The 212,713-nt window shown below is 65.3% G+C and carries 195 protein-coding genes and 3 pseudogenes; 95 read left to right on the top strand and 103 right to left on the bottom strand.

Annotation, left to right across the window (positions count from 1 at the left end; genetic code table 11):
- Positions 1–74, bottom strand: a pseudogene (locus AC5FRW_RS14645) (IS6 family transposase); the annotation flags it as partial.
- Positions 75–138: 64 nt separating this feature from the next.
- Between AC5FRW_RS14645 and AC5FRW_RS14640 the strand changes: the two are divergent.
- A complete protein-coding gene (locus AC5FRW_RS14640) occupies positions 139–375 on the top strand; it encodes a hypothetical protein (RefSeq protein WP_493569204.1) in 237 nt (78 codons plus the stop codon).
- A 39-nt stretch (positions 376–414) separates the two neighbouring features.
- Positions 415–1,137 (top strand): YkgJ family cysteine cluster protein, encoded by a 723-nt coding sequence (locus AC5FRW_RS14635; protein ID WP_493569203.1) that lies wholly within the window; start codon positions 415–417, stop codon positions 1,135–1,137.
- Here AC5FRW_RS14635 and AC5FRW_RS14630 read toward each other — a convergent pair.
- Entirely contained in the window at positions 1,134–1,544 is a 411-nt protein-coding gene (locus AC5FRW_RS14630) for a TRAM domain-containing protein (RefSeq protein ID WP_493569202.1), read from the bottom strand. The genes AC5FRW_RS14635 and AC5FRW_RS14630 overlap by 4 nt on opposite strands.
- A 230-nt stretch (positions 1,545–1,774) precedes the next feature.
- Between AC5FRW_RS14630 and AC5FRW_RS14625 the strand changes: the two genes are divergently transcribed.
- Positions 1,775–2,017, top strand: coding sequence for a DUF7123 family protein (locus AC5FRW_RS14625; protein ID WP_493569201.1), 243 nt, complete (start codon positions 1,775–1,777; stop codon positions 2,015–2,017).
- Between the two features lie 68 nt (positions 2,018–2,085).
- Here AC5FRW_RS14625 and AC5FRW_RS14620 read toward each other — a convergent pair whose 3' ends face one another.
- The 14 genes from AC5FRW_RS14620 to AC5FRW_RS14555 all read right to left on the bottom strand — a co-directional run bounded on the left by AC5FRW_RS14620 (position 2,086) and on the right by AC5FRW_RS14555 (position 17,282).
- Entirely contained in the window at positions 2,086–2,709 is a 624-nt protein-coding gene (locus AC5FRW_RS14620; RefSeq protein ID WP_493569200.1) for a four-helix bundle copper-binding protein, read from the bottom strand.
- A 144-nt stretch (positions 2,710–2,853) separates the two neighbouring features.
- Positions 2,854–3,471, bottom strand: a complete 618-nt coding sequence (locus AC5FRW_RS14615; protein ID WP_493569199.1) for a winged helix-turn-helix transcriptional regulator — start codon at positions 3,469–3,471, stop codon at positions 2,854–2,856.
- A gap of 73 nt (positions 3,472–3,544) precedes the next feature.
- Positions 3,545–4,684, bottom strand: a complete 1,140-nt coding sequence (locus AC5FRW_RS14610; protein ID WP_493569198.1) for an SPFH domain-containing protein — start codon at positions 4,682–4,684, stop codon at positions 3,545–3,547.
- An 86-nt stretch (positions 4,685–4,770) separates the two neighbouring features.
- Entirely contained in the window at positions 4,771–5,343 is a 573-nt protein-coding gene (locus AC5FRW_RS14605) for an NfeD family protein (protein WP_493569197.1), read from the bottom strand.
- A gap of 24 nt (positions 5,344–5,367) precedes the next feature.
- Positions 5,368–5,742, bottom strand: a complete 375-nt coding sequence (locus AC5FRW_RS14600) for a DUF7312 domain-containing protein (protein ID WP_493569196.1) — start codon at positions 5,740–5,742, stop codon at positions 5,368–5,370.
- Between the two features lie 78 nt (positions 5,743–5,820).
- Entirely contained in the window at positions 5,821–7,935 is a 2,115-nt protein-coding gene (gene metG, locus AC5FRW_RS14595; RefSeq protein ID WP_493569195.1) for a methionine--tRNA ligase, read from the bottom strand.
- Between the two features lie 416 nt (positions 7,936–8,351).
- Positions 8,352–9,035, bottom strand: a complete 684-nt coding sequence (locus tag AC5FRW_RS14590) for a LiaF transmembrane domain-containing protein (RefSeq protein WP_493569194.1) — start codon at positions 9,033–9,035, stop codon at positions 8,352–8,354.
- A 61-nt stretch (positions 9,036–9,096) separates the two neighbouring features.
- On the bottom strand, positions 9,097–9,666 hold the full coding sequence (locus tag AC5FRW_RS14585) for a YqaA family protein (protein ID WP_493569193.1): 570 nt from the start codon (positions 9,664–9,666) through the stop codon (positions 9,097–9,099).
- A 297-nt stretch (positions 9,667–9,963) separates the two neighbouring features.
- Entirely contained in the window at positions 9,964–11,013 is a 1,050-nt protein-coding gene (gene mfnA, locus AC5FRW_RS14580) for a tyrosine decarboxylase MfnA (RefSeq protein WP_493569192.1), read from the bottom strand.
- Positions 11,014–11,107: 94 nt separating this feature from the next.
- A complete protein-coding gene (locus tag AC5FRW_RS14575; RefSeq protein ID WP_493569191.1) occupies positions 11,108–12,280 on the bottom strand; it encodes a hypothetical protein in 1,173 nt (390 codons plus the stop codon).
- Between the two features lie 124 nt (positions 12,281–12,404).
- Positions 12,405–14,699, bottom strand: coding sequence for a phosphoenolpyruvate synthase (ppsA, locus tag AC5FRW_RS14570; RefSeq protein ID WP_493569190.1), 2,295 nt, complete (start codon positions 14,697–14,699; stop codon positions 12,405–12,407).
- Between the two features lie 132 nt (positions 14,700–14,831).
- On the bottom strand, positions 14,832–15,623 hold the full coding sequence (locus AC5FRW_RS14565) for an alpha/beta fold hydrolase (RefSeq protein WP_493569189.1): 792 nt from the start codon (positions 15,621–15,623) through the stop codon (positions 14,832–14,834).
- 68 nt (positions 15,624–15,691) lie between these two features.
- The gene (locus tag AC5FRW_RS14560; RefSeq protein ID WP_493569188.1) at positions 15,692–16,372 is read right to left on the bottom strand and encodes a helix-turn-helix domain-containing protein; all 681 of its coding nucleotides are present in this window, start codon (positions 16,370–16,372) and stop codon (positions 15,692–15,694) included.
- A gap of 7 nt (positions 16,373–16,379) precedes the next feature.
- Positions 16,380–17,282, bottom strand: coding sequence for a PhzF family phenazine biosynthesis protein (locus AC5FRW_RS14555; protein WP_493569187.1), 903 nt, complete (start codon positions 17,280–17,282; stop codon positions 16,380–16,382).
- A 118-nt stretch (positions 17,283–17,400) separates the two neighbouring features.
- Here AC5FRW_RS14555 and AC5FRW_RS14550 point away from each other — a divergent pair, with 118 nt between their 5' ends.
- Entirely contained in the window at positions 17,401–18,351 is a 951-nt protein-coding gene (locus AC5FRW_RS14550; protein WP_493569186.1) for an AEC family transporter, read from the top strand.
- Between the two features lie 148 nt (positions 18,352–18,499).
- Here the strand turns inward: AC5FRW_RS14550 and AC5FRW_RS14545 are convergent, their stop codons facing one another.
- The 5 genes from AC5FRW_RS14545 to AC5FRW_RS14525 all read right to left on the bottom strand — a co-directional run bounded on the left by AC5FRW_RS14545 (position 18,500) and on the right by AC5FRW_RS14525 (position 26,212).
- On the bottom strand, positions 18,500–19,873 hold the full coding sequence (locus AC5FRW_RS14545) for a sensor histidine kinase (protein ID WP_493569185.1): 1,374 nt from the start codon (positions 19,871–19,873) through the stop codon (positions 18,500–18,502).
- 182 nt (positions 19,874–20,055) lie between these two features.
- Positions 20,056–21,252, bottom strand: coding sequence for a segregation/condensation protein A (locus AC5FRW_RS14540; RefSeq protein WP_493569184.1), 1,197 nt, complete (start codon positions 21,250–21,252; stop codon positions 20,056–20,058).
- Positions 21,245–24,823: a chromosome segregation protein SMC gene (gene smc, locus AC5FRW_RS14535; RefSeq protein WP_493569183.1), complete on the bottom strand. Its 3,579-nt coding sequence runs from the start codon at positions 24,821–24,823 to the stop codon at positions 21,245–21,247. The genes AC5FRW_RS14540 and smc overlap by 8 nt, the downstream gene beginning before the upstream one ends.
- A gap of 22 nt (positions 24,824–24,845) precedes the next feature.
- Positions 24,846–25,133: a DUF7518 family protein gene (locus tag AC5FRW_RS14530; RefSeq protein WP_493569182.1), complete on the bottom strand. Its 288-nt coding sequence runs from the start codon at positions 25,131–25,133 to the stop codon at positions 24,846–24,848.
- Positions 25,134–25,225: 92 nt separating this feature from the next.
- Positions 25,226–26,212 (bottom strand): FHA domain-containing protein, encoded by a 987-nt coding sequence (locus AC5FRW_RS14525; protein WP_493569181.1) that lies wholly within the window; start codon positions 26,210–26,212, stop codon positions 25,226–25,228.
- 196 nt (positions 26,213–26,408) lie between these two features.
- On the opposite strand from AC5FRW_RS14525, the gene gatB reads away from it, so the two are divergent.
- The 3 genes from gatB to AC5FRW_RS14510 all read left to right on the top strand — a co-directional run bounded on the left by gatB (position 26,409) and on the right by AC5FRW_RS14510 (position 29,537).
- The gene (gatB, locus tag AC5FRW_RS14520; protein WP_493569180.1) at positions 26,409–27,923 is read left to right on the top strand and encodes an Asp-tRNA(Asn)/Glu-tRNA(Gln) amidotransferase subunit GatB; all 1,515 of its coding nucleotides are present in this window, start codon (positions 26,409–26,411) and stop codon (positions 27,921–27,923) included.
- A 98-nt stretch (positions 27,924–28,021) separates the two neighbouring features.
- On the top strand, positions 28,022–29,026 hold the full coding sequence (gene thyA, locus AC5FRW_RS14515; protein ID WP_493569179.1) for a thymidylate synthase: 1,005 nt from the start codon (positions 28,022–28,024) through the stop codon (positions 29,024–29,026).
- A 1-nt stretch (position 29,027) separates the two neighbouring features.
- Positions 29,028–29,537 (top strand): dihydrofolate reductase, encoded by a 510-nt coding sequence (locus AC5FRW_RS14510; protein ID WP_493569178.1) that lies wholly within the window; start codon positions 29,028–29,030, stop codon positions 29,535–29,537.
- Between the two features lie 99 nt (positions 29,538–29,636).
- Here the strand turns inward: AC5FRW_RS14510 and AC5FRW_RS14505 are convergent, their stop codons facing one another.
- Positions 29,637–30,164, bottom strand: a complete 528-nt coding sequence (locus AC5FRW_RS14505) for a hypothetical protein (protein WP_493569177.1) — start codon at positions 30,162–30,164, stop codon at positions 29,637–29,639.
- Positions 30,165–30,270: 106 nt separating this feature from the next.
- Between AC5FRW_RS14505 and AC5FRW_RS14500 the strand changes: the two genes are divergently transcribed.
- Positions 30,271–31,641 (top strand): UDP-N-acetyl glucosamine 2-epimerase, encoded by a 1,371-nt coding sequence (locus tag AC5FRW_RS14500; protein WP_493569176.1) that lies wholly within the window; start codon positions 30,271–30,273, stop codon positions 31,639–31,641.
- 324 nt (positions 31,642–31,965) lie between these two features.
- Positions 31,966–36,066 carry a DNA topoisomerase I gene (locus tag AC5FRW_RS14495; protein WP_493569175.1) on the top strand — a complete coding sequence of 1,367 codons (4,101 nt, stop codon included), beginning with the start codon at positions 31,966–31,968 and terminating at the stop codon, positions 36,064–36,066.
- A 3-nt stretch (positions 36,067–36,069) separates the two neighbouring features.
- Here AC5FRW_RS14495 and AC5FRW_RS14490 read toward each other — a convergent pair whose 3' ends face one another.
- The 3 genes from AC5FRW_RS14490 to AC5FRW_RS14480 form a co-directional block, all read right to left on the bottom strand.
- A complete protein-coding gene (locus tag AC5FRW_RS14490; RefSeq protein ID WP_493569174.1) occupies positions 36,070–36,462 on the bottom strand; it encodes a PIN domain-containing protein in 393 nt (130 codons plus the stop codon).
- A complete protein-coding gene (locus tag AC5FRW_RS14485; RefSeq protein WP_493569173.1) occupies positions 36,462–36,671 on the bottom strand; it encodes a DUF7557 family protein in 210 nt (69 codons plus the stop codon). Before AC5FRW_RS14485 ends, AC5FRW_RS14490 begins: the two co-directional genes overlap by 1 nt.
- 260 nt (positions 36,672–36,931) lie before the next feature.
- Positions 36,932–37,360 carry a Rieske (2Fe-2S) protein gene (locus AC5FRW_RS14480; RefSeq protein ID WP_493569172.1) on the bottom strand — a complete coding sequence of 143 codons (429 nt, stop codon included), beginning with the start codon at positions 37,358–37,360 and terminating at the stop codon, positions 36,932–36,934.
- 353 nt (positions 37,361–37,713) lie between these two features.
- Here AC5FRW_RS14480 and AC5FRW_RS14475 point away from each other — a divergent pair, with 353 nt between their 5' ends.
- Both AC5FRW_RS14475 and AC5FRW_RS14470 read left to right on the top strand, forming a co-directional pair.
- Positions 37,714–38,013 carry a hypothetical protein gene (locus AC5FRW_RS14475; protein ID WP_493569171.1) on the top strand — a complete coding sequence of 100 codons (300 nt, stop codon included), beginning with the start codon at positions 37,714–37,716 and terminating at the stop codon, positions 38,011–38,013.
- Positions 38,014–38,045: 32 nt separating this feature from the next.
- Positions 38,046–38,966 carry a S8 family serine peptidase gene (locus AC5FRW_RS14470; protein WP_493569170.1) on the top strand — a complete coding sequence of 307 codons (921 nt, stop codon included), beginning with the start codon at positions 38,046–38,048 and terminating at the stop codon, positions 38,964–38,966.
- Between the two features lie 36 nt (positions 38,967–39,002).
- Here AC5FRW_RS14470 and AC5FRW_RS14465 read toward each other — a convergent pair whose 3' ends face one another.
- From AC5FRW_RS14465 to AC5FRW_RS14455, 3 genes are all read right to left on the bottom strand, one after another.
- Positions 39,003–43,175 (bottom strand): Eco57I restriction-modification methylase domain-containing protein, encoded by a 4,173-nt coding sequence (locus AC5FRW_RS14465; RefSeq protein WP_493569169.1) that lies wholly within the window; start codon positions 43,173–43,175, stop codon positions 39,003–39,005.
- An 88-nt stretch (positions 43,176–43,263) separates the two neighbouring features.
- Positions 43,264–44,046: a DUF547 domain-containing protein gene (locus AC5FRW_RS14460; RefSeq protein ID WP_493569168.1), complete on the bottom strand. Its 783-nt coding sequence runs from the start codon at positions 44,044–44,046 to the stop codon at positions 43,264–43,266.
- A 127-nt stretch (positions 44,047–44,173) separates the two neighbouring features.
- Positions 44,174–46,036 (bottom strand): PAS domain-containing protein, encoded by a 1,863-nt coding sequence (locus tag AC5FRW_RS14455; RefSeq protein WP_493569167.1) that lies wholly within the window; start codon positions 46,034–46,036, stop codon positions 44,174–44,176.
- A 131-nt stretch (positions 46,037–46,167) separates the two neighbouring features.
- Here AC5FRW_RS14455 and AC5FRW_RS14450 point away from each other — a divergent pair, with 131 nt between their 5' ends.
- From AC5FRW_RS14450 to AC5FRW_RS14435, 4 genes are all read left to right on the top strand, one after another.
- On the top strand, positions 46,168–46,890 hold the full coding sequence (locus AC5FRW_RS14450) for a phosphoglycerol geranylgeranyltransferase (protein ID WP_493569166.1): 723 nt from the start codon (positions 46,168–46,170) through the stop codon (positions 46,888–46,890).
- A 117-nt stretch (positions 46,891–47,007) separates the two neighbouring features.
- Positions 47,008–47,163: a hypothetical protein gene (locus AC5FRW_RS14445; RefSeq protein WP_493569165.1), complete on the top strand. Its 156-nt coding sequence runs from the start codon at positions 47,008–47,010 to the stop codon at positions 47,161–47,163.
- Positions 47,164–47,214: 51 nt separating this feature from the next.
- On the top strand, positions 47,215–47,880 hold the full coding sequence (locus AC5FRW_RS14440; RefSeq protein ID WP_493569164.1) for an HAD family hydrolase: 666 nt from the start codon (positions 47,215–47,217) through the stop codon (positions 47,878–47,880).
- Complete coding sequence (locus AC5FRW_RS14435) at positions 47,877–48,812, top strand: phosphotransferase family protein (RefSeq protein WP_493569163.1); 936 nt, start codon at positions 47,877–47,879, stop codon at positions 48,810–48,812. Before AC5FRW_RS14440 ends, AC5FRW_RS14435 begins: the two co-directional genes overlap by 4 nt.
- A gap of 23 nt (positions 48,813–48,835) precedes the next feature.
- Here the strand turns inward: AC5FRW_RS14435 and AC5FRW_RS14430 are convergent, their stop codons facing one another.
- Positions 48,836–49,561, bottom strand: a complete 726-nt coding sequence (locus AC5FRW_RS14430) for a CPBP family intramembrane glutamic endopeptidase (RefSeq protein ID WP_493569162.1) — start codon at positions 49,559–49,561, stop codon at positions 48,836–48,838.
- A 200-nt stretch (positions 49,562–49,761) separates the two neighbouring features.
- Here AC5FRW_RS14430 and AC5FRW_RS14425 point away from each other — a divergent pair, with 200 nt between their 5' ends.
- From AC5FRW_RS14425 to AC5FRW_RS14390, 8 genes are all read left to right on the top strand, one after another.
- Complete coding sequence (locus tag AC5FRW_RS14425) at positions 49,762–51,480, top strand: radical SAM protein (protein WP_493569161.1); 1,719 nt, start codon at positions 49,762–49,764, stop codon at positions 51,478–51,480.
- Between the two features lie 99 nt (positions 51,481–51,579).
- Complete coding sequence (locus AC5FRW_RS14420; RefSeq protein ID WP_493569160.1) at positions 51,580–53,427, top strand: lysylphosphatidylglycerol synthase domain-containing protein; 1,848 nt, start codon at positions 51,580–51,582, stop codon at positions 53,425–53,427.
- Positions 53,428–53,781: 354 nt separating this feature from the next.
- Positions 53,782–54,765 (top strand): transcription initiation factor IIB, encoded by a 984-nt coding sequence (locus tag AC5FRW_RS14415; protein WP_493569159.1) that lies wholly within the window; start codon positions 53,782–53,784, stop codon positions 54,763–54,765.
- A 148-nt stretch (positions 54,766–54,913) separates the two neighbouring features.
- Positions 54,914–55,807, top strand: coding sequence for a methyl-accepting chemotaxis protein (locus AC5FRW_RS14410; protein WP_493569158.1), 894 nt, complete (start codon positions 54,914–54,916; stop codon positions 55,805–55,807).
- Positions 55,808–55,943: 136 nt separating this feature from the next.
- Complete coding sequence (locus AC5FRW_RS14405; protein WP_493569157.1) at positions 55,944–56,975, top strand: DNA-methyltransferase; 1,032 nt, start codon at positions 55,944–55,946, stop codon at positions 56,973–56,975.
- Positions 56,976–57,290: 315 nt separating this feature from the next.
- The gene (locus AC5FRW_RS14400) at positions 57,291–57,980 is read left to right on the top strand and encodes a type I 3-dehydroquinate dehydratase (RefSeq protein WP_493569156.1); all 690 of its coding nucleotides are present in this window, start codon (positions 57,291–57,293) and stop codon (positions 57,978–57,980) included.
- Between the two features lie 58 nt (positions 57,981–58,038).
- Positions 58,039–58,440, top strand: a complete 402-nt coding sequence (locus tag AC5FRW_RS14395; RefSeq protein ID WP_493569155.1) for a zinc ribbon domain-containing protein — start codon at positions 58,039–58,041, stop codon at positions 58,438–58,440.
- Positions 58,441–58,514: 74 nt separating this feature from the next.
- The gene (locus tag AC5FRW_RS14390; RefSeq protein ID WP_493569154.1) at positions 58,515–58,910 is read left to right on the top strand and encodes a hypothetical protein; all 396 of its coding nucleotides are present in this window, start codon (positions 58,515–58,517) and stop codon (positions 58,908–58,910) included.
- A 42-nt stretch (positions 58,911–58,952) separates the two neighbouring features.
- On the opposite strand, the gene AC5FRW_RS14385 is transcribed toward AC5FRW_RS14390, so the two are convergent.
- The 5 genes from AC5FRW_RS14385 to trpC form a co-directional block, all read right to left on the bottom strand.
- Positions 58,953–60,122 carry a 3-dehydroquinate synthase II gene (locus AC5FRW_RS14385; RefSeq protein ID WP_493569153.1) on the bottom strand — a complete coding sequence of 390 codons (1,170 nt, stop codon included), beginning with the start codon at positions 60,120–60,122 and terminating at the stop codon, positions 58,953–58,955.
- Between the two features lie 74 nt (positions 60,123–60,196).
- Complete coding sequence (locus AC5FRW_RS14380; protein ID WP_493569152.1) at positions 60,197–61,003, bottom strand: 2-amino-3,7-dideoxy-D-threo-hept-6-ulosonate synthase; 807 nt, start codon at positions 61,001–61,003, stop codon at positions 60,197–60,199.
- Between the two features lie 26 nt (positions 61,004–61,029).
- Complete coding sequence (gene trpA / locus AC5FRW_RS14375; protein WP_493569151.1) at positions 61,030–61,860, bottom strand: tryptophan synthase subunit alpha; 831 nt, start codon at positions 61,858–61,860, stop codon at positions 61,030–61,032.
- Positions 61,861–63,108 (bottom strand): tryptophan synthase subunit beta, encoded by a 1,248-nt coding sequence (gene trpB / locus AC5FRW_RS14370; RefSeq protein ID WP_493569150.1) that lies wholly within the window; start codon positions 63,106–63,108, stop codon positions 61,861–61,863.
- Complete coding sequence (gene trpC, locus AC5FRW_RS14365; protein ID WP_493569149.1) at positions 63,101–63,901, bottom strand: indole-3-glycerol phosphate synthase; 801 nt, start codon at positions 63,899–63,901, stop codon at positions 63,101–63,103. Before trpC ends, trpB begins: the two co-directional genes overlap by 8 nt.
- A gap of 130 nt (positions 63,902–64,031) precedes the next feature.
- Here trpC and AC5FRW_RS14360 point away from each other — a divergent pair, with 130 nt between their 5' ends.
- The 4 genes from AC5FRW_RS14360 to AC5FRW_RS14345 all read left to right on the top strand — a co-directional run bounded on the left by AC5FRW_RS14360 (position 64,032) and on the right by AC5FRW_RS14345 (position 66,690).
- Positions 64,032–64,493 carry a methylated-DNA--[protein]-cysteine S-methyltransferase gene (locus AC5FRW_RS14360; RefSeq protein ID WP_493569148.1) on the top strand — a complete coding sequence of 154 codons (462 nt, stop codon included), beginning with the start codon at positions 64,032–64,034 and terminating at the stop codon, positions 64,491–64,493.
- A gap of 876 nt (positions 64,494–65,369) precedes the next feature.
- Entirely contained in the window at positions 65,370–65,771 is a 402-nt protein-coding gene (locus AC5FRW_RS14355) for a hypothetical protein (RefSeq protein ID WP_493569147.1), read from the top strand.
- A gap of 101 nt (positions 65,772–65,872) precedes the next feature.
- A complete protein-coding gene (locus AC5FRW_RS14350) occupies positions 65,873–66,175 on the top strand; it encodes a UPF0175 family protein (protein ID WP_493569146.1) in 303 nt (100 codons plus the stop codon).
- Complete coding sequence (locus AC5FRW_RS14345) at positions 66,172–66,690, top strand: PIN domain-containing protein (RefSeq protein ID WP_493569145.1); 519 nt, start codon at positions 66,172–66,174, stop codon at positions 66,688–66,690. The genes AC5FRW_RS14350 and AC5FRW_RS14345 overlap by 4 nt, the downstream gene beginning before the upstream one ends.
- Before the next feature lie 268 nt (positions 66,691–66,958).
- Here the strand turns inward: AC5FRW_RS14345 and AC5FRW_RS14340 are convergent, their stop codons facing one another.
- Positions 66,959–68,125, bottom strand: a complete 1,167-nt coding sequence (locus tag AC5FRW_RS14340; RefSeq protein WP_493569144.1) for a tubulin/FtsZ family protein — start codon at positions 68,123–68,125, stop codon at positions 66,959–66,961.
- Positions 68,126–68,322: 197 nt separating this feature from the next.
- Here AC5FRW_RS14340 and AC5FRW_RS14335 point away from each other — a divergent pair, with 197 nt between their 5' ends.
- Entirely contained in the window at positions 68,323–69,141 is an 819-nt protein-coding gene (locus AC5FRW_RS14335; RefSeq protein WP_493569143.1) for an SDR family oxidoreductase, read from the top strand.
- Between the two features lie 159 nt (positions 69,142–69,300).
- The gene (locus AC5FRW_RS14330; RefSeq protein ID WP_493569142.1) at positions 69,301–69,927 is read left to right on the top strand and encodes a DJ-1/PfpI family protein; all 627 of its coding nucleotides are present in this window, start codon (positions 69,301–69,303) and stop codon (positions 69,925–69,927) included.
- Here the strand turns inward: AC5FRW_RS14330 and AC5FRW_RS14325 are convergent.
- A complete protein-coding gene (locus AC5FRW_RS14325; protein WP_493569141.1) occupies positions 69,924–70,940 on the bottom strand; it encodes an ArsA family ATPase in 1,017 nt (338 codons plus the stop codon). The genes AC5FRW_RS14330 and AC5FRW_RS14325 overlap by 4 nt on opposite strands.
- Before the next feature lie 50 nt (positions 70,941–70,990).
- Positions 70,991–71,146, bottom strand: coding sequence for a DUF7563 family protein (locus tag AC5FRW_RS14320; RefSeq protein ID WP_493569140.1), 156 nt, complete (start codon positions 71,144–71,146; stop codon positions 70,991–70,993).
- Between the two features lie 139 nt (positions 71,147–71,285).
- Between AC5FRW_RS14320 and AC5FRW_RS14315 the strand changes: the two genes are divergently transcribed.
- Together AC5FRW_RS14315 and AC5FRW_RS14310 are read left to right on the top strand one after the other, a co-directional pair.
- Positions 71,286–72,005 (top strand): DsbA family protein, encoded by a 720-nt coding sequence (locus AC5FRW_RS14315; protein WP_493569139.1) that lies wholly within the window; start codon positions 71,286–71,288, stop codon positions 72,003–72,005.
- A 5-nt stretch (positions 72,006–72,010) separates the two neighbouring features.
- The gene (locus AC5FRW_RS14310; protein WP_493569138.1) at positions 72,011–72,592 is read left to right on the top strand and encodes a hypothetical protein; all 582 of its coding nucleotides are present in this window, start codon (positions 72,011–72,013) and stop codon (positions 72,590–72,592) included.
- Positions 72,593–73,116: 524 nt separating this feature from the next.
- Here AC5FRW_RS14310 and AC5FRW_RS14305 read toward each other — a convergent pair.
- On the bottom strand, positions 73,117–75,537 hold the full coding sequence (locus AC5FRW_RS14305; protein ID WP_493569137.1) for an ATP-dependent DNA helicase: 2,421 nt from the start codon (positions 75,535–75,537) through the stop codon (positions 73,117–73,119).
- A 161-nt stretch (positions 75,538–75,698) separates the two neighbouring features.
- Between AC5FRW_RS14305 and AC5FRW_RS14300 the strand changes: the two genes are divergently transcribed.
- The 3 genes from AC5FRW_RS14300 (at position 75,699) to AC5FRW_RS14290 (ending at position 80,457) form a co-directional block, all read left to right on the top strand.
- Entirely contained in the window at positions 75,699–77,918 is a 2,220-nt protein-coding gene (locus tag AC5FRW_RS14300) for a PAS domain S-box protein (RefSeq protein ID WP_493569136.1), read from the top strand.
- A 56-nt stretch (positions 77,919–77,974) separates the two neighbouring features.
- Positions 77,975–80,005 carry an NHL repeat-containing protein gene (locus tag AC5FRW_RS14295; protein ID WP_493569135.1) on the top strand — a complete coding sequence of 677 codons (2,031 nt, stop codon included), beginning with the start codon at positions 77,975–77,977 and terminating at the stop codon, positions 80,003–80,005.
- 104 nt (positions 80,006–80,109) lie between these two features.
- Complete coding sequence (locus AC5FRW_RS14290) at positions 80,110–80,457, top strand: DUF5658 family protein (RefSeq protein WP_493569134.1); 348 nt, start codon at positions 80,110–80,112, stop codon at positions 80,455–80,457.
- Positions 80,458–80,476: 19 nt separating this feature from the next.
- Here the strand turns inward: AC5FRW_RS14290 and mct are convergent, their stop codons facing one another.
- Entirely contained in the window at positions 80,477–81,667 is a 1,191-nt protein-coding gene (gene mct, locus AC5FRW_RS14285) for a succinyl-CoA:mesaconate CoA-transferase (RefSeq protein ID WP_493569133.1), read from the bottom strand.
- A gap of 122 nt (positions 81,668–81,789) precedes the next feature.
- On the opposite strand from mct, the gene glmS reads away from it, so the two are divergent.
- The 7 genes from glmS (at position 81,790) to AC5FRW_RS14250 (ending at position 90,454) form a co-directional block, all read left to right on the top strand.
- Complete coding sequence (gene glmS, locus AC5FRW_RS14280; protein ID WP_493569132.1) at positions 81,790–82,230, top strand: methylaspartate mutase subunit S; 441 nt, start codon at positions 81,790–81,792, stop codon at positions 82,228–82,230.
- Positions 82,231–82,232: 2 nt separating this feature from the next.
- Positions 82,233–83,672 carry a methylaspartate mutase subunit E gene (locus AC5FRW_RS14275; RefSeq protein WP_493569131.1) on the top strand — a complete coding sequence of 480 codons (1,440 nt, stop codon included), beginning with the start codon at positions 82,233–82,235 and terminating at the stop codon, positions 83,670–83,672.
- Complete coding sequence (locus tag AC5FRW_RS14270; protein WP_493569130.1) at positions 83,662–84,969, top strand: methylaspartate ammonia-lyase; 1,308 nt, start codon at positions 83,662–83,664, stop codon at positions 84,967–84,969. The genes AC5FRW_RS14275 and AC5FRW_RS14270 overlap by 11 nt, the downstream gene beginning before the upstream one ends.
- On the top strand, positions 84,966–86,057 hold the full coding sequence (gene mch / locus AC5FRW_RS14265; protein WP_493569129.1) for a 2-methylfumaryl-CoA hydratase: 1,092 nt from the start codon (positions 84,966–84,968) through the stop codon (positions 86,055–86,057). Before AC5FRW_RS14270 ends, mch begins: the two co-directional genes overlap by 4 nt.
- Positions 86,054–87,094: an L-malyl-CoA/beta-methylmalyl-CoA lyase gene (citE, locus tag AC5FRW_RS14260; protein WP_493569128.1), complete on the top strand. Its 1,041-nt coding sequence runs from the start codon at positions 86,054–86,056 to the stop codon at positions 87,092–87,094. Before mch ends, citE begins: the two co-directional genes overlap by 4 nt.
- Before the next feature lie 60 nt (positions 87,095–87,154).
- Entirely contained in the window at positions 87,155–89,218 is a 2,064-nt protein-coding gene (locus AC5FRW_RS14255; protein ID WP_493569127.1) for an alpha-L-rhamnosidase-related protein, read from the top strand.
- 69 nt (positions 89,219–89,287) lie between these two features.
- The gene (locus AC5FRW_RS14250) at positions 89,288–90,454 is read left to right on the top strand and encodes a M24 family metallopeptidase (RefSeq protein WP_493569126.1); all 1,167 of its coding nucleotides are present in this window, start codon (positions 89,288–89,290) and stop codon (positions 90,452–90,454) included.
- 18 nt (positions 90,455–90,472) lie between these two features.
- Here the strand turns inward: AC5FRW_RS14250 and AC5FRW_RS14245 are convergent, their stop codons facing one another.
- Together AC5FRW_RS14245 and AC5FRW_RS14240 are read right to left on the bottom strand one after the other, a co-directional pair.
- The gene (locus tag AC5FRW_RS14245; protein ID WP_493569125.1) at positions 90,473–91,591 is read right to left on the bottom strand and encodes a pyridoxal phosphate-dependent aminotransferase; all 1,119 of its coding nucleotides are present in this window, start codon (positions 91,589–91,591) and stop codon (positions 90,473–90,475) included.
- Between the two features lie 82 nt (positions 91,592–91,673).
- The gene (locus tag AC5FRW_RS14240; protein WP_493569124.1) at positions 91,674–91,817 is read right to left on the bottom strand and encodes a hypothetical protein; all 144 of its coding nucleotides are present in this window, start codon (positions 91,815–91,817) and stop codon (positions 91,674–91,676) included.
- Positions 91,818–91,938: 121 nt separating this feature from the next.
- Here AC5FRW_RS14240 and AC5FRW_RS14235 point away from each other — a divergent pair, with 121 nt between their 5' ends.
- Both AC5FRW_RS14235 and AC5FRW_RS14230 read left to right on the top strand, forming a co-directional pair.
- On the top strand, positions 91,939–92,457 hold the full coding sequence (locus AC5FRW_RS14235; protein ID WP_493569123.1) for a CinA family protein: 519 nt from the start codon (positions 91,939–91,941) through the stop codon (positions 92,455–92,457).
- A gap of 85 nt (positions 92,458–92,542) precedes the next feature.
- Positions 92,543–93,031, top strand: coding sequence for a metal-dependent hydrolase (locus AC5FRW_RS14230; RefSeq protein ID WP_493569122.1), 489 nt, complete (start codon positions 92,543–92,545; stop codon positions 93,029–93,031).
- A gap of 96 nt (positions 93,032–93,127) precedes the next feature.
- Here AC5FRW_RS14230 and AC5FRW_RS14225 read toward each other — a convergent pair whose 3' ends face one another.
- Positions 93,128–93,862: a PHP-associated domain-containing protein gene (locus tag AC5FRW_RS14225; RefSeq protein ID WP_493569207.1), complete on the bottom strand. Its 735-nt coding sequence runs from the start codon at positions 93,860–93,862 to the stop codon at positions 93,128–93,130.
- A 279-nt stretch (positions 93,863–94,141) separates the two neighbouring features.
- Between AC5FRW_RS14225 and AC5FRW_RS14220 the strand changes: the two genes are divergently transcribed.
- The 3 genes from AC5FRW_RS14220 to AC5FRW_RS14210 all read left to right on the top strand — a co-directional run bounded on the left by AC5FRW_RS14220 (position 94,142) and on the right by AC5FRW_RS14210 (position 95,873).
- Positions 94,142–94,831: a DUF7504 family protein gene (locus AC5FRW_RS14220; protein ID WP_493569121.1), complete on the top strand. Its 690-nt coding sequence runs from the start codon at positions 94,142–94,144 to the stop codon at positions 94,829–94,831.
- A 208-nt stretch (positions 94,832–95,039) separates the two neighbouring features.
- Positions 95,040–95,486, top strand: coding sequence for an IS1096 element passenger TnpR family protein (locus AC5FRW_RS14215; RefSeq protein WP_493569120.1), 447 nt, complete (start codon positions 95,040–95,042; stop codon positions 95,484–95,486).
- An 81-nt stretch (positions 95,487–95,567) separates the two neighbouring features.
- Positions 95,568–95,873, top strand: a complete 306-nt coding sequence (locus AC5FRW_RS14210) for a DUF7565 family protein (RefSeq protein WP_493569119.1) — start codon at positions 95,568–95,570, stop codon at positions 95,871–95,873.
- Positions 95,874–95,888: 15 nt separating this feature from the next.
- Here the strand turns inward: AC5FRW_RS14210 and AC5FRW_RS14205 are convergent, their stop codons facing one another.
- From AC5FRW_RS14205 to AC5FRW_RS14170, 8 genes are all read right to left on the bottom strand, one after another.
- Positions 95,889–96,527, bottom strand: coding sequence for a hypothetical protein (locus AC5FRW_RS14205; RefSeq protein ID WP_493569118.1), 639 nt, complete (start codon positions 96,525–96,527; stop codon positions 95,889–95,891).
- Positions 96,524–97,378, bottom strand: coding sequence for a DUF2705 family protein (locus AC5FRW_RS14200; RefSeq protein WP_493569117.1), 855 nt, complete (start codon positions 97,376–97,378; stop codon positions 96,524–96,526). Before AC5FRW_RS14200 ends, AC5FRW_RS14205 begins: the two co-directional genes overlap by 4 nt.
- Entirely contained in the window at positions 97,375–98,346 is a 972-nt protein-coding gene (locus AC5FRW_RS14195) for an ABC transporter ATP-binding protein (protein WP_493569116.1), read from the bottom strand. The genes AC5FRW_RS14200 and AC5FRW_RS14195 overlap by 4 nt, the downstream gene beginning before the upstream one ends.
- A 417-nt stretch (positions 98,347–98,763) precedes the next feature.
- Positions 98,764–99,201, bottom strand: a complete 438-nt coding sequence (locus tag AC5FRW_RS14190; protein ID WP_493569115.1) for a transcription elongation factor Spt5 — start codon at positions 99,199–99,201, stop codon at positions 98,764–98,766.
- Positions 99,202–99,205: 4 nt separating this feature from the next.
- The gene (locus AC5FRW_RS14185) at positions 99,206–99,385 is read right to left on the bottom strand and encodes a protein translocase SEC61 complex subunit gamma (protein WP_015763884.1); all 180 of its coding nucleotides are present in this window, start codon (positions 99,383–99,385) and stop codon (positions 99,206–99,208) included.
- A gap of 117 nt (positions 99,386–99,502) precedes the next feature.
- On the bottom strand, positions 99,503–100,669 hold the full coding sequence (ftsZ, locus tag AC5FRW_RS14180; protein WP_493569114.1) for a cell division protein FtsZ: 1,167 nt from the start codon (positions 100,667–100,669) through the stop codon (positions 99,503–99,505).
- Between the two features lie 105 nt (positions 100,670–100,774).
- A complete protein-coding gene (locus tag AC5FRW_RS14175; RefSeq protein WP_493569113.1) occupies positions 100,775–102,160 on the bottom strand; it encodes a D-aminoacyl-tRNA deacylase in 1,386 nt (461 codons plus the stop codon).
- Positions 102,160–103,581, bottom strand: coding sequence for a calcium:cation antiporter family protein (locus AC5FRW_RS14170; protein ID WP_493569112.1), 1,422 nt, complete (start codon positions 103,579–103,581; stop codon positions 102,160–102,162). The genes AC5FRW_RS14175 and AC5FRW_RS14170 overlap by 1 nt, the downstream gene beginning before the upstream one ends.
- A 133-nt stretch (positions 103,582–103,714) precedes the next feature.
- Between AC5FRW_RS14170 and AC5FRW_RS14165 the strand changes: the two genes are divergently transcribed.
- From AC5FRW_RS14165 to AC5FRW_RS14145, 5 genes are all read left to right on the top strand, one after another.
- Positions 103,715–104,512 carry a shikimate dehydrogenase gene (locus AC5FRW_RS14165; RefSeq protein WP_493569111.1) on the top strand — a complete coding sequence of 266 codons (798 nt, stop codon included), beginning with the start codon at positions 103,715–103,717 and terminating at the stop codon, positions 104,510–104,512.
- Positions 104,513–104,566: 54 nt separating this feature from the next.
- A complete protein-coding gene (locus tag AC5FRW_RS14160) occupies positions 104,567–105,109 on the top strand; it encodes a helix-hairpin-helix domain-containing protein (protein WP_493569110.1) in 543 nt (180 codons plus the stop codon).
- Between the two features lie 197 nt (positions 105,110–105,306).
- Complete coding sequence (pabB, locus tag AC5FRW_RS14155) at positions 105,307–106,782, top strand: aminodeoxychorismate synthase, component I (protein ID WP_493569109.1); 1,476 nt, start codon at positions 105,307–105,309, stop codon at positions 106,780–106,782.
- A gap of 9 nt (positions 106,783–106,791) precedes the next feature.
- Positions 106,792–107,472: an anthranilate synthase component II gene (locus tag AC5FRW_RS14150; protein ID WP_493569108.1), complete on the top strand. Its 681-nt coding sequence runs from the start codon at positions 106,792–106,794 to the stop codon at positions 107,470–107,472.
- Positions 107,457–108,332 carry an aminotransferase class IV gene (locus AC5FRW_RS14145; RefSeq protein WP_493569107.1) on the top strand — a complete coding sequence of 292 codons (876 nt, stop codon included), beginning with the start codon at positions 107,457–107,459 and terminating at the stop codon, positions 108,330–108,332. The genes AC5FRW_RS14150 and AC5FRW_RS14145 overlap by 16 nt, the downstream gene beginning before the upstream one ends.
- Before the next feature lie 7 nt (positions 108,333–108,339).
- Here AC5FRW_RS14145 and AC5FRW_RS14140 read toward each other — a convergent pair whose 3' ends face one another.
- From AC5FRW_RS14140 to AC5FRW_RS14125, 4 genes are all read right to left on the bottom strand, one after another.
- Positions 108,340–108,753 carry a hypothetical protein gene (locus AC5FRW_RS14140; RefSeq protein ID WP_493569106.1) on the bottom strand — a complete coding sequence of 138 codons (414 nt, stop codon included), beginning with the start codon at positions 108,751–108,753 and terminating at the stop codon, positions 108,340–108,342.
- 120 nt (positions 108,754–108,873) lie between these two features.
- Positions 108,874–109,164: a DUF7526 family protein gene (locus tag AC5FRW_RS14135; protein WP_493569105.1), complete on the bottom strand. Its 291-nt coding sequence runs from the start codon at positions 109,162–109,164 to the stop codon at positions 108,874–108,876.
- Between the two features lie 32 nt (positions 109,165–109,196).
- Positions 109,197–110,258 (bottom strand): saccharopine dehydrogenase family protein, encoded by a 1,062-nt coding sequence (locus AC5FRW_RS14130; protein WP_493569104.1) that lies wholly within the window; start codon positions 110,256–110,258, stop codon positions 109,197–109,199.
- Between the two features lie 62 nt (positions 110,259–110,320).
- Positions 110,321–111,106, bottom strand: coding sequence for a TrmB family transcriptional regulator (locus tag AC5FRW_RS14125; protein ID WP_493569103.1), 786 nt, complete (start codon positions 111,104–111,106; stop codon positions 110,321–110,323).
- A gap of 157 nt (positions 111,107–111,263) precedes the next feature.
- Here AC5FRW_RS14125 and AC5FRW_RS14120 point away from each other — a divergent pair, with 157 nt between their 5' ends.
- Both AC5FRW_RS14120 and AC5FRW_RS14115 read left to right on the top strand, forming a co-directional pair.
- Positions 111,264–111,596, top strand: a complete 333-nt coding sequence (locus AC5FRW_RS14120; protein ID WP_493569102.1) for a DMT family transporter — start codon at positions 111,264–111,266, stop codon at positions 111,594–111,596.
- A gap of 92 nt (positions 111,597–111,688) precedes the next feature.
- Positions 111,689–112,105 (top strand): Rieske (2Fe-2S) protein, encoded by a 417-nt coding sequence (locus AC5FRW_RS14115; protein ID WP_493569101.1) that lies wholly within the window; start codon positions 111,689–111,691, stop codon positions 112,103–112,105.
- A gap of 28 nt (positions 112,106–112,133) precedes the next feature.
- Here AC5FRW_RS14115 and AC5FRW_RS14110 read toward each other — a convergent pair whose 3' ends face one another.
- Both AC5FRW_RS14110 and AC5FRW_RS14105 read right to left on the bottom strand, forming a co-directional pair.
- Positions 112,134–112,424, bottom strand: a complete 291-nt coding sequence (locus AC5FRW_RS14110) for a transcriptional regulator (RefSeq protein ID WP_493569100.1) — start codon at positions 112,422–112,424, stop codon at positions 112,134–112,136.
- 164 nt (positions 112,425–112,588) lie between these two features.
- Positions 112,589–113,224: an FAD-dependent oxidoreductase gene (locus tag AC5FRW_RS14105; RefSeq protein WP_493569099.1), complete on the bottom strand. Its 636-nt coding sequence runs from the start codon at positions 113,222–113,224 to the stop codon at positions 112,589–112,591.
- Positions 113,225–113,403: 179 nt separating this feature from the next.
- On the opposite strand from AC5FRW_RS14105, the gene AC5FRW_RS14100 reads away from it, so the two are divergent.
- The 3 genes from AC5FRW_RS14100 (at position 113,404) to AC5FRW_RS14090 (ending at position 116,826) form a co-directional block, all read left to right on the top strand.
- Positions 113,404–115,167 (top strand): 2-oxoacid:acceptor oxidoreductase subunit alpha, encoded by a 1,764-nt coding sequence (locus AC5FRW_RS14100; protein WP_493569098.1) that lies wholly within the window; start codon positions 113,404–113,406, stop codon positions 115,165–115,167.
- A complete protein-coding gene (locus AC5FRW_RS14095) occupies positions 115,164–116,027 on the top strand; it encodes a 2-oxoacid:ferredoxin oxidoreductase subunit beta (RefSeq protein WP_493569097.1) in 864 nt (287 codons plus the stop codon). The genes AC5FRW_RS14100 and AC5FRW_RS14095 overlap by 4 nt, the downstream gene beginning before the upstream one ends.
- 352 nt (positions 116,028–116,379) lie before the next feature.
- Entirely contained in the window at positions 116,380–116,826 is a 447-nt protein-coding gene (locus AC5FRW_RS14090) for a halocyanin domain-containing protein (protein ID WP_493569096.1), read from the top strand.
- 53 nt (positions 116,827–116,879) lie between these two features.
- Here the strand turns inward: AC5FRW_RS14090 and AC5FRW_RS14085 are convergent, their stop codons facing one another.
- Positions 116,880–118,046 carry a hypothetical protein gene (locus AC5FRW_RS14085; RefSeq protein ID WP_493569095.1) on the bottom strand — a complete coding sequence of 389 codons (1,167 nt, stop codon included), beginning with the start codon at positions 118,044–118,046 and terminating at the stop codon, positions 116,880–116,882.
- 132 nt (positions 118,047–118,178) lie between these two features.
- Between AC5FRW_RS14085 and AC5FRW_RS14080 the strand changes: the two genes are divergently transcribed.
- The 3 genes from AC5FRW_RS14080 (at position 118,179) to AC5FRW_RS14070 (ending at position 120,730) form a co-directional block, all read left to right on the top strand.
- Positions 118,179–119,411: a digeranylgeranylglycerophospholipid reductase gene (locus tag AC5FRW_RS14080; RefSeq protein ID WP_493569094.1), complete on the top strand. Its 1,233-nt coding sequence runs from the start codon at positions 118,179–118,181 to the stop codon at positions 119,409–119,411.
- A 79-nt stretch (positions 119,412–119,490) separates the two neighbouring features.
- On the top strand, positions 119,491–120,240 hold the full coding sequence (locus tag AC5FRW_RS14075) for an NAD(+)/NADH kinase (protein WP_493569093.1): 750 nt from the start codon (positions 119,491–119,493) through the stop codon (positions 120,238–120,240).
- A 61-nt stretch (positions 120,241–120,301) separates the two neighbouring features.
- Complete coding sequence (locus AC5FRW_RS14070) at positions 120,302–120,730, top strand: DUF7313 family protein (RefSeq protein WP_493569092.1); 429 nt, start codon at positions 120,302–120,304, stop codon at positions 120,728–120,730.
- Between the two features lie 341 nt (positions 120,731–121,071).
- On the opposite strand, the gene AC5FRW_RS14065 is transcribed toward AC5FRW_RS14070, so the two are convergent.
- The 8 genes from AC5FRW_RS14065 to AC5FRW_RS14030 form a co-directional block, all read right to left on the bottom strand.
- Complete coding sequence (locus AC5FRW_RS14065) at positions 121,072–121,341, bottom strand: DUF7314 family protein (protein ID WP_493569091.1); 270 nt, start codon at positions 121,339–121,341, stop codon at positions 121,072–121,074.
- A complete protein-coding gene (locus AC5FRW_RS14060) occupies positions 121,334–121,648 on the bottom strand; it encodes a DUF7315 family membrane protein (RefSeq protein WP_493569090.1) in 315 nt (104 codons plus the stop codon). Before AC5FRW_RS14060 ends, AC5FRW_RS14065 begins: the two co-directional genes overlap by 8 nt.
- Before the next feature lie 104 nt (positions 121,649–121,752).
- Entirely contained in the window at positions 121,753–122,520 is a 768-nt protein-coding gene (locus AC5FRW_RS14055) for a cytochrome b family protein (RefSeq protein WP_493569089.1), read from the bottom strand.
- Positions 122,521–122,522: 2 nt separating this feature from the next.
- The gene (locus AC5FRW_RS14050) at positions 122,523–123,326 is read right to left on the bottom strand and encodes a cytochrome b (protein ID WP_493569088.1); all 804 of its coding nucleotides are present in this window, start codon (positions 123,324–123,326) and stop codon (positions 122,523–122,525) included.
- Between the two features lie 3 nt (positions 123,327–123,329).
- On the bottom strand, positions 123,330–124,187 hold the full coding sequence (locus AC5FRW_RS14045; RefSeq protein ID WP_493569087.1) for a ubiquinol-cytochrome c reductase iron-sulfur subunit: 858 nt from the start codon (positions 124,185–124,187) through the stop codon (positions 123,330–123,332).
- Positions 124,188–124,189: 2 nt separating this feature from the next.
- A complete protein-coding gene (locus tag AC5FRW_RS14040; RefSeq protein ID WP_493569086.1) occupies positions 124,190–124,606 on the bottom strand; it encodes a DUF7318 family protein in 417 nt (138 codons plus the stop codon).
- The gene (locus AC5FRW_RS14035) at positions 124,606–125,259 is read right to left on the bottom strand and encodes a halocyanin domain-containing protein (RefSeq protein WP_493569085.1); all 654 of its coding nucleotides are present in this window, start codon (positions 125,257–125,259) and stop codon (positions 124,606–124,608) included. Before AC5FRW_RS14035 ends, AC5FRW_RS14040 begins: the two co-directional genes overlap by 1 nt.
- Before the next feature lie 61 nt (positions 125,260–125,320).
- Positions 125,321–126,202 carry a DUF7319 domain-containing protein gene (locus AC5FRW_RS14030; protein ID WP_493569084.1) on the bottom strand — a complete coding sequence of 294 codons (882 nt, stop codon included), beginning with the start codon at positions 126,200–126,202 and terminating at the stop codon, positions 125,321–125,323.
- Positions 126,203–126,381: 179 nt separating this feature from the next.
- Here AC5FRW_RS14030 and AC5FRW_RS14025 point away from each other — a divergent pair, with 179 nt between their 5' ends.
- Complete coding sequence (locus AC5FRW_RS14025; protein WP_493569083.1) at positions 126,382–126,864, top strand: DUF7321 family protein; 483 nt, start codon at positions 126,382–126,384, stop codon at positions 126,862–126,864.
- Positions 126,865–126,935: 71 nt separating this feature from the next.
- Positions 126,936–127,421 carry an Lrp/AsnC family transcriptional regulator gene (locus tag AC5FRW_RS14020; RefSeq protein ID WP_493569082.1) on the top strand — a complete coding sequence of 162 codons (486 nt, stop codon included), beginning with the start codon at positions 126,936–126,938 and terminating at the stop codon, positions 127,419–127,421.
- On the opposite strand, the gene AC5FRW_RS14015 is transcribed toward AC5FRW_RS14020, so the two are convergent.
- The gene (locus AC5FRW_RS14015) at positions 127,418–128,434 is read right to left on the bottom strand and encodes an amidohydrolase family protein (protein ID WP_493569081.1); all 1,017 of its coding nucleotides are present in this window, start codon (positions 128,432–128,434) and stop codon (positions 127,418–127,420) included. The two genes, AC5FRW_RS14020 and AC5FRW_RS14015, sit on opposite strands and share 4 nt — an antisense overlap.
- Before the next feature lie 345 nt (positions 128,435–128,779).
- Here AC5FRW_RS14015 and AC5FRW_RS14010 point away from each other — a divergent pair, with 345 nt between their 5' ends.
- Both AC5FRW_RS14010 and AC5FRW_RS14005 read left to right on the top strand, forming a co-directional pair.
- Complete coding sequence (locus tag AC5FRW_RS14010) at positions 128,780–130,267, top strand: proton-conducting transporter transmembrane domain-containing protein (RefSeq protein ID WP_493569080.1); 1,488 nt, start codon at positions 128,780–128,782, stop codon at positions 130,265–130,267.
- Positions 130,257–132,677 carry a DUF2309 domain-containing protein gene (locus AC5FRW_RS14005; RefSeq protein WP_493569079.1) on the top strand — a complete coding sequence of 807 codons (2,421 nt, stop codon included), beginning with the start codon at positions 130,257–130,259 and terminating at the stop codon, positions 132,675–132,677. The genes AC5FRW_RS14010 and AC5FRW_RS14005 overlap by 11 nt, the downstream gene beginning before the upstream one ends.
- 79 nt (positions 132,678–132,756) lie before the next feature.
- Here the strand turns inward: AC5FRW_RS14005 and nth are convergent, their stop codons facing one another.
- Both nth and AC5FRW_RS13995 read right to left on the bottom strand, forming a co-directional pair.
- A complete protein-coding gene (nth, locus tag AC5FRW_RS14000) occupies positions 132,757–133,443 on the bottom strand; it encodes an endonuclease III (protein WP_493569078.1) in 687 nt (228 codons plus the stop codon).
- Positions 133,444–133,817: 374 nt separating this feature from the next.
- Positions 133,818–134,285: a redoxin domain-containing protein gene (locus AC5FRW_RS13995; RefSeq protein WP_493569077.1), complete on the bottom strand. Its 468-nt coding sequence runs from the start codon at positions 134,283–134,285 to the stop codon at positions 133,818–133,820.
- 96 nt (positions 134,286–134,381) lie between these two features.
- Here AC5FRW_RS13995 and AC5FRW_RS13990 point away from each other — a divergent pair, with 96 nt between their 5' ends.
- The 6 genes from AC5FRW_RS13990 (at position 134,382) to AC5FRW_RS13965 (ending at position 143,314) form a co-directional block, all read left to right on the top strand.
- Positions 134,382–134,918, top strand: a complete 537-nt coding sequence (locus AC5FRW_RS13990; protein WP_493569076.1) for a GNAT family N-acetyltransferase — start codon at positions 134,382–134,384, stop codon at positions 134,916–134,918.
- A 55-nt stretch (positions 134,919–134,973) separates the two neighbouring features.
- Positions 134,974–135,498: a GNAT family N-acetyltransferase gene (locus AC5FRW_RS13985; protein WP_493569075.1), complete on the top strand. Its 525-nt coding sequence runs from the start codon at positions 134,974–134,976 to the stop codon at positions 135,496–135,498.
- A gap of 265 nt (positions 135,499–135,763) precedes the next feature.
- Entirely contained in the window at positions 135,764–140,992 is a 5,229-nt protein-coding gene (locus AC5FRW_RS13980; protein WP_493569074.1) for a right-handed parallel beta-helix repeat-containing protein, read from the top strand.
- Positions 140,993–141,048: 56 nt separating this feature from the next.
- Positions 141,049–142,494 (top strand): RtcB family protein, encoded by a 1,446-nt coding sequence (locus tag AC5FRW_RS13975; RefSeq protein ID WP_493569073.1) that lies wholly within the window; start codon positions 141,049–141,051, stop codon positions 142,492–142,494.
- A gap of 50 nt (positions 142,495–142,544) precedes the next feature.
- Positions 142,545–143,075 carry a type II toxin-antitoxin system death-on-curing family toxin gene (locus AC5FRW_RS13970; protein WP_493569072.1) on the top strand — a complete coding sequence of 177 codons (531 nt, stop codon included), beginning with the start codon at positions 142,545–142,547 and terminating at the stop codon, positions 143,073–143,075.
- Positions 143,076–143,119: 44 nt separating this feature from the next.
- The gene (locus AC5FRW_RS13965; protein ID WP_493569071.1) at positions 143,120–143,314 is read left to right on the top strand and encodes a hypothetical protein; all 195 of its coding nucleotides are present in this window, start codon (positions 143,120–143,122) and stop codon (positions 143,312–143,314) included.
- A gap of 249 nt (positions 143,315–143,563) precedes the next feature.
- On the opposite strand, the gene AC5FRW_RS13960 is transcribed toward AC5FRW_RS13965, so the two are convergent.
- The 3 genes from AC5FRW_RS13960 to AC5FRW_RS13950 form a co-directional block, all read right to left on the bottom strand.
- Positions 143,564–144,199, bottom strand: coding sequence for a DUF3267 domain-containing protein (locus AC5FRW_RS13960; RefSeq protein ID WP_493569070.1), 636 nt, complete (start codon positions 144,197–144,199; stop codon positions 143,564–143,566).
- A 61-nt stretch (positions 144,200–144,260) separates the two neighbouring features.
- A complete protein-coding gene (locus AC5FRW_RS13955) occupies positions 144,261–145,679 on the bottom strand; it encodes a hypothetical protein (protein ID WP_493569069.1) in 1,419 nt (472 codons plus the stop codon).
- Positions 145,680–145,890: 211 nt separating this feature from the next.
- Positions 145,891–147,033: an acyl-CoA dehydrogenase family protein gene (locus tag AC5FRW_RS13950; RefSeq protein WP_493569068.1), complete on the bottom strand. Its 1,143-nt coding sequence runs from the start codon at positions 147,031–147,033 to the stop codon at positions 145,891–145,893.
- A 96-nt stretch (positions 147,034–147,129) separates the two neighbouring features.
- On the opposite strand from AC5FRW_RS13950, the gene AC5FRW_RS13945 reads away from it, so the two are divergent.
- Together AC5FRW_RS13945 and AC5FRW_RS13940 are read left to right on the top strand one after the other, a co-directional pair.
- Positions 147,130–147,930, top strand: coding sequence for an RIO1 family regulatory kinase/ATPase domain-containing protein (locus AC5FRW_RS13945; RefSeq protein ID WP_493569067.1), 801 nt, complete (start codon positions 147,130–147,132; stop codon positions 147,928–147,930).
- A gap of 118 nt (positions 147,931–148,048) precedes the next feature.
- Positions 148,049–148,234: a hypothetical protein gene (locus tag AC5FRW_RS13940; RefSeq protein ID WP_493569066.1), complete on the top strand. Its 186-nt coding sequence runs from the start codon at positions 148,049–148,051 to the stop codon at positions 148,232–148,234.
- Between the two features lie 23 nt (positions 148,235–148,257).
- Here AC5FRW_RS13940 and AC5FRW_RS13935 read toward each other — a convergent pair whose 3' ends face one another.
- The 13 genes and pseudogenes from AC5FRW_RS13935 to AC5FRW_RS13875 all read right to left on the bottom strand — a co-directional run bounded on the left by AC5FRW_RS13935 (position 148,258) and on the right by AC5FRW_RS13875 (position 162,459).
- Positions 148,258–149,145: a DMT family transporter gene (locus tag AC5FRW_RS13935; RefSeq protein ID WP_493569065.1), complete on the bottom strand. Its 888-nt coding sequence runs from the start codon at positions 149,143–149,145 to the stop codon at positions 148,258–148,260.
- Between the two features lie 58 nt (positions 149,146–149,203).
- Positions 149,204–149,800 carry an NAD(P)/FAD-dependent oxidoreductase gene (locus AC5FRW_RS13930; protein WP_493569064.1) on the bottom strand — a complete coding sequence of 199 codons (597 nt, stop codon included), beginning with the start codon at positions 149,798–149,800 and terminating at the stop codon, positions 149,204–149,206.
- Positions 149,801–150,211: 411 nt separating this feature from the next.
- A complete protein-coding gene (locus tag AC5FRW_RS13925; RefSeq protein ID WP_493569063.1) occupies positions 150,212–150,691 on the bottom strand; it encodes an SRPBCC family protein in 480 nt (159 codons plus the stop codon).
- 210 nt (positions 150,692–150,901) lie between these two features.
- Positions 150,902–152,158, bottom strand: a complete 1,257-nt coding sequence (locus AC5FRW_RS13920; protein ID WP_493569062.1) for a Glu/Leu/Phe/Val family dehydrogenase — start codon at positions 152,156–152,158, stop codon at positions 150,902–150,904.
- Positions 152,159–152,216: 58 nt separating this feature from the next.
- Positions 152,217–153,047, bottom strand: coding sequence for an HpcH/HpaI aldolase/citrate lyase family protein (locus AC5FRW_RS13915; RefSeq protein ID WP_493569061.1), 831 nt, complete (start codon positions 153,045–153,047; stop codon positions 152,217–152,219).
- Between the two features lie 247 nt (positions 153,048–153,294).
- Positions 153,295–153,942, bottom strand: coding sequence for a DUF389 domain-containing protein (locus tag AC5FRW_RS13910; protein ID WP_493569060.1), 648 nt, complete (start codon positions 153,940–153,942; stop codon positions 153,295–153,297).
- A gap of 135 nt (positions 153,943–154,077) precedes the next feature.
- Positions 154,078–154,558 (bottom strand): annotated as a pseudogene (locus AC5FRW_RS13905) (transposase).
- A gap of 74 nt (positions 154,559–154,632) precedes the next feature.
- Positions 154,633–155,991: a double zinc ribbon and FHA domain-containing protein gene (locus tag AC5FRW_RS13900; protein WP_493569059.1), complete on the bottom strand. Its 1,359-nt coding sequence runs from the start codon at positions 155,989–155,991 to the stop codon at positions 154,633–154,635.
- Positions 155,992–156,051: 60 nt separating this feature from the next.
- Entirely contained in the window at positions 156,052–157,155 is a 1,104-nt protein-coding gene (locus AC5FRW_RS13895) for a PP2C family protein-serine/threonine phosphatase (RefSeq protein WP_493569058.1), read from the bottom strand.
- Complete coding sequence (locus AC5FRW_RS13890; protein WP_493569057.1) at positions 157,152–158,372, bottom strand: protein kinase domain-containing protein; 1,221 nt, start codon at positions 158,370–158,372, stop codon at positions 157,152–157,154. Before AC5FRW_RS13890 ends, AC5FRW_RS13895 begins: the two co-directional genes overlap by 4 nt.
- Positions 158,373–158,415: 43 nt before the next feature.
- The gene (locus AC5FRW_RS13885) at positions 158,416–159,594 is read right to left on the bottom strand and encodes a vWA domain-containing protein (RefSeq protein WP_493569056.1); all 1,179 of its coding nucleotides are present in this window, start codon (positions 159,592–159,594) and stop codon (positions 158,416–158,418) included.
- Positions 159,595–159,659: 65 nt separating this feature from the next.
- Positions 159,660–160,070, bottom strand: coding sequence for a hypothetical protein (locus tag AC5FRW_RS13880; protein ID WP_493569055.1), 411 nt, complete (start codon positions 160,068–160,070; stop codon positions 159,660–159,662).
- The gene (locus AC5FRW_RS13875; RefSeq protein WP_493569054.1) at positions 160,063–162,459 is read right to left on the bottom strand and encodes a penicillin acylase family protein; all 2,397 of its coding nucleotides are present in this window, start codon (positions 162,457–162,459) and stop codon (positions 160,063–160,065) included. The genes AC5FRW_RS13880 and AC5FRW_RS13875 overlap by 8 nt, the downstream gene beginning before the upstream one ends.
- 87 nt (positions 162,460–162,546) lie before the next feature.
- Between AC5FRW_RS13875 and AC5FRW_RS13870 the strand changes: the two genes are divergently transcribed.
- Positions 162,547–162,741 carry a hypothetical protein gene (locus AC5FRW_RS13870; RefSeq protein ID WP_493569053.1) on the top strand — a complete coding sequence of 65 codons (195 nt, stop codon included), beginning with the start codon at positions 162,547–162,549 and terminating at the stop codon, positions 162,739–162,741.
- Position 162,742: 1 nt separating this feature from the next.
- Positions 162,743–163,198: a hypothetical protein gene (locus AC5FRW_RS13865; protein ID WP_493569052.1), complete on the top strand. Its 456-nt coding sequence runs from the start codon at positions 162,743–162,745 to the stop codon at positions 163,196–163,198.
- Positions 163,199–163,243: 45 nt separating this feature from the next.
- Here AC5FRW_RS13865 and AC5FRW_RS13860 read toward each other — a convergent pair whose 3' ends face one another.
- Positions 163,244–165,202, bottom strand: a complete 1,959-nt coding sequence (locus AC5FRW_RS13860) for a S8 family serine peptidase (RefSeq protein ID WP_493569051.1) — start codon at positions 165,200–165,202, stop codon at positions 163,244–163,246.
- 347 nt (positions 165,203–165,549) lie between these two features.
- Complete coding sequence (locus AC5FRW_RS13855) at positions 165,550–166,527, bottom strand: phosphoadenosine phosphosulfate reductase family protein (protein WP_493569050.1); 978 nt, start codon at positions 166,525–166,527, stop codon at positions 165,550–165,552.
- Positions 166,528–166,656: 129 nt separating this feature from the next.
- Between AC5FRW_RS13855 and AC5FRW_RS13850 the strand changes: the two genes are divergently transcribed.
- Positions 166,657–167,235: a stage II sporulation protein M gene (locus tag AC5FRW_RS13850; protein ID WP_493569049.1), complete on the top strand. Its 579-nt coding sequence runs from the start codon at positions 166,657–166,659 to the stop codon at positions 167,233–167,235.
- Between the two features lie 85 nt (positions 167,236–167,320).
- Positions 167,321–167,830 (top strand): universal stress protein, encoded by a 510-nt coding sequence (locus AC5FRW_RS13845; RefSeq protein WP_493569048.1) that lies wholly within the window; start codon positions 167,321–167,323, stop codon positions 167,828–167,830.
- A gap of 33 nt (positions 167,831–167,863) precedes the next feature.
- Here the strand turns inward: AC5FRW_RS13845 and AC5FRW_RS13840 are convergent, their stop codons facing one another.
- From AC5FRW_RS13840 to AC5FRW_RS13830, 3 genes are all read right to left on the bottom strand, one after another.
- Positions 167,864–169,045 (bottom strand): thiolase family protein, encoded by a 1,182-nt coding sequence (locus tag AC5FRW_RS13840; protein WP_493569047.1) that lies wholly within the window; start codon positions 169,043–169,045, stop codon positions 167,864–167,866.
- A gap of 123 nt (positions 169,046–169,168) precedes the next feature.
- The gene (locus AC5FRW_RS13835) at positions 169,169–169,768 is read right to left on the bottom strand and encodes a DUF7110 family protein (RefSeq protein WP_493569046.1); all 600 of its coding nucleotides are present in this window, start codon (positions 169,766–169,768) and stop codon (positions 169,169–169,171) included.
- A gap of 205 nt (positions 169,769–169,973) precedes the next feature.
- Entirely contained in the window at positions 169,974–170,312 is a 339-nt protein-coding gene (locus AC5FRW_RS13830) for a 2Fe-2S iron-sulfur cluster-binding protein (protein ID WP_493569045.1), read from the bottom strand.
- 130 nt (positions 170,313–170,442) lie between these two features.
- On the opposite strand from AC5FRW_RS13830, the gene AC5FRW_RS13825 reads away from it, so the two are divergent.
- The 3 genes from AC5FRW_RS13825 to AC5FRW_RS13815 all read left to right on the top strand — a co-directional run bounded on the left by AC5FRW_RS13825 (position 170,443) and on the right by AC5FRW_RS13815 (position 173,985).
- The gene (locus AC5FRW_RS13825; protein WP_493569044.1) at positions 170,443–171,846 is read left to right on the top strand and encodes a DUF7407 domain-containing protein; all 1,404 of its coding nucleotides are present in this window, start codon (positions 170,443–170,445) and stop codon (positions 171,844–171,846) included.
- A gap of 134 nt (positions 171,847–171,980) precedes the next feature.
- Positions 171,981–173,354: a geranylgeranyl reductase family protein gene (locus AC5FRW_RS13820; RefSeq protein WP_493569043.1), complete on the top strand. Its 1,374-nt coding sequence runs from the start codon at positions 171,981–171,983 to the stop codon at positions 173,352–173,354.
- Between the two features lie 139 nt (positions 173,355–173,493).
- Entirely contained in the window at positions 173,494–173,985 is a 492-nt protein-coding gene (locus tag AC5FRW_RS13815; protein WP_493569042.1) for a hypothetical protein, read from the top strand.
- Here AC5FRW_RS13815 and AC5FRW_RS13810 read toward each other — a convergent pair.
- Positions 173,982–175,253, bottom strand: coding sequence for an amidohydrolase (locus AC5FRW_RS13810; RefSeq protein ID WP_493569041.1), 1,272 nt, complete (start codon positions 175,251–175,253; stop codon positions 173,982–173,984). The genes AC5FRW_RS13815 and AC5FRW_RS13810 overlap by 4 nt on opposite strands.
- Positions 175,254–175,320: 67 nt before the next feature.
- The gene (locus tag AC5FRW_RS13805; RefSeq protein WP_493569040.1) at positions 175,321–177,237 is read right to left on the bottom strand and encodes a beta-CASP ribonuclease aCPSF1; all 1,917 of its coding nucleotides are present in this window, start codon (positions 177,235–177,237) and stop codon (positions 175,321–175,323) included.
- Between the two features lie 245 nt (positions 177,238–177,482).
- On the opposite strand from AC5FRW_RS13805, the gene AC5FRW_RS13800 reads away from it, so the two are divergent.
- The 3 genes from AC5FRW_RS13800 to proS all read left to right on the top strand — a co-directional run bounded on the left by AC5FRW_RS13800 (position 177,483) and on the right by proS (position 180,494).
- Complete coding sequence (locus AC5FRW_RS13800; RefSeq protein WP_493569039.1) at positions 177,483–178,118, top strand: DUF7984 family protein; 636 nt, start codon at positions 177,483–177,485, stop codon at positions 178,116–178,118.
- Between the two features lie 44 nt (positions 178,119–178,162).
- Positions 178,163–178,888 carry a hypothetical protein gene (locus AC5FRW_RS13795; RefSeq protein ID WP_493569038.1) on the top strand — a complete coding sequence of 242 codons (726 nt, stop codon included), beginning with the start codon at positions 178,163–178,165 and terminating at the stop codon, positions 178,886–178,888.
- A gap of 151 nt (positions 178,889–179,039) precedes the next feature.
- Complete coding sequence (gene proS, locus AC5FRW_RS13790; protein WP_493569037.1) at positions 179,040–180,494, top strand: proline--tRNA ligase; 1,455 nt, start codon at positions 179,040–179,042, stop codon at positions 180,492–180,494.
- Between the two features lie 504 nt (positions 180,495–180,998).
- Here proS and AC5FRW_RS13785 read toward each other — a convergent pair.
- On the bottom strand, positions 180,999–181,907 hold the full coding sequence (locus tag AC5FRW_RS13785) for a glycosyltransferase family 2 protein (RefSeq protein WP_493569036.1): 909 nt from the start codon (positions 181,905–181,907) through the stop codon (positions 180,999–181,001).
- A 210-nt stretch (positions 181,908–182,117) separates the two neighbouring features.
- On the opposite strand from AC5FRW_RS13785, the gene AC5FRW_RS13780 reads away from it, so the two are divergent.
- The 7 genes from AC5FRW_RS13780 to AC5FRW_RS13750 all read left to right on the top strand — a co-directional run bounded on the left by AC5FRW_RS13780 (position 182,118) and on the right by AC5FRW_RS13750 (position 195,211).
- Positions 182,118–186,209, top strand: coding sequence for a right-handed parallel beta-helix repeat-containing protein (locus AC5FRW_RS13780; RefSeq protein WP_493569035.1), 4,092 nt, complete (start codon positions 182,118–182,120; stop codon positions 186,207–186,209).
- A gap of 523 nt (positions 186,210–186,732) precedes the next feature.
- Complete coding sequence (locus AC5FRW_RS13775) at positions 186,733–187,989, top strand: Glu/Leu/Phe/Val family dehydrogenase (protein ID WP_493569206.1); 1,257 nt, start codon at positions 186,733–186,735, stop codon at positions 187,987–187,989.
- Positions 187,990–188,236: 247 nt separating this feature from the next.
- Positions 188,237–192,826 (top strand): glutamate synthase large subunit, encoded by a 4,590-nt coding sequence (gene gltB / locus AC5FRW_RS13770; RefSeq protein WP_493569034.1) that lies wholly within the window; start codon positions 188,237–188,239, stop codon positions 192,824–192,826.
- A gap of 99 nt (positions 192,827–192,925) precedes the next feature.
- Positions 192,926–193,213, top strand: a complete 288-nt coding sequence (locus tag AC5FRW_RS13765) for an AbrB/MazE/SpoVT family DNA-binding domain-containing protein (protein WP_493569033.1) — start codon at positions 192,926–192,928, stop codon at positions 193,211–193,213.
- Between the two features lie 3 nt (positions 193,214–193,216).
- Positions 193,217–193,696 (top strand): type II toxin-antitoxin system VapC family toxin, encoded by a 480-nt coding sequence (locus tag AC5FRW_RS13760; RefSeq protein WP_493569032.1) that lies wholly within the window; start codon positions 193,217–193,219, stop codon positions 193,694–193,696.
- Entirely contained in the window at positions 193,693–194,187 is a 495-nt protein-coding gene (locus AC5FRW_RS13755) for an NUDIX hydrolase (RefSeq protein WP_493569031.1), read from the top strand. The genes AC5FRW_RS13760 and AC5FRW_RS13755 overlap by 4 nt, the downstream gene beginning before the upstream one ends.
- A 37-nt stretch (positions 194,188–194,224) precedes the next feature.
- Entirely contained in the window at positions 194,225–195,211 is a 987-nt protein-coding gene (locus AC5FRW_RS13750) for an NAD-dependent epimerase/dehydratase family protein (RefSeq protein WP_493569030.1), read from the top strand.
- A gap of 63 nt (positions 195,212–195,274) precedes the next feature.
- Here AC5FRW_RS13750 and AC5FRW_RS13745 read toward each other — a convergent pair whose 3' ends face one another.
- Together AC5FRW_RS13745 and AC5FRW_RS13740 are read right to left on the bottom strand one after the other, a co-directional pair.
- Positions 195,275–195,397 carry a hypothetical protein gene (locus tag AC5FRW_RS13745; protein WP_493569029.1) on the bottom strand — a complete coding sequence of 41 codons (123 nt, stop codon included), beginning with the start codon at positions 195,395–195,397 and terminating at the stop codon, positions 195,275–195,277.
- A gap of 65 nt (positions 195,398–195,462) precedes the next feature.
- A complete protein-coding gene (locus AC5FRW_RS13740) occupies positions 195,463–196,413 on the bottom strand; it encodes a hypothetical protein (protein ID WP_493569028.1) in 951 nt (316 codons plus the stop codon).
- 161 nt (positions 196,414–196,574) lie between these two features.
- Between AC5FRW_RS13740 and AC5FRW_RS13735 the strand changes: the two genes are divergently transcribed.
- Complete coding sequence (locus tag AC5FRW_RS13735) at positions 196,575–197,633, top strand: NAD(P)-dependent glycerol-1-phosphate dehydrogenase (protein ID WP_493569027.1); 1,059 nt, start codon at positions 196,575–196,577, stop codon at positions 197,631–197,633.
- Positions 197,634–197,750: 117 nt separating this feature from the next.
- Positions 197,751–198,176, top strand: a complete 426-nt coding sequence (locus AC5FRW_RS13730) for a low molecular weight phosphatase family protein (RefSeq protein ID WP_493569026.1) — start codon at positions 197,751–197,753, stop codon at positions 198,174–198,176.
- A 136-nt stretch (positions 198,177–198,312) separates the two neighbouring features.
- Here AC5FRW_RS13730 and AC5FRW_RS13725 read toward each other — a convergent pair whose 3' ends face one another.
- From AC5FRW_RS13725 to AC5FRW_RS13715, 3 genes are all read right to left on the bottom strand, one after another.
- Positions 198,313–198,786 (bottom strand): hypothetical protein, encoded by a 474-nt coding sequence (locus tag AC5FRW_RS13725; RefSeq protein ID WP_493569025.1) that lies wholly within the window; start codon positions 198,784–198,786, stop codon positions 198,313–198,315.
- Between the two features lie 150 nt (positions 198,787–198,936).
- A complete protein-coding gene (locus AC5FRW_RS13720) occupies positions 198,937–200,760 on the bottom strand; it encodes a S9 family peptidase (RefSeq protein WP_493569024.1) in 1,824 nt (607 codons plus the stop codon).
- 172 nt (positions 200,761–200,932) lie between these two features.
- On the bottom strand, positions 200,933–201,664 hold the full coding sequence (locus tag AC5FRW_RS13715; protein WP_493569023.1) for a YIP1 family protein: 732 nt from the start codon (positions 201,662–201,664) through the stop codon (positions 200,933–200,935).
- A gap of 147 nt (positions 201,665–201,811) precedes the next feature.
- Between AC5FRW_RS13715 and AC5FRW_RS13710 the strand changes: the two genes are divergently transcribed.
- Positions 201,812–202,870: a glycosyltransferase family 4 protein gene (locus AC5FRW_RS13710; protein ID WP_493569022.1), complete on the top strand. Its 1,059-nt coding sequence runs from the start codon at positions 201,812–201,814 to the stop codon at positions 202,868–202,870.
- Positions 202,871–202,962: 92 nt separating this feature from the next.
- Here AC5FRW_RS13710 and AC5FRW_RS13705 read toward each other — a convergent pair whose 3' ends face one another.
- Positions 202,963–203,577 (bottom strand): TetR/AcrR family transcriptional regulator, encoded by a 615-nt coding sequence (locus AC5FRW_RS13705; protein WP_493569021.1) that lies wholly within the window; start codon positions 203,575–203,577, stop codon positions 202,963–202,965.
- A 230-nt stretch (positions 203,578–203,807) separates the two neighbouring features.
- Between AC5FRW_RS13705 and AC5FRW_RS13700 the strand changes: the two genes are divergently transcribed.
- The 3 genes from AC5FRW_RS13700 to AC5FRW_RS13690 all read left to right on the top strand — a co-directional run bounded on the left by AC5FRW_RS13700 (position 203,808) and on the right by AC5FRW_RS13690 (position 207,646).
- Positions 203,808–205,274, top strand: a complete 1,467-nt coding sequence (locus AC5FRW_RS13700; protein WP_493569020.1) for an MATE family efflux transporter — start codon at positions 203,808–203,810, stop codon at positions 205,272–205,274.
- Between the two features lie 70 nt (positions 205,275–205,344).
- Positions 205,345–205,695: a DUF7344 domain-containing protein gene (locus tag AC5FRW_RS13695; protein ID WP_493569019.1), complete on the top strand. Its 351-nt coding sequence runs from the start codon at positions 205,345–205,347 to the stop codon at positions 205,693–205,695.
- A gap of 88 nt (positions 205,696–205,783) precedes the next feature.
- Positions 205,784–207,646 carry a DEAD/DEAH box helicase gene (locus AC5FRW_RS13690; protein WP_493569018.1) on the top strand — a complete coding sequence of 621 codons (1,863 nt, stop codon included), beginning with the start codon at positions 205,784–205,786 and terminating at the stop codon, positions 207,644–207,646.
- Positions 207,647–207,654: 8 nt separating this feature from the next.
- On the opposite strand, the gene AC5FRW_RS13685 is transcribed toward AC5FRW_RS13690, so the two are convergent.
- Entirely contained in the window at positions 207,655–208,749 is a 1,095-nt protein-coding gene (locus AC5FRW_RS13685) for a glycosyltransferase family protein (RefSeq protein WP_493569017.1), read from the bottom strand.
- 39 nt (positions 208,750–208,788) lie between these two features.
- Positions 208,789–209,925, bottom strand: coding sequence for an MFS transporter (locus AC5FRW_RS13680; protein ID WP_493569205.1), 1,137 nt, complete (start codon positions 209,923–209,925; stop codon positions 208,789–208,791).
- 118 nt (positions 209,926–210,043) lie between these two features.
- Between AC5FRW_RS13680 and AC5FRW_RS13675 the strand changes: the two genes are divergently transcribed.
- On the top strand, positions 210,044–210,211 hold the full coding sequence (locus tag AC5FRW_RS13675; protein WP_493569016.1) for an HVO_0758 family zinc finger protein: 168 nt from the start codon (positions 210,044–210,046) through the stop codon (positions 210,209–210,211).
- A gap of 24 nt (positions 210,212–210,235) precedes the next feature.
- Here AC5FRW_RS13675 and AC5FRW_RS13670 read toward each other — a convergent pair whose 3' ends face one another.
- The 3 genes and pseudogenes from AC5FRW_RS13670 to AC5FRW_RS13660 form a co-directional block, all read right to left on the bottom strand.
- The gene (locus AC5FRW_RS13670) at positions 210,236–211,321 is read right to left on the bottom strand and encodes an aldo/keto reductase (protein ID WP_493569015.1); all 1,086 of its coding nucleotides are present in this window, start codon (positions 211,319–211,321) and stop codon (positions 210,236–210,238) included.
- A gap of 32 nt (positions 211,322–211,353) precedes the next feature.
- Complete coding sequence (locus AC5FRW_RS13665; protein ID WP_493569014.1) at positions 211,354–212,535, bottom strand: DHH family phosphoesterase; 1,182 nt, start codon at positions 212,533–212,535, stop codon at positions 211,354–211,356.
- Positions 212,536–212,594: 59 nt separating this feature from the next.
- Positions 212,595–212,713: pseudogene (locus AC5FRW_RS13660) on the bottom strand (IS6 family transposase); the annotation flags it as partial.

Raw genomic sequence — 212,713 nt, 5'->3', positions numbered from 1 at the left:
GGTGTCGCTTCTCGTTCAACAAACTCTAAGTCGATCTCGTCTAAATTCCCGATGAGGCGGCCGTTTTCGGGCATGAATCACTTTGAAAACGGACCGCCTCACTCTTCATCCTTATCTGAACACGACCGCCACGGACCGGTGATCGACGATTCCGTCGCCACCTGCCGACGGCTCCTCGCTCACCGTCTCGACCGTGAGCGCCGCATCGAGCGGGCGGTCGAGCACGGTGCCACGACCGTCGCAGGTGTCACCGATCGGGCCTACGACAAGGACCTGACCGGCGTACGCGACCTCGCCGAAGCGACCGTCCGCGCCCACCTCGAAAAGCTCGCCGTCGAGGGGCGGGTCGACCGGGACTGGCTCCGGCGTGGGTGAGGACGCGACGCTTTTGTCCGCGCGGCCAGTAACTCCGGTGTGAGTCTGGAATCGGACCTCGACCGCGCCCGCGACCTCGACGTGGCCGAACTGGCCGACGCCATCGAGTCGATCGGTTTCGAGTGTACGCGCTGTGGCGCGTGCTGTACCGCGACGGAACCGGCGGTCGATCCCGCAGCGACTGACGCGGGCGACGAAACTGCCGACAGCGATTCCTCGACGGTCGACGCCGACCGCGAGCCACACACCGCGACGATCTTCCCGGACGAGATCCGCGACCTACAGGCCGCGACCGACGCCGAGTTCCGTGACGTGGCCCGGCCGATGCCCTATGGCCTCTCAGAGGGCGACGACGGGCTGGCGGGCGAGACCTTCGAGTGGGCGCTCCAGACCGACGACTGCGGCGACTGCACCTTCTACGAGGAGTCCGACGGTGTCGGTGCCTGTACCGTCCACGAGGACCGCCCACTGATCTGCCAGACCTACCCGTTTTCGGTCGCACTGGACAACACCGTCCAGCCGATGGGCGAGGCCGTCGACGAGGCAGGGATCGTCCGTGCGCACGAGTGTGAGGGGCTGGGCCGGGACATCTCACGCGAGGACGCCGAGGCACTCGCGACGACGCTGAAAGAACGGGCGATCAGAGAACTGCGAGAAGCGATCGCCCTCAGCGAGCGGTACGAACCGGTCGACCGCGACGCCGGGACCGTCGTCGTCCACGATTCGGAGGGCGCAAAACGGATCGACGGGACGGACTTCTAGACGTCGCCGTCGATGATCTCGCCGACGGCGAAGTTCGATTTCACTTCGCTGACCTCGACCTTGACACGCTCGCCGATCTCTGCCCCGGGGACGATGATGACGTAGCCTCGCTCGACGCGAGCGATGCCGTCGCCTTGCTTGCCGATGTCTTCGATCTCGACGTAGCGAATCTCACCGGGTTCGACCGGTGGCTGTGGCTCCGACGACGGTGCCGACGAGGGTTGCTGTGGCGTCGTCTCCTCGTCCGTTCCAGCGTCGTCGGCCTTGATCAGGGCAACACGATAGGTTTCCCCCGACTCGACCGATCCGGTGTCGACTTCGCGCTGTGGGATTTCGACCACGTGTCGGTCGCCCTCGTCAGTAATCTCCGCACTAAACAGACACAGGAGTTTCTCCGAGATTTCCAAGGCTGTAGACCTCCGGTTTTCGTATGAACATCCATTAGTAAAGTGTTTGCCGTCGTCCATCGACAGCGAGACCGATCGCTCTCGCGGTGTTACCCACCCGTACCAACGCAGGCAGTCAGGTCGGGTGACAGCCACTCGGGACGGTAACTCAACGCACAAAAACGCAAGACGGCGCGGTGTTAACTCACTGTACCAAACTCACTAAGGGAAACTGTGCCATACGACCATGTATGAGCACGACCGCGACGACGACCGACACACACCTCTCGGACAAACAGCGCCGCATCCTCGAGTTCCTCCGCAACAATGCCGACACACAGACGTACTTCAAGTCGCGGCTCATCGGTAACGAACTCGGTCTGTCGGCAAAAGAAGTCGGGACGAACATGACCGCCATCGAGGACGGCGAGTTCGATATCGAGGTCGAGAAGTGGGGCTACTCATCGGCGACGACCTGGAAAGTCACCGCGTAAGCCCGCCGCCGTTTTCGTCTGCCCCGTTTTCCGTGCGGTCGCCGGTGTCCGCGACTGCTTCTGTCGTTCTATAGCTGCTGTGGCTGCTGGCCCTGCTGGGTCAGGTGCGCCTGACCCTGCTGTGCCGTCGTGAGATACTGCTCGACGGTGTTGATCGCCTGCCCGAGGACCTGCGCACACTCCTGACAGTGAGCGTGTGTGTGTCTGCTACATTCCTGCTGGCAGGCCCGGGCCGCCTGCACGAACGATTGGAGTGCACGCCGCGCGAACGGCGAGTTCCGCGGTACGAGGGCAAGCACTGTCTCGCTCAGCTCTGCCACGTCTTCGCACAGCCGGATACACTCGATCATCTGCTGGTCGGCCAGCTGGATGCACTGGTCGGCACACCACTCACAGACCTGCTGGGATCGCGCGACGCTGTCGACGACGGCACGCTGCTCGGGCGTCTCGACGTCCTGCAGACGCAGGCCCTGCCCGCCGGCCGTCTGGCCAGCGCCCTGTCCTGCCGCCTGTCCGATCGGTTGCTCCTGGGGCATCGCTGGCTGCTGGGGCGGTTGCTCCTGGGGCATTGCTGGCTGCTGGGGCGGTTGCTCCTGGGCCTGGTGCTGGATGCCTTCGCCGGTGGGCTGTTGGTGACCTGTTGGCTGTCCGGTCGCTTCGGGCTGCTGGGTGGGCTGTTGTGGGGGTTGCATCGCGGCAGGGGCGACGTGGCTCAGCCCGATAGGTATACGCACCGTAGCCGGGCTAGTGGCGGCTTATCGGTCGCTTCGAGTGCCGTCGCTCGTCGTCGTCGTGTCGATTGTTATGCCGGGGCACCGATAGGCCGTGTCTACGAGTCAGGGATCGTACGAAACGAGGTCGGCGGCGTCGGCCGCCAGTGTCGCAGCCTGCTCGTCGAAAGAGTCGGCGAACCGAACGATCAGCGTGAGCACCGTCTCGGGGTGCTCGACGGCGTAGCCGTCCTCGCGCGAGAGGAGTCCAGCCGACTCCAGTTCGCTGGCGTACTTGCTGACCGTCGGTCGGGACACACCGATAGCGTCCGCGATGTCGCCGCCCGTCGCCGCCGGGTTCTGGAGGAGCGCGACGAGCATCCCCCGGACGGTGTCCCGCCGGAGGTAGCTCAGGACGACCATCTCCGTGTCGTCGAACTGGTCGGCCGAGAAAAAGCGCCGGTAATCGCCGTCTTTGTAGCTCTCGATGCGGCCCGCTTCCCCGAGTTGCCGGAGGTGATGCTGTGTCTCGCCGGTCCCCAGTTGCAGGTCGTCCCTGATCTTCGAGAAGTGTGCCCCCGGTGTCGTCGAGACGTAGCCCGCGATGGCCTCGCGGGCGTCGCTGTCGCTCCCCGTCTCGCCGTCGTTCTCGGAAAACCGCGCCAGCGGACTCGCAGCGCCGAGTGCGGCAAACCGGCGCAAGGTCGCCCGCTTGGATTCGTCGACCGAGCCATCCCCACCCATTTCTATTACCAATATGACGACCAGTATTAAAACGGCTTCGACTGTTGGTGGCGGTAGCCACCGGCTTCGGTCGCTACGTGGTGTCGCTGCCGTCGCCGCTCGGGCCGCCTTCGATCTCTTGATCCATCTGCTCGATGGCCTCGTTTGCCGCGTCGATGCCCTGATCTTCGCCCTGTTTGATCTTCTGGGCCTGCTCTTCCATCTCCTCGATGTCGATCTCGGCATCTTGATCGATCTGTCCGAGGATCTCCTCGATATCGTCGAGTCCGAGCATCTCGCGGGCCTCTTCGTCGAACTCAAGTCCTTCGAGCACGTGGCCGTTCTCCTTCACGTCGGAGCCGGTGAGGTGCTTGCCGTACCGACCGACGAGCGAGGTGAGTTCCTGGGGCAGGATGAAGGTGGTCGACTCGCTGCCACCGATGCCTTCGAGCGTCTCCATTCCTTTGTCGATGATGGCGCGCTCGCCCATCGATTCGGCGGATTTCGCGCGGAGGACGGTGGAGATGGCGTCACCCTGTGCTTCGAGGATCTGGCTCTGCTTCTCACCCTGTGCGCGGATGATGTTGGACTGCTTGTCACCCTGAGCCGTCTCGACGGCGGAGCGGCGTTCACCCTGCGCTTCGAGGATCATGGCACGGCGGCGGCGTTCGGCCGAGGTCTGCTGTTCCATGGCCTGCTGGACGTCCTTCGAGGGGTTGACCTCGCGGACCTCGACGGACTCGACGCGGACACCCCACTCGTCGGTGGGTTCGTCCAGCTCCTTGCGGATGCGCGAGTTGATCTCCTGGCGCTTGTTGAGCGTGTCGTCCAGTTCCATGTCACCCAGCACGGCACGGAGCGTCGTCTGGGCGAGGTTCGAGACGGCGCGCTCGTAGTTATCGACTTCGAGGAACGCCTTCTTGGGGTCCATCACCTTGATGTAGACGACGGCGTCGGCGGTCACCGGCGAGTTGTCGCGGGTGATCGCTTCCTGGCGGGGCACGTCCAGCGTCTGGGTACGCATGTCGAAGCGGGTCACGTCCGACACGAACGGGTAGATGAAGTGAATCCCCTGGTCGAGAAGCCCATTGTACGACCCAAGCACCGTGTAGGCACCTTGCTGGTACGGGCGGATGATGACGATACTCGAGTACACCAGTGCGACGGCGAGCAGAAGCAGGACCACTGCGACGAACGCGATCCCGCCTCCCTGGAGGACTACACTTGGTAGCATATCGTCCGAACGTCAGGGTGGCTAAAAGAAAAGCCTTCGGTCGCCATGATAGGTATGTGCGGCTTACAGGACGCTCGGGATCGAACTCACGCGGCGTCCGATTCGACGTCGGGATCGAATTCGCGTTCGGTCTCGCGCTCCGATTCGCGCTCCCGCTCGCGGGCGAGTGCGCGATCGATTTCGTCGCTGCTCTCGCCGACCGGTTCGACCGTCACGACGTTGCCGCCGCCGGGATCGACGACCATCACCTCGGTGCCGACCTCGATGGTGCCGTCGACGCTGCGGGCCTGATAGTGGGGGTTGAAGCCGCCGTCGTCGAGTTTGACCTCGCCGTCGGTCTCCGTGACGCGCTCGGTGACGCGGCCGAACTGCCCCCGCAGTGACGAGGAGTCGCTCGTCTGTGCCGATCCCTCGCCGTTGTAGATGTCCAGTTTCCGGTACCCCCACAGCGTCAGTCCAGTCATCACCAGCACGGCGACCGCCAGCAAGACGATCCCGGCGATGCCGCCAATGGGGGAGAGCAGCCCCACAATACCTGCGGTCAGCAACGCGACACCGAGCACGAAGAAGTGCGCCCCCGGTGCGAACGCTTCCGCGACCAGCAAGATAGCTCCCCCGACGAACAGCAGCATCGAGAGTGATTCGTTGAGCAGGGACATGGTCTGGCTAGGGGCCGGGCGGGATTAAGTATCTGGGGTCAGCGCGCCGAAAAAGCCAAGCGAGAGCAGCGCCGCCACCAGCACGCCACCGACCAGCAGGGCAACGTTCTGGAGCGATCCCAGAAACCCCGGGAGAGCTGCTGCGATGGCGAACACACCGATGTACACGCCGACGATTACGAACAGGGCGTTCTCCAGTGACGGCTTCTCTGGCTCGATGGGACCGATCGAACTCAGCGTGCCGGCGACGTTACCCCCGTCGTCATCGTCGACCAGTTCGTCGGGAACGTCGTCCCGGGAGAGATCCACCGACCGGCCGTTTTCGGTGGGATCGTCCGGTCCGACCTCGTCGACCGAGAACTTCCAGTCTCCGTCGTCGGTGTCGGCGTCGTCAGTCATGGTTCGACGTTGGAGGCGCGGGTACAAAAGGACCCTGTCACGCGCGACCGACTCGGCGGCGAGTGGCGACCGCCCCGATCAGTGGATGCGCGTGCCCAGCGGCGAGTCCTCGTGAGTCGTCAGCAGATCGGCGTCCTCGCCCGCCGCCAGCACCATCCCGTTCGACTCCCGGCCGAACAGCTCGGCTTTCTCCATGTTGGCGAGGAGGACGACGCGGGTGCCGGGCAGGTCGTCGACCTCGTGGAGTCCTTTCAGGCCGGCGACGACCTGCCGGGTCTCGATGCCGATGTCGACTTCGAGTTCGAGCAGATTATCCGAGTCCGCGATGTCCTCGGCGGCGGTGATCTCGCCGACGCGCATGTCGACGCCCTGGAACTGTTCGAAGCTGATGCGCTCGTCTTCGAGCGGTTCGAGTTCGACTTCCTCGTCGTCGCTCTCGTCCTCTCCGTCTTCGCTCTCGCTCGCTGCCTCGATGCGACGCTGAAGCTGGTCGTTCAGGCCATCGATGTGATCGTCTTCGACCTTGGTGAACAGTTCCGTCGGCTCGTCGAAGTCGGCCGGCGGCGCTTCCAGTGCAGCCGAAAGCGCCACGTCGGCGACCGATCCCTGCTCGCCGAGTTGGCCCCAGACCCGCTCTGCCTTCTCGGGCAGGACTGGCTGGAGCAGGACGGCGACGGCCTTCGATAGCTGGACGCAGTCACGGATGACCTGCTGGGCTTCCTCGGGGTCGTCGTCGACGAGGTTCCACGGCTCGTTGCGCTGGATGTACTCGTTCCCGAAGTCCGCGAGTTCGACGCCCACGTCGGCGATGGTTCGCAGGTCGTAGTCGTCGACAGCGGTCTCGAACGTCTCGATGGCTGCTTCGATCCGTTCGCGCACGTTCTCGCTCGTCTCGGTGTCGGGCGTGCCGCCGTAGTTACGCTGGGCGAAGAGCAGCGAGCGATAGAGGAAGTTACCGACGTTGCCGACGAGTTCGCCGTTGACCCGTTCGGCAAAGCGGTCCCAGGAGAAGTCCACGTCGGTCTCGATGCCCGACCCGGAGACGATGTAGTAGCGGAACAGATCGGGGTGGAAGCCGGCATCGAGGAACTCTTCGGCCCACACCGCGCGATTGCGCGAGGTCGAGAGTGAGTTGCCGTCGATGTTGACGAACCCGGTCGCGAGGATCGCGCGCGGTTCGGCGTAGCCCGCGCCGCGAAGCATGGCCGGCCAGAAGACCGCATGGTGCTGGATGATGTCGCGGCCGATGACGTGGACGATTTCACCGGCGTCGTCGGTCCAGTCGTCGTCCCAGTCGGTGCCGTGGCGCTGCTCGCCGCCGACTTTCCAGACGTCCTCCCAGTCGTAGGTGTCGGCACCGACCCGGTCGGTGTACTGCTTGGTCGAGGCGACGTACTCGATGGGCGCGTCGACCCAGACGTACAGGACGAGGTTTTCCTCGTCGTCTTCCGCAGGATAATCGACGCCCCAGTCCATGTCTCGCGTGATACAGAGGTCCTGTAGTTCGCCTTCGACCCACTCGCGAGGCTGATTCTGGGCGTTTTTCGTCCCTTCCAGCCGGTCGAGGAAGCCACCGAGATACTCCTTGAAGTCGTTCAGGCGGAGGAATTTGTGCTCGCGGGCGCGGTACTCGGCGGGGTTGCCCGTCAGCGTCGAGACGGGGTCCTCGATCTCGCCGGGTTCGAGGTGACGCTGGCACCCCTCGTCGCACTCGTCGCCGCGTGCCTCCTCGCCGCAGTACGGACAGGTACCCACGACGAAGCGGTCGGGGAGCCACTGATCGGCGTCGGGATCGTAGCCCACCTGGATCTCCTTCTCGTAGACGTGGTCCTGTTCGACCCACGACCGGACGAACTCCTGTGTGAGTTCGGTGTTGGTCGCGTCGTCGGTGTGGCCGTAGTTGTCGAACTCGACGTTGAACTGCGGGAACGTCTCGGCGTACGTCTCGTGATAGTCGAGTGCGTACGCTTCGGGATCGACGCCTGCCTCGGCGGCGTTGACGACGATCGGGGTGCCGTGCATGTCAGAGCCACAGACGAAGGCGGTCTGCTGGCCGACCCTGCGGAGCGCGCGGGCGTACACGTCACCGTTGACGTAGCCACGCAGGTGGCCGACGTGAAGGTCGCCGTTGGCGTACGGCAACCCGACCGTCACCACTGCGGGATTGTCGGTGGGAAACTGCTGGTCACTCATACTGGATCGATACCTCCGAGCCTGTGGAAAGCCTGCCGATTTGCACTCATGTGTCGCTGGTGTCGTCGTGGTCGTCGAACTGTGCGAGAAGGCGACCGAGTTTCGCCAGTCTCGCCCGCACAGCCGTGTTACCGGCGAGCGGGCGTCGTCTGGATCCACTCGACGCTCACGAGAGGGCGCATACGCATCGGGATCGCCGAGTGGTCGCGAGTCACGCTCGATAGTGGCCGATCCAGCGATAAAAACCGCTCGCTCATACGGAACGGTCTCGCCGTTTCCCGGTCGACCGTGCGACGATGTGCAGTCGATCCGGGCCGGATCGACACTGTTCCGTCTCATACTGTCGGCTGTCCATCTGTGACTGATTTCGCCACCCCGGAGTGGCGAATCGCTTCACGAAGTGACAGCCAACGGTATCAGTCCGTCACTTCGACGCCACCGAAGGCTACGAACCCCGTCACCACCAGATCCACCTGTTCGTGGCTCTCGCTCGTCCGGGCGCGTTCGTCGCTGACACCGCCGAGGATCGGAAGTACGTCGACCTCGACGTTCCACTCGCGGGGGACGATCACTTCGCCGCCGCCAAAGAGGGCGACGACGTTGACGTGGGCCGGCGGGGTCGCGACCGTCGCGTCCCGCAGGTCAAGCGAGACCGCGCCGAAGGCCGCTGTGAGGTCCCCGCCGGTAAAGTCCGGGCCGGTGACGCGCTTCTCGCTGCCGCCGAGAATCGCCAGCGCGGAGACGTGTGAATCCGGCGTCCCGGCGGGTCGCGGGCGGAAGTGAGTGGCAAGCAGCGACAGGCCAAAGAGGACGATCAACAGCGGCCACAGCGACACCAGATCCAGCCCACCGAGCAAGTCGAGCGTCGCCAGTTGCCACAGTCCGGCCAGCACGATCACGACGAGCGGCCCGAACAGATTGCGGAAGCCGCTGGCGAGGATGGCATAGACACCGAGGAGGACGAACAGCGAGGGGACGAACTGCCACAGCGCCGACGTGTCGACGGTGCCGGTCGTGTCCAACAGGAGCACGACGCCCGCGAGGACGACGAGCAGTCCGAACAGTAGCTGTGTCGGGAGGCGGCGAGCGGTGGTTGCCATGCGGAGACGGCCGTGTGGGAACGGAAAAAGTAGACTGTGGTTACTCGCGCGGTTGGGCTGGTCAAAAGACCGCGATAAAGCCGGCGGCCAGCCCGATCGTCACGACCAGTCGACCGGCACTGCCAGCGAACGTCGCGGCCGCGAACTTCCCGTAGTCGTCTTCTAGCACGGAGAACGCGTAGATCGAGAGCGTGTCGGGGAAGCCCGGCACGCACAGCGCGAGCGCGAGACCGGCGTAGCCGTACTTCTTGGCGATGGCGACGGTCTTTCGCTCGGACCATGCGAGGATGTCGAACCGCGACCGCTCTAGCAGTCGCAGCAGCGGACCGTACTCCTTGGTCTCTTGACCGATGTGGAACGCGAAGAGGCTGCCCAGCGCTTTGCCGGCCCCGCTGACGACGACGATGACTGCTATTGTCGCCGGTTCGGAGAGACCAAGGCGCATGCTCCCGCTCGGGGCGAGGACGACCTCACTGGGCAGTGGCAAGAGGAACGCGATCAGGAACGAGTAGACGCCGATGATCAGCAGGCCGATTGGTCCGGTCGCCGTACAGACTGCCTGTTCGAGTCCAGTCGGATCCGTCGCTGTTCCGCAGTCAGACAGGAACAACACGAACGCGTCCAGCAGCACTGCCAGAGCGTTGCCCGGGGGCCGTAGTAAGTGTTGATATGTGGTCTCGGGAGTGCTCTACAACCACCGTTTCGGCGTCGTTCGCGTGAAACCGCGCCTCCGGCGCGGTATGCTTCCCGCTAGTACCAGTCCAGATCTGCGACGAAGGAACGCAGCATCGAGCGTGTGACCTGCCATCTTTTTCGACTTCGGGTGGCTCGCACCCCTCGCCACCACTCATCGAAAAACATGGGTGAAAAAGCGCGAATCGCACGGCGATTCGCGTGAAACCGCGCCGACGGCGCGGTATGCTTCCCGCTAGTACCAGTCCAGATCGGCGACGAAAGACCGGAGCATCGAGCGTGTGACGTGGGGCATGCAAACGACGCGCATCTCGCCGCTGCCGGTCTTGGAGACGCGCCAGCCTCGATCCCGAAGTTCGGCCGTCATCGGGACCGACAGGTCGGCGGCGACCAGCGGGAGTTCCGGGCCGATCACGTCGTGACCGCGTACGTCGAGCTGTTCGGCCAGCCACTCGGCGTTGTCCATCGCGCGCTGGTAGGTCTCGTGGTACCCTTCTCGCCACAGGGCGTCCATCGCGGCGACGGCACTGGCGACGCCGGCACCCGAGCGCGTGCCGGTCAGTGTCACCTGACTCCGAGATTCGAGATACGGCGTGTCGATCGCCAGTTCGTCGAGCAGGTCCGGCGAGCGCGCGAGCAGGCCGCCAGCGGGCACCGCCGCTTGCCCGACCTTGTGGGGGTCGATGGTCAGCGTGTCCACGTCGGCGTGGCCGAAGTGCCAGCGGTGGTCCGTGAAGGGGAGGTAGAACCCGCCCCACGCGGCGTCGACGTGACAGAGCGCACCCACCTCGTCGGCCAGATCCGCGATCGCCGGGATTGGGTCGACGAAGCCGTACTCGGTCGTGCCGGCGACGCCGACGACGGCGATGGTGTCCTCGTCCGCGAGGTGGGCCATCGCGTCCATGTCGGCGCGGTACGCCGTTGCCGGTGCGGTACGGAGTTCGACGCCCAGCAGTTCTGCGGCCTTGGTAAAGGAAAAGTGGGCGTGTTCCGGTGCGACGACGTTCGGATCGTCGGTGTCCGCACGATTTCGGGCGACCCGGATCGCCTGAATGTTGGCCTCTGTGCCACCGCTGGTCACGTAGCCCGCCGGATCGCCGAGTCCGGTGACCGCGCCCAGCATCTCGACGGCCTCGCGTTCGAGGTCGGCGACCGTCTCGTAGGTGCCGGGATCGCCGGGATTAGTCGCGAGGAAACGCTGGGCCGCCTCGCGGGCCGCCGGGTGCGGTTCGGTACACATCGAGGAGAGGACGCGTTCGAACGACTGTGGCTCGGCCCGCTGCATCAGTATCACAGCGAACGTGACCGAGGAGTAAATCGGTTGTGTTCGCCAGACCGGCCGTCACCCGTCGTGTGCCGGCCCGGACGGTGGGGCCGTCTCACTCGAACGTCACGTTCGACTGCGCGACAGTGACGGTCCCGTTCGTCAGTTCCACCTGATAGCTTCCGGTAAAGGCGGCGCCGTCGTCGGGTCGCGTCGCTGCCACCTGTAGTCGATCCGTCTCGGCTGCTCGATAGAGATACACTGTTGCGCCGGGGTCGATCGACTGCTGTAACTGGACGAAGCCAGTGCCCGATCCGTTCTGGGTCAGGAGGAGGGCCTGCCCCGACCCGATCGGGTCGCTGCCGGTGTTCGTCAGTTCGATGGTATCCCCGTCTGCCGTCGTTGCGAGACCCACGTCCGCCGTCTGCTGAAGTGCGGTGTCGTACCACGAGGGCTGCCCGACGGTGACGTTCTCGCCGACGGACTGATCGAAGTTGATGGCGTAGTCGGCCGTCCCCTGAGACTCGTTGGTCGTCATCGCGATGTCGGCCGAACGGATGACGCCGTCACCGTCGACCACGAGGCGACCCTGATAGCCGCTGATGTTGGTGTCCAGATCCGCGGTGAACGTCTCGTTTCGCTCCGTCGCTTCGAGGACGACTCGCATCGATTCGCCCGACCCGCTCACGTTGGTGGTGGTGTAGTTGCCAAACGCCACGTAGATCGAGAAGAAGTTCCCGCCCTGTCGTTGCTGGAGGTGCGTCCCGGAGATAGCGCGGGTGTAGCTCGTCCGGTTCTCGCGCTGGGTCCGCGTGACCTGCTGGCTGAAACCGATGGAGTCGTTCCCGTAGACCGAGAGCGCTCGCGTGCCGGTCGCTCCGGTCCGGTTCGAGTGATAGGCGAGCGTGCCGTCGCTGGCGCGGCGTTCGAGGGTGTGGATGCGCTGTTCGAACGTCTCGCCGTTGCGCTGGGCCGTGGCGTTCAGCCAGTACTCGGTGACGTGCGACCGATCCGAAAGTGCGGCTTGCTGGGCTGTGAGCAGCCGCGTCAGGTTTTCGAGTCTCGCTTCGCTGACGCCCGCGGGATAGGGACTGGTCTCGGACCCGTCACCGTCGGTCCCACCGGCGTCTGTCGACTCACTCGCGGTATCGCCGCCGTCGACGCTGGTCTCTGTGATCTTCGCTGTCGGTTCCGTGCTATCCGTGGCGGTGCCGTCCGTTCCCCCACCGAAGCCCGAACATCCTGCCAGAACGAGCACGGCCACGACGAGTAGCGTTCGCAATCGCATACCAACAGGTCATGACCAGCGGGTATTACTATTTCCGGCCTACTGTGCGTTGAACAACAGTTATGTACTGCGTCACCGACCGCCAGTTCGGCAGTCGGTGCGCAACGGTCGCGGCGCGACCCCGTTACTCGCGGACTGATTCCAGCAGGAGGCGCTGCTCGACGCGTTTGACTTCCTGCTGTACGTCTCGTACTGCGTCGACGTTGGCGCTGATCGAGGTGACACCCTCGTCGACGAGGTACTGGACCATCTCGGGTCTAGAGCCGGCCTGCCCGCAGATGCTCGTGTCCACGTCGTACTCGCGGCAGGTCTCGATGGTGCGCCCGATCAGTTCGAGGACGGCGGGGTGGAGTTCGTCGAAGCGGTCGGCGACGGCCTCGTTGTTCCGGTCGACCGCGAGCGTGTACTGGGTCAGGTCGTTGGTACCGAAACTGGCGAAGTCGATGCCGGTCTCGCACAGTTCGTCGATACAGAGCGCGCTCGCGGGCGTCTCGACCATCACGCCCCAGGTGCGCTTCTCGGGGTCGATACCGGCGTCGGCGAGCAGTCGCTTCGCCTGCAGTACGTCCTCGGCGTCGTTGACGAGTGGGAGCATCACCTCGACGTTGTCATAGCCCAGATCGAACAGCCGCCGGATCGCTTCCAGTTCCAGCCGGAAGGTGTCGGGCCGGTCGAGGCTGCGCCGGATGCCCCGGTAGCCGAGCATCGGGTTGTGTTCGTTGGGTTCGTCCTCGCCGCCGTCGAGCTGTCGGAACTCGTCGGTCGGTGCGTCGAGGGTGCGGACTCGCACGGGACGAGGGTAGAACTCCTCGGCCACCGTCCGAACGCCGTCGACGATCTCGTCGATGTAGGCGCGCTCGCCGTGGTCCTCGACGTAGCGCTCGGGCGTCTTGCTCGTCGAGAGGATCATGTGCTCGATCCGCAGCAGGCCGACGCCGTCGGCCCCGGTCGCAGCGGCACGCTCGGCGGCCGCGGGAATCGAGACGTTGACTTTGATCTCGGTGCCGGTCATCGGCTTTGGTGCTGGCTGTGCCTGTCCGCCCGGCTGCGTGGTCGCCGGTTCTGGCTGGGCCGCGGCGGCCGTCGCACCGGGTTCGACCGTCCCTTTGTCGCCGTCGATGGTCACGTCCTGCCCGTCCTGCAGGCGGGCCGTCGCCCCGTCGGTGCCGACGACCGCGGGGACGCCGAGTTCGCGGGAGACGATGGCGGCGTGGCTTGTCATGCCGCCCTGATCGGTGACGATGCCGGCCGCGCGCTTCATCGCCGGCACCATGTCGGGGGTCGTCATCTCCGTGACGATGATGTCACCGGGTTCGACCTTGTCTAGCTGGTCGAGTTTGTCGACGAGTCGGACGGTGCCGGCGACCGTCCCCGGACTCGCGCCCAGCCCCGAGACGAGGACGCCGTCTGTCTGGGCCGTCATCGCTCCGCCGTCGGCGACGCCACCCTCGCCCGCGCTGCCCGGACTCTCGCCTGCAGCGACGGTCTCGTCGATGGTCGTGATCGGGCGGGACTGCAGCAGGTACAGCGTTCCGTCGGCGACGGCCCACTCCACGTCCTGTGGCGTGCCGTAGTGCTCCTCGACGCGTTCGCCCATCGCCACGAGACGGTCGAGAGCGTCGCTGTCGAGGACGCGCTGCTCGCGCTTCTCGTCGGGGACCGCTCGCTCGACGGTCGTCTCACCGTCGCGGACGTGCATCACCTTCTTGTCGGCGACGGTCACCTCCTCGACGCGACCCGTCTCGCGGTCGACGACGTAGTTGTCCGGCGACACCGCACCGGAGACGACGGCCTCGCCCAGTCCCCACGCCGCTTCGACGATGGCCTGTTCTGCCCCCGTCGAGGGGTGGCTGGTAAAGAGGACGCCGCTCTCGTCGGCGTCGACCATCGCCTGGACGACGACGGCGATGTCGACCACGTCGTGGGCAAAGCCCTGTTCTTGCCGGTAGTAGATCGCACGCTGGGTGAAGAGCGAGGCCCAGCACTCCTTGACCCGGTCCAGCAGGTCCGCACGGGCGACGTTGAGGTAGGTCTCCTGTTGCCCGGCGAAGGAGGCGTCGGGGAGGTCTTCCGCGGTCGCCGACGAGCGAACTGCGACGACGTCGTGGTCGAGGTCGTCGAAGGCCGCGAGCAGGTCGTCCCGGACCGACGCTGGGACCTCGGTGTCGAGAATCAGTTCCTGTGCCCGCTCTGCGGCCTCGGCCAGTGCCTTCGAGTCGTCGGTGTCGACCGAGACCGACGCGAACAGTTCGTCTTCGATCCCGGTCGACTGGATGAACGAGCGGTACGTGTCGGCAGTGACGACGAACGCGGGCGGGACCGGCAGCCCCGCGCCCGCGAGTTCACCGAGAGATGCTGCCTTGCCGCCGACGATATCGATGTCGTCGGCTGTAATGTCGTCGAGCCAGCGTAGTGCCATGTGCGCACCTGTACTATAATGAACGACTGTTAAGGTCTTGTCGATCCGGGCATATCTTCGTCGCACTGACTCGGAAACGAAGAAAGGTTTGAGACGGGCCGGATGAAGGGAGACCAGCGGGACCCGCTGGCTCTATGCGCTGATTTCGATGGGATCGAGGAACTCACGGACGGTCTCGGCGACTCGGTCCGGTTCGGTGGCGGGTCCGTTGTGGCCGAGTCCTTCGAACTCGACGAGGCGACTGTCCGGAATCGCGTCGCGGCCGGCCCTGACGCTGTCCCGGAGGTGTTGTGGCCCCTCGCTGCCAGTCAGGAGGAGTGTCGGTGCCCCAACATCGAGGGTCTCGGGGAGTTCGTACGCCTCGACGGCCCGATCCGTTCTGAGAGCGTGCTCGGCACCCCGTGCGGACTCGGGCCAGGCCGGCCACTCGTCGAGCCACTGCTCGAACGCGTCGTCACCAATGTCGCCGTGGAGTACTTCCCGGAGGTGCAGGCGCATCGCGCCGCGACGGTCGCCCTCGTCCAGTCGTGCCTGCATCTGTGTCGTCAGATCAGCCTGCTCCCGGTACTCGCCGACGAGAATGGCCGGTTCGTAGGCGACGACAGCCTCGACTGACGCGGTACGCGCTGCCTCGATAGCGCAGAGGCCGCCGAAGGAGTGGCCGAACAGGATCGGATTGCCGTCGACGGCGTCGACGACCGCGAGGGTGTCTTCGACCTCCGTGTCGAGGCTGTACTCGTCGTTGTCGCCGCTATCGCCGCACCCACGCCGGTCGGGCACGACGACGGTGTAGTCGTCGAAATGGGGAACGACGGGGTCCCAGTAGCGCCGGGTGCCCCCGCCGTGCAAGAGGACGAGCGGCGGGCCGTCGCCGTGTGTCTCGTACGCGATTCGTGTGCCGTCAGCGGAAGGTACTGTCTGCATCGCTGGACTCGCTCGTTGGCGACGGGTGGGACTGAGGCTGTCTCTCAGTCGTGCGGCCATTTATATGCTCACAACTCCGACGGATCGGGCGCGGCGACGGTCGACTCGACGAGGTACGTCTGAGCGCGCCGGAGCCGTTCCGAGAGCGACGAGGCCGTGATGTCGAGTTCCGCGGCGATCTCCTGCAGCGACGCGGTCCGTGGGATCTCGAAGTACCCCATCTCGTGGGCCGTCCGGAGCGCCTCCCGCTGGGGCGGCGTGAGGCCAGCCCCGGCGTCCTCGTCGGCGCTGGGGACGAGCCGTCGGAGTGTAAACTCGGCGTTGCGCTCCCAGAACGAGCGAAATCGGGCAAGCACCGCTCGGTCGGCGAACCAGCCGCGATAGCGCCAGCCGGTCTGTGTCACGCGCATGGATTCGATCTCTGCGTCCGCGCCGGCCAGCGCCCGCAACTCAGAGAGATCGTCGACGTGGGGTCCGAGCCGCGTCGCCATGCTGACTGCCGGCTCGACCCTGTACCACGCCGTGTCGCTGCCACGGTCGACGCCGGTATATCTGTCGACGAACGACGCCGCGTCGAGTTCCGCTTCGACTGCGTCGACAGGTCCCTCGACAACACCGACGAGGAAGGCCGCGTACCAGTCGTCGCTGGGGTGAAACGCCACGTCGATGGTCGCCGCCGGGACGGCCGTCGCGACCTCGACGAACGGCAGCCCTTCGCAGGACACCTCGAACTCGGCGACAAAGCCCATCGTTTTCTCAGGCCTCGATGATGTCGTCGTCTTCGCTCTCGGGGACGGTGAGTGTCCCGTCGAGTGTCGTCACGGCGCGCCCGCCGACGCGCACGTCGTGGCCGTCGGTCTCGACGCGGACACGGCCCGGTCGGTCGAGGAAGTGGCCCTGTTCGACGATCAGTTCGTCGCGCTCGCCGTCGAGTGTGTTCTGTTGACGAAGGTACGCACAGGCCGCGCCCGCACCCGTCCCGGTCACGGGGTCCTCGGGGACGCCGGCCAGCGGGACGAACGCGCGAGCGTGGATCGTCGCATCGCCGTCCAGCGTGTCGAACGTGAACGCGTAGATTCCCTGTGCATCGACCGACTCACAGAGGTCGCGGATCGCCGCCATGTCCGGCGCGGCGTCCCGCAGGTGTTCGAAGTAGTTGATCGGGACCAGCAGGAAGGGGACGCCGGTGGAGGCGACCGCAAGCGGCAGGTCCGCACCCACGTCGCGCAGCGTCGCCGGATCGACACCCAGTGCGTCGGCCACGGTGTCGTAGGACACGTCCGCGGGTCGCACGTCGGCAGTCGCCTGCTCCATCCAGACGGTGCCGTCCTCGGTGATCTCGATCTCGAAGGTGCCCGCGGCCGTCGCGAGCGTGTGCGATCCGGTCTCGACGGTGCCGCGTTCGAAGAGGAGTGCGTGAGTCGCCACCGTGGCGTGCCCACAGAGGTCGATCTCACACTCGGGCGTGAAGTACCGAACGCGCCGGTCGGCGAGATCGTCGTCGACGACGAAGGCCGTCTCGCTCGCGCCGAGTTCGCTCGCGATCTTCTGTAACTGCTCGTCGTCCAGTCCATCCGCGTCGGGGACGACCCCCGCCGGGTTCCCCGCCATCGGCTCGTCGGTGAAGGCGTCGACGAGCAAGGCTTCTCGCGTGTCCATGCCCGCTCTCACTCGGGGCCGGCAGTAATGTCTGGTGGTCACCGCCCGTCCCGGTCCTCGACCGGTCGGGTCCCGAGAGACCGACAGCGTTGTGTCTGCCCGCCACAGACACGCCGCTGTGTCGCTGCTCTCGATCTTCGCGACCGCTATCCTGCCGGTCGTCGCCGTCGCCGCCGTGGGCTACCTGCTCGGTCGCTTCGCGGACGTGGACCCCGGCGCGCTCAACACCGTCACCGTCTACGTCCTCGCACCCGCGCTGGTCGTCCACAGTCTCGCCACGACTCCGTTTCCGGCGTCGACGCTCGTGCGCGTCACCGTCGCCGTCCTCGTCTTCTCGGCGGCGATGATCGCACTCGCTGAGGGGGCCGGTCGTCTCAGCGGACAGACGGAGCCACTGCTGGGTGCGCTGGTCCTCGTCATTGCCTTCCCCAACGTCGGTAACTTCGGCATTCCGCTCTCGGAGTTCGCGTTCGGCGCGACGGGACGCAGTACGGCGATTCTCGTCACCGCGCTGCAGGGCGTCCTCCTGTACACTGTCGGGGTGTACATCGCCGCCCGGGGCGACGACGGCGATCCACTGGGCAGTATGAAACGAGTCTTCTCGATCCCGCTGATCTACGCGGTCGTCGGAACCTTGGCAGCGCGGTGGCTGGGTGTCGTCCCCGAGGCGTCGACTGCAGCGATGCAGACCATCCAGATGGTGGGCAACGCTTCGATTCCCGTCATGTTGCTCATCCTCGGGCTCAGGCTCTCGAACGTCGCGGTCGACGAGACGGTCGGTCGCGTGGGTCTCGCCAGTGGGACCAAACTGCTGATCGCACCGCTCGTCGGTCTCGCAATTGCGCTTCTCGCGGGCTTCGAGAACCCGACGGTCGCGCGGACGTTCGTCCTGCTGACCGCGGCCCCGACCGCAGTGACGCCGGTGATTCTGGTCGGTGCGTTCAGTGGCGAGACCGACGGTCTGTCGGCCAGTCAGTTCGTCAGCACGTCGGTGTTCGTCACCACGGTCGCCAGCGTCGCGACGGTGACGCTACTGGTCGCCACGCTCCAGTCGGGACTCGTCCTGTGAGAAGGGGTGCGTGGTCAGTGTCGACCGTCGTCGCGAACGTACTCCAGTGCCTCGATGAACTGCTTCGTGTCGACCCTGTCACCGCGCTCCTGCAGGCGCTCTCGGAGTTTCGTTGGGGTCATGTGTGTTAGTAACATACACACTAAGACTATTTAACACTTTTTGCGCCGTCGAGACCGGTGACGACGAAGCGAGCGCCGCCGCTGTCGCTCGCTTCGAGCGCGAGGTCCCAGCCGTGGGCCTCGGCCACCTGCTCGACGATGTTGAGTCCCAGCCCGGTCCCGTCCGACGCCGTGGAGTACCCCTGTTCGAACACCTGCGCCCGGTCCTCGGGGTCGATCCCGGGACCGTCGTCTTCCACGACGAAGCCGTCGCCGTCTGGTAACGGTTCGACGACCACGGACACGTCGTCGCCGCCGTGTTCGATGGAGTTGGCAAAGAGGTGCTCGAACAGGTGATCGAGTCTGTCGTGGTCGCCTTCGAACTGGAACGGCGTCGATACCGTCAGGTCCCCATTGGCGGTCTCGATTCGCTCCCAGTTTCGCTGGGCGATCGACTGTAGCGAGACCGGCTCTGTCTGCTCGACACGTCGCCCCTGTCTGGTCATCGTCAGCACTTCGTCGATGATCGTCCCCATCCGCTTGACGTTGCGCAGGATCGACTCGACGTGCTCGTTCTCGGGATACGTCTCGTAGGCGAGTTCGGCACGGCCCAGCGTGACCGCGAGTGGATTGCGGAGGTCGTGTGAGAGGATACTCGCGAACTCTTCGAGCCGGTCGATCTGGCGTTCGAGATCCGCCTGTACCTCCTTTCGCTCCGTGATCTGTTTCGAGATGCCGACCAGCCCCACGACCTCGCCGTCGCGCCCCTCCAGTGGGACTTTCGAACAGAGCGTCCAGGACTCCGCCAGGTCGTCGTACTCCTCCTTTTCCAGGATGGACTCGCCGGTCTCGATGACGTGCAAATCGTCCCGATAGCTTTCGGCCGTGAACTGCTCGTTCTCGTAGATCTCTCGGTCCGTCTTCCCCACGATGTCGTACGGCGTCTCGCTTGCGCTGCTCGTTCGCGTGTGATACGCCGACGTGTCCTTGAGATACAGGTGGATCGGGACCGCTTCGAAGAGACGGTCGAGGAGGTCCTCGGCCGACAGTCCCAGATTCGCCCAGCGTTGCTCGCGCGCCTCGTCGAGTATCGAACGCAGGCGGTCCGCATCGTCGAGTACGACGTGTTCGTCGACCACGCCCAGCGCCGCCGCCGGTACGTCCACGCCTCCATCGCGGCTGACGGCGACGACGAGCGACAGTTCGGCCGCCTCGACCGCTCCAAGCAGTGTCTCGTCACGCGCTGCCAGCGACCCACTGTCGACGAGGAGCGCGTCGAGAGGTGTCTCGCCGAGCGTCGCTGGCGTCACCTGTTCGAGTTCGTAGCCGTCGGCCGCTGCGAGACCGGTCGGGTCGGGATCCCCGGCTTCGAAGCCGAGGACACCGACCGTCCACACTGGAAGGATAGTATCGGACGACACGGGTTTCGTGCTGGGTATCTCGAACCGCTCTTATAAAAAAGTGCGAGGCGAAAGCCACTGCGCTCGCGGTGGGTCGGCCACCACCGTTGTTGCCCCCCGCTTGGTCGTCTTGGGGCTGTGAGTCGTCCCGAGTATCGCGACCCATCGCTCGCGAAGTCACACACCGGTGACACGCGGCCGTCTCAGTCGGCCAGCGCTTCCTCGGAGCCGGTGGCGGCGTTCGGGTCCTGTATCCAGAGGTCGCCAAAGAGGTCGTCCTGCTGGAGTCGTACCTGCCCGCGATGGGAGAGGAAGAGCAAGCCCAGGAACGTCTCGACACGCGATCCGCCGGTGTCCTGCACCTCGCGGAACAGCACCTCTTCGCGTCCGGCATCGTACTGCTCGCGAAGCGCCGCGTGTACGTCGTCGATGATCGCGTCGATATCCTCCCCGTGGGTGTTTGCCGTCACCTCGTCGGCCGTCGGCTCGTCGTCCATCCGCAGGTCGTCGGCCCCGCGATAGTCCAGTTCCTGCGTCCCGCGCTGGAACCCCTTCGGCGACTCGCTCGTGTCGTAGCTCCGGGACTCTTTCCACCACGAATCGCGCTCTGCCTCGCGCAGGTCCCGCACGAGTTCGTCGAGCGTCTGGGGCATCCCACGGGCGCGCCGGCGCTCCAGTCGCCGATCCATCTCCTGTTCGAGCGAGGCGAAGGGATCGGGTTCGTCGATCGGATCGCCGCCGCTCATCGCTTCCTCCCACGGCTCTGCGACCTCCTCGTCTGGCTCGTCGTCGCTCAACATTGCGTCGCTCTTCATCCGAATCAACACCGACGCGTAGAACAGCGCCCGCCCGGAGGTGCGCAGGTCCGCCTCGTCGATCACTTCGAGGAACTTGTCGGTCACCGTGACCACGTCGATGTCCCACGGATCGATCTCGCCGGCGTCGGCCAGCTGGACCAGCACCTCCACCGGTTCGACTTCTTCCTCGTCGGCTTCCCCTTCGTCGGTGTCGTCCGTTTCTTCGGCTACCGGCTCGTCGCCGCCGGCGTCGTCACCCCCCATGTCGAAGGGGTCGTCAGCTGCCCCTGACGGGGCCTCCCTGTCCTCGTGGCCCGCAATATTCAGCGGGATGTCGTCGTCACCGTCGCGCCCCTCGCCGCCTCGCGGGTCGCTTTGCTCACGGGTCGCTTCGCTCACGGGTCGCTTCGCTCCCCGTTCGTCGTCCCGAGGCGCGTTGCGCCTCGCGCTCCCCGTTTGCCGTTCCGAGGTGCGTTGCGCCTCGCGCTCACGGGTCGTTTCGCTCTCCGTTCGCCGTTCCGAGGCGCGTTGCGCCTCGCGCTCCCCGCTCGACCTTTTCGAGGACCGCTCCTCGCGTTGCTCGTCGCGCCCCTCGCTAGTCATCCGCCGGCACCTCCCCGATCTCACCGGTGAGATCGATCCCCGTCACCGCGCTGACGTTGTCGTCCTGCATCGTCACGCCGATGGCCCGTTCGGAGCGATCGAGCAGCGCAGAACGGTGCGAGACGACGACGAACTGGGCGTCGCCCGCGAGTTCGTCGACCATCTCGCCGACCAGTTCGGCGTTGGCGGCGTCGAGGAACGCGTCGACCTCGTCCAGCGCGTAGAAGGGCGCTGGGTTGTGCCGTTGAATGGCGAAGATGAAGGCCAGCGCAGTCAGGGACTTCTCGCCGCCGGACATGGCGTTGAGCCGCTGGATCGGCTTGTCGCCGGGCTGGGCCTTCATCGTCAGGCCGCCGTCGAAGGGATCGGCTTCGTCTTCGAGATGGAGGTGGCCCGTTCCGTTCGAGAGCCGTTCGAAGATGTCTTCGAACTGCTCGTTGATGTCGTCGAAGGCGTCCATGAACGTCGCCTTCTTGCGCTGCTCGTAGCTCTCGATTCGGTCGCGGATGCCGTCGGCCTCTTCGACGAGGGTCTCTTTCTTGTCCTCCAGATCGGCCAGATCGTCCGCGACGGCGTCGTACTCGTCGATGGCGCGCATGTTGACCGGCTCCAGTTCCTCCATCTGGGATTCGAGGCGGCCGATCTGGGATTCGACGACGTGGTGGTCGGGGATCTCCTCTGGGTCGTAGTCGCCGACCTGATCTTCGAGTTCGTCGATCTCCCAGTCCAGTCGCTCGCGCTCCTCGCTCGCGTCGTCGAGGTCCCGTTCGATCTCACTGACGAGCGACTGCTGTTCGTCGCGGGCTTCCTTGGCGGCTTGCAGTTCCTCGCGCAGTCCCTCGCGTTCTTCCTTGAGATCGGCCAGTTCGTCCTCCAGTTGTGCGACCTCTTCTTCTTTTTCCTGCTTCTTGTCGCGCTTGTCCTCGATCTGGGCTTCCAACTCGGCGATGCGTTCTTCGGCCTCCGCCTTGCGGTTCTGGGCGGCCTCAATGTCGTCGTGGAGTTCGTCGATGTTGTCCTCGGCGTACTGCTTTTCGAGTTGCAGTTCGTTGAGGTCCGCATCGAGGTCGCTCTCGCGACTCTCCAGTTCGTCGATGGTCTCCTTGATCCGGTCTGCCTCGTCGGTCAGGTCCGGCAGGTCCGAATCCGCGACCTCGGCTTCGAGGTCGTCGATGTCGGCCTCGATCGTCTCGATGGCGTCGGTCTGGGTGGCGATTTCGGCCTCCAGTTCGTCCATCTCCTCGGAGACTTCCTCGCGCTCGGCCTCGATCTCGTCGAGTTCGGTTTCGAGGCGCTCGACGCGGGCCTCGGCGTCGTCGATGGCCTCGCGCTTGCGCTCGATGTCGTTCTGTATCTCGCGGACCTGATCGTTCGCGTCGGTCTGTCGGTCGCGGGCGTCGTCGAGGCGACCCTCGACGTCTCGCAGGTCCTCGCGCAGGTCCGCACGCTCGTCTTCCAGTTCGTTGATCTTCGCCGCGACGCGTTCGAGTTGCCCCTGCCCGCCCGAAAAGGAATAGCGCGTCCCCGACGATGAGCCGCCGGTCATCGCGCCCGACTTCTCGACCAGATCCCCATCGAGTGTCACCATGCGGAAGTCACCCATGAACTCGCGGGCGGTCTGCATGTCCGCGACGACGACGGTATCACCGAGCACGTACGAGAACACGCCCGCGTACTCGGGATCGAAGTCCACGAGGTTGTACGCGAAGTCGATGACGCCGCCGTGCTGTGGGAGGCTGGGCAGCGAGCGCTGGTGCATCTCCGTGATCGGGAGGAAGGTCGCCCGTCCCGCGTTGCGCGATTTGAGGTACTCGATCCCCTGCTGGCCGACGGTGTCGTCGTCGACGACGACGTGGGCGAGGCGGCCACCCGCTGCCGTCTCACAGGCCGTCGCGTAGTCGGGATCGACGCCGCCGATCTGCCCGACAGTGCCGTGGACGCCGTCCATGCCCGATTCGAGAATCGTCGTCACCGCGCGACCGTAGGATGAGTCACCGTCCTGCCCGGCCTTGGCTTCGAGACTGGCGTACTCCTGCTGGAGACCGCTGATCTCGTCTTCGAGGTCGTCGATCTCGCTCTGGAGTTCGCGTTTCTCGGCTTTCAGGTCCTCGACGACCTCGGTAATCGTCGCTTTGTTCTTCTTTGCTTTCTCCAGTTCCGTCTCCAGGTCCTCGATAGCGGCTTCCAGGTCGGGGACCTCGGTCTCGGCCTCCTCGATGGCGTCGCGCTTCTCGCGCTGTTCGTTCGAACGTCGGCGCGCCTCGTCGAGCAGGCGATCCTGTTCGCGCTGGAGGTCGTTTTTCTCGGATTTGGCCGCTTCCAGCGCCTCGCGCTTGGCTTCCAGTTCGTCTTTGACTTCTTCGAACTCCTCGCCGACCTCGTCGATCTGTGCCTGCACGTCGGCGAGTGCGCTCTCTTGCTCTGCGATCTCGGCTTTGACGTTCGACTTCTCGACTTTCGTCTGGCGGATGTCGCTTTCGAGGTCGTCGATAGTCTCTTGCTTGCGGTCGATCTGGACGAACGCCTGCCGGCGCTCGTTCTCTGCGTCCTCGACCTTCGCTTCGGCGTTCTCGACCTTGTCTTCGAGTCGGGAGATGTCGCCTTTGATCTCCTCGATCTCGCGTTTGATCGCAAGCTGTTCGTCCTCGCCCTTGCGTTCGATCTCGTGGTTGAGTTCTTGCAGGTCGTCTTCGAGGCGGACGACCTTGCCCTGGCGTTCGTCGAGTTCCTGCTGGAGGTCTTTGAGTTCGTCTTCGAGATCGTCGATCTCCGCTTGAACCTCCTCGCGTTCCTCGCGCTTGTCCTCCAGTTCGGCGGCTTTCCGATACCCCTCGTACTCCTCTTTCTGTTCGCGGAGGTCCTGATACTTCAGGGCGGTCTCGCGTTCGTCTTCGAGCTGGTCGAGGCGGTCCTGTTTCTCCTCGATGCGCAGCTCCGCCTCGTCGATGCGCTCCTGAACGACTTCGAGTTCGTCGAAGGCGTCGGCCTTCTTGGCGTCGAACTGGGCCACACCGGCGATCTCGTCGATGATCTCCCGGCGGGCGTGGGGTGTCATGTTGATGATCTCGGTCACGTCGCCCTGCATGACGACGTTGTATCCCTCTGGCGTGACGCCGGCCTGTGCCAGCAGGTCCTGAATGTCGCCGAGATTGACCGAGCGGCCGTTGATGTAGTAATAGGAGTAGTAGTTGTCCTCGGTCTCCTTGACGCGGCGCTTGATCGAGATCTCGTCTACGTCGCCCACGTCCTCGGTGCCGGCGGCGTTGACGACCTGCGAGCGCTCTAAGTTCCGGTCCTCGTTGTCGAGGATCACCTCGACGCTGGCTTCGCGTTCCTCGTTGCTGTCGCTGTCCTCGTCGGCGTGGCCCGGATTGTAGATCAGATCGGTCAGTTTCTCGGCGCGGATGCCCGAGGTGCGGGCGAGTCCGAGCGCGAAGAGAACTGAGTCGATGATGTTGGACTTGCCCGATCCGTTCGGCCCGGTGACGACGGTGAAATCCTCGTAGAAGGGGATCCGCGTCTTCCGGCCGAAACTCTTGAAATTGTCGAGTACGAGCTCTTTGATGTGCATTGGGTCGCTCGTGGCCCAGTCCTTACGCGACGATGATGTCGGAGTCGGACTCGGCCTCGCTTTCCTCCCGGTTGTTCTCGTCGTTGCTGCCCGCTTGCTTAGTACTGTCGGCTACGGTGCTCTCGGTGCTCTCCTGAGTGTCACTTTCGTCGGCCGTTCCCTCGGCGTCGAAGCCGAGGTCTTCGTCGACGGCACTTTCGAGTTCACGCAGTCGAACCTTGCACTCGACCAGTTCGTCGGTCAGTCCTTCGACGGAGGCTTCGAGTTCCTTGACGCGCGTTTCGAGTTCCTCGACACGGTTACCGCACATACCCACGACCTGCCGGTCTGTCCACTTATACCTACGTCAGACAATGACAGTATTCGTGACAGGTGTGGCGGTTTTCGCTCTCGCGGACCCGTTCACGGCCGTTCGACGGCGAGTGTGACGACGCCCGAAAGGTCGATTTCGTCACCCGGAGAGACACGAGCACGGTCGCCCGGACGCATCCGCTCGCCGTTGAGCCGCGTCGGATTCTCGCCGTCGACGACCAGCGTGAAGCCGTGCTCGTCGTGGATGAAGTGGAGATGGCGGTCGTCGATCCACTTCGCGTGCTCGCTCTCGTCGGCCGCCCGCAGCATCGCGCGGATCTGTTCGTCCACCGTATCGCCATCGGTGACGACGAGGCGCTGATTCCCGTAGGCGAGTGCGAGCCGATCCGGCACCGGGTCGGTCGCCCGACTCGCCCGGACGGATCGATTCGACCCCGACTGCGTGGACCGTGTGCTCGCTCCCGAGGGCGGCGTCGTGTCCGCCTTCGACGAGGCGTTCCGGTTCGTGCCTGCCGCCGGTCCCGTGCCGGTCGCTGCCGTGTTGGTCGAAGACGCACCTGCTGATCCCGTGTGACTGTCCGCCGCCGGCGTGGTGGTGTCGTCGCGCTGGTCCGTCGCCGTGCTCGTCGTCGACAGTCGTGCGAGGACTCGCTGACGGAGCCGCTGGCCGTAGTTCGGCACGAGCGCGTCGACACGCGTCCGTAGACGGTCGCCGTCGAGCCACCACGGCACGTCCTCCTCGTCCAGCACGTACCGGCGCAGGCCGAGCAGGAAAAACACCAGGAGCGCCTGTGGGATGAACGTGAAGTAATCGAGTAGCGCCGGCGGTTCCGTGCTCGTCTGGAGTACTGCCGCCCAAGTGGTCGGGGTGACCGCCGTCACGCTGCCGGTCGGCGCCCCGCTTGCGACCCCGCTCGCGACGACGACGAGCGCCCCGAGTCCGACACAGTGGTCCCACGTCGGTCGCGTGAGCGGACACACTCGGTCGGTCGTCTCGCTACTCGCCGACCGGTCACGACCACGGCTCGCCGGTCGCTCGCGGTCCTGTCGTCCGTCGTGTCGCGGTGTGTCACTCATGACGCTGTGCCCCCACCGATGCTCCGGTGGCCGACCACGTCGGCCGGGACGCCACACGCCATCGCCCGGCCGACCGGACTCGTTGTCACGTGCTACCCCGTGACGACGACTCAAAGCGTTTGCGGCAGTCGACCGTCCGACGACCCTCGTCCCGAAGGTCGTTAGCCTTTAGCCCCGCGACACCGAACCGCGGGTAATGACTGCGCAAGCTGCCGAATCGCGCGAGCTCGCGACCGTCATCGGGCTCGAGGTGCACGTCCAGCTCGAGACCGAGACGAAGATCTTCTGTGGCTGTTCGACCGAGCAGCGCGACGAGCCAAACACCAACACGTGTCCGGTGTGTCTCGGCCTGCCCGGCGCGCTCCCGGTGCTCAACGAGGCCGCTGTCGAATCCGCGGTCAAGATCGGCAAGGCCATCGACGCCTCGATTCCCGAGGAGACGACCTTCCACCGGAAGAACTACTACTATCCCGACCTGCCCAAGAACTTCCAGATCACGCAGTACGACTCGCCGATCTGCCAGGACGGACAGTTGGAGTTCTCACACGAGGGCGACAGCCGCACGGTCGGCATCCGACGCGCCCACCTCGAAGAGGACCCCGGGTCGATCAAGCACGTCCGCGAGGGCACTGGCCCGCTCGATGCCCGGACGACGGGGATCGACCGCGCCGACTACACCCTGATCGACTACAACCGCGCGGGGACGCCGCTGATGGAGATCGTCACGCGACCGGACTTCCGGGACCCCGGCGAGGTCCGGGCGTTCCTCGAAAAGCTGGAGGAGGTGCTGGAATATCTGGGCGTGTTCGACGCGACCCGTGACGGCAGCCTGCGTATCGACGCGAACCTCTCGCTGGTTGACGCCGACGACGTGAACGAGGACGGCAGCATCGACGAAGCAGTGCTCGAAGACGCCAACCGCACGGAGGTCAAGAACATCTCCAGTCACAAGGGCGCAGAGAAGGCGCTGGCTTTCGAGGCCTCTCGCCAGAAGAAACTCGTCCAGTCGGGCCGGGAAGTCGCACAGGAGACCCGCCACTTCAACGAGACCCACGGCAACACCGTCGGGATGCGATCCAAAGAGGAGGAGAAGGACTACCGTTACTTCCGCGAGGCCGACCTCCCGCCGCTACAGGTCTCTCACTGGAAGGACGAACTCTCCATCCCGGAACTGCCCGACGCCCGCCGCGACCGCTTCGTCGCCGAGTACGGCCTGAGCGAGGAAGCCGCCTCGAAACTCACCTCGACGAAGCAGGTCGCGGACTTCTTCGAGGCCGTCGCCGAGCGCTTCGACGCCGACCTCGCCGCGACGTGGGTCGCCGACGAACTGCTGGGCGAACTGAACTACCGCGACATGGCGATCACCGACATCGAGGACCGACTCGACGAGATCGAACGTCTCGTCGCACTCGTCGCCGACGAGGAGATCACCGCCAAGAACGCCAAGGAGACGGTCCTCCGGGAGATGCTGGACGAGGGTGACGCGCCAGACGAGATCGTCGAACGCGAGGATCTGGGCAAGACCAGCGGCGACGAAGTTCAGCAGGCCGTCGAGGATGCCATCGAGGAGAACCCTGACGCCGTCGCGGACTACGAGGACGGCGACGACGGCGCGATCAATTTCCTCGTTGGACAGGTCATGCAGAAGACGGGCGGCTCTGCCGATCCGGGTGACGTGAATCAGTTGCTGCGGACGGAGCTAGAGGGGTAGGCCGTCGCACCACGCTGTGTCTTCGGTGTCGAAGACACGACACCCGAACGGCTGTGTCGCCAGAGTAACTAAGTCGAAGCCAACCACGGACATCATCAATGCAACAGTATCTCGATCTCGTCGATTCGACGCTCCGGGAAGGGACGTACAAGCCAAATCGCACGGGTGTCGACACGATCGCGACGTTTAGCCAGCACTACGAGGTGGACCTCGCAGCGGGGTTCCCACTGCTGACCACGAAGGACCTCTCGGGCTTTCGCTGGCACTCCCTGATCCACGAACTGCTGTGGTATCTTTCGGGCGAGGAGCACATCCGCGACCTCCGCGAGGAAACCGGCATCTGGGACGCGTGGGCCGACGAGGAGGGACACCTCGACACTGCCTACGGGCGGTTCTGGCGGCGCTATCCGATCCCCGACGACGACGCACAGCTCCCCGGCGAAAGCTGGCCCGACGACAGACATCGGTGGGTCAACGACGACGGCACGTTCGACCAGCTCGCCTACGTCATGGACACGCTCGACGAGAACCCCCATTCCCGGCGGCTCGTCGTCAACGCCTGGCACCCGGCCAACGCCACCGTCTCGACGCTGCCACCCTGTCACTACACCTTCGTGTTCAACGTGCAGGGTGGCCGCCTGAACGTCCACCTGACACAGCGTTCGGGTGACATCGCGCTGGGGATCCCGTTCAACATCGCCGCCTACTCGCTGCTGGCACAGGCCGTCGCCCAGCGGACCGACTTCGAACTCGGCTCCTTCGCCCACACCATCGTCGACGCCCACGTCTACTGTGGTGCGGGCGCTCGCGGCGAGTGGTACGCGGACCACCTCGGCGACCTGCAGGAACGGCTCCGACAGGTCGAGACCGCCGACGAGTACCGCGGCGTCAGAGAGTGGCTGGAATCGACCGCGCCGGCCGAAGACGACGGACAGGAGGGGTACGACCACGTGCCGGGACTGCTCGAACAGTGCGCCCGCGAGCCACGCGAGCGCCCGACCATGGTGATCGCCGACAAACCGCTGGACGAACTGACGTACGACGACTTCGAACTCCGGGGCTACGATCCAGCACCGGGAATCTCGTTCTCGGTGGCCGAGTGAGATGAGCGGGGACGACACCGACGGGATCGAAATCGCCCTCGTCGCCGCCGTCGCCGAGAACGGCGTCATCGGCGTCGACGGGGATCTGCCGTGGCACTACCCCGAAGACCTCGCACACTTCAAGGAGACGACGATGGGCCACCCTGTCGTGATGGGACGGCGCACGTACGAGGGGATCGTCGATGGTCTCGGTGAGCCACTGCCAGGCCGGACGAACGTCGTGCTGACGACTCGCGAGCGGGAGTTCCCCGAGGGTGCTGTCGGCGTGGCTTCGATCGACGAGGCCGTCGACGCGGCGCTTGCGACCGGCAGCGACGTGGCGTACGTCGTGGGTGGCGCGACCGTCTACGAGCAGTTCCTGCTCGACGCGGACCGGCTCGTCCTGACGGAGGTCTACGACGAGTACGACGGCGACACGTACTTTCCCGCAGTCGAATGGGACGACTGGCGAGAGGTCTCCCGGGAGGACCGCGGGGAACTCTCCTTCGTCGAGTACGTTCGCGAGCGCTGATACTGCCGACTGTCCATCTGTGAAGCGTCTCGCGATCCCAGGGGTCGCAAATAGTTCGCAGCGGTGACAGCCGACAGTATGAGACGCCGCGGATCGCGTTCACTCGCTTGCAGCGCGCTCACCGTCCGCGGGCCGACCGTCGGCGTCCGCGGCGGGATCGTTCCGAAGGAGCCAGACGAGCAGTCCCGCTGCCAGTACCTCGGTGCTCTTGATGATGCCTTCGGTCGGCGTCGTCACGTAGTGATCGTAGATCGAGTAGAGCACGCTGCCGTGGCTGTGACTGGTCGTCTCGGGTGCGGGGATGCCCCGAATGAACGCACCGTGACCGGTCTGGTGCCAGACCACCCACGCGACGAAGGACAGGAGCATGAACGCGATGCCGGCGAGATACGCCCGCCGGATGGTGAGCAGGTCACGGGTGACGAGGTAGGGACCGGCGAGCAAGACCACTCCGAGGGCGACGAACAGGAAGGGGCGTGGATCGGGAAGTATCCCCTGACTCGTGAGCGACGACAGCCCCTGCAGATAGACGAGCATTCGGGGAAAGCCCCACCAGAGGTGATACGACGCGGTGACGAACACGAGGCCAGCGGCGAGCATGCGGGCAATCCTGACCGGGCGGTCCATACCCGCGCTTTCGCCCCGAGGTGAATGAGTCCATCGAAGTGTCGCACCTGCCGTGCTTGCCAGTGAAACCGAAGCCTACAGGATGGCGGGCCTGGATGGTCCGGTAATGAGTGAGCTGACTGTCTACGAGGACCGACTCGCCCGGCAGATGGACCGCGGCGAGTTCGTCCTCGCCGTCGTCACTGCCACCAAACCGGACTTCTACAAACAAGCGCCCGTGGTCGACGCCGCGCGCGAGAAGGGGCTGCCGTGTTTCGTCCTCCACACCGGCCAGCACTACGACGACGTGCTGGGCCACGGTCTCGCGGAGTACGACCTCGAAGACCGCATCGCGGTCGACCTGGGTATCAGAGGCAGTCTTTCCGAAAAGACCGCACAGGTCCACCGCCGGATCGACGCGTTCACCGACCGACTCGATCAGTGGGAGGACACGACAGTCCTGCCGCTGGTCCACGGCGACACCCACGCCGCCGGCATCGTCCCACAGGCGTGGCAGTTCGCGACCAACCAGGCCGTCGCCCACAACGAGGCGGGCCTGCGGGGCATGTCGCCCGACTTCGACTTCGACGCCGACCCCGCCGACGCCGTCGAGGCCCAGTGGGAGGGCGAGTGGTCGCTCAACCGCGCCGAACCGTTCCCCGAGCAGTACGACACCTTCGTCGGCTCTGCGGCCTCCCACTACCACTTCGCGCCGGTGGAACTGAACCGCGACCACCTCGAAAACGAAGGGTACCCCGCCGAAGTCGACGGCCGCGAGCGCATCCCCGTCGTCGGCAACTCCGTCGTCGACGCCATCGCTCAGAAGACGGATGTCGAACTGGAAGAGAGTATCTTCGACATCTATCCCATCCTCGAAGAACGCGACGACTGGATCCGCGTGGACATCCACCGCCGGGCGAACTTGCTTCCCGACCGCTTCAAAGCGATCGTCGAGGGCGTCATCGGTCTCGTGGAGGCGGGCTACAACGTCAATTTCCTCGAACTCACGGCCACGCGCGAGGCCCTCGAACAGTACGGCTACCGCGACCGCCTGCTGACACTCGAAGCCGAGCACGAGAACTTCCTCTTTACGGGGCTGTGGAAGAAGCACGCCCACGTCTACGAGTTCCTCCAGTCGGGCCAGTGCCTCGCCGAACTGACCGACTCGGGCAGCATGCAGGAGGAACTCAACGTCATCGACGAGGCCATCTGCCTGACGACGCGCTTCAACACCGACCGCCCCGAGACCGTCTTCGACGCCAAGACGAACCTGCTCGTTCCACCGGTCTCGGGCGACTACGTCACTGACATGGTCGAGTACGTCGCCGAGACCCCGGCGGTCCGCGAGGAGATCCAGTCCGGCCCGACGCTGTACGGCGAAAACGTCGGCGAACAGATCGTCGACTTCCTCGCCGAACGTCAGGACGACGTTCCCTTCGACTGGGCCCACGACCGCGTCGGCTTCGAGACCGACGCCGCCGACTTCGAGTACCTCTAGCAGTCACGACGGATCGATTCGAAGCGACCGCTCTGCATGTCGCTGTTTCCCCGTGAACAGCCGGAAAGTCCCACCCGTCGGCTTATCGGCCGGCCGAAACAGGTGGCCCGATCTCCGTCTGTTCGCTTTCCTCACGGACTCTCCGAACCGATCCCAACGACAGCACTCTCACGTGCGAGTACGCGCGACCCGCACGCACACAGGCTGCACGCCCAGACGCCCGCAACCGCACGCACACACGCGCTGCCTTGCGATTTCCCCGAAAGGTTTTAGAACGGCGTCGGTCGTATCAGTCCCCATGATCGAACGGACTGGTGATGGCGCGTGGAGCTGATCATCACCGAGAAGGAGAACGCCGCCCGGCGGATCGCGGAGATTCTGAGCGACGGGGCCGCCGAGGCCGACCGGGTCAACGGCGTCAACGTCTATCGCTGGGGGACCAAGCGCTGTATGGGGCTGTCGGGCCACGTCGTCGGCGTGGACTTCCCGCCCGAGTATTCGGACTGGCGCGACGTGGAGCCGGCGGAACTGGTCGACGCCGAGGTGACCAAATCCGCGACACAGGAGAACATCGTCGCGACGCTGCGAAAGCTGGCGCGACAGGCAGATACGGCCACCATCGCGACCGACTACGATCGCGAGGGCGAACTGATCGGCAAGGAAGCGTACGAACTGATCCGCGAGGAGACCGACGTGCCCGTCGACCGGGTGCGCTTCTCGTCGATCACGGAGCGGGAAGTCCAAGAGGCCTTCGCCAACCCCGACGAGATCGACTTCGATCTGGCCGCAGCGGGAGAGGCCCGGCAGGTGATCGACCTCGTCTGGGGGGCCGCGCTGACGCGCTTCCTCTCGCTGTCGGCCCGTCAGCTGGGCGACGACTTCATTTCGGTGGGCCGGGTCCAGTCTCCCACCCTCAAACTGATCGTCGACCGCGAGCGCGAGATTCAGGCGTTCGATCCCGAGGACTACTGGGAGATTTTCGCCGATCTGACGAAAGAGGGCACGAGCTTCGAGGCCCAGTACTTCTACGACGACGACGGCAGCGAGGCCGAGCGCGTCTGGGACGAAGCGACGGCCGAAGCGGTCTATGCGGATCTCTCGGGCGTCGACAGCGCGACGGTCACGTCGGTCCGCAAGCGCACCCGGACGGACGCACCGCCCGAGCCGTTCAACACGACGGCCTTCATCTCCGCCGCGGGGTCGCTTGGCTACTCGGCCCAGCGGGCCATGAGTCTCGCCGAGGAGCTGTACACCGCCGGCTACATGACTTACCCGCGGACGGACAACACCGTCTATCCCGAGGATCTGGACCCCGACGCCTTGCTCGACGCCTTCGTCGGTTCGCGTGCCTTCGGCGAGGACGCAGAATCGCTGCTCGAACAGGACGAGATCGTCCCCACCGAGGGCGACGAGGAGACGACCGACCACCCCCCGATCCACCCGACGGGCGAACTGCCGCCCCGCGGTGAACTCGACGACGACGAGTGGGAGATATACGAACTCGTCGTCCGTCGATTTTTCGCGACGGTCGCCGAGCCAGCGAAGTGGGCACACCTCCGTGTCGTCGCCGAGGCAGCGGGCCACTCCCTGAAAGCCAACGGCAAGCGCCTGCTCGAACCGGGCTATCACGCCGTCTACCCCTACTTGTCGGCCAGCGAGAACGTCGTCCCGGCCGTCGACGAGGGCGACGATCTGGCGATGAGCGACGTGGAACTCGAAGCCAAGCAGACCCAGCCACCGCGACGCTACGGCCAGTCGCGTCTGATTCGGAAGATGGAGGAACTGGGGCTGGGGACGAAATGTCTCACCGAAGACAGCTCGGTCCTCACCCGCACTGAGAGCGGCGATGTCGAACGCCGCCCGATCGAATCGCTGTTCGCCGAAGGCGAAGTCGTCCTCGCTGACGGCGACACTGATATCGCGGTATCCGAGCAATCCCCCACGACAATCTCCTACGACGAATTCGACGGGCGGACACACGAGCGAGAATCGACGCTCGTAAGCAAGCGCCCGCTGGGACCCGAGGAGACTGTGTACGAGATCGAGACCGAACGGAGTTCGTTCTCGGTGACGGACGAGCATCCGCTGTATGTCGATACCGACGAGGGTATCAGGGTCGTACAGGCCGCCGAAATCGACGAGTCTGTAGAATTAGTCACTGCACGGCGAACATCGTCCGTAACCGCTGGAAACTCCGATAAACGGGTTCTCTCGTGGCACGAGTTCGCCACAGACTGTACCAAATCATCCAAACTCTACGGCACTGACTGTAACGATGCTCTCGCACAGCGACGATCTGAAACGGGTGAAACACAGGCGGAGTTTGCCGACCGCCTCGGTTCACACCGACCCGCGATAACGCGGTACGAAAACCACGACAAGGACGTCCCAGTGTGGTTGCTGGGGGAACTCGATATTCGGCCTGATCGACTCCACGGACTCAACTACGACACGACGATCCAGAACCCGTTCCCACTCGATTGGTCGCCTGCACTCGCTCGTGTGCTCGGGTGCATGCTCGGTGATGGATCGGTCCATTATCGTGAGGGAGAGAACACGATCGACGTTCGGTACCACAACACTGACGAAGCACTGATTCGACGGTTCGCAGACGATATCGAGACGTTATTCGACGAATCACCGACTGTCAGCAGTCGTCCGGGCCGAGAAGCTCACCACAGAGAGAAGTATCACGTCTCACTGTCCTCTGTTCTTGGTCGTATTCTCGTCAGAATCCTCGACGACACGACCAAAGACGGTGTGCCCGACGTACCGGAACCGTTGCAACCGGTGTTCGTCGGTGCACTGTTCGACGACGAGGGACACATCTCTCGGGAACGCAAAGCGTTCATCTCCAACACGGATCACGATCTTCTCTATGGCGTCCAGCAAATGCTGTCTAATATGGATGTTAAGACGAAGGTTTCTACGGGCCAGCACAAACTCCACATTCGCGGTCGCCGGAACCTCGAACGCTTCCTCGATATCGTTCCGATCTCGGCCGACGAGAAGTTCTATCGTGGTCTCGATGCACTCGATTCGTACGACGTGACGAAGCGAAAAGCGACGGTACTCGAAGCGATTGCGTCGGAAGCGAAATCGACTAAGACTCTGGCTGTCGAGCTCGACGTGTCGAGAGCGGTCGTCCAATCGACGATCCGTGAACTCCGTGACGAGGGGCACGTAGAGAAGGTCGTCGACGGTAGCAACCGTAGTAAAGACGGTCTGCGCACCAACCGCTATCGAGCGTGTGACTTCGAACGGACCGTGTATGCAACCCTTCGTGGCGTTCCATCGACGGCCGAGGTTCGCTCGATCCGTGAACGTGACTACGACGGGTCCGTGTACGATCTGACAGTCGACGAGATGGCACCGAACTTCGCGGTCGAAGGGGGTGTCGTCGTTCACAACTCGACCCGCCACAACACCATCGAAAAGCTATACGACCGGGGCTACATCGAGAACGATCCGCCACGGCCGACGGCACTGGCCGACGCGGTCGTCGAGGCCGCCGAAGAGTTCGCCGACCGGATCGTCAGCGAGGAGATGACCGCCCAGATGGAGGCGGACATGTCGGCCATCGCCAGCGGCGAGCAGCCGCTGGACGAGGTAACTGCCGAGTCCCGGGCGATGCTCGAACGGGTCTTCGAGGAACTGGCCGAGTCACGCGAGGAAGTCGGTGAGTTCCTGCAGGAGTCGTTGAAAGCCGACAAAATGCTGGGGCCGTGTCCCGACTGTGGCGCGGACCTGCTCGTGCGCCGGTCGCGACAGGGCTCCTATTTCGTCGGCTGTGACGGCTTCCCCGAGTGTCGCTACACGCTGCCCCTGCCCTCGACTGGTGAGCCGCTGGTGCTCGACGAGGCGTGCGACGAGCACGATCTCAATCACGTGAAGATGCTCGCCGGCCGGGACACGTTCGTCCACGGCTGCCCGCGCTGTGAGGCCGAGAAAGCCGACGAGACGGACGATCAGGTGATCGGGGTGTGTCCCGAGTGTGGTTCCGAACATGATGGGGAGCTTGCGATCAAGCGCCTGCGCTCTGGCTCCCGGCTGGTGGGCTGTACGCGCTATCCCGACTGTGAGTACTCGCTGCCCCTGCCACGCAACGGCGACATCGAGGTCGGCGAGGACCGCTGTGAGGAACACGACCTGCCAGAGATTTCGATCGTCGACGACGAGGACGACGACGATCCGTGGGAACTGGGCTGTCCGATCTGCAACTACGCCGAGTATCAGGCCCGCAACCGGATCGACGACCTCGAAGACCTGAACGGCGTCGGCAGTGCGACCGCAGAGAAGCTCGAAGCCGTCGGCGTCGACGCACCCGAGGACCTCCGTGACGTGGACCCCGCCGAGATCGCCGGGAACGTGCAGGGCGTCTCGGCCAGTCAGATCGAAGACTGGCAGGCCGAACTGGCCGAGTGAGCATCAGAGCACGACGAGGTCGATCTGCTGGCGGAGTGGTTCGGTGTCGAAGTCGCCGTCTGTCGCGACCAGCGTCTCGTCATTGGCCGCCGCCGCGCCTGCGATGAACGTGTCCCGTGGCGCCAGCGGTGCCCCTGCGTCGTGAAGTTCGTCGAGTATCGTTGCCGCGCGGCGCGCATCGTTGCCCGCTGTCTCCACGACTTCGAGCCACTGTAGGGCAGTATCGACCCCGTCGAGATCAGTTGTCCCTGTCCGATGGATTTCGCCCTGATACACTTCGAACGCGACCAATGGAACTGTTATCGCACGTTCGTCTGCGTGCGCCGAGATGTACTCGACGACCGTTTCGTTGTCGTCGAGATATTCGATGAGCGCACTGCTATCGTACAGTGCCATCAGTTCCCGATATCCTCTTTCATCGACTCGCGGGCTGCCTTCGCCTTTGCTGCTCCGTCGGTCTCCTTCCAGAATCCTGCCCCATCCTCGATCCGTTCGCGCCGCAGCGCAACGAGCCGTTCGATCGCATCGTCGAACGACTCGTCGTCGCTCTTGAGCCGCGAGAGGATGTCGTAGGTGTCATCTTCCACCCGAATCGTCTTACTCATACACGCAAATTGTGCGTCTCGACATAAAAACTCGTGTCCAGCCTCGGCGACTGCGCTCCCGCTGCCAGGGCTACCCTGTTTCACAAACCCAGTCCTGGCGGGCTGAAAGGGCGAGGCCCGGTCGCCGAACCCCGGACCCCCAAGCACCGCAGCAACGCGAGGCGCGCAGGGCGGTCCGCGGGAGGCGAGCGGGTCGAGGGCTTTTGAGGGCTGCGTTGCCTCGCGTCATCGCGCGGTGGTGTGTTCGGCCACATCTGTTCCTAGAAGCCGATGTGAGAGGTCGAACTCGGACCGTCGTCGTCCTCGTCGTCGGCGTCGATCGTCCCCTCGTGGACGAAGGTGTAGTTGTCGTCGCGCAGATAGACCGTGCCGTCTTCGACGACGAGGTCGACCGCCGGCAGGGTGGTGCCCGCGGCCTCGCCGTTGTCACACTCGCCCGAACAGGCGTCGAACAGCGAGCCGTGCTTGGGACAGATCATCTGCCCGTCACGCATCGGCACGCCCCGGCCCGTGTCGAACCGCTGGGCCTCGTGCGTGCAGCGATTGATCCACGCCCGAACGCCGGGATCGTCCTCGCAGGGGACGACGATCACCTCGTCGCGCTCGCCGTAGTTGTCCCGAACGGTACAGACGTAGGATCGCTGGTCGTGGATTTCGTCGACGGTGGTGAGTTCTGTCGCACCGAGCATCTAGCAGCGACATGATTCGCACTCGGTGAAATGTCTATCGGCGACGGAACGGTATCGGTGACTTCGAACACCCAGAAAGCCCCGCGGCGCTGGGGCCGCCGCGGACCGCGCTGCGCTCCAGTGGGTGCTTACGGGTCCGTGGCGACGCCCAGCGCCGCGCCCCTTTCGATCCCGATTGGGTGGATTGTGCCGGTCGTTTGTCACCGTCCCGGTAGTCACGGCTGCGGTTTCTGGGCGTTGTCTCCTTGAATATGGATCTGACAAAGTTCGCAGGGAGATACGAAGCACGCATCGACGGAACGTACCCACTATCGCATAGATTTAACATGTAGAGACCAGACATGAGAAACAGTATGCCAGAGTACATCGACGCGGGTGTCACGGAACTTCGGGGTAGCGAGAGTGACGACGAGGTCACGCTCCTACTCGGAGTCTCCGGTGACCGCGACGAGTTCGCCACTCGCGTCGAAGCAAGCGGTGCAACGGTTTCGGCCCAGATCGGTCAGGCGACACTTCGTGTTGTCGCGCCGGAGTCAGTCGTCGATGCGCTCTGTGAACTTGACGAACTGAAATCGATCGAGATCGAGCGCGACGACGTACGGACACTGAGCGAGGGAAACGGGCACTCCCGGCGGCGTTTGACTCGATCATAGCGCTTCGGCAGTTCGTTTTCGACTCCTATCGCATGACGCTCGACATCCCACAGTCGACGAACAAGGGAGACTCCGTCCGTGTCGGCATCGTCGACTCCCTCTTGGAACTGGATGGGGCGGACGGCGTCGAGATCGACCACCAGGAGAACTACGTCGACAGCGAAGTGCCGGACACGACGACCCATGGGGGCGATGTTTTCGAGCTCGCACGATACTTCGCACCTGACGCCGTCTATAATCTCTATCGAGTGATCGCTAGCGACGGGACAGCCAGGCGTGGGAATTTGGTTCAGGCCATTGCCGACGCTAGCTGTCAGAATATTGACGTTCTCAATCTCTCCGTCGGCATTCACCACAGTGAAGAACCGCACGGAGATTGTGGTGGGCACTGTCGCGTGGCCGACGAGGCACGTCTGGCGATAGAAGACGGGACGGTAATCGTTGCCGCGACTGGCAACCGATTACGCGACGATTCGCTGGCAGTCCATTGCCCAGCGCTGCTGGACGAGTCGGTTGGGGTCGGTGGGTTCGTCGCTCGCTGTCGCCACGACGTACTCGACACGGCAGCGACGGGGCAGTATTGGATCGGGGACGAGGACATCCGTGGGCCATTCTGCGGACAGCGAGGCTGTGGACCGAACGAGCAGTGCGCCGAGCATCGGTATGAATATCCCTGGCGAGGCAACGTTTCCTTTCACAACGCAGTGCCCGACGTACTCGCGCCAGTCCACCACCCTGTCATGGATTCTGATGGTCCGCTCCTCCAGAGTGGGACGAGTTTCGGAACGCCGATCGTCTCGGCAGTCCTGGCGACGATTGCCAGTGACTGCGCGAACGATCTTGCACCGGATGCGCTTGCCGCTGCCGTCAATCGGACCGGCGTCGACATCGACGAAGGAACGATACCGAAGTTCTGTGGGCGAGCAGTTCGGTCGATGCTCTGTTCGGGGTGATTCGGCGAGCCGCCCGCGTGGGTGGTGCGGGATGTCTTAGTCGTCGCCCACGGCTTCTTCGACGATTTCGATCTCGTCGTCGGTCAGCCCGTACAGTTCGTAGACGATTTCGTCGATCAGTTCGTCAGTCCGTTCGATCTTGGCCTCCAGTTCTTCGGCGCGCTCGACGGTCTGGGTGTAGCTTTCCAGTCCGTCGCGCACGTCGTCGACGACCGGCAGCGTCAGCTTTCGCAGGCGATCCACGAGCGAATTGGTCTTGGTCGCGGTCTCGCGGAAGCCCGCGAAGCCGCCGGCCTCGTCGACGGCGACGGGGACGAACGCCGCGATCAGGGCCGCCTCGGTCTCCGTGAGGTCGGTGATCCGCAGCGCCGCCAGCGGCTCGGTCTCGGTGTAGCCCCACTGGTCGGTCTCGTAGGCGGTTCCACGGGCTTCGCCCGTTCCACCATTCCGAGACCCTCCCTGCGGTCGCGTCTCGCCGTCCTCGTCGTCGGGCTTGTAGCGGGCCGTGAGTCGAATCTCGACGGTGGTGTCGGATTCGCGGTGAACGCTGGCCTCGCCGACGCGGAGGTTCGGTTTCTCCTCGGCGGTCTCCTGAAGGATGGAGTCTGCGGAGCCTTTCGGTGGCTGGGTCAGGCCGATGTCTGCGAGCGTCTGGCCGTCGGCGTAGTTGCCGAGGTGGTCTTGGAGGGTGAGATTCAACGAACTATGCTGCTGTCGCAGTTGACCCATTTCCTTGGCTTTTGTTCCAAGGGTCGTTTCCGCTGGATCGACCACTGGGAAGTTCCGTACGTGGACCGATCTGAACTCCTGATATCCACCTCTGAGTGTCGACAGTTCTGTTCTAACCCAAAATCGCGTCAATTTGGAGTTTAATATCGCCAGTAGTCCACGGTCACGTTCGGGAATGATGAAGCACTTATCGTTCGCGTAATACCCGTCTGTGTCATATGCAAACCTCGGTCTGTTTGCAATCACTGGATAGATTATTTTTTCAACGTCAAATTTTGAGTGATAATCAACTTTGTCCTGAATTTCGTACCACTCGTAGTCCCCCGCCTTCCGACCATCCCAATCGCCGGTATGAGATGATGGCTTTGGCTCTAAGTCTTGGCGGTAGTTCTCTAAATATTCACGAATAGCAGGATATGCTTCGATATCTGTACTCTGTTTGGTAAATATGAGGTACTGATCCTTCGAATCAATCCGATACCGACGAACATCTGTACCCGTTGAGAGCGGCTTGATAAGCTCGCTACTACTTGCATCCTGCTCAATTAGTTCCGTTCTCGTGTCCTCGTCAATGAAGAATGCCTCGTTGTATCCCGTTTTGATTCCATAATGAATTTCCGAGGAGATGTATGCTTCAAGAGCCTCACTCTCCTCAGACATTTTATCTAGAATTCGGAGAGCGTTTTTCCTAGCCAGTGACCAACCATCGTCATGTAACCCCTTCTCAGTTGTATGATAGCCGTGTTTCTGGATGTACTCACGAAGTGTAGCGAAGTTCAGGGTATCGACATTACAGACAGACGGTTGTTGGGGACCAGGCGATGTCGCTTCGTAGAGAAGGATCATCGGGTAAGCGCTAGCGTCCTTGAAGACCGGCAGGTCGTCGAAATCGACGAGCTGATTTAGCGCGACGCGTTCTGCGAGGAATTGACGCGTGTTCTCGCCGTACTCTGCCCGCATGAACTTGTTAGAAATGATCTGTCCGTATCGTCCGTTATGTTGTAGAAGGCTCTCCGACTTTTCGAGGAAATACGTGTAAAGATCAGCGACACCATGATAAATATCGTACGAAACGCTCAAATAGCTCTTGACAGCACTCAACTGCTCCTGCCGAACATACGGCGGATTCCCGATCACAGCATCGAACCCCGCCCCATCTAGCTTCTCCCCGTCCTCGCCGAAGAACACTTCGGGGAACTCCAGTTCCCAGTGGAAGAAGTCCTTGTCGCCGGCCATCGCCTGCGCCGACCGGAACCAGTCGTGGTCCCGAATCTCGGCCCAGTCGGCTTCGTTCTCGATCGCGCCGGCCATCTCCTCGTACACGCCCTCGGGCACGTCCAGTCCGAACTCCGCGGCGGTGTGGACGTTGGCGACCTCGAAGAGTCGCTGATACAGCGGATCGGCGCGGATCTCGTCGTACAGTTCCTCCATCGACTTGATGTCGGCCAGTTCCTCGTTGTCGATGGCGAGCAGGTCTTCCATTAGACCCATGACGTGCTGGAGGGTCTGCTGGCGGGCGCGGGCGAACACCTGCGTGAGCGTCAACTGTCCGCCGTCGTCGGCGATGTCGTCCGACAGCACTTCGGTGATGTCCGAGCCGACGAGTGAGTTCCCGGCTTTGAGGTGGTGGTCGAGGAAGGCCAGCGGTTTGTCCGCCGCCAGCGTCTCTAGCCACATCGAGAGCTTTCCGAGTTCGACGGCCATGCCGTTGATGTCGACGCCGTAGATGCACTCCTTGGCGATGGTGCGCCGAATCTCCTGTTCGTCCCGGCCCTGCTTCTCTTGCTCGCGGACGACCGCCATCACCTGCTCGGTGAGATACCCCGTCGCGCTCGTCAGGAAGTGGGCGCTGCCCATCGCCGGGTCCAGAATCCTGAGGTCCTGCACGCGGCCGTAGAACCGACCGAAGTACGCCTGATCGCTCGGCTCCAGTCCGTCGGCCTCCAGATCCGATTTGATGTCGGCAAGCAGCGGGTCGATGGTCTCCTCGACGATGTAGCTCACGACGTAGTCGGGCGTGTAGTACGCGCCCGTCGCCTTGCGCTCGCCGTCGTCGTTGACGACGTACAGTTCGCCGGTCTCGACCGTCTCGACGGCCTCGGTCACGCTCACGTCGCTGCCGGGCTTCCAGACCTGTCCGCCGTCCTCGGAGACCGCGGCGTAGGTCTCGGGTGCGATGCGGAACTCGTGTTCCAGCAGGCCCTCGTAGATGCTCCCGAGGTGCCGAGTGTCGAGGTCGGCGTAGTCGGCCAGCACGAACTCGTCGTCCTCGCCCTCGGTCGTCCCCAGCCGATAGATCACCTCGGCGATGTAGCGGTCCGCGACCTCGTTTTCCGCGAGGAACTCGTGCTGGTCGTCGTCGAACAGGCCGCCGTTGTACGGCGGAATCCCCAGCGATGCCTCGCCCTCGTCGACGAGCCTGAAGAGGTCTTCGAGGCGACTCCACATCTGGGTGGAGTGGCCGCTGTAGTCCTCGAAGGTGTCGCCCGACTGGATGTCCTCGTGGATCTCGAAGCGGAGTTGATCGAGGCTGAAGTGTTCCTCGTACTCGGCCACGCGGTCGGGGTCGTCGGGATGGATGAGGTCGCGCGACTCCGCGTAGAGGACGAACATCAACCGATACAGCAAGACCAGCGACTGTTCTTTCAGTTCCGCCCGCGCGGCCTCGTCGTCGGGATCGATGTCGAGGTCGTTGGTGTGGATGAAGCCTTCACCGAGCACGCGCAGCGCTGTGAAGACGTTGTCCTGCAGGTCTTCGCCCAGCTGCTGTGCCGCGGTCTCGCTCTCGGACCAGACCGTCTCCAGAAACGACGTGCCGGCGGTCTCGCGGAAGGCGTCGGGGCGGAAGAACGTATAGAAGTACTTGAACTGTTCCAGACTGCCCGAGTCGAGCAGTTCCGGCAGATCGACCTCGTAGAAAATTTCGGTCGCGTAGTCTTTGGTCCCGTAGAGTCGCCACTTCCGGCCGTTCGTGAGAATCCCCCACTGGAGGTCCTCCGGGGTCCGTTCGAGATAGTACTTGATTTGGTGGGAGGCGTCGCGGTAGGACCGCTGTTCGTCGAACTGCTCGGTGAAGCTCGCGTTCCACTGCTTGGCTTCCAGCACGGCCGATGCGAGACCGTACATCGCCTCGGTCTTGCCGTCCGTGTTGCGCGAGAAGGCTTCCCGTCGTGCGTCCTCGGACTCGAACAGCAATCGGTCGTTGTACCCCCCACTATCCGGCAGTGTCGTCTCCGGCAGCGTCCCAAAGCCGAGTTCGTCGAGCACTTTGTCGATCCACGATTGCAGGAGTTCGTCTTCTTTGTACTGGTCGACGTGTTCGCGTTCGAGCTGCCAGATCTTTTGCAGTCGCTCGAACACCGCACTCGCCTCGTCGTCGCAGTCCCATTCGTCGAGGTCGCTGACTCGCTCGTCCAGATAGTACCCCGAAAAGAGTGCAGAATTGTTGTACGGCTCCGAAGAGAGGGTCGCCTGACTCATTGAATATGATACTGCCGTCGCCGGACCGACATGAATGTACTGGACCACTCACGGACTGTGAACACGCCCTCGGGAGTCCGACCCAGCGTCACCCCACGAACCGTCCACGAGACAGCGACCAGTCCCAGCCCAGATACCGAATGCGTGGCGATTCGTCGTCGCCGACGATCCCGTACCGCCGCAGAAATGCCAGTATCTCCGAGCGCCCGCCGAAGTCGGCGCGGTACCACAGCATGAGCCGCGGGACCCGAACCACGTCGCCGTCGCGCTCGACGGTGGCGTCGAGGTACGTCTGGGCCGCCAGATCGAGCTGTGCGTCCACGTCGTCGGGGTCGTAGGCCCGGATGGCGGGACAGCTGGCCGCCCCGCAGTGGAGCGCGAAGTGGATGCGTGGGTCCGGCTCGTCGAGCGCGTAGCGGTGTTCGAAGCTGTCGACGAGCAGTCGGGGCGTGTAGCCAAGCGCGTACTTGGAGCGTGACGCCCGGATGATGCCGTGCTCGATGTCGTCCAGCGAGCGGGGTGTGCCGGCGACGGTGAGACAGGGCAGCCCGAAGAATCGCAGGCCGCGCAGGCGACTCCGGTACACGTCGGGCCGGCGCTCCAGCAGGAGCTGCGTGCCGGCGTTGTAACAGTTACACCAGAAGGCCAGCCCGGTCGCCCGGTCCTCGCGGACGGCGGTGAGGTCGTCCTCGGAGAGGGCGGCCAGCGCGGCCAGAAGGGGGTCGGGATCGGCGTCGGTCCGCGTCGCCACGAGGAGGTCCTGTGCGAGCGTCGTCGGGTCGCGCTTTGCTGGCCGGGCCGGCGCGTCCGTGCCCGGTGGCAGGTCGCGCTCGCTCGGGTCGGTGGCCGACGACTCGCTGGCGTCTCCCATTGATGACTGTGGTGGCCGGCCGATAAAGAGGATTTCGCGGCCGTGTACGAACGCCGCCGCGAGGTTCGGCTGCTGGCTGTCGCCGCCCTCGGACAGTCGCCACGCCCGAGCGATCCGGCCGCCAGTGTCAGGCTCGGTCCACGCCGGTGAACTCGAAGCGTGCGCCCGTCGGTGGCGTCGCTCCGTCCGCGGGACCGTACCGGCTGTCGGTCGCCGTGACCGTCCAGCCGTGGGCGTCGGCGATCACCGAGACGATGTGGAGACCGAAGCCGGTGCCGTCGGGCAGGGTCGTGACGCCCTGATCGAAGATGCGGTCGCGGTCCCCCAGCGCAATGCCCGGGCCGTCGTCCTCGATAGCGAAGCCGTCGGGAAGTGTCTCGACGCGGACGGTGACGCCCCGTGCCCGCTTGGCAGCCCCCTCGTCCGTCTCGTCGCCCTCCCCGTCCGGCGTGGCGTCGTCGACAGCACGACCGCTGGCTCCGTGTTCGATGGCGTTCCTGAAGACGTTCTCCAGCAGCTGGCACAGACGGTCGTAGTCGGCTTCGATCAGGTGACGTTCTTCGTCGACGACCAGTGTCGCACCGGTCGCGTCGGCGGCGACGACCTCCCAGGCGGCGTCGACCGCGTTTCGGAGCGAGACCCGATCGACCGAGCCGATGTCTTCGCCCGCTCGCGCCAGCCAGAGCACATCGTCGATGATCCGTTCCATCCGGTCGAGGCTGCGTTCGATCCGGTCGAAGTACGCGGGGTCGCCGTCCTCACGGGCGGCGTCGAGCGTCCCCTGCGCGGTCTGGAGTGGGTTGCGGAGGTCGTGGCTGACGACGTGGGCGAACTCGTCGAGGCGCGCCCGCTGGCGTTCGACCGCCTCGACGTAGGCTTCGCGCTCGGTCACGTCCCGCAGGACGGCGAGGTGTTCGCCGGGGACGATATCCCGTGTCGCGGCGTATTCGACCGTCTTCTCGGTGCCGTCGAGCGTCACGAGCGGGAAGATCCCACGGTCGGCGTCGTCGTTCTCGAACGCCTCCCACTCGGCCGCGAAGTCGTAGTCGTCGGGAGCGAAGTCCGCGACCGAGCGACCGACGAGGTCGTCCTTTTCGAGTTCGAGCAGGTCACAGGCGCTTCGGTTGGCCTCGATGTAGCGGCCGTCGTCGTCGGCGATCACCATCGCGTCGAACCCCTCCTCGAACGTCCCCTCGTAGCGCGCCTGCAGGCGTTTCCGTGCCTCTCGTTCCGAGCGGTCGTGTAAGACCGCGACGACGCCGGTCTCGTCGCCCCAGACGATGCGACGGACCGTCATCGTGGCCGGGCGGCGCTCGCCGTCCAGATCGAGGCGGAGTCTGTCGACGTGCTCGACGGCGCGGTCGCCGCTGACGACTCGCTCGAACGCGCCGGTCGCGGTCTCGCGGTCGGCTTCGTGGACGTAGGTCTCGATGGCCTGATCGAGGACCACCCGTTCGGCGTCGGCACCGAACAGATCGATCGCAGCAGTGTTCGCGTAGACCAGCGTCTCGTCGACGCTGACGACGATTGCGTCCGGTGATGCGTCGAGCACGCTGTCGCTTCGATGCGTGAGTTCTTTCGCGACGGCCCGCGCACGGTACTGGGCGACGGCGTTTCGGATTCGCTTCGCGAGGAGTTCGTACTGCTCTGTTCCGGTGTCCTTCTGCATGTAGTCGGTGACGCCGGCCGAAATCGCGTCGCTGGCGACGGCTTCGGAGCCGTGCCCGGTCAACAGAATGAAGGGGAGATCAGGGTCGTCGGCCCGGACGACCTGCAGGAACATCAGCCCGTCCATCCCTGGCATCTCGTAGTCACTGACGATGCAGTCGATCGCCTCCGTTTCGAGGACACCCAGCCCCTCCCGTGCACTCGTTGCCGTCGTCACCGTGATCGCTCCGTCGACCCGCTCCAGATACGCCGCCGTGAGTTCGGCAAGCCCGGGTGTGTCGTCGACACAGAGGATGCTCGTCGCGCCCCCGTCGACACCCATACACTCCCTACGGTACACAGTGATACTACTGTATCGGTCGTCCCACTCTGGCCGTCGGGTTCGGTCCGCGACAGCCACACACGTCCAGATATTCGAAGCGGTTATACGCCCGCGGCAGACTCAGTGCACGTATGAGCACGTGGGCGGACTGGGATCACATCGTCAAGATCGACCCCGACAAGACGCTGGTCGAGGGCGAGACGTTCGAAGACGTTGCAGCGACGGGGACCGACGCCATCGAGATCGGCGGCACGACGGGCATGACCGAAGAGAAGATGGCTCGCGTCGTCGAGGCGTGTGGCGAACACGACATTCCGGTGTACATCGAGCCGTCGAACCCGGCGTCGGTCGTCCACAGCGACCGTCACGACGGCTATCTCATCCCGGTCGTGATGAACGCAGGCGACGTGACGTGGATCACCGGCGCGCACAAGGAGTGGATCAGGATCGACGACGACATCGACTGGTCCCGGACCTTCACCGAGGCCTACATCGTGATGAACCCCGAGGCCTCCGTCGCCACCTACACGCAGGCCAACTGTGATCTGGACGCCGACGAGGTCGCGGCTTACGCCGAGGCCGCCGAACACCTGCTGGGTCAGGAGATCGTCTACGTCGAGTACTCGGGCATGCTGGGCGACACGGAGAAGGTCGCCGCCGCGGCCGACATCCTCGACGACGCGACGCTGTTCTACGGCGGTGGCATCCACGACTACGACTCCGCTCGACAGATGGCCCAGCACGCAGACACCATCGTCGTCGGCGATCTGGTCCACGACGAGGGCGTCGATGCCGTCCGTGAGACCGTCGAGGGCGCACGCGACGCGAAAGCGGCGACCCCGGCCAGCGAGTAACCCACCACGTATTTTCCCTTCTCCGTCGCGCCTGCCACGACCCAGATCGATCCATCGGTCGCCTCGACAAAAGGATTATTTTGCCGGCGGACACTCATCCTAGTGAGGTGTGTCAGCATGTGTCACGAATGTACCGCACGCGAATGGGTCTGGGAACGTGACGACGCCGATGTCGAAGCGGCATCCGAGGACGAAGACGACCTGCCGGACTTCCTCAACGAGGACGCGGAGACGCCTGCCGACCTCGTTACTGACGGCGGCGAGGAGTCCTGACGACGCGTCGTTGCCACGAGGCTTTTTCCCGCCCGCCACGTACGGACCGGCATGACGACGCCGACGGCGGTGGTCTTCGATCTCGACGGCACGCTCTGTACTGGCAGTCAGGCCGAGGGATCACTGTATCGGGCCGCGTTCGAGGCCACCGACGTGGAGCCTTTCGCCACACCGGGCGAACTCTGGGCGGCACTGGACGGCCCGCCGGACCCCGACGACGAGCAGTCGTACCTCGCCACCGGCTTCAGACGCCTCGGTGCCCAGTACGGCCACCGTCGGATACCGGCCGACGACCTCGCTGCGGGCCTGCTCGCGGCCCTCGACCGGACGGCGGTCTCCTTCTTGCCGGGGGCGGAGTCGGCCCTCGCCACCGTTCGGGACCACGGCCCGGTCGCGGTCATGACCAACGGCCCAAGCCGCCGCCAGCGTCCGAAAGTCGAGACGCTCGGTCTCGACTCGCGCGTCGACGCGGTCGTCTACGCCGGCGACCTGCCGCGGCGAAAGCCCCATCCCGAGCCGTTCGCGGCGGTCTGTGACGCCATCGGGACGCCCGCCGCGGAGACGCTGTACGTCGGCGACTCGCTGGCCTACGACGTAGCCGGTGCACACGGCGCGGGCCTGCTGGCCGCCTGGTGTCCCGGCGAGAACGCCGACCCCGGCGACTACCGACCGGAGTACGTCCTCGACGATCTCACCGACCTCGGTTACCTCCTATGACCGACGCCCCCGATCTCCACACGCGGACGGTCCTCCGGCGCGTCGTCCCCGGCGACGAACCGACGGCCGTCGAGTCGCCACCACAGGGCAACCACAAGGCGACCGTCGTCGCCCACTACGCCGACCGGCCGTCGGTCGCCGTCCAGCTAACAGACGACCCGGCGACGGCCCACGCCGAAGCGACGCTGCTGGCGGCGATCCGCGCCCGGACGGACGTGCCGGTCCCGCGGCTCTGTAGTCGTGGTAGCATCGGCGCTCACGGCTATCTCGTCACGGAGTACGTCGCCGGAGTCAACGGACACGAGCGATTCGCCGACTGTGACGCCGACGCGCGACAGCGTCTGGCTCGGGAGTTCGGCCGGTGTCTCGCCGCGCTCCACGACGCGTTTCGCTTCGACGCCGCCGGCCCGCTCGCACTCGACGACACGGGGACACTCACCCCGACCGGCCCGTCGGCCGACGCCTTCGCCCGCCAGTACGCTCACGACGGTCTCGCGGCGCTCCCGCCGGCGTTCGACGACCGCCGCGACGCCATCGAGGACGCACTCGCGGACCGACCAACGACGGCTCGCCGGCCGCGACTGTTCCCGTGGGACCTCCGGCCCGGTAACGCCTTACTCGCCGACGGCGAGATCGCCGCGATCCTCGACTGGGGCGACCCGCTGGCCGGCGACCCCGCGCTCGCCGTCGCGAAGGTCGAACACCTCGTCGCGAACTGGTACGTCGACGATCCGGCCCCGCTCCGGGCGGCCTTCCGCGAGGGCTACGAGTCCGTCCGCCCACTGCCCGACGTTCTCGTCGCCGACCGGGTCATCGCCGTCGTCCAGTCGGCCGTCGACTCCGAGGGCGTCGTCACGCGCCCGCGCTATCCCGAACTGACGGGCGACGACGCCGTCGCCATCCATCGCGAGTGGCTCGACGAGTGGCTCTGAGGGCAGCGTCACTCCGTCTGATTTCACAGCGCGTACAGTGACGGCAGTAGCGACGCCGCGATCAGGAACTCCAACAGATTGTTGAGCAGGTGCATCAGCCACGCGCCGACGAGATTGTCGTACCGGAGACGGAGCCACGTCAGCAGTCCGCCGAGCAGGAGTGCGTTGAGGACGCCAGCGATGCCGGCCGTGAACACGTGGATCGCTGCGAACACGAGCAGCGAAACAACCCCTGCGACCGCCGGGCCGTGCCCGCGTTCGAGGAGCACACCGAGGAGGAGACCGCGAAAGAGGACTTCCTCGACGACCGGCGCGACGAGTACGGACCCGAAAAACAACGCTATCAGCCCTGCCGGAGCAGTGAGCGACGGGACGGTGTAGCGGGCCACGCCCAGCGTGTCCGCCAGTATCGTCGTGGCCGGCCAGCCGACTGCCACCCCGACGACTGTCGCCGCGACGCCCGCGAGGAGTTCCCGTCGCGATGGCCGTCGTGCGAGCGCTGTGGCCGCCCAGACATCCCCGTCGAATCGCCGGTAGACGGCCAGAAGGACGACGACGTTGGCGAGTCCGTAGACGAGCGTGGAGAACTCGGGGAAGAGTCCAGGGGCTGCCCCACTGTTGGCTGCGTAGAGAACGGTGATGACCAGCAGTGTCAGCAAAAGCGGCGCCAGCGCCACGAGTGCCCACCACGAACTGAGCGACGAGAGGGGAGCGACGGTCTGCTCCAGACGCGTCCGTGTCTCGGTCATTTCGTCGAAACACGCGCTGCCCGTGCTCTAAAAACCAGCTAAAACCATCCACTGTCGTGGGCTTGCGCCGTCGGCGCTGGCACGACCGGCGTCGAAGACGGCCGTCGTGAGACCGGCCACCCGGACGAAAGTTCGGCAGGAGACAGCACACTCGTTCGCGACCAGACACCGTTTTAGGCGTCGAGCCGGTACGAGCGGGTATGCCCACAGACCCCGCCGATCTCTCGGTGACCATCGTCGACGGCTATGTCGACGAGCCGGCCCACTTCGGGGTCCCGCCGTACATCTCGACGTACCCGCGCTACACCGCCGGGGCCTTGGTCGACGCTGGCGTTCCCCGCGAGCAGATCACGTATCACACCATCGACGCGCTACGTGAGGAGAAACGGCGCTGGCGCGACGTGGAGGACGCCGATCTGATGGTCTACGTCGGCGGGATGACCGTTCCCGGCAAGTACGTCGGCGGGACGCCCGCCGAACCCGACGAGGTGCGAAAGCTTGCCTGGACCGCCGATGGCACGTCGATGATCGGCGGTCCGGTCCGCTTCGGCGTCGGTGAGGCCAACGAAGGGGCCAGCGAGACCGCGCGCGACGATCTGGACTTCGACTTCCTGGCGATGGCCGACGTGGAGGCGGCGGCCTACGACCTCGTCGACAACGGACTCGAAGGGTTCGAGGACCGCTATCGCGGCGTCCCCGAGGAGACCCGCTGGGCGCGTGCGGGGGCCTTCGTCGTCGAACAACACCCGAACCACCCCGACTATCTCATCGCCGAACTGGAAACGTCGCGGGGCTGTCCCTACCGCTGTTCGTTCTGTACGGAGCCGATGTACGGCGACCCGGACTTCCGGCCCCCAGAGAGCGTCGTCGACGAGGTCGACGCCCTCTCGGATCGCGGCGTGGCGAACTTTCGGCTGGGGCGACAGGCCGACATCCTCGCCTACGGCGGCGACGGCGAGGCACCCAATCCCGACGCGCTCCGCGACCTCTATGGCGGCATCCGCGAGGTCGCACCGGATCTGGAGACGCTGCACCTGGACAACATGAATCCCATCACCATCGTGAAGTGGCCCGAGAAAGCTCGGGAGGGGATCAGGGTCATCGCCGAGCACAACACGCCCGGCGACACGGCGGCGTTCGGTCTCGAATCGGCGGACCCGCTCGTCCAAGAGGAGAACAACCTCAACGTCTCGGCCGACGAGTGCTTCGAGGCGGTCCGCATCGTCAACGAGGAAGCCGGATTCCGGCCGGGTGAGGAACCCGGTAGCGGCCCCAGTACCGGATCGGACGCTCCCAATCGCCTGCCCAAACTCCTCCCGGGGATCAACCTCGTCCACGGGCTGAAAGGCGAGCGCGAGGAGAGCTTCGAACACAACAAACGGTTCCTCCAGCGTGTCTACGACGAGGGGTACATGCTCCGCCGGATCAACATCCGGCAGGTGATGGCCTTCGAGGGGACCGACATGGCCGACACCGGTGCCCAGATCGCCAAGGACCACAAGCAACAGTTCAAGGAGTACAAGCGCGAGGTCCGCGAGACCATCGACAATCCGATGCTCAAGCGTGTCGCGCCGACGGGGACGGTCCTCCCAGATGTCACGCTCGAATACCATCAGGACGGCAAGACCTTCGGCCGGCAACTGGGGACTTACCCGCTGCTCGTCGGGATTCCGGGCGAGCGCGAACTCGGCCGGACGATCGACGTGGCACTCACCGATCACGGCTACCGCTCGGTGACGGGCGTGCCCTACCCGCTCGATCTCAACGCCGCGTCGATGGACGAACTGCAGGCGATTCCGGGGATCGGACGCTCGACGGCGGGGGACATCGTCGTCTCCCGACCCTACGACTCGGTCAGTGCGGTCGACGACGCGCTCGCTCCGTTCGTCACGACCGACTCGCCCGGCAGGGCAGATTGAGACGACAACAGTCCGTCTGCCGGTCGCCGGCCGAGTACGGTGAAACTGGGAAGTAAGCAAACAGAAGGTACTTTTTGTTCCCTCGTCCAGGTAGTGGTAATGAGTACCGTCGAGGTGAGCGTCGTCCTTCCTGCCTACAACGAAGAAGCGACGATTCGGGAGACCGTCGAGACGACGCTGTCGACGCTCGCCTCGTTCTTACCACCCGAGAGCTTCGAGGTGATCGTCGCCGAGGACGGCTGTGACGACCGGACGCCGGAGATCGCGTCCCGGATGGCCGCGGAAGACGACCGGATTCGACACATCCACTCGGACGAACGTCTCGGCCGCGGGGGCGCACTGGAGTACGCCTTTCGCCGGGCCGACGGCGAGACGCTCGCGTACTTCGACACGGACATGGCGACGGACATGGCCCACCTCGAAGAACTGATCGAGTCGATCCGCTCGGGCGAGTACGACTTCGCCACCGGATCCCGGTGGATGCCAGAGAATCGCGCCGACCGCCCGGCCAAACGCGGCGTCCCGAGTCTGGGGTACAACTCGCTCGTCCGTCTCTTCTTGCGCTCGGAGATGCAGGACCACCAGTGTGGGTTCAAGGCCTTCGACCGGACGGCGCTGCTGGCCCTGCTCGACGACGTTGAAGACGACCACTGGTTCTGGGACACGGAACTGTTCGTGCGCGCCCAGCGAGCGGGCTACCGGGTCAAGGAGTTCCCCGTCGACTGGACGCCCAAGGGCGACTCGAAAGTCGATCTCGTCCGGGACGTGTTCGGGATGGGCAGTCAGATCCTCAGAACGTGGTGGCAACTGTCGGTCAGCCCGCGGCTCAGCCGCAAAGTGAGCATGACGGCCGGATCACTACTGGTGATTACCGCGCTCATCTTGGCCGTCACGGTCGTCTTCGATCCCGCTGCTGTCCTCGATGCGATCGGCGCGGCGGATGTCGGTATCGTCGCGCTCTCGGGCGTGGTGTACCTGCTGTCGTGGCCCCTGCGTGGCCTGCGGTATCGCGACATCCTCGACCGGCAGGGCCACGACAGCGATACGTGGTTCCTCACGGGTGCGATCTTCATCAGCCAGACCGGGAACCTCGTCTTCCCGGCCCGACTCGGCGACGGCGTACGGGCCTACGTCGTCAAGGCCCGCCGGGGCATCGGCTATCCGACCGGCTTCGCCTCACTGGCGGTCGAACGCGTCTTCGACCTGCTCGCGATCACGGTGCTTGCCGGAAGCGTCCTCGTCGGTCTCGTCCTGACCGGCGGGACCGAACAGATCGCACAGGCCATCGCGGCCGACGTGCCACCGGTCACGGTCGGGGACGAGACACTCGATCCCGCCGCAGCGGCCCAGACGGCCCTCAGAGTGGCCGCCGTCGTCGGCGCGGCAGCCATCGCTGGCGTCGTCGTGATCGTCGCCAGCGCCCGCCGCGACACCGACCTCGTCCACCGGGTCGTCACCTCGCTCAGCAACGACTCCTACGCCGCGTACGTCTCCGGCGTCCTCGGGCAGTTCGTCGGCGACGTGGAGACGGTCGTCGGCGACCGCGGGGCCTTCCTCCGGGTCGGTGTCGGCAGTCTCGTCATCTGGATCGTCGACGTACTGACGGCGCTGGTCGTCTTCGCTGCCTTCCCCGGCATCGAACTCTCGGCGTCGCTGATCACCGCCGGCTTCTTCGCCGTCAGCGTCGGCAACCTCGCGAAGATCCTCCCGCTCTCGCCGGGCGGGATCGGCCTGTACGAGGGTGCGTTCACGCTGATCGTGGTCGGTCTCACGACCGTCGCCGCACCCGTCGCACTCGCTATCTCGATCGTCGACCACGCGGTGAAAAACGCCGTGACGATCGTCGGCGGACTGGCGTCGATGGCGTGGCTCAACGTCTCGCTGACGGCCGCTGTCGAAGAATCGAAGGCCGCTGGTGAGGTCGACACCGAGGTCGACGCCGACTGACGAACCGTCGTCGCCGATTCTCCGGTCGACCGTACGTCGCTGTCCGGTCGATTCAGTATCGAGCGACCACTTCCCGTCTGAACGGGACCGTTTCTGGTAGTGGCCGGACGGTTACCACTCCCTATATGAATCGGTGCGTCATTATTTCACAAACACCACGCTCGACCCGTTGTGGCCGGTTTCTCGAACCTCACTCCGACAGATTTAAATCAGTGTCGCGGTCATGGTGATGGTACCAATCGAGCGATCGGGACCGTCCACTGGGTCCCCGAAACGCCGCTGTCAGCCGCGTGGCATGGGACGCTGACAACCGTTTTCGGGACTGCTCTCCCGGATCGCGCCCGCATTCGTACAATGAGCGATTCGAACACGAGAACGCGAACGAGAGCGCGCACGGCGAAACAGGAAGCACAGGACGAAGAAGAAAAAGAGAGTACAGGAACGGCGTGTCCGGAGTGTTCGGGCACGCTCGTCGTCGACGACGAACACGGCGAGACCGTCTGTGACTCCTGTGGTCTCGTCGTCGAATCCGACGAGATCGACCGTGGCCCGGAGTGGCGCGCGTTCGACTCCAGCGAGAAAGACGAGAAGTCCCGCGTCGGCGCACCGACGACGAACATGATGCACGACAAGGGACTGTCGACCAACATCGACTGGCGAGACAAGGACGCCTACGGGAACTCCCTCTCGGGCAAGCAGCGCCAGAAGATGCAACGGCTGCGCAAGTGGAACGAGCGGTTCCGCACCCGTGACTCCAAGGAGCGCAACCTCAAGCAAGCACTCGGTGAGATCGACCGGATGGCCTCCGCCGTCGGCCTCCCGGAGAACGTCCGCGAGACCGCGAGCGTCATCTATCGGCGCGCACTCGACGAGAACCTCCTGCCCGGCCGTTCCATTGAGGGTGTCTCGACGGCCTCCGTCTACGCCGCCGCACGGCAGGCCGGCGTCCCTCGCAGCCTCGACGAGATCGACGAGGTCTCCCGGGTCGAAAAGAGCGAGATCGCACGCACCTACCGCTACGTCGTCCGCGAACTCGGGCTGGAAGTCGCACCCGCGGACCCAGAGAGCTACGTGCCCCGTTTCGCCTCCTCGCTGGAACTGTCCGACGAGGCGGAGCACCGTGCGCGCCAGTTGCTCCAGAACGCCAAAGAGCAGGGTGTCCACTCCGGGAAGTCGCCGGTCGGACTCGCGGCGGCCGCCGTCTACGCCGCCGCCTTGCTGACCAACGAGAAGACGACGCAGGCCGCAGTCTCCGAGGTCGCCGACATCTCCGAAGTGACGATTCGCAACCGCTACCACGAGCTGCTGGAGGCCGAGCAGGGCCTCCCGATGGCCTGACCGGCCAGTCTTTTCCGTTCTTTCTCCCGCGCCAGCTTCGCGTCTGGCGATGTGAACGCATCGCTGGTCGCTCCCTGCAGGCCCCGGCATAATCAACCATGATAACTGAGAGGGCACGCTTAATCCGGTGGCTGTTCCCGGTGTGTCTATGGACTCGGAACGAAGCACTGACGGGGGTATCGAGGTCTCTGGTGGCGGCGGTCTTGCGACGGACGAAGTCGGTGGTGCGATCGACGAACTGCTCCGTGCCTCCGAGAGCGTCTCACAGAGTTCCCAGCAGATCAGCGAACTCGCAAACGAACAGTCGGACAACATGCGCGAGGTTGCAGGCGAGGTGTCGAATCTCTCGGCGACCGTCGAAGAGGTCGCCTCCAGCGCGAGTCAGGTCAAGCAGGTCAGCGACGAGGCCCGCGAACTCGCCGCCGACGGGCGACAGGCCGCCGACGACGCCATCGGGGCGATGGAAGCCGTCGACGAGGCCAACACCGACGTATCCGAGGACGTCAAGCAACTGCGAGATCGCATCGACGAGATCGACGAGATCGTCGAGGTGATCAACGACATCGCTGACCAGACGAACATGCTGGCGCTGAACGCCTCCATCGAGGCCGCACGCGCCGGTGAGGCCGGCGAAGGGTTCGCCGTCGTCGCCAACGAGGTCAAGAGCCTCGCCGAGGAGTCCCAGCAAAACGCCGCCGAGATCGAACAGGTCGTCTCGAACATCAAAGCAGACACCGAGGAGACCGTCGAGAGCATCGAACACGCCAACGAGCAGGTCGAGGAGGGACTCACGCAGGTCGAGACCGCCGTCGACATCCTCCGGCGGATCGACGAGGCCGTCGAAGAGGCCGCGATGGGTGCCGAAGAGGTCGCCTCCGCGACGGACGAACAGGCCGCTTCCACCGAAGAGGTCGCCAGCATGGTCGACATGACCGCCGAGAGCGCCGAGGAGGTCGCCAGCGAGATCGAACAGATCGCTGCCGCCAACGAACAACAGGCCGCGAAGGTCAACGAAGTGCAGGACATGCTACAGGGCCGGTAGCTCCCCACGAATCGAAACGACCGTTCTCTGCGTCGTGTCTTTTTCGGGCGAACAGTCGCGTCGGTCGCGGATTCTCAGTGACGCCACAGATCAGAAGACCACAAGACTAGAGAGGGTCCGCCTGCAGGTCACCGCCATGGAGACGAGCCATCGCGTCGTGACGGGCGACGCCCGCGAGCTGGACGTGCCCGACGACAGCGTCGATCTGGTCGTGACTTCGCCGCCCTATCCGATGATCGAGATGTGGGACGACATCTTCGCAGCTCTCGATCCCGCGATCGGTGAGGCCCTCGCCGCCGAGGACGGCAGGCGTGCCTTCGAACTGATGCACGACGTGCTCGATGCAGTGTGGGCCGAGGTCGCACGTGTCCTCGCACCAGGTGGGATCGCCTGCATCAACGTCGGTGACGCGACCCGGTCGATCGGCGACGGTTTTCGCTCGTTCTCGAACCACGCCGAGATCACGAACCGGTTCACGGATCGGGGGCTGCGCGCGCTGCCGGACATCCTCTGGCGCAAGCCCTCGAATCGGGCGACGAAGTTCATGGGGTCGGGAATGCTTCCGCCCAACGCCTACCCGACGCTGGAACACGAGCATATCCTCGTCTTTCGCAACGGCCAGCGCCGGTCGTTCCCGCCGGGCGACGACGACCGCTACGAGAGTGCGTACTTCTGGGAGGAACGCAACGAGTGGTTCTCCGACCTCTGGACGCTTGCGGGTGAGACACAGGCCGTCGACGATGGTCTCCGCGAGCGCTCCGGGGCCTTCCCGTTCGAACTACCGTACCGACTCGTCTCGATGTTCTCGACCTACGGTGACACCGTCCTCGATCCGTTCCTCGGCACCGGGACGACGACGATGGCGGCGATGGTCGCCGGCCGCGACTCCGTGGGCTACGACCGCGACGACGACCTCCTGTCGGCGCTCGCCCAGCGCGTCGATATGGCCCCGGAGCGCTCCCGTGAGATCGCACAGCGACGGCTCGCCGACCACCGCGAGTGGGTCGAGAAACGCCAGTCCGACGGGAAGCAACCGGGCTACGAGGCCGAGCACTACGACACCCGCGTCAACACCAAACAGGAGCGCCGGATTCGCTTCTACGCCGTCGACGAGGTCACCCGGACCGACGAAGGGTACCGGGCGAGTCACGTCCCAATCGAGGAGTGACTGAGTTGGGAGTGTCTCGGTCCGGGCCAGTGACTGTGACGCGTACACCGATTGCCGTCGCTCGTTGCGCTCGTGGTTCTGCCGGGACGTAGCTGGTCGGACAGCCATGCACCTGGTGGGTGAAAGGGCGAGACCCGCTCGCGTTCGTGCAGTCGTCTGATCGGCCGCTATCCGAGCGAGCCTTGCGAGCGAGGATATGCCGGTCAGCGACCGCGAGCGGGTCGAGGGCTTTCGAGATGTTCACTTGCCCCGTTGGCCGACGACGCGAGCACTGGAGAGCGAACGTGCTTAGTAATCGACCCGAGAAGCCCAGCTATGGACTTCGACTCGTTCACGCTGCTCGCCGCGGGCGCGGACCTCGCCGCCGAACCGGACGCACGCGCCGACGCCGACGGGATGGAGCTACGGATGGACTTTGCCGACGAGCCACTGGCGATGCTCGACGCCTACGACGGCGACCTCCCGCTGCTCGTGACCAATCGCGTCGAGTGGGAAGGCGGTGAGGCCGCCGACGACGCCGCCCGACTGGACGCCCTCGAAACCGCCGTCGAGTTCGACGCCGTCACCGCGGTGGACGTGGAGCTTGCTGCCCTCGAAGGCGGGGGCGAACACGACGCTGCCCGCGTCGTCTCACACGCCCGCGACCACGGCGCGAGCGTCGTCGTCTCCACTCACGATTTCGATGCGACACCCGCCGAAGACGACATCGTCGACCGACTGGAGCGGGCCTGTGAATACGGTGACGTGGGAAAGATCGCCACCACTGCACAGGGCCGGGGCGACGTGCTCGCGCTACTCGCTGCGACCCACCGACTGACCGAGGCCGGCGAGACCGTGGCGACGATGGCGATGGGCGAGGCCGGCCGCCACTCGCGGGCCGTCGCGCCCCTCTATGGCTCGTGCATCGGCTACGCACCCGTCGACCCCGCTGACGCGACAGCGCCCGGCCAGTACGATCTGGCGACGTTGCGGACGCTCGTCGAACAGCTGGCAAGCGACGGATAAGTGGGTGCTGACGAGAACGCAAGTTTAAGGATGCTCGGTGGGGATTCTCCCGAGAAGCGTGGCAAAAACTGACGAGAAGCGGCCGTGGCTCGCCGCCGTACTGGCGTTTATTTCGCCCGGACTCGGGCACCTCTACCTGCGGGAGTGGTTCCGGGCGGTGCTGTGGTTCAGCATGCTCATGCTGGCTACGTCGTTGCTCGTCCCGCAGTCTGCGGTCCCGGCAGCGACGACCCCCGAATCGGTCTGGCAGACCTCGATGCAGATGGCGCAGGCACTCTCCTGGCAGGCCAGTATGGCCTTGCTGACGGTCGTCCTCCTGAGCGTGCTCGACGCCTACCGGATCGCGACGGAGATCAACGCCGCCGCAGCCATCGAAGACGGCGCGCAGTGTCCTTACTGCGGAAAGCCGCTGGACGACGACATCGACTTCTGTCACTGGTGTACGGCGGAACTGGAATGACTGGCTGTAGTGTTTGCCACTTACTACTCAGTTAGGCACTGTGGCTATCATCGCTGAGACCGTCTAGCTACTGTATGACAGCAACTGACGGCACGATCCCGGACCCGGACAGTTACGAGTGGTCGTTCGAGAAGCGCGGCAGCGTCGGTATTTGGTACATGGAGGGGTGGCGAGGGTTCGCCGACGAGGACCTCGACGCGGCCAGCGATCACTATCGAGAACGGGGCACGCGCGCGGATATCGACGCGACGCTCGCGGTCTTTGGCGATGATACGACCCTCGCCCGCGAGACACAGGAGTACATGGGTGAGGTGTGGTCCGAGAACGGCGAATACACCGGTGCAGACCGGATCGGGTTCGTCTCCGGTGGGACGACCGCGATGGCGGTGAAAGCACAGGTCGAGGTCCCCGGTGCCGAAGTCGAGAGCTTCGACGCGCTGGACGCGGCAGTCGACTGGGCACAGCACTGACGCCCCGAGACTGCGTGTTCGTCGGATGGTCCGACCAAACGACTACTTCTCGATGATCGACTCTTCGACGGCCTCGCCGAAGTGTCGAGCCGTGTCCTCGGTGTACAGCAGCAGTTCGTCGCCGGGTTCCACGTCGGTGATGGCGGTCCGGCCGTCCTTGGTTCGCATCTTGATCGTCTCTGCGTTCTGGATCAGCGTCTCGATGCGGTCGCCGTCGTCGGTCTCGGCCTGGACGCGGAACATCGGGCGTTTCTCGATCTTGGCGCGGCCGACGATGGCTTCGCGGGTGTTGCCGTCGGTGTCGACGATCTGGACCTCGTCGCCGCTCTGGAGTTCAGAGAGGTATTTGGTGCCGCCGTCGGGCGTACGGACGTAGGCGTGGACCGCGCCGGCGTTGACCCGGAAGGGGCGTGAGGCGACGTAGGGGGACTCTGCGGTCTCGGCGTGGACGAAAAAGAGGCCACGGGACATCGAGCCGACGAGCATCCCCTCGTCGTGTTCCATCAGCGACCCCGTATCGATGCAGACGCGGTCGGCGGAGCCGGTCTGTTCGATGTCGGTCACTTCGGCCCACGAGAGATTTAGCTGTTCGCGGCCGGCCTCGTCGCGGACTTCGACGGTGCGGCGAATCTCGTCGTGGTCGTCGGTGTCGAGCAGGACGCCCTGCGCGCCGATCTCGAGTGTCTCGTAGGCAGTCTTGGCGTCTTCCGCCGTCTGGACGCCAGTGATGAGGTTCGTCTCGTCGCCGACGCGGGCGATGAGATTCTCCAGCGGGATGATCTGCCAGTCGTCGCCGATGACGATGGTGTGCTCGGCTTCTTCGGCGACGGATTCGGCGAAGCCCTCGTAGTCCTTGCTGCGGATGCGGATGTACCCGCCGCTGGGGGCGTCCTCGCCGTCCTGACGGAGCGCAGAGAGATCGGCAGAGCCAGAGAGATCAGAGGGGAGATCCACGGTGCCATCGCCTTCGCCTTCCTTGCCGACGATGCGGGCGTCAGGTTCGGCGTCCTCGGTTTCTGCGTCCATCACGTGCACGTCGCCGCCGGTGAACGCGGCGACGTTTACTTCGCCGAGTTCGCGGACGCGGCCCACGTCCTGTTGGTCGACGAGTACCCAGTCGACGCCGGCTTCGAGACCGGCGGTGATGCGGCGCTTCCGTGCGTCCCAGTCGCCGACCTCGCTGTCGGCTTTGAGCCAGACGCTTCGTGTCATATCCCACCACTCGAATCGGTCCCGCTTGAACGTGGCGGATGCGGTTGCCGACGGGCAAAAAGAGGAGAACCGGGTCAGGCTTCGACGGCCAGTCCGGCCGCGCGCAGTGCGTCGACGGCCTCGCTGTCGTCGTGGACGACGCGAGCGATCGCGTTGGCGATCTTCTCCGGTTCGTCGTGCTGGAAGATCGACCGGCCCATCGAGACGCCTGCCGCGCCGCCGTCCATCGCGCCCCGGACCATCTCCAGGGTCTCCTCGTCAGTGCCCTTCGACCCGCCGGCGATGACGACCGGCAACGCTGTCGACTCGACGGTGCGCTCGAAGGTCTCCGGGGTGCCGCTGTAGGCTGTCTTGACCACGTCTGCGCCCAGTTCCTCCGCCAGTCGGACGGCGTGGCCCAGATCTTCGGCGAACAGTTCCGGGTCCTCGTCGCGCACGTCGTGGCCGCGGGCGTAGGCCATCGCCAGCACCGGGAGACCGTACTCGGCGGCCTTGCTGGTCACGTTCGAGAGCTGCGTGATCTGGTCGGGTTCGTGCTCGCTGCCGACGTTGATGTGGAACGAGACGGCGTCGGCCCCGGCCCGGATCGCGTCCTCGACGGTGCCAGTCATGCGCTTGTCGCTCTCGTCGGGGCCGATCGTCGTCGAGCCGTTGAGGTGGGTGATGTAGCCCGCGTCGTTCTTGTTCGGATGGACCCGATCGGCCACGCCGCGCTGGGTCAGGACGGCGTCCGCGCCGCCCGTCGTGACGGCGTCGATGGTCGATTCGATGTCGACGAGACCGTCGACGGCCCCGAGTGTGATGCCGTGGTCCATGGGGACGATGACGTATCGCCCCCCTGTCCCGATCCGTGTGAGTCGATCTGCTTTCCCTGCGCTCATGTTATGCGAACGTGTGGCAAGTACGATTATGTTCCTTCCGGTTGCGGCCGGTTCTGTGCACCCCGAAGCGCCCCCTGCTTGAGTTCGCGGGCCTTGGCTTCGAGTTTCTCGGCGGTCTCCTCGACAGGATCGCCCGCTTCGTGACCCTCGGCGACGATGTCGACGAGCGCCGAACCGACGATGATGCCGTCCGCGCCGCCGCCGACGATCCGCTCGGCGTGGTCGCCGGTCTTGATCCCGAAGCCGACGGCCTTTGGTACGTCCCAGTCGGCGATGCGGGCGAGGCTCTCCTCGGTGGCGTCGTCCACGTCGTCGCGTGCGCCCGTCACGCCGAGGCGCGCCTGCACGTAGACGTAGCCCGAGGTCTGGTCCATCATCGACCGGAGCCGCTCGCCCGTGGTCGTCGGCGCGACGATGAAGATCAGGTCCAGCCCGTACTCGTCACAGGCCGCCCGGAGCGGGCCGGCCTCCTCGGCGGGCAGGTCGGGCACGACGAACCCCTCGATGCCCACGTCGGCAGCTTTGGCGACGAAGGGGTCCGGTCCTTCGTCCTCGCCGTATTGGTAAATGAGGTTGTAGTAGGTCATGCACACGAGAGGCACGTCCACGTCCACGTCCTCGACGAACTCGAAGAACCGGTCCGGTGTCATGCCTGCTTCCAGCGAACGGACGACTGCCTCCTGAATCGTCGGCCCCTCGGCGATCGGTTCCGAGAAGGGCAGGCCGAGTTCGATCACGTCGGCACCGCCGCGAGCCAGCGCTTCGACGTACTCGATGGAAGCCTCGTAGTCGGGGTCGCCAGCCGCGAGGTAGGGGACGAAGGCGGGTTCGTCGGCGAAGGCGCGTTCCAGTCCCATCTAGATCCCGCCCCCCATCTCGCGGAAGATGGACATGTCTGGTGCGATGTCGAGGTCCCGTGTCTGGGTCTCCTCGATGACGGTTTCGAGGTCCTTGTCACCTCGCCCCGAGACGTTGACGATCACGGTGTCGCCCAGTTCGTCGTGGTGCTCTTCGAGGTAGCCGAAGGCGTGGGCAGTCTCCAGCGCCGGGATGATACCTTCGTCCTGCGAGAGGCGGTGGAACGCTTCCAGTGCAATGTCGTCGTCGACGTTGACCGGCGTCACCCGTCCCTCGTCGACGAGATGGGCCAGTTCCGGCCCGACGCCAGCGTAGTCCAGTCCCGCCGACACCGAGTGAGACTCCATGATCTGGCCGTCGGTGTCCTGCAGGAGCTTCGTGCGTGCGCCGTGGAGGACCCCCTCGTCACCGGTCGACAACGACGCGGAGTTCGGTGCGACGCCCTTCTCTTCGTCGACGGACAGCGAGGAGCCGCCGGCCTCGACGGCGTACAGGCCCACGTCCTCGTCGCCGACGAAGTGGTGGAACGTCCCCATCGTGTTCGACCCGCCGCCGGCACAGGCCAGCACGGCGTCTGGGAGGTCGCCGGTCTTGTCCTGAATCTGCTCGCGGGCTTCCTCGCTGATGACGGCCTGGAAATCCCGGACCATCGCCGGGAACGGGGCAGGGCCGACGACCGATCCGATGACGTAGTGGGTCGTCTCGACGGTGGTCGCCCAGTCGCGCATCGTCTCGCTGATCGCCTCTTTCAGGGTCCCACGGCCCGTGGTCACCGGATTGACCTCGGCGTCGTTGATCCGCATGCGGAAGACGTTGGGGCGCTGGCGTGCGATGTCGGTCTTGCCCATGTAGATCTCACAGGGCATGTCGAGGTGGGCCGCGGCCATCGCCGTCGCGGTGCCGTGTTGCCCGGCCCCGGTCTCGGCGATGATCCGTTCTTTGCCCATGTACTTCGCCAGCAGGACCTGTCCGAGTGCGTTGTTGAGCTTGTGTGCGCCCCCATGCAGCAGGTCCTCGCGCTTGAGATACACCTCGGTATCGTACCGCTCGGAAAGCTGATCGGCTCGCTGGAGGGGCAGCGGTCGCCCGCCGAAGTCCGCGAGACGCTCGCGGAACTCGTCCATGAAGCCGTCTTCGTTCTCTAAGACGTACCGCTCGTAGGCGTCTGTCAGCTCTTCGATTGCCGGCATGAGCGCCTCGGGTACGAACTGTCCACCGTAGTCGCCGAACTTGGATTCGCTACTCATCTGTCGTAGTTAGTCGCCGCGTGTTGGCTGTCACGTCCGCCGTCTCGCCGGCGGCGCTCGATTCGTGGTCCATGATCGCCGAGCCGACGAGCAGACCGTCGGCCCCCGCCGCTCGCATCCGCTGGACGTCCTCGGGGGAGGCTATGCCGCTTTCGGCAATGAGGGTGACGCTGTCGGGAGCCTCGGCGGCCACTCGTTCGAAGGTGCCCAGATCGACTTCCAGTTTCCCCAGATCACGGTTGTTGACGCCGATGATCTCGGCACCGGCGTCGAGTGCTCGCTGTAGTTCCTCTGCGGTGTGGGTCTCGACGAGTACCTGAAAGCCGCGGTCGCGTGCCGCTTCGAGCAGGTCGTCGAGGTCGTCCGTGCCGGGTTCGTCGAGGAAGCGCACGATCAGCAGGATCAGGTCCGCTTCGACGACATCGAGCTGCTCCTCGTGCAAGATGAAGTCCTTGCGGAGGACGGGTACGTCCACGGCCGAACGGACCGCTCGGAGTGTCTCGGCCGACCCGCCGAAGTGCTCCGGTTCGGTCAGGACCGAGATCGCCGCTGCCCCACCGTCGACCATTCCCTTCGCGAGCGCGGCCGGGTCGTCCGTGCGCTCGCCCTCGGTCGTCGGACTCGTCGGCTTTACTTCTGCGATCGTCGGGACGCGACCGTCCCGCTCGGCCTCCTCGAAGGCCACCGTCAACGACCGGGCGTCCACGTCGACCCGTCCATCGGCTCCACCGCGCTCGCGGGCCGCCGAGAGGATCGACTGGACTGCCGGTGCTATCTCATCACTATCGCCCATTAGTGTACACTAACGGACAGAGTTGCACATAAGACTTGTCCTTGGTGACTGCCCCGTCGCTCCTCGTCTCGATTGCGAACGGCGAGCTATCGAGCCGAATCTTCAAGACGGGAGCGGTCCTTGGCCGGGTATGAGCACTGCAGACGCGGGCATCTACGCGCGGGAGTTTCCGCTTCTCGACCGCTACGTGCAGTTCGGCGCAGCGGGTGAGAAGGTCATCCAGCTATCTTTTCCGAGCATGCCTGACGACGACGCCCAGTCGACCCACGACCTGCTGGACCGCATCGAGCGATATCTCGACAACGAGACCGACGAGTTCAGCGATATTGAGGTCGGACTGACTGTTCCGACTGACCACCGGCGCGTCCTCGAAGCGGTCCGCGAGATTCCCTATGGCGAGCAGGGGACAGTCGCACAGGTCGCGCGGATGGCGGGTCTCGACCCAGACGACGAGGACAGCCAGCGCACGGTCAGGGAGGCACTCGCCGAGAACCCCGTCCCGCTGGTGATCCCAGACCACCGCGTCCGTGACGGTCCCAGTAGCGCACCGCCGGACATAGAGCAGACGCTTCGCAGCATCGAAGGGTTGTAACGTCCTCTCCACGCGTTTCGAATACCGTCGTGGTGGGTTTCCGAGGCTCGAACGTCTTATCCGATTCATCGTGAGAAGTCGTGTTCGCGAGTAAGCGTGCCTTAGCATCGCAGTAACTCTGAACTATAACCGAGTTTATATAGGGAGAATCAAGTACTCCTAAATGTACAGCACGTAAACCATGTCTGGTGGACCCAACGGAACGACACGCCGTGACATTCTTCGACGGGCATCCGATCACGAACTCCTCAGATTGCGACGAGTAGCCGATCACAACCCTCTGGGAGACGGTGACGACGACGGCGACTTTGCTGTAGTCGCCACGACCGATCAGTCAGGCTTCGTCCCGACTGGACGCACAGATAGTCGTGCACCGACCCTCGTGATCGATGGGTCGTCAGATCCTGCCTCACCGCTTGCCGTTTCGATCGAGCGTCCCACTGCTTCTATCGAGCGGGCAGTACGCTCTCCAGCCGAGATGGGTCTGTTCGCCCTCTCTGGCTGGATCGTACGCTCTCTCCTCGACCGTTTGCTCGCATCGATCCAGCACGAGAACGGACAGGGAATCGCGGGCCGCTTTTCACTGTTCAGCATTCTGTGCATGGTTGTCGCGATCTGGAGAGTTCCACTATCCTTCCTTCGCCCCCTCGAATCTGCGACTCGGTTTCGCGAACCCCGTTCGGACCGCTATGGTGTTTGTTCTGAGACTGCTGTGGGCTTCGTTCCCGTCCGATATGAGGGAGTTCCCACTAGCCGTCCGTAATATCGAGTGTTCGGCTTGAGGTCGAACGCCGCCGCTCGATGGCCCGGTGTCGAGAACCGGTACGCAAGGACTCTCAGCGGACTCGCCGTCCCACCGCAGTCTGACCAACACCATTGCCGATACCGAACGAACACAACCCGGACGATGCTTCTCAGCCCGGTGAGCGATCACCACCCGACGATTCCGGTGGTGACGCTCCAGAGAAGCGAACGCGCCACGCGGATTTCGGCCCGCCTCTCGGGACACGCGATCGAGGCACCGATGGTACCGTCGACGAGACGGATCGTGACACCCCGTCGGATCGGAGCCAGTCAGCATCTGGCTCACGAACGCACCAGCCCACTCGAAACACCTCGCTCTTCTGGTTCGTTCTGGTTACGGACTTCGTCGTTCTCACGACGCTCGTCGACGGTTGGTTGTACCGGCGAAACCTCCATCTCGTGCAGCAGTGGATCGAACGACACTCCGAGAAGATCAGGATTGCACTCACGCTGCTCGTTCTCCTCTTTGCATGAGTGGCCCACGGCGGGTGATTTCGATCGTGTGTGGCCGAAGCTGTCGCGCCATCGGTGTGCAGTCCACACGTTTATGTAATACGACGTAGTTGGACGCAAACATGCCGACGATCAGTGCGCGCCTCTCCGCCGAAGAGCAAGCGGAACTGGATGCCGTCGCGGAGTTACTCGCAGAGGACCGTTCGGGGACGATTCGGAAGGCGCTCGACGAGGGTCTAGAGACCCTTCGGGTCAGAGTCGCCGTCGAGCGCTACCAGTCGGGTGACGTTTCGGCCGTCGAGGCCGCACAGCTAGCGGATCTGTCCATCGCCGAGTGGCTCGACGTGGCTCGCGAGCGAAACCTCACGACACAGCTCGAACTGTCCGATCTGGAACTCGACGCCGACACCGCCGTGGAGCTATGACCCGTATCTACGTCGGTCCCACGTCGGTGTACAGCCTCGGACAGGTGGGTGAACTCTCCCTGTTGAGTGCCTTCGACGGCGACGTGGTGCTACCAGAACCGGTCGTCGAGGAGTCGACGGTCGAACCGACCGCGACCAACCTCGACGACCTGCTCGACGGTGAGGACGTGGCCGTCACGACTGATCACTCCGACGAGGTCACGCGTGCACAGTCACTGCTCGGTGAGAAAGACGTCGGCTCGGCCGTTGCGGTCCTCGCTGGCGTCCTCGCCCACCGCGATCAGGACGACCGCTCGGCGGTAGCCGTCGTCTCCGAGGACCGCACAGTCCGCCGGATGGCCCGCGGTCTCGGTGCCGAAGTGACCAGTAGCTTCGGCGTCGTCGTCCGGGCAGCGCTCGAAGACAAGTATCTCAGCCAGCGCCAAGCGAAGCGGATCGTCCGCCGGATCGACCAGCACGGGCTGCACTTGACCGGCGAACTTCGTGAGCGTGCGGTCGGCGAGATCGCCGAGTGAGGACCGCTCGACGCCGAGCAGTCGCGAGGCGAGAGCGGCTTTTTTCGTCCAGATTTTTTCGCGAGTGGTGCGGAACCGGTTCCGTGCCGTGAGCGGCGCGAACGGCCGGGAACCGGGAGCGCACCCGACGGGAAAAAAGGTGGAATCTGGATCGTCCGCCGGATCGACCAGCACGGGCTGCACTTGACCGGCGAACTTCGGGAGCGTGCGGTCGGTGAGATCGCCGAATAAGAGAACTGCACTATCGGAGGGCCGAGCGGTCGCGTTTTCAGTACAGCGGTGACAGTTCGTCGGCGTCCTCGTGGACGAGCTGCTGGAGGTGATCGTCGTGGTCGTCAGTCCGTTCGTCGATGCTGTGCTTGGCTTCGACCGCGACCTGCTGGAGCTGTTTGACTCGTGGCACCTGATGGACGCCAGAGAGGAGGACGACGCTGGCGACGTGACCGGCGTCGGGCAGTGGGTAGTCACCGCCCCGGACCGCCATGCTCCCGGTTTCCGACTCCAGCCACTTCCGGCCACGCTCGATTCCCTTGCGGTTGAGATGCTCGGGCGGTCCACTGAGGACGAGCAGTGAGCGTTCCGCTCCCTCTACGTCACAGGGCAGTGTGAGCCGGCCGAGCGTGGCCTTGCGGACCAGACTCGTCACACGGTTGGTGGTGTCGACCGCGGTCGGTTCCTCGTCGTCGCCGAACACCGAGAGCCGTGTCCCCGAGTCCGTCTCGACGGCTTCGCGTGCGTAGCCGACGGTCGAGACGCCCCCGCCTTGCAGCGTGTTGATGATCTCCGAGGAGTCGACGACGCTCTCGGCGACCGCCGCCCCCCTGTTGACCTCGCCCGCGCCAAAGAGGACGCCGAACCGTCTGGCGATCTCCTCGTTGATCTGCTCGAAGCCCCCGCGCATCGACTCGCCGGTCTGTCGCCACGCGTCGTTGTCGAACACGAGGAGATTGTCGGTCTCGCGGACGAACGTCTGGAACGAGCGGGCCGCGTTCAGCGTGTAGATGCCACCCTCGTCCTGTGCCGGGAGGATGCCAAGCCCGAAGACTGGCTCCGTGTAGATGGTCTTCAGGTGTTCGGCAAGTACCGGTGCGCCGCCGCTGCCGGTGCCCCCGCCCAGTCCGGCGACGATCAGGAACGCGTCGACCTCGTGGACCGGAACCGAGTCGATGGCGGCCTGTACCTGATCGATGTCGGCCGCTGCGATCTCCGCGCCGAGTTCGTTGTCCGCGCCGACGCCGTGGCCTTTCACCCGCGATTGGCCGATCAGGACCCGATTGTCCTCGGGAACGTGTTCCAGCCCCGCCAGATCGGCCGTCGCCGTGTTGACCGCGATGGGCGACGCGAAGATGTCGAGTCCTGTTCGCTGTTCGTAGTCGACGAACGCGTCGACGACTTTACCGCCTGCCTGTCCGAAGCCGATGAGTGCCAGTTTCATTGGTAGTTCCCCGGGGACCGCCCACCGTCACGCCGTCCGTGCAGCGGTTCCCTCGCCGCCGCGGGCCCCGTGCCAGGTCGTCCTGACACTGCCAGTTGGTATTGTTAAACACCGGCTTACCCACAGCGTAGTTACCACTCGCTGACCAGCGCGGTCGGGACGGGAGCATTAACTGTCCGCGGGCAGACCCCTTCGGTATGACGAAGACGGTGTTGATAACGGGTGCCTCCTCGGGGATCGGACGTGCGACGGCCGAGGCCTTCCTCGAAGACGAGTGGCAGGTCTGGGCGACGGCCCGCGACGAGGCAGATCTGGATGGACTGGCCGATGCTGGCTGCAAGACAGCCGAACTCGACGTGACCAACGCCCGCGAGTGCGAGCGCGTCGTCGACACCGTCGTCGGCGCGGCGGGCCACATCGACTGTCTCGTGAACAACGCTGGCTACGGCCAGTACGGGCCCCTAGAGGACGTGACGACGGCCCAACTCCACGAGCAGTTCGACGTGAACGTCTACGGTCCGCATCGGCTCACGCGCGAGGTCCTGCCCCACATGCGCGACCGTGAGGACGGGACGATCGTCAACGTCTCCAGCATCATCGGCCGCGTCGCGCCAGTCGGGTCGGGCGCGTACGCGGGATCGAAGTTCGCACTGGAGGGGATGAGCGACGCGCTCCGGGCCGAAGTCGCCGACTTCGGCGTCGATGTCGTGCTCGTCGAACCCGGGCCGGTCGAGACGAACTTCGTCGACCGCGCCGGAGAGGAGATGCACAGCGGCGACCACTCCGCTGCCTACGACTGGCTCTACGACCTCTACGAGGACACGGCGCTGGTCACCGAGAACGCGGTTTCGATCCACCCCGACGAGGTCGCCTATACGATCCGGGACGCCGCCGTCGCCTCCGCGCCGCGGCCGCGCTATCCCGTCGGCCAGTTCGCCCGTTTCGGGGTGCTGGCCCGACACCTCCCCGGTCGCTGGCACGATCTGGCTATCGGCGTGTTGCGGAAGTTCGTCTGAGACGGCCGGTTGTAGTTGCGTACCGGTGAGCGTCTACCCCATGGCGACGCTCTCCGGTACATCGCTCCAACCGTCCGTCTGATCGGGTATCGCCCGCGCACACGACTGTCGTTTTGCCTCGCCGGACTGCTTTTGCCGGCCGCTCGCCAATCCTCGCGCATGAGCGACGCCACCGCCGCAGTACTTCTGTTCGAGGGGTTCGAAGAACTCGACGCGCTCGGGCCGTACGACGTGCTCAGCACCGCCGTCCGTGCAGGTGCAGAACTCGATTCGGTCGAACAGGTCACCGTCGACGGGACCGAGCGGGTGACGGCGAGCGAGGGGACGATGGTACTGGCCCACGGACGACTCGATCCCGCGAATCCCCCCGAGTACCTCGTCGTTCCCGGCGGTGGCTGGAGCAGTGGCTCCCAGATGGGTGCCCGGGCCGCCGCGGCGAACGAGGACCTCCTGACCGCGATCACCGACTGCCACGCGGCCGGGACGACGGTCGCCTCGGTCTGTACTGGTGCGATGGTCCTCGCCAGCGCGGGGCTGCTCGACGGTCGGCCGGCGATCACCCACCATACTGCGACGGACGACCTCGCCGAGACCGACGCCCGACTCGTCGACGCGCGGGTCGTCGACGACGGCGACGTGCTTACCGCCGGGGGTGTCACCGCCGGGATCGATCTGGCGCTGTGGCTCGTCGAACGCGAGTGGGGACGTGAGATCGCGGCGGCAGTCGCCGAGACACTCGAATACGAGCGGTCGACGGATCTGTACCGGAGCGACGACGACGGCTAATCGAGGCAGGCGGCGACGACCCGGAGCAGTTCCTCGCCCTGCACTTCCTCGGCCAGCAGCGGCACCCGGCGTACGTCGTGGCCTCGGAACAGGTCCTGTGACCGGGCCAGTGCGTCCTGCTGGACCGACCAGCGCCGGGCACAGAACTCACAGTCGGCGTGGTTCGGGCCGACGTAGTCGGCTGGCACGTCGGCGTCGACGACGCTGTCGAGGTCCTGCATGACGCGATTGACGACGATCGTGCCCGCTGGGACGCCGAAGCCTTCGAGACGGTCGAGCAGGCGCTCTGACTCCATCACGGACAGCTCTTCGGGCACCATCACGACCCGGAAGTCCGTCTTTGCGGGATCACGAAGCACGGCCCGCAGCCGTTCGATCTGGTCGCGCATCGCTTCGAGGTCCCGGCGGGCGTCTTCCTCGCTCTGGTCGTCGCCGAATATCCCGCCCAGTCCTTCGAGCATTCCAGACATGCGCTCTTTCAGCGTGAGAATCTTGCCCAGCATCGAGTCCATCGCCTCGGGCAGTTCGAGCAGGCGCAGCGTGTGGCCGGTCGGCGCGGTGTCGATGACGACGCGCTCGAAGCGCTGATCGTCCATGTATTGCAAGAGGAGTCGCATCGCCGCGGCCTCGTCGGAGCCGGGCATCGAGCCGAGCGGGTTCGCCTCGTCGCCACCCAGCAGTTGTTCGAGACCGCCCAGATCGCCGTCCATCCCGAGCGGGCCATCGCCCATGGCCGCCTCGGGATCGATCTCGGCGGCGTACAGCGGCACGTCCTCGCGAATCCGTGTCGGCTCGCTCGGAATCGCGGTGCCCAGCGTGTCCGAGAGGGAGTGTGCCGGATCGGTCGAGACCACGAGCGTCGCGGTCCCGTCGCGGGCGCTCGCAAGCGCCGTCGCCGCGGCACAGGTAGTCTTGCCGACGCCGCCCTTCCCGCCGTAGAGGACGTAGTCGGGGGCTTCGACCCCGGTCGGCGCGTCGATCTCCTCGACCGTCTCGACGTCGATCTCGCTCATAGCCGGCGCTATCGCTTCTGGCCTTGAGTACTTCTCGAAAACGGACCGGGTTACTGCCGGGACGACCGCGCTTCGCGCACGTCCGCACCGTCACGCAGTTTGTCCTCGCAGTATGGGCACACCCGTGGCCCGTCGTATCCTTCGGGGGTAAACACCCGAACGTACTGCTCCGTTACGAACTCTCCACAGTTCTGGCACTCGGGCATCCATTGTTTCACTCACACGATATCATATATGCTTTCTGCATCGGATCACTTCGCGTCCCGCGAGAATTGGAACGGTCTCGTGTGTGATTCGGGTGCGAATCCGGCGAACTAATTTGAAGGCTGGTCCCCACGAGGTGGTATGGACGAACGGACGCGACGCGGATTGCTGTCCAGTGGTGCCACGGGACTGGCCCTCACCGCCGGCTGTCTCGGGAGCGGTGGCGGGAGTGATGGGGGATCGACAGGTGGGGGCGACGCGACCGACACCCCGACAGTGATGCGACAGGGCAGCAGTGACGTGACCCTCGACCACCCGTCGGCGACGGGGATCAACGAGCAGCCAACGCTGGGTGATCGGGGGTGGCAGGGCGTCATCGTCGCTTTCGAGGACCCCTCCTGTCCCACCTGCCGGCGATTCAATCAGAACACGTTCCCACAGATCAGATCTGACCTCCTTGCCACCGGCGACGCCGCCTACGTCTTCCGTGGCTACCCCGTCGTCTACCCGTGGGGGGACCCGGCGAGTCACGCGCTCGAAGCGGCGTTCGACCGCGACCCGGCGGCGATGTGGGCACTGAAAGACCACTACTTCGACGAGCAGGGCCAGTTCGACACCGACAACGTCCTCGACCGGACGGCGACCTTCCTGAACGACGAGACCGAGGTCGACGGTGACGCCGTCGTCGCCGCCGTGGAATCGGACGACACTGTCGACGCGGTCCAGACGGACCTCGATGCCGGGAAGGCCGCTGGTGCCTCGGGCACGCCGACGTTCTATCTCTTCCGTGACGGCGAGTACCAGACGACCGTCAGCGGCGCGCAGGATTACACCGTCTTCGAGAACGTCCTGACGGGGTGAGTGCGATGGTCCGCCTCCCCACCCGGTCGGCCGACTGGCGACTGATGGGCCGGACGGCCCGCCTCGTGGTGACGATCCCCGGCTACGCGGTCGTCGCGTTGGTGGGCACACTCGTCGCGCTGACCGTCTTCGTCGCCTCGCTGAACGTCCCGCTGGTCGTGAACACGCTCTCGCTCCCGCTCGCGACCGCCTCGAAAGTCGAGATCCTCGTCAGTCTCTATCCGTTCGTCGGGTCGGCCTACACACCGCTGCAGGGCGGCCTGCTCGTCCTCGTCGCCATTGCCCTCGGGATCAACCTCGCGATGCTGGCCTACCACTTCGTCGAACACGGGCTTTCGCTCCAGCAGGGCGGCACCAGCGTCGTCGGCGCGGTACTTGGCGCGCTCGGCGCGGGCTGTGCGGCCTGTGGCTCAGCTATCCTGCTGGGCATCCTCTCTCTGCTCGGCATCTCCACGTCGCTGCTATGGCTCCCGCTGGACGGACTTGAGTTCGCACTGGTGGCGCTCGCGGTCGTCCTCCTGTCGACGTACTGGCTGGCCGACGGGATGCGCGGCGGCGAGATCAACGGCTGTCCCATCGACCTGTAGTTTCGGTCGACGATCTACTCCCCACGCTCGAATCACTCGACAGGACACCGAAAGCCCGCTCCCTATCATCCACGGCGGCATTCAGAGACGCGGTCAGCAAACGAGACGACGGGTCACCGAAAGCCCTCGGCTCGCTCCGGGGGTCTGTGCGGGATATTCTCCCTGCGGTCGAATAGTTGCCCACGCAGACCCACCGGACCGAACCTCGCCCTTTCATCCACCAGGACGTAGCTGACGACACCGTCCACGAGCCTGGCGGATGAAAGGGCGAGTCGATTTTCGAGAACCTGGACTCGACAAGCCACGAGGGACTCCGTCCCTCGGCCCGTGCGAATGGGCGCAAAGCGCCCGTGAGCAGACGCCGACTGGAGCGCAGTCGTGGTCTCGGGACCGAAAATCGACGAGGGCTTTCGGTGTGTCCGTTGCCGTGACGATTCCAGCGAGGGCTTTCGGTGTGTCCGTTACTGTGATGGTTCCGGCGTGGGCGTTCAATGTGTCTAGGAGGTCGATCCCTGCATCCGAACTCACGAGTCCCAGAACAGATCGAGTTGGTCGGCCAGAAACTCCGGGGTCATCCGGGTAAACTCCTCGCGTTCGTTCGCCGGCAGGTATTCGTAGACGGAGTGGCGCGCGTCGGGACAGAAGCGCCGGCCGACCAGCGCCCGGACGCCGACTTCGTCGGCCCCCCGAATCACGCGCCCCATCGCCTGCCGGGCGCGACGGACCGCGGGGACGGTCAGGGCGTACTCGAAGGCCACGTCCTCGCCGAAGGTGTCGCCGTAGGCCCGCTGGACCGCACGGACCCGCGGTGAGCCGATGTTGACCAGTGGGATGCCGACGACCCCACAGGTCGACAGTTTGTCGCCGTCGTAGTCGACGCCTTCCGTCAGTGTCCCGCGCGTGCTCGTCACGAGCACCTTGCCAGCGCCGCCGTAGAAGCGTTCTTTCAGCTGGTCTGTCGCCTCGTTGCTGGAGGACTCGTCGACCAGCACCTGTTTGTCGACGACGCCGTCGAGGTACGCGCCCGCCCACGCCGCCTCGCGGTAGTTTGGCATCGCGATGAGGACGTTGCCCGGCGAGCGCGCCAGTGCTCGCAGGGCGTGGGCGTACTCGTCGCGGGTCGGATTCCACGACTCGCCCAGCGGGCGCATCGTCCCGGGGTCGCCGCGATTGCGCGCGGTGAAGGGGCGACAGTCGACGAGGTACGACGCCCGATTCTCGGCGGGGAAGGTCAGCCCGTAGGTGACGCTGTTGACGTATCTGGGATCACGGTCTTTCCCGCCCTCCTGTAAGAACGTCAGGCCGGCGACCTGCGTGAACACGTCCATCGGTTCCAGCGTCGCGCTCATGAGGACGCCACCGCCGAGTTCGTCGAAGACCTGTTCGAGCGCCCGCGAGGGCATGCAGTTGTAGCACAGCAGGCCGGGCGTGTACGCGACCTCGTAGTCGGCGTCGACGTGCCGTTCGTCGGCCGGCGCGTGTTCGAGTTCGACCTCGCGGAGGAAGCCGGCGTGATCGCGCTCCCACCACTGACCCATGATCGCGCCGACGGCGGCACAGACTGGTGTTCGAGTCAGTCCCAGCGTGTCGATGGCCTCCTCGACGGCGGCACCGATCTTCGAGAGCGAGCGCCACAGGCCGCCCTCGTACCCCTCGTGTTCGGCCCACGCGGTCAGTTCGTCCTGCTCGACGGTCTCGGGGTCGCGCAGTGGGACCTCGTGGTCGTGGTCGGGCAGTGCCTCGGGATCGGTGCGCCAACCCTCGAACTCCCCGTCGAGGAACTGCCGAACGCGGCCGTCGAGCCAGTCGAGCACGTCGTCGTAGAACTGCTGGGCCTGCTCGACGGCTTTCAGGGGCACCTCGCGAGCGCCGAGTACCTCCTCGACCTGTTGCTTGTGGTCGTCGGTCTGGCGGGCGCGCTGGAGCAGGAAGTTCAGGTCGTTGCGGGCCTGTTTCAGCGTCTGCTTGCCGACGCGATCCGAGAGCAGGTCCCGGACCCGCTCTTCGAGGCGGTGGGCCTCGTCGACGACGACGAAGGTGTCCTCGTCGAGGATCGAGGAAAGCAGCGGTCGCGTTTTGGGGTCGAACAGGTGATTGTAGTTGCCGATCACCACGTCCGCGGTTTCGAGCATGACACTCATCGCGCGATGCGGGCAGGTACCGTACTCGACGGATGCGGGCAGGTACTCCTCGGCGGTGACGACGTTGTGCTCGCCCACGTCGAAGTCGATCGGTGAGCCGGTGTTTCGGGCGTACCAGTCGGCCTCGAACGGACAGTAGAGAGGCGGATCGTCGCTCTCGGCGATCGCCTCGGGAGCGGCGGGCTGGCTCGGTCGATACGGCGAGTCCGCACCAGCGGTCGCGAGCGTCTCCTCGCCCAGCGTCTGCTGGTCGCGCGCGTCTGGGCGGGCGGCGGCCGCCAGATCGCTGGCGATCTGTGGGTCCCACCACTGTTCGTCGTCGCCGAGTTCGGCCTCGATGGCGGCACTTGCGGGAGCGTTGTCGACGCCCTGCGCGTCGCCCTCGACGAGGCGGGCGGTGTTCTCGCGCAGGTCCTCACAGCGGTCGTGGACGCCGGCGTCCTCGGGGAAAACCCCCTCTCGGCCGTACGGACAGAGGTCGGACTTGCCGACCAGCGACAGGCCGTCGAGTGGCTCGTCCAGACCCGCGTTCATCGCACGCAGGTCTTCGACGAACTGCTGTAACTGCTGTTTGACCGGTGTGACGACGACGATGCGCTCGTAGCGGTCGGCATCGAGAAGCTGTGCACCGGCGGTGAGTGCAGCCATCGTCTTCCCGGTTCCACAGGGACCTTCCATCGCGAGGTAGCCCCGGGCCTCGCCGGCGTCGATGACGCGCTCGATGGCGTCGGCCTGATTGGCGTACGGCTCGTCGAACGCGAACACGTCGCGCCAGTCACGTTCGTCGGCCGTCGAGTCGGGCATTACCGGTCCGTTGGTCGCCCCCCGGTTTGAACCTCCGGATCTGGCCCGGCGACGACCCCGGACGTGTCGGCCGTGTGACTCGCTTTCGGATCGACCTGAATCTTTAAGCGGTTGCGCAGTCCCTGAGGAAGTAATTAGGGTGTCTGGGGTGGAACGAAACGATGGGTGAGCAGCGAGAATCGAAGCCCGAAGCGTGGCGAGGCGACGGTGTCCCTATCCGCGTCGCCGTCGTCGACGAGCGGTCGACCATCGAGGCCGTCCGGGCCGCCGCCGAGGGCTGTGAAACGCCGATCAGCGTCGCCGACGCGAGCGATCCGTCCGACAGGCGGCAACTGCGCCAGCAGGAGGGGTTCGACTGTCTCGTCGTCGAGTTGGGGGCCTCGAACGTCGATGTGGTGGATCTCGTTTCCGACAGTGCCGTCCCGGTCGTGCTCTACACCGACGCCGATCCCGCGTCCGTGTCGGACGCCGTCCTCGATGCGGTCGATACGCTCGTCGAGAAGGGCAAACTGGCCGACAGCGCTCCGTTCCTGATCGAGAAGATCGTCGGTCTCACGAGCGCTCCCGAGGAAAAGAGCCGGTACGCGCTGGCCCGTGCGCTGGCGTCGGTCGACGACGACGCCGCGTGCGAGGGTCACCAGTTCCTCGTCGACGACGACGGGACGATTCTGTGGGCCAGTGCGCCCTTCGAATCGGTGTTCCCCGTCGACGGCGTCGACGGGACCGTGCCAGACTCGGGCGGACTGTACGACCGGCTGGCGGCGTTACTTGGCGACGTGCCCAGTGCGATCCAGACCGTGACCCGGGCCGACAGAGCGGTCGATGCGACGGCCGAAGAGACGGTGACGATTCCGACGGCTGACGGCCCGGCTCATTTCACCCACTCGGCACACGTCCTCCCGGAGCGTGCCGGCGGCCACCGCCTCGAACTGTTCCGCGAGGTGACACCACAGGTCCAGCGCGAGGCCCGTCTGGAACTGCTCGATCTGCTGGTCGAACAGGCACAGGACGGGCTGTACACGCTCGACGAGAACGGCGTCATCGACTTCTGTAACGAGTCGCTGGCGACGATGCTTGGCTACGAGCGCGAGGAACTCATCGGCTGTCACGCCTCCGTGACGCTGGCCGAGGGCCAACTGGAGAAAGGCCAGCGTACCGTCCAGTACCTCCAGACGACCGACGATGAGAGCACGACCGTCGACATGACGTTCGTCGACCGGGACGGCAAGGAGTTCGAGGTGTCGATCCACTACACGCTGTTGCCCTCCGAGGACGGGAGTTACGCCGGGCTGATGGGTGTCGCCCGCGACATCACCGAGCGAAAGGAGCGCGAGCGGACGCTCGAACAGTACCGGACGCTGGTCGAGAGCGCCGCCGATCCGATGTACGTTCTCGATACCGAGAGGCGGATCGAACTGTTGAACGAACCGATGGCCGCCTTCTTCGGCCGTGAAAAAGGAGCGGTGATCGGGCAGGACATCAACACGCTGTTGCCGGACGAGAACCGCGAACGCGGGGACGAGGCACTGAAGTCGATCCTGCGCGACGACGAGAAACGTTTCGAGAGCTTCGAAAGCTGGCTCACCGACGCCGAAGGCAATCAACGGCGGTACGAAGTGACCATCGGCGCGATCTACGACGACGAGGCGTTCGTCGGCTCTGTCGGGACGCTCCGTGACATCACCGAGCGGACGCGTCGCCGCGAGGAACTGGATCTGCTACGGCAGGTGTTCGCGCGCGTGCTGCGACACGACCTTCGCTCGGAACTGTCGATCATCATGGGCAACACCGAGGTCCTGCGGGCAGACCTCGACGGCAGCGCCGCCGAACTCGCCGAGACCGTCATCGAACGCAGTGAGGTCCTCGAAGCGACAGCGACGAAAGCACGGGCTATCGAAGACGTGCTGGACAGCGAGACCGGGCGGACGACGCAGGCAGTTTCGACGACTGTCGGGTACGCCGTCGATGCGGTCGAGCAGTCCCGCCCCGACGCGACCATCGCCGTCGATGTACCGGCGTCCCTGTCGGTCCGTGCCCACCCCAAACTCGCGCTGGCGATCGAGAACGTCGTGGAGAACGCCATCGAACACGGTGCCCCGCTGGCCGACCGGCCGGGGTCGCCGGATGCGGCCATCGACGCCGTCGCCGACGACGACCGCGTCGTGCTCTCGGTCCGTGACGGTGGCGATGGGGTCCCGGACGCCGAACTGGCGGTACTCGAACGAGGGTCGGAGACGCCACTGAAACACGGCAGCGGTCTCGGACTCTGGCTGATCAACTGGATCGTCGAGCGATCGGGCGGGGACCTCTCGTTCGAGCGCGACGGCACGGCGGTCGTCTCCATCACGCTCGAACGCGGATGCTCGCCGTCCGGCCAGTGAGGCGCAGCCAGTCGACAGTAACCTTACAGTAACTGGGAACGACATGTTGCTCAAGAATGTCCTTTACTCACGAGGCGACGATCGGTGACCAGTCGACCGACATCGACACTGCACTGCCAGCGCCGCTGGCAGCGGTGTCGCTCACACTGACCACGCCGGTGGGCGTCCGGCAGGACCCGCGTGGCAACGTCTGGATCGCCGATACGGGGGCCAACCGCGTGCTCGTGGTCGATGGGGCACTGGAGCGCTTGCTGGCGGTGATCGGCGGGCCGGGAACGGACCCAGGCTCGTTCGAGTTGCCGTTTCGCTTCGCCCATCACCCGACTGAGCCGGTGCTGTACGTCACGGATCTGGGCAACGAGCGCGTCCAGCGCCTGACCTACGAGTACGAGACGGGCGTGCCGTCGGTGACGGCCGTCGAGACGTTCGGGCCCGACGACGAGTCGGCGTTCCATCCCAACGGTATCGCCGTCCACGAGTACGACGACGGCCTGCGCGTGTTCGTCGCCGACGAGTTCTATCACGAGGGGGCGGACCTCCGCGGTCGGATCGCAGTCTTCGACGACGACGGGCGGCTCCGGGAGACGTTTCGCTCGATCACGACCGAACACCGCGGCGTGATCCCGCTGTACTGGCCGCAGGGACTCGATGTGGACGCCGATGGCAATCTGCTGGTCGCCAACACCGGCGACGGGGTGTTGCACCACGACGGGGAGTTTCCCTCGTACTTCGCGACGGTCGCGCGCTGTGATCGGACCGGTCGGGCCGTCCCCTTCGAGTCGACGGGGACGGCGACGCTGCCAAACACCTTCGTCACGCCACGCGGCGTCAGCGTCCTCGGGTCGGGCGAGACCGAGCGCATCGCCGTCCCCGACGTGGGTGGGGGGTTCGTCCACATGTTCGACACCGCCACCGGCCACACGAGCGAGGTCCCATCGACCATCGCACCGAATCTCGACGAGCGTCGCTTTGGCTCGCCGATGCAGGTCGCGCCGTACGAGGCACCCGACGGGTCGGCCCCCGGCGACCGGTCCGGGCCAGACGACCGGACGGCCCGCGTACTCGTCTCGGCGGCGCTCGATCACACCGTCTCGGCCTGTGATCTGGCGACCATCTCCGAATCGAAAGCGACGCTCGCGTCGGTCGGGACCGAGCGGACCGAGCCGGGTCGGTTCGACTTCCCGGGGGACGTGACGGCCCTGCCGACTGCCGGGGGCGAGCGTCTGCTGATGGTCGACAGCGACAACGCGCGCCTGCAGGTGACCGACGCCGACGGCGTCGGGCCGCTGTCGACGCTCGCACTGTCGGCGAACCGCTTTCCGATCAGTGCCGAAGTCTGGTCGGTCGAACCGGGCTATGGCTATCTGTTCGTCGCCGACTATTCGATCAGCTACGACGCCGACAACACGGACCCACAGCTCTCGGTGTACGAACTCGACTGCCGTGGCGACCTCCGTATCGACCACGTCACCTCGGCCGGGACCTGGGGCATCTGGGGGAACAACTGCAAGCTTCCGTGGGGGCTGACAGTCGCGGACGCCGAGGATCGGGCCACGCTGCTCGTCACCGACTCGTTCAATGGCCGCCTCATGTGGTGGACGTTCGACCCGGCGACAGGCGACCTCTGCTACGACGACGACGGCGGTGGCTTCGGTCACGACCCCGGCGAGTTCTGGAACCCCAGCGACGTGGCTGTCGGCGACCACGCGACCTACGTCACCGACCGGAACAACAACCGTCTACAGTGTTTCGACGGCGCGGAGTGGCACGTCCACGGCCGCGATGGGTACGGTACCGACGGCGACCGATTCCTGCTCCCCCAGAGCGTCGCGACCGCCGGTGGGTACGTCTTCGTCCTCGATCTGGTCAATCGTGCGATCACGGTGTACGAGGAGACGACGCGTGACGGTGCGCCCGCACTCGACTGTGTCGATGCGATGACTTCCTTCGGCGGCGACCGGTCGGAGGGCGACTTCTGGATGCCCTACGCGCTCCACGCGACGGCCCGAAAAGAGGGGGTCGAACTGGTCGTCCCCGACGCCGTCCTGAACGTCGTCCACCGGTATCACTGGACGCGTTCGTCGTAACCGCGGTCTGTGTGGTAGAAGCAGGCGAGTAACGGCAGTAGCACGATGTTTCGATCCTGTAGCTGACGCGTAACTAATCCCGTGACACGTCTCTGTTCCCGGCGATGGCGACTGCCACCCGCGGGAACGCGCTCGAACTGCTCGAACCGCCGTCTCGAATGTGGCTCTTTGCCGTGCTCTTCTTCGGGGTCGGTGATCTGGTGACGACCACGCTCGGACTGACGGTCGGGTCGTCGACGGAGGCGAACCCGCTGGTCGCACTGCTCGTCCAGCGCTACGGTGTCGTCGTGCTGGTGCCGCTGAAGGTGACACTACTGGGGTCGATCTACGCCATCTGGCGGTGGGTTCCGATTCCCCACGCCTCGGTCGTCCCGTTCACGCTGGCGCTGATGGGACTCGTCGTGACGGTGTGGAACACCGGCATACTGCTCACGGGCACGTTCTCCTGGTGAGGGCCGACGACACTACACCTCAGTCGTCGCTCTCGGCCCGCCGTGGTTCGTCGCCGGCCGCCGATTGCTCGCCCAGCAGTTCCTCGCGGTGTTCGTCGAGCAGCGGTGCGCGCCCGCGCGGTCGCGGGTTCGTCTCGCTCATCTTGATCGGACTCCCGGCGATGGTCACCTGCTCGTCTGTTCCGGGCTGATCGACCGTCGCGAGCATCTCGCGGGCGCGGACGTGCGGGTCGTCGAACACGTCCTCGGTCGTCTGGACGGGTGCGGCCGGGACCCGTCCTTCGAGTGTGTCGACGATGGTCTCGGTCTCGTGTGCGCGTGTCCACTCTGCGATGGCCGCCCGGAGCGCCTCGCGGGCCGCCATCCGACTGGCCGCGTCGGGATACTCCGCGGCCAGATCGGGCCGGTCCATCGCCTCGCAGAGCGCGCGCCAGTGGCCGTCCGAGAACGCGGCGATCACGACGTAGCCGTCGGCCGCTTCGAAGGCGTCGTAAGGGAACAGCGTGGGGTGGGAGTTGCCCTGTCGCGTCGGGGCCTTGTCAGTGTAGGAGTACTGGTAGATCGTTCGCTCACACAGCGAGAGCATCGAATCGTACATCGCCGTGTCGACGTACTGGCCCTCGCCCGTGCGCTCGCGGTGGTGGACAGCCGCGAGGATGCCGACGGCGTTGAGCGTGGCGGTAAAGAGGTCGCCCACGCCCGGCCCGACCTTCGTTGGCGGCCCGTCGGCCTCGCCAGTGATCTCCATGACGCCGCCCAGCGCCTGCGCGATCAGGTCGAACGATGGCTGGCCCTGTCGGTGGGTCTCGCCCGTCCGCGGGTCGCCGAAGCCGCGGATCGAGGAGTAGATCAGTTCGGGATTGTGCTCGCGGAGGGTCTCGTAGCCCAGTTCGAATCCCGCCATCGTCCCGGCCTTGAAGTTCTCGACGACGACATCGGCGCGTTCGACCAGCGAGAGGAAGGCGTCGCGGTCGTCGTCCGTGCGCAAGTCGAGTTCGAGCGACCGCTTCCCGCGGTTGACACTCTGGAAGTAACCGCCGTACGGTTCGTCGTCGCTCTCGACGTGTGGCGGGTTCGCGCGGATGAGATCGCCGCCCGGGCGCTCGATCTTTACCACGTCCGCGCCCATGTCCGCGAGCAACATCGTACAGTACGGGCCGGCCAGCACCTGTGTCAGGTCGAGGACCCGGAGGTCCGATAGCGCACCCATCGATCACACCTCTGTGGTGGCCGTACAAAATCTTTTGTGATTAATCATTATAGACTCCTTAAGGACGTAATACCATGAAAGATCATTACATTTAATATCGATAGCGTTCTCGACGGTAGTACATGCCCCGGACGGTCATCCTCGGCGTCATCGGCTCCGACGCACACGTCGTCGGTATCACGATTCTCGAACAGGCGCTGTCGGCCGCAGGCTTCGACGTCGTCAACCTCGGCGTCCAGACCTCGCAGGCGGACTTCGTCGACGCAGCCAAATCTCACGACGCCGAGGCGGTACTGGTCTCCTCGCTGTACGGCCATGCCCGACAGGACTGCGAGGGCTTTCACGACCGGATCGCGGCCGCTGGGCTGGACGTGCTGACCTACGTCGGCGGGAACCTCGCTGTCGGGCAGGACGACTTCGAGGAGACGCGCCGGCACTTCCGCGACATCGGGTTCGATCGGGTCTTCGACGCCGAAACCGATCCCGAGGAGGCCATCGCCGCGCTCCGGCAGGATCTCCAGCACACCGCTCGCGAAGCCGAACGCGCGAGGGTCGACAGCTGACGATGCCACGCGACGAACGGCTCGCGGGCGAGGAGTTACAGCGACTCGCCAACGAGCAACGCGACGAGTGGCACACCGGCCGCGAGGTCGACTTCGAGGAAGCGATCCACTTCCACGAGTCCCTGCCCGATCACAAACGCTTCGCCCACGTGCTCGAATCGGCCGAGCGGCCGCTGCTCCAGCCTCGCGCGGGCGTCCCCTGTCTGGAAGCCCAGATCGACCTGCTGCAGTACCTCGACGGCGCGGGCGGGGCGGACCTGTTGCCCACGACCATCGACTCCTACACGCGGGATAACGAGTACGAGAAAGCAGAGGAAGGGCTGGCGGCCTCCCGAAACGGCGACACGGACGAACTCAACGGCTTTCCCGCGGTGAATCACGGCGTCGAGGACTGCCGGCGGCTCGTCCGGGCGCTCGACACACCGATCGAGGTCCGCCACGGCACGCCCGACGCGCGCCTGCTCGCGATGGTCTCCCTCGCGGGCGGCTTCCAGAGCTTCGAAGGCGGACCGATCTCCTACAACATCCCCTACACGAAGGGCCACAGCTTAGAGGAGACCATCGAACACTGGCAGTTCGTCGACCGGCTCTGCGGGGCCTACGCCGAGCGCGGCGTGATCGTCAACCGCGAGCCGTTCGGCCCGCTGACGGGCACGCTGGTCCCGCCCAGCATCGCCATCGCGGTGATGCTCGTCGAGGGCCTGCTCGCGGCCACGCAGGGCGTGCGCTCGCTGACGCTTGGCTACGGGCAGGTCGGCAACGTCGTGCAGGACGTGGCCGCGTTGCGGGCCTTGCGAGCGCTGGGCGAGGAGTATCTCCCCGACTCGGTCACCGTCACCACCGTCTTCCACGAGTGGATGGGCGGGTTCCCGCCCGACGAGGCCCGCGCCAGCGGCGTCATCGGACTCGGCGGCGTCACGGCGGCGGTCGCCAAGCCGGACAAGGTCATCACGAAATCGCCACAGGAGTTCCAGGGCGTCCCGACCAAGGAGGCCAACGCCGCGGGCCTGCGGACGACGCGGCAGCTCATCGACATGACCATCGAACAGGACATCGATCTCGGCGGTATCGACGAGGAACAGGCACTGATCGAGCGGACGACGCGGGCGCTGATGGACGCCATCGACGCCCACGGCGACGGCGACGTGGCTCGCGGGGTCGTCGCCGCCTTCGACAGCGGCGCGATGGACGTGCCCTTCGCGCCGAGCGACGCCGCCGCGGGTGCGACCCTGCCGGCCAGAGACGACGACGGCCGGGTCCGGCTGTTCGAGTTCGGCGACCTCGCGGTGCCCGACGAGATCAGGGAGATCCACGAGAACAAACTCGGCCAGCGCGCCGAACGCGAGGGCCGCGAGCAGTCGTTCCAGATGGTCGCCGACGACGTGGACGCGATCAGCGACGGGAAGCTCATCGGTCGCCGGGGTGAGAACCGTGCGGATTGAAGCGGTCCGGGCGATCCCGGGTGTCGCCGGCTTTTTCTTCGACGATCAGCGCGCGATCAAGCAGGGGGCCGAGCGGGACGGCTTCGCCTACGATGGCGAGCCAGTGACCGACGGCTTCGAGCGGATTCGTGAAGCAGGCGAGACCCTCATCGTCGAATTCGATCTGGGCGATGGCCGGACGGTGCGCGGTGACTGCGCCGCAGTCCAGTACTCCGGCGCTGGCGGGCGCGATGCACTCTTTCGGGCCAGCGAGTACCGCTCGGTCGTCGAGGAGGAAATCGCGAGCGTCCTCCGGGGTCGCGAGGCAACCCACTTCGCGCAGAACGCGGCGCTGATCGAGGAGCGACGGCGCGACGACGGGAGACGGCTCCACACCGCCGTCCGCTACGGCGTCTCGCAGGCCCTCCTGAACGCCGCCGCACACGCCACTCGTGGCACGCCGACGGACGTGCTCACGGCGGCGCTGGGAACGACGCCCGCGACCGACCCGATTCCCGTGTTCGGCCAGTCCGGCGACGAGCGCTACACCAACGCCGAGAAGATGCTCGTCAAGGGCGTCCCCGTCCTCCCGCATGGCCTGTTCAACTCCACGGAGTCGATGGGCGAGGACGGATCGGGGCTGGTCGAGTACCTCGACTGGCTCTCGACCCGAACTGACGAACTCGGTCCGCCGGAGTATGCGCCGCGCTTCCACGTCGACGTGTACGGGATGCTCGGCGAGATCTTCGGGCCGCCGTACGACCGCCCGGAGATCCTCGACTACTTCGCTGACCTCCGGGAAGCGGCCGCGCCCTACCCGCTGCAGGTCGAGGGACCGATGGACGAGGAGGGGCGGGCCGACCAGATCGCAGCGATGTGCGAACTGCGCGAGGGTCTCGCCGACGCGGGCGTCGATGTCGATATCGTCGCCGACGAGTGGTGCAACACCTTCGACGACGTGCGGGCGTTCGTCGACGCGGGCGCGGCCGACGTGGTCCAGATCAAGACACCCGACCTCGGTGGGGTCCAGCGCTCCGGTCGGGCCGTCCGGTACTGCAAGGGCACCGACACGCGCGCCTACCTCGGCGGCACCTGCAACGAGACGGCGACCTCCGCGCGGGCCTGTGCCCACGTCGCGATGGCGACCGACGCCGCGCAGGTGCTCGCAAAGCCCGGCATGGGCTTCGACGAGGGATTCATGATCGTCACGAACGAGCTTCGCAGAACGCTCGCCCGGCGGGTGGACGCAGCGACCGAAGGGAGTGAGTCCACCGAACGCGGGTCTGCCCACGCGACGCCGGGAGGTGGCCGCCGATGACTGACGAGACTGCCGACTGGACCGATCCCGACGCCTTCACAGCCCTGCTCGACCGGGCCGAGACCCGCGAGAAGGGTCACTACTTCGAGTTCTTCGAGGAGGGCCAGACCCTCGACCACGACCCCGGTCTCCGCCTGACACAGGCCGGGACCGACCAGTGGGCCAGCCAGACGCTGAACCACGATCCGGCCTACTGGCGCACCGACGCGGCCCGCGAGCGGGACTTCGGCGAGCCACCGATCCATCCGGACTATCTGCTCGCCTGCGTGATGGGTCCCTCTGTCGAGGACTGCTCGGAGAAGGGCGGGTACTTCCTCGGACGCACGGACGTGCAGTTTCACGAACCCGTGTACCCCGGCACCGAGATCAGGGTGCGCTCGACCGTCGAGTCGACCGCTGTCTCGAACTCCCGGCCCGACTACGGCATCGTGACGTGGCGGACCGCGGGCTACGACGCCGACACCGACGACGTACTCGTCAGCTACGAGCGGACGAACATGGTCCCACGCCGGGAGCCGGCGGCGACCGACGGGGGGAAAATGACGGGTGGCGGGAGTGACGGCGACCCGTCTGCGGGACCGACAGACGACCTGCCCGAGCGACTGATCGCCCCCGATGGTCCCCACTTCGAGGACTTCGCCGACGCACTCGACCGGGTGGCAGACGACCCCACGGCCGCCGTCGCCGCCCGTCACGAGCGCGGCCGGACGATGGACGAGCAACTGGTGGCGGGGCTTCCGCTGGCGACGCTCAACACCGCCCGCCAGCATCACAACCGCGACGCGATGGCCGACTCGCCGTCGGGCGACATCGTGGCCTACGGCGACGTGACCCGCTCGGTTGCGCTGGCTCACGCTCGCTCCGACGAGGCGACGTATCGGGAGGTCGCTTGTCACGACGAGCGCTTCCACGACTTCGTGACGCTCGACGACACCGTCTACTGCTTTACGCGCGCCCTCGACGCCGATCCAGCGCCCGGCCCAGCGCGGGCCGGCGAAGTGACCTTCCAGCACATCGCGTTCGACCAGGATCGCCGCCCGGTGTACTCGGGCCGGCGGACCGCACTCATCGACAAGACCAACCAATGACCCGACGCTGCCGCACCTTCCAGACCGCACCGGCCGCCGTCCCCCGCGACAACACGGCGAAGTACCTCGACTCCGGGCTGACCGCCGAGGGGTTCGAAGCACCCGACTGGCTCGTCCCCGACATCGAGGACGGCACCGCGCCGTCGATGAAAGACGAGGCCGTCGAGAACACGATCGATCGGCTCCCCGAGTACGCCCCCGACTTCGGCGGCGAAATCTGGCCTCGCGTCGAGTGGAGCTACGCCGACGGGCGCTTCCGTGAACGCGGGACCGAGCAGATCGACCGGCTCGTCGCCGAGACCGGCGAGCACATCGACGGCGTCGTCGTGCCGAAGGTCGGCCGCGTCGAGGACGTCGAGCGCGCGCTCGCCACCGTCGCCGAGGCAGAGCACGAGTACGGCCATCCCGAAGGATCGATCGGCCTGTCGCTGATCGTCGAGACCGCCCGCGCGTTCTCGGACCTACGAGAGATCGCTCGACTGAGTACGGACTCCCGGCTCACGGGCCTGATCTTCGGCCCGGTCGACTACACCGCAGAACTCGGCGGACGCGCACTCGACGGCGAGCGCCCGCGCTGGGAAGCGATGCTCGAACGCCTCTCGAACGAGGCCAGCGCCGCCGATCTCGTCTGTGTCGGCGGTCCCTTCGACCAGCTATTCCACGAACGGGCCGGCGTCACCTACTACAACGCGCCGGGCTACGCCGAGCAGGTCGAGCGCGAGGCACGGATCGGGATCGACGGCTCGTGGTCGCTCCACCCCAAGCAGACCGTGCAGGCAAATCGCATCCACATGCCCACCAGCGAGGAACTCGAACGGGACGTGAGCAAGATCGAGGGGTTCGCAGAGGCCAAGGCCGACGGATCCGGCGCGGTCGTGCTCGACGGCCAGATGGTCGACGAGGCGACCTACAAGAACTTCGAAAACACCGTCACGACGGTCCGGGCTATCGACGACGCCCACCCCGACCAGACCGGCGAGTGCTACGACGAGGACCTGCTCGACCGGGCACGCAGCGTGGAACTCGGTTTCGAGTAACCCTCCGCTTTGTTTCCGGGCAACACGTACTTGTAGCGCCCGACCTTGGTAATCGTACACATGGCGAACGCAGATGGGTCGCTGCTCGACCGCCTCACTGCTCGCGTACGCCAGACAGTGTCCTTCCTGCGTCGCCTCGATCTCCGAAATCTGCGGATGGTCTCGAAGACGCTGTTGATCCTCGCGCGGCCGGCGATCCGAGACTGGCAGTACAACCGCCACCTCGCGGTGCAGGAACTCCCGCGGGCGGTCTGGAACCTCGTGACGGACCCCGGCGGCATGAACGATTTCCAGTCCCAGTGTTCGGTCGCGGGCTACGTCTCGACGCCCGACGACGGCATCCTCGCGGGCGTGACCGACCGCGGGCGGATGAGCACGCTGCTGTACCCTCACACCGGCTTCACCCAGCAGTTGCCCTATATGGAGACCGGCGAGGGCCACCTCTCGGGTGCCCGTCCCCGCGACGGCGGCTTCTTCGGCGTCGAGGTCGACGGCGAGACGGTGTGGCTCTGGGCGGACGACTTCGAGCACACGATGCGCACGGAGACCGGGACCGGCCTGCTGTCGATCCACTACGAACCGAGCGGTGACGCCCCGGTCGCAGCCACGGAGGTGCTCTACGTCCAGTCCGGAACCGAGACCGTCGTGCGGGACATCACTGTCGAGAACGTCGGTGACCGACCGGTCGAGGGGCTGACCTACTACATGCAGGCCAACGCGAACGCTCGCCAGCAGTACCCACCGGGGATCACCAGCCCCAACAGCGTGTGGGCCTCGGGTGAGGCGATCCAGTGGGCCGACCGCCAGAGCGATGTCGGGCTTCGGCTGTCGACCGCCGCCGACACCACGGTCGTGGACACGGGTGTGACGACGGCGGGCCTCGCTGGTGTCGGTGCGGGCCGAACGAGCGTCTCCGGGACCCACGTCGGCGGCTATCTCACGCTCGACTGCGCGCTCGCACCGGGCGAGCGAACGACGCGCTCGATATTTGTCGGCGGACTCGACCGCGGGGACGCCGTGACCGTCGCACCGACCCCGGAGAAACGCCAGACTGCCGTCGCGGACTACTGGGCGGACCGCCTCGCGGACGCCCCCGTCGACGCCGTCCCCGAGCGCTTTCGCGGTCAGTACCAGCGTTCGCTGGTGGCGCTGCTGGCGCTTGCCGACGCCGAGTCGGGCAGCATCTCCGCCGCGCCGAACCTCCAGCCCGCGTACTACCCCTCGTGGCCCCGCGACGGTGCCTTCGTCGCCATCGCGCTGGCCGAGGCTGGCTGTGGCGACGTGGCGACAGCGTACCTCCGGGATTTCCTCGGCGACGTGCAGGAACCGGACGGCGGCTTCGAGCAGTGCTACACGAGCGACGGCCAGCCAGCGGGGATCATCCACCGGGAGAACGATCAGCAGGGCATCTACTGTCACGCCGTCGGCCGGGTGTACGCGGCGACCGGCGACGACGACTTCCTCGCAGACGTGTGGCCGACGGTCCGCGGTGCTGCAGACTACACCTGCAACGTAGTCGCGAACAACGGCCTGCTGGCGGCCACGCCGGACTTCGCCGAGATGCCCGACGACGCTCGCCAGAGCCTCTGGACGAACACCTACGCGTACCGGGGGCTGCTCGACGCGGCCGCGCTGGCCGACGAACTGGACCACGAGCGCGACGCGGTGCGGTACCGCCGGACCGCCGACGCCCTCGGCGATGCCGTCGAGCGTCACTTCTTCGCTGCCCGCGACGGCTTCGCGACCCATCTGACGATCACGGGCCACGAGTCGTCGGACAACGTCGCCTTCTCGGCCGCGGTTCACCCGACTGGCTGGGCCGACGACTACGGCCACACCGACGACCTCGTCGAGCACTTCGTCGCGAGCTACGAGGCCTGTGACAGCTACTGGCTTCCCAAAGAGTTCACGCTCGCGGCGACGCTGTACGCCGTCGGGCGTACCGAACTCGGGGACGACCTGCTGGCCGAGATGCAGGCCGAGACACTGCCGGGCGGGACGCTGGCCGAGGACGTGGACGCGGACGGCACGCACCGCTTTGCCGCCCTCGGCTGGGCGAACGCCGGCTTCGTCGACGCCGTCCACGTCCGCGAGGGGATCGCTGGCACCGACTCGCTCGCGTGATCGCGGTCGGTGTGTGGCGACGACTTCCCTCGCCGTCGCTTTTTACCCCGTCCGGTCCATTCGGGTGGTATGCCGACCGAACTACCTGCAGGCGAGTTCCAGTCTCGGCTCGACGCGGTCCGCGACCGACTCGGGGCCACCGACGCGGACGCCGCCGTCTGGTTCGACGCGACCAGCATCGAGTACCTGACCGGCTTTCACCACATTCAGACCGAGCGGCCGGTCGCCCTCGCAGTCTCGCCCGAGCGCGTCGCGATCACCGTCCCGCGGCTGGAAGTCGAACGCGTCAGGCCGACGCCCCGCATCGACGCGGTCTACAGCTACTTCGACTACCCCGGTGGCGGCCCAATCGAGACGGTGAGCGAGATGCTGGCCGAGATGGGCGTCGAGACTGTCGTCGCGGACGCGGACGGCGCGCCCGGCGTGATGGGCTACGACGGCCCGCCACTCAGTGACTTCTGTGCGGTCGACGAGGAGGGCATCGAGTGGGTGCCGACGATGCGGGAGGCAAAGAGCGACGCCGAGATCGATCTGATCCGCGAGTCGGCGCGCTGGGCGAACCTCGGCCACCGCTCCCTCGCCGATCACACCGAAGTCGGTGCCCACCCGGCGACGGTCAGTCAGCGTGCCTCGATGGAGGCCTCCCGGGCGATGCTCGATACACTCGGCTCGCAGTACGCCGTCCGAACCCGCGGCGACGGGCCGGTCCACGCGGGCTACATCAGCGGCGCGGAGACGGCCCTGCCCCACGGCCACACGCCGAACGAACGGCTCTCGCGAGGTGACGTGCTGGTCACTGGCGCGACAGCGAACATCGACGGCTACTACTCCGAACTCGAACGGACGATGTTCGTCGGCGAGGTCAGCGACGAACAGGAACACTACTTCGACCTCGCCGTCGAGGCGCAGGAGGTCGCCTTCGACGCCATGGGACCGGGCGTCCCCGTCAGCCACGTCGATCAGGCCGTCTGGGACTACTTCGAGGAACAGGGCGTGACCGACCTCGCACGCCACCACGTCGGCCACAACATCGGCATGGACGGCCACGAACCGCCCTACATCGACAGGGGGTCGGACGCCGAGATGGAACCGGGCCACGTCTACACCATCGAACCGGGGCTGTACACCGACACCGCGGGCTATCGACACTCCGACACCGTCGCCATCACCGAGGACGGCATCGACTTCCTGACCTACTACCCGCGGGACCTCGAATCGAACGTCATCCGGGGGTGAGTGTGGGACGTGACCTGATCACGCGAAGAACTCGGCCAGCCGATCCGCGGCCTCGCTCACCCGCGGCGTCACCAGCGCGAACCGGAACCACTCGGAGCGGGAGTCACCGAACGCTTCGCCGGGCATTCCGGCGACGCCGGCCTCGTCGATCAGTTCGTAGCAGTGGTCGAAGCTGCCGGGGTATCCATCGAAGCGAGCCATCACGTAGAACCCTCCCTCGGGGCGGTCGTACTCCGCGCCGGCTGCGTCGAGGGCCGCACAGAAGGTGTCGACGCGGTCGGTAAGCCGGTCGCGCACGTCGGCGTAGTACGCCGGCCCGGTGGTCTGGAGCGCCCGCAGGACGGCGTACTGGGCGGGACGTGACCCGGCCACGTTCGTCAGCATGTGGCGGGTGCGAGCGCGGTCCAGCAGGTCGCCCGTCGGACCGTCTTCGGGCGGAAAGACGGCATAGCCCACTCGGAAGCCGGTGATCGCCATCGACTTCGAGAAGCCGTTCGTGGCGACGACGTTGGGCGAGTCGGTGTCCAGTGCCGACGCGAACCGGCCGGTGTAGTCGAAGTGGTCGTACACCTCGTCCGAGACCAGCAGCGCGTCGTTGGCTTGGGCGATGTCGACGAACGCTTTCATCGCGTCGGCGTCGTAGACCGCTCCGGTCGGGTTGTTCGGGCTGTTGACGACGATCACCGCCGTCTCGTCGCTCGCCCGTTCGCGCAGGCGCTCCGGGTCGAGGTGGCCGCCGCGATCGACCGGAACGAAGCCGATGTCGGCGTCGAGGAAGTTCGCCCGCCCGGCGTAGTAGGGATACATCGGATCGGTCAACAGGACTTCCTCGCCCGAGAACTGTTCCAGTCCGCCGACCATCGCGAGGTGGTTGGCCTCGCCCGTGCCGTTCGTGACGACGACACGGTCGCGCGCGACGCCGCGGCGGGCAGCGATCCGGTCGCGCAGTTGCGTGAGGCCGACGCTTGGCGGATACTGGTAGTCGTCGGCCTCGAGGTCGGCGTAGTCGCGCAGCCCGTCCCGCAGTCCCGCCGGTGGGTCCCAGTCGGGACTCCCAGAGACCATGTCGATCACGTCCCGGTCGGCCCGTCGAGCGTACTGGATCACTCGAAAGAACTGGGGCGTCTCGTAGTCCATATCCGACGATATACGTCGACCCCCGTCGGTCTTTCTGTCCGCACCGCGCTACCGTCACCCAGTGTCTACGCCACGCTGGCCGTCACTGGCGGATCAGCAACACCACGATTCCGAGGACCACAAGCAGCGTGCCCCAGAACAGGTCCCCCATCGGGAGAAAGCCCAGTATCAGTGTGACGATGCCGGAGGTGAGCAACGACCAGCCGATCGTCGTGCGGTAGGCCATACCGCCGCTTGGCGTCGCCGACGGATAACTGGTCGCCTCAGTGACCAGTTGCCCACCAGAAGTCGACGACACCCTCACCGCTGAACCAACCGTTATCTCACCGTCCGCCCAACATCCGGCCATGCCAGACGATCCTGCCGAGGATGCGATCGAGGCCCGTGTCGGTGACGCGTTGCGCGAGACCGAGGCGACCGTCGCCGTCGCCGAGTCCTGTACCGGCGGTCTGATCGGGTCGTTGCTCACGGACGTGCCGGGGTCGAGTGACTACTTCGACCGCTCGCTGGTCACCTACTCCTACGACGCCAAACGGGACCTGCTTGCGGTCGACCGCGAGACGCTCGACGCCGAGGGTGCCGTCAGCGAACCGGTCGCTCGCCAGATGGCACGGGCAGTCAGAGACACCGCCGATACCACGTGGGGCGTCGCGACGACGGGCGTCGCCGGCCCGGCCGGCGGGAGCGAGGCGACGCCGGTCGGCACGGCGTACATCGGCGTCGCCTACGCCGCCCCGTGGGGGAGTGGTGACTCGACGACGACGGTCTCGCGCTACGTGTTCGACGGCGACCGGACGACCGTCAAGCGACACATCGCCGAGCAGGCACTGTCCGACCTGTTCGACGCCGTCCAGACGCGCCGATAGCACGCCGCCGGCCGGCGCTCCCGTCAGGTGATCAGTGACTGGAAACCGCCCATCGTTATGCCGGTCGCTGTCTAGCCTCCACTGCATGAACAAACGTGGGCACGTGTTGAACGCGGCCCTGTTGAGCATCGGTCTGGGCTACGTCCTCCAGCCGTCGGGCGACGTGGAGACGTTCGTGACCATCGCCGAGGTGTCGGTGCCGGTGATTCTGGGCGCGCTCTTTCCCGACGTGGACACCGCCTTCGGTCGCCACCGCAAGACCCTGCACAATCTTCCCGTGCTGGCGATCATCGCCGCCTACCCGGTGTACTTCGGGAACCTCGACTGGGTGTGGCTCGGTGTCGTCACTCACTACGCACTCGACTACTTCGGCTCCCGACGCGGTATCGCACTGTTCTATCCGCTGTGGGACGAGGAGTTTGGCTCCCCGACCGGCGTGACCACGACCAGCGACCACGCCGAGATAGTCACCGTCGCTGTAACGGTGTTCGAGATCGCCGTCGCCATCGTCCTCGTCCACGTCCTTCCACAGTACATTCCGGCTCCCGTCGTGCAGTTCGTCGGTCTCGCCTGACCGGGGCGCTGTGACCGACTCGTACTGTTGGCCGTTCCCGTTTCGAGCGGTCCGTCCCACGGGACCACATTCGTTCCCGACTTGCAGCCGACAGTCTCAGTAGACCTTCACGTCGTCGAACTGCCCACCGTAGGCGACGTGATTGGGATGGGTCGGCTCGGTCCCCTGCAAGAAGAGTCGATCCAGTTTCGACCAGCTATTCTCGTAGCCCAGATGGCAGAACTCGACCCCACAGCGCAGGCTGTGGCTCAGTCCATCACGATGGAACACCCGGCGCGGGGCTTCGTCTTCGAGTGCCGTGACGAACGCATCGAGACCGTCGATGTCTCGTTCGAACTCGACCCACACCTCGCCGACCGTCCCGCGGACGTGTGCGTACGAGGAGGCGAACGGTTCGATCTCGAAATCGCTGGCGAGCGCTCGTGCCCGACGGTTGTGATGTGCCCAGTGTTTCGGGTTGTACACTTCGACCGCGTCGATCTGGTCGCGGTACTCGCGAATGTCCGCACGGCCGAGACTGACGTTGAGGAACTGGGGATGGGGAACGAGCGTGGCCGCACCTTGCCGGTCCAGTTCCGCGAGCGTTCCGTCGAGGGTCAGAAAGTCGGGCACCGGGTCGGAGAGACCGATCGCAAGCACGTGACGGCGCTGTTGCCAGCTTCCGGTGAACAGTTCGCGGGCGGGAAACACCGTCAGTTCCTCGTCGGAAAAGTGCGCTGCACGGCGACGGATCTCGGGGTATCGAGTGAAGTGTGGCGCGTAGACCAGCGCGTCCAGTCCGCGGGCTTTCGCACGCTCGACGACGTGCTCGTCGAGTACTTTCACGTGCATATCCACCCGGTACCCAGTCACGTGCCGGCGATACTGCGACGCGACAGATAGGGATTACTATTCGACTTATACTGTCTGCTGTAACTGTTTCAAGAGATTCGCGACTCGGGGTCGCAAAATCCTTCACAGACGTACAGCCGGCAGTATTACGACGCCCGGACTCGTGGGACCAGTGTGCGCTGTCAGCGCCCGTTCGACAGCACGTGCTGATTATTTGACGCATCGACAGTTTAAATACTGTGCGGGTGACAGGTATATAACACAGGAATCCGGTGGCTCATGACCGATGGTGTCCACGAGTTCCCGCCCGGGGACGACGACGTTGACGACGCGCTTCGCTCGCTCGAAGAGCGTGGCTGTAATTTCCTCGTCGTCGGTATCGCACCACCTGCCGCCCACGACCGTGTCTCCCGACAGCTGTTCGGCGCGGACACGCCGTCACGGCGGCGACTGCTCGTCTTGCTCGGCCGCAACGACGCGGGTGTCGAACGACGGTTCGGACAGTCCCCTCGGGAGATGCCACCCGGCACCGCCGCGGTCGTGCGCCACTCGATGCTCGCCCGGAGTGCGGCCGCGCCGCCGACTCCCGACCCCTTCGCGAGTCAGGTCGAGAGCGACAGTCTCACCGAACTCGGCTGTACCATCGCCGACGACGTACTGGAGTTCGTCCAGACGACGACCCATCGCGAACCGGGATGGCTCAGGCTCGGATTCGACGCCCTCTTGCCACTGTTCGAGCACTACGAGCGAGAGGCGTTCTTCCGCTTCTTGCGGACGGTCACCCAGCGGATCAGCGCCGTCTCCGGGATGGGACACTTTCATCTCTCGGTGCCTATCGACGATCCACTGGTCGATCTGGTCCGCTCGATCTTCGACGGCATCGTCGAAGTCAGGCATCGTGACGGGCGCTTCCAGCAGCGGTGGCATCTCACCGCCGACGATCTGTCTTCCGCGTGGCAACCACTCTGACACGCGACGGTGTCACTTACTGGATCGACCCACGCTGTCGTACCGTCGGCCAGATAGACGGCGACAGCTTTCGGCGTGATAGGGCCCCGCTCTCACCGCTCGCCGTCGATCGATTCAGCACGTCCCGCATGGGCACGGACACGTGAACGAGACGACAGGATCGCCGCGACCGAAGCATACATACAACGACGGACAGCACTATCGTGGTATGACGGTCTATCGCTTCCGAGTCAAGGCCCAGGACGCGACGGCACCGTTCTGGCGCGACATCGCGGTCGGAAGCGACCGGAGCCTCGCGGAACTCGGGGCGACGATCGTCGATGCAGTCGGGATCGACGACCAGCATCGATGGTTCTTCGGTATCGACCAGGAGTACTGGGCAAGCCCGGTGAAATACCTCTGTCCCGGCGAGTACAGGTCTCAGTCGAGTGGCGGCCCGATGTGGTGGGACGAAGACGTGTTCGACGCCGCCGAGACCACCGTCGGGACTCTCGGTCTCGACCAGTGGAGCACCCTCTGTTTCGTGTGTGATTACGTCAACGACCGGCGGTTCTACGCGATCCTGCGGGATATCGACGACGCTGACGGCCAGCGACCGGCGACACTCACCGACGGTCGAGGTCAGCTACAGTTCGACGCCGCAAACGAGCAGTGACTCGCTCCGCAACGGTCCGCCCAGTGGCGGTCTCGCGATGCTAACGAACGTTTTTATGCCCCCCTCTCGTGTCAACCGACAATGCCACGCTGGGAGTGTGCTATCGACGCCGACGGGGAAGTCTTCGACCGCGTGGAAGACCTGATCGTTCACCAGTCGACCGAACACGACCGCATCGAATGCAAAGTCTGCGGTGCCGTCCTGCCGGACGGCTACTTCGCGATCCGACACGCGTTCGACGAACACAGTCGCGCCGAGTACGTCCGGGCCTACGACGCCGACGCGTCGGAGGTCCGACGCCGGGAGAACGTCAAAGAGAGTATCGAGGAGGTCGCCGACATTCGCGAGGTCATCGACCGCCTCGAAGGTAACGAGAACCGAGCCTGAATCGACCCGCCTTCCTCAGTGCGTCGAGAGCAGATAGCCGCCGGTCCCGATCGCGACGACACCCGCGAGCAGTGCCGCCAGTCGCAGTAGATGCTGGGTGCCACCGAGCGGTGGCTCGCCGGTCCGGGTCCTGATCACGTCGTAGCGTGCGATCTCCTCACGGAGTTTCTGGACTTCGGCGGCACTCGGTGTCGCCGGCGTCTCCTCCTCACCGGCTGGCTCCTCTCGCGCACGGTACTCGGCGGCCCGGAGCGGTTCGTCGGCCGCCGGGAGGTCGCTGTGCTCCGGGCGCTCGATCACGACCGACTGGGCACGCTCACGTTCGCTGTAGCGCTCGAACTCGGCGAGGTCGGTCGCCGTCGGATACGGGAACTCACTGGCTCCCTGTCCGAGTGGAACCGTCGTCTCACCGCCGTGACGCAGCGCCTGCACGTACAGTTCCTGCCCTCGGTCGGAGAGGTTCTCGTACTCGACGACCGTGTACCCCTCTCGTTCCAGCGTCGTCTCGTTCTCGGTCGTACCGGCGTCGGTCTGGTGGTACAGGACCTGCTGGACGGGTGCCAGTGACGGAACGAGCAGCAGGACCACGCCCAGTACGACCAGCCCCGCACCGATCTTGCTACGCCGGGTGAGTGCTTCGAGGGCGGGACTCATTCGAGATCCGCCCCCCGGAATCGCACGTATCCGAACACGAGCGGGACCACGAGCCAGACGGCAAAGACCAGCAGCGAGACTTCTTCGGAGAGATACACCGGCAAGTCACCGCTGGCATCCGCCGCCCGCTGGAAGACGCGCTGCTCCATCCCCTCGGGCAAGAACATGTTCGTCCCCATCCGGTAGGCCGTCAGCGGGCTGACGTACGTGACTGCGTTGTACAGGTCGAGGTTCGCCTCGAAGCCAAGCAGCGTTCGGTGGACCCACTGGGCGATCGTGAAGACGCTGAGTCCCGGCACGACGAACAGCAGGACGAGCACGAAGTACGAGCCGATTGCGGCAGCGATGGCGCGGCTCCGTGCTGCCACCGCCGACGAGACCGACACGGCGATCGAGACGAAGACGCTGCCGTACAGCAGCGTCATCGCGAGTACACCGAGTACCACTTCGAGCGGGAGGACGCCGTTGCGGGCGTAGGCACCTGCCACTGTGGTCAAGACCATGAAGACGATGCCTGCAGCGACGATCCCCAGCCGGCTGAGCAGCTTCCCGAGAAACACGTCACGGCGGGTGTTGGGCACGCTCAGCAGGAACTTGATGCCGCCGCTCTCTCGCTCGCCGGCGATAGACATGTAGCTCGCGACCAGCGCCACGATCGGTAGCAACAGCATCAAGAGGAGCACGAGCTGGGCGAACAGCCGTTGAAACGTCTCCAGCGCCGTCGCCTGATAGGCATCGTAACTGTAACCGAGCAGTGCAGTGAGCAGACCGAGCAGCGTTGCGACGGCCCACAGCGACCGCGACCGGCGCGCACCCCTGAAGTCCTTCGTCGCGACGGAGCGAACGCTCACTGTGGGACCTCCTGCTCGTCGCCTGCCGGCTCGCTGGCACCCGTCTCGCCGTCGGCCCGCTCGCCGTCACGACCACCACCGGTCAGATCGTTGAACAGCGACTCCAGCGACACCGTCTCGGACGTGATGTCCGTGATCGTCGCACGCTCGGCGGCGTGGGTTACCACGTCGACTTTGACGTTCGGATCGAGACAGTTCACCACGAGCGTCTCCGCCTCGACACTGGTCGAGGCGACCCCGTCCAGTGCTTCGACGCCCAGCCCGCTCGGTTGCGAGGCACATTCGAGTCGGATCGTCGCCTGCCCACCGGCGTTCTCGCGCAACTGCTCGATGCTGTCGAGCGCGACGAGCTTTCCCTCGTTCATCACGCCGACCCGATCACAGACCGCCTCGACCTCCGAGAGGATGTGACTGGAGAAGAAGACGGTCGTCCCCGCCTCGGCCCGCGCTCGGATGATCGATCGCATCTGCTGGATGCCGTTGGGATCGAGTCCGGTCGTCGGCTCGTCGAGCAGCAGCATCTCTGGGTCGTCGACCAGCGCCATCGCCAGCGAGAGGCGCTGTTGCATCCCCTTGGAGTACGACTTCGCCATCCGGTCGGCGTCGTCTGCCAGCCCGACCAGTTCGAGCAGTTCGTCTGGATCGTCACCCGCGTCGCGGGTCTCGATCACCCAGTCGAGATACTCTCGGCCCGTCAAGGGATCGTCGAAGCCGTACCCTTCAGGGAGGACGCCGACCCGCTCGCGGATCGTCGCCGGCTCGGTCCCTGCATCGTGTCCGAGTACTTCGACCGACCCGCTCGTCGGGCGGATGAAATCCAACAGGAGATTGATCGTCGTCGACTTGCCTGCCCCGTTCGGCCCTAAAAACCCGAACACCTCGCCTTCCTCGACGACGAGGTCGAGGTCGTCGACGGCGACGACATCCCCGAACTCCTTGGTCAGTCCACGTGTCCGTATCGCTGCCATCGTCCCGACGGTCTCCGCACTGCCCCCTTAATCCGAGGATCGGTCAAAATTGCTTTTTCGCCACCATCTTTTTCGGCGTCGGGTTCGGTCGCTTTGCTCCCGAACCACTCCTTGAAAAACATGGGTGAAAAAGGCTCGATCTCGCTACGCTCGATCGAGTGAATCGGCGACTCCGTCGCCGAATGCTCTCTTACCATTCTTCCGAATCCAGCACGCGGATCTGGTCGCCACGTACTGTCACCGGAATCGGGACCGTCGCCTCGTACAGTTCGACGGTCACCTGGTCTTTGCACAACCACCTTTTTCTGCGTCGGGAGGCTCGCTTCGCTCGCCACCACTCCTTGAAAAACGTGGGCGAAAAAGCTCGACCTCACTCCGTTCGGTCGAGTGAACCGCCTCGCTCTGCTCGGCGGATGCTTACCGTTCTTCCGAATCCAGCACGCGAATCTGGTCCCCGCGAACCGTCACCGGAATGGGAACCGTCGCCTCGTACAGTTCGACGGTCACCTGGTCCTTGCCTTCGTCGATGCGCTGGACCTGTGCCTTCTCGCCTTTGAACGGGCCGGCGATGAGTTCGACGATGTCGCCTTCGGCGATCCCTTCCACGTCGGGTTTCGGCGAGAGGAAGTGCTCGACTTCCGTGAGCGAGGACTCCCCGGGAACGACGCCGTTGGCGTGGGGGATCTCGTCTAAGATCCGCTCGAACACGCTGGCGTCGTCGGCCTCGACCATGACGTAGCTGGTGAGCGAATCCGGGGCGAGCGCCGCGTGGATCGAGTCTTCCTCGCGACTGATGATCATGTCCGCGACGGTACGTTCCTGACTGGCCGTGGTTTTGACTGCGTAGATTCCCATAGTATCACGCCGGCGTGGAGCCGGGAACGACTGACATTAGCACGAAGATGACGAATCCGATCAGTCCGACGAGCACGATGCCGGCCCCCGCGATGAGGGCGACGCGGGAGAACTCCTCCCAAGAGGGGGTGCTGGCGAGTTTGAGCACCCGCACGTACGAGGTGAGATCGTAGGGTACGTCCATGGCGACCGGTAGCCACCCCGGGCTTTTCTATATTGTGATGTGACCGAGCACCTTCGGTGACCGGTCCAGTGGCTCTGGTGCCAGCAGACAGAAAAGAGACGATGGCGATTACGTCGCTTACTCGACGTAGTCGATATCCTCGCCGAGTTGCTGGGCGGCCTTCTCGCGTTCGGCCTCGCTCTGGCCGTAGATCTGTGGGCTTTCGACGCCCGTGACGACGATCATGGTCTCCATCTTGCCCTCGAATTCGTTGTTGACGCTGGCACCCCAGATGATGCGAGCGTCGGGGTCGATGCGGTCGTAGATCTCCTCGACGACGCCTTCTGCCTCCTCGATGGACATGTCGGGACCGCCGACGACGTTGACGAGCGCGGAGTTCGCGCCGTCGAACTCCACGTCCAGCAGCGGCGAGCGAAGCGCAGAGCGGATCGAGTCCTGGGCCTTGTTCTCGCTGTCGGACTCCCCGAGACCGATCATCGCGACGCCACCGTTCTCCATGATCGTGCGAACGTCGGCAAAGTCGACGTTGACCAGTCCGGGCTTGGTGATCAGTTCGGTCATGCCCTTGACCGAGCGCATCAGGACGCGGTCACAGATCTTGAAGGCGTCCTGTAGCGGCATCGAGGGGGCGTAGTCGAGCAGGCGGTCGTTCGGGACGACGATGACGGTGTCGGAGACGGCACGCAGGCGTTCGAGACCGGCGTCGGCGTTGGCGCGGCGGCGTTCGCCTTCGGCAGTGAACGGAATAGTGACGATAGAGATGGTCAGGGCGTCGGACTCCTGTGCGGCCTGTGCGACGACGGGGGCGGCACCGGTCCCGGTCCCGCCACCGAGTCCAGCGGTGACGAACACCATGTCGGAGCCGTCGATGGACTGCTGGATGTCTTCGATGTTCTCCTGTGCGGCCTCCTCGCCGATCTTGGGGACCGAGCCGGCACCGCGACCACCGGTGCGCTTCTTGCCGATCAGGATCTTGGTATCGGCCTTGACTTCGTCGGCGAGGTGCTGGGCGTCCGTGTTGGCGGCGACGAGCTTCGCGCCGTGGATGCCCTCTTCCATCATGCGGGTGACGGTGTTGCCGCCCGCACCGCCACAGCCGACGACGGTGATCTTCGTTTCGAGGTCTTTGACCACGTCGGCCAGTTCCTCGTCCGTCATCGTGCCCGACGTGTTCGTCGCGTCTGGGGTGGTGTTGTTCTGGGTGTCCGACGCTTGCTCGGCAGGGGCCGACTCGTCCGCCTCGGCCTCTGCTTCGTCGATCGCGTCGTCGATTATGGAGTCCATAATTTGAACGCCGATAACAAACGAGCACTTATTAGTGTTCCCCTGATGTCTGACTTCTGGCTGACGTATTCGGCTGTATCGGGCGAAAGCGGCGGTACTCTCGCCTTACTGTTCTTGCGGGTTTCGAACCGGGAACTCGTCGATTCGCTCCCGGATCACTTCGTCCGGCGTGATCTCCTCGCCGTCGATCTCGACCGCGTTGCCGGCCGACAGTCGGCCGAACTTCGGTCCTTCGGGGACACCCAGATCGCGTGCGAGAGTCGGGTCGAACGCCGTCTCACGGGCGACGACGGTCTCGCCCGCTCGTTCGACCGAATCGTAGGACTGGCCCAGCACGGCCACGAGTTCGTCGACGATCTGTTCGTGGTCGGCGTCACTCGACAGCGCCAGCGGGCCGACGACCTCGGTTCCGTTCTGTTCGGTGCCGAAGGCGATTGCGGTCTCGGCGACTGCCGCGCGGGTGGCCGCGCGGTCGATCCCGGTTGCACGAGCCAGCAGGTCCGTCCCGATCGGCGCGACGACGAACTCGCCGTCGTACTCTGTCGCTCGTGTGCCGAACCGGAGTCCGTCGTCGACCGTCGTGATCGCCGCCTCCAGCCGTTCGACGAGACTGAGCGGGACACCACTGGTCTCGCGGACCCACGTCTCGTCGACGACGCGATAGCCCAGTTCCTCGATGGTCTCGCGTAGCCCCGGGCGGTTTGCTTCGAGGAGGGCGTACTCGGCGGCGCTCTCGGTGAACGCCTGCTCGATCACGTCCTCGTGCTCTGTGGGGTCGCCCATCGCGTCCAGTGCCCAGTCGGCACCGACGTGGCCGACGGCCCAGTCGGTCTCCCGGACGACGCGCTCGAATCGGGGGACGTAGTGGCCGCCGCCGAAGCCGACGAGGTGACGGCGAGCGCCGTTCTCCCGTGGTGCGTCGGCCTCGACAGCGTCGAGTGCGAGGATCGCCTGCGCGACTGCGCGTGCGGCCGCCGGGTCGTCCCACTGGGCCTCGTCGCTGCCGACTTCGACGAACATCGACGGGACGCCGACCGCGCTCGGGCCGTGGTGGGTACACTCCAGTCCGACCTCGTAGCCCTCGGGGGCGTGTTCGTCGAGCGCCTCGAACACCCGCCGCTGGGCGTTGGGACAGGCGCGGGCGAGCGTCCCGTCCGATCCACCGAACTCCGCCGGCCCGAAGTTGCCGGTGTGATGGGCCGTCAGGAGCGGACCAGTCTCGCCGGCGTGTCGGGAGGCAAAGGCGAGTAGATCGACCGTGCGCTCGGGACCATCGTCGACGGTGCCAAAGGTGTCGGCGACCCCGTCGAGATCGAGATGGATCTCCTCGAACGTCCGCAGTTCGACTCCCCCACGGCGGTAGACTGTGCCGCCGCCCTCGCCGTCGGGACGGCTGTCGTCGTGGTGAGTGTCCCACGCGACGAGGTCGCGCAGGTGCTCGCCGATGTGGACCGATGCACTGTCCGCCTCGGAGACGACGATGGCGAGCATCAGTCCGCGAACTCTCTGTGGACGGTCTCTCGTCCGAGCGCGTCACGTGCGGTGTCGGCTGCCAGCCCGAACAGGAGTTTGACCGAGCGACGCCGTCTGATGATCAGTGCAGTCCCGGCGACGAGATAGACGGCGGTGTAGGCAAGCAGGAGTTCGTAGCTGTCGAAGGGCAACGCCAGCCACTCGCGGATGAGGACGAACTCGATCAGGACCTGCGAGATGAACAGGCCAAAGAGGACGATCGACTCCTTGATGCTGATCTCGAAGTTACAGAGGATCGCCAGCGCGAAGTACGACTGGGCGGCCGTGATCCAGACTTCGGCGGCCTGTTTCTGGTCGAACGGCAACACGCCGTAGCTCCCGCCGGCGAGCGAGAAGACCACTGCGAGCGTCCCGATCAACAGCGTCCACTGATTCAGCTTCGAGGAGATCAGGGCGTTGAAGCCCGCAGTCGAGCGGGCCTTGTTGACCAGCACGGCGACGACGATCAGTTCCGGTGATTCGCTCGCCAGTGGGGCGATCCACTGGATCATGAAGAACTCGGGGATGCCGTTTTGCAGCCCGATCGCTTCGAGTCCGTGAGCGAACGGCTCGACGGCGGTGAAGATCATCGTCCCCGAGTAGCCAAAGAGCGCCAGCACGGCGATCGGTCGCCACGGCAGGGACCACTGCTGGAGATACCGGGGCACGCCGACCTGTTCTTCGTCGTGTTCGATGTCGGACTTGAGGATCAGGGCGATGTAGGCGACGTATAGACCGACGAGGACGACCGTGTCCGTGGCGTCGATGCCCCCACCCAGTGGCACGAGGAAGGCCCACATCGTCGCGGCAAAGAGGAACGTGATCTCGGTTGCGATGTCGCGATGAAGCGTGACGGCGTCGCCGAGCCACCCGTCGCGGTTCTCGACGGCTGGGTCCTTGGTATCGAAGGCGCGCCAGACGGTGAAGATCGCGATGCCGGCCCAGCCGATCCCGATGAGGATTCGGTTCGCACCGGTCATGTTCGCCACGGCGAGGTTGGCGCTGTGACAGGCCTCCGCGAGCGGCGTCGCCTGCGCCTCGATCTGTGCTGCTGTCAGTTCGCCACAGGCCGCCGTGCCCGCCCCGCCGGCACCGGCGTTCCAGGCGTACAGCGCGTCGACGGCGTACTCCGGTGCGACCGCGAGCACCGCGAGCACGGCGATGGCGAACGCGCGGGGTACGTCCTTCTCGGCGGTCTCTGCGCCCCAGGCCAGCAGGAACGACGCGCCGAGGACGGCGATGCCGGTCACCGCGACCTCGGGGAGAGTTCCGAGGTGGATCGGCGCTCCCTGAAGCACTCGGTACTCGACCAGCCGATTGTAGGTGAAGATCGACGTCCAGGGCGCTGTCAGCAGCGCCGTGGCGGCGATCTGTACCAGTGGGTGACGAAGGCGACTCACTAGGCGATAGCTGGATAGGTCGGCGTGAAAAGCTTGCGAAAGTCCGTCCGGTCAGGTTCGCCGCCCGGTCTGGCTCTCGCTGTCGCCCACCGAGAACACACCTTTCATATCCGCTGGGGCTGGCAGTTCGGGTATGCACGTCTTCGGTCTGATCGGCAATCCGGTGGGACACTCGCTGTCGCCGCCGATGCACGAAGCGGCCTACGAAGCACTCGGGATCGACGCCCGCTACGTCACCTTCGAACCGGCGCAAGACGAGGCGGCCGCGGCCATCGAGGCGGCCGAGACGCTCGGGATCGACGGACTCAACGTCACCATTCCGTTCAAACAGGACGTTCTGGACGCGGTCGATCCCGATCCGCTGGCCGAACGTATCGGCGCGGTCAACACGGTCGACCTGACCGGGTCGGAGCCACGCGGGTACAACACCGACGCCGTCGGCGCGGTCCGCGCGCTCCGAGAGCACGACGTTGCCATCGAGGGGACGGCGGTCGTCGTCGGTGCCGGCGGTGCCGGTCGCGCCGTCGCGTTCGGACTGGCAGACGAGGGAATGACCGTCCGTATCGCCAACCGAACCGTCGAGACGGCCCACGAACTGGCCGCGGCGGTCCCCGACGCCAGCGGCCACGGACTCGACGACCTCGGCGACCTGCTGGCCGACGCCGACGTACTGGTCAACTGTACCAGCGTCGGGATGGACGAGGACGCGACGCCGGTGCCCGCCGGGGCGCTCCACGGTGATCTGGCGGTCCTCGACGCGGTCTACTCGCCCATCGAGACGCGCCTCCTGTCGGACGCTGCCGCCGTCGGTGCGACGACCGTCGACGGCGCGTGGATGCTCCTGTTTCAGGGTGTCGAAGCCTTCGAACGCTGGACGGGCGAGACCGCGCCGGTCGAGCGGATGAACGAGGCATTGCGCGAGCGACTGTGAGCACCCGGCAGTAACCCGGAAGGTGTTAAGTGTCGGCGTCCAGTAGCAGACGACATGGGCCTGTTGCAGAAACTGAAATCGGCTCTCGGGCTCGACGCTTCGGGGTCGCCCTCCACCGGCACGAGCGCCCCGCAAGACGTCGACGTGACCGTCGAGCGCGAGCCATCGACCGAGTCGGAGGACGCCGTCAAGGGGACCGAGACCGACACGTCAGGGGAACCGCACGACGAGTCGTCGACCGTCGAGTCGACCACCGACGCGCCCGCAGCGGACGCGGACGACGTGGCCGACCGAATCGACGAGGCCGAAGCAACCGAGACTGAAGAAGCCGAGACCGAGGCGGCGACAGCGGAAACCGAGACCGAAGCACCGGCCGACGACGAGGACGAGACGGCCGACGCCGCGGCCACCCCGGAGACGGACGCCGCCGTCACCGAGATCAAAGGCGTCGGGCCGGCCTACGCCGAACGGCTGGAGAACGCCGGCGTCTCGACGGTCTCCGATCTCGCGGTCGCCGACGCCGAGGAACTGGCCGAGGCGACCGATCTCTCGCCCAACCGTATCTCGGGCTGGATCGAACAGGCGAAGTCGTTCTGACACCCTCGTCCGTGTGTCCGACGATCGTCACCACGGGGTAGACGCCCGTCGGTCCCTCCCTGCGAGACGCCGTCCGACGCCGCTGGCTGTCTCGTCTCTCTCGACTCGTCGACCGAACACAGCACTAGACGAGTCGCCATCGACAGCGTCACCGTCGACCGCAAGGGAATTATCCGCCCCTCGCTTACATCGCCGTAATGCCGACCGTCGTCACCGACCGGGAGTCGTTCCTGTCGGTCGCTACCGACGCCGACCCGAAGGCGCGCGTCCCAGTCGAAGTCACGATCACCGTCGACGACCCGTTTCTCGCCTACCGGCGGGCACGCGACGGGGACAGCGCCGGCGGAGTCTACCTCGGGACCACTGGCGGCCAGTCTGGCTGGGGCTACTTCGCGACGGCCCCGGCGGACTTCGTCGAAGTCCGGCCCGGCGAGGGCGACTCGCTCGCAGCACTCGCCGACGCTGTCGACCGCGACGGTCTCGCCCGCGGTGACTGTGCCGTCCCCTTCCCCTGTGGCGTGATCGGGTGGCTCTCCTACGACATCGTTCGCGAACTCGAAGCGCTGCCGGCCGAGACCGCCCGCGACCGCGCGCTCCCGCGTCTTCAGATCGGGACCTACGACCGGATCGCTGCGTGGGAGGAACCCCGCGGCGACGAGGTCACGTTGCACGTCACCGCCTGCCCGCGCCTCGACGAGTTCGAGCGCCCCGCACTGGCCTACGAGTTCGGTCGCCAGCACGCGCTCGAACTCGCCCGCACCGCGACCGACGGCGACCCGTCAGTCGGACCGGCCCCCGCAGCCACGACCGATGCGCACTTCGAGAGCGACTGTACGCCCGAGGCGTACGCCGACCGCGTGCGCGCAGTCAAGCAGTACGTCCGCGACGGCGACACCTTTCAGGCCAACGTCTCCCAGCGCCTCGTCGCGCCCGCGGCGGTCCATCCCGTCGAAGCCTTCGACGCGCTGCGGACGGTCAACCCCGCGCCCTACTCCGCACTGGTCGAGTTCCCCGGCGTCGATCTGGTCAGTGCCAGCCCGGAACTGCTGCTTTCCCGTGAGGGCGACCGGATCGAGACCGAACCCATCGCTGGGACGCGCCCGCGTGGCGACACACCAGCGGCCGACGACGCGCTCGAAGCGGAACTGCTGGGCGACGAGAAAGAGCGCGCCGAGCACGCGATGCTCGTCGACCTCGAACGCAACGACCTCGGGAAGGTCAGCGCGTTCGGGAGCGTCGAGGTGACCGACTACCGCCGGGTGGATCGCTACTCGGAGGTGATGCACCTCGTCTCGAAGGTCGAGGGTCGCCTGCGCGACGACATGGGACTTGCCGATGCCGTCGCCGCCGTCTTCCCCGGCGGAACGATCACCGGCGCACCCAAGCCACGGACGATGGAGATCATCGACGAACTCGAATCGACGCGCCGCGGCCCCTACACCGGTTCCATCGGCATCTTCGGATTCGACGACCGGGCCACGCTGTCGATTCTCATTCGGACGCTGGTACGCTACGAGTCGCGGTACTACCTCCGGGTCGGGGCCGGCATCGTCCACGACTCCGTCCCCGAACGGGAGTACGAGGAGACGCTGGCGAAGGGCCGGGCGCTGATCAACGCCGTCGACGAGGCACTCGGCAAACGCGCCGAGATGAGTGTGGAGGGTGCGCGATGATCGTGGAGGATGCACGATGACCGTGGAGGTGTGCCGGTGACGCCCCGCTCGACCGCGCCGACGATCCTCGTCGTCGACAACTACGACTCCTTTGCCTACAATCTCGTCCAGTACGTCGGCGAGGTCGTCGAGCGCCTCGGCGGCGGCACCGACGATGTCGTCGTCCGGCGCAACGACGCGATCACGGTGGGAGAGATCGAACGTCTCGATCCCGACGGCATCGTCGTCTCGCCCGGCCCCGGCACACCCGCCGAGGCCGGCGTCTCGATGCCGATCTTCGCAGACCTCGAATACCCGACGCTCGGAGTCTGTCTGGGCCATCAGGCACTGTGTGCCGCCAACGGTGCCCCTGTGGGCCACGCCGAGGCGGTCGTCCACGGCAAGTCCTCCCCGGTGACCCACGACGGTGCGGGAGTGTTCCGAGACCTGCCCGATCCGCTCGAAGTCGGGCGCTATCACTCGCTGGCCGTCGAGCGCGACGACCTGCCAGACGTGCTCGAAGAGACCGCGTACACGGTCGACGACCAGCACGGCGACGACAGCATCGACGACGCCGAAACGAGCGTCGTGATGGGTGTGCGCCACCGCGAACTGCCACACGTCGGCGTCCAGTTCCACCCCGAGAGCATCCTCACCGACGGCGGCAAGACGATGATCGAGAACTTCTGTCTCCAATGTACTCCCACGTAAACGGCGAACTGGTCCCCGAAGACGAGGCGACCGTCAGCGTCGCCGACCGGGGCTTCCAGTACGGCGACGGCGCCTTCGAGACGATTAGAGCCTACGGCGGGACGCCCTTCGAGTGGCAGGCCCACCGCGAACGGCTTCAGCGGACCGCCGAGATGCTCGGATTTGGCGAGGCCGTGCCCGACGACCTGCGCCAGCGCGTCGACGAGACGCTGGCCGAGAACGACCTCGACGACGCCTACGTCAAGGTGATGGTGACTCGCGGCAGTCAGCCCGGCAAACTGACGCCTGCGCCCGAGGTCGATCCGACTGTCGTCGTGATCGTGAAGGGCCTCCCGCGGGGCGGCACCGATGGAGAGCCTGTGTGGGACGGGCCGGCCGACGTGCAGTCGGTCAAGACCCGAAAGATCCCCAGCGAGGCGCTGCCGGCCGACGCCAAGACCCACAACTATCTCAACGGCATCCTCGCCAGACTGGAACTCAGACGGGCCGCGACCGACGCGTATCAGGCCGACGAGGCGCTGCTTCGCGACACCGCGGGCCGCGTCGTCGAGGGCGCGACGAGCAACCTCTTTTTCGTCACTGAAGCGGGCCTGAAGACCCCGAGTGCGGACCTCGATCTGTTGCCCGGCGTCACACGCTCGGTCGTGATGGACCTCGCAGCGTCCGAGGGGTTCCCCGTCGAAGAAGACGAGTACACCGTCGCAGACGTGCGCGAGGCCGACGAGGCCTTCCTCACGAACTCGACGTGGGAGATCCGCCCCATCGCCAGCGTCGACGGCATCGACGTGGGGACTGGCCCGATGACGAAACTGCTCCGGCGGTTGTACGACGAACACGTCGAGGAACGCTGTTACGAGTGATCGCTACTCACTCTCGGGTTCGCGACCAGCTATCCACTTTACCAGCGGAGACGAGATAAACGACGACGAACGCGACGACGCCAGCCATTACGCCGGCGACGATGCTGCTCGTGGGTTCCTCGGGAATGCCGACCACAGTATCGGTCAGCCAGACGCCGACCGCAAAACTCAGTATCGCGACGATGCGCCCGCCCAGTCCGATCGCCGTGAACCACGCACCGATACGCGCACCCAGCGTCGAGTTCGCTCCGGGTCCCGTGGCGAGTACGAGCGCCGCGAAACCGACCGTGAACCACGGCCAGCGGAGCGGTCCTGATGTGAGGGTCCCGACGAGGTGACCCGCCGCTGCGATCCCGGCCAGCACGTCCAGCCACGTCGGCGCGTCGTTCGGAAACCACGAGAACTGTCGAATGGAGGGCATATCTGGCCTATAGTAGCCATTGAAAATCAATGTACACCCGATCGCACTGCTGTCGTGCGACCGGTATGCCAACCATTTTAATTGTTGCTATCGCTCTCCCCAGTGGCAAAACCGTTGTCCTCACTCCACCGCGACGGCGTCGTACACGCCCGGCAGCTCAGTCTCGTGGACGGTCGCGGTGATCTCGGCACCCTCCTCGACGGCCTCGTCGACGACGACGGTGATCGGTCGAATCGGATCGCGTTTCAGGAAGGCCCAGACCCGTTCGAGGATACCGGGTGTCCCGCCCTCGCGACAGACTACCACGTAGCGCGACTCGGCCAGCGCCGCGAGTTCGTCGAGCATGTTCGCCTCGTCACGTTCCTCGGGCGTGACGACGTGGATCACCTCGGCCGTGATCGTCTCGGTCATGTCACTGGATCGGCCGTCGAGCGTGATCCACCTTACGCAACGTCCTCGCGCTCGGTACCCTCGACATCGAGGATCAGGTCCGCGCCGTAGGCCCCGGCGGGCGTCTGGAAGCCCGTCGGCGCGTCCCCATCGAGGACGCGCTCTGTGGCTGCCAGTGCCGTTTCGACGGTCGTCGTGTAGGTGTGGGGCACTCGGAGGCGTGACACCGCTCGCTCGCCGTCGGCAGTCGTCGCCGCTCCCCAGACGTAGGCGTCCTCGCTGGCCCGTTCTTCGGCGTCCGGTCCCTCGACGCTGCGCTCGACCAGCCACGTCAGGAGTGACTGGACCGGCCCGAGACCGAGTAGCGGCCCGAGCCTCCCGGCCAGTTTGATGTTGCGCTCGGCCTTCGGTGACATCGATTGGTAGACGGTGACGTTGCCGATGCCGGTCGTGTAGTAGGCCGTCGACACGTCGCCCCACGGGATCGCTGCGGCGTTGCGGCCGTCCCGGCCCCAGCCGAAGTCGACCGTTCGTGACTCGTGGGCGATGGGGACCCGCTGGAGGCGCCCGTCCCGGCGCACGCGCCCGCCAGCGTCGAGGTTTCCGATCACGGTCTTTGCCGTCCCCGGCGAGACGCCAACCTCGGCGTCGAAGGCCAGTTCGAGCGTGTCGGCGTCGGGCAGTCGATCCGCGAGGTGGGCCGCCATGCAGTCGGTCGGCACCACGTCGAAGCCCACACCGGGCAGGAGCATGACGCCCGCCTCCGCGGCCCGGTCGCCGTCGTCGTGAATCCCCTCGAACACTTCGATCTCGCCGGTGATGTCGAGGTAGTGAGTCCCAGTACGCAGACAGGACTCGACCATCGGGCGGTAGGTCCGCTCGAACGGGCCAGCACAGTGCAGGACTGCGGTGGCGTCTTCGAGCAAAAAATCGAGTTCGTTGGGGTCGTCGAGCGCGATGACCTCGTGGTCACAGCCCAGCCGAATCGCCTGATCGGTCAGTGTGTCGCGGTCCCGCCCCGCGAGCAGCGGCTCGATGCCGCGGTCGACGGCTTCCTGTGCGATCAGGTCCCCTGTGTACCCATACGAACCGTAGATCACCAACTCACCGCTCATTGGCGGCGCTTCGCCCGGTTCGTGGATAAGCGTTCGGCTGGCTATGGAGGCGCGGGTGAACGCTATTCGAGCGGGACGGCACCACTCCAGAGCGCCTGAAACTGTCGCTCGAATTCGTCGACGACGTCGCTGTCGTCGACCGCGACGACGCCGATGCGATCCGCGGCCGTGCGCGGATGTGGGATGTCGACCGTCGTGATGGTCTGGTCGATCACGTCGAAGGAAACTGGAAGCTCCGGGGCGACTCTGACCTGGACTGCTGGCGCGTGATCCGCTGGCACGTCCAAGAGCGTCTCCGGCACCGTTTCGAGTACCTGCTCGCTGACCAGCAGTGAGACGTCGAGATCCGGTCGTGCGCCGTCGAAAAACGCGTCGACCTCCCGTTTGAGCGTCTCCCACGGGGCATCCTCGTAGGGCGGGCCGACCGTTGCGTGAACCGACGCCGTCGCCGTCTGCATGTGTTCGTGCATTGCCGTCTGCATCGCCTCGCTCCCGAGTGATCCGAGCCAGACACTCCCGTCGGCCGGCAACGTCGGCAACAGATTCGAACGGACGGCGTCTGCGACATCGCGATACCGTTCCCACTCCTGCCGGAGTTCCGCGCTTCGCTCGGCGAGCAGCCGCTCGACCGCCGTGTCTGGCTGCACTGCGACGTACCGGGTCGGGTCGGTCGACTGGGTTCGAACGAGCTGGCGCGCTTCGAGACCGTTGAGGACGTCGTAGATCCGGCCTCTGGGAACGTCACTCGCATCCGACAGGTCCGTCGCTGTCACTGCACCGGTCACCAGCAGCGTGCGGTAGACTTTCTCCTCGTAGCTCGACAGGCCCAGTTCACCGAGATCAGTCATCGTTGGTCACTTCCGCGTTCCTGTCGTTAGTAGGTGGGTGGATTCCGCCCGCGAGCACCTGCTTTCCGTGCTGGTCTGCCCCGCCCCAGCGAGCAATGGCACGCAAGTGGCGGCCCGTTTCAGAATTATTACATCCCGGATCGCGGTAGCGACGAGCATGAATCCGTACCTGTTGCTCGCCGGTGCGATCGTGTCCGAACTCTTCGGAACGACTGCGCTCAAGCTGTCGGATGGCTTCTCGAACCCGCTCCCGAGTCTCGGCGTCGTCGCCGGATACGGACTCGCGTTCTATTTGGTTTCACTGACCCTGAAAGACCTCCCGATCGGGGTCGTGTACGGGACGTGGGCGGCGCTTGGGATCGTCGGCGTCGCCGCAATCGGTGTCGTCGTGTTCGAGGAGCCACTCGATCTCGCCGCCGTGATCGGTATCGTCCTCATTATCGGGGGTGTGTACTGTCTCAACGTCCTCTCGGCGGCGGCCACGCACTGACGGCGGTCACAGTGTCACCACGGCGCGCCCACCGTCGATATGTGAAGAAACCGGGGCATTGAAGCCAGCGACTCACAAAAGCGGAGTCGAGTATGGACGCCGAGTCCCGGATCGTCGACGTGGCAGATGTCCCGACCGACGGCACCGTGTTGTTCACGATGGCAAACGGGAGCGACACGAAAGAGGCCTTCCTGATCGACCTCACCGACGGCATCGTCGCTTTCGAGAACTACTGTCCGCACTGGCGAGACGTGCGCCTCGACAAGGGGTCGGGAGCGACCCTGCGCAACGACGAACTCGTCTGTGAGAGACACGGTGCGACCTTCGAGACCGACTCGGGCTACTGCAACTTCGGTCCCTGCGAAGGCGCGACACTCTCCGAAGTCGACGTGACTGTCGAGGACGGCGGCGTCTACCTCACGGAACCGGGCTACACCGTCGATGGTCTCGGTGGCGACGACGATACCGACCGCTCGTCGGGCAGCAGAATCGGGTTTTCGGGGAACTGAGTCGCCGGCCTCCCCGAACCGAAATCGCTCACTCGATCCGGTAGGCTGGCTCCTCGACGGCCTCGCTCTTGCACTCGGGACACCGGCTGGGCCGGTTCGTGAGGTTGTCGAACCCGTCGAACCCACACTCCTCACAGGTCGGCGGCGCGACGAGCAGTTGCTCGTCTGTCCCGTCCAGCGAGCGAGCGATGTGCTCGACGTGATCGAGGGCGTCGCTGGTCTGTATCTCGAACTCGCGAGCGATCGCACCCGCAGCAAGTGGTTCGGCCCGGAGTTGGTCGGCAATGCGCTGGCGCGTCGTCCGACTGACTTCGCGCATGGTATTCCTTGGCATACGAGTGATAAAATACTTTCTGCGAGATTGGCTAGCAGACGACGCGACTGAACTAACTGGGTGTACATTTCGATCTGCCGCCGTGACAGTGCGAATGCGGACCTCGAAAGCCTTCGTCTTGGCTCCTCCGATCACGTCGACAATCTCTCCTAGCCGAAGTTTTCGATCTTGGCGTCCTCGGTCGTCCCACCGGCGGCCTCGATCGCTTCGGTCGCGGCGTCGATGAAGTCGGCGAAACCGTAGACGAACAGCTGCCCGCCGTCCGCGAGCGCGTCGGCGGTCGCCTCGGTCAGGGCCTCGTCGGCGTCGAGCACGCGGAGGAACGCGCCGTCGGCCTCGATCTCGGCCAGCCGATCCTCGTGGACCGGCGCATCGTCCCGGTAGACGATCGCGGCCTCGTTGCCGTCGGCGAGTGCGCGCTCGGCGATGCCGACGGCGGGGCCGACGCCCGGCCCGCCAGCGAGAACCACGGCGCGTGCCTCGTCCTCGTAGTAATCGCTGCCGAAGGGACCGGCGACAGTCACGGTGTCGCCCGATTCGAGGTCGGCGAGGATCGGCGCGACCGTCCCGTCGGGATCGATGCCGACCGTGATCTCGAACGTCCCCTCGACGTCGGGCGAGGAGATGGTGTAGAAGCGTGGTTCGTCCTCGCCGTCGACCTCGAAGGTCAGTTTGACGAACTGCCCCGGCCGTGCGGAGAAGCCGTCGGGCGTCTCGATATCGATCGCCACCGTGTCGGGACCGACCTCGCGGACGGCCGCGACGCGACACTCGGTGTCGTCCATGCTGGCGCTTGGTGGATCGACGGCAAGCCGGTTTCGGTCGCGCCGCCGACTGTGATGGAAATAGTAACTCGATTGCGAGTATAAATCCCCCAATCGACGGGGCAGACAAAAATACTACGCACAGAGTGCCAACGGTTTACAGAAGGTTTTTCCTTGGGCGATGGATACCCGAGCCTAGAATGCCCGAAGACCTCAACTGGGCCATCGGCGGCGAAGCCGGCGATGGGATCGACTCTACCGGGAAGATATTTGCCCAGGCACTCTCGCGGGCAGGTCGGCACGTCTTTACCTCGAAGGACTTCGCGTCGCGTATCCGCGGTGGATACACGGCCTACAAAGTTCGGACGTCCGTCGATCGCGTCGAGAGTGTCGTCGACCGACTGGACGTGTTGATCGCGCTCACAGAGCGGACGATCGACGAGAACATGAACGAGCTACACGACGGCTCGGTCATCATCTACGACGGGGAGCGGACGACGATGCAAAACGTCGAAATCCCCGACGAGATGATCGGTCTCGAAGTACCGCTCAAGCGCCTCGCCGAAGAGGCCGGCGGTGCGATCATGGCGAACGTCGTCGCGCTCGGGGCCGCCTGTGAAGTGACTGGCTTCCCGATCGAGAACCTCGACGAATCGCTGGAGAAGCGCTTTGGCGACAAGGGCGAGGCTATCGTCGAGAACAACAAGAAGGCCGCGCGCGCCGGTCAGGACTACGTCCAAGAGGAGTACGACCACGACTTTGGCTACTCCATGGAGACGACCGACAACGACTACGTCCTGCTCAACGGCGACGAGGCCATCGGTATGGGCGCTATCGCCGCCGGCTGTCGGTTCTACGCCGGCTACCCGATCACGCCAGCGACGGACGTGATGGAGTACATGACCGGCCGCGTCGACCAGTTCGGCGGGAAGGTCGTGCAGGCAGAGGACGAACTCGCTGCCATCAACATGGCACTTGGCGCGGCCCGCGCTGGCGCACGCTCGATGACGGCCACGTCCGGTCCCGGGATCGACCTGATGACCGAGACGTTCGGTCTCGTCGCGACCACGGAGACGCCGCTGGTCATCTGTGACGTGATGCGCTCGGGTCCCTCGACCGGGATGCCGACCAAGCAGGAACAGGGCGACCTCAATATGGCGCTGTACGGCGGCCACGGTGAGATTCCGCGGTTCGTCGTCGCACCGACCAACATCTCGGAGTGCTTCTGGAAGACCGTCGAGGCGTTCAACCTCGCCGAGAAGTACCAGACGCCCGTGTTCCTCGTCTCGGACCTCGCGATGGCAGTCACCGAACAGACCTTCGAACCCGAGACGTTCGACATGGACGAGGTCGAGATCGACCGCGGCAAGGTCGTCGACGAGGAGGACATCGACGGCTGGCAAAACGAGAAAGACCAGTTCCAGCCTCACTTCCCCGCCGCCGACGGCGTCTCACCCCGCACCTTCCCCGGGACGAGCGGTGGTGCCCATATGACGACCGGTCTCGAACACGACGAACTCGGCCGCCGAACCGAGGACACGGAAGTCCGCAAGGAACAGGTCGAGAAACGCGACCGCAAGGTCGAGACCGCACAGCGCGAGGAAGACTGGGACTACCGCGAGTTCGGCGACGAAGACGCCGACACGCTCGTCATCTCGTGGGGATCGAACGAGGGCGCGATGCGCGAAGGCCTGCAGCTGCTGGCCGAGGACGGTCTCGACGTGCGCTTCATCTCGGTGCCGTACATCTTCCCGCGGCCGGATCTCAGCGACGAGATCGAAGCCGCAGAGCAGACCATCGTCGTCGAGTGTAACGCCACGGGGCAGTTCGCCGACGTGATCGAACACGACGTGCTCGAACGGGTCGACCGCGTCAACAAGTACGACGGCGTCCGCTACAAGGCCGACGAGCTGGCCGAAGAGATCAAAGACGCCGTCGCCGCAGCAACGGAGGCCTCAACATGAGTTCAGACATTCGCTTCACCGACTTCAAGTCCGACAAGCAACCGACCTGGTGTCCCGGCTGTGGGGACTTCGGGACGATGAACGGCATGATGAAGGCGCTGGCCGAGACCGGCAACGACCCCGACAACACGTTCGTCGTCGCCGGGATCGGCTGTTCCGGCAAGATCGGGACATACATGCACAGCTACGCGCTGCACGGCGTCCACGGTCGCGCCCTGCCGGTCGGCATCGGCGTCAAACTCGCCAACCCCGACCTCGAAGTGATGGTCGCTGGCGGTGACGGTGACGGCTACTCCATCGGTGCCGGGCACTTCATCCACGCCGTCCGCCGCAACGTCGACATGACCTACGTCGTCATGGACAACCGCATCTACGGCCTCACGAAGGGGCAGGCCTCCCCGACCTCGCGCGAGGACTTCGAGACCTCGACCTCGCCGGACGGCCCGAACCAGCCGCCGGTCAACCCCAAAGCACTCGCCCTCTCCGCGGGCGCGACGTTCATCGCACAGTCGTTCTCCTCGAACGCCCAGCGCCACGCCCAACTGGTGCAGCAGGCCATCGAGCACGACGGCTTTGGCTTCGTCAACGTCTACTCGCCCTGCGTGACGTTCAACGACGTGGACACCTACGACTACTTCCGCGACTCCATCGTCGACCTCGACGAGACGGACCACGACCCGACCGACGTCGACCAGGCCAAGGACAAGATCCTCGAAAGCGACAAGGAGTACATGGGCGTCCTCTACCAGGACGAGCAGTCCGTGCCGTTCAACGAACGCGAAGACTTCGACCAGAACATGGCCGAGATTCCCGACGGCGCGCCCGACGGCGCGATGGATCTCGTGCGAGAGTTTTACTAACCCACCTTTTTCGACTGCGGGTGCGCCGAAGGCGCACCGCTTGTCGAAAAACGTGGGCGAAAAAGGCGCGAATCGCCGTCGGCGATTCGCGGGAACCGGGCGACCTACCGGGTTCTTCGAACCGCTCGGTCGCCCGGATGCTACGACGAAGTTTGGTCAGTACAGGTAGTTCACCTATTGTTCAGTGCAGAGTGTACACGCTCGAAACGGTACGACACGAGATGCACTATCCCACACTGTTATTCCGAACGGCTGTAATGATATAACAATGAAAGATCGGGTTCGTGTCAGGAGGCGAACGCTGCTCACCAGTCTTGGAAGTCTCGCAACGGTCGGAGCGACAGCCGGGTGTGTGGGCGATAACGGGGCAACAGCGACAGCGACTGATGTCTGTGGGGTCGATCCGCCGTCGGTGGCCTGCGAGAACGAACGGATCGCCGAACAGCTCGCCGATGTCGAGAACTTCGATAGAGTTCACGACTGGAGAGACAGTGCAACGGTGACCATCGAAGTTGGTGTGGACAACGGCGGTCTGCCGTACGGATTCGGACCGCCCGCCATCCGAGTCGATCCCGGGACGACTATCGTCTGGCAGTGGACCGGGAACGGCGGTCCGCACGCTGTCGTCGCCGAGACTGATCACGAGATCGACAGCCAACGGACCGACGAAGCTGGATTCACCTACGATTACGTCTACGACGGTCCGATGAGCAAGGTCCACATCGACTATTACTGCAGCACTCACCGAAACCAGGGAATGCGAGGAGTGATCGCAGTGGGCGATGGTGCGAGGCTATAGCGTCGCACAGTCGTGCCTTACATCGTGACCAAGAGCAACAGTAGACGACCGAATCAGCGCTTGCGCGGCAGTACGTCAGGTTCACCGGAACGATAGATGTACTCGACGGCAACGCCGGTCAAGGGCGAGCCGACGGTGGTCGCGTACTCCTTGGCGAGGTCGAGGTACTGTTCGGTCACGTCGACGACGCGGCGGTGGCCGGCCTCGTCGTCGGGCGCGAGCAGGTACTCGGCGGTGACGGGCGTCAGTTGTCCCTCGCGACGGTCGTCGTCGTAGTCGTCGACGTCGTCGAGCCAGATCTGTGCGCCGATGATCGCAAGCACGATGGCGCGGGCGAACTCGGCTTCGACGTTCAGTCCGGCCAGCCGATACAGGTCGAGCATGCCGTCGTAGAGCACGCCGACGCGGGCGTACTGGGTCTTGACGTACGGCAGGTCGCGCTCGGCGTCGGTAAACAGCGCGGCCACGTCCTCGTCGGTGAAGTCGGCGAACTTGTACTCTTCGCGGATGTCACACAGCGCCGACTCGTCGCCGTTCTCGGTGGCTTCCATCAGCTCTCGGAAGTACTCGTCTCGGTCCTGATGGGTCTCGCTATAGTCGACGGCCCACTGGTAGCGCTCCTCGACGATGGGTGGCAGATCGTCGAGGATGTCGGTGAGATGAGCTTCGAGCGCGCCCTGTGCGACTTCGGCGACGCGACGGATCGAGTCAGGTTCGAAATCGACCTCGAAGTCCTCGAACTCGTCGTCGTTGATCGCATCGCGCATGTCGCCGTCGATCAGCGCCTCGATGGAGAAGCGGGTCATCTGCTCGGCGCGCACGACCATCTCCCGCGGTGTGAGCTCTTGGGATGGGCCGGCTTCGAGTGCCTCGGCGTCGACGTCGGGCACGCCACCTGCAATCTCGTCGGTCACCGGATCGCCGGCGGCCTGCTGGCGCGCGTGTCGATAGACGTATCCGAGCGTCAACTGTGCCGGGAGGACGAGTTTCGTGTCGTAGTCGAACGTGACGCTGTCTCGGTCGAACTCCTCGGCCAGTGCCGTTTCGACGAGCGCGAACACGTCGTCGATCATCTGCTCGGTTCGCTCGTCGATCTCGCGTTTCAGCGACAGGCTCCCGTAGTCGAACACGCCGGCGTCGGCATAGTAACCAAGCACCGCTCTGAGCGCCGTCGGGAGCCGACCACTGTCGGCGAGTCGCCCTGCACCTGTCTTGAGCATTGAAATCCTCCTGCGGACATCTCGCCCGCACTGTCGACATGCTGTCCCGGGGGTGGCTTTACGTTTTCGAGATACGCGACGCGGGCCACGACATTCAGCAAGACTCATAACCGACACGTCGTATCACAGCATATGAGCGATCGTTTTGACGTGGTCATCGCGGGGGCCGGCCCTGCCGGGGCCCAGTGCGCCCGAGATCTGGCTGCGCGGAACTACGATGTTGTCGTCCTCGAAACGGAGTCCGAAGACCAGTTCCCACGTCAAAGCAACAAATCGACAGCCGGCACGTTCCCGTCGATGATGGCGTCCTTTTCGATTCCGGACGACGTCGTCATGCAGTACACGGACAGTGTCGTTCTCGAATCGCCTAACGACTACTACGTGCAGGATCAAGCCGGTGCGGTCCTCGAATTCGCCGACTTCAAGCGCTTCCTCGTCCGCGACAGCAAAGAGAAGGGCACGGAGTATCGCTTCGACTCGCGCGTGACGGCACCGATCACGGAAGGCGGCGAGATCGTCGGCGTCAGCTACAACGGCGACGAGGAAGTGTACGGCGACATCGTCGTCGACGCGACGGGTCCGGCCGCACCGCTTGCGAAGAAACTCGATGTCTGCAATCTCAAGCGCGAGCACCAGGCAATCGGAATCGAGTACGAGTTCGAGAACGTCGACGTGAACCATCCCGAGTACGCCGACCTGCGTGACGCCATGATGCTCCGACTGGATCACGACCTCGCACCGGGTGGGTATTCGTGGATCTTCCACACGGGTGGACGAACGGCCAAGGTCGGTCTCTGCTACCTCCAGAACGAATCCCACGACGACTACGCCAAAGACGGGATGGGTATCGACGACTATCTGGACTACTGGCTCGACAAAGACCCGCGCTTCGACGACGCCGTCAAACTCGAATCGAAGCAACACCGCGGATCGGCACACATCCAGCGCCCGTCCTCGATGAGTACGGACAACTTCATGGCGATCGGTGACACCGTCCCGACGATCGACCCGCTCTGGGGCGAGGGGATTCACAAGGGCATGAAATCGGCCCGGATGGCCGCCATCACCGCCGACGCCTGTCTCACCCCGGAGGAGTCGAAAACAGACGCGGAGACGATGGCGACCTACGACAAACTCTGGCACAGCGAAGTCGCCCCGCGAGCGCGCGAACGCCTGTTGATGACCGAACTCCTGTATCTCGTCTCGAACGACCGGTACGATCAACTGATGTCCGATCTGAAAAGCGTCGGTGCGGAGACGCTCGCACGTGTCAACGCTGGCGACAAGCGCGCCATCTCGAAGTTGCTACACCTCTCTGATCTCCCGACACTGGTGAAGTACGCTCGCCGTCGCCTGAGCGCGTGAGTGACACACGCTGGTCCGACCGACGGGCCGTCGCACAGAGTTCAGCACCTTTTTCTCCGACTGGCCGGACATCTCCGACATGAGTTCCGGGGCGACAGTGGTCGGCGTCGTCGGCGAGTCGGTCGACGATGTCGTCACAGCCATCGAAGCCGCAGGCGGCCAGACGTGCGTGGGCGATCCGGCCACGGTCGTCTCGACCGATCCAGACGTGATCGTCACCGTCGGGGAGTCGTCGACGGTCGCGGTCGCTCGGGACCGACCGGCCTGCCCGCTGGTCCCGATCGACGCCGGTCGTGGCCTCCGTTCCGTGCCTGCGGACGACGTTCCAGCGGCCGCTGCTCGAATCGTCGCCGGCGAGTGGACCACCGAGACCCACCCGCTGCTGTGCGTCGAATACGACGGCGAGACCGTCGGACGTGCACTGACCGACGTAACACTCGTCGCGGCCGAGGCCGCCAAGATCTCGGAGTTCTCCGTCACCGCCCGCGACACCCACGTCGGCCAGTTCCGGGCCGACGGCGTCGTCGTCGCGACACCGGCCGGGACTGCTGGCTACGCCAACCGTGTCGGAACGCCGATCGCCGCCGCCGAGACGGGCATTCTCGCCGTCGCACCGATCGCCCCGTTCGCGACGAACCCCGACCACTGGCTCGTCTCGGACGATCACTTGCGGGTGACCGTCGAGCGCGACGAGGCGGCCGTCTCGCTCTTTGCCGACGACCAGTCGATCGACACGCTCGCGTGCAGCGAACCGGTGACGCTCACGACCGACCAGTCGGTCTCTCTCGCCGTCCTCCCCCAGAGCCAGCCACGCTTCGCCCGGCCGTGATCGGCGACCGTGCCACACCAAATTGGAAAGACACTAATGGGCGTCGCACAGAGTTCCTTCCATGGAGCCGTTCGTGAACATCTTCGGACAGCTGGACACGCTTCACAGCTTTATCGAGCCTGTCCTGCTCGTGCTCGTGCTCGCCAACATGGTGACACGATTCCTTGCTCACAACCGTCACGTTGCACAGTACGAGGACGGCGGTGCCGACGCGATCAGCCGCTTCATTCCTCACGAACTCACTAACGTCCTGCTCATGCTGGCCTCGTTCTACTACGTGACCGTGAATCACCACGGCGGGATGATCCTCTCGATGTTCGTCGCTGGCCTGCTGGTCACGGACTTCTTCGAGTTCGAGTCCCGAAAGGTCGAGGCCCGACGCGACCTCGCACTGGACCGCCCGAAAGGATCGCTCAGCCTGTGGGTCCTCTCGCTGCTGTATCTGGGCTTCCAGATGCTGTTTACCGGCACGATCGGAACGATCCTCTGATACGGATCGATCTGCAGTACGTTTTCGCGCCGATTACCCGTCCTGCAGTGGCGCGTGTTCGTCGCCGTCGCACAACGACGTGGCTCGCCCGTTTCGATAGAGCCACACCGCTGTCGTGCTCTCTGCGCTCGTTCTGGCCCGCACGGATTCACGGCCTGTGACCCACGGCCCCTGCGCGTGCCTCGCTGCCGAACCGTTCGCCCTTGCTGTTTGATGATCACCCGCTCCAGTGGCGGTCACTGCCCGCACACGCACCGCTCACCGTTCACCATCAGGCTACCTCGTACTCGACTGTTGTAGCGTCCTGCGGCGTCGCTGTGGACGACTGAAAAACGACCTCGTTAGTTACTGCGCTCGGCCCACGCCGATCGGGCTTCCTCGAACAGTGGGATGAGGACCCAGAACGTGAGTGCGCCGATGACCGCGAACCAGAAGAACGCGTCCATCAGGAACAATGCAATCTGGTCGTAGACGGTGAGTCCCTCCTCGGGCAGCGGACCGATCAGCTGTGCCCCTTCGAAACTGGGCGTCCGGTACCAGCCGGCGATGGTCATCCAGCCAAGCCCACCGACCATGAGCGCTCCCAGTCCTTTGATGAATTCGTCAGCCATTACCGAAATCTTCGGCAGCGTCGTCTTTAGACTTTCCCATTCCTTCGGTTCGAAAGCGGGTCGCAAAGGCGTACACTGCCGCGCCCAGCAAAATCAATCCGACACCGGCCAGTGCAGCCACGGGATCGATCTCGGAGGCCGGCAGCGTCGCTCTGTTGGTCGCGCGATCGATGAGAATGAACCCACCGACGACGCTGAGGACCGAGAACAGCGTCGAGAACACGGTGACGGTCTTGTACACTCGCAGGGGCACGACCACGTCGCGACTGCCCGTCCCGTCGGTGTCGGTCGACTGTTCGTCCGTCATTGGTCCTGCTAGGGGCGGGAGCTACTTATATGGGACGAGACCGGGTGTCCACACTCGAAGACGAATAGCGAAAAATCGACTGCACCGACCGAAGCAGTGTGGGGCTACTTCGGTGGCCTGAGCCGGTAGTATCGGCGATTCAGGTTGAACATGTACCCCTCTCGCATCGTCCGCAGTGCAGCGTAGGTGATGACTCCGCAGACGATCGGGAACAGGAAGGCCAGATCCAGCAGGACCTTCGATTCCATCGGGATCAGGTTCTGGATCGACAGCGCGGCGATGGTAAGGCTGAAGATGACGCCAGCCATGCCCACCGCTGCCCAGAAGGGTTGTTCGACCGGTCGTCGCGCCGACCCCTTGTTGAGGAAGGGAACGATCGCGACGAACCCGACGACGACGACGTTGGCGAGCACACCGTACGTGCGGTCTGCCATCAGCTTCTGGCCGCCCAGGATCGACAGCGCCGGGTTGAGGTCTTGCAGCTTCAGCAGTCCGAACGACCAGTAGAGATACCAGTCGGGCAGGATGATAGCCGGCGTCTTGTTGGCGTTTGCCGGGAGGGGCATCTCCGGAGGCAGCGCCGCCGAGAGGAACAGGATCATACCCACGAAGAAGGAGGTGAGCGCGAGGTTGCGCATCATCTCGTGGGGCCAGGCCGGGAACGCGAGCACGTCACGCTCGACGTAGTCGGACTGCTGGCGCAGGTCCTGATCTTCGCGCCGGGAGCGCTCGAAGTATTCGTAGGTCAGCCGGGCGAGTCCCTCCGTGCGCTCCTTGCGCTCGCGCCACGTCGGGGTCTCGTCGTCCGGCGCGACGATACCGGTGCCGGAACCGTCCGTGCGGACTTCGTCGGTGGTGTTGTCGTCGGTCATGATTAGTGTGGTTCAGCGATGCCCTGCATCCAGACGATGCCGATGTGGACCGCGATGATCGCGGTCGTAATGAACGGCAGGAAGAACACGTGCAGGATGTACATCCGTTGGAGTGTGCTCTGACTCAGTGCGAAGCCCCCGAACATCAACTGGGCGACCCACTCGCCGATGAGCGGGATCGACAGCGACATCTCGACGCCGATCTGGCCGGCCCAGTAGGAGAGCTGACTCCACGGGAGCAGGTAGCCGGTGTACCCGAACACGAGCGTCAGCGAGATCAGCACGATGCCGATGATCCAGTTGACCTCGCGGGGTTCCTTATACGCGCCCGTGAAGTACACACGGAGCATGTGCAGGAACACGGCGGCCACCATCACCTGCGCCGCCCAGCGATGGACCGAGCGCAGCAGGTATCCGAGATTGAGCTGGCCCATGATAAGCTGGACCGACTCGTAGGCGATCGTCGCCGTCCCATCGGAGGCAGCGGCGGCCGGGGCGTAGTAGAAGCCAAGCAGCGCGCCGGAAATCGCCGCGACGATGTATGAGATCGTCGAGAACGACCCCAGTGCGTACAGGGGGTACCAGTACCAGAACTTGTTGTCGAGGTTGTACTGTTCGGTGTGGCTCTTTGGCATCTGCATGTTGACCTTGTAGTAGAGGTCTTCGAGCAGTTCCAGATAGTCGACGACGCGGAGTCGCTTGTCGAGCCACATGAGTGTCGTGAGGTAGATGGATTCCAGCGTCGTCAGCTCTCTGGATTCCATCCAGCCTTTGTGGTCGTGGTCGTCTTTACGTTCCAGACTCATGGTTTACTGTGGGGGTCGCGGGAGCGCGACCATCGTTTTCTGCACTGGGTTGAACGGGTCGTACACCGACTGGTGGCACTGACAGTACACCTTGTTCTCGGCGTCGTAGGCGGCACTGCCAGAGAGCTGTTTGAAGCCCGGGACACAACAGAAGTGGGTACACTTGTTGACCCAGGCCATGAAGTCCTGTGCGGTCGCGGCCTCGAAGTACGATCGGACCGGCCCGGGAATATCCGAGTAGGGACCTTCGCCGTTGACGATCTTGGAGACTTCCGGGCTTCGCAGCACTTGGACGGGAATGTTCTTCACGTCCCCTTCGGAGCGCCAGTTCGCGGTGGCGGGCTTGCCGATCCCGGCTTGCCCGATCCCGTTGCCCCACTCCTCGTAGTCGTCGAACATGTCGACGGTGAGCGGATCGCCGTCGGAGTACTCTGATTGCCAGTCGTAGTCTCCGGTCGACATGGTGAACGTGTTGTTCTGTTCGGCCTGTGGCTGGATGCCCTCTGCAGTCTGGAGACCACAGTACTGGTACATCTGGGAGGAGTAGGGGATCCCACTGCCGCCGAAGTCGTCGTTGATCGCGATACTACGGCTGGAGTCGTACTCGGGCCAGACACCGCTGAGTTCGCCGCCGTCGATCGTCAATGGGACGATCGGCATCCCTCGTGGTGCCGGTCCAGCGGTGTTCTCGATGGCGACGTAGGTCGTCGAACCGCCACCGACACCTGGTGAGTCAGTCGTCGTGTCGAGCGCGGCAGCCCCGCTGGCTCCGACACTCGACAGCGCCGCACTGCCGACGACACCCTTGACGAACCGTCGACGGCCGGATTCGGCCGGATATTTGTCTTCGTCTAGTGGCATTGTTATTTCTTGTAGTATGGGTACACTGCTCGCTTGACGCTCTCCCATGGGTCCTCGCCGCCGAAGGTCGTCCCGTCGACGTCCTCCTCACGGATGTAGAGGTCTTCCCACTTGCGACGGCGCTTCTTGACGATCATCACGTCTGGAAGGAACTCCTTGCGGTACAGCAGCATGATGAACGCCAGATCGATGAAGATGACCGTCAGGACCCCACCGAGGAACATATTGGCGTTGATCAGGCGCGGCGTCAGGCCGGTCCCGACGCCGGACGCCCACCCTGCGAGGATGCCGTAGGTGAACAGGCCGACGAAGACGACCTCGATGATCGTCAGGAGGACGATCGCCAGCGCGGCGGCCGTACTCTCTCGTGGCTGTTCGTAGCGGTGGATGTCGCCGTAGTTCGAGCCTGTCGAGGACATCAGTTGTTCCCTCCTTTGGTGTTGGCGGATTCACCGTACTTCAGCACGTAGAACGTAAAGATCGTCGAGAGGACCATCGCGAGACCGGCACCGAACCCGACGTAGTGTGGCTGGATCGGGACGCCCGCTTCCTCGGGGTTGAGCGTCTCGACGCCACCTTCGCCGTCGGAGCCTGCGGTCGGGTAGTCAGAGCCGACGACGACGGCACCCTTCATGCCGAGGCTCTCGTGGGGCACGCAGAGGTACTTGTAGATGCCGTCCTCCTCGAAAGTGTGCTCGTACTGGACGCCGGTCGTGTCGACCGCGCTGCCAGAGTTGAGCGGGCCGTCGCCATCGGAGACGACGTTGTGGGTCCCACCCTCGCCAGTCCACTCGAACTTGACGGTCGCGCCGTTGTCGACGTGGACCGCAGCGGGACCGAAGCCGAAGGCCCCACCGTTGGCCTGGACGCCGACTTCGACGGTTACCTCGTCCTGCCCAGTCTTGTCGACTGTCTCACCGTTGTAGTTGCTCGTACTCGCGAACCAGCTACCATAATCCGGTGGGCCGCCACCGCCGCCCTCTTCCTGGGCGGCGGCAGACCCGGTGGCGCTGAGGGCCGCTGTGCCGCCAGCGACACCCCCGGCAGTCCGGACGAACTCCCGCCTATTCATAGACGTGCGAAAGTCAGGACTGAGTTTGTATAAACCCACCGAATACCGCCAGCAGGCTCCGTTATCCCTCTCCTTGCTGTTCGTCACCACTGCCGTCACCGGCCGGTTCGAGCGCCGGAACGAAGTCCGGTCGCTCCCCGTCGGCCAGCCCCACGGCCCGGAGCCTGTCGCGGTACTCCTCGGCGCGGAACGTATCCGAGAGGCGGGCGTTGGCGACGACCAAGAAGAGGACGAGCGCGATGGCGATAAAGGCCAGTCCGGCGACGATCAGGACGATCGGACCGGCACCGACGCCGCCGAAAACGCCCGCGGCAGCCAGTCCTCCGCCGACGAGCAGGATCAGGCCGGCGAGCAACTGCGTGCCGGCGATGGCCTGGATCATCCAGTTGCCGAGTTCGCTGCCACCCTCCGGGACTTCCTCGGGCGAGGGGAGGGGATTCTCGCTCGTCGGTTCGGGTACGTCGTAGTCGTCCATCGAGCACAGCGCGACGGTCGGTTTCACGTCCCGCAGGACCGTCCCGTGGCCCTCGACGGTGCCGTCCGGGAAGACGAGGGCGTACCCCTCGTCCGAGTAGGCGAGCACTCGATTCGGATCGTCGTGGCGCTCGATCTTGGCGAACACGTCCCGGTTGGCGACTCGATTGCGCAGATCGTCGGCCACTCGGTCGAGCAGTGCCGAGCCGGTGATCCAGCTTTCCTCGTCGAAGGCTGCTTCCCACTCGTCGGCACTCATCTTCGCCATGTCCTCGGGGCCGAAGTTGTCGAAGTCGTACTTCTGCTCGACCTCTCGACGGAGTGCCTCGACCGATTGGTCGTCCGTGTCCCCGTCCCCCTCCTGTTCGGGGTCCATCTCTCGGTCGGCCGTCGCCCCCTGCTGCTCGTCGGCGCTCGACGGCCCCTGCTCGGGGGCATCTGCCGGTGGCGTCGAATCTGGGTCGGCCATTGCCCGAACCTAGCGTGCGAACGCTCTTGTGCTTTCTGACATCTCCTATCAGTCGCCGCCACTCCCATCACTGCCGCCCCGCCTATCACTCGGCGTTCCTCCAATCACTGCCGTCCCGCCTATCGCTCGCCGGCAGTGTGTCCGGCACGCTTTAGCGACCCCTTTCCTTAGGGTGGGGTATGGTTTCCGACGGTCTCGTCGCAACGGTCGTGTTCGTCGCCGTGACCCTGAGTCTTCCCTGTTTCCTGTACGGTGCGTACTACATCATCGAGACCGAACCCGTCACGTGGAACGTCCTGATGCATCATCTGAAGTTCGTCGTCACGGGACTCGTGCTGACGACGGTGCCAATGGTGGGTTGGATGATGCCACGACTTCCCGATCAGTTCGGTGGGCTGTCGGCGCTGCATGCCGTGCTGGGGTTGCAGGCCTACGCGATGCTCCTGTTCGGCGGGACCGGCATCGTTCGGATCTTCCGGGCGAAGTACGAACACGACCTGTATCACGACTACGATCAGGACGTGCTGCTAGACGAGATCGGGGGCGAGCGCATGGACCACTGGCGCAGTCGTCTTCGCATCGGCGTCTTTGGCTACGTGATCTTCTGGCTGCTGGCCTACGTCGTCGGCGTCGTGCGCTACGTCATCCGGTACGCGCTCTGATCGGTGGCCTGCTCGACGGTGAGCGCCGGCCAACGTACAAACGTAAAGTGTCTCTGCCGCGACGGTGGCGTATGGGTGACACTACTATCGACGACGTGGACAAGGCGATCCTGTACGCGCTGCAGGAGGACGCACGCAACATGTCGTCGGGCGACATCGCGGAGCGAACCGAGACCTCGGACAGCACTGTCCGCAAGCGGATTCAGCGCCTCGAATCCGAGGAGGTCGTCAAGGGCTACAGCGCCGAGGTCGACTATCAGGCCTCGGGGTACCCACTCAGGATGTTGCTCTTCTGTACGGCGTCGATCCCGGAACGGGGCGAGATCGTCCCCGACATCCTCGCCATCGAGGGTGTCGTCTCGGTACAGGAACTGGTCACCGGCGAGCAGAATCTCCTCGTGACTGCCGTCGGGGAATCGGACGGCGACATCACGCCGGTCGCCCAGCAACTGCTCGACATGGGACTGACCGTCGCCGACGAAGTTCTCGTTCGGAGCCACGAGACGACGCCGTTCGGGAAGTTCGATCCGAAGCACCACGAAACGCGAGACAGCTAGCTCACGACGCGCGTTACGTCCAGTGCGGTCGCCCGGCGGACGACGGCTTCGACCGGATCGGTCGTGCCGGCGAGGTTGTCCGAGTCACCGTCGAGTACGAGCAAGGCTGCCCGCTTGTCCGGGGCGACGACACCGCAGTCCAGACCGGCGATCTCGGCACCGGCGGCCGTCGCCATATGGAGTACTTCACGCGCGTCTACGTCGAACTGCGTCGCCGTGTACGCCATCTCGCGGAACATCGACGGCTGATTCAGCATGACGTTGTCCGTCCCGAACGCGACGGTCGTGTGATCGAGCAGATCCCGGATCGGCGGGCGACCGACCCCGAGGATGGCGTTTGCCCGTGGACAGGCGGCGATCGGGACCGATTGGCTGGCGACGCGGTCGAGGTGCTCGGCGCTCGCGTGAACCATGTGGACGAGCAGGTCCGGTTCGAGGTCGAGTGCGGGATGGATGTCCGTCGCATCCGGTTCACCGGCGTGGATCGCGAAGGGCACGTTCCGCTCGCGTGTCGCCTCGCGCTCGCGTGTGAAGTCGTCGTCGTTCGCACCACTGGCTCCGAAACCGTCGGCCACGTCGAGGACAGCCACGTCGTCGCTCCCGAAGACGAACGGCTCGATGTCCAGTGGTTCGGCGGCCGCTCGGAGCGCCTTGGTACCGGCGACACCGAACTCCCGGAAGTCCAGACAGGAGATCGTCCCAGTCCGATGCATGAACCGGAGCGTCCGGCGCATGGCGGTCACGAGCTGGTCCCGGTCCGCGTCGGCCAGCCGGCGGTGTTTCAGACTGTCGGGCGGTGCGACGGCCTCTTCGAGTGAGAGTCCGAAAGCGGCGTCTTTCGCGACGGAGTCGCCCAGATGCGTGTGTGCGTTGACGAACGCCGGGAGAACGATGTCGGTCGACTGCGTCTCGGTCTCCTCGACGGCAGTGATCCGCCCGTCGTCGACGACCACGCGTCCCCGGATCGGCTCGAACTGCTCACCGGCCAGTATCGTCCCTTCGAACATTTCCATGGTGATATTCGACTCTTGCGAACGATTCGGTCGCGAAGGCATATATCTCGAACGATACCCGTTCCACGTTCCACAGCCACAGTCACGATCCGCCTGCAGGGGTGTGAACCCTCTCCTGCCCGATTTCGGGGGTCTCACTGGGAAAGCGGGCTCGGAGAGGTATGTGTGACGATGCCGCACGATCAAGAAACATAATGTTCTATAATGTGTATCTTACGAACGTTTTGGTCGTATGGATAGATTTAATAGACAGTCTGTTCGTAGCAGTGGGTGAAGACGACCGAACTTCGATATGGCGGCGAAGGGCGTCGCCGTGACAGTGATCGGTCGCAGACGGACCAAACGATGACAGGACACGAGCAGCCCACGACGGTAGGACAGCTTCCGACGCCGAGCAGCACGGATTCACGCGTGGCGACGGTACTGACCCGACTCGTCTGGCTCCTGTTTGCCGGGAGCCTCGGCGCGCTCGCTGTCCGACTTGCCGACGGTTCCGGCTGGGAACTGGCCGGTATCGCGAACGTGGACGGCCTGACGACCGTCATGTGGGTGGCGGTGACCTTCTTCAGCGGCATCGTCCACAGCTACTCGAAACGCTACATGGCTGGCTCGGCGACGATCGATCAGTTCTTCGGGCGCGTGTTCGCCTTCACCATCGCCGTGATGGTGCTCGTCGCGGCCGACCACGTCGTCCTGTTCGGTCTCGCGTGGCTCGCGATGGGTCTCTCGATGGCGAGTCTGATCGGCCACGTCGACGGATGGCCTCAGGCACAGGCCGCCGCCAGCGTTGCCCGCCGCTACTTCCTCGCGAGTAGCGGCCTGCTCGCGGTCGCCCTCGGAACGCTGTGGTGGACGACCGATGGGACGACCGTCTCCGCCGTCGTCGGGAGCGTCGGAACGTTCTCGACGCCGACCCTCGTGTTCGTGGCCGGCACGCTCGTGCTGGCGGCGATGCTCCAGTCCGCACTCGTTCCCTTCCACACGTGGCTACTCTCGTCGATGACCGCGCCGACGCCGGCCTCGGCGCTGATGCACGCCGGCTTCGTCAACGCCGGTGCCATTTTGCTGGTGCGTTTCGCTCCAGTCGTCACCGCCGAAGCCGGTGTGATGCTGGCGCTCGTCGTCGTCGGTGCGACGAGTGCCCTCCTCGGAAAGCTCCTCAAGACCGTCCAGACGGACGCCAAGGCGGTGCTTGGCTGCTCGACGGTCGGGCAGATGGGCTTCATGATCATGCAGGCCGGACTGGGCTTTTTCGGCGCGGCGGTCACGCACCTGATCCTGCACGGCTTCTACAAGGCCTACCAGTTCCTCGCAGCGGGGAGTCAGGTCGAACACGAACACCCCTCGAAGTCCGACACGAGCGCGTCGGTCGGCGTCCCCGGCATCGCGGTTATCGTCGCGACCGCGCTCGCGGGCGGACTTCTGTTCGCCGGACTCACCGGCAAGGGGACGAAACTGGGCGGCGGTCTCCTGCTCGTGGGACTCGTCGTTCTAACGGTCTTACACGCCGCCCGCGAGGTCGTCACGGGGGCGTCGCTCCCGACCTCGGTCCGCTACGTCGCCGTCCCGCTGGTCGCCTTGCCGGCGATTGCAGTGTACGCCGCCGTCTACGGCGTCATCGAGGGACTGCTCGGCGGGCTTCCGGGGGTCGGCTACGCGACCGAGCTAACGCCGATCCACATGCTCGTCGCCGTCGCCTTCCTCGCGGTGTATCTGGCCGTCGAGACCGGTGTCTACAGACACAGCCAGCGCCTGTACGTGGCGCTGTTGAACGCCACTACACCACCGACCGACACGCTGCTAACTACGACGGAGGACTACAATGAGTACTGAATCCGCTATCGAGGAGAGTATCGACGACGCGGCCGACGCGGTCGGCTCCGTCTGGCCGCTCCATTCGTTCGTGACTGCAAACCCCCTCGCCGGGTTCGAAGACCAGCCGTTCCACGAGGCCGTCGCCGAGGCCGAACAGCTGCTCGGCGGCGATGGCTACCCGAGCGCCGACGTGTTCCGTCGCGCCTGGGAGGCCGGCCAGATCGACACCGAGGTCTTGCGCTCGGAACTGACGGCCCACGGCTACGTCGCTGATCCTGAAGCCTCGCTCGAACAGCTAGCCGCCGCGGGGGCGACAGCGGACACGGAAGCGGCGACCACCGCCACCGACCGCGTCGACGCGGTCCTGACAAAGTGGCTGGCGGCCTTCCTCGATCAGGGGACGGCCGAGTGGCCGATGCCCAACCGCGAACAGGGGTTCTACGACGCGTTCCGCACCGTGGCGGTCCACGACGGCGAGATTCCGGACACGGACGCCATCGCCGACCTCCACGACGAGCCAGCCGACGCGATCCGTACGGTCCTCACCGACTACGATCTGGGCCAGTGGCAGGACATCTTCGAGTGTCAGCTTGCGGCGCTCCCGGGCTGGACGGGCTTGATCAAGCAACGCGCGAGCGACGACGCCGCGTGGCAGTCCACGTATCCGATCACGCTGCCGGAGTACCTCGCGGTGCGCCTGACCCTCGCCGACCAGTTCGACGCCCCGATCACGCCCACCGAGGCACCCGAGAGTAGTGACACATCGAGCGGGACCGGCGGCAACGTACCGTTGCCGGAAGTCTGGCTGACCGCGTGGGAGTCGTCCTACCGCGGCGAACTCGTCGACTCGCTCACCGACGCGAGCGCGGCGGTCGACGACGACGCGGGCCAGCGCCCGGACGCACAGCTCGTCTTCTGTATCGACACGCGCTCCGAGATCGTCCGTCGCCACGTCGAAGCCACCGGCAACTACGAGACCCACGGCTACGCCGGCTTCTTCGGCGTTCCGATGCGCTACGAGGGCCACGACGCGGACGTGCGCGTCGACGCCTGCCCGCCGATCCTCGACCCCGAGCACCACGTCACTGAGATGCCGACCTGCGGGGACGAGACGGCACGTCACGACCGCTGGACTGCCATCTCCGAGGCCGCAAGCGGAGTGGTCAAGACGCTGAAGTCCAACCCCAGTACGGCCTTCAGCTTCGTCGAGAGCACCGGCAGCGGCTACGGACTGGCGCTCGCGGCCCGTACGCTCCTCCCGGGTCGCGTCCACGACCTGTTCGACGCCGCCGACGACGCGACGCCGGACGCCCACGAGGTCTCCGAGCCACTCGTCGACCACCAGCACTCCTACGCCGATGATCTCCCGGTCGGCATGACCCACGAGGAGAAAGTCGAGTACGCCGAAACGGCGTTCGACCTGATGGGCTGGGAGCAGTTCGCCCGCGTCGTCGTCTTCACGGGCCACGCCAGCGAGACGACGAACAATCCGTTCGACTCCAGTCTGGACTGCGGGGCCTGCGCCGGCAACCCCGGTGGCCCGAGCGCCCGCGTGCTCGCGGCCATCTGCAACGACGAGGCGGTCAAAGCCGACCTGCGCGAGCGCGGCCACGAGGTCCCCGACGACACCGTCTTCGTCGCTGGTGAGCACAACACGACCACTGACGAGATCGAACTGTACGACGGCGAGGTGCCAGAGAGCCACGCCGACGACATCGCGCAACTCCGCGCCGACCTCGAAACCGCACGCGAAGGCGCGGCCGCCGAGCGCGCCACAGACATGGGTTCGGACGCCGACTCTGGTGTCCGCGAGACCGAGCGCCGTGCCGCCGACTGGGCCGAGACCCGCCCCGAGTGGGGGCTGGCCGGCAACGCCGGCTTCGTCGTCGGACCGCGCGAACTCACCGACGACCTCGACCTCGACGGGCGCGCCTTCCTCCACTCCTACGACTGGGCGACCGATCCCGACGGCGACGCCCTCGAAGCCATCGTCGGCGGGCCGATGGTCGTCACCCAGTGGATCAACACGCAGTACTACTTCGCGACGGTCGACAACGCGGTCTATGGCAGCGGCTCGAAGGTGACCCACAACCCCGTTGGCAACGTCGGCGTCTATCAGGGCAACGGCGGCGACCTACTGACCGGCCTCCCGCTCCAGTCGCTGATGGCCGCCGACGACGAGCCGTACCACCAGCCACTGCGCCTCTCGACGGTGATCCACGCGCCCGTCGACCGTGTCACCGAGGTGCTGGCCGACAACGAGACCGTCACGGAACTGCTCGACAACGGCTGGCTCTCGCTGACCGTCGTCGATCCGACACAGGACCACCGTGCGTTCGACTACGACGGCGAACTGGAGTGGACCCCGATCGAGGACGACGTTGCGGCCCCCGAATCGACGACGCCCCACGCGACTGCCGACGACTGATACTGTTGGCTGTAACTGTTTCGAGATAGCCGCAGTGGCGAAATGCTTCACAGACGGACAGCCGACAGTATGAGCGGCGTCAGTCCCACGATTCGCCGCTGGCCAGATCCACGTCGCTGTCGCCTTTTTCAGAGGGACAGATGTCCGCCAGCACGCACTCGCTACAGTCCGGGTTGCGCGCGTCACAGACCGCCCGGCCGTGGTCGATCAGCAGGTGGGTGAACTGCTGCCACTCCGATTCGGGGACGATGGGCAGCAGGTCCTGCTCGATCGCTTCCGGGCGTTCTTCTTCGGTGATCCCCAGTCGTCGGGTGAGTCGCTGGACGTGCGTGTCGACGACGATGCCCTCGACGATGTCGTGGCCGTGCTGGAGGACGACGTTGGCGGTCTTGCGCCCGACGCCCGGCAGGTCGGTGAGGCCGGACATCGAGTCGGGAACTTCGCCGTCGTACTCGTCGACCATGATCTGGCCCGCCTCTTTCAGGTAGCCGGCCTTGTTGTTGTGGAAGGTGATGCCGTAGATGTCCTCGGCCAGTTGCTCCTCGTCGGCCTCGGCGTAGTCGGCCGCCGACTGGTACGTCTCGAACAGGTCTTCGGTGACCTGATTGACTCGCTCGTCGGTACACTGCGCCGACAGGACGACCGCGACGAGCAGTTCGAGTCGATCGCGGTAGTGCAGCGAGATAGTCGAATCGGGATACTCCTCGTGGAGGCGCTCGATCACTGTCTCGGCCTGTGCCTCGCGCGTGTCCAGCATCGTTCCCATACACACGTGTTCGACTGCCGGGGCTTGAGCGGTTCGACTCTAGCAGCTCTCGTGATCATCACGACTGACACCACCATCATTTCGAACGACCAGAAAGCCCCTGGCACGCTCGGCGACCGGGACTCGCTGTGCGCCTCGCCGCTCACTTCGTTCACTCCTCCGGTGCTTGCTTCGTCCGGGCTCACCGAGCGCGCCAGCCCCTTTCATACGGACGGTTGTAGCGATTTACCGGTGAGCGTCTACCCCGTGCCGACGCTCACCGGTAAGCAACTACAACTTTCCGTATCAGTCCCACCCACGTCGGCCGGTCGGCCAGTCTCTGGAGGTGGGACTTTCTGGTGTTTCGGAAGAGTGGCTGCCGCATCGTCGACAGTTTAGACCGATCCAAGCGCCGCGGTCAGGTCCGCCAGCGGAATCGACGCAGCATCGTCGTCGGAACTCCACGAGAACTGAATCCGACAGCGTCGATCCACGACGAACAGCGCTCGACGAGCGTGCCAGCCGTCGGGCGTCTCGGCCAGCGCGCCGTAGCGATCCGCGAAGAAGCCGTCCGGGTCCGCGAGAAGCGGGAAGGGGAGGTCGAGATCGGTAGCGAGTCGTTCCACATCGTCCAGCGGGCCGACACCGATCCCGAACACGGACACGCGATCGATCACGCTGGCCCAGTCGGTGCCGGCGAGCGCGTCGAGCATCTCGACGGCCCGTTCGCGGTCCGCGATGTCGAAGAAGGCGACGACGACGGGCGCTTCGGAGGCCGCAATAGAGAGTCGATACGTCTGGTCACCATCCGTCAGCGGTCGCGGGAGGTCGAAGTCGGGAGCGGGATCGCCAGCATCGAGCATACCTGATGGTGGGCCGACGGCGACAAGAATGGAAGGTGTGTGAGTACTGCACAATGAGCCAGAACGATCATCCGTCGTCCCGGCGACAGTGAGGCTATGGTCGAGACTCCGTTTCTGCGTGGCGAGTCCGTCACGCTGCATCCCGAGACGCCGGGCGACGGAGCGTTCGTCACGTCGCTGTTGAACGACCCCCGCGTTCGGGCCGGTATCGGGCACTCGACGCCGATGACAGTGGCCGACCACGAGGAGTTCGTCGACGGTGCCGGCGACGGCGAGTACCACTTCTTGATCCGCGTCGACGGCGACCCGGTCGGTAGCTGTTCGCTCCACGAAGACGACCATCCGTGGGGCTACGGCGAGGTCGGGTACGCGATCCACCCCGACCACTGGAACGAGGGGTACGCCACCGATGCCGTCGACTGTCTCGCGCGCTACGCCTTTCAGGAGCGCCGCCTCACCAAACTGGGTGCGGACGTGTACGCGACCAATCCCGCTTCGGCGAGGGTGCTGGAGAAGGTCGGGTTCGAACGCGAGGGGACCCGGCGCGACCACGCGTTCGTCGAGGGCGAACACGTGGATCTCTACGAGTACGGCCTGCTCGCCGAGGCGTGGCGCTGCCGTGGGCCACCGTGACGAGTCGTGACACGCTGGGGAAAAGTTCAGGTGCCAGCCACGACAGCCTCCCGGTATGCCCGGAGCAGTGTTCCTCGACGGTGACGATGTCAGCTTGCGAACTGTCGAGCGCGCGGACCTCGACTTCTGCCAGCAGGCGCTGAACGATCCCGCCGTTCGCGCCGGTCTCGGCGTGTCCGAGCCGGTGACGACGGACGACGAGGAGTCGTGGTACGAGGACCGCGTCGTCGAAAGCGACGACGTCCACCTGCTGGTCTGTATCGACGGTGATCCAGTCGGTGTCGTCGGTCTCAACAACGTCAACGAGACGTGGGGGACTGCGGAACTGGGATACTGGCTCGCACCCGAGTACCACGGCAACGGCTACGCGACCGCTGGCGCGTCCCTGCTCGTCGCGTACGGCTTCGCGGAGCGTCGCCTGCACAAAGTGTACGCCAACGCCTTCGCCCACAACGAGGCGTCCCAGCGCGTCCTCGAAAAAGTCGGCTTCGAGCGTGAAGGCGTCCACCGCGAACAGGCGTTCATCGACGGCGAGTACGTCGACGTGTACCGATACGGCCTGCTGGCGAGCGACGACTGAACTGTTCGGTTTGGTAATACTTACGCGACGACGACGACCGAGGCGCGATCAGGGACCGACAGGCCTGTCCCCGAAGGCTCGCGCTTCGGTGCCGTAAGCCCGTCTGAAGCCCACGGTCCGACGGATAACGGTCGTTCAGCTTTATCTATCCATTGAGTGACTAGTTCGCCCAACGTCACAGGTCCCCAGCCATGACTCTCGTCACGCCCCGATGCCGGCCGTCAGCGAATCGTTCGCGACCAGTGTTCGGACAGCGAGGGTCGCGATGAGCGCCGTGCGCTCGGCGCTCGTGCTGACAGCCCTGCTCGTCTGTAGCGTCGTCGCGCCGTCGATCAGCGTCGGTGCGCTCGACGGCGAGACTGTCCCGGCCCAGCAGACACCACCGGACGACACAGTCGACTACGACGCGATCAGCGATCAGTTGCAGGCCCTCGCCGGCGTCGACCCGGGTGCCGAGGTACTCCTCTCCGATGAGCGCGAGCGGGCGGCCCGCCGCGGTGCGCGAGTGGGCGCGCGACTCGCACAGCAACAGGGGATCAACGTCACACAGGAACAACGGCAGGCAGCCATCGACGGCGCCGTCAGGGCGGCCGCGCAGGTGCAAAACGCCACGGTCGAACAGGTGCAAGCCGCTGCCCGCGGGGCGGCCCACGGCGCACTGCTCCAGAGCCAGCGCGCCAACGTCACGCAACTGCAGGCGGGTATCTACGGTGCCAGTGCTGGCTCGCTCTCACAGTTCCAGCAGGCGAACGTCACACAGCTACAGGCGGCCGCCTACGGCGCGGCCCACGGCGTCGTCGCAAAGCACCAGCGCGCCAACGTCAGTCAGCTACAGTTCGCCGCGGTGGGGTCGGCAGCGGGGGCCGCTCGTAGCGCCGGACAGGCCCAGCGCGCCGTCGTCTCCCAGATTCAGGAGGCCGCACAGGGCAGCGCCTACGGGTCGCTCGTTCAGCGTCAGAACGTCACCGTCACCCAGATTCAGGCCGCCGCGTTCGGTGCGGCCGGCGGCGGTGCGTCGAGCGACGCCGACACCGACCCCAAGAAAGTACAGGAGGCCGCGATGGGGGCCGCTCGGGGCACCTTGCTCCAGCGCCAGCAAGTCTCTGTCACGCAGATCCAGTCCGCCGCTCGCGGTGCCTGTCGCGGGGCGCTCGCCCAGAGCCAGAACGCCACCGTCACCCAGATTCAGGAGGCCTCGGTCGGAGCCGCACACGGCGCGCTCAGCCAGTCCCAGAACGCCACGGTCCAGCAGGTACAGGCCGCGGCCGAGGGTGCAGCAAGCGGCGTCCTCGTCCAGATTCAGGTCGTCAACGTCGTCCAAATCCAGCAGGCCGCCTTCGGCGCGGCCCGCGGTGCGGCCCGAACCGCGGCCCAGCAACAGATCGCCAACGTCTCCCAGATTCAGGCCGCCGCTGCGGGGGCCGGACAGGGAACGATCATCCAGATCCAGCAGATCAATATCGTCCAGATTCAGGTCGTCGCCGACAGTGCCGCCAGCGGCGCGCTCAGTCAGTATCAGGCGGCGACGGTACGTCAGATCCAGTCGGCCGCGCTCGGGGCCAGCGAGGGCGCGCTCTTGCTCGCACAGCGCCAGGCGGTCGACACCGAGCAGTTACAGCGCCGCACCGAGCGCGCGGCAGCCGACACGGCGAGCATCGCCGCCAGCGTCGACGTGGACAACGACGTGACGGTCGTCGTCTACGCCCGCAGTGCGGTCACCGAACCAGAACGGACGGACCCCGAGCAACTCAGGAGTCTCGTCGCCGCGGTCGACGACGAGACGCTGTTCCTCGCGAACCCCAACGACCTCGCGACGACGGTGACGATCAGTCGCGATGGAAGTGCCTTCGAGACGCTCACACTCGCGCCCGGTGAGTCCGTGACCCGCGCGCTCGATCCCGGCGAGTACACGCTCACGGCCGAGAGCGCAGACGGGCGCACTGTCCGTCTCGCCGGGCGCACGCAGTTGCGCTTTACTGTCGGTGCCGAACTCCGGTCGCTCGCAGCGACTATCGACGGCCAGACGCTGACCGTCGACAACACCAACGACCAGCGTGTGACGGTCACGATCACCCGGAACGGCTCCACCGCAGCGACGTTCGACGTGCCCCGTGACTGGACAGTGAGCCAGCAGCTCGATCCCGGTACCTATCGCGTGACCGCAAGCGCCGCCGACGGTCGCCGCGTGCAGGTGAACGATCAGCCTGTCGCGACGATCACCGTCGAGTCGCCGACGCCGGACATCCGCGCCAGCGTCGACTTCGAGACGCTGACACTGCGTGTCGAGAACCCCGCCGACCGTCGTGTGACCGTCTCCGTCGGCGGCATCAGATCGCCGCACTCCTTCGATGTTCCGGCGGGAGAGAGCGCCACCCGCGCGCTCCCGATCTCGGTGACGGAACCACCGCAGTACACCGTCTCCGCGCGGGGTCCCGACGGCAGCGCGGCCCGGGTCAACGGACTCCCATCGTTCGATACGTTCTTCGTGCCGGGCGACGCCTTCGCGAACCTCTCGGTCACGACTGCGCCGGGCAACGTGACCGTCGCGAATCCGAGCGGGACCGCGGTGACGGTCACTGCCGGTCAAAACGGTGACACTCGGTCGATCAGTGTCCCGCCGGGCGCGACGGTGACGGAGTCGCTGCCCGCCGGTACGTACTCCCTGACGGGGACGGCTGACGACGGCCGGGTGGTCTTCTTGAACGGCGAGCGTGAGACCTCGATCACGGTCGCTCAAGCGCCGCCAGCGACCACGGAACAGCCCACCGAGTCGCCCACCGAGACGCCTACTCCGTCACCGACTGCGTCACCCACCGAGACGCCTACTCCGTCACCGACTGCGTCACCCACCGAGTCGCCTACTCCGTCACCCACTCCATCACCCACCGAGTCGCCTACTCCGTCACCGACTGCGTCACCCACCGAGTCGCCTACTCCGTCACCGACTGCGTCACCCACCGAGACGCCTACGCCGTCACCGACTGCGTCACCCACCGAGACGCCTACGCCGTCACCGACTGCGTCGCCCACTCCATCACCGACTGCGTCGCCCACTCCGTCACCGACAGAATCGCCGACTCCGTCGCCGACAGTGAACGTCTCTGTCGAAGTCGCCGATCAGAACGTCACCTTCGAGAACCCGAGCGACACCGCGGTCAACGTGACGGCGGCAGGGACCGAGGGGAATCGAACGGTCGACGTGCCGGCGAACGCGACGGTCACGGACGGCTTCGATCCCGGCAACTACACGCTGACCGGCGAGGCCGCTGACGGCCGGCCGGTCCAGTTCGACGGCGCGAGCCAGCGGACCATCACGGTCGAGGGTCCCGCCGTCGACCGGACGATCGACACCTGCCGGGCGATCACCGACCCCGGCCGCTACGAGGTCGTCGCGGACATCCGGTCGAGCAGTGACCGCTCGTGTCTTCAGGTGCAGGCCAGCAACGTCGTGATCGAGGGGCAGGGCTTCGCCATCGACGGGGACGGTCCGGTCGAGGACCTCGGTGTCGATGAGGCCAACGCCGGCGTCCTCGTCGACAGTCAGGCCGAGGAGCGCATCGAGAACGTCACGCTCCGGAATCTGAGCGCGAGTGGCTGGAACGCGGGCGTGCAGGTCCACGTCAGCGGTCTCGGCGGCCCGACAGACGTGCGAATCGAGAACGTCACCGCCAGCGAGAACGACGCGGGAATCGCCCTCTACGGCGGGACGATGGCCGTCGATACAGTCACGACGACGAACAACGGCGTCGGGATCGACGTCGCGACCGCTGGCCCGACGACGGTCTCGAACGCCACGGTGGAGAACAACCGAATCGGCGTGTCAGCCGTCGAAGCGGCATCGGCCACCCTCCGGTCGTCGACCGTCCGCGAGAACGCCGAGGTTGGCGTGCTAACGAGCGCCGCCGTCTCGCTCCGGGTCGAGGACGCCGTCGTCAGCGCCAACGGTGGGACCGGTGTCCAGTTCCGGGGTGACACCGGATCGACGCTTGAGAACGTGACCGTCACCGAGAACGCCGGTCCGGGCGTCGAGGTGCTGTCCGCGATGGGCACGTCGTCGATCGAACGCTCACGGATCGCGAACAACGACGGTGTCGGCCTGCGGATCGATGCGCGCGTTCCCGCGACCGTCAGCGACACCGTCGTCCGGTCGAACGGTGCCGGCGTCACCATCGCCAGCACCACGACCGTCAGGAACGTCTCCGTCACCGACAGTGAGGGCCTCGCCTTCGACGCGCGTGACGGAACCGTCACCGCGACCGACCTCCGTTTCGGGCCGACGACGACGGTGGCGTTCGACCGCAAGTCGCTCGCTCTCGATCCGGTCACTGTCGGCTCGCTACCGACGCTTCCCGACGGCGCGACGGCCGTCGGTCCGGGCCTGAACGTCACCGGTCTCGCCGACACCGCACAACTGCGCTTCTCGTACGCGGCCACTCCGGACAACGAGACCGTCGAACGCTGGCGCTACAACGGTACCGCGTGGGCCGCCGACGGCACCGACGCGACACCCGGCGACGGCAGTCTCGCCGGACCGATCGACAGCGACGGCCTGTACGCCCCGATCAGGCCACCCGAAGAACTGCTCGGGGTCGACGTGACCGTCGGGAACCGCCTCGTCTGGGTCGCGAACCCCACTGAACAGCCACTGGTGGCGACGCTGACCAACGCCTCCGGGACGGTGCTGTCACGCTCGATCGACCCCGGTGTCAACGCTTCGATCGCAGGCCTCGATCCGGGCACTTACACGCTCACTGCGGTGACGACCGACGGGACGCCAGTCGCCGTGGACAACGCGACCGAGCGCGAGTTCACGCTGCCGCCGGATCTGGAGTCGCTCTCACTGACCGTCGGTCCCGAGAACCTCACCGTCGAGAATCCAAACGACGTGGCGGTTCTGCTCACCCTCGACAACGAGACCGGGCCACCGCGGCAATTCACCGTCGATCCGGCGACGACCGGACAGCTCTCGCTTGCGACGCTCGGTGCTGGCAACTACACCGCACGGGCCGAGACGACCGACGGTCGTGACGTGCCGGTCGACGGACGCTGGAACGCCTCGTTCGCCGTCACCGTGACGCCGACGCCCACAGCGACCGAGACGCCGACCCAGACACCGACAGCGACACCCACCGCGACCGAGACGGCTACTGCATCGCCGACACCAACCGAAACGGCGACGCCAACGCCAACCGCTACTGCGACCGAGACGGCTACTGCAACGCCGACACCAACCGAAACGGCGACGCCAACGCCAACCGCTACTGCGACCGAGACGGCTACTGCAACGCCGACACCAACCGAAACGGCGACGCCAACGCCAACCGCTACTGGGACCGAGACAGCTACTGCATCGCCGACACCAACCGAAACGGCGACGCCGACACCGACTGCGACGGTCGAGACGGAGACCGTGACCGTCTCACAGCAGGACGGCGGCGGGCCCGGCGGTCTCCTGTCGGGGCTTGCCGAGACAGTCGACTCGCTGCTGGGATGAGGGTGGCCCACACGCGACCGTGACGTTCATGCGGCCGACCGGCCTACGGGCTGGCAATGGCGATCGAACTGACTGGCGAGTACACCACGGCTCGGATCATGGTCGACGACGAGTCGCTGGTCGAGGAGAACTGTCTCGACCAGATTCGCGAACTGATCGACCATCCGGCCTTTACCGAACCGGTGCGGGTGATGCCCGACACCCACTGGGGAGCGGGCGCGCCCATCGGCTTCACCATGCCCCTCTCCGACCGGATCGTGCCCAACATCGTCGGCGTCGACGTTGGCTGTGGGATGGCTGCCGTGAATCTCGGCAACGACCTCCCCCTCTCGGACGAGGAGCGCGAGCGCCGCGTCCGTGAAGCGGTCCCGATGGGCCAGTCGGTCCACGACTACGAGGAGTCGGTCCACCTCGTCGACGACTTTCCCTTCGAGCGGGCCAACGACGTGTTCGAGCAGTTCGCGGCAGCGTTCGAGGACCGATTCGGGACCGAGATCGACCCTATCGAGTTCGACTTCGAGGGGTACGACGGCGACTACTTCGAGGGGCTGTGCGAGCGCGTGCTGGCCGACCAGCGCCAGAGCATGGGCTACGTCATCCGGGGCGTCGGGACGCTCGGCGGTGGCAACCACTTCGTCGAGTTCGCCCGCGCCCAGACGACCGGCGACTACTGGCTCGTCATCCACAGCGGATCGCGCTACCTCGGGAAGTCAGTCGCCGAGTACTGGCAGGCGAAAGCGACCGAGCGGCGCAACGTCGCGACGATCCGCGAGTCACTGCCCGAGCGCTTCCACGACTACCTGAAGTTCGACCCCGGCGAAGTCGACGAGCAGGACCTCTACGCGTGGGTCACCGGTGGCAAGGGCGAGTCCCATCTGCAGAAAGACGCCATCCGCGCGGATTTCGAGGGCAGCGAGATCGAAGCCGTGTTCGACCGCCTCGGCGACCTGCGGCCCGATGCTGGCGAACGCAACACCGACCTCGACTACCTCGACGGCCGGGAAGCCCACGGCTACTACGTCGACATGCTGTTCGCCCAGCAGTACGCCCGCTGGAATCGTGAGGTCATGGCCGACCGCATCTGTGAGGCACTCGGTGTCGAACCGGTCGATCGGTTCCAGTCGATCCACAACTACGTCGACTTCCGGGACCTGACGATCCGCAAGGGCGCGACCCCTGCCCGCGAGGGCCAGCGCCTCGTCGTGCCCTTCAACATGGCCGAGGGGTCACTGCTCGCTCGTGGCAAGGGCAACGCCGAGTGGAACGACACGGCCCCCCACGGTGCGGGCCGTGTGATGGGCCGTGGCGAAGCCCACCGGTCCGTCGACATGGCCGACTTCGAGGCCGCCATGGAAGGGGTCTACTCGGAGTCCGTCGTCGAGTCGGTGCGTGACGAAGCCCCGATGGCCTACAAGTCCGCCGACGCCATCGCCGATGCCGTCGAACCGACCGCCGAGGTCGTCGACTGGCTCGACGCCGTCCACAATCTGAAGGCGAAGTGAGTGGCTGATCCCGGAGTCTTACAAGCACTGCCCTCCTCCCTCGTATCACGATGGCCGACGACTCGGACGGAGACCGGGACATCGATGACGATACCACGGAACTGTGGTACCCTGCTGTCGATGATATTCTCGACATCCACGACGATATCATCGACGACGACCCGAACGCCGAACCCGGTCTCAAACACCGTGGTGACATCGAGTATGCACTCGATCATATCCGGCACGGGCATTTCGGAGCGGGACCCGAGACACTGCACGAGAAAGCGTATCAGCTGATGCGCCTCCTTGCGGCGAATCACCCGTTCGTCGATGGGAACAAACGGACTGCACTCGCCAGCACAGTCCATTTCTACTTCTGGAACGGCTACGACCTCTCGTATCAAGAAGAACTCGAATCCATGCTCATCCTCGTTTCGATCCGCGAGGATTTCGTCGCTCCCGATGTCGCTGTGGAGTATCTCGACGACATCACGACGAAGGACGACACGGGCGAATTCCTCGATACGATCTTCGACACGCTCGATCGTCTGCACGAGGTCGCCGATACCGTATCCACGAATGACGAAGACGACGGGTGACATGCCCCGACAGATTAAACCGTAGACACGAGTAGAGAGATATCATGAGCGTCGACGACCTCGGACAAGACCCTGCAAACATCTCGTTGACGGAAATCGCTGAGGCGCTGAAAGCCGGCCGGCTTTCGTTCGAGGACATCCGCGAAAACGAGACGCTCCGTCGACGGATCAGTCATCTCGTCATCAAACAGGACATGGAAGAACACCGTGAGATCTACGACCGCCTTGCCGAGGTCTGAAAGTTCCCAAATCCACCGTCTCACACCGGGAGTGCAGACGCCATCGAACCGACCGCCGAAGTCGTCGACTGGCTGGATGCGGTCCATGATACGAAAGCTAGATGACCTGATCGGGGACTCGCTCTGCCGTCGGTCGCTTCGTTCTTCACCGGGCCGTTCGCGCCGGTCGTCCTCGTGTTCTACTGGATGCAGATCCGAGCCGACGGCGGCGTCTTCGACCCGCTGGGTCGCCATGGCTACGAGTGAGTGTCACTCCTCGGGTACGAACACGTACATGTGTCTGATGTCGGCGTCGTAGATCAGCGTCCCCGGCGGATAGCGCAGGAGCCGCCACGTGATATAGAGGTCGCCGGCCGATCCGGCCGTGTTGAGCAGCAGGCCGACGAAGGCAGCGAACGCGAGCATCGGCACCGGGACGAACAGCAGCGGGAGCATGAGGAGATCGAGGACGAGCAGGGGTGCGATCGCCACCAGTCTCGTCTCGTCGCGGGGCTGGAACTGGTGGAATGCTGCGGCGTAGAACGCCCCCATCTGGGGGACCGCACCGTAGGACACCTCGTACCCCTGCAGGCGAAACACGAGTCCGTGGACGAGTTCGTGGAGCACCGTCACGACGGCGACGGTGGCGACGAAAACGACTGCGAGCGCGATCGGGAGTGTAAACGAGAAGCCGTCGTCGGTCGCCTCGTAGCCCAAGAGTGCGGGGAGCGCGTCTCCCTGACCGATCCGCAGCAGCGACCCGAACACGAGCAGGGCCACGGGCACGACGAGGGCGACGATAGCGACGAGGACGGCCATCGGGTAGTGAAGTTCGATCGGTGCTGCGTACCCGTCGGGCGTCGCAGGGCGGAGCGTCTCGCCCGGGTCGTACTCACTCGTCGGCATATCCGCAGGTCAGCTGGCGACGTGAAAAATGTGAGGTGGCTGTTGCTCTGGGACCCGGCTCTTACAGCAGGCCGCGGTTGCCGCCCGCAGCGCGCTCGCCGTCCCGTGCGTCCTGTACCGTGACGACCTCGAAGTCACGGTCCCGGACGCGCTCGGCGCGCTCGCCGTCGTCCTGCTGTGTCGTCTCGTTGCCCGCGCCGGTGTCGGTGTCGTCCTGTCCACTGCTCTCGTCACCCATGCTGGTGTCGTTGCCCTCGCCAGCGGGACCGGTCGGCTGGCCCGCCGCGGCCGCTGGGTCGAAGTAGCCGACGGCGAATCCCGAGTACGCGCCGCCGCCCTCGAACGACACCTCGGCCGTTCGCCCGCGCCCCTCATCACTGGTTCCAGTCGTGGTTTCCTCGACACCTGTTTCGGTCTCGTCGACGCCGGCGTCGGTCGGTGTGTCCTCGTCGCCGGCCGCGTCGCCCACTGGCTGGACCGTCACCGAGTAGTTGCCAGCCTCGACCTCGACGGTCTCGGACTCGCCGAAGGAGAGGGCCTCGACGAGGGTCGTCTCGGCTCCGGCACCGCCGTCGGCCGCCGTCTCCTGACCTGCCGTCTGGCCCTCTGTCGTGGTGTCCATGCCACCGTCCTCGGTGACCGTGGCGGCCGTCTGGCCCTCTGTCGCGGTGCCCACGCCACCGTCCTCGGTGACCGTGGCGGCCGTCTGGCCCGCGGTTCGCGCGGTGACCCGGACCGTCTCTGCGTCGGGGACCGCGTGAAAGAGTCGGACGCGGGCCGTTTCCTCTCCGGGGTCGCTGAGGTCGTCTTCGAGCACGTCGACCTGTAGCCCTCGACCGGCACTGACAGTCATGGATGCAGTGTCCGCGCTATCGCTCGCTTCGGTCCCGGTCTGCTCGTCGGCGTCTTCAGCCTCGGTTTCGGTGGGTGCTGTGTCAGTCCCAGCGCCAGCGGGTCCCTCGGCGAGTTCGCCGAAGGCGACGGCGGTGTAGGCCGTCTCGGCGTCGACCTCGACGGTCTCCTGAAAGATCACGGTCTCGTCTTCGCCGTCGCCCTCGAAGATCTCGAGGATCTGGTCGATCAGCCCGCCGCCGGCGGCGATGATCTCCAGCCGATAGGTGCCGGGATCGAGTTCCCGGTAGTCGGTGACGCTGCCGAACCCGAGACCGGCGACCGAGATTTCGCTCGTCTGGTCGCCGCCGGTCGCGGTTCCTTCGGTGGCCGTGGCACCGTCCGCCTCGGTCGCGGTGCCGTCGGCGTCCATACCGTCGGCACCCTCGGTGGTGAGGCGTACGTCGACCGCCGGCGCGTCGGCGACCGCGTGGGCGACACGTATCGCCGCCGTGTCCTCGTCGACCGTCGCTGTGCCGTCGGTCTCGGTTCCTTCCTGCGCGCTCACTGTCCCGCCGACGAGACCGGCGAACCCGAGCGTGCCGATTCCCTGTACGAGCCGTCGTCGCGTGGTCGTGGTGTCGCTCATCGCAGTTCGCTGTGGACTGGCCGGCATCATTGTTAGAGACAACACCACGGAACACCGACGCTCTGGGGACCGGGTATGGTGTGCAAAGTCGCAATCGACCGGATTCGGACGTGGAAACGACTGGTGGCTGGCCGAGATTACGTCACCGACCGCTGAACGAAACGAACGGCGGCCCTCGAAAGCCGACCGTACTTCGCCCCAGCGACCGCCACTACAGACCGAGGTGCCGGCCGAGCACCAGCCGCTGGATCTCGCTGGTCCCCTCACCGATCTCCATCAGCTTCGCGTCCCGGTAGAATCGTTGGGGGGCGAAGTCGGTCGTGTAGCCGTAGCCACCGAGCACCTGCACGGCATCTTCGGCCACTTCACGGCAGATTTCGCTGGCGTCGAGTTTCGCCATCGAGGACAGGCGGCCAACGTCCTCGCCGGCATCGTACTTCGTGGCAGCCTTGTGGGTCAGCAGTCTCGCCCGTTCGATCTTGCGGTCCATCGCGACGAGCATGTCCCGGACGGCGTCGAACTCGCCGATGAGCTGGCCGAACTGTTCGCGCTCTTTCGCGTAGGAAAGCGCCGCTTCGAAGGCCCCCTGTGCCAGTCCCACGGAGAGGGCGGCGATCGAGATGCGCCCGCCATCCAGCGTCTTCTTGGTCTGGTCCCAGCCGTCGCCGGGATCGCCGAGTATCCGATCCGCTGGGATTCGGCAGTCGTCGAACTGAATCTCGCAGGTCGGCGAGGCGTTCAGCCCCATCTTCTCCCACTCGGTCGTGACTTCGAAGCCGTCGTCGGCACGGGGATCGACGATGAACGTCGAGATGCCGCCGTAGCCCGCCGACGGATCGGTGACGGCCTTGACGAGGATCGATCCGGCGACGGAGGCGTTCGTAATGAACTGCTTGGTGCCCGATAGCACCCACTCGTCGCCTGACTTCGTGGCCGTCGTGTCCATGTCGCTTGCGTCGCTGCCGCTGGCTGGCTCGGTCAGTGCCCACCCGCCGAGGTACTCGCCGGTCGCCAGCGGCCGGAGCCAGCGCTCTTTCTGTGCGTCGGTCCCGAACGTCTCGATGGGCTTGGAGGCCAGCGAGACGTGGGCGGCGTAGGAGAGTCCGATCGAGCCGGAGACCCGCCCCAGCTCTTCGGTCACGAGCGCGTACATCAACTGATCACCGCCCAGTCCGCCCCACTCCTCGGCGACGGGGACGCCCAGCATGTCGAGGTCGGCAAGCTGGTCGAAAATCTCGGCCGGGAACCGGTGCTCGTCTTCGATCTCCTGTGCGATCGGTTCGATCTCGGCCTCGCAGAAGTCCCGCACTGAATCGCGGATCATCCGGTGTTCGTCGGGCAGCGAGAAGTCCATGGGGCAACCTATGTGTCGAGAAAACATATACCATGGTGGCTGGCATGCTCCCAGCCCCCGAATCACTTTCATGCTGGCCCGCTTTCCTGTACTCACATGGCGTTTCGACGGCTCCTTCGCGGTCGCGTCCCCTGGGAGACACTCGAAGGTGTCACCCGGGAGGTGATCGAGCGGTACGACGAGCCGTCGGCCCGCGTCGAGTTCCTCGATGCGGACAACTGGCTGTCGACGCCGATGGCCGTCGACGACCGCTGGTTCGTGAAGCTGATCACCCAGCAGAACTCGCTGGTCCACGCGCTGTTGACCGCCGGGCGCAACCTCGGTGCCTTCTCCTCGGGGACGGAGGGTTTCTTCGAGCACTTCGGGACGCCGGTGCAGATGGCAGAACACGAACTCGACGCGACGCGGGCGATGCGAACACTCGGCGTGAACGCGCCCGAACCCATCGAGGCCTTCGAGTACGAGGGCCACGGCGTCCTCGTACTGGAGTTTATTCCCGATTTCGTCGTCCTCGACGATCTGCCACCCGCGGCCGTCCGCGAGCACGCGCCGACCGTCTTCGACTACCTCCACCGGATGCACGACGCCGGTCTCGCCCACGGCGACTTCCGTGGCGAGAACGTCCTCGTCGCCGGCGGGGACCTCTATTTCATCGACGCGACGAAGGTCCGCGAAGAAGCCATCGAGGACGCCCGCTCGTACGACCTGGCGTGTGCGCTGGGTGCGCTGACGCCGCTGATCGGCGCTCGTGATGCCGTCGACGCGGCTGCGAAACACTACACGCCCGCGGAGTTGCTGGCCGCTCGCGAGTTCCTCGATTTCGTCAACATCCGACCCGACCACGACTTCGAAGCGGCGGGACTCAAGGGCGAAATCGAGAAGCTCGCGAGCGGGTGATACGGATTATTGTAGTTGCTTACCGGCGTCGCTCCCCCGTGGCGACGATCGCCGGTAAAACGCTACAACAGTCTGTATGAGGCGAAGTGTCTATTTTGCTCGCCGACCAAGCGGGCGTATGCACACGACGTTTCTCGCCATCGGCGTGCCGTTCCTCGTGCTCGGGCTGTTTTTCAGCGTTGGCGGCGGCCTGATGGTCGGTTCGACGTTCCTCTCGCTGGGGCTTGCCTTCCTCGCGCTGGGGCTGGTGCTCGACAGTGACGGCGGCGCCGGTCCCGAGGACCCAGAACAGCCGACCGAGTAGCGGCTTCGTCACAGCCGGTCGTCTCAGCCTGCGGGTCGCCCCCGGGCCGTGACGAGGATGCCACCGAGGACGACCGACCCACCGACGACGGTCCAGAGCGACGGGACTTCGGCGAGCAAGAGTAACGCCAGCAACGCGCTCCCCAGTGGCTCGCCCAGCAGGGTGACGCTGACCAGACTCGACTCGACGTGGGCCAGCGACCAGTTGACCAGCGTGTGTCCGAGGATGCCGGGACCGACCGCCATCGCGAGGAACAGGCCCCATTCTCGGTGCTCGTAGCCAGTCAGCGGATAGCCCTGCAGGAGGACGACGGCACCCAGTGCTGCCGCAGCGACGCCGTAGACGACGGTGACGTACGGCAAGAGCGGCAGGCGCTGGCGCAGCGAGCGCCCGGCGAGGACGTAGCTGGCGGCCGTGACCGCCCCCAGCACGGCGAGTGCGTTGCCGTAGAGTGGCCGTGGCCCAACTGCCGTCCCGCTCAGGAAGTCGCCCAGCGACATCCCCACCATCCCGACGAGCGCGACCGCCACGCCTGCGACGGTTCGACGGGTGACCCGTTCGTCCAGGACGAGCCACGCCCCCGCCACGACGAAGATCGGCTGTGACTGGACGAGCGTGACGCTGGCGGCGACGCTGGTCCACGAGAGACTCTCGAACCACGCGCCGAAGTGGGCCGCAAGCGCCAGTCCCGTGACGCCGGCGGCCAGCAGGTGGCGTTTCGAGAGGTCCCCGAGTGTCGACGCGTGCCGACCGATCGTGAGCGGGGCGAGCAGCGCGGTCGTAAAGAGGACCCGATAGAACGCCGCGACGACTGGCGGGGCCTCGCTCCAGCGGATCAGGATGGCGCTCGTGCTGATGGCCACGACGGCGACCGCGAGCGCGAGCCGTGGACTGGCGAGACGTTCGCGCACGCCCGAATCAAAGACAACCGGGGGCTTGAACGCTCGGGATCGTCTCAATCGACCGACGTTACTCGGCGTCGGCGGGCGTATCGAAGTCGTGGAAGTGTTCGCCCTTCTCTTTCGAGAGGATGTTCAGTGCCGCGGCCGCGCCGTCGCCGGCCGAGATGATCGCCTGCCACTCCTCGGCCCGGACCATCGCGCCGGTGGCGTACGCGTCGGTGACGGAGGTCTCCATCGAGACGCCGACATCGACGACGCCGTCGTCGGTGAGGTCACAGTTCAGGGCCTCGGCGAGCGATCGATCGGCACCGGTCGCGAGGACGATGTAGGACCCCTCGTGGGTCTGGTCGCCCCCGGTCTGGTCGGTGGCTTCGCCCGCTTCGGTCTCGGCTTCGGTCGTGACGGCGAACCCGTCGGCCGTCTTCTCGACTGCCTGTACTTCCTCCTCGTGGATCGTCACGCCGAACTCCTCGACTTGCTCGCGGGCGTCTTCGACGAACGCGGTGCCGTCCTCGGAGTCGATGCCGAGGTAATTGAACAGGTGGGCTTTGTGCAGCCACGTCTCGTCCGTGTCGAAGACCACCGTATCGAGACCGTTCTTCGCGGTAAACAGGGCACCACTCAGGCCGGCGGGACCACCGCCGACGACGATCACGTCGTGCATGGTGCATGACAGTTCGTCACAGAGACACAAAAGCTTCAGCCGACACCGATGGGTAGTGTTCAGATAAGCGGCAGCATCCGCAGAGATTGAGACACCGAAAGCCCTCGCGTCGTTGCGGTCCCGCGACTCGCTGCGCGCGCTTCGCGTGCTTGCGTCGCCGGGGTTCCCGCAACGACGCTCGCCCTTCCATCCACCAGGGTGTAGACGGCTTCACGGGCAGATTCCTGGCGGATGAAAGGGCGAGGCGCGCTCCGGGGTTCTGCGGCGGCACTATCCGAACGAAGTGAGGATATCCGGCACAGAACCCCGGAGCGCACCGAGGGCTTTCGGTGCCTTATTCTGGCTACTTCTGATCTCTTATCTGAACACCGCGCACCGATGTCACCGGGTGCCCACGCGGCCACCCGTCGGCTACTCCAGTAGCCGCTTGGTCGTCTTGTGACGGTGCCGGAACATCGGTTCGAAGCCGATCCACGCGAAGGGACCGATGGCTTTCCCCAGCGGGCCGCCGGGGAACTGGTACTCGACGCGGTCGTGGACCAGTGTCTGGTCGCCCTCGGCGACGAAGCGATGGGTGTGCTCCCAGTGTGCGAACGGTCCCTCGCTCATCACGTCGCGGAACATGGCGTGGTCGTCGTGCTCCTCGCGGGCGACGATCTCGGAGGTCCACGTCTGGCGCGGCCCGACACCGAACGGGCGGACAGAGGAGACGATCACCGATCCCGTCTCCAGTACCTCGGGGTCGGCTTCCCCGTCCGGTCCGCGGGAGTCCTCGATGACGAGGTTCATCCAGTCGGGGGTCAGCGCTTCCAGTCCGTCCCCGTTCGAGTGGAATTCCCAGACTCGTTCCAGCCCCGCGTCGACGCGGACCGACCGCTCGTACACACTCATGTGCCCACGTAGGGAGCGAGCGGTAAAAACGACCGCGGTCAGGTCCCCACGCCGCGTCGACGCGGACCGACCGCTCGTACACACTCATGTGCCCACGTAGGGAGCGAGCGGTAAAAACGACCGCGGTCAGGTCCCCACGCCGCGACGACGCAGACGGGCCGGCGTCGCTCTGTCCCGGATCGGCCGTGCAAACGGCGACAGCGATCCGTCTCAGGGCCAGTTGCCGGCCTCGGCGGCCGCCCGGTACACTCGTTCGATGGCGACGGCGTACAGCGCCACTCGGAGCGTCGGCGCGTCGCTCGCCTCGTAGCGTTCGACAAGCCGGTCGAAAGCCGCGGTGATCGTGGTCTCCAGTTCGTCGTTGACCCGCTCTAGCGACCACGAGAAACGCTGACGGTTCTGGACCCACTCGAAGTACGAGACGGTGACGCCGCCGGCATTGGCGAGGATGTCGGGGAAGACGGCCACGTCGCTGTCGGCCAGCACGTCGTCGGCGTCGGGCGTCAGCGGCCCGTTGGCGGCCTCGACGATCACGTCGGCCCGCACGTCGCGTGCGATTTCGGCGTCGATGGCGTTCTCCAGTGCGGCCGGGACGAGCAGGTCCACGTCGAGGGTCAGCAGTTCGCGATTGCTCAGTTCCTCGCTCGCACCGGCAAAGCCGGTGAGCGATCCCGTTGCACGCTTGTGCTCCTTGGCTGCGCGGGTGTCGAGTCCGTCGGGATCGAACACAGCACCCGAGGAGTCCGAGACGGCGACGACGTTCGCGCCCTGATCTTCGATGAGTTTCGCCGCGGTCGACCCGGCGTTGCCGTAGCCCTGCACTGCGACGGTCGCGCCGTCGATCGCTTTGCCGAGGTAGTCGAAGGCCTCACGCGCGACGATCGACACCGACCGGCCGGTCGCCTCGACGCGACCCTCGCTGCCGCCGGATTCGATGGCTTTCCCCGTGACGACGCCCGGTGCAGTCGTGTTCTCTAGGGTCTCGTAGGTGTCCTTGATCCAGTTCATCTCGCGCTGGCCGGTGTTGACGTCGGGGGCGGGGATGTCTTTGTCCTCGCCGATGAACGGACGCAGCTCGGTCGCGAACGCACGCGTGATGCGTTCGAGTTCGCTCTCTGAGTACTCACCGGGGTCGATGACGATACCGCCCTTGCCGCCGCCGTAGGGGATGTCGACGGCCGCACATTTGTACACCATCCAGCCAGAGAGGGCTTTGACTTCCTCGCGGGAGACGTTCGGGTGGTAGCGGATGCCGCCCTTGTACGGGCCACGGTCGCCGTTGAACTGCGAACGGTACGCCCGAAACGTCTCGATCGATCCGTCGTCCATCTCGACGGAGAGTGTCGTCTCCAGGACTCGCTCTGGCCGTTTGAGCCGTTCCAGTGCGTCCGTGGGAACCTCGACGTACGTGGCGGCGTCGTCGATCTGCTCCTGCAGACTCTCGAACGGATTGACCTCGGCAGTCATGTGCTAGCACACGGTAACAGCTCGCAAAAGGCTACCGCCACTGTGTCCCCCGATCGGCTCACTCGTCGGTGCGCTCGACGATCCGCTCGGCCTGCCGGACCTGTGGCGCGTCGATCATCTCGCCGTCGACCACGAACACACCGCTGTCCTCGGCGCTTGCGGTCTCGTGGGCGTCGAGGACTCGCCGCGCCCACGCGAGTTCGTCCTCGTCGGGCGCGAAGGCGGCGTTGATGATCGGGACCTGTGCGGGGTGGATCGCCATCTTTCCGTCGTAGCCCAGTCGCCGGCCCTCGCCGGCAGCCCTGCGCAGACCGTCGTCGTCCTCGTAGGCCGGGTAGTGCGTGTCGACCGCGTCGACGCCGGCCGCCCGCGCAGCGAGCAGGACGTGCTGGCGTGCGTGCGCGACCTCCTCACCCTCGTCGGTCCGGGTCGCGCCGATGTCACCCGCCAGATCCTCCGCGCCGAACAGCAGCGCGTCGGTTCCGTCGGCACTCGCGATCCCCTCGGCGTGGAGTACGCCGGCCGCCGACTCGACGAGCGCGAGGATCGGCACGGCGGCGTCGCGCTCGGCCAGCATCCCGGTCAGCGTCTCGACGGCGTCGGCCGCGGGCACTTTCGGCAGCAGCACGCTGTCGGGCGTCCCGCCGCCGAGGACGACGTGGAGATCGCGCTGTGCCCCCGCGCCGAGCGCGTTGACCCGAACACACAGCTCACAGTCCGGTTCGACCTCGGCGAGGGCGTCCCGAACCGCCTCGCGAGCCACCCCCTTGCGCTCGGGCACGACTGCGTCTTCGAGATCGTACACCACCACGTCGGCGTCGCTGTCCAGTGCTTTTCGTAACTTACCGGGCTGGTCGCCCGGTGCGAACATGACACTCCGGCGGGCCATACGACGCGTTCGACGGCCACGACCGTAACTGTCGGGCCTGTCCGACTTGCCGACCGATGGTGTGACCCCGACCGTTCGACTGAGCGCGCGTTCACGGCCGTCGAAAACGGTCGATAACGGCTCTGTTGAAATCCTCAGCGGTTGATGGGAACGAGTTGCTGAATACAGAGACGGAGGATGCGTTTCCCAGCGGCGTCCGTTCGATTCGACACGGACAATCGAAACGGGCGACAGGTCCGTTGTATGCTTATTTGGTTGTGTGCGCTTTCCGGTCGCCACGAGCTCCGAGCCAGAGTGTCACCGTCCCAGTTATCACGACCATGCCTGCATTGAGAGCGAGTAAGAGGAGGCCGCCACTGGCCTTGCCAGGCGCTTGTGACAGTAATGTTATTCCTCCGGCAGCTGCAGCCGGGACAAGTGCGAGGGCAGCGACGACGCCGACGAGCGTGTCTTGCCGTTCTTTGTCGGTCGTTACCCCCGCCGCGATACCCGCCGCGGCAGCAGCAATGACGCTGTACCAGCCGGCTGTAATGCGCTCCTCAAGTAGTGGTTTATCGATGAGGTTCTCCGCAGGTGGGAGAACGCCTGTCATGTTCAGTGTCAACGTCGTCGCGATAGCCCCCACAGTCGCAGCCAACAGACCGACGAACGCGACCGAGGCCCCGAATCCGGCTCGATTCAACCGTTTGGCAGCAAGGCCAGCGGAAACGAGTTCCAACGGCGTCAATGCCGGGGCAATGACCATCGCCCCGATGAGGATCGGAATCGAGTTGGTGAGGAGAGCCACGCCAGCAAGCACACCGGACATCGTCATCAATACAAGATACGAGGTATCAAGGCCGACCTGTTCGTACTTGTTCTCGCACTTTTCGGTCAGTGAGGCCCCGGGGGACATATCGAAGCAACACGGGCGTGTCGGTTGAAACAATTGCGACGATGCGAGAGAGTCTACCATGGAACTCCGTCCGTGATCTCACACTCTCATTCGCCCACCCCACCCGCTGTATTCAGCAGTTCCTTCCTCTCGGAATCACGGACAATCGCCCTCCTCGGGTGAAATCGCGGTGCTTCGCTCCAGACCGTGAACGATACACTTGATACCGAGTTCGCGGAACTGCGTCCACCAGCGGCGTGACTGCACGAACGCCCCGAATTTCTGTTTGATCGCTGCAGCGACTGTCCCGTTCATATTCCGTCTATGGTAACGACCGTTGTCCAGTCGTGCATACCACGCCGTGTGGAGTGGGGGAAACTCCCGGTGCTTTATGAGCGGCCGAATATCGTGATTTCGGGCGAGCTGCCGGATCTTCTGGTCGTCGTCTCACTTGTCACCGGTCAACACCGCGATGGACGCTGCGTTCCGTTTCACTCTCAGACAAAGCAAGACGACGTGTTGGCGAAGCGTGAACCGCTTTCGAATAGCGGGTTGCAAACCGTTCCACAGTACGGCGAGCCAACACAATAGCGCATTCAACGAATCGAAGGAGTCGTGACTTCGGGAGAGTATCCATCTTCCCCTAACTACTCACCCGTCGTGTTTGTCAGCAAGGGTTTCCACGGGGCCTCGAAAACGAACCGAGAACGACTAGGGTGCTTCCACGTCGAGGGTCACGACGCCCGACAGCCCGAGTTCGTCGCCGGGACCGATCGGCTCGCGGTCGCCCTTCGAGAGGCGGACGCCGTTGACCTCGGTCGGGTTGTCGCCCAGATCGACGACGTAGAACTGGTCGTTCTCCCGGACGAAGCGGACGTGTTCACGGTGAATGCGGACGGCCTGATCCTCGTCCTTCCCGGCTTCGGCCAGCAGCGACCGGATCTGGCGGCCGACCGTCTCGTCGTCGCCGACGACCACGGAGCGGCCGTAGGCCGACAGTGCCAGCGACGACGGTGCCGGTGTGGCCGCGGACCCCCCAGTCCCAGCGGCCGCTGCGTCGGCAGTCGCAGGTTCGTCGGCGTCGCCCTCGCCGCCACGGTGGGCATCGAGGTCCTCGCCACACGACGCACAGAAGGCGTCGTCGGGTTCCACGTCGTCCCCACAGCCCGGACAGGCGTCGAGTGTCTCCGCTTCGTCCTCGTCGCTCTCGCGGTGGGCATCGAGGTCCTCGCCACACGACGCACAGAAGGCGTCGTCGGGACCAACGTCGTCCCCACAGCCCGGACAGGTGTCGAGCGTCTCCCCCTCGTCCTCGTCGCTCTCGCGGTGGGCGTCGAGGTCCTCGCCACAGCCCGGACAGAAGGCGTCCGACGGCCCGACGGCGGTATCACACTCGGGACAGGCCCCGAGCGTGTCCTCGGCGTCCGAGTCGTCTCCGTCGTCGGCGTCGCTCTCGGCTTCGAGCGACGGGTCGGCCGCCTGCTCGTCGTCGCTCTCGTCTTCGAGCGACGGGTCGGCCGCCTGCTCGTCGTCGCTCTCGTCCTCGTTTTCGGACGGCGCAGGCTCGGCGGAGGCGTCCTCGGCCGTCGCTCCCGCGTCGGCGTCGGCCGCGGTCAGGTCGTCGCTCGTCACGTCGGGTGCGCTGGCCTCGTCGGTCGCGGTGGCTGGCTCGTCGCTGGCTTCGCCCGCGACGTGATCGCCTTCCTCGGTCGTCTCGTCGGCCAGCGCGTCGCCGTCGGGACCCGGTTCGACGGTCTCGTCGGGCGAGTCGAGGTCGGCCTCGCTGTCGTCGGCCGATCCCCCTGTCTCTGGGCCGCTCTCGTCGAGTCCGTCGACTTCGCTGTCGTCGTCGTCCGTCTCGTCGTCGTCGCCAAACAGCGGATCGTCGGTCACGTCGTCTGTGCTCTCTCCGTCAGCCGGTGCATCCGTCTCGTCTGTGGTGGTCTCGATCGCCCCATCGTATTGCCATTCGCCACATTCTGAGTTGGTGCACCACCCCCCTGCAGCGGTCGGGTCGAACGTTTCACCACAGAGTGGACATTCGACCGACCGACTGGTACTTTCTGACATGCGTGTTCAGCTTCTCGAACCACGCATAAAAAATAGTTTCCGTAAGGGAACAGGCAGTTCTCACCCGTCGTCGGGGAGCAGCACCGTCGCTCTGTCTTCGACCGGCGTGGGTTCGAGCGCCCGGACGAGCGGTCGATCACGCGGTGTTTCGGGCAGTGCCGGATCACGGGCAAACAGCGTCGAGAGGTTGTCCTTCCCACCGCGTTCGTTTGCCATCGTGAGGAGGCGCTCGCTGGCCCCGTCGAGGGTCTCGGCGTCGAGGACGAACTCCTTGATCTCCTCGTCGGTGACGACGGCGTCCAGCACACTCTCGGCGGCCTCGTCGGTCTGTCCGGCCCGGTTGTACTGATCGTATAGCTCCGGGGCGTCGGTCTGGGCGTCGATCAGGCCGTCGCTGGTCACCAGCAACACGTCCTCGGCGTAGAGGGGGACGACGTTGCTGTCGACCGGGACCGTCGCCGTCTCGATGTCCTGATCGGCCGGTCCGCCGAGTGCGCGCGTGATCTCGTTGCCCCGCGGGTGGACGTGGGCCTCGATGTCGTCGATGTCCCCGCGGTCGCGAAGTTGTTCGACGACGCCGTGGTCCTTGGTCAGCAGTTCGATCGTCTCTCTGGCTTCGTTGATCAGATACGCCCGGCTGTCGCCGACCCACGCGTAGTAACAGCGCCCGCCGAAGACCAGTCCGGCGACGACTGTCGTATAGGCCTGCTGCCCGGTCTCGCGTGTGTAGCGGAGGATCTCGCGGTGGGCCTCGGTGATGGCGTCCTCCAGCGCGGTCTGGATCTCGGCCGGCGTCGGCGGGTCGGTCGCGACCGACTCGGGAAGCGGCACGTCGAAGTCGTCTGGATCGGCCCGGGCGGCCCGCGTCGCCACGTCGTTCAGGGCCTCGGTGACGACCGTCGTCGCGATGTAGGACGCGGCGTCGCCGGCCTCGTAGCCGCCCGCACCGTCGGCCAGTGCGAACGTCGCGATGCTCCGATTTCGCGGCCACGAGCGACTCTCGTCGTCGGTCTCGTCGTCAGCCGTGGCGTCGGTCTCGCCACGTGCCGCGCCGACGAGCCCGTCGCGATGGCCCTGTTCGATCACGGTGATCGCGAGACTGTCCTCGTTGATCCCACTGGCTCGCTTCCGTTCGCCGATGTCGTAGTTCGTCGCGTAGATCATGTCTGAGACAGTTTGAACTCGAACGTCGTTCCGTAGCTCGGGTCCACGAACGAGATGAGGTCCCCGTCGGCCAGCGCGTGCTCGCTCGGTGGCACATCGCCGTCGCCGTCGGTCGGGTCACCGCCGCGGGCTTCGAGGATGTCACGGCCACCGGGCTGGAGGATGCGCTGCCAGCCGGTCTGGGTCTTGACGTAGGTGCCGTTGAGGCTGTGGTCTTCCAGTCGCCAGATGGCCTCGTCGCTGCTCGTATCGAAGCGGATGTGGATCGGCGAGACGTGTTCGTCGGCGTCGTCGAGGGTGATCGACGGCGTCGTCGCGCCCCCGTCCCGGCCGATAGTGTCCCCGGGATGGATCGTGAACGACGCTTCGTCGCCGAGCGCTTCGAGGCTGGCCTGTGGCGGCGGACTGGAATCTTTCGCTTCGAGGACGTACTTCATCGAGGTGGCGTTGGGGTAGCGCTCGCGGTAGTCGGTCTGGGTCGCCCGCTCGATGATCTCGGCGAGGTACGGCGGGCACTCGACGCCGAAGTGACGGGGATTGATCCCGTCTTTCTTCGGGACGGTCCCCTTCAGCAAGAACAGGAGTATCTTGCCGATGGAGTACACGTCAGACCACGGTCCCTGTCCGTCCTCGGCGTCGCTGGCCTCTGCGATCTCTCGTGGCTTGTACGGCCCCAGAATCGTCGTCCCCGAGTCGTCGGCCTTCGTGCCGTCGAACGCCGTTGCCGTGTTGAAGTCGATCAGGATCGGGTGGTCCTGTCCGGCGAGCATGATGTTGTCGGGCTTCAGGTCCCGGTAGACGATGTCGTTCTCGTGGAGGAAGCTCATCGCGTCACAGAGCCCGATCCCGACCTGCCGGACCTCCGTCGGGTCGAGCGGGCCGACCTGATCGATGGCGTCGTCGAGTTCGTAGCCGTCGACGAACTGCACCACGAGCACCGGCGTGTCGCCCTCGTCGGTGCGTTCGAGCAGGTCCATCACGTTGTCGTGGCCGCCGGCGGCCCTGACCGTCTCCAGCGCGTCGGCCTCTTTCAGGAAGTAGGTCTCGATCACGTCACGGTCGTTGCTGGAGCCGGCGTAGTTGGGCACCTTCACGGCGACCGTCTCGCCACTCTCCTCGTCGACCGCCTCGTAGGCAACGGCGAAGCCGCCGCTGCCCGCCTCGCCCTGAATGCGGTACTGGCCGGCGACCAGATCGCCCGGTTCGAACGTCGTCAACGGCTCTCACCCCTGCACGGGATCGTCTTCGACCGCGGGAGCATCACTGCAGTCCGTCGTTGTCGACGATCTGAGTCGCCTGACTCTGTTCGGCTCGGCCACCCTCCTTGACGATCTGGGTCTGGCGTTCGGCCTCCTCGACCGCCTCGGCGTCCTCGCCGTGAACGATGGTCATCTGCTCGACTTTCGTCTCGGCGGCCTCGACGTTGCCCTTGCCCAGTTCGGTGCGGATAACGGTCTGCTTGTGGTCGATGTCGACCGATTCGTTGTGTTCGGCCAGTTCGGCCTGATCGTCGGTGTAGGAGACGCTGATCTGGTCGCTGGCGCTGTCACCGCGAGCCGACAGCGTCACGTCTGCCAGTACCTCCTCGGTACCGGCCTCGCGTGGCGGCGCGTGGATCTTCAGGACGACGCGCTGGTTCTCTCGCTCGATGAGGTCCGGCAGCTTGATCCGGGTTGCGTTGGCCTCCCACTCGGGGGAGACTTCCTGTGCCTGCGGGAGTGCGCGGTACACCTCGCTGACCTCGACGCCGGGAGCCACGTCGAGATCGAGGTGAGCGTCCGGTGCGACGACGGAGCCGGCCTGCTCGACGGCCTCGCCGAAGAAGTCCTCGATGTCGCCGGGGGCGTCGAGGTGGGTCCACGTCCCGCGGCCGATGGTCCCGAGCGTGCGGATCGTGTCCTCGTTGTAGTCGGTGCCGATCCCGGCCGACTGGATGCGGATGCCCGCGTCGTCGATCTCCTCGGCCAGTTCCTCGAACTCGCTGGGCGTGCGTTCGTTGTCCTTGCCGTCCGACAGCAAGAGGAGTCGATTGACGGTGTTCGATCCCGTCGCCGACGAGGAGAGCGTCTCTTTTGCGGCCTTCAGGCCGTTGTACATGTCGGTCCCACCGCCTGCCGTGAGTTCCTCGACGTGATCCATCGCGGTCTGGCGGTCGAGGTCCGACCAGCGTGTCGCCGGCAGGATGACCTCCGCTTTCGTGTCGAAGGCGACGATGCTGACGTAGTCGTCGTCACCGAGCAGGCCGAAGACCCATGCGGCCCCGTCGCGCGCCCGCTTGATGTTGTCACCCTCCATCGACCCGCTCGTGTCGATACACAGTGCGATGTGCCTGCGCACGTCCTGTTGTTGTGCCCCCGGTGCGACGTCGATTTCGGCCGTCACAGTCGTGCCGTCTGCGGGCACGTTCGGCCGATTGACGCTCGTGTCGATCGATGCCATGGGTGAGTGTAACTGGGAACCGTATGTATAAATTGTGCCTCTATTCCGACAGAACGAAGCGTTGCCTACCCGCCAGCGGCGTCCGGGAAGAGTCCGCGAACGCCCGCCCCAAGTGGTCCAGCGACGAGGGCAACGACCGCCGGAACGACGCCGACGACACCCATCGACAGCGTCTCGACGAGCGCGCCGGCAAGCACGAGTTCGAGCGCGAAGACCGCGACGACGGCCACGCCAAAGCCAAGTCCCGCGAGGAGCGCACGCCCAAGTGTCGGCCACGCGAGACCGACCAGCGCGCCGCCGACGAGCAGACCGCTCCAGTGGACGGTCGCGAGCAGCGCCCCGAACGCACCCGCCAGTACGGTCGCCCGGAAGCGATCTGTCGGATCGGTCTGGAGTCCATAGAGACGCTCGCGGATCGTCTCGTCACTGTCTGTTTCGCCGTCGCTCTCGCGCCGCTCGGCACGCTCCTCAGCCATCGTCTTCACCCCCCGGCCGGAAGCGGATCGACGGATCGCCGTCCCGACTCGCCACGAGCGACGAGTACTCGCCGTTCGCCCACGCCCGGAGCTGGTCTGCGTAGTGATCCGAAAAGTAGTCCCCGTCGTTGCCGCCGGGAAGGGCCGACTCGGAGGGAGCGCCGTCGAAACGCGCCAGCAACCGATAGCTCGTCCCGATGCTCGACTCCACCCGGAAGTTCCGCACCGTCGCGGGCGAGCCGTCGGTCGGGTACTGTGGATAGTTCAGAAAGCCAAGATCGAACGGGTGGTCGATGTCGGTCCGGTTGTAGTCGCCGTAGGTCTCGTACCCCTCGCGTTCGATCTCGTCGGCGGTGTCGACGAGCGCCTGCGCGATCACCTGCGCCCGCTCGCGTGACTCGCCTGCTGGCGGGTCACGGAACAGGGGATCGTCGGCTCCGAGGTGTAAGAGCACCCAGTCACTCGGAGACAGCGACTCGTCGAGGTCGGCGGCCTCGAAGACGGGACCGAACGTGCGCTCCCGATAGTGATCGAGAAACAGCGCGAACACGAGCGCCGCTCGCGACTCGCGGTCCATCGCGTAGTCCCAGCCGTCCAGTTCGTTCGCCAGCCCCAGCGCTCGCTCACCCATCGCCGACCGCGCCCCGAGAATCTCGGGGACGAATAGCTCGGCTCGCCGGTCGTACGTGTCCCGCTGGACGGCCTTGCTGTACTCGTGGGTGATCGGCCGATCCGTGCCCGCGCGAGCGTCGAGTAGCTCGTAGATACGCGCGCCACGCCACGGCGGCGAATACCCTTCCGAGAGGTAGTAGTCGGTCGCGGAATCGTCGATCACGCGCTGGTTCGCCGTCGCCAGCAGGTCGGGGTTCCGGGCGTGGGGTTTCTCATCGAAGGGAATCCATCCCTCGTCGAAGTCCGGTTTCCCGTATGGCGTGTAGCCCGGCCATTCACCCTCCCGTGCGGAGCCGTCGAAGATCTGGTCTCCGGGGACGGCGTCGCCGTCGGTCCGCCTGATCGGGACGAGACCGGTGACGTGGTAGTGGGTGTTGCCGTCGCGGTCGGCGTAGACGGCGTTCTGAGTCGGCTGGTCGAAGCGAGCGAGGGCGTCGACGGCGTCGTCGCGGCCGTCGCTGCGATTGAGCGCCCGGACCGCCTGTGCGGTCCGACTCGCCTGCAAGCCGGTCCAGGCGACGCCGACGCGCCGGCCCTGTCGCTCGATCAGTGGCCCGTGGACGGTCTTTCGCATCGTGATCTCGCGGTCCTCGCCACCGCTCACTTCGATCCGCTCCGTGCGCGATTCGAACGCGCGCCACTCGTCGCCGTAGCGGTACTGCTCGCCGTCGATCTCGTACTCGTAAACGTCGAGTACATCCATGCCGGCGTTGGTAAAGCCCCACGCGCCCGCGTCGTTCTCGCCGATGACGACGAATGGCTGGCCGGGGAAGGTGACGCCACTGACCGAGCGCTCGGGCAGTTCGTGGTGCATCTCGTACCACACCGGCGGCGCGAGCAGGGAGAGGTGCGGGTCGTTCGCGAGCAGTGGCTGGCCGCTCTCCGTGTGGTCGCCACCGATCACCCAGCTATTCGAGCCGACGCCGTCGGCGGACTCGAAGCCGGTGAGCCAGCCGGCGAGGTCCCCCCGGGCGTCGCTGTGGGGCGTCGTCAGCGACTGGCTCGCGGTCTCGTCACCGCTTCCCTCGCTCGCCGACCGGAGAATCGGCGTGTCGTGGTCGAATCGCGTCGGTGCGATCCGCTGAGCTATCGACTCGCCGAGCGCGTCCGCGATGGCCGCCCGCCGGAGTGTCGAGAAGTCACCGGTCAGCCCCCACGAAATCTGCTTTTCGATCAGCATGCTGTCGACCGGCGTCCACGGGTCTGGTTCGTAGCCCAGCAACTGAAATTCGACCGGAAGGGACTGGCGCTCCCGAAACGCGTTGACGCCGGCCGTGTGTGCTTCGACCACGTCGCCCGTCGGCGTCCCCGACAGCAGGTCCCAGTTGGCTCGGGCGGCCGCGGTGAAGTCCATCCGCCGATTGAAGATGTCACTCTCGACGGTCTGGGACCCGACGGCCGCCGAGAGGGTCCCGCGCATCCGCCGCCGGATCAGGTCCATCTGGAACAGGCGGTCGGCGGCGTGGACGTAGCCGACTGCGAAGTACAGACTCGCCTCGTCGTCGGCCGTGACCGTCGGCACACCCTCGTCGTCGTAGCGAACCGTCGCCTCGCCGTGTGGCGTCGTGACCGTCCCGGGGACCGACGCTGTCGCCGACTCCCAGACGCCGCCACTCAGCGGGGCGACCCGATCCAGACCGCTTCGAACCGGATCGACAGCAGACACACCGATACCACCTGTCAGGAGGGCTGCGACCACCGTTCGTCTCGTTGGCACAGCCACACATCGTGTGGAATGCGCATGAATGTTGGTGACGGTCCTCCCGGCGAAACTTCCAAACGCTCCGAGAGCGCAGTGGGCGTCGTGGCAGATATCACGAGTCGCGTCGTCGCGACCGTCGAGGAGGCGAGCACGGCGGATGGCTGGTGCTCGCGCCGACAGGTCGAGGCGCTGCTGACACAGCGTGGCGTCGACCGCATGGAGATACAGCGCGCGCTCGGGCGAGCGGTCGACGAGCAGCGACTGGAACGGAACGACGACCAGTATCGGAAGGTGTGAGATGACGGTCCCGGACGACGAGCAGGGGTCAGTCGACGCAGGCGACGGGCCAGCGACCGCGCCGGCGGTCTCGTTGCGCTCGGGCGAGCCACGGGTCGCGGGCCGTCTGATCGCCGCGCTCTCGGAAGGGCTTGGGCTGACGCTCGTCGCAAACTGGTTCTACCTCCCGCTCGTCGGCCCGAACAGTACGTGGGGCCACCTCGCACTGTCGTCTTTCGGTGGTCTCGTCGTTCTCGCGGGCGTCGTCGCCCACCGCGGTGACACGCCGTGGCTGGCCGCCCCGTTCCCGCTGGTCGGTCTGGCCTTGCTGGCTACGACGCCGGGTCTGGGCGTCGGCAAACTCTCGGTGACGACGTGGGCCAACGTCGCCGCGCTGGCGACCATCGTCTCGCTGCCGCTCGTCTGGCACCTCTGGCAGACGGCTACCCGACGCCATCGAGCACGAAAGCGGACCTGATCGACTGGTCCACCGACAGCGTCGTCGTGACTGCCCGGCGCTCGATCAGTTCACCTGATCCCAGGGACCGTACTCGCCGCCGGTGCCCGGTTCGTCACCTCTGGTCCACCAGTTGGCTTCCCAGACCGCGCCATCGTAGATGACGCGGTCGCCACCGGAGTACGCGACCGACGAATCCCACTGCGGATAGTCGCCGCCCGGGGTGTCGGTCGGCGTATCGGTCGGTGTGTCGGTCGGCGTGTCAGTGGGCGTATCCGTCGGCGTATCCGTCGGTGTATCGGTCGGCGTGTCAGTGGGCGTATCCGTCGGTGTATCGGTCGGCGTGTCAGTGGGCGTGTCGCCATCGACCTTATCCCACGGCCCGTACTCGCCGCCGGTGCCCGGTTCGTCACCGCGCGTCCACCAGTTTGCCTCCCAGACGGCACCGTCGTAGGTGACACGGTCGCCGCCAGTGTAGGCGACTGACGAGTCCCACTCGGGGTACTGACTGCCGCCGCCCGTGTCGTCCTCGGTCGTCGCGGTGACCGTCGCCGCGGACGACTCGTTGCCGGCCGCGTCGACCGCACGGACACCGAATTCGTAGCTCGTGCCCGCCGAGAGTCCCGTCACGGATGCACTCGTCGTCCCAGCGGCGACGGTGGTCTCGTCGCTGCCGTCGACTGTCACGACGTAGCTGTCGAGTCCGGAGCCACCCGTGTCGCTGGCGGCGTTCCACGAGAGGTCGACGCTCGTCTCCGTGATCGACGACGCGGTGAGGTTGGTCGGTGTCGTCGGTGCGGTGGTGTCTTCCCCGCCACCACTGTCGTCGCCGACGGCGTCGAGGAGCGCCTTCGCATCGACCTGCCCCGCTGCCTGGCGGGAGTCGGACACGCCCGACAGCGGCACGGCGGTCTCGCGAAGCAGGTCGCCCAGCTCCGTCGGTGTCAGGTCCGGGTCTTTGTCCAGCGCGAGCGCTGCGACGCCGGTGACCATCGGTGATGCCATCGACGTGCCTGACAGCGTCCCGTAGCTATCGTCGACCGTCGTCGACAGGATGTCCCCACCCGGCGCAACGAGGTCCAGTGCCGGCCCGGAGTTAGAGAATCCTTCGACGGTTCCCGATTCGCTCGTCGCCCCCACGGCGATCACGTTTTCGTCCGCGGCAGGATACGAGATCGAGCCGGTTTTGCCGTCGTTGCCCGAGGCCGCGATGACGAGTGTGCCGTTGTCGGTCGCGTACTCGATCGCCCGAGCGATCGTTTCGCTCCGGCTCGGAACCGACCACGAGCAGTTGATCACGTCGGCACCGAGATCGCTCGCCGCCACGATGTTGTCTTCGGAGTTGCGGAAGTTATACCCCAGCAGGCGACTGTTGCTGACGCCCGCGATTCCGGTCCCGTTCCCGGTCGTCCCGGCCGAGATGCCCGCGACGTGGGTCCCGTGGTCCGCTCCGCTCGGATCGAGTGTATCTTTCGGTCCGCCGACATCGTCGCCGATCCGGTCGGCGAGGTCGACGTGGTCGTAGTCGAGTCCGTTGTCGACGATCGCGACCGTCGTATCGAGCGATCCCAGCGTCTGCTCCCAGGCCGCTGGCGCGTTGATGGCGCCGATCCCCCACTGGCTGTCGGCCTGTGGGTCGTTCGGATCGACGTCCGCCGGTTCGCTCTCGACGATTTCGAGTTCCGGTTCGGGTGGTTCTTCGGAGTACTCGATGGACGATGGCTTGCTGAGTAGCTTCTCGGCACCGCCATCTGCGGAGGCGACCTCCGGTGTCTCTGGCACTTCGACGCGAGCGTAATCGATCTTCTCGTTGAAGTGCGTGATCGTCGCCCCGTCGGGAATATCCGGGTCGGCGGCGATTTCGGACTTGGCGTCATCCAGCGTCGCACCCGCTTTGAGCCCGATGAGAATCGTTCTCGTCTCTTGATTGTCCCCCGAGCCCTGACCGGCCATGCCGGCCAGTGCTGTGGCTGCGCCGATGCGCTTCAGTATCGATCGCCGATCGTAACTAGTGTGTTCTGACATTATCGAACAGCCTCGATCACCGTGACATCGATACCCGCATGAGACGGCCCCCCGATCCCACGGTTCGATACTGTAATGAATTAAGAGCTATTTTTCTTTTGTGATTTAAATCAATCGTTGAGATAAGCCTATTAGATTGCTAAGGAATGGGGCTGAAAAGCGCTGAAAGGCTACGTGCGGAATCTGTCAGACGAACTTCTAATCGTTGTTCTGGCTCGCCAAAGTGGCGACGAACGGATCTGCTACAGTGGAGCGACCGACGATGGTCGTCGCCCGACCAGACCGGCGTTCGAACGGGAGAGATGGTCCGAAAACGGGACGGACTCTCGGGGGAAATGCAGCGGATTTTACATATAGCCGAGGTCGCGCAGGCGCTCCATCAGGTCCTCTTTGTCCTGGGCGCGGCCCGCGCGCTCGGTCGTGTTCGCCATGTCCTGCAGCCATGCTGGCTCTTCGGCGGATTTGTCGGTCGAGACTTCACTGCCCAGCGAACGGAACCCAGCGAAGTACTTGGGTGAGACCGGCACGTCCTCCTTCTCGACGCCCTCGGGGAGGTCGTCCTGACCCTGCGGGACGTAGCCTTCGTCCGGGAACTCCTCGACGGTGTCCGGGACGACGAAGTTCCAGAAGGCCTCCCACACGTCGGCCTCGGCGAACTGGAGGATCGTCTGGATCCGGTCGTGGGGCGGGTAGATGTCGGGGTCGTGGCGCGCCGAGAAGAACGTCTCGTCGGCGCGGGACTCCTGCTCGTCCCAGCGGATGCCCGACAGGATACCGTCCACGTCGTGTTCTTCGATGGTGTCGTTGAGCGCCACCGTCTTCAGGAGGTGGTTGCCGACGTAGGTGTCCAGCAGGAACGGGAAGGTGTCTTCCTCGTATTCGAGGATCTCGCGGACGTGGTGCTGATTGTGTTCCGAGAGGTCCTCGATCGGGATGTCGTCACCGGGGGTGAGACCGTTCTCGTCGACGTACTCGCCCACGTCGGTGTTGCGCGCCCAGATGACTTCGAGGTCCCACTCGTCGGCCCAGTGCTCGACGAAGTCGATGAGTTCGTCGAAGTGCTGGTAGTGGTCGATGAAGACGACCGGTGGGACTTCCAGATCGAAGCGGTCGGCGACTTCCTTGACGAAGTACAGCGTGAGCGTCGAGTCCTTGCCGCCGGTCCACATGACGACCGGGTTCTCGTACTGTTCGAGACCCGTCTTGGTGACCTCGATGGCCTTCTCGATCTTGTGGTTGATCGACGGGTAGTCCTCTGGCGACTCGCCCTCGCCGTCGCTGTAGTCGACGTCGAGGTAGTCCGGGAAACTCGCTTGTTCGCTCATCGGTAATGAGATATAATTAGAAATGCCGTAAGTACTTTTTGGAGCGGCGACACGTGTGTGGGTCACCCACATACCGTTCCGCCGCTGTCGTCCCCGAGGGTTAAGCTACCGCGGGATCATCTTTTTGGCATGCGAGGACAGTACGCCCGAACGGTCGCAGCGCGGTGGGTGCGTGGGTACGTCCCCGCGGCGGCCGCCCTCTTTGCAGTGAGTATCGTCGCCGGCTTCTTACTGGGCACACAGGTCCCAGCCTCGTTCTTGCGGGGCGAGGCCGGCGGGGCGCAGTTCTTCCCGAACGAGATCACGTTCGTCACGATCCTCGTCAACAACCTGATCGCGATCACTGTCGCGTTGCTCGGTGCGGTCTCGATCGGTCTGTTCTCGGGGTTCGTCCTCGTGCTCAACGGCGTCGTCGTCGGTGCCGTAATCCAGATCGCGATGCGCGAACTGTCGGCCCTGACCGTTTTCATGTTGATCGCACCCCACGGGATCATCGAGATTCCCGCTATCTTGCTGGTCGCCGCGATCGGCTTTCGCTTCGGTCACCGGACCTATCGGTACGTTCGGGGTCGCAGCGACGAACTGGTCTCGGGCCGTGATATCAAGGAGGCCGCCTTTCTCTACGGTGTCGCCGTCGTCATGATCGTGGTCGCAGCGTGGATCGAAGCCGAGGTGACGCTGGCACTGACCGAGCGAGTCGCCGGGTAGCGACGCCATAATTCGGCTCCCGCACTGTCTCGAACGGACCTGTCGCTTAATGGTAGACGAAACTGAATGATAGGGCGTGGTGAATATGTACGACACGATTCTGTTCCCGACCGACGGGAGTGACGGTGCCGCAGTCGCGATGGAACACGCCCGCAACATCGCCGAGACCTACGGGGCGACGCTGCACGTCCTCCACGTCGTCGACACCAGACGACCCCACACCGGGATGATCAGCGAACGTCACGACGAGATCGAACCCGGCGTCGTCGCCGAACCTCACGAGACCCAGACCTCGGCGATGAGTATCGAAACGTTCGATCCCGACGTGTTCGAGGAACACGCACGGGAACTCGTCGACTCGGTCGCGTCGGCACTCGACGGTGGCGATGTCGTCACCGCCGTTCGCTACGGCGCGCCACACCGAGAGATCATGGAGTACGTCGCGGACAACGGGATCGACCTCGTCGTGCTGGGCACGCACGGTCGGACTGGCCTCGACCGATTCATGCTCGGGAGCGTCACCGAACGGGTCGTCCGAACCTCGAACGTGCCGGTCCTGACCGTCCGCATGGACGAGCACGCGTCGTCCGAGTAACCGATCCGACGTATCCCTTCGAAGTGCGCGGACCTACACTCGTTCGACGAGGGTTGCGATCCCCTGCCCGAAGCCGATACACATCGTACAGAGCCCGTACTGGCCGTCACAGGCATCGAGCTGATAGGGCAACTTTCCGAGCAGTGCCGCACCGGTCGCACCGAGCGGGTGGCCGTGAGCGATCGCACCACCCCAGACGTTCGTGCGCTCCCAGTCGGCCCCGGTCTCGTCGAGCCACGCCCCGATCACGGCCGCGAACGCTTCGTTGACCTCGAAGCGGTCGATGTCGTCGACCGTCAGGCCGTTGTCGGCGAGTAGCGTCCGGGTCGCCGGAATCGGACCGGTGAGCATCGTCGTCGGATCGACACCGACGACGTGGGCGTCGACGATTCGGGCCAGCGGGTCCCAGCCGTGTTCGTCGCAGGCTTTGGCGCTGGCGACCAGCGTCGCCGCCGCACCGTCGACGATGCCCGAGGCGTTGCCCGCGTGGTGGACGCCGTCGCCGTCCTCGCGGAACACTAGCGGCAACTCGGCGAGCGTGTCCAGATCAGTCTCTGGTCGCGGGTGTTCGTCCTCCGTGACGACGACGGATTCGCCGTCCAGCGTGGTCTCGACGGGGACGACCTGTTCGTCGTGGTGGCCCGCTCTGGCGGCCGCTTGCCAGCGCCGCTGTGAATCGACGGCGATCCGATCGACCTCGGTTCTGGATAGCTCCCACTGCTGGGCGATTCGCTCGGCACCCTCGCCCTGCGTCGTGAGTTCCTCGACGTGCTCGAAGTAGGTCTCGGTGACGCTCTCGGGATCGGCGTAGCTGTTGCGCTCGGATGGACTGTCGCTCCCCATCGGCACCCGTGTCATGTGTTCGACGCCGCCCGCACACAGTACGTCGTGGGTGCCCGCTTTGATCTGATCGGCTGCGAACGTGACTGCTTGCTGGCCCGAGCCACACATTCGATTCAACTGGACGCCCGGAACACTGTCACCCCAGCCGGCGACCAGCGGCGCGAGCCGAGCGATGTTCATCCCCTGCTCGCCGGTCGGGACGACACAACCGTACAGCACGTCCTCGACCGTCTCGCCACCGTCGAACTCGTTTCGGTCGGCCAGCGCCCCGAGCGGTGCCGCCGCGAGGTCCTGTGGGTGCGTGTCACGGAAGGACCCCTCGTGCTTCCCGAATGGCGTCCGCACCGCGTCGACGATGTACGCCTCTCGCATACTCCAGTTTCGGTGTGGGGCGTGGTATCAGTTTGGGGTCGAGACGAGACTTCCCAGTGCCGGCCCGAAGTCGTCACTACTGGAGCTGTGTAACTGGAGGGACAGCGAGCGGGAGCAGCCGGATTAGCTGATGAAGTCGTTGTTGCGCCAGTCGACGCTGTCTTCGCCCTCGTCGTCGCGGGGTTCTTCGGCGACGTTGATCGTCGCGGGCCGTTCCTCGCCGTCGACGATGCGGACGGCTTCGAGTTCCTCGTCGACGCAGACGATCGCAGTAAGCGTGCCCTTCTCGGCGTTTTTGGCGACCTCACAGAGGACTTGGAACATCGGATACTGCAACGCCGTGTTCTGGAGGACGGTCTCTAGATCGCCCTTGAAGCAGGCGTATTCGACGAGTTCGGAGGGAATCTCCTCTTCTTCCTCTTCGAACGCACCCCACTGGGGACTGCCACCGCCACCACTCGGGCCGGGACCGGGACCGTTGACTTCGTCGGGGTCTTCTTCGTAGACGCGATTCTCCGTCACGCTGGCTTTGAGCTGTGCCGTCGGCGTGTACTTGCTGATCGTGTCGTCGGCCGAGACGGCGCTGATGATCAGCGTGTTGTTTCGTCGCGTGATCTCTACGTCGGTGATTTCCGGCGGAAGATCGGTTTCGTCGAAAAAGTCGTATGTGTCTTCGAGTGGCAGTTCGAGCGTCGAATGAAGTCTGTATACGCGGCTGGTCATGATTGTGGAAGTGTGGCAGTCTTCGACGGCTGTCCCCTGGCGCGGGTCTGCAACTGTTCGATTACCCATAGGAGCCACTCGCTTATATGATCTGTCCTTCGTCGAAGCGCGTGTCAACGCCTCTGATACGCGTAGAAAGGCTGCCTTGTAGAGCGATACGAGCGCTTACTGCTTGTTTCTGCGCCGGTGTCTCGAATTAATATCGTCAATCGTCCGCGGCAGCCGGATCCTCACCGCTTTCCGAACCGATTTCGGGCTGTTCGATACTCGGTGGGTACTTGCCGCGGTCGAGCTTCAGATCCGACGCTGGACGGGCCATACACGTCAGTGCGTAGCGTTCGCGCTCTGTCTCGGTCAGGCCGCGCGCGGCGGGCTGGACGACCTCGCCCTCGACGATCTCGGCGGAACAGGCCAGACACATCCCGACGCGACAGGAGTACTCCTGTGCGATCCCCGCTTCGAGACACCGGCTCAGGATCGTCTCTTTGTCGGAGACCGTGATCTTCTCGCCGGTCCCCACGAACTCGACGGTGTACTCGGTCATACCCGGCGTTCGAAACCACTCGGCAAAACTCTTGTTATCGGTCGAATCGGGTCTCCGTCGCCGCGATGTAAACACTGCTTATCGGGCTTTCGCTGGACATAACAAACCACGTGTCGCGATTCGCGGGCCTATGGGAAAGCTCGCCGTACTCTGGCTCGTGGCACTGCTTACGCTGTCCGGGGTCGCCGCTGCGAGTGGCTCCAGCATCGACGGACAGGCACCGCTCGTCGAGACCGCCGCCAACGACCGGACGGCCCCCGAGGACGGCGACGATGACGACCAGTGGCCGTGGGAAGACGATGAAGACGACAGCGACGACGACCAGTGGCCGTGGGACGACGATGAAGACGACACGGAAGACGAGGACCGAGAGGACGACGAAAGCGAAGACGACGAGAGCAGCGATGGTGAAGAAGACGATTCGTGGCCCTGGGAAGACGACGAGGAGGATGACGACGACTGGTTCTGGGACGACGAGGACGAGGATGGCGACGAACAGGACGAGACCGAAGACGGCGATGACGAGGATGGCGACGAGTCGGAGACAGCGACTGCATCCGCGACCCCGACCGAGACTGTGACGACGAAGACAGCGACAGCAACCGAGACACGTACAGCGACGGCGACCGCAACACAGACAGCGACGGATACACCGACAGCAACGGCGACGGCCACTGCAACGCCGACACCCACGGCGACGGCCACTGCAACGCCGACACCCACGGCAACGGCCACTGCAACGCCGACACCCACGGCAACGTCGATGCCGACTGCGACGCAGACAGAACGGGACGCACCGTCGGACGCAGACTCGGACCCTGATCCACCGTCGGACTCCGATTTGGTCTCCGACCCGTCGTCTGATCCCAATCCCGTGACACCGACCGAAACAGCCACGGCGACCCCCACCTCCACAGCCATGCCTGCTCGGACAGCCACCGCCACGCCCACGCGGACAGCCACTGCCGCGCCGACATCGACGGAAACTGCCACGGCGACAGCGGGCGTTGCGGAGACAGAGACGACGACTCGAACCGAACGTGTGACATCGACAGCGATGACACTCGAAGCGATGGGAGCCAGCGAGGGCGCGACCGACGGCGACAGCGCCATCGAGATCACCGACATCGAATCGCCGTGGGACTGGCTCCGGCAGGGCCTGAACGCCACGGTCCGTGTGACGGTCTCCAACAACGGGTCCGAACCGGCCACACGGACGCTGACAGCGACGCTGGACGGCGAGCCAGTCGCCACTGAGACGGTGCGTCTCGCCCCCGGTGAGCGTGCAGCGGTCTCGCTGGAGTTCGAGGCCGAGAGCGGGATCGTCGCGGTCGAGGGTATTCGGGCGGGACGACTCCGTACCGGTGGCAGCGCTCCACCACCCACGGGCGAGACCACTCAGACGGGTACGCCTTCCTCGTCCGGCGAGTCCGGGTTCCTGCGTGTTCTCACGAACATCCTCTCGCTCGCCGCACTCGCACTCGCGGGGACGCTCACGCTCGGCGGCGTGCTACTGGGTGCCCGACGACGGTAGATTGGGGAGTTCGAAACGATAGGGCGGTGTGGGGGCCGACATTCGATGGTGGACCGTCCAGAGACCACGACGAACCGACAGATTCCTCGTCGTCGGAATAAAGAGTTTTCTCCCTCGGGAGTACAGTCCCGTCCATGACTACCCACGAGTACGACGTGGCCGTCGTCGGTGCGGGCACGTCGGGCTGTTACGCCGCGGCGACGCTGGCCCACGAAGGATACGACGTGGTCATCGCCGAGCGCAAGGACGCCGAGGAGGCGGGCCACATCGCCTGCGGGGACGCGCTGAAGGGGGCTTCGAACTTCCCGTCGGCCATCCCGAAGTCCCAGATCGAGGGCGCGTTCACGAACACCGGCGTCGACCACGGCCGCTTCGAGATTCCCGAAGAGGACACCGTACTGGAGATTCCGGTGCCGGGCGAACTGGCCGTCATCGACCGCTGGGAGTACGGGCGACTCCTGATCGAGGGCGCGGACGAGGCGGGCGTCGAGTTCCACTACGACACCGTCGTCCAGGACGTACAGCAGGACGACAGCGGTCGCGTCACCGGTCTCGAAGCGATCCGGCAGGGCGACCACGTCGAGTACGCGGCCGACCTCGTCATCGACGCCGCGGGCGCGCTGTCGATCATCCAAGAGAAGGCCGACCTCGGCGATTCGACCTTCGACACGAACGTCACCTACTCGCAGTTTTGCTCTGCGTACCGCGAGATCGTCGAGACCGAAGAGCCGGTGCCGTGGGACGACGCGCTGGTGTTCAAGCCGGCCAAGCGCGCGGCGGGGTACGTCTGGTACTTCCCGCGCACGGACACGGAGATCAACGTCGGGCTTGGCTTCCAGATGACCGAGGAGCCGATGGAACTGGTCGACGATCTCAAACGCGACCTGCAGGGTCGCCCGGAGTTCGAGAACGCCGAGGTACAGGACAAACTCGGGGCAGCGCTCCCGACCCGCCGCCCCTACGACTCGGCGGTCGCGCCGGGCTTCATGGCGGTCGGTGACGCGGCCGGCCACGTCAATCCGACGACCGGCGGCGGCATCGCCGGGGCGGCCTACGCCGGCCAGTACGCCGGCGAGCAAGCCATCGAAGCGATGGAAGCCGGTCGCGTCGATGAGGAGGCCGCGCTCTGGGAGTACAACGAGCGTGTGATGGATCACTTCGGCGCACGCTACGCTGCGCTCGACGTGTACAACATCTTCACGACCGCGTACGACGTGGACGATCTGATGGGGCTGCTCGCCGCCCTGCCCGCGACGAGCATCGCCGACGCACTGTACTCGGGATCGGCAGACATCGGTCTCGGGCTGAAACTCAAGACAGCGATCAAGAGCTTCGGCCACTGGAGCACCATCTACGATCTCTACCAGACCAAGCAACTCGCGGACAAACTCCTCGATCACTACGAGTCTTATCCGTCCAGTCCGAGCGAGTTCGACCGCTGGCAGGCCGAGCGCGACGATCTGATGGACGAAATCTACGCCGTCACCGGTGCAGATCCGAAGTACTGACGCGACCACCCGACTTCTTTTCTCCCGACAAAATGCTTAAGACAGTGCCACGATACTGTATACCAAACCCACACGGGCCAGACGACTCGGCGGCTGGAACTGGGGGGTTCCGGGCCGTCGGCCGAGGGGTGTGCCGACCATGCAACAGGATCAGTTCCGACACAGCGACGGGGGGTTCACGCCGCCGTTCAGTGTCGTCTCTCTCCTCGCGATCACCGTGTTACTCGCGACGACGGCCACCGTGTTTCTGACCGGATTGAGTGGCGCGACAGATAGTGGTGTGCCCACGGTCGCGTTCGAGTTCGAGTACGACCAGTCGGAGACAACAGCCCAACTCAGAATCGGCCACGCGAGTGGTGACTCGGTCGATGCGCGTGCGCTCGTCGTGACGATCACCGGTGCCGACTATCGGCGTGCGACTGGCGATCCGAACGGCCGGTATCCCATCGCCCGGTTCGGCGCGCTCGCGGCCGACAGCCAGTTCACGCCAGACACTGCCGTCACCGTCACCGGTGGGGCGCTGGACGGGAATGGCACGGACCTCGATCTCTCCGGGGCGACCGTCGAGGTCACGTGGACCGGGTCGGATGGCGACCGGTTGGCGCGACTCACCACCTGGTCGAAAGTTTAGGATCGCTGTTTTGCGATTCGCTGGATCGTCGCCGACAGCCAGTCGACACCGATCGCCAGCGATGGCTCGTCTACGTCGAACGTCGCCGTGTGGTGGCCGCCGGGATGGTCGGTGCCGACACAGACGTAGGCTGCTTTCCCGCCGGTCTCCTGGACGCGGCTCATGAGCACGGTCGCGTCCTCGCTGCCACCGAGCGGGGCCGTCCGCAGGCGCGAGGCGACGCCGGGGACCGTCTCCGCGGCCTCGTAGCCCAGATCGACGAGTTCGTCGTCGTTCTCGGCACTGGGTGCTTGGCCGGTGCGTTCGATCGACCACTCGCAGTCGTGCATCTCGGCGGCGTGTTCGACCACCTCGTCGGCGCGCTCGCGCATGTACGTCATCAGTTCGGTCGTCTCACCACGGACCTCGCCCTCGATGCTCGCGTGCTCGGGGATGATGTTCGAGGCCGTGCCACCCTCGACGACACCGGCGTTGATCCGCGTCGGCCCGCCCTCGTTGCGCGGGATGGCATAGAGGTTCTGGACGGCCGCGGCCATCGCCTGCACGGCGTTGCGTCCCTGTGCCGGGTGCCCGCCGGCGTGGGCCGGCTCACCGGTAAAGTCGGCGTGGAACTGGCTCACTGCGAGAAAGTCCGTGACACCGGCGACGACCTCACCCGTCGGGTGGTCGAGACCGATGTGGACCGCGAGCAGGGCATCCACGTCGTCGAGGTGGTCGTTCCTGATCGCCTTCGCACCGCCGACGACCTCCTCGGCTGGCTGAAAGAACACCTTCAGCGTCCCCGCGAAGTCGCTCTCGGCGATGGCCTCGAAGACGCCGACGCCGATGGCGGCGTGTGCGTCGTGGCCGCAGGCGTGCATCGCACCGGTCTCGGACCGGAAGCCCTCGGCGACCGGTTCGTGGGACGGGTCGGTCGACTCTTCGCGGGGCAGGCCGTCGATGTCGACGCGGAGTCCGACCGTCGGTCCCTCGCCTCGGTCGAGGACGGCCAGCAGCCCCGTCTCCCCGTCACCGAGGTGATCGACGGTCTCGGGGTCGGCCCCGGCATCGAGTGCGCGCTCGCGCCACTCGGCCAGCGTCGCCGCGTCGGGGACCTGCATGCGTTCCTCGGCGTTCAGGAACTCGGGGCCGACGACCAGTTTGTCAGCGGTCGCTTCGAGTTCGTCGACGAGACTGGCGGTGGTGTAGAACTCCCGCCACGCGGGTTCGGGATGGCGATGCAGATCGCGTCGTAGCGTTCGCAGTCGCTCGTACTGGGAATCGTCCATACCACAGGTGGACGGGCCAGCGGCTTAACTGGTGGGCCAGGACACTCGAAGCCGAAAACGGTCGTCGCTACACGAACCGGAACGTTTCGAGGTTCTTCGGGGCGAAGGTACGGAGATTGTAGTCGTGATACAGCTCCGAGGACAGGTCCTGTGTGGCCGATTCGTCGCCGTGGACACACAGCACCTTCTCGGGCCGGGGATTCATCGTGCGCACGAAGTTCTCCAGTCCCTGCCGGTCTGCGTGGCCGGAGAAGCCGTCGACGGTTTCGACGGTCATGTTCATCTCGACCGTGCTCGACCCGCCGTCGCCGCCGACCGGGATCTCGTCCCAGCCGTTCTGGATGCGCCGGCCGAGGGTCTCCTTTGCCTGATAGTCGACGAACGTCATCGTCGAGTCGGCGTCTTCACCGAGGTGTTCGAGCCAGGACATGATCGGTCCGCCCGTGACCATGCCGGCAGGCGAGAGGACGATCGCGGAGTCGCCGGCCGCGATCTCCCGGCGCTCGTCATCGCCGCCGTCGATCTGGTTGAACTGATCGGCGAGGAACGGGTTCTCGTCGTCGTCGAAGATCCGATCTTGGAGTCCGTCCCGGAGATATTCGGGATAGGTCGTGTGGATCGCCGTCGCTTCCCAGATCATGCCGTCGAGGTGGATCGGCATCGTCGGAATCGCCCCCTCGCCCATTGCCTCTTCGAGGACGAGCATGAGTTCCTGTGCGCGACCGGCGGCGACGGTCGGGATCAGGACTTTCCCGTCGCGGTCGTCGGTGTCGGTGATGATCTCTTTGAGCTTTCGCTCGGAGTCGTCCTGATCTGTCTGGTAGTCGTTGCGGCCACCGTAGGTCGATTCGAGGACGAGCGTCTCGACGCGGGGGAACTCGTTGGTCGCGCCGTCGAACAGGCGTGTGTCGTCGTACTGGATGTCGCCGGAGAAGGCGACGTTGTACAGCCCGTCACCGATGTGGAAGTGCGTGACCGCCGAGCCGAGGACGTGGCCGGCGTTGTGCAACGTCAGCTTCACGTCCGGCGCGATGTCGGTCACGTCCCCGTATTCGAGCGTGATGGTGTGTTTGAGCGCCTCGCGAACCTGTTCCGAGTCGTACGGCGGTGAGCGCCCGTCCGAGGCGGCCACGTCGATGTAATCGAGAGTGAGCAAGCCAAACAGGTCCCGCGTCGGCTCCGTACAGTAGATCGGGCCATCGTAGCCGTACTCGAACAACAGCGGGACGAGCGCCGAGTGATCGAGGTGGGCATGGGTGAGCACGACCGCATCGATGGCGTTCGCGCCGGCCCCGAACGCTTCGGGGACTTCGAGGTATGGCGTCCCGTCGTCGGCCCCCGGCTTGTCGCCACAGTCGATCAGGATGCGCGTATCCGGCGTCGAGAGGATGAAGGCGTTGCGCCCGACCTCTCGACAGCCCCCGAGTGACGTGATCCGAACGTACTCGTCGTTGGACATCGGTTCGCGGTGGATCTGGCGGCCGACGCGTTCCAGTACGTCCCGACGGTCGTCGCGTTCCTGCTGGAGGAAGTTTCGAACGTTCGCGACCGTCGAGGATTCGATCGGCGGCGTGCGTACCACGTCGGCCGTCCAGCCGACGCGCTGGGTGATCTCCCGGAGCGTCTCACCGTTGCGTCCGATGACGACGCCGGGTTTCTGGGCCTGAATGACGACTTCGCCCGTATCGGCGTGGAAGTTCATGTCGGTGACGCCCGCTTCCTCGGGGACGACCGATCTGATCTCCTCTTTGGCCTGTGAGGGGCGTGTCAGCACGTCCGGGTCGGGCCGGACGGTGATTCGCTTGCGGAGCCTGCTCGCCAGCCGGCGCACGAGATCGCCGTTGCGGGCGAACTTCTTGGGATGGCGCGTGTAGATGACGAGCTCCGGCCCCTCGTAGGTGACCTCGGAGATGGTGATGTCGCGAGGGACCTCTTCGTCGATCGTTTCTCGCACCGTCTCGAGTTGCTTGTCTACCGTACTCATAGCTCAGAAGAGTGGCGTCCCTGTCGTTGCCAGCTACCGGCGGGACGAACGCTGTGTAGTAACATAGTTGACGTAATCGGCTACGGTCGAGTACTCCAGGCTGCAAACGGTGCCCGGAAAACCGGTTCTAGATGAGCGTATCCCCCTCAGGTAATAAAAGCCTTCGCAAAAATCGACCCCGGACACCCACGAATCGGTGGGTCGGCCGGCGACAGAACGTAGTGGCTGGCCGCCGACGAAATCGTATGTACGTGACCCCCGAGACGGTCGAACGGGAGCGCGACTGGGTCCGCGAGCGGGCCGACGTGATCGTCCCACTGATAAACGAGACGCGCGAGCGCCTCGGGTCGGAGTTCGACGTGACTGTCGGGGCCGTCGACGAGCCGGTCTACCGCGACGCGGTCGACGAGGTCTTCGCCGACGGCGACCGGGCGGTCAATATCGCCGCCCTGACCGGCCTGTTGCGTGATCTCGATGTCGAAGGCGACTATCCGGGGTTCGTCGTCGACGAACTCCTCGGGCGCGAACTGGCGGCGACGATCGCAGGCGACCAGCCACTCCGCTTGCTCGCCGAAGCCACCTTCCACTACGCCGATGTAGCGACAGACGACACGCCTGATCGCTCGGCCGGCACTGCCGGCGCGGGACAGGACGACCCGACCGGCGGCAATGCCGGCGCGGGACAGGACGACCCGACCGGCGGCAATGCCGGCGCGGGACAGGACGACCCGACCGGCGGCAATGCCGGCGCGGGACAGGACGACCTCGACGCAGCGCTCGCTGCGGGGTTCCAGACGCGGCTTCCCGGCTGGCCGTGGCGTGAGTCGCCCAGTCCGTTCGCGGTCGACCCGGACGAGGGCTTGCCGTCCGGTGACTTTTGACAGTCGACCATACGCTTTTCAAACCCGCCTTCGTGGTGGCGATCATGGACACGATCGGGGTCATCTGCCCGCCGGACGACGCCGTCTTCGGCCGGGCGGCCGAGCGCCTCGCTGCCCGGGGGTTCGAAGTGGAGTTTCTGCCGCCGAGCGAACCGATCAGCCGTGCCCAGATCGACCGGCTGGACGCCCTCGCGAACCGTGTCGCGCGTCGACAGTCGTTTGCGGCGCTGTCCTACGCCGATCGAAACGGCGTCGAGACGTGGAACGGGTTCGTCCCGACGACGACCCTGTCCTGTCGCCTCGTGGCGTTCAACGCCCTCGAACGGATCGGCTGTCGCGTCCCCGAGGTCCGCTTCGACGACCCCGGTGACGGCTTCGTCGGCACGACTCGCTACCGCTGGGACGGCCCACCGGCCATCGGCGGCGCGGTCGATTTCTACCAGCAGGTGGTCGGCGACGATTCGATTCGTCACCGCTACTACGCTCTCGACGACGGGATCGAGACCCATCTGCAGGCGCTGACTGTGCGGACGGAACTCTCGGGTCAGGACGGGCTTCTCGACGAGACGGAGGTCCGTGTCCAGCTCGCGACGCGCATCCGTGAACTGCTGGACCGTTTCGACGCCCGCGCCATCGCCGTCGACTTCGTCGCGGACGACCACGGCGAGTTCTACGCCGTCGACGTGACTCCCGTCCCGTCGTTCGACGGTGCCGGGATGGTTCGCCATCTCACCGACTCGCTGGCGTCGCTGACGACGATCGGTGCCTGACGAGTCAAACGGAGCGTCGGTGCCGCGACCGTGTGAGGGGGACGGTCGGCCGCGGGACCGACACGACGACGTGGTCCCCTCATCTGGGATAAATGCTCGGCGCGACTGACGAAACACAGCGGGTTTGTACCCCCCGTGTCAGAGTGTTCGTATGAGCGAGCAGCAGGAACTCGGGATCACGGAGAGCAAGGAACACAGTCCCGGCGAGTGGTACGCCGAGGTCGTCCAGAAGGCTGGACTGGCCGACTACGCGCCGATGGGTGGGTTCATCGTCACGCGCCCGCGTGGGTACGCCATCTGGGAGCAGATCCAGTCCCACCTCGACGGGTGGTTCAAGGACACCGGCGTCCAGAACGCCTACTTCCCGCTGTTCATCCCCGAGAGCTACCTCGAACGGGAGAAAGACATCGTCGAAGGGTTCGATCCCGAGGTCGCGTGGGTGACCCACGGCGGCAACGAGGAACTCGAAGAGCGACTGGCCGTCCGGCCCACGAGCGAGTCGATCATCGCGCCGTTCCTCGCCCAGTGGACCCGCTCGCACCGTGACCTCCCGCTGCGGATCAATCAGTGGTGTTCGGTCGTCCGGTGGGAGGCCACCGAGACCAAGCCGTTCTTCCGCACCAAGGAGTTCCTCTGGCAGGAGGGCCACACTGCCCACCACGACGAGGAGGACGCGTGGGACGAGACGATGACCCGCCTCGAACAGTACGAGAAACTGTACGAGGACGTGCTGGCGATGCCGCCGCTGAAAGGTCGCAAGCCCGCCCACGACAAGTTCCCCGGCGCACATACGACGACGACGGTCGAGACGCTGATGCCCGACGGCAAGACGGTGCAGGCCGCGACATCCCACTATCTGGGCACCTCCTTCGCAGAGGCGTTCGACATCACCTACGTCGACGAGGACGAGGAAGAGGCGACCGCCCACACCACTTCGTGGGGTCTCTCGTGGCGTGCGATGGGGGCGCTCATCATGACCCACTCCGACGATCAGGGTCTCGTCCTCCCGCCGACGCTCGCACCCAAGCAAGTCGTCGTCGTCCCAATCTGGCAGGAGGACAACGTCGACGAAGTTCAGGAGTACGCCGCCGACGTGGCCGCCGAACTCGACGAGGCCGGCGTCCGCGTCCACCTCGACGACCGCGACCACCGCAATCCCGGCTTCAAGTACAACGACTGGGAACTCAAGGGCGTCCCGCTGCGCATCGAGATCGGTCCCAACGAGGTCGACGACGGGGAGATCACCCTCTCGCATCGTCCCGACGGCGAGTCGATCACCGAGTCCCGAGCGGACCTCGAAGCGACGGTACGGGACCACCTCGACGAGGTCTTCGCCAAACTGTACGCCGACGCCGAGGAGACGCTCGAAGGCGAGATTCGCGAAGCCACGTCGCGGGAGGAAATCCTCGGGACCATCGGCCAGCACGGCGGCTACGTCAAGTGTGGCTGGTGTGGCGACGAGGACTGCGAGGAGCCGATCAAGGAGGCCATCGCCGCCGAGATCGTGATGGTCCCCCTCGACCGCGACGAGGAACCGATCCACGACGAATGCGCGATCTGTGGTGAAGACGCCGAGGAGACGGCGTACTTCGCGAAGTCGTACTGAGTGTACCGCGCCGGAGGCGCGGTTTCGCCGGTGCCGAACGGAGTGAGGCACCGGATCGTTTTCGCCGACGTTTTGCGAGGAGTGGTTCCCGAGCCACGTGAGGGAACCCGACGAAGGAAAAGGTCGGTGTACGGCGTACTTCGCGAAGTCGTACTGAGTGTCCCGTGCCGGAGGCGCGGTTTCGCCGGTGCCGAACGGAGTGAGGCACCGGATCGTTTTCGCCGACGTTTTGCGAGGAGTGGTTCCCGAGCCACGTGAGGGAACCCGACGAAGGAAACGGTCGGTGTACGGCGTACTTCGCGAAGTCGTACTGAGTGTCCCGTGCCGGAGGCGCGGTTTCGCCGGTGCCGAACGGAGTGAGGCACCGGATCGTTTTCGCCGACGTTTTGCGAGGAGTGGTTCCCGAGCCACGTGAGGGAACCCGACGAAGGAAACGGTCGGTGTACGGCGTACTTCGCGAAGTCGTACTGAGTGTCCCGCGCCGGAGGCGCAGCCTTTCACTCGTCAGTCGACGATTTCGATCTCGAACTTGCGTCGCCAGCGGTAGCGCCGCCCGCCCCAGACGAAGGTTCGTCGCGCGTAGGCGTAGGCAAGCAGCGGGACGAGCAGGAGCGTCGCCGGGAAGGCGAGCAGGAACGTCCAGCGGGTGCGACCGAACGAGGCGTAGATCGCGCCGTAGCAGGCGGTCGTGCAGACGATCATCGCGAGCGGGAAGCGCACGCAGAGTGCCGTTCCGAGCGTGGCCCCGACGGCGTTGGCGATGGCGGTCCCCGGCGCGTGAAAGCGGACGAGTTTCTGGAAGCGGACGAACCGTTCGAGCGAGTCCCTGATCGACCCGCCGGACGTGACCGTCCGCGCTCGACGCAGCGTCGTCACGTCGAGGTGCTCGCCGAGGATGCCGTCGTCGCTGATCGATCGACGCAAGTCGGCGCGGAAGGCGTCCTCGTCGAGGTCCGAGCGGTCGAAGATCACGGCTCCGCCCCAGGCGATGTCGCCGGCCCACGTCCCGAGCGTCCCGCCAAAGGCGTAGACCGGTTCGAGCAGGACTGCGAGCGGGTCCTTTCGGACGAAAAAGGGGACTTCCGAAGCAGGACCGTGTTTCTCGTAGTCCGCTCGGAGGGTATCGAGCCACCCCGCTGGGTGGTGGAAGTCGTCGTCCGTCCAGACGATCCGTTCGTTGCTCGCCTGCTCCATGCCTGCGTCGATGGCGTTGGCCTTGCCCGAGCACCCTGTGGGTTCACCGGCGACGACGACTTCGACGCCGGCCACACGTTCGCCCGCGTCGGCGACTGGGTCGTCCGCGCCGTCGCAGATGACCAGCAATTCGTCCGCCGGTCGTAGCTGGGCGGCTACTTCGCCACAGGCAGCCGTCCACTCCGTCGTCGGGAGCAACACCGTCGTCGGCTGTGTCATACGACTCCCTCTCCGTGGCCGAACTTACGTTTGTTGACATCTGGAGTCGAATTTGGGAGGGGTGGGGGTGAAATAGTGGTCGCGTATCTACGAACCAACCGTTCAGATGAGCGTATTCTTCACTGTCTTTCGCGAAAATATATATGCCGTGAGTTCCTGTGCCATCATAGCTGAGACGGGGTGGCGGGCGGTCGATTTGGGATGGCAACAATGGGGAACGGGAACACATCTGGACGCTGGCGGACACTCGTCCTCGTCGTACTGATCGTCGCATCGGTGGCGACGACGGGGAGCGCGACGACGAGCCTCGATTCGTGCAGAGAGATCACGAGCAGCGGGACCTACGAACTGTCTGGGTCGCTGTCGGCCCAGTCGAGCGATACGTGTCTCGACATCAGGGCGAGCGATGTCGTGATCGACGGGAACGGGTACACGATCGACGGCGTGGACAGGACCGCCGGGAGCGTCGGGATCGGGGTCAGCAACGACGATGCGAACGTCGAGATCAAGAACGTCGTCGTGACTGGCTGGGACTACGGCATCCAGATGGATCACCTCGATGGCGGGACGATCCGTGGCGTCACCGTCCAGAACAACACTGTCGGGATCGACCTGCTACGGAGCGACGACGTGACGACCGAATCGAGCACGGTCCGCTCGAACCGTCAGTTCGGGGTCTCGATCCGGTTCGGAACGGCAAACAGCGTCGTTCGCGACAGCACCCTCGCCGGGAACGGCTGGGACCTCCACGCCGCCGGTGGGTCGGGCAACGACATCGAGTCGGTCGTGATCGGTGCCTCGACCGCACCGCAGACGACTCTCTCCGGGACGGAACTGACGAGCGTTCGCCTCCGAAGTGTCGATACGATACCGACACCGCCAGCGGACCGAGAGCAGATCGGCCGCGCCGTCGAGATCCAGCGGACCGCCAGTGGGGCGTCGCTCTCGGCGACAGTCAACTACGAAACAGCCGACGCGGATGGTGTGAACGAGAGTTCGCTCTCGATGTGGGGATACGGGAGCGAGTGGACTGAGGAGGGAGGCACCGTCGATACTGAGGCGAACACGGTCTCGGTGACCCTCGATTCGTCGTCGTTCCGGGAACGGACGATGCCGTTTGGGCCACTTGGGACGGCGCCAGACACAGAGCAAAACGCGTTCACGACACAGGACACGACCGCGACAGCGACCGAGAACAGCACTGCAACGGCGACCGAAACCGCGACAGCGACCGAAACCGAAACCGAGAACAGCACTGCAACGGCGACCGAAACCGCGACCGCAACCGAGAACAGTACTGCAACGGCGACCGAAACCGCGACGGAGAACAGTACCGCAACGGCAACCGAGACCGCGACCGCAACCGAGAACAGTACTGCAACGGCGACCGAAACCGCGACCGCAACCGAGAACAGTACCGCAACGGCGACCGAGACCGCAACCGAGAACAGTACTGCAACGGCGACCGAGACCGCAACCGAGAACAGTACTGCAACGGCGACCGAAACTGCGAATACGACTGCGACGGCGACAGCAACAGTCACCCGGACCGCTACAGAGACGGCAAGCAACGATACTGACGGCGACGGTATTCCAGACGAGCGCGAGCGGGGCAGCGACACGGACGGGGACGGAACGCCGGATTATCGTGACACAGACAGTGATGACGACGGTATCGGGGACGCTACCGAAGGGACCGGTGACCCGGATGGCGACGGCGTGCCGAACTACAGAGATCAGGATAGCGACGGTGACGGACTGCCCGATGCCCGTGAGGGAACAGCGGACACGGACGGGGACGGAACGCCGAACTATCTCGACAGCGACAGCGACGGTGACGGGATACGCGACGACGTCGAAGGGGGTGGTGACGCCGACGGCGACGGGGTTCCGAACTATCGTGACACAGACAGTGACGGCAACGGGATTCCCGATGCAGACGAAGGGACGGACGACATCGACGGCGACGGGGTTCCGAACTATCTCGACCCGGACAACGACGGCGACGGCGTCGACGACGAGACGGAGATCGAGCTGGGCACCAACCCATTCCGGGCTGACACGGATCGGGACGGGATCGACGACGGCACTGAGACCAACGGCGGCCGCGAGATCGACACGGACGGCGACGGGCAAATCGATGCGGTCGACGGCGACAGCGACGGGGACGGCATCCCGGACGAGCGCGAGGGGCTTGGAGACGCCGACGACGACGGGACGCCGAACTACCGGGACACCGACAGCGACGGCAACGGCATCCCGGATGCGGACGAAGGGACGGACGACATCGACGACGACGGGACGCCGAACTATCTCGACACGGACAACGACGGCGACGGCGTCGACGACGAGACGGAAGTCAGGCTGGGAATCAGCCCCTTCCGGGCCGACACGGACCGGGACGGGATCGACGACGGCACCGAGACCAACGGCGGCCGCGAGATCGATACGGACGGCGATGGGAATCTGGACGCAGCCGACGGCGACAGCGACGGGGACGGCGTCCCGGACAAACGCGAGGGGACAGACGATCCCGACGGCGACGGGGTGCCGAACTATCGAGACACGGACAGTAACGGCGACGGGATCACCGACAGTGTGGGCGACGACGCCGACGGTGACGGCATTCCCGACGATGAGGAGGGCGACGGAGACGCCGACGGCGACGGGACGCCCAACTACCGTGACACCGACAGTGACGGCAACGGCATCCCGGACGAGCGCGAGGGGACGGACGACATCGACGGCGACGGGGTTCCGAACTATCTCGACCCGGACAACGACGGCGACGGCGTCGACGACGAGACGGAGATCGAGCTGGGCACCAGTCCCTTCCGGGCCGACACGGACCGGGACGGGATCGACGACGGCATCGAGACCAACGGCGGCAGCGAGATCGACACGGACGGCGACGGCGATCTCGATGCGGTCGACGGCGACAGCGACGGGGACGGCATCCCGGACGAGCGCGAGGGGACGGACGATATCGACGACGACGGGACGCCGAACTTCCGGGACACCGACAGTGACGGCAACACCATTCCGGACGAGCGCGAGGGGACGGACGACATCGACGGCGACGGGGTGCCGAACTATCTCGACCCGGACAACGACGGTGATGGTGTCCCGGATGGCCGTGAGATCAGTCTGGGAACGAACCCGAACCGTGCAGACACGGATCGGGACGGGATCGACGACGGTATCGAAACCAACGGCGGCCGCGAGATCGACACAGACGGCGACGGACAAATCGACGCAGCCGACCGTGACAGCGACGGCGACGGCATCCCGGACGAGCGCGAAGGGACGGCAGATCGCGACGGCGACGGGGTACCGAACTATCGCGATACGGACAGCGACGGCGACGGAGTTCCCGACCGGGAGGAACAACTGAGTGATACGAACGGAAACGGAACGCCCGACTACCTCGACGCGTCGGTCGGAGAGCGGACGACCACGAGCCAGTCAGTGGGGACGAGTCCAGACACTGCGACGACGACGGATCGAGGGACGGATCGCTCGGTCGACGAATCGACGGGCGGAGAGGGGACGGCCACGGAACCGTCGACGACAGCAACGGCGGTTCCAACTGCATCGAACCGAACGACGACCCCGACCGCCTCGAACCGAACGACCACCGCAGACGGCGAGCGTGACAGTTCCGACAGGGCGCCGGTTCTCGCGGCGTTCTCGCTGCTCGGGATCGCAACTGCTGGCATCGCGGTGCACCGATACACCGACAGTGACGCCATCGCCGCTGTCGGCAACCGAGTGTCGGAACCGCTCGCGGCACTCGGCGCGTCACTGCCCGATGACGAGCCGGCACGCGACGACGAACTGGACGAAGGAGACGAATCGACCGAGCGTGCCACTGGTGATGCCGTCCGCGGCATCAGAGACATGACGAACTGTACCGATTGTGGCGGGATCGTCGGGACGAACGAACAGTTCTGCTCGCACTGCGGGACGATGCTGGACGGGGAGAGTGGGGACTCCGACGGAGTGCCCACAGAACTCTCCCTCACGGTCGAGGGCCGAACGATCACGATCGAAGACGGGACGACCGTCGACGAGCAACTCCGACAGCTACTCCGGGACAGTTCCAGACACGACCAGATCAAGTGGATCGACGATAGCCATCTCGTGTTCCAGCGCGGGGAGGACGGCTTCGAACTGACGACGCGCGGTGACAATCTCACCAGACGCAACGGTGAGCGACTGCGACCCGGCGAATCGGTGCCGGTCGAACCCGGCGACGAGATCGAGGTCTCGGGGTTCCTTCGATTGACTGTCGAACAGTGATCGCTGCCGCCGACCACCGCTCGAACGACAACTGACCGATTCGCTCGTCGCGTGCTTTCTTGACGAAACGGACTGTCACCAGCAGCGTGGTCGACTACGGCGACACAGCGGCCGCTACAGCAGCCACTGAAACTCACTGCGCACCCGAGTGCACGACTGCCGTGTGATCGGTGTGTCCGTCGCTTCAGTTGTTACTACAGTCGTCGGTGCGACGAAACGAGGATGGGGTTGAGGGAGCGTGTGACATTCTCCGGTGCCCCCGTGAGCCACTCGTGGATGATCCGGTATAAATGGCCGTCAGACTATCGTGTGACAAACGACAGACTGCGCCCCACTATCGGCAATTTCTTCTGGTTTAAGAACACGACACTTCGTCAAATAGTCATATATACACATATAATGTCACTGTGTATCACACCTATCAAATTAAGTAATTATACGATATTACCTATTTCTTTTGTATGTGGTGATCTATCGAAAAGGATCTTCCGTCTAATTTATAAGGGTGGTGTACAGACGCACAATTATGGCAGAAGTCAACCCATTCGAGAGCTTCCAAGAACAGGTAGACGACGCCGCAGCGTACCTCGACATCGACGAGGGAATGCTGGATCGACTGAAGAATCCAGAGCGAATCCTCGAAACGAACCTCTCCGTCGAGATGGACGACGGGTCGATCGAGGTCTTCCGCGCGTACCGCTCGCAGTTCAACGGTGACCGCGGCCCGTACAAGGGCGGCATCCGCTATCACCCGAACGTCTCCCGCGAGGAAGTCAAAGCCCTCTCTGGCTGGATGGCCTACAAGACTGCCACGGTCGACATCCCGCTGGGCGGCGGCAAGGGCGGCATCATCATCGACCCCAGTGAGTACTCCGAGAGCGAACTCGAACGCGTCACGCGTGCGTTCGCAAAGGAACTCACACCGCTGATCGGCGAAGACAAGGACGTGCCTGCACCGGACGTCAACACCGGCCAGCGCGAGATGAACTGGATCAAAGACACCTACGAGACCATCGAGGAGACGACCGAACCGGGCGTCATCACCGGGAAAGACCTCGCCAGCGGCGGCAGCGAAGGCCGTGTCGAGGCGACGGGTCGCTCGACGGTCATCGCCGCTCGCGAGGCCTTCGAGTACCTCGGCGGGGACATCTCGGACGCGACGGTCGCCATCCAGGGCTACGGGAACGCCGGCTGGATCACCGCGAAGCTGGTCGAGGAGCTTGGTGCGACGGTCGTCGCCGTCTCCGACTCCAGTGGCGGTATCTACAACGAGGACGGCTTCGACGCCGTCGCTGCGAAGGATCACAAACGTGAGACCGGCAGCGTCGTCGGCTTCCACGGCGCAGACGAGGAGATCACCAACGACGAACTCCTCCAGCTCGACGTGGACCTGCTCGTCCCGGCCGCACTGGAGAACGCCATCGACGCCGACATCGCCGAGGGCGTCCAGGCGGACGTGATCTCCGAGGCCGCCAACGGTCCGATCACACCCGAGGGCGACGCCGTCCTCGAAGACAAGGACGTGCTCATCGTCCCCGACATCCTCGCCAACGCCGGCGGCGTCACCGTCTCGTACTTCGAATGGGTCCAGAACCGCCAGCGCTTCTACTGGGACGAGGAGACGGTCAACGAACGCCTCGAAGACATCATCGTCGAGCAGTTCGACACGCTCGTCGACGCCTACGAGGAACACGACCTGCCGAGCATGCGCGTCGCGGCCTACGTCGTCGCCATCGAGCGCGTGCTGACGGCCGCCGAGCAGTCCGGCACCTGGCCCTAAGCTCTCGTGGCGATCCGGGCGCCACCCGGAAGACGATCTGTGGCCCCTTCAGTTTCTGCCCCGAACCTCCCGATTCCATGCCGGCTTCGTGCTGATCGCTCGTCCAGCGCTGCACGAGAACCTTCATTATCATCAGTTTTAGAATTATATTCATATATATGTGTATAATGAACCCTTATTGTATCAGGGAGGACCTATACTATCAGGGACAACCTCTTGAGGGCGTACGCGTAGTAACAGTATACATATGGTTGAGCGACAGCAGAGTGACCAGTCTGCGAGCGCTGCAGGGCTCGTGGACCCGACCGACGAACGGTCGAACTGCGGTGTCGGGGTCGTCATGGACCTCGACGGTGGGTCACACAACTGGGTTGTACAGGACGGTATCGAACTGCTGGAGAACCTCGAACATCGCGGGACGACCGGCGCAGAGAAGAACACCGGTGACGGGGCCGGTATCATGCTGCAGATTCCCCACGAATTTTTCGCCGACGAACTCGATGTCGATCTGCCCGCACCCGGCGACTATGCCGTCGGGACGCTCTTTCTGCCACAGGACGAGGAGACGGCCGCCGATCTGAAGGATCTCGTCGAGTCGACGCTGGCCGAGGAAGGACTGGACGTGCTCGAATGGCGGTCGGTGCCGACGAACAACGACGACCTCGGTGAGACCGCACTGGCGTCAGAACCGGACGTGGTGCAGGTCGTCGTCACCTCGGCGACTGGCCGGACCGGCGACGACTTCGGCCGACAGCTCTACGTCGGCCGCCGCGTCCTCGAAAACCACGTCGAGGAGACCGAACCCGAGGGCCACGAGCGCTTCTACGTCTGCTCGCTGGACCGCGAGACGGTCGTCTACAAGGGGCTGCTGAAGGCCGAACAGCTCCCGGACTACTTCCCCGAACTGACCGACGAACGGCTCCACTCGACGTTCGCGCTCGTTCACGCTCGCTTCTCGACGAACACGCTCGGCGCGTGGCACCTCGCCCACCCGTACCGCAACATCATCCACAACGGCGAGTTCAACACGATCCAGGGCAACATCAACTGGATGCGCGCTCGCGAGACGGACATCCAGAGCGACACCTTTGGCGAGCACAGCTCCTCGGGCCGCGACGGCGGGCAAAGCCCGCAGTCGGACATCGAGAAGGTCAAGCCGATCATCGACGACCCCGAGCAGTCCGACACCGCGAGCGTCGACAACGCGCTGGAACTACTCCTGCAGGACGGTCGCGACCTGCCCCACGCCCTTCGAATGCTCATCCCCGAAGCGTGGCGCGGCGAAATGAACGACGTGTCCGGCGACCGCCGTGATTTCTACGACTACCACGCCTCGGTCGTCGAGCCGTGGGACGGCCCGGCACTCGTCGCCGCCACCGACGGCGACCGCGTCGGTGCGGTGCTCGATCGCAACGGGCTTCGCCCGTGTCGCTACGACATCCTGAAGGACAACACGCTCGTGATGTCCTCGGAGGTCGGCGCGCTCGATCACACCGCCGACGAGATCGCAGAGCGCGGTCGACTCCAGCCCGGCCAGTGTTTCCTCGCCGACCCCGAGGAGGGTCGCGTCATCCCTGACGAAGAGGTCTTCGAGTCGATCAGCGACGACAAGTACGGCGAGTGGGTCGCCGAGGAACAGGTCGACATCACCGACATCGCACCGCGCGAATCGGACGCTCCGATGGGCGAGGTCGACGGCCTGCGCAGCCATCAGGCGATGTACGGCTACACCTACGACGAGGTCGACCACCTGCTCCAGCCCATGGCCGAGAAGGGCAAGGACCCGGTCGGCTCGATGGGTGACGACACGCCGCTGTCGGTGCTCTCGCAGTTCAATCGCCCGCTCTTTACCTACTTCAAACAGCTGTTCGCGCAGGTGACGAACCCGCCGCTGGACTACATCCGCGAGGAACTGGTCACCTCGCTGGAATCTCGACTCGGCTACCAGCGCAACCTCCTCGAAGAGACACAGGAACACGCACGCCAGCTCGTCCTCGACTCGCCGATCCTCACCGACGAGGAGACGGCAGCGATCAAAGAACTGGACGACAACGGGATGGAGTCGGCCGTGCTGGACATCACCTACGAGAAAGGCACCGATCTCCAGCAAGCGATCGAGGACGTGCGAGACGAGGCGACCGATATCGCCGAGGACACCGACATCATCGTCCTCTCTGACCGTGCGGCCGGTGAGGATCGGGTCCCGATCCCGAGCCTGCTCGCCGTCGGGGGGGTTCACCACCACCTCGTCCGCAACGGCCTGCGCAACCACGTCGGTCTCGTCATCGAATCCGGCGACCCGCGTGCGGTCCATCACTTCGCGACGCTGATCGGCTACGGTGCCGGCGCGGTCAACCCCTATCTGGCCTACCAGACCATCGACGACCTCGTCGCCGGACCGGACGGCGCGGACCTCGAAGCGGCCATCGACGCCTACATCACGGCCGTCGAGGACGGCCTGCTGAAGACGATGGCGAAGATGGGTATCTCGACGGTCGAGTCCTATCAGGGTGCACAGATCTTCGAAGCCGTCGGCCTCTCCTCTGATTTCGTCGCCGAGTACTTCGAGGGGACGACCTGCCGGACCGAAGGCATCGGCATCGACGAAGTCGAGGACGACCTCACCAAGCGCCACGACGTGGCCTGGAGCGAGGACGAACCGGAGATGCCACGACAGGGTGAGTACGAGTTCCGCTCGAACGGCATCCACCACCAGTGGAACCCCAGCACGGTCGGCAAGCTTCAGCAGGCGGTGCGGATGGGTGACTACGAAACCTATCAGGAGTTCGCCGAGGAGATCAACGACCAGCAGCAGAACCTCCAGACGCTGCGCGGACTCCTCGAATTCGACGACGAGGGCCGCGAGTCGATCCCGATCGAGGACGTGGAACCAGTCGAAGACATCGTCCAGCGCTTCGAGACGGCCGCGATGAGTCTCGGCAGTCTCGCGCCCGAGATGCACGAGAACAACGCCATCGCTATGAACCGTATCGGCGGCAACGCCAACACCGGTGAGGGGGGCGAACCGCCCGAGCGCTTCGGCACCGAAAAGGAGTGCACCACGAAGCAGGTCGCCTCCGGTCGATTCGGCGTCACCAGCGACTACCTCGCCGCCGCCGACGAACTCCAGATCAAGATGGCACAGGGGTCAAAGCCCGGTGAGGGCGGCCACCTGCCCGGCAAGAAGGTCAACGAGATGATCGCCCACGTCCGCTACGCGACGCCGGGCGTCGGCCTGATCTCGCCGCCGCCGCTGCACGACATCTACTCCATCGAGGACCTCAAACAGCTGATCCACGACCTGAAGGCGAGCAATCCCGAGGCCGACATCAACGTCAAGCTCGTCGCCGAGGACGGCATCGGCACCATCGCCGCGGGTGTCGCGAAGGCCAACGCCGACACGGTCCACATCTCGGGCCACTCCGGTGGAACCGGTGCGTCGCCGAAAACGTCGATCAAGAACGCCGGCCTGCCGTGGGAACTCGGACTGGCCGAGGCCAACCAGATGCTCGCCGCGACGGGGCTTCGCGACCGGATCAAAGTCACCTCCGACGGTGGCATGAAGACCGGCCGCGACGTGGCCGTCGCCGCCTTGCTCGGCTCGGAAGGGTACATCTTCGGGACCGCCTCGATGGTCACGTCGGGCTGTGTGATGGCCCGACAGTGCCACGAGAACACCTGCCCGGTCGGCGTCGCCACCCAGAACGAGAAACTGCGCGAGCGCTTCCCCGGCGAGCCCCAGCACGTCGTCAACTACATGACCTTCATCGCGCAGGAACTGCGCGAGATCATGGCCGAACTGGGCTTCGAGACCGTCGACGAGATGGTCGGGCGCGCACAGCTTCTCAAACAGCGCGACGACGTCGAGAACGAGAAGGCCAAGAAGCTGGATCTCTCGGGCGTTATCGCCGAACCCGCGGGCGACCAGCGCATCAAGACCCGCGAGCAGGACCACGACATCGACGAGGCGCTGGACTGGGATCTCATCGAGGCCGCCGAGCCGGCGCTCGAAAACAAGGAACCGGTCTCGATCGAGACGGAGGTCGACAATCTCCACCGCGCGGTCGGGGCGACCCTGTCGAACCGGATCAGCCGCGAGTACGGCAAGGCCGGTCTCGCGGACGACACCATCCGCGTCGACATGGACGGCACCGCCGGCCAGTCCTTCGGAGCCTTCCTCCAGCAGGGAGTCACCATGGAACTGGACGGCACCGCCAACGACTACGTCGGCAAGGGCCTGTCGGGTGGGAAACTGATCGTCACGACGCCCAAGACCGCGACGTTCGATCCGACCGAGAACATCGTCATCGGCAACGTCGCACTGTACGGTGCGACTCAGGGTGAGGCCTACATCAACGGGATGGCTGGCGAGCGCTTCGCCGTCCGCAACTCCGGTGTCAAGGGTGTCGTCGAGGGCGTCGGCGACCACGGCTGTGAGTACATGACCGGCGGTGCCATCGTCGTCCTCGGCGAGACGGGCAAGAACTTCGCGGCCGGGATGTCCGGCGGCGTCGCCTACGTCTACGACCCCGACGGCGACTTCGAGGGCAAGGCCAACACCGAGATGGTCACGCTCTCCCGCTCGCTGGAAGGCAAAGACGAGCAGATGCTCACCCGGCTGGTCGAGAACCACGCCGCCTACACAGACTCCGAACGGGCGGCCGACCTGCTCGACTCGTGGGACGGGGCACTCGACGACTTCGTGAAAGTGATGCCCGACGCCTACGCCGAAGTCATCGGCGAGCGCGAACGCGACGACGTGCGCAACGAACCGCCCGCCTCCGCCACGCCCGACGCTGGCGCGGCCGAGGGCGGTATCGCGACGAGCGACGACTGATCGAGACGAGTCCCAAACAGCTCGTTTTCGGTACCCGACGAGGTGCCACGCACAACACTTATTTATTTAAGCCGACAAGTGGGAGACAGGTGAATAAAAATGGGAGAGCGTGTCTCCGACGACGAACACGAATCACGGGGAGAGCGTGTCTCGTTGCACGTCGACGACCGCGGCCGTGTCACGATTCCCAAGAGAGTCCGCGACCGACTGGGGATCGAACCAGGGTCGGATGTTCCTGCGTGGCTCTCTGGATCGGTGCTGACGGTCGATCCTGCGCCGAGTTCGCAGATCGAAACGGCGAGTGCGGACCGAGGGCAGTGGGAAGCGTCGACACCGACCGACGCGGGTTCGTCGCTGTTCGGTCCGATGGGCGAGGACGACGCCTGATCGATGGGCGAAACGATCCCGCGCGGCGTCAAGATTCTCACCGACGTGAACGTGCTGGCGATCGGGCTGACCGACGACCATCCCGCCCACGAGTACGTCTGGCCGTGGATTCGTGACGCACTCGACGGACCGAACGTGTTGCTGCTATTCGACTACTATCCGTTTCGCGCTCAGTACATCATGACACGCCAGTTCGGCGTCAGTGAGACCGACGCCCGCAACGCCGTGCAATCCCTCGTCCAGAGTCCTGCCCGACTCGTTGGGGCCAGCGAAGGGGCGATACTCGACGCCTACGAGGTCAGCGCCGAACAGAATCACGACGTGTACGACTCGTTCATCGTCGCGCTGGCGCGGGAACACGATGCTGACTACCTCGTGACGCTCGATACCGATTTCGTGGACCTGTGTGTGGACGAGGCAGTTGAATATACCAACCCGGTTCCCGAGGACGAACTCGAAGTACTGTCGCTCACTGACGGATGACACTCGACCGAACCACGCCCGACGCACCACGCGAGTCCCAGACGATCCGACTCCCCGCCGAGACGCTGTCGTCCATGCGCGAGTGGGCCGTCACAGGGACCGGCCTCACCGCAGCGGCACGCGTTCGTGACCCGGATGGTCGGATCGCGTTCGTCAAGAACGACTGGTCTTCGGGGTGGGTCCCCCCGGGTGGGGCCGTCGAGCAGGGCGAGTCGCTCGCCGGAGCGGCCCGGCGGGAAGTCCGCGAGGAGACGACACTCGACGCCGACATCGTCGCGCCGCTGGTCGTCTTCGAGCAGTCCTACGTCGACGAGCAGGACGGAACGACGGCCTTCAGTGCCCAGTACGTCGTCTACGACGCGCGTGCCGACGGCCAGATCCCCGACGCGTCCGAACTCGGCGAGTCGCCGGGCGAGATCCGCGCTGGGCGGTGGTTCGAGACACCACCCGACGAACTCCACGACGGGGACCTCTTGGGCCGGTACCTGTAGGACCAACCGTTTTCCCGTCGCCGCTCGACCCCCCGGTATGGACTCCGTCTGTATCATCGGTGGGACGCGCTTCATCGGCCGGGCGACGGTCGAGGAATTTCGCGACAACGATTACGACGTGACGATCTGTAATCGCGGGAATCACGCGAACCCCTTCGCGGACGATCCGGCAGTGACACACGTCGAGGCCGACCGGCGCGACCGGAGCGACCTCGAAGCAGTGTGCGACCGCGTCGACCCGGACGCCGTGATCGACTGCGTGGCGTACTTCCCCGAGGACGTACGCGTGGCGACCGAGGTGTTCGCCGACGCCGAGGCGTACGTCTACGTCTCCAGTGGGGCCTCGTACGGCGTCGAGCGGGTGCCAAAGCGCGAGGACGAGACGCCGCTGTGTGAGTGTACACCCGAACAGGCGACGACCGACAGTGCGGCGACCTACGGCCCGCGCAAAGCCGAGGGCGACCGCGAGGTGTTCGCGGCGGCCGAGCGCGGGGTGCGCGCCATGAGCGTCCGCCCGACCGTGGTCTACGGGCCACACGACTACACCGAGCGCTTCGACTATTGGGTCGACCGGGTCGACAACCACGAGCGCGTCGTCGTCCCGGCCGACGGACACACGCTCTGGCAGATGGTGTATGTCGAGGATGTGGCGAGTGCGCTCCGAATCGTCGCCGAGGACGGCGCTGCGGGCGAGGCCTACAACGTCGGCGACGAGCACGCACCGACGCTGGGCCAGTGGGTCGACTTGCTCGCAGACGCCTGCGACACCGAGATTCAGACGGTCGGGGCAAGCGAGCGCGAACTCCGCCGTGGCGGACTGACGACCGACGAGTTCCCCATCTATCGGGATTCGCCCCATCTGTTGAGCACCGAAAAACTGCGGTCGCTTGGCTGGTCGTCGACACCACACGAGCAGGCGCTCGCACGGACGGTCGCCGAACACCGCGAGAGCGACCGCACCGGCCGGACTGAAGGCCCGGATCGTGAGCGCGAGGTCGCACTGATCGAGTCGCTGCTGGACTGATCGACACGCTCGACATTCCCCCTGTCACTCCGTCAGTGCCCGTGTTGACCCGTCTGCTGGCCGTCACACCCACTGTTCGAGGCAGTCGGTCGAACAAAACGCCAGATCGACGTTCGAATTCGCGCCCTCGACGTGTGCCCGGAGCGTGTACGCTTGATCGTCGGTGTCGCAGTTGACACAGGACATTGCAACCGACAGTACGAACGCCCCTCCTATTGTTATCGTGTGCTTACCAGTCTACTGTCGCTTCACTACACCTTCGCCCCGGCTTCGAAAAAGAAGACGACCGCTTCGCTGGTAGCCAGCAAGGACGCGTACGCCAGTGCGGGAACGAGCAGCGAGTCGGTGCGCTCGTAGGTGTAAGCCGCGACACCGAGCACCGTCAGATTCGCAAGTCCGAACAGCGCGCCGGTGACCGTCCCCATCGAAGCGATCCACTGGACGACGACGAGAAAGACGAACAGGACTGCCGGGCAGGACGCGAGTGCGCGCAGCCAGAGCCGTTCGAACCGCTTGTTGGCCCACAGCGCCAGCAGGACTGCGACCGCGAACAGCCCCAACGCCACGTAGCGGCTGAACTCGCCGACGCCTGTGTCGATACCGCCCTGATCGAGGACGAAGCCGGTCAGCAGCGTCGTCAGGACGATCGCAGTGTCGCTGTTGACCGTCCGCCGGAAACTGCTCTGGACGACGACCTGATTGACGAGGACGACGAGTGGCACCGTTGCGAACAGTTTTACGCCCAGCATCGTCGCGAAGGTACCGACCGACGCCCCGGGCCCGTATCGCATCATCAGTATCGAAGCCAACGACTGGCCGGTCAGGCCGCCCACCGTGTCAGTCACGAGCACCGAGAGAACGGGTGCACCGACCGCCAGGCCGATCAGCGATGCATCCTCGACTGCCGGGAGCAGTCGCCCGACAGAGAGTCCGCGGACGTTCACGTAGACGGCTGCGATCACGCCGATACTGACGATCAACAGACTGCTGGAGACGACTGCGCTCACCGCGAACGCACGGTCCCCGTGGACGCCGACGAGTTCCGCGACTGGCAGTCCGACGACGAAGTCTCCGACCGGACCTCGCCAGAAGACGAGCACCCAGAGTTGGACCACCAGCGCGACTCCGACGACGGTCAGTAGTTCACGAACCAGGGGGTGGTCCACGGGGAGGGACCGATCGAGGGAGGGCGTCGAGACCATGTGAATCCGATTACGAACCAGATAGTAAAAATGGAGGGCACGTTTCACGCTGCCGGGCCGATAGTGCGGTGTTCAAGCGCTGTTATCCCGGTTTTCACCGCCCGATCGCGGCGCTACCGGCCACGGCAAGTGTTTTTGCCCCTGCCGGACCACCCACGTGCATGTTCGAGAAAACGAGCTGGATCCGGCTGCCCCACAACGTCGTGGTGGGCCACGGGGTCCTCGACCAGACTGTCGCGGCGGTCGAGGACATCCACCTCTCGGGCCGGCCGCTGATCGTCGCCAGCCCGACACCCTACGAGGTGGCCGGTAAGCGCGTCGTCGCGCAGTTCGAGGATGCGGGCGCGGACCCGGCCGAAGTGATCGTCGAGAAAGCCAGTTTTCAGGCCGTCCAGTCGGTCATCGAGACCGCCGAAGAGGTCGATGCCGGCTTCTTGCTGGGTGTCGGCGGCGGGAAGGCCATCGACATCGCGAAGATGGCAGCCGACGACCTCGGACTCGGCTTCGTCTCGGTGCCGACGGCGGCCAGTCACGACGGCATCGTCTCCGGGCGCGGCTCGGTCCCCGAGGGCGACACGCGCCACAGCGTCGCCTCCGAGCCACCGCTTGCGGTCGTCGCCGATACGGAAATCCTCGCGGAAGCGCCGTGGCGACTCACCACGGCAGGGTGTGCCGACATCATCTCCAACTACACCGCGGTCAGGGACTGGCAACTGGCTCACCGGCTCAAGAACGTCGAGTACTCCGAGTACGCCGGCGAACTCGCCCGGATGACTGCGGAGATGCTCGTCGAGAACGCCGGGTCGATCAAGCAGGGACTCGAAGAGTCGGCGTGGATCGTCGTCAAGGCGCTCGTCTCCTCGGGCGTCGCCATGTCCATCGCGGACTCCTCGCGGCCGGCCTCCGGGGCGGAGCATCTCTTTTCCCACCAGCTCGACCGGATCGCGCCCGACGCAGCGCTGCACGGCCATCAGGTCGGCGTCGGCGCGATCATGACCGAATACCTCCACAGCGGTCCCAAGGGACAGTGGATCGACGTGCGCGACGCGCTGGCGTCGATCGGCGCACCGACGACGGCCGACGAACTCGGCATCGACGACGACACGGTGCTGGAAGCGCTGACGACCGCCCACGAGATCCGTGATCGCTACACGATTCTGGGCGACGGCATGAGCGAAGCCGCCGCCCGCGAGGCGGCGACCGTGACTGGTGTTATCTGAGACTCCCTTTTTCGGTCGTGTTGGACTGAACGATACCTGCGAGCGTTGTCGAGAGCTACAGAGCAGTATATAGGCCACATACGAGCGATAAAGACGGTGACGCGGAACGACACACGTATGCAAGACCAGTCGACGAAATTCGGATTCGTCTGCGTCCAGAACGCCGGCCGGAGTCAGATGTCGACGGCGTTTGCCGAGCGAGAACGAGAGCGGCGTGGCCTGGAAGACCGTGTCGAGATTCTCACTGGCGGCACCCATCCAGCCGACTCCGTCCACGAGGAGGTCGTTACAGTGATGAACGAAGTCGATATCGACCTCTCGGATCGGACGCCCCGGGACGTCTCGACTGCGGAACTCGAATCGTGTGACGTCGTCGCCACGATGGGCTGTTCGACGCTCGAACTCGATGCGGAGACGGTTGATGTCCGTGACTGGGCGCTCGACGACCCCGATGGGCAAGAAATGGACCAGGTCCGAGAGATCCGTGATGATATCCAACAGCGCGTCGTGGCTCTGTTCGACGAGTACCCTTCCGACGACTAAGACGGGATGTCTCCCGACGCGTCGCACGGTCGTCGCACGAGGAGTTTCGAGAGCGTGCGTCCGCTGAAAGGGCGAATCGATCACAGAGATTGAACAGTGCGGATTACCCGAACAAAAGCGCCGTACCCCGGTAGTGCTACACGAATTCGGGAATCTCGGGGTCGCCCTGCCAGACACCGTTCTGGAGCGACCCGCTGTCGTGGATGGCGTCTATGAGGACGAGCAGTCGATAGACCGTCTCGGCGTCGGGATCTGCTGCGTTCCTGACCCCGGCGATGGTGACCCGGACGACCTCGTCGATCTCACACTCGATGCCCGTCGATTCCCGCACGCTGGTGCACGCGCGCTCGATCAGTGACTTCGCGTCGTCGCCCACGCATCGCGGGACGCGCAATCGGCCGTCGTCGTCGACGTGTAACACCTCGCCGTTCTCGTTGCGGACGCGGACGTACACGTCGGCGACGCCCGCCTCGGCGCGTGAAACGGCGTCCTCGTACGCGTCGGGAGAGAGACGGAGCGTCGTCTGATTGACCGGGAACGAGCCGTGACGCTCCTGCAGGCAATCGATCCCATCACCGATCACGTCCCGGGACCCACCGGCCGTATCCATACCACGTTCTTGTGAGCCTGCCCAATAAAAGCAGCCAGTCGTTTCAGGTACCGAGAAACGCCCCCGCCACGCAGACGGAACGGTGTCGTTGCGTACCGGTGAGCGTCTCCCTCGTGGCGACTTCCCGGTACATCGCTACAACCGTCCGTCTCACACGTGGTTGTCGAGGAACTCGACCACGCGGGTGTAGGCCTCGATGCGGTTCTCGCGCTTGCTGATGCCGTGGCCCTCGTCGTCGAAGACGAGCAGTTCGACGGGGACGCCCTGCTCGCGGGCCGCGTCTGCGATCTGTTCTGCCTCGCCGACGGGCACTCGGGGGTCGTTCTCGCCGTGGAGGACGAACAGCGGCGCGTCGATTCGGTCAGCGCGGTTGATCGGCGAGATGGATTCGAGGAACTCCCGGTCGTCTTCGAGCGAGCCGTATTCGGCCTCTCGGAGCGCCCTGCGCCACGAGCCGGTGTTTTCGAGGAACGTAACGAAGTTGGCGATACCGACCACGTCGACGCCGGCCGCCCAGACCTCGGGATACTCCGTCATCGCGGAAAGCACCATGAACCCGCCGTAGGACCCACCCATCGCCACGAGTCGGTCCGGGTCGACCGCAGAGTGGTCGTGGAGCCAGTCCACGCCGGCGCGCAGGTCACGGACGCTGTCCATCCGGTTCTCGACGTTGTCCAGTTCCATGTAGTTCGTCCCGTAGCCCGTCGAGCCGCGGACGTTCGGCTCGAAGACGGCGTAGCCCCGCGAGAGGAAGTACTGGGTCAGCCCCGAGAAGGACGGTCTGCGCTGGCTCTCGGGACCGCCGTGGATGTCGACGATGACGGGCACACCCTCACCACCATCGCGGCGGGCGTCCTCGGGCGGTAGCGAGAAGAAGGCGGGAATCTCCCGGTCGTCGAACGTCTCGAAGTGGACGAGTTCGGGCGCGACGAACGTCGATTCGGGGATTCCGGCAGTCGCGGCGTGGGTCCAGCGCGTCGCGGTGCCCGTTTCGGTCTCGACGAGGTAGACGTTCGTGTTGACCGTGCGACCCGTCACCGTGACGGCGAACCGCTCGCCCGCCGGTCCCCACGAGACGCCGCCGGCGAGACCGCCCGGTAGGTCCGGCGTCGGGAACGTCTCGATGGTGGTCTCGTCGGCCAGTTCACCGACGGTCAGGTCGGTGTAGCCATCGACGTTCCGTGAGTAGGCCAGTCGCCCGCTGTCGACATCGACGGCGACCCCATCGACGTTCCACTCGTCGTCGACCACGACCTCGTGCATCGAGCCATCGAGGTCCAGCCGAGCGAGCCACCGCAGGTCAGCGCTGTCGTCGGTGACGAGATAGACCCCCTCGCCGTCGGGTGCCCACTGCGCGCTGCCGTAGCGGACGTTCCCCTCGTGGGGTGTGAGATGTGCCATCTCGCCCGAGTCGATGTCGAGGGCGTAGATGTCCTGATCGACGTTCGAGTACGCTTCACTGACCAGCAGGTGCTCGTCGTCGGGCGACCAGCCACCCAGCGAGAGCCAGCCGTCACCCTCGGCGACGAGTTCGGCCTCGGTGCTGTCGCGGTCCTGTACGTACACGTCGAACACTTCCTCGTCGCGCCGATTCGAGGCGAAGGCAAAGCGCTCGCCGTCGTGACTCCAGCCGCCCCACCTGTGTTTGGCGTCGGGCTGGTCTGTCAGCGCCGAGACGTGGCCGTCCTCGTCGAGGCGGAACAGCTGCATGCGTTCGTTGCCACCCTCGTCTTTCCCGAAGAGCAGTTCCGGTCGTTCGGGCGAGTACGAGACGAAGGCGACCGAATCGTCGTAGAAGGTCCGCTGCTCGGGCCAGCCACCGGGTTCGCCGACGGTCCACACCTGAAAGGTGCCGGTCGTGTTCATCCGAAACGCCACCTGCCCGTCGGGTCCAAGCGTCGCCCCCGTCGCGGAGCGGACGTTGAGATATCGTTCGAGATCGTACACGCGACATGGGAGGCAGCCAGCGGGCATAACGGTTTGGCGAGTGGCTCCCGCGTTGCGCTCTCATACGGATTCTTGTAGATCTCTACCGGATCGACCGCACGACACCGGCAGACTCCGTCCCTCGTCTCCCGAGCCCGGCCTCACACAGTTCGGCCGGGCAGTGTGCGGTCGACCGGGAAAACGGCGACACGAATCCGTATCAGGCCAGTCCGATCAGGGCGAGTAGCCCCATCACGACGATGGCGACGGCGGCGGCCGCGCCTCTGGAGACCGACCGGCCCCGTTCGAGCCCGAACGTCCAGATGGCGATACCCCAGAGCGAAGTCACCAGATTGATCACGAGCGCGGGGAGCATCCACCCGCTCATGCTGTCTAGCACCATCGACTGGAGGGCGGCGGGATCGGTTCCGGGCGTGATCGTCACCGGGTCCATCAGGAACCACAGCATTGCGATGCCCAGTGGCATCGTCACCAGCGACGGCGCGAACCCCCAGGCTGTGACGGCAAACGTCTTGCCGAACGATCCCTCGGCGTCGGCCAGCGCAGTGCCGACGTGCAACAGGACGGCGGTGATCGGAAGCACGAACACCATCCCGACGGCGACGAGACCGTACAGCTCTCCGAGCGCATCTCTGAGGATCGGATCGATGTCCTTCTCGATCTCCGCCGGGGCGTCGCAGTCGAAGGCGGAGCCGTTTGCCTGTTCGAAGGTGTCGTTCATCGCCCCGGTACAGAACGTGTCGGGTGGACGGTTGGGGTTGTCGACCACGATGGTGCCGTCGATTTTCGCGGTGAACACCGCACCGATGGCGGCGATCAGTGCGATCGAGCCAAGCACCACGATCACGGCGACGGCGAGGCCACGGCCGGCATCGGGGTAGCGGTTCGCGAAGTAGCGGTCGGGGCGGAGGAGGGGCGTGCGGGGAGCCATACGTGATGGCCTCACCAGATCGGATAAATGTCTTGTGAACGAGACGAGCGCCGGTGCTGGGAGGACATCATTACAGGAGCGATCACAGCCACCGACGGACAGGCCCGTAACGAATGGATTTTTCACGGGGCACGTCGACCCTCGGGTATGCGCGTGGCGTTCGTCTCGATGGAGACGACACAACACCGGGACACCGAAGGCTCTCGTCGGCTCGAACGGGTCGCCGGCCAGTTCGCCGACGCGGGCCACGACGTGTCCATCTACTGTGCCCGCTGGTGGGAAAGCGACCAGCGAACGTTCGAACCCGAAGACGTGACCTACCGTGCCGTCACGGCCAGTCCCAACCCCGTCGTCTTCGCCGCTCGCCTCCCAGTTCGCCTCGCCCGCCGGCCGCCGGACGTGATCCACGCTAGCCCCCGCCCACCGTGTGGCGTCGTCGGGGCCAGCGTCGGCGGCACGATCACCCGAGCACCCGTCGTCGTCGACTGGTTCGGCGACGAGGGCATCGATGGGGCGCGACTGGCAGATCGGGCCGCACGGAGTCCCGACTGCGTCGTCACGCCCTCGGAACTGGTACGGACGACGGTGCGCGAACACGGCGCCAGCAGCGACCGGACGACGATCATCCCGGAGTGTATCGACATGGACCAGATCCGTGCGACCGAACCGGCCGACACGGTCGACGTGGCCTTCGCCCATCCGCTCGACGAGAGTGCGAACGTCGAGAGCCTGCTGCTCGGGCTTGCCGAACTGCGCGAAAAAGACTGGTCGGCGACCATCGTCGGTGACGGCCCCCACCGTGAGGACTACGAGCGACAGGCCAGTGACCTGCGCATCGACGACCGCGTCGAGTTCGTCGGGGCCTGCGACCGCGAGGAACGCATCAGTATCTATCGGGGCGCACACGTCTTCGTCCAGACGGCCTATCGGGAGTACTTCGCCACGGAACTGCTGTGGGCGCTGGCCTGTGGCTGTATCGGCATCGTCGAGTATCAGGCCCACTCCAGCGCCCACGAACTGATCGAACACCGCGAGCGCAGTTTCCGGGTCACGAGCACCCAGCAGATGGCCGACGCCATCGTCGCCAGCGGTGACTTCGACCGCGAGACGATCGACGAGGGACTCGCCGACTTCGACCACGATGCGGTCCGAAAACAGTATCTCGACTGCTACGAGCGCCTGATCGACGCCCACGGTGTGCTCTGACGACGAACGTCAGACGGCTTCTCGTAGATCGTTCCCGGATCGACCGCGCGACAGTGTGCGGTCGACCGGGAAAACGGCGACAACAATCCGTATCAGGTGTCGGCCGATTCGGCTTCGTACAGCATCGCCTCGACGTACTCGTCTGCGAGTCGGCGTGTCGCTTCGAGAACCGCGGGGTCGTCGAGGACGACCGCTCTGGTGCGGGCACCGTCGACGATGGTCATTAGCGACCGCGCGACGTGATCGGCGTCCACGTCGGCGAACACGCCCGCAGCGATCCCGTCGGCGATCACCGTACTGAGCAGATAGCGCGTGTACTCGTCGTGTTGCTGGAACTTCTCACGGAACGACGCCGTGTACGGTGCCTGCCCCCGCATTTCGAGCATCGCCGTCATGAACCCGAACAGCGGGTCGTCGGGTTCGGTGAGGAGTCTGTCCAGTAGCATGTCGAGGCGCTGTTCGGGGTCGGTCGTCTCGACCTCGTGGACCGACGCGACGAACCAGTCGAGCAGGTAGTCGAGAAACGCCACCAGCAGGTCCTCTTTCGTGTCGTAGTGATAGTGAATCGCGGCCGTCGACTTCCCGTACTCGGCCGCGATCTTCCCGATCGTGAGGTCGGCGTAGCCGTGCATCGAGAGCGCGCGATAGGTCGCCTCCATGATCGCTTCTTCGGCCTCCGATCGATCGCCACCCGGGGAGTCACCCATCCTAATGGAAAGGTCACGGGTCCGAGTGAAAACAGTTGTGACCCGTTACTCGCCGATCCAAACTAACTGGTGTGTTAGTCGATACTGTCACTGAAGGCCGGAAAAAGCGATACTCTCGTCGCTGCGGGAAACTCCAAACGTTTTTGACTAATTAGTCAGTAAGTACTGGCAACGATGAACGACACGCACCGCCCGAGGGTCACGGGCACCGTCGACGGGGTGGGCCACTGATGGGACTGCGCAGCGTCGTCGACTCGCTGTTCAGGGGTCGTGACGAGTTCGATCTCACGTCCGGTGACATCGGGAAACCCCTCTTTTTCCTCTCGCTGCCGATCGTGATCACGAACCTCTTTCAGACCGCGTACAACCTCGCCGATACGTTCTGGCTCGGGCAGTACAGTACGGACGCGCTGGCTGCGATCTCGTTTGCCTTCCCGATGGTGTTCCTGCTCATCGCGGTCGGGATGGGACTCTCGGTCGCCGGGAGCGTCCTCGTCGCCCAGTACACGGGAAGCGGTCAGGAGCGCGAGGCCGAGTACGCCGCGTCACAGACCGTGACGTTCGCGCTCGTCGCGTCGGTCGGTCTCGGAGCGATCGGCTTCTTCTTCGTCGAGGAGTTCCTCGGCCTGATGGGCGCGTCAGCGGACGTGTTGCCGGTCGCCACGAGCTACATGGAAGTGATCTCGCTCGGCCTCTCGGCGATGTTCGGCTTCGCCGTGTTCATCGCCCTGATGCGGGGCTACGGCGATACGATCACGCCGATGCTCGTGATGTTTGGCTCGGTCGTTCTCAACATCGTCCTCGACCCGTTCCTCATCTTCGGGTGGACCGTCGTCGAGAACGCGCCGCTGATCGGCACGATAACGTTCCCGGAGATGGGTATCGAGGGCGCGGCGATCGCGACTGTCTTCTCGCGGACGCTCGCACTCGCCGTCGGTCTCGCGATCATGTTCCGGGGCGACAGAGGCGTTCAGATCCATCTGAGCGATATGGTGCCCAACATGACCTACCTGCGCCGCCTGCTCAAGATCGGCATTCCCGCGTCGATCGAGGGGACCGGGCGTGCGCTGTCGATGAACCTGCTCCTGTTCATCGTCGCGATGTTCCCCGACACCGTCGTCGCCGCCTACGGCATCGGTACCCGTGTCTTCTCGGTCATCTTCCTGCCGGCGATCGCCGTCGCACAGGGCGTCGAGACGATGACCGGTCAGAACATCGGTGCGGACAAGCCCGACCGGGCCGAGCGGGCGACGAAGCTCGCCGCAGCCGTCCTCTTTACCGTCCTGACGGCTGCTGGCGTCCTCGTCTGGTTCGTCGCCCCGGCGATCGCCGACGTGTTCACGACCGATCCGGCCGTCGTCGAGATCACGACGACGTTCCTGCGGGTCGTCGCGCTGACGTTCGGCTGTATCGGGATCATGCGGGCCTACACCGGCAGCTTTCGGGGTGCCGGCAAGACGCTCACCGCGGCGGCCATCTCCGTGTTCATGCTGGGTCTGGTTCGGTTCCCCATCGCGTGGATCGCCGCCGGTGACATCGGTCAGGACGGCATCTGGCTGTCCTTCGCCGTCTCGAACGTCGTCGGCGCAGTCGTCGCTTACGCGTGGTACCGCCGGGGCACTTGGCGTGAGAGCGACCTGACGGGCAGCGGTCTGGAGTTCGACGACGGCTTCGAAGCCACGCCGACCGACGATTGAAGCGACCCGCAGCAGGCCGTCTAGATCGGCCGTCAGAGTAATGTATTTGGATATGAATGTTCACTTGAATATGAACTCTGTCGACGAGATGCTCTCGCTACTGGTCTGCGAGCAGCGACGCCACGCCCTGTATTACTTGCGCCAGTGTGACGGGCCGGTCCCGGTCGACGAGATCGCGGCGGTGGTCGCGGACAGAACCGACGATCACGACGCGTCGAACGACCGCGAGTCGGACGACAGTTTGCTCGTCGAACTCCACCACGTCCACCTCCCGAAGGCGGCCCGGTTCGACTGCGTTCGCTACGACCCGGACGTGGAGATGGTCGAGTTCGAGTCACCGTCACCACTGCTCGGCGATCTCCTCGACGAACTGGAGACACTCGAACAGGTACCGGAACAGAACGGTACCGTCGTCTCGTGATTCGCGTGGGTTTGCTCGCCGGAGGCGGTCGTCTCCGTTCCCGGTGCCAGCCGAAACCCGTTTGCCCGTCGGTCGCTTCTCACCGGACGTGACAGACGCGGAGCAGTCGCCAGACGACCCTGCCACGGTCGAACTCGGCGACGTGTACGACGCCATCGACGCCGTCGGAAAACCACACCTCACGCCGACGGAGTTCGCCCGCAAGGCCGGCGTGTCCGCCGACGCGGCCCGTGAGGCACTGGAGCGACTGAGCGAGAGCGAGGAACTGCAACGCCAGTCCGTGACCGAAGCCGAGGCGGTCTATTACCCGCCCGACCTCGACGCCGTCACGGACCGCGAGCGCGTGATCGTCTTCCCGGACCGCCACGAGGTCGTCGTCGAGCACGCCGACCAGTTCACCCGCGCACAGCTGTCGCAGTTCGCCCACCTCGTCGACACCAACCGCGCCGGCGGTGCCATCTACGAGATCCGCGAGGAGGACGTGTGGCAGGCACCCTACGAGTCCCTCGACGACCTGCTCGCCACGATGCGGGACGTGTTCGGCCAGCGCTCGCCCCACCTCGAAGAGTGGGTACAGAGCCAGTGGGAGCGCGCCCGGAAGTTCCGACTCGTCACCCACGAGGACGGCTACACGGTCCTCGAAGCCGAGAGCGACGATCTGATGGGTAACGTCGCCCGCCAGAAACTCGACGACGACGTGTTGCGCGCCCCCATCTCCGATGCCGAGTCGTGGGTCAACGAGGACAAGACCGCACAGCTCAAGCGGACGCTGTACGAGGCGGGGTATCCCGTCCGGGACGACCGCGACTTCGACGAGGGCGACGCGCTGGCGGTCGAACTCCAGTTGCCCCTGCGCGAGTATCAGGCCGACTGGGTCCAGCGGTTTCGAGAGCAGGGGTCGGGCGTGTTCGTCGGCCCGCCCGGATCGGGCAAAACGGTCGCGACGATGGGCGTGCTCGACGCCATCGGCGGCGAGACACTGATTCTCGTCCCCTCCCGGGAACTGGCGAGTCAGTGGCGCGAGGAGCTACTGTTACACACCGATCTGGACGAGACGCAGGTCGGTGAGTACCACGGCGGCGAGAAGTCGATCCGCCCCGTCACGATTGCCACCTACCGCACCGCGGGGATGGACCGCCACCGGAAACTGTTCGACGAACGACGCTGGGGGCTGATCGTCTACGACGAGGTCCAGCACATTCCGGCCGACGTGGCCCGCCGGAGCACGCGCCTCCAGAGCAAACACCGACTGGGCCTGACTGCGACCCCAGTACGAGAAGACGACAAGGAAGAGGAGATCTTCACCCTCGTCGGCCCGCCCATCGGCACGGACTGGTCGGCGCTGTTCGATGCGGGCTTCGTGCAGGAACCGGAGGTGACGATCCGCCAGATTCCCTGGAGCGACGACGACATCGCCGACGAGTACGTCTCCGCCGTGGGCCACGGTCGCCGCCAGACCGCCGCCACGAACCCGGCGAAGATCGACGAGATCCGTCACCTGCTGACCGAACATCCCCACGCGAAGGCGCTGATCTTCGTCGAGTATCTCGATCAGGGCGACGCCATCGCCGAGACACTGGACGTGCCCTTCATCAGCGGCGAGACGCGCCACGCCCGCCGCGAGACGCTGCTCGACGAGTTCCGCCGGGGCCAGCGGGACACGCTCGTCATCTCTCGGGTCGGTGACGAGGGGATCGACCTCCCCGACGCCGAACTCGCCATCGTCGCCTCCGGGCTGGGTGGCTCACGCCGGCAGGGCGCACAGCGGGCCGGGCGGACGATGCGGCCGGTCGGCGACGCGATGCTGTACGTGCTGGCGACCCGTGGCACCGAAGAGGAAGACTTCGTTCGTCAGCAGATGCGCCACCTCGCTTCGAAGGGAATTCGCGTCATCGAGGAAGACGCCGAAGCCGTCGCTCAGCCAGTGAGCGAGGGCGACGGGACGGACTGAGCGCGTCGCTACTCTGTTGTGGTGTCGATCGCATCCCGAGAGAGCGACAGGACCGTCTCGGGTGCAATCTCGCAGGATGCCCACGCGGGCAATCGCCGGTCCTCGCCGGGTTCGGCGATACCACGGCCGTACTCGCGGACCTGCCGGCGCTCGCCCTCGGGATCGTAGTCGAGTCCGTTGAAGCGGGCGTCGGCGGCGTACTGCCGGACGAGGTCGTCGGCGGTGGTCCGGTACGCCTCTCGAAGTCGGTCGTAGTCGAGAGTCACACCGTGATCGTCGAGCACTCGGAAGAGCGCCTGTCCGACTTCCTCACACATGTCGCCCAGTCCCGCGGGACCGCCGACCGATCGGTGATCGTGCTCGTGGGTGCCCAGATCGACCTGTGCGCTGCCGGCGAAGCCCGCCGCGTCGTAGGCGTCGCCGAGCGTCCCGATCTCCAGCCCCCAGCCCGGCTGGGCGCGCAGCGACCGGATCACGTCGCTCGTGGCCGCGAACTCGCCGGCCAGCGCGTAGCGGAAGGCGAGCAGATAGTCCACGACCGGGTGATCGGTCGTCTCGTCGAGCGCGCGCAAGAGCGGCCGGACGAACAGGCGAAAGAGCCGCCCGTAGAGACGGCCGTTCTCGACGCGGGCGTAGTAGCCCTTGACGAAGTCGTAGTCGCCGCCGAGTGGCGAGAGAAGTTTGTCGACGTGCGTGGCCGTGTAGTTTGTCGTGTCGGCGTCGTGGACGGCGACGTAGTCGTGGCGAGCGGCCACGCCGAGTGCGAGCCACACGTCCCGGCCCTTCCCGGCGTCACCGGGCAGGCCACGCTCGCGCAGTCGCTCGTCGATCCGGGGCGCGTTACACCACAACACCTCCGCGTCGAGATCGAATCCGTCCATCCACGCCGTCACGTCCCCGACTCGCTCCTCGCTGGCCCGCAGCGCGACGTAGACCCGTTCCGGGTCGACCCGGGCCAGCGTCTCGAAGACGCGCTCGGCCGCGAGACTCGCGTGATCGCGCTCGGTCATCGGGACGACGACCGCCGCGTCGTCGGTCGGCGCCGTCGGGGTCGCCCCGCCGTAGTCGTGAAGCGTCGCGATCCGTTCCTGCACGTACTCCATTACCGTGTTCTCGACACCGCGCACGCAAAAGCGGCGTGCCTACGCGCGCGCACCAGTCGGCAGGTGACCGTCGACGTACAGGCCAGCGAGTGCGACGAGGACGACCGCGAGGACGGCCGCCAGCCCGGTGAAGATACTCTCGAACCCGTAGCCCGCCGAGGAGAGCGTCCCGACGATCGTACTGCCAGCGGCCTGAATGATCATCATTGTCCCGCTGTAGACGGCGTAAGCGCTCCCGCGGTGGTGGTCGGGCAGCGACCCGAGCAGGTAGGTGTCGACGGCCGGAAAGAGGCTGTGGATGACGTAACCGAGCACCGCGCTGAGGACGGCCAGCGCGAGAAAGCCCTGCACGACCGTCGTGGCGAACACGCAGATGAGGAAGCCGGCGATAATCGAGAGAATGTACGGGATCGGCGGGAGACGGTCGGCGAGACGACCGGAGAGGAAAAACGCCGGGACACCAGCGCCGAAGGCGACCGTCAGCAACTGATTGGCCTGTACACCGGTCAGTCCCTTCGCGAGGAAGTACTTCACGTAGAAATTGAACAGGCCGTTCCACACCAGCCCGGTGACGCCGATGACGGCGACGCCGGCGAGGATGATGCGCCACTGGTGGCGCGCCGCGGCGAGGAACGCCGTGTCCTCGTCGCCGGCGTCGGGCATCTCGGTCCTGCGAGCGGTGAGTGCGAAGGCGATCCCGGCGAGGACCGCCGCGACGGCGATCGCCCGGAACACCGTTCGCCAGTCACCGACGGCGAGTGCGACGACGACGATGGTCGGCGCACCGACGGCCGCGAGCTGGCTGGCGGTGCCTTGGACGCCCATTGCAGCACCGACACGGTCGGGAAACAGCTCACTCGCCAGCGGATTGGCGGCGATGAAGTACGCGCCGCTGGCGAGTCCCATCAGGAACGCGCCGACCGTTATCGTCGCCACGCTGTCGGCGACGGAGGTGGTGACGGCGGCGGCGGCCAGCACGCACGCCGACGTGAGGATCACGACCTCCCGCGAGAGTCGGGTCAGCAGATAGCCCGTCGGGATGCGCGGGACGGCACTGCCAAGCCACGCAAGCGTCGCGATCGTGCCGAGGGCGGCGTCGTTGGCCCCGAGGGCACCGCCCAGTGGCTCCAGCAACGGCGCGAACACGACTCTGGCGAGGTTCACGAGAAAGACCATCCCGAGGAGCGAGCCAAAGACTGTTCGGCGTGACACGCTAACTGATTGGTCAGTCAATGTATCAAAACCTTCCGGTCCGGCGCGACCCTTTATACCCACGGCGCTTGCAGGACATGACATGGACTCAGTACGGACGGGACTTCGTTCGGGGGACTTGGAGAAGGACAACTACGGACGGCTCGCCTGTACGAACTGCGAGACCGAGCTTGCGACGCGCAACGAACCCGACGAAATCGGCAAGGTCAGAGCCTGTCCCGACTGTGGCACCGAGTGGAAGGAGATGTAAGCTCGCGGCCGTTTTTATCGCCGGTCACTCGAAGATGGCGTCGAACGCCGTCGCTCCGAGGGGTTCGTACCGACCGGCAGCGACGTTTTCGACGACGTGTTCCGGCGATCCCATCCCGACCAGCGAGGCCGTCACTCCCGGTGCCGACCGGGCGAAGTTGATCGCTCGCTGGACGCTGGTCTCGCCGTCGAGTTTCGCGGCGACTTCGTCGGGCAGTCCCGCCGTAAGCTGGCCCTGCATGATCGAGGCGCTCGTGAACACCGACAGCTCTGCCTCGTGAGCGAACCACAGTGCCGACTGGGTTCCGTCGGCACCCTCGTGGGCCTCGACGGTGAACGCGTCGGCCATGCTGACGTTGAACGGCAGTTGTATCCCGCGGAAGCCGGTCGTGTCGTTGCCGGCCGCATCGGCCGCAGCCCGTGCTCTACGGACGATCTCGGGAAGCGAGAGGTAGCTGTCGTGGTCTTCGGGTACGCGCAGGGCCTCCCACGTCGCGACGCCGTAGTGGCGGATGTCACCGGCCGCGCGCCGTCGTTCGAGGCGCTCGAAGGTGGCTTCGAGTTGCTCGTACACTGCCTCGCGTGACTTCGCTTCGAGCTGTGTCTCGGGGTTGTGGACGTAGTAGAGATCGATCGTGTCGAGACCGAGGTTCTCAAGCGAGCGATCCAGCTGGTCGTCGATGAACCCCGGTGCGATACAGTGCTGGCCGTGAACGAGATCCTCGCGGTCGACGATGCCAGTGTCGAGATACTCGGTGCGGACGAACGCACCGGGATCGTCGGGCCGCTCGCCGTCGAAGGGGACGAACCCGCCTTTCGTCGCCACGAGAACCGCCTCCCGGTCGACCGGACTCTCGCGGACGGCGTCGCCGACGACGCGCTCGGACCGCTGGTGACGGTAGTTGATCGCCGTATCGACGACGTTGACGCCCGACCGGAGCGCGTCGCCGATCGCTTCGCGGTAGCGGTCGTCCTGCTCGTCGGTCGCCTCGCCGAGATAGGTCCCGACGCCGATACTTGAGACGACACAGTCACCGAACCGCCGGAAGTAGGTTCGTGCGAAGTCCTCGTGGTCGTCTCGATAGGCCCACGTCGCCGACTGTGTTGCCATAGCCACGCTTTGCTCCCCGCGGGCAAAAACAGTTAGATGTCGCCCGCCATCGCGTCGAAGAGGTGGCCCTTGAAGTCGGGCATCGCCACGCCGCTGCCGGGACCGATCCCGTTCATGTGATCGATCGAGAGCTGTCCGCCGCCCATCCGGGCGTGGCCCCCGGCCGATCCCATCGGGATGTCCTCGACGACGGTTTCGAGGACTTTGCCCATGTGGACGCGGTCGTCGCGCGACCGACCCGAGAGATGCAGCGTGTCGCCCTTCTGGCCCATCACGACGACGGCCGTCACACCTTCGAGTCGGAGGAGTTCGTCGGCGGCCTGCGGGATGGCGTCGACGTTCGATATCTCGCCCACGTCGCTGACGGCGAAGGCGTTGCGGATCTCGCGATTCGTGATCGCACGCGCTTTCACGTCCAGCACTTCGGCGTCGACCTGCGGATTCGCGATCCGGTCGAGCAGGTCTTCGTCGATCCCCTCGTAGAGGTATTCGGACGCTTCGAACTCCGCCGGGCTACAGCCCTTGGTGAGCTGTTTCGTGTCAGACTGGATGCCGTAGAGCAGTCCCGTGGCGACTTCGGGGTCGATGTGGTCGCCGTCCGGATCGACGCTCGTGTCTTCTTCGGGATCGACGAGTTCCCAGTCCAACGACTCGAAGTATTCGGCGAAGATGGTCGCACACGCGCCGTAGTCGGTCCGAACGTCGGTGTACCGCCCGCCCTCGCCACCGCCGGGGTGGTGGTCGATCACGGCGAGCGGGTCGATCCCGTCCGCGCCCGGGAACCCTCGCGCTTCGTTGTGATCGACGAGCACGACGTGCTCTTCTTCGAGCTCACTCGCAGCTTCGATGCGGTTGAAATTGAGGTCGAGAACGGTCTGAAACGCACGATTCTCCTGATGTCTGATCTGGCCGGGATAGTACAGCCGTACGTCCGAGCCAGCCCGCGTCGCCAGTTTCTCCGTCGCGAGCGCACACGACATCGCGTCCGGATCAGGGTTCGGATGCATCAACACCGCCAGTTCGTCGGCCGAGCCGAGCAGCCGCTGCAGGCGTTCGCCCGGCGTTCGGCGAATTCGACCGACCGCCATCCGAACACCAACGAGGAATACCAACAGCCCGACGACGACCAATGCGGCCAGCAACGGTGACTCACGTGCGAACGTCGAGACGTTCTCGACGACCCGCTGGAGGCCACCCACTTGCCAGAGCGGCATACGAACTCAGTTTTCACTGCCACTGGATAAGAAGGTTCCCCCGACCTGTGTGGTAGTGTTCAGATTAGCTGATTCCATGCGAAGCTGAATGATCTGAGCCAGTCGTCAGCTGTGTCTGGATCGACGTGGCTGAAACAGTTTGAGAACGAAGAGGTTCGTCTTTTCACTTCTCGAAAGA

This window comes from Halomicrobium sp. HArcht3-1, assembly GCF_058933345.1.
The sequence above is the reverse complement of the archived record's forward strand: the minus strand, read 5'-3'. Positions and strand labels throughout refer to the sequence as shown.

Bases quoted from the DNA above. Each gene is read 5' to 3' on its own strand.
- AC5FRW_RS14625 (WP_493569201.1), top strand. From the start codon at position 1,775: ATGAGCACGACCGCGACGACGACCGACACACACCTCTCGGACAAACAG.
- AC5FRW_RS14620 (WP_493569200.1), bottom strand. From the start codon at position 2,709: ATGCAACCCCCACAACAGCCCACCCAGCAGCCCGAAGCGACCGGACAG.
- AC5FRW_RS14615 (WP_493569199.1), bottom strand. From the start codon at position 3,471: ATGGGTGGGGATGGCTCGGTCGACGAATCCAAGCGGGCGACCTTGCGC.
- AC5FRW_RS14610 (WP_493569198.1), bottom strand. From the start codon at position 4,684: ATGCTACCAAGTGTAGTCCTCCAGGGAGGCGGGATCGCGTTCGTCGCA.
- AC5FRW_RS14605 (WP_493569197.1), bottom strand. From the start codon at position 5,343: ATGTCCCTGCTCAACGAATCACTCTCGATGCTGCTGTTCGTCGGGGGA.
- AC5FRW_RS14600 (WP_493569196.1), bottom strand. From the start codon at position 5,742: ATGACTGACGACGCCGACACCGACGACGGAGACTGGAAGTTCTCGGTC.
- metG (WP_493569195.1), bottom strand. From the start codon at position 7,935: ATGAGTGACCAGCAGTTTCCCACCGACAATCCCGCAGTGGTGACGGTC.
- AC5FRW_RS14590 (WP_493569194.1), bottom strand. From the start codon at position 9,035: ATGGCAACCACCGCTCGCCGCCTCCCGACACAGCTACTGTTCGGACTG.
- mfnA (WP_493569192.1), bottom strand. From the start codon at position 11,013: ATGCAGCGGGCCGAGCCACAGTCGTTCGAACGCGTCCTCTCCTCGATG.
- AC5FRW_RS14575 (WP_493569191.1), bottom strand. From the start codon at position 12,280: ATGCGATTGCGAACGCTACTCGTCGTGGCCGTGCTCGTTCTGGCAGGA.
- ppsA (WP_493569190.1), bottom strand. From the start codon at position 14,699: ATGGCACTACGCTGGCTCGACGACATTACAGCCGACGACATCGATATC.
- AC5FRW_RS14565 (WP_493569189.1), bottom strand. From the start codon at position 15,623: ATGCAGACAGTACCTTCCGCTGACGGCACACGAATCGCGTACGAGACA.
- AC5FRW_RS14560 (WP_493569188.1), bottom strand. From the start codon at position 16,372: ATGGGCTTTGTCGCCGAGTTCGAGGTGTCCTGCGAAGGGCTGCCGTTC.
- AC5FRW_RS14555 (WP_493569187.1), bottom strand. From the start codon at position 17,282: ATGGACACGCGAGAAGCCTTGCTCGTCGACGCCTTCACCGACGAGCCG.
- AC5FRW_RS14540 (WP_493569184.1), bottom strand. From the start codon at position 21,252: ATGACTAGCGAGGGGCGCGACGAGCAACGCGAGGAGCGGTCCTCGAAA.
- smc (WP_493569183.1), bottom strand. From the start codon at position 24,823: ATGCACATCAAAGAGCTCGTACTCGACAATTTCAAGAGTTTCGGCCGG.
- AC5FRW_RS14530 (WP_493569182.1), bottom strand. From the start codon at position 25,133: ATGTGCGGTAACCGTGTCGAGGAACTCGAAACGCGCGTCAAGGAACTC.
- AC5FRW_RS14525 (WP_493569181.1), bottom strand. From the start codon at position 26,212: ATGAGTGACACACCGCGACACGACGGACGACAGGACCGCGAGCGACCG.
- gatB (WP_493569180.1), top strand. From the start codon at position 26,409: ATGACTGCGCAAGCTGCCGAATCGCGCGAGCTCGCGACCGTCATCGGG.
- thyA (WP_493569179.1), top strand. From the start codon at position 28,022: ATGCAACAGTATCTCGATCTCGTCGATTCGACGCTCCGGGAAGGGACG.
- AC5FRW_RS14510 (WP_493569178.1), top strand. From the start codon at position 29,028: ATGAGCGGGGACGACACCGACGGGATCGAAATCGCCCTCGTCGCCGCC.
- AC5FRW_RS14505 (WP_493569177.1), bottom strand. From the start codon at position 30,164: ATGGACCGCCCGGTCAGGATTGCCCGCATGCTCGCCGCTGGCCTCGTG.
- AC5FRW_RS14500 (WP_493569176.1), top strand. From the start codon at position 30,271: ATGAGTGAGCTGACTGTCTACGAGGACCGACTCGCCCGGCAGATGGAC.
- AC5FRW_RS14490 (WP_493569174.1), bottom strand. From the start codon at position 36,462: ATGGCACTGTACGATAGCAGTGCGCTCATCGAATATCTCGACGACAAC.
- AC5FRW_RS14485 (WP_493569173.1), bottom strand. From the start codon at position 36,671: ATGAGTAAGACGATTCGGGTGGAAGATGACACCTACGACATCCTCTCG.
- AC5FRW_RS14480 (WP_493569172.1), bottom strand. From the start codon at position 37,360: ATGCTCGGTGCGACAGAACTCACCACCGTCGACGAAATCCACGACCAG.
- AC5FRW_RS14475 (WP_493569171.1), top strand. From the start codon at position 37,714: ATGCCAGAGTACATCGACGCGGGTGTCACGGAACTTCGGGGTAGCGAG.
- AC5FRW_RS14470 (WP_493569170.1), top strand. From the start codon at position 38,046: ATGACGCTCGACATCCCACAGTCGACGAACAAGGGAGACTCCGTCCGT.
- AC5FRW_RS14465 (WP_493569169.1), bottom strand. From the start codon at position 43,175: ATGAGTCAGGCGACCCTCTCTTCGGAGCCGTACAACAATTCTGCACTC.
- AC5FRW_RS14460 (WP_493569168.1), bottom strand. From the start codon at position 44,046: ATGGGAGACGCCAGCGAGTCGTCGGCCACCGACCCGAGCGAGCGCGAC.
- AC5FRW_RS14455 (WP_493569167.1), bottom strand. From the start codon at position 46,036: ATGGGTGTCGACGGGGGCGCGACGAGCATCCTCTGTGTCGACGACACA.
- AC5FRW_RS14450 (WP_493569166.1), top strand. From the start codon at position 46,168: ATGAGCACGTGGGCGGACTGGGATCACATCGTCAAGATCGACCCCGAC.
- AC5FRW_RS14445 (WP_493569165.1), top strand. From the start codon at position 47,008: ATGTGTCACGAATGTACCGCACGCGAATGGGTCTGGGAACGTGACGAC.
- AC5FRW_RS14440 (WP_493569164.1), top strand. From the start codon at position 47,215: ATGACGACGCCGACGGCGGTGGTCTTCGATCTCGACGGCACGCTCTGT.
- AC5FRW_RS14435 (WP_493569163.1), top strand. From the start codon at position 47,877: ATGACCGACGCCCCCGATCTCCACACGCGGACGGTCCTCCGGCGCGTC.
- AC5FRW_RS14430 (WP_493569162.1), bottom strand. From the start codon at position 49,561: ATGACCGAGACACGGACGCGTCTGGAGCAGACCGTCGCTCCCCTCTCG.
- AC5FRW_RS14425 (WP_493569161.1), top strand. From the start codon at position 49,762: ATGCCCACAGACCCCGCCGATCTCTCGGTGACCATCGTCGACGGCTAT.
- AC5FRW_RS14420 (WP_493569160.1), top strand. From the start codon at position 51,580: ATGAGTACCGTCGAGGTGAGCGTCGTCCTTCCTGCCTACAACGAAGAA.
- AC5FRW_RS14415 (WP_493569159.1), top strand. From the start codon at position 53,782: ATGAGCGATTCGAACACGAGAACGCGAACGAGAGCGCGCACGGCGAAA.
- AC5FRW_RS14410 (WP_493569158.1), top strand. From the start codon at position 54,914: ATGGACTCGGAACGAAGCACTGACGGGGGTATCGAGGTCTCTGGTGGC.
- AC5FRW_RS14405 (WP_493569157.1), top strand. From the start codon at position 55,944: ATGGAGACGAGCCATCGCGTCGTGACGGGCGACGCCCGCGAGCTGGAC.
- AC5FRW_RS14400 (WP_493569156.1), top strand. From the start codon at position 57,291: ATGGACTTCGACTCGTTCACGCTGCTCGCCGCGGGCGCGGACCTCGCC.
- AC5FRW_RS14390 (WP_493569154.1), top strand. From the start codon at position 58,515: ATGACAGCAACTGACGGCACGATCCCGGACCCGGACAGTTACGAGTGG.
- AC5FRW_RS14385 (WP_493569153.1), bottom strand. From the start codon at position 60,122: ATGACACGAAGCGTCTGGCTCAAAGCCGACAGCGAGGTCGGCGACTGG.
- AC5FRW_RS14380 (WP_493569152.1), bottom strand. From the start codon at position 61,003: ATGAGCGCAGGGAAAGCAGATCGACTCACACGGATCGGGACAGGGGGG.
- trpA (WP_493569151.1), bottom strand. From the start codon at position 61,860: ATGGGACTGGAACGCGCCTTCGCCGACGAACCCGCCTTCGTCCCCTAC.
- trpB (WP_493569150.1), bottom strand. From the start codon at position 63,108: ATGAGTAGCGAATCCAAGTTCGGCGACTACGGTGGACAGTTCGTACCC.
- trpC (WP_493569149.1), bottom strand. From the start codon at position 63,901: ATGGGCGATAGTGATGAGATAGCACCGGCAGTCCAGTCGATCCTCTCG.
- AC5FRW_RS14360 (WP_493569148.1), top strand. From the start codon at position 64,032: ATGAGCACTGCAGACGCGGGCATCTACGCGCGGGAGTTTCCGCTTCTC.
- AC5FRW_RS14350 (WP_493569146.1), top strand. From the start codon at position 65,873: ATGCCGACGATCAGTGCGCGCCTCTCCGCCGAAGAGCAAGCGGAACTG.
- AC5FRW_RS14345 (WP_493569145.1), top strand. From the start codon at position 66,172: ATGACCCGTATCTACGTCGGTCCCACGTCGGTGTACAGCCTCGGACAG.
- AC5FRW_RS14340 (WP_493569144.1), bottom strand. From the start codon at position 68,125: ATGAAACTGGCACTCATCGGCTTCGGACAGGCAGGCGGTAAAGTCGTC.
- AC5FRW_RS14335 (WP_493569143.1), top strand. From the start codon at position 68,323: ATGACGAAGACGGTGTTGATAACGGGTGCCTCCTCGGGGATCGGACGT.
- AC5FRW_RS14330 (WP_493569142.1), top strand. From the start codon at position 69,301: ATGAGCGACGCCACCGCCGCAGTACTTCTGTTCGAGGGGTTCGAAGAA.
- AC5FRW_RS14325 (WP_493569141.1), bottom strand. From the start codon at position 70,940: ATGAGCGAGATCGACGTCGAGACGGTCGAGGAGATCGACGCGCCGACC.
- AC5FRW_RS14320 (WP_493569140.1), bottom strand. From the start codon at position 71,146: ATGCCCGAGTGCCAGAACTGTGGAGAGTTCGTAACGGAGCAGTACGTT.
- AC5FRW_RS14315 (WP_493569139.1), top strand. From the start codon at position 71,286: ATGGACGAACGGACGCGACGCGGATTGCTGTCCAGTGGTGCCACGGGA.
- AC5FRW_RS14310 (WP_493569138.1), top strand. From the start codon at position 72,011: ATGGTCCGCCTCCCCACCCGGTCGGCCGACTGGCGACTGATGGGCCGG.
- AC5FRW_RS14305 (WP_493569137.1), bottom strand. From the start codon at position 75,537: ATGCCCGACTCGACGGCCGACGAACGTGACTGGCGCGACGTGTTCGCG.
- AC5FRW_RS14300 (WP_493569136.1), top strand. From the start codon at position 75,699: ATGGGTGAGCAGCGAGAATCGAAGCCCGAAGCGTGGCGAGGCGACGGT.
- AC5FRW_RS14295 (WP_493569135.1), top strand. From the start codon at position 77,975: ATGTCCTTTACTCACGAGGCGACGATCGGTGACCAGTCGACCGACATC.
- AC5FRW_RS14290 (WP_493569134.1), top strand. From the start codon at position 80,110: ATGGCGACTGCCACCCGCGGGAACGCGCTCGAACTGCTCGAACCGCCG.
- mct (WP_493569133.1), bottom strand. From the start codon at position 81,667: ATGGGTGCGCTATCGGACCTCCGGGTCCTCGACCTGACACAGGTGCTG.
- glmS (WP_493569132.1), top strand. From the start codon at position 81,790: ATGCCCCGGACGGTCATCCTCGGCGTCATCGGCTCCGACGCACACGTC.
- AC5FRW_RS14275 (WP_493569131.1), top strand. From the start codon at position 82,233: ATGCCACGCGACGAACGGCTCGCGGGCGAGGAGTTACAGCGACTCGCC.
- mch (WP_493569129.1), top strand. From the start codon at position 84,966: ATGACTGACGAGACTGCCGACTGGACCGATCCCGACGCCTTCACAGCC.
- citE (WP_493569128.1), top strand. From the start codon at position 86,054: ATGACCCGACGCTGCCGCACCTTCCAGACCGCACCGGCCGCCGTCCCC.
- AC5FRW_RS14255 (WP_493569127.1), top strand. From the start codon at position 87,155: ATGGCGAACGCAGATGGGTCGCTGCTCGACCGCCTCACTGCTCGCGTA.
- AC5FRW_RS14250 (WP_493569126.1), top strand. From the start codon at position 89,288: ATGCCGACCGAACTACCTGCAGGCGAGTTCCAGTCTCGGCTCGACGCG.
- AC5FRW_RS14245 (WP_493569125.1), bottom strand. From the start codon at position 91,591: ATGGACTACGAGACGCCCCAGTTCTTTCGAGTGATCCAGTACGCTCGA.
- AC5FRW_RS14240 (WP_493569124.1), bottom strand. From the start codon at position 91,817: ATGGCCTACCGCACGACGATCGGCTGGTCGTTGCTCACCTCCGGCATC.
- AC5FRW_RS14235 (WP_493569123.1), top strand. From the start codon at position 91,939: ATGCCAGACGATCCTGCCGAGGATGCGATCGAGGCCCGTGTCGGTGAC.
- AC5FRW_RS14230 (WP_493569122.1), top strand. From the start codon at position 92,543: ATGAACAAACGTGGGCACGTGTTGAACGCGGCCCTGTTGAGCATCGGT.
- AC5FRW_RS14225 (WP_493569207.1), bottom strand. From the start codon at position 93,862: ATGCACGTGAAAGTACTCGACGAGCACGTCGTCGAGCGTGCGAAAGCC.
- AC5FRW_RS14220 (WP_493569121.1), top strand. From the start codon at position 94,142: ATGACCGATGGTGTCCACGAGTTCCCGCCCGGGGACGACGACGTTGAC.
- AC5FRW_RS14215 (WP_493569120.1), top strand. From the start codon at position 95,040: ATGACGGTCTATCGCTTCCGAGTCAAGGCCCAGGACGCGACGGCACCG.
- AC5FRW_RS14210 (WP_493569119.1), top strand. From the start codon at position 95,568: ATGCCACGCTGGGAGTGTGCTATCGACGCCGACGGGGAAGTCTTCGAC.
- AC5FRW_RS14205 (WP_493569118.1), bottom strand. From the start codon at position 96,527: ATGAGTCCCGCCCTCGAAGCACTCACCCGGCGTAGCAAGATCGGTGCG.
- AC5FRW_RS14195 (WP_493569116.1), bottom strand. From the start codon at position 98,346: ATGGCAGCGATACGGACACGTGGACTGACCAAGGAGTTCGGGGATGTC.
- AC5FRW_RS14190 (WP_493569115.1), bottom strand. From the start codon at position 99,201: ATGGGAATCTACGCAGTCAAAACCACGGCCAGTCAGGAACGTACCGTC.
- AC5FRW_RS14185 (WP_015763884.1), bottom strand. From the start codon at position 99,385: ATGGACGTACCCTACGATCTCACCTCGTACGTGCGGGTGCTCAAACTC.
- ftsZ (WP_493569114.1), bottom strand. From the start codon at position 100,669: ATGGACTCCATAATCGACGACGCGATCGACGAAGCAGAGGCCGAGGCG.
- AC5FRW_RS14175 (WP_493569113.1), bottom strand. From the start codon at position 102,160: ATGCTCGCCATCGTCGTCTCCGAGGCGGACAGTGCATCGGTCCACATC.
- AC5FRW_RS14165 (WP_493569111.1), top strand. From the start codon at position 103,715: ATGCACGTCTTCGGTCTGATCGGCAATCCGGTGGGACACTCGCTGTCG.
- AC5FRW_RS14160 (WP_493569110.1), top strand. From the start codon at position 104,567: ATGGGCCTGTTGCAGAAACTGAAATCGGCTCTCGGGCTCGACGCTTCG.
- pabB (WP_493569109.1), top strand. From the start codon at position 105,307: ATGCCGACCGTCGTCACCGACCGGGAGTCGTTCCTGTCGGTCGCTACC.
- AC5FRW_RS14150 (WP_493569108.1), top strand. From the start codon at position 106,792: ATGCACGATGACCGTGGAGGTGTGCCGGTGACGCCCCGCTCGACCGCG.
- AC5FRW_RS14145 (WP_493569107.1), top strand. From the start codon at position 107,457: ATGTACTCCCACGTAAACGGCGAACTGGTCCCCGAAGACGAGGCGACC.
- AC5FRW_RS14140 (WP_493569106.1), bottom strand. From the start codon at position 108,753: ATGCCCTCCATTCGACAGTTCTCGTGGTTTCCGAACGACGCGCCGACG.
- AC5FRW_RS14135 (WP_493569105.1), bottom strand. From the start codon at position 109,164: ATGACCGAGACGATCACGGCCGAGGTGATCCACGTCGTCACGCCCGAG.
- AC5FRW_RS14130 (WP_493569104.1), bottom strand. From the start codon at position 110,258: ATGAGCGGTGAGTTGGTGATCTACGGTTCGTATGGGTACACAGGGGAC.
- AC5FRW_RS14125 (WP_493569103.1), bottom strand. From the start codon at position 111,106: ATGACTGATCTCGGTGAACTGGGCCTGTCGAGCTACGAGGAGAAAGTC.
- AC5FRW_RS14120 (WP_493569102.1), top strand. From the start codon at position 111,264: ATGAATCCGTACCTGTTGCTCGCCGGTGCGATCGTGTCCGAACTCTTC.
- AC5FRW_RS14115 (WP_493569101.1), top strand. From the start codon at position 111,689: ATGGACGCCGAGTCCCGGATCGTCGACGTGGCAGATGTCCCGACCGAC.
- AC5FRW_RS14110 (WP_493569100.1), bottom strand. From the start codon at position 112,424: ATGCGCGAAGTCAGTCGGACGACGCGCCAGCGCATTGCCGACCAACTC.
- AC5FRW_RS14105 (WP_493569099.1), bottom strand. From the start codon at position 113,224: ATGGACGACACCGAGTGTCGCGTCGCGGCCGTCCGCGAGGTCGGTCCC.
- AC5FRW_RS14100 (WP_493569098.1), top strand. From the start codon at position 113,404: ATGCCCGAAGACCTCAACTGGGCCATCGGCGGCGAAGCCGGCGATGGG.
- AC5FRW_RS14095 (WP_493569097.1), top strand. From the start codon at position 115,164: ATGAGTTCAGACATTCGCTTCACCGACTTCAAGTCCGACAAGCAACCG.
- AC5FRW_RS14085 (WP_493569095.1), bottom strand. From the start codon at position 118,046: ATGCTCAAGACAGGTGCAGGGCGACTCGCCGACAGTGGTCGGCTCCCG.
- AC5FRW_RS14080 (WP_493569094.1), top strand. From the start codon at position 118,179: ATGAGCGATCGTTTTGACGTGGTCATCGCGGGGGCCGGCCCTGCCGGG.
- AC5FRW_RS14075 (WP_493569093.1), top strand. From the start codon at position 119,491: ATGAGTTCCGGGGCGACAGTGGTCGGCGTCGTCGGCGAGTCGGTCGAC.
- AC5FRW_RS14070 (WP_493569092.1), top strand. From the start codon at position 120,302: ATGGAGCCGTTCGTGAACATCTTCGGACAGCTGGACACGCTTCACAGC.
- AC5FRW_RS14065 (WP_493569091.1), bottom strand. From the start codon at position 121,341: ATGGCTGACGAATTCATCAAAGGACTGGGAGCGCTCATGGTCGGTGGG.
- AC5FRW_RS14060 (WP_493569090.1), bottom strand. From the start codon at position 121,648: ATGACGGACGAACAGTCGACCGACACCGACGGGACGGGCAGTCGCGAC.
- AC5FRW_RS14055 (WP_493569089.1), bottom strand. From the start codon at position 122,520: ATGACCGACGACAACACCACCGACGAAGTCCGCACGGACGGTTCCGGC.
- AC5FRW_RS14050 (WP_493569088.1), bottom strand. From the start codon at position 123,326: ATGAGTCTGGAACGTAAAGACGACCACGACCACAAAGGCTGGATGGAA.
- AC5FRW_RS14045 (WP_493569087.1), bottom strand. From the start codon at position 124,187: ATGCCACTAGACGAAGACAAATATCCGGCCGAATCCGGCCGTCGACGG.
- AC5FRW_RS14040 (WP_493569086.1), bottom strand. From the start codon at position 124,606: ATGTCCTCGACAGGCTCGAACTACGGCGACATCCACCGCTACGAACAG.
- AC5FRW_RS14035 (WP_493569085.1), bottom strand. From the start codon at position 125,259: ATGAATAGGCGGGAGTTCGTCCGGACTGCCGGGGGTGTCGCTGGCGGC.
- AC5FRW_RS14030 (WP_493569084.1), bottom strand. From the start codon at position 126,202: ATGGCCGACCCAGATTCGACGCCACCGGCAGATGCCCCCGAGCAGGGG.
- AC5FRW_RS14025 (WP_493569083.1), top strand. From the start codon at position 126,382: ATGGTTTCCGACGGTCTCGTCGCAACGGTCGTGTTCGTCGCCGTGACC.
- AC5FRW_RS14020 (WP_493569082.1), top strand. From the start codon at position 126,936: ATGGGTGACACTACTATCGACGACGTGGACAAGGCGATCCTGTACGCG.
- AC5FRW_RS14015 (WP_493569081.1), bottom strand. From the start codon at position 128,434: ATGGAAATGTTCGAAGGGACGATACTGGCCGGTGAGCAGTTCGAGCCG.
- AC5FRW_RS14010 (WP_493569080.1), top strand. From the start codon at position 128,780: ATGACAGGACACGAGCAGCCCACGACGGTAGGACAGCTTCCGACGCCG.
- AC5FRW_RS14005 (WP_493569079.1), top strand. From the start codon at position 130,257: ATGAGTACTGAATCCGCTATCGAGGAGAGTATCGACGACGCGGCCGAC.
- nth (WP_493569078.1), bottom strand. From the start codon at position 133,443: ATGGGAACGATGCTGGACACGCGCGAGGCACAGGCCGAGACAGTGATC.
- AC5FRW_RS13995 (WP_493569077.1), bottom strand. From the start codon at position 134,285: ATGCTCGATGCTGGCGATCCCGCTCCCGACTTCGACCTCCCGCGACCG.
- AC5FRW_RS13990 (WP_493569076.1), top strand. From the start codon at position 134,382: ATGGTCGAGACTCCGTTTCTGCGTGGCGAGTCCGTCACGCTGCATCCC.
- AC5FRW_RS13985 (WP_493569075.1), top strand. From the start codon at position 134,974: ATGCCCGGAGCAGTGTTCCTCGACGGTGACGATGTCAGCTTGCGAACT.
- AC5FRW_RS13980 (WP_493569074.1), top strand. From the start codon at position 135,764: ATGAGCGCCGTGCGCTCGGCGCTCGTGCTGACAGCCCTGCTCGTCTGT.
- AC5FRW_RS13975 (WP_493569073.1), top strand. From the start codon at position 141,049: ATGGCGATCGAACTGACTGGCGAGTACACCACGGCTCGGATCATGGTC.
- AC5FRW_RS13970 (WP_493569072.1), top strand. From the start codon at position 142,545: ATGGCCGACGACTCGGACGGAGACCGGGACATCGATGACGATACCACG.
- AC5FRW_RS13965 (WP_493569071.1), top strand. From the start codon at position 143,120: ATGAGCGTCGACGACCTCGGACAAGACCCTGCAAACATCTCGTTGACG.
- AC5FRW_RS13960 (WP_493569070.1), bottom strand. From the start codon at position 144,199: ATGCCGACGAGTGAGTACGACCCGGGCGAGACGCTCCGCCCTGCGACG.
- AC5FRW_RS13955 (WP_493569069.1), bottom strand. From the start codon at position 145,679: ATGAGCGACACCACGACCACGCGACGACGGCTCGTACAGGGAATCGGC.
- AC5FRW_RS13950 (WP_493569068.1), bottom strand. From the start codon at position 147,033: ATGGACTTCTCGCTGCCCGACGAACACCGGATGATCCGCGATTCAGTG.
- AC5FRW_RS13945 (WP_493569067.1), top strand. From the start codon at position 147,130: ATGGCGTTTCGACGGCTCCTTCGCGGTCGCGTCCCCTGGGAGACACTC.
- AC5FRW_RS13940 (WP_493569066.1), top strand. From the start codon at position 148,049: ATGCACACGACGTTTCTCGCCATCGGCGTGCCGTTCCTCGTGCTCGGG.
- AC5FRW_RS13930 (WP_493569064.1), bottom strand. From the start codon at position 149,800: ATGCACGACGTGATCGTCGTCGGCGGTGGTCCCGCCGGCCTGAGTGGT.
- AC5FRW_RS13925 (WP_493569063.1), bottom strand. From the start codon at position 150,691: ATGAGTGTGTACGAGCGGTCGGTCCGCGTCGACGCGGGGCTGGAACGA.
- AC5FRW_RS13920 (WP_493569062.1), bottom strand. From the start codon at position 152,158: ATGACTGCCGAGGTCAATCCGTTCGAGAGTCTGCAGGAGCAGATCGAC.
- AC5FRW_RS13915 (WP_493569061.1), bottom strand. From the start codon at position 153,047: ATGGCCCGCCGGAGTGTCATGTTCGCACCGGGCGACCAGCCCGGTAAG.
- AC5FRW_RS13910 (WP_493569060.1), bottom strand. From the start codon at position 153,942: ATGTCCCCCGGGGCCTCACTGACCGAAAAGTGCGAGAACAAGTACGAA.
- AC5FRW_RS13900 (WP_493569059.1), bottom strand. From the start codon at position 155,991: ATGTCAGAAAGTACCAGTCGGTCGGTCGAATGTCCACTCTGTGGTGAA.
- AC5FRW_RS13895 (WP_493569058.1), bottom strand. From the start codon at position 157,155: ATGATCTACGCGACGAACTACGACATCGGCGAACGGAAGCGAGCCAGT.
- AC5FRW_RS13885 (WP_493569056.1), bottom strand. From the start codon at position 159,594: ATGGCATCGATCGACACGAGCGTCAATCGGCCGAACGTGCCCGCAGAC.
- AC5FRW_RS13880 (WP_493569055.1), bottom strand. From the start codon at position 160,070: ATGGCTGAGGAGCGTGCCGAGCGGCGCGAGAGCGACGGCGAAACAGAC.
- AC5FRW_RS13865 (WP_493569052.1), top strand. From the start codon at position 162,743: ATGACGGTCCCGGACGACGAGCAGGGGTCAGTCGACGCAGGCGACGGG.
- AC5FRW_RS13860 (WP_493569051.1), bottom strand. From the start codon at position 165,202: ATGTCAGAACACACTAGTTACGATCGGCGATCGATACTGAAGCGCATC.
- AC5FRW_RS13855 (WP_493569050.1), bottom strand. From the start codon at position 166,527: ATGAGCGAACAAGCGAGTTTCCCGGACTACCTCGACGTCGACTACAGC.
- AC5FRW_RS13850 (WP_493569049.1), top strand. From the start codon at position 166,657: ATGCGAGGACAGTACGCCCGAACGGTCGCAGCGCGGTGGGTGCGTGGG.
- AC5FRW_RS13845 (WP_493569048.1), top strand. From the start codon at position 167,321: ATGTACGACACGATTCTGTTCCCGACCGACGGGAGTGACGGTGCCGCA.
- AC5FRW_RS13840 (WP_493569047.1), bottom strand. From the start codon at position 169,045: ATGCGAGAGGCGTACATCGTCGACGCGGTGCGGACGCCATTCGGGAAG.
- AC5FRW_RS13835 (WP_493569046.1), bottom strand. From the start codon at position 169,768: ATGACCAGCCGCGTATACAGACTTCATTCGACGCTCGAACTGCCACTC.
- AC5FRW_RS13830 (WP_493569045.1), bottom strand. From the start codon at position 170,312: ATGACCGAGTACACCGTCGAGTTCGTGGGGACCGGCGAGAAGATCACG.
- AC5FRW_RS13825 (WP_493569044.1), top strand. From the start codon at position 170,443: ATGGGAAAGCTCGCCGTACTCTGGCTCGTGGCACTGCTTACGCTGTCC.
- AC5FRW_RS13820 (WP_493569043.1), top strand. From the start codon at position 171,981: ATGACTACCCACGAGTACGACGTGGCCGTCGTCGGTGCGGGCACGTCG.
- AC5FRW_RS13815 (WP_493569042.1), top strand. From the start codon at position 173,494: ATGCAACAGGATCAGTTCCGACACAGCGACGGGGGGTTCACGCCGCCG.
- AC5FRW_RS13810 (WP_493569041.1), bottom strand. From the start codon at position 175,253: ATGGACGATTCCCAGTACGAGCGACTGCGAACGCTACGACGCGATCTG.
- AC5FRW_RS13805 (WP_493569040.1), bottom strand. From the start codon at position 177,237: ATGAGTACGGTAGACAAGCAACTCGAGACGGTGCGAGAAACGATCGAC.
- AC5FRW_RS13800 (WP_493569039.1), top strand. From the start codon at position 177,483: ATGTACGTGACCCCCGAGACGGTCGAACGGGAGCGCGACTGGGTCCGC.
- AC5FRW_RS13795 (WP_493569038.1), top strand. From the start codon at position 178,163: ATGGACACGATCGGGGTCATCTGCCCGCCGGACGACGCCGTCTTCGGC.
- proS (WP_493569037.1), top strand. From the start codon at position 179,040: ATGAGCGAGCAGCAGGAACTCGGGATCACGGAGAGCAAGGAACACAGT.
- AC5FRW_RS13785 (WP_493569036.1), bottom strand. From the start codon at position 181,907: ATGACACAGCCGACGACGGTGTTGCTCCCGACGACGGAGTGGACGGCT.
- AC5FRW_RS13780 (WP_493569035.1), top strand. From the start codon at position 182,118: ATGGGGAACGGGAACACATCTGGACGCTGGCGGACACTCGTCCTCGTC.
- gltB (WP_493569034.1), top strand. From the start codon at position 188,237: ATGGTTGAGCGACAGCAGAGTGACCAGTCTGCGAGCGCTGCAGGGCTC.
- AC5FRW_RS13765 (WP_493569033.1), top strand. From the start codon at position 192,926: ATGGGAGAGCGTGTCTCCGACGACGAACACGAATCACGGGGAGAGCGT.
- AC5FRW_RS13760 (WP_493569032.1), top strand. From the start codon at position 193,217: ATGGGCGAAACGATCCCGCGCGGCGTCAAGATTCTCACCGACGTGAAC.
- AC5FRW_RS13755 (WP_493569031.1), top strand. From the start codon at position 193,693: ATGACACTCGACCGAACCACGCCCGACGCACCACGCGAGTCCCAGACG.
- AC5FRW_RS13750 (WP_493569030.1), top strand. From the start codon at position 194,225: ATGGACTCCGTCTGTATCATCGGTGGGACGCGCTTCATCGGCCGGGCG.
- AC5FRW_RS13745 (WP_493569029.1), bottom strand. From the start codon at position 195,397: ATGTCCTGTGTCAACTGCGACACCGACGATCAAGCGTACACGCTCCGG.
- AC5FRW_RS13740 (WP_493569028.1), bottom strand. From the start codon at position 196,413: ATGGTCTCGACGCCCTCCCTCGATCGGTCCCTCCCCGTGGACCACCCC.
- AC5FRW_RS13735 (WP_493569027.1), top strand. From the start codon at position 196,575: ATGTTCGAGAAAACGAGCTGGATCCGGCTGCCCCACAACGTCGTGGTG.
- AC5FRW_RS13730 (WP_493569026.1), top strand. From the start codon at position 197,751: ATGCAAGACCAGTCGACGAAATTCGGATTCGTCTGCGTCCAGAACGCC.
- AC5FRW_RS13725 (WP_493569025.1), bottom strand. From the start codon at position 198,786: ATGGATACGGCCGGTGGGTCCCGGGACGTGATCGGTGATGGGATCGAT.
- AC5FRW_RS13720 (WP_493569024.1), bottom strand. From the start codon at position 200,760: ATGCCCGCTGGCTGCCTCCCATGTCGCGTGTACGATCTCGAACGATAT.
- AC5FRW_RS13715 (WP_493569023.1), bottom strand. From the start codon at position 201,664: ATGGCTCCCCGCACGCCCCTCCTCCGCCCCGACCGCTACTTCGCGAAC.
- AC5FRW_RS13710 (WP_493569022.1), top strand. From the start codon at position 201,812: ATGCGCGTGGCGTTCGTCTCGATGGAGACGACACAACACCGGGACACC.
- AC5FRW_RS13705 (WP_493569021.1), bottom strand. From the start codon at position 203,577: ATGGGTGACTCCCCGGGTGGCGATCGATCGGAGGCCGAAGAAGCGATC.
- AC5FRW_RS13700 (WP_493569020.1), top strand. From the start codon at position 203,808: ATGGGACTGCGCAGCGTCGTCGACTCGCTGTTCAGGGGTCGTGACGAG.
- AC5FRW_RS13695 (WP_493569019.1), top strand. From the start codon at position 205,345: ATGAACTCTGTCGACGAGATGCTCTCGCTACTGGTCTGCGAGCAGCGA.
- AC5FRW_RS13685 (WP_493569017.1), bottom strand. From the start codon at position 208,749: ATGGAGTACGTGCAGGAACGGATCGCGACGCTTCACGACTACGGCGGG.
- AC5FRW_RS13680 (WP_493569205.1), bottom strand. From the start codon at position 209,925: ATGGTCTTTCTCGTGAACCTCGCCAGAGTCGTGTTCGCGCCGTTGCTG.
- AC5FRW_RS13675 (WP_493569016.1), top strand. From the start codon at position 210,044: ATGGACTCAGTACGGACGGGACTTCGTTCGGGGGACTTGGAGAAGGAC.
- AC5FRW_RS13670 (WP_493569015.1), bottom strand. From the start codon at position 211,321: ATGGCAACACAGTCGGCGACGTGGGCCTATCGAGACGACCACGAGGAC.
- AC5FRW_RS13665 (WP_493569014.1), bottom strand. From the start codon at position 212,535: ATGCCGCTCTGGCAAGTGGGTGGCCTCCAGCGGGTCGTCGAGAACGTC.